Annotated in this window: 192 protein-coding genes, 1 tRNA gene and 2 pseudogenes (2 of these 195 only partly in view); 67 read left to right on the top strand and 128 right to left on the bottom strand. The window is 39.2% G+C overall.

The genetic code is table 11. The annotated features are described in order from the left end of the window. The 5 genes in view from rfbB to HDE70_RS25950 are tightly spaced (at most 36 nt apart) and all read right to left on the bottom strand, a layout consistent with a single transcriptional unit that may run on beyond the window. Positions 1-847 carry the 5' portion of a dTDP-glucose 4,6-dehydratase gene (gene rfbB / locus HDE70_RS25970; protein ID WP_183892272.1) on the bottom strand. It extends 203 nt beyond the left edge of the window, so 847 of the gene's 1,050 nt are visible here — the first part of the coding sequence; the start codon lies at positions 845-847; the stop codon falls past the left edge of the window. Between the two features lie 36 nt (positions 848-883). Continuing rightward, a complete protein-coding gene (locus HDE70_RS25965) occupies positions 884-1,450 on the bottom strand; it encodes a hypothetical protein (RefSeq protein WP_183868797.1) in 567 nt (188 codons plus the stop codon). Then, positions 1,451-2,473, bottom strand: a complete 1,023-nt coding sequence (galE, locus tag HDE70_RS25960) for a UDP-glucose 4-epimerase GalE (RefSeq protein ID WP_183892271.1) — start codon at positions 2,471-2,473, stop codon at positions 1,451-1,453. A gap of 6 nt (positions 2,474-2,479) precedes the next feature. Further along, a complete protein-coding gene (locus tag HDE70_RS25955; protein WP_183868793.1) occupies positions 2,480-3,469 on the bottom strand; it encodes a UDP-glucuronic acid decarboxylase family protein in 990 nt (329 codons plus the stop codon). Then, positions 3,469-4,779: a UDP-glucose dehydrogenase family protein gene (locus tag HDE70_RS25950; RefSeq protein ID WP_183892270.1), complete on the bottom strand. Its 1,311-nt coding sequence runs from the start codon at positions 4,777-4,779 to the stop codon at positions 3,469-3,471. Before HDE70_RS25950 ends, HDE70_RS25955 begins: the two co-directional genes overlap by 1 nt. 179 nt (positions 4,780-4,958) lie before the next feature. Here HDE70_RS25950 and HDE70_RS25945 point away from each other — a divergent pair, with 179 nt between their 5' ends. Further along, complete coding sequence (locus tag HDE70_RS25945; protein WP_183892269.1) at positions 4,959-6,179, top strand: 3-deoxy-D-manno-octulosonic acid transferase; 1,221 nt, start codon at positions 4,959-4,961, stop codon at positions 6,177-6,179. Here HDE70_RS25945 and hemH read toward each other — a convergent pair. From hemH to HDE70_RS25925, 4 genes are all read right to left on the bottom strand, one after another. After that, positions 6,176-7,207: a ferrochelatase gene (gene hemH / locus HDE70_RS25940; protein ID WP_183868790.1), complete on the bottom strand. Its 1,032-nt coding sequence runs from the start codon at positions 7,205-7,207 to the stop codon at positions 6,176-6,178. The two genes, HDE70_RS25945 and hemH, sit on opposite strands and share 4 nt — an antisense overlap. Before the next feature lie 125 nt (positions 7,208-7,332). Beyond that, entirely contained in the window at positions 7,333-8,181 is an 849-nt protein-coding gene (locus tag HDE70_RS25935; RefSeq protein ID WP_183868788.1) for a 4-hydroxy-3-methylbut-2-enyl diphosphate reductase, read from the bottom strand. A 60-nt stretch (positions 8,182-8,241) separates the two neighbouring features. Next, positions 8,242-9,282 (bottom strand): glycosyltransferase family 2 protein, encoded by a 1,041-nt coding sequence (locus HDE70_RS25930; protein ID WP_183892268.1) that lies wholly within the window; start codon positions 9,280-9,282, stop codon positions 8,242-8,244. A 1-nt stretch (position 9,283) separates the two neighbouring features. After that, a complete protein-coding gene (locus HDE70_RS25925; protein ID WP_183868784.1) occupies positions 9,284-9,793 on the bottom strand; it encodes a phosphoribosyltransferase family protein in 510 nt (169 codons plus the stop codon). Positions 9,794-9,925: 132 nt separating this feature from the next. On the opposite strand from HDE70_RS25925, the gene HDE70_RS25920 reads away from it, so the two are divergent. Continuing rightward, positions 9,926-10,639 carry a head GIN domain-containing protein gene (locus HDE70_RS25920; RefSeq protein WP_183892267.1) on the top strand — a complete coding sequence of 238 codons (714 nt, stop codon included), beginning with the start codon at positions 9,926-9,928 and terminating at the stop codon, positions 10,637-10,639. 74 nt (positions 10,640-10,713) lie between these two features. Here HDE70_RS25920 and HDE70_RS25915 read toward each other — a convergent pair whose 3' ends face one another. From HDE70_RS25915 to kbl, 7 genes are all read right to left on the bottom strand, one after another. Continuing rightward, complete coding sequence (locus tag HDE70_RS25915) at positions 10,714-11,112, bottom strand: hypothetical protein (RefSeq protein WP_183868780.1); 399 nt, start codon at positions 11,110-11,112, stop codon at positions 10,714-10,716. A 5-nt stretch (positions 11,113-11,117) separates the two neighbouring features. After that, positions 11,118-12,533 carry a 23S rRNA (uracil(1939)-C(5))-methyltransferase RlmD gene (gene rlmD, locus HDE70_RS25910; RefSeq protein WP_183892266.1) on the bottom strand — a complete coding sequence of 472 codons (1,416 nt, stop codon included), beginning with the start codon at positions 12,531-12,533 and terminating at the stop codon, positions 11,118-11,120. 147 nt (positions 12,534-12,680) lie between these two features. Next, a complete protein-coding gene (locus tag HDE70_RS25905) occupies positions 12,681-12,797 on the bottom strand; it encodes a phenylalanyl-tRNA synthetase subunit alpha (RefSeq protein WP_183868776.1) in 117 nt (38 codons plus the stop codon). A 101-nt stretch (positions 12,798-12,898) separates the two neighbouring features. Next, the gene (locus tag HDE70_RS25900; RefSeq protein WP_068406893.1) at positions 12,899-13,474 is read right to left on the bottom strand and encodes a TetR/AcrR family transcriptional regulator; all 576 of its coding nucleotides are present in this window, start codon (positions 13,472-13,474) and stop codon (positions 12,899-12,901) included. Continuing rightward, a complete protein-coding gene (locus tag HDE70_RS25895) occupies positions 13,474-13,899 on the bottom strand; it encodes a hypothetical protein (RefSeq protein WP_183892265.1) in 426 nt (141 codons plus the stop codon). Before HDE70_RS25895 ends, HDE70_RS25900 begins: the two co-directional genes overlap by 1 nt. A 9-nt stretch (positions 13,900-13,908) precedes the next feature. After that, positions 13,909-14,949, bottom strand: coding sequence for a phenylalanine--tRNA ligase subunit alpha (pheS, locus tag HDE70_RS25890; RefSeq protein WP_409339011.1), 1,041 nt, complete (start codon positions 14,947-14,949; stop codon positions 13,909-13,911). Positions 14,950-15,077: 128 nt separating this feature from the next. Next, the gene (gene kbl, locus HDE70_RS25885) at positions 15,078-16,268 is read right to left on the bottom strand and encodes a glycine C-acetyltransferase (RefSeq protein ID WP_183868771.1); all 1,191 of its coding nucleotides are present in this window, start codon (positions 16,266-16,268) and stop codon (positions 15,078-15,080) included. Between the two features lie 265 nt (positions 16,269-16,533). Between kbl and HDE70_RS25880 the strand changes: the two genes are divergently transcribed. From HDE70_RS25880 to HDE70_RS25870, 3 genes are all read left to right on the top strand, one after another. Further along, on the top strand, positions 16,534-17,220 hold the full coding sequence (locus tag HDE70_RS25880) for an XRE family transcriptional regulator (RefSeq protein ID WP_183868769.1): 687 nt from the start codon (positions 16,534-16,536) through the stop codon (positions 17,218-17,220). 115 nt (positions 17,221-17,335) lie between these two features. Then, a complete protein-coding gene (gene map, locus HDE70_RS25875) occupies positions 17,336-18,094 on the top strand; it encodes a type I methionyl aminopeptidase (protein WP_183868767.1) in 759 nt (252 codons plus the stop codon). Positions 18,095-18,228: 134 nt separating this feature from the next. Beyond that, the gene (locus HDE70_RS25870; protein ID WP_183892264.1) at positions 18,229-18,678 is read left to right on the top strand and encodes a hypothetical protein; all 450 of its coding nucleotides are present in this window, start codon (positions 18,229-18,231) and stop codon (positions 18,676-18,678) included. A 388-nt stretch (positions 18,679-19,066) separates the two neighbouring features. Here the strand turns inward: HDE70_RS25870 and HDE70_RS25865 are convergent, their stop codons facing one another. The 9 genes from HDE70_RS25865 to HDE70_RS27375 form a co-directional block, all read right to left on the bottom strand. Further along, on the bottom strand, positions 19,067-19,981 hold the full coding sequence (locus HDE70_RS25865; protein WP_183868763.1) for a bestrophin family protein: 915 nt from the start codon (positions 19,979-19,981) through the stop codon (positions 19,067-19,069). Between the two features lie 20 nt (positions 19,982-20,001). Further along, positions 20,002-21,540 carry a SulP family inorganic anion transporter gene (locus HDE70_RS25860; protein ID WP_183892263.1) on the bottom strand — a complete coding sequence of 513 codons (1,539 nt, stop codon included), beginning with the start codon at positions 21,538-21,540 and terminating at the stop codon, positions 20,002-20,004. 489 nt (positions 21,541-22,029) lie between these two features. Continuing rightward, a complete protein-coding gene (gene obgE, locus HDE70_RS25855) occupies positions 22,030-23,052 on the bottom strand; it encodes a GTPase ObgE (RefSeq protein ID WP_183868759.1) in 1,023 nt (340 codons plus the stop codon). A 76-nt stretch (positions 23,053-23,128) separates the two neighbouring features. After that, positions 23,129-23,698 carry an adenylate kinase gene (locus tag HDE70_RS25850; RefSeq protein ID WP_183892262.1) on the bottom strand — a complete coding sequence of 190 codons (570 nt, stop codon included), beginning with the start codon at positions 23,696-23,698 and terminating at the stop codon, positions 23,129-23,131. Positions 23,699-24,114: 416 nt separating this feature from the next. Beyond that, complete coding sequence (locus HDE70_RS25845; protein WP_183892261.1) at positions 24,115-25,293, bottom strand: MFS transporter; 1,179 nt, start codon at positions 25,291-25,293, stop codon at positions 24,115-24,117. Positions 25,294-25,335: 42 nt separating this feature from the next. After that, a complete protein-coding gene (locus HDE70_RS25840) occupies positions 25,336-25,893 on the bottom strand; it encodes a TetR/AcrR family transcriptional regulator (protein ID WP_183868753.1) in 558 nt (185 codons plus the stop codon). A gap of 432 nt (positions 25,894-26,325) precedes the next feature. After that, entirely contained in the window at positions 26,326-29,841 is a 3,516-nt protein-coding gene (locus HDE70_RS25835) for a hypothetical protein (RefSeq protein ID WP_183892260.1), read from the bottom strand. A gap of 1,043 nt (positions 29,842-30,884) precedes the next feature. Further along, entirely contained in the window at positions 30,885-31,343 is a 459-nt protein-coding gene (locus tag HDE70_RS25830; protein WP_183892259.1) for a hypothetical protein, read from the bottom strand. A gap of 3 nt (positions 31,344-31,346) precedes the next feature. Then, a complete protein-coding gene (locus tag HDE70_RS27375) occupies positions 31,347-32,000 on the bottom strand; it encodes an RHS repeat-associated core domain-containing protein (RefSeq protein WP_317617440.1) in 654 nt (217 codons plus the stop codon). A gap of 107 nt (positions 32,001-32,107) precedes the next feature. On the opposite strand from HDE70_RS27375, the gene HDE70_RS25820 reads away from it, so the two are divergent. Beyond that, positions 32,108-32,368: a hypothetical protein gene (locus tag HDE70_RS25820; RefSeq protein WP_183892258.1), complete on the top strand. Its 261-nt coding sequence runs from the start codon at positions 32,108-32,110 to the stop codon at positions 32,366-32,368. A gap of 63 nt (positions 32,369-32,431) precedes the next feature. On the opposite strand, the gene HDE70_RS25815 is transcribed toward HDE70_RS25820, so the two are convergent. The 9 genes and pseudogenes from HDE70_RS25815 to HDE70_RS25775 all read right to left on the bottom strand — a co-directional run bounded on the left by HDE70_RS25815 (position 32,432) and on the right by HDE70_RS25775 (position 37,746). Continuing rightward, positions 32,432-32,818, bottom strand: coding sequence for a hypothetical protein (locus HDE70_RS25815; protein WP_183892257.1), 387 nt, complete (start codon positions 32,816-32,818; stop codon positions 32,432-32,434). A gap of 258 nt (positions 32,819-33,076) precedes the next feature. After that, positions 33,077-33,496 carry an RHS repeat domain-containing protein gene (locus HDE70_RS25810; protein WP_183892294.1) on the bottom strand — a complete coding sequence of 140 codons (420 nt, stop codon included), beginning with the start codon at positions 33,494-33,496 and terminating at the stop codon, positions 33,077-33,079. Between the two features lie 393 nt (positions 33,497-33,889). Beyond that, complete coding sequence (locus HDE70_RS25805) at positions 33,890-34,360, bottom strand: hypothetical protein (RefSeq protein WP_183892256.1); 471 nt, start codon at positions 34,358-34,360, stop codon at positions 33,890-33,892. 664 nt (positions 34,361-35,024) lie between these two features. Beyond that, positions 35,025-35,174: pseudogene (locus HDE70_RS27530) on the bottom strand (RHS repeat domain-containing protein); the annotation flags it as partial. A 27-nt stretch (positions 35,175-35,201) separates the two neighbouring features. Beyond that, positions 35,202-35,507 (bottom strand): hypothetical protein, encoded by a 306-nt coding sequence (locus tag HDE70_RS25795; protein WP_183892255.1) that lies wholly within the window; start codon positions 35,505-35,507, stop codon positions 35,202-35,204. Positions 35,508-35,758: 251 nt separating this feature from the next. Continuing rightward, on the bottom strand, positions 35,759-36,226 hold the full coding sequence (locus tag HDE70_RS25790) for a nucleotidyltransferase (protein ID WP_183892254.1): 468 nt from the start codon (positions 36,224-36,226) through the stop codon (positions 35,759-35,761). Continuing rightward, a complete protein-coding gene (locus HDE70_RS25785) occupies positions 36,223-36,654 on the bottom strand; it encodes a hypothetical protein (RefSeq protein ID WP_183892253.1) in 432 nt (143 codons plus the stop codon). Before HDE70_RS25785 ends, HDE70_RS25790 begins: the two co-directional genes overlap by 4 nt. Before the next feature lie 215 nt (positions 36,655-36,869). Next, the gene (locus HDE70_RS25780) at positions 36,870-37,289 is read right to left on the bottom strand and encodes a DUF4265 domain-containing protein (RefSeq protein WP_183892252.1); all 420 of its coding nucleotides are present in this window, start codon (positions 37,287-37,289) and stop codon (positions 36,870-36,872) included. Between the two features lies 1 nt (position 37,290). Then, on the bottom strand, positions 37,291-37,746 hold the full coding sequence (locus HDE70_RS25775; RefSeq protein ID WP_183892251.1) for an HNH endonuclease: 456 nt from the start codon (positions 37,744-37,746) through the stop codon (positions 37,291-37,293). Positions 37,747-37,896: 150 nt separating this feature from the next. Here HDE70_RS25775 and HDE70_RS25770 point away from each other — a divergent pair, with 150 nt between their 5' ends. Continuing rightward, positions 37,897-38,247 (top strand): helix-turn-helix domain-containing protein, encoded by a 351-nt coding sequence (locus HDE70_RS25770; RefSeq protein WP_183892250.1) that lies wholly within the window; start codon positions 37,897-37,899, stop codon positions 38,245-38,247. A gap of 244 nt (positions 38,248-38,491) precedes the next feature. Here HDE70_RS25770 and HDE70_RS25765 read toward each other — a convergent pair whose 3' ends face one another. The 4 genes from HDE70_RS25765 to HDE70_RS25750 form a co-directional block, all read right to left on the bottom strand. Continuing rightward, positions 38,492-38,950 (bottom strand): hypothetical protein, encoded by a 459-nt coding sequence (locus HDE70_RS25765; RefSeq protein WP_183892249.1) that lies wholly within the window; start codon positions 38,948-38,950, stop codon positions 38,492-38,494. Between the two features lie 2 nt (positions 38,951-38,952). Continuing rightward, positions 38,953-39,726, bottom strand: a complete 774-nt coding sequence (locus tag HDE70_RS25760) for an RHS repeat-associated core domain-containing protein (RefSeq protein WP_183892292.1) — start codon at positions 39,724-39,726, stop codon at positions 38,953-38,955. A gap of 415 nt (positions 39,727-40,141) precedes the next feature. Then, complete coding sequence (locus tag HDE70_RS25755) at positions 40,142-40,528, bottom strand: hypothetical protein (protein WP_183892248.1); 387 nt, start codon at positions 40,526-40,528, stop codon at positions 40,142-40,144. Next, positions 40,525-41,343 carry an RHS repeat-associated core domain-containing protein gene (locus HDE70_RS25750; protein ID WP_317617439.1) on the bottom strand — a complete coding sequence of 273 codons (819 nt, stop codon included), beginning with the start codon at positions 41,341-41,343 and terminating at the stop codon, positions 40,525-40,527. The genes HDE70_RS25755 and HDE70_RS25750 overlap by 4 nt, the downstream gene beginning before the upstream one ends. Before the next feature lie 424 nt (positions 41,344-41,767). Between HDE70_RS25750 and HDE70_RS25745 the strand changes: the two genes are divergently transcribed. Next, the gene (locus tag HDE70_RS25745) at positions 41,768-41,947 is read left to right on the top strand and encodes a hypothetical protein (RefSeq protein WP_183892247.1); all 180 of its coding nucleotides are present in this window, start codon (positions 41,768-41,770) and stop codon (positions 41,945-41,947) included. Positions 41,948-42,053: 106 nt separating this feature from the next. Here the strand turns inward: HDE70_RS25745 and HDE70_RS25740 are convergent, their stop codons facing one another. The 3 genes from HDE70_RS25740 to HDE70_RS25730 are packed head-to-tail and all read right to left on the bottom strand — an operon-like array spanning position 42,054 to position 45,486. Next, on the bottom strand, positions 42,054-42,974 hold the full coding sequence (locus HDE70_RS25740) for a tyrosine-type recombinase/integrase (protein ID WP_183892246.1): 921 nt from the start codon (positions 42,972-42,974) through the stop codon (positions 42,054-42,056). Next, positions 42,964-43,836, bottom strand: coding sequence for a tyrosine-type recombinase/integrase (locus HDE70_RS25735; RefSeq protein ID WP_183892245.1), 873 nt, complete (start codon positions 43,834-43,836; stop codon positions 42,964-42,966). Before HDE70_RS25735 ends, HDE70_RS25740 begins: the two co-directional genes overlap by 11 nt. 30 nt (positions 43,837-43,866) lie before the next feature. Further along, positions 43,867-45,486, bottom strand: coding sequence for a hypothetical protein (locus HDE70_RS25730; protein WP_183892244.1), 1,620 nt, complete (start codon positions 45,484-45,486; stop codon positions 43,867-43,869). Between the two features lie 106 nt (positions 45,487-45,592). Here HDE70_RS25730 and HDE70_RS25725 point away from each other — a divergent pair, with 106 nt between their 5' ends. Together HDE70_RS25725 and HDE70_RS25720 are read left to right on the top strand one after the other, a co-directional pair. Then, positions 45,593-45,985 carry a helix-turn-helix domain-containing protein gene (locus HDE70_RS25725; protein WP_221302127.1) on the top strand — a complete coding sequence of 131 codons (393 nt, stop codon included), beginning with the start codon at positions 45,593-45,595 and terminating at the stop codon, positions 45,983-45,985. Positions 45,986-46,005: 20 nt separating this feature from the next. After that, positions 46,006-46,356 (top strand): helix-turn-helix domain-containing protein, encoded by a 351-nt coding sequence (locus HDE70_RS25720; protein ID WP_183892243.1) that lies wholly within the window; start codon positions 46,006-46,008, stop codon positions 46,354-46,356. 182 nt (positions 46,357-46,538) lie between these two features. On the opposite strand, the gene HDE70_RS25715 is transcribed toward HDE70_RS25720, so the two are convergent. Together HDE70_RS25715 and HDE70_RS25710 are read right to left on the bottom strand one after the other, a co-directional pair. Then, positions 46,539-46,904 (bottom strand): hypothetical protein, encoded by a 366-nt coding sequence (locus HDE70_RS25715; RefSeq protein ID WP_183892242.1) that lies wholly within the window; start codon positions 46,902-46,904, stop codon positions 46,539-46,541. 3 nt (positions 46,905-46,907) lie between these two features. After that, positions 46,908-47,732 carry an RHS repeat-associated core domain-containing protein gene (locus tag HDE70_RS25710; RefSeq protein WP_317617438.1) on the bottom strand — a complete coding sequence of 275 codons (825 nt, stop codon included), beginning with the start codon at positions 47,730-47,732 and terminating at the stop codon, positions 46,908-46,910. A gap of 424 nt (positions 47,733-48,156) precedes the next feature. Here HDE70_RS25710 and HDE70_RS25705 point away from each other — a divergent pair, with 424 nt between their 5' ends. Beyond that, the gene (locus HDE70_RS25705) at positions 48,157-48,336 is read left to right on the top strand and encodes a hypothetical protein (protein ID WP_183892247.1); all 180 of its coding nucleotides are present in this window, start codon (positions 48,157-48,159) and stop codon (positions 48,334-48,336) included. A 106-nt stretch (positions 48,337-48,442) separates the two neighbouring features. Here HDE70_RS25705 and HDE70_RS25700 read toward each other — a convergent pair whose 3' ends face one another. The 3 genes from HDE70_RS25700 to HDE70_RS25690 are packed head-to-tail and all read right to left on the bottom strand — an operon-like array spanning position 48,443 to position 51,875. Continuing rightward, positions 48,443-49,363, bottom strand: a complete 921-nt coding sequence (locus HDE70_RS25700) for a tyrosine-type recombinase/integrase (RefSeq protein ID WP_183892246.1) — start codon at positions 49,361-49,363, stop codon at positions 48,443-48,445. Next, entirely contained in the window at positions 49,353-50,225 is an 873-nt protein-coding gene (locus HDE70_RS25695; protein WP_183892245.1) for a tyrosine-type recombinase/integrase, read from the bottom strand. Before HDE70_RS25695 ends, HDE70_RS25700 begins: the two co-directional genes overlap by 11 nt. A 30-nt stretch (positions 50,226-50,255) precedes the next feature. Beyond that, positions 50,256-51,875, bottom strand: coding sequence for a hypothetical protein (locus HDE70_RS25690; RefSeq protein WP_183892244.1), 1,620 nt, complete (start codon positions 51,873-51,875; stop codon positions 50,256-50,258). A gap of 106 nt (positions 51,876-51,981) precedes the next feature. Between HDE70_RS25690 and HDE70_RS25685 the strand changes: the two genes are divergently transcribed. Both HDE70_RS25685 and HDE70_RS25680 read left to right on the top strand, forming a co-directional pair. Next, positions 51,982-52,374, top strand: coding sequence for a helix-turn-helix domain-containing protein (locus tag HDE70_RS25685; protein ID WP_221302127.1), 393 nt, complete (start codon positions 51,982-51,984; stop codon positions 52,372-52,374). Positions 52,375-52,394: 20 nt separating this feature from the next. Then, entirely contained in the window at positions 52,395-52,745 is a 351-nt protein-coding gene (locus HDE70_RS25680; RefSeq protein ID WP_183892243.1) for a helix-turn-helix domain-containing protein, read from the top strand. Positions 52,746-52,927: 182 nt separating this feature from the next. Here HDE70_RS25680 and HDE70_RS25675 read toward each other — a convergent pair whose 3' ends face one another. From HDE70_RS25675 to HDE70_RS25615, 13 genes are all read right to left on the bottom strand, one after another. Next, on the bottom strand, positions 52,928-53,293 hold the full coding sequence (locus tag HDE70_RS25675; protein WP_183892242.1) for a hypothetical protein: 366 nt from the start codon (positions 53,291-53,293) through the stop codon (positions 52,928-52,930). A 3-nt stretch (positions 53,294-53,296) separates the two neighbouring features. Next, positions 53,297-56,722 (bottom strand): DUF6443 domain-containing protein, encoded by a 3,426-nt coding sequence (locus tag HDE70_RS25670; protein WP_183892241.1) that lies wholly within the window; start codon positions 56,720-56,722, stop codon positions 53,297-53,299. 370 nt (positions 56,723-57,092) lie between these two features. Further along, positions 57,093-57,938, bottom strand: coding sequence for an endo alpha-1,4 polygalactosaminidase (locus HDE70_RS25665; protein ID WP_183892240.1), 846 nt, complete (start codon positions 57,936-57,938; stop codon positions 57,093-57,095). 18 nt (positions 57,939-57,956) lie between these two features. Further along, the gene (locus HDE70_RS25660; protein ID WP_183892239.1) at positions 57,957-59,303 is read right to left on the bottom strand and encodes a Gfo/Idh/MocA family protein; all 1,347 of its coding nucleotides are present in this window, start codon (positions 59,301-59,303) and stop codon (positions 57,957-57,959) included. A gap of 4 nt (positions 59,304-59,307) precedes the next feature. Further along, positions 59,308-60,432, bottom strand: a complete 1,125-nt coding sequence (locus tag HDE70_RS25655) for a phosphotransferase enzyme family protein (protein ID WP_183892238.1) — start codon at positions 60,430-60,432, stop codon at positions 59,308-59,310. A gap of 29 nt (positions 60,433-60,461) precedes the next feature. Beyond that, on the bottom strand, positions 60,462-62,015 hold the full coding sequence (locus HDE70_RS25650; protein WP_183892237.1) for a right-handed parallel beta-helix repeat-containing protein: 1,554 nt from the start codon (positions 62,013-62,015) through the stop codon (positions 60,462-60,464). 23 nt (positions 62,016-62,038) lie between these two features. After that, complete coding sequence (locus HDE70_RS25645) at positions 62,039-63,148, bottom strand: acyltransferase family protein (protein ID WP_260162097.1); 1,110 nt, start codon at positions 63,146-63,148, stop codon at positions 62,039-62,041. 32 nt (positions 63,149-63,180) lie between these two features. Further along, the gene (locus tag HDE70_RS25640) at positions 63,181-64,035 is read right to left on the bottom strand and encodes a PKD domain-containing protein (RefSeq protein WP_183892236.1); all 855 of its coding nucleotides are present in this window, start codon (positions 64,033-64,035) and stop codon (positions 63,181-63,183) included. Positions 64,036-64,048: 13 nt separating this feature from the next. Beyond that, positions 64,049-65,557, bottom strand: coding sequence for a RagB/SusD family nutrient uptake outer membrane protein (locus HDE70_RS25635; RefSeq protein ID WP_183892235.1), 1,509 nt, complete (start codon positions 65,555-65,557; stop codon positions 64,049-64,051). 4 nt (positions 65,558-65,561) lie between these two features. Beyond that, positions 65,562-68,828 carry a SusC/RagA family TonB-linked outer membrane protein gene (locus tag HDE70_RS25630; RefSeq protein WP_183892234.1) on the bottom strand — a complete coding sequence of 1,089 codons (3,267 nt, stop codon included), beginning with the start codon at positions 68,826-68,828 and terminating at the stop codon, positions 65,562-65,564. A gap of 334 nt (positions 68,829-69,162) precedes the next feature. After that, a complete protein-coding gene (locus HDE70_RS25625; protein WP_183868732.1) occupies positions 69,163-70,290 on the bottom strand; it encodes a FecR family protein in 1,128 nt (375 codons plus the stop codon). 110 nt (positions 70,291-70,400) lie between these two features. Next, the gene (locus tag HDE70_RS25620; RefSeq protein WP_183892233.1) at positions 70,401-70,979 is read right to left on the bottom strand and encodes an RNA polymerase sigma-70 factor; all 579 of its coding nucleotides are present in this window, start codon (positions 70,977-70,979) and stop codon (positions 70,401-70,403) included. Positions 70,980-71,108: 129 nt separating this feature from the next. Further along, complete coding sequence (locus tag HDE70_RS25615; protein WP_183892232.1) at positions 71,109-73,514, bottom strand: outer membrane beta-barrel family protein; 2,406 nt, start codon at positions 73,512-73,514, stop codon at positions 71,109-71,111. Positions 73,515-73,623: 109 nt separating this feature from the next. Here HDE70_RS25615 and HDE70_RS25610 point away from each other — a divergent pair, with 109 nt between their 5' ends. After that, a complete protein-coding gene (locus tag HDE70_RS25610; RefSeq protein ID WP_183892231.1) occupies positions 73,624-75,291 on the top strand; it encodes a histidine kinase in 1,668 nt (555 codons plus the stop codon). Beyond that, positions 75,288-75,989, top strand: coding sequence for a LytR/AlgR family response regulator transcription factor (locus HDE70_RS25605; RefSeq protein WP_221270714.1), 702 nt, complete (start codon positions 75,288-75,290; stop codon positions 75,987-75,989). The genes HDE70_RS25610 and HDE70_RS25605 overlap by 4 nt, the downstream gene beginning before the upstream one ends. Positions 75,990-76,016: 27 nt before the next feature. Here HDE70_RS25605 and HDE70_RS25600 read toward each other — a convergent pair whose 3' ends face one another. The 5 genes from HDE70_RS25600 to HDE70_RS25580 form a co-directional block, all read right to left on the bottom strand. Continuing rightward, positions 76,017-77,732, bottom strand: a complete 1,716-nt coding sequence (locus HDE70_RS25600; RefSeq protein ID WP_183892230.1) for a hypothetical protein — start codon at positions 77,730-77,732, stop codon at positions 76,017-76,019. Positions 77,733-77,866: 134 nt separating this feature from the next. Next, positions 77,867-78,034: a hypothetical protein gene (locus tag HDE70_RS25595; protein WP_183892229.1), complete on the bottom strand. Its 168-nt coding sequence runs from the start codon at positions 78,032-78,034 to the stop codon at positions 77,867-77,869. 571 nt (positions 78,035-78,605) lie between these two features. Continuing rightward, positions 78,606-78,679, bottom strand: a tRNA-Arg gene (locus HDE70_RS25590). Positions 78,680-78,785: 106 nt separating this feature from the next. Further along, positions 78,786-79,250, bottom strand: coding sequence for a redoxin domain-containing protein (locus HDE70_RS25585; protein WP_111634550.1), 465 nt, complete (start codon positions 79,248-79,250; stop codon positions 78,786-78,788). A gap of 31 nt (positions 79,251-79,281) precedes the next feature. Continuing rightward, positions 79,282-80,214 carry an SDR family oxidoreductase gene (locus tag HDE70_RS25580; RefSeq protein ID WP_183892228.1) on the bottom strand — a complete coding sequence of 311 codons (933 nt, stop codon included), beginning with the start codon at positions 80,212-80,214 and terminating at the stop codon, positions 79,282-79,284. A gap of 150 nt (positions 80,215-80,364) precedes the next feature. On the opposite strand from HDE70_RS25580, the gene atpD reads away from it, so the two are divergent. Next, complete coding sequence (gene atpD, locus HDE70_RS25575) at positions 80,365-81,870, top strand: F0F1 ATP synthase subunit beta (protein WP_068406747.1); 1,506 nt, start codon at positions 80,365-80,367, stop codon at positions 81,868-81,870. 22 nt (positions 81,871-81,892) lie between these two features. Further along, positions 81,893-82,135 carry an ATP synthase F1 subunit epsilon gene (atpC, locus tag HDE70_RS25570; protein WP_111634551.1) on the top strand — a complete coding sequence of 81 codons (243 nt, stop codon included), beginning with the start codon at positions 81,893-81,895 and terminating at the stop codon, positions 82,133-82,135. A gap of 60 nt (positions 82,136-82,195) precedes the next feature. Here the strand turns inward: atpC and HDE70_RS25565 are convergent, their stop codons facing one another. The 5 genes from HDE70_RS25565 to HDE70_RS25545 form a co-directional block, all read right to left on the bottom strand. Further along, positions 82,196-84,577, bottom strand: a complete 2,382-nt coding sequence (locus HDE70_RS25565) for an ABC transporter permease (protein ID WP_183892227.1) — start codon at positions 84,575-84,577, stop codon at positions 82,196-82,198. Positions 84,578-84,891: 314 nt separating this feature from the next. Continuing rightward, on the bottom strand, positions 84,892-85,089 hold the full coding sequence (locus tag HDE70_RS25560) for a hypothetical protein (protein ID WP_183892226.1): 198 nt from the start codon (positions 85,087-85,089) through the stop codon (positions 84,892-84,894). A gap of 349 nt (positions 85,090-85,438) precedes the next feature. Continuing rightward, complete coding sequence (locus HDE70_RS25555) at positions 85,439-85,690, bottom strand: hypothetical protein (RefSeq protein WP_183892225.1); 252 nt, start codon at positions 85,688-85,690, stop codon at positions 85,439-85,441. Between the two features lie 82 nt (positions 85,691-85,772). Further along, positions 85,773-89,402 carry a DUF6443 domain-containing protein gene (locus tag HDE70_RS25550; RefSeq protein WP_183892224.1) on the bottom strand — a complete coding sequence of 1,210 codons (3,630 nt, stop codon included), beginning with the start codon at positions 89,400-89,402 and terminating at the stop codon, positions 85,773-85,775. A 75-nt stretch (positions 89,403-89,477) separates the two neighbouring features. After that, positions 89,478-92,660, bottom strand: a complete 3,183-nt coding sequence (locus tag HDE70_RS25545; RefSeq protein WP_183892223.1) for a DUF5977 domain-containing protein — start codon at positions 92,658-92,660, stop codon at positions 89,478-89,480. A gap of 828 nt (positions 92,661-93,488) precedes the next feature. On the opposite strand from HDE70_RS25545, the gene HDE70_RS25540 reads away from it, so the two are divergent. The 11 genes from HDE70_RS25540 to ilvA all read left to right on the top strand — a co-directional run bounded on the left by HDE70_RS25540 (position 93,489) and on the right by ilvA (position 107,441). After that, a complete protein-coding gene (locus tag HDE70_RS25540) occupies positions 93,489-94,379 on the top strand; it encodes a branched-chain amino acid transaminase (RefSeq protein WP_183892222.1) in 891 nt (296 codons plus the stop codon). 17 nt (positions 94,380-94,396) lie between these two features. Then, complete coding sequence (gene ilvD / locus HDE70_RS25535; protein ID WP_183892221.1) at positions 94,397-96,097, top strand: dihydroxy-acid dehydratase; 1,701 nt, start codon at positions 94,397-94,399, stop codon at positions 96,095-96,097. A 32-nt stretch (positions 96,098-96,129) separates the two neighbouring features. Next, the gene (gene ilvB, locus HDE70_RS25530; RefSeq protein WP_183892220.1) at positions 96,130-97,869 is read left to right on the top strand and encodes a biosynthetic-type acetolactate synthase large subunit; all 1,740 of its coding nucleotides are present in this window, start codon (positions 96,130-96,132) and stop codon (positions 97,867-97,869) included. Positions 97,870-97,878: 9 nt separating this feature from the next. Further along, positions 97,879-98,499: an acetolactate synthase small subunit gene (gene ilvN / locus HDE70_RS25525; protein ID WP_183868717.1), complete on the top strand. Its 621-nt coding sequence runs from the start codon at positions 97,879-97,881 to the stop codon at positions 98,497-98,499. 70 nt (positions 98,500-98,569) lie between these two features. Continuing rightward, positions 98,570-100,051, top strand: coding sequence for a ketol-acid reductoisomerase (gene ilvC / locus HDE70_RS25520; protein ID WP_183868715.1), 1,482 nt, complete (start codon positions 98,570-98,572; stop codon positions 100,049-100,051). 57 nt (positions 100,052-100,108) lie between these two features. Then, positions 100,109-101,515, top strand: coding sequence for a 3-isopropylmalate dehydratase large subunit (gene leuC / locus HDE70_RS25515; RefSeq protein WP_183868713.1), 1,407 nt, complete (start codon positions 100,109-100,111; stop codon positions 101,513-101,515). An 11-nt stretch (positions 101,516-101,526) separates the two neighbouring features. Further along, complete coding sequence (leuD, locus tag HDE70_RS25510) at positions 101,527-102,111, top strand: 3-isopropylmalate dehydratase small subunit (RefSeq protein ID WP_183868840.1); 585 nt, start codon at positions 101,527-101,529, stop codon at positions 102,109-102,111. Further along, a complete protein-coding gene (locus HDE70_RS25505) occupies positions 102,111-103,583 on the top strand; it encodes an ATP-binding cassette domain-containing protein (RefSeq protein ID WP_183892219.1) in 1,473 nt (490 codons plus the stop codon). The genes leuD and HDE70_RS25505 overlap by 1 nt, the downstream gene beginning before the upstream one ends. Further along, the gene (gene leuB, locus HDE70_RS25500; RefSeq protein ID WP_183868709.1) at positions 103,580-104,671 is read left to right on the top strand and encodes a 3-isopropylmalate dehydrogenase; all 1,092 of its coding nucleotides are present in this window, start codon (positions 103,580-103,582) and stop codon (positions 104,669-104,671) included. The genes HDE70_RS25505 and leuB overlap by 4 nt, the downstream gene beginning before the upstream one ends. A gap of 9 nt (positions 104,672-104,680) precedes the next feature. Further along, positions 104,681-106,189 carry a 2-isopropylmalate synthase gene (locus tag HDE70_RS25495; protein WP_183868707.1) on the top strand — a complete coding sequence of 503 codons (1,509 nt, stop codon included), beginning with the start codon at positions 104,681-104,683 and terminating at the stop codon, positions 106,187-106,189. A 1-nt stretch (position 106,190) separates the two neighbouring features. Then, a complete protein-coding gene (ilvA, locus tag HDE70_RS25490) occupies positions 106,191-107,441 on the top strand; it encodes a threonine ammonia-lyase IlvA (RefSeq protein ID WP_183868706.1) in 1,251 nt (416 codons plus the stop codon). 84 nt (positions 107,442-107,525) lie between these two features. Here ilvA and HDE70_RS25485 read toward each other — a convergent pair whose 3' ends face one another. Together HDE70_RS25485 and HDE70_RS25480 are read right to left on the bottom strand one after the other, a co-directional pair. After that, on the bottom strand, positions 107,526-108,377 hold the full coding sequence (locus tag HDE70_RS25485) for a cupin-like domain-containing protein (protein ID WP_183892218.1): 852 nt from the start codon (positions 108,375-108,377) through the stop codon (positions 107,526-107,528). A gap of 146 nt (positions 108,378-108,523) precedes the next feature. Then, complete coding sequence (locus HDE70_RS25480) at positions 108,524-109,405, bottom strand: M12 family metallopeptidase (RefSeq protein WP_183892217.1); 882 nt, start codon at positions 109,403-109,405, stop codon at positions 108,524-108,526. Positions 109,406-109,741: 336 nt separating this feature from the next. On the opposite strand from HDE70_RS25480, the gene HDE70_RS25475 reads away from it, so the two are divergent. Further along, positions 109,742-110,155, top strand: a complete 414-nt coding sequence (locus HDE70_RS25475) for a hypothetical protein (RefSeq protein ID WP_183868700.1) — start codon at positions 109,742-109,744, stop codon at positions 110,153-110,155. A 9-nt stretch (positions 110,156-110,164) separates the two neighbouring features. Here HDE70_RS25475 and HDE70_RS25470 read toward each other — a convergent pair whose 3' ends face one another. The 11 genes from HDE70_RS25470 to hemA form a co-directional block, all read right to left on the bottom strand. Next, the gene (locus HDE70_RS25470; protein ID WP_183892216.1) at positions 110,165-111,157 is read right to left on the bottom strand and encodes an ABC transporter ATP-binding protein; all 993 of its coding nucleotides are present in this window, start codon (positions 111,155-111,157) and stop codon (positions 110,165-110,167) included. 120 nt (positions 111,158-111,277) lie between these two features. Then, complete coding sequence (locus HDE70_RS25465) at positions 111,278-112,102, bottom strand: outer membrane beta-barrel protein (RefSeq protein WP_183892215.1); 825 nt, start codon at positions 112,100-112,102, stop codon at positions 111,278-111,280. Between the two features lie 458 nt (positions 112,103-112,560). Beyond that, on the bottom strand, positions 112,561-113,109 hold the full coding sequence (locus tag HDE70_RS25460) for a CopD family protein (protein WP_183868694.1): 549 nt from the start codon (positions 113,107-113,109) through the stop codon (positions 112,561-112,563). Continuing rightward, positions 113,109-114,131, bottom strand: a complete 1,023-nt coding sequence (gene hemE, locus HDE70_RS25455) for a uroporphyrinogen decarboxylase (protein ID WP_183868692.1) — start codon at positions 114,129-114,131, stop codon at positions 113,109-113,111. Before hemE ends, HDE70_RS25460 begins: the two co-directional genes overlap by 1 nt. Before the next feature lie 6 nt (positions 114,132-114,137). Continuing rightward, entirely contained in the window at positions 114,138-114,662 is a 525-nt protein-coding gene (locus HDE70_RS25450; protein WP_183868690.1) for a tetratricopeptide repeat protein, read from the bottom strand. Next, on the bottom strand, positions 114,662-115,369 hold the full coding sequence (locus HDE70_RS25445) for a response regulator transcription factor (RefSeq protein ID WP_041887337.1): 708 nt from the start codon (positions 115,367-115,369) through the stop codon (positions 114,662-114,664). Before HDE70_RS25445 ends, HDE70_RS25450 begins: the two co-directional genes overlap by 1 nt. A gap of 5 nt (positions 115,370-115,374) precedes the next feature. Beyond that, positions 115,375-116,241 carry a sensor histidine kinase gene (locus HDE70_RS25440; RefSeq protein ID WP_183868688.1) on the bottom strand — a complete coding sequence of 289 codons (867 nt, stop codon included), beginning with the start codon at positions 116,239-116,241 and terminating at the stop codon, positions 115,375-115,377. 61 nt (positions 116,242-116,302) lie between these two features. Next, complete coding sequence (hemL, locus tag HDE70_RS25435; protein ID WP_183868686.1) at positions 116,303-117,673, bottom strand: glutamate-1-semialdehyde 2,1-aminomutase; 1,371 nt, start codon at positions 117,671-117,673, stop codon at positions 116,303-116,305. Between the two features lies 1 nt (position 117,674). Further along, positions 117,675-118,643 carry a porphobilinogen synthase gene (hemB, locus tag HDE70_RS25430; protein ID WP_183868684.1) on the bottom strand — a complete coding sequence of 323 codons (969 nt, stop codon included), beginning with the start codon at positions 118,641-118,643 and terminating at the stop codon, positions 117,675-117,677. Between the two features lie 18 nt (positions 118,644-118,661). Continuing rightward, positions 118,662-120,242 (bottom strand): hydroxymethylbilane synthase, encoded by a 1,581-nt coding sequence (hemC, locus tag HDE70_RS25425; RefSeq protein ID WP_183868682.1) that lies wholly within the window; start codon positions 120,240-120,242, stop codon positions 118,662-118,664. Positions 120,243-120,413: 171 nt separating this feature from the next. Then, complete coding sequence (gene hemA, locus HDE70_RS25420; RefSeq protein WP_183868680.1) at positions 120,414-121,640, bottom strand: glutamyl-tRNA reductase; 1,227 nt, start codon at positions 121,638-121,640, stop codon at positions 120,414-120,416. A 173-nt stretch (positions 121,641-121,813) separates the two neighbouring features. On the opposite strand from hemA, the gene HDE70_RS25415 reads away from it, so the two are divergent. After that, positions 121,814-122,644, top strand: coding sequence for an alpha/beta hydrolase family protein (locus HDE70_RS25415; RefSeq protein WP_183892214.1), 831 nt, complete (start codon positions 121,814-121,816; stop codon positions 122,642-122,644). A gap of 43 nt (positions 122,645-122,687) precedes the next feature. Here the strand turns inward: HDE70_RS25415 and ispG are convergent, their stop codons facing one another. From ispG to HDE70_RS25395, 4 genes are all read right to left on the bottom strand, one after another. Further along, positions 122,688-124,646, bottom strand: coding sequence for a (E)-4-hydroxy-3-methylbut-2-enyl-diphosphate synthase (gene ispG, locus HDE70_RS25410; protein ID WP_183892213.1), 1,959 nt, complete (start codon positions 124,644-124,646; stop codon positions 122,688-122,690). A gap of 308 nt (positions 124,647-124,954) precedes the next feature. Next, a complete protein-coding gene (locus tag HDE70_RS25405; RefSeq protein WP_183892212.1) occupies positions 124,955-125,563 on the bottom strand; it encodes an RDD family protein in 609 nt (202 codons plus the stop codon). Between the two features lie 7 nt (positions 125,564-125,570). Next, complete coding sequence (locus HDE70_RS25400) at positions 125,571-126,524, bottom strand: LiaF transmembrane domain-containing protein (protein WP_183892211.1); 954 nt, start codon at positions 126,522-126,524, stop codon at positions 125,571-125,573. 21 nt (positions 126,525-126,545) lie between these two features. Then, positions 126,546-127,199 carry a PspC domain-containing protein gene (locus tag HDE70_RS25395; protein ID WP_183892210.1) on the bottom strand — a complete coding sequence of 218 codons (654 nt, stop codon included), beginning with the start codon at positions 127,197-127,199 and terminating at the stop codon, positions 126,546-126,548. A 319-nt stretch (positions 127,200-127,518) separates the two neighbouring features. Between HDE70_RS25395 and HDE70_RS25390 the strand changes: the two genes are divergently transcribed. The 3 genes from HDE70_RS25390 to HDE70_RS25380 are packed head-to-tail and all read left to right on the top strand — an operon-like array spanning position 127,519 to position 129,912. Next, on the top strand, positions 127,519-128,253 hold the full coding sequence (locus HDE70_RS25390) for an MlaE family ABC transporter permease (protein WP_183868668.1): 735 nt from the start codon (positions 127,519-127,521) through the stop codon (positions 128,251-128,253). After that, positions 128,250-129,002, top strand: a complete 753-nt coding sequence (locus HDE70_RS25385) for an ABC transporter ATP-binding protein (RefSeq protein WP_111635823.1) — start codon at positions 128,250-128,252, stop codon at positions 129,000-129,002. Before HDE70_RS25390 ends, HDE70_RS25385 begins: the two co-directional genes overlap by 4 nt. 22 nt (positions 129,003-129,024) lie before the next feature. Further along, entirely contained in the window at positions 129,025-129,912 is an 888-nt protein-coding gene (locus tag HDE70_RS25380) for a class I SAM-dependent methyltransferase (protein ID WP_183868666.1), read from the top strand. A 28-nt stretch (positions 129,913-129,940) separates the two neighbouring features. Here the strand turns inward: HDE70_RS25380 and HDE70_RS25375 are convergent, their stop codons facing one another. Beyond that, entirely contained in the window at positions 129,941-131,092 is a 1,152-nt protein-coding gene (locus tag HDE70_RS25375; protein ID WP_183892209.1) for an HmuY family protein, read from the bottom strand. 215 nt (positions 131,093-131,307) lie between these two features. Between HDE70_RS25375 and HDE70_RS25370 the strand changes: the two genes are divergently transcribed. Together HDE70_RS25370 and HDE70_RS25365 are read left to right on the top strand one after the other, a co-directional pair. Next, positions 131,308-132,360 (top strand): hypothetical protein, encoded by a 1,053-nt coding sequence (locus tag HDE70_RS25370; protein ID WP_183868662.1) that lies wholly within the window; start codon positions 131,308-131,310, stop codon positions 132,358-132,360. A gap of 169 nt (positions 132,361-132,529) precedes the next feature. Next, on the top strand, positions 132,530-133,120 hold the full coding sequence (locus tag HDE70_RS25365) for a HupE/UreJ family protein (protein WP_183868660.1): 591 nt from the start codon (positions 132,530-132,532) through the stop codon (positions 133,118-133,120). 703 nt (positions 133,121-133,823) lie between these two features. Here HDE70_RS25365 and HDE70_RS25360 read toward each other — a convergent pair. Together HDE70_RS25360 and HDE70_RS25355 are read right to left on the bottom strand one after the other, a co-directional pair. Then, positions 133,824-136,341: pseudogene (locus HDE70_RS25360) on the bottom strand (DNA gyrase/topoisomerase IV subunit A); the annotation flags it as partial. Between the two features lie 106 nt (positions 136,342-136,447). Continuing rightward, positions 136,448-136,936: a cytidine deaminase gene (locus HDE70_RS25355; protein WP_183868657.1), complete on the bottom strand. Its 489-nt coding sequence runs from the start codon at positions 136,934-136,936 to the stop codon at positions 136,448-136,450. Positions 136,937-137,142: 206 nt separating this feature from the next. Here HDE70_RS25355 and HDE70_RS27525 point away from each other — a divergent pair, with 206 nt between their 5' ends. From HDE70_RS27525 to HDE70_RS25335, 5 genes are all read left to right on the top strand, one after another. After that, the gene (locus tag HDE70_RS27525) at positions 137,143-137,283 is read left to right on the top strand and encodes a PD-(D/E)XK nuclease family transposase (protein ID WP_409339009.1); all 141 of its coding nucleotides are present in this window, start codon (positions 137,143-137,145) and stop codon (positions 137,281-137,283) included. Further along, positions 137,255-137,821 (top strand): Rpn family recombination-promoting nuclease/putative transposase, encoded by a 567-nt coding sequence (locus tag HDE70_RS25350; protein ID WP_311676533.1) that lies wholly within the window; start codon positions 137,255-137,257, stop codon positions 137,819-137,821. The genes HDE70_RS27525 and HDE70_RS25350 overlap by 29 nt, the downstream gene beginning before the upstream one ends. 168 nt (positions 137,822-137,989) lie before the next feature. Further along, positions 137,990-143,008, top strand: a complete 5,019-nt coding sequence (locus tag HDE70_RS25345; RefSeq protein WP_183892208.1) for a translocation/assembly module TamB — start codon at positions 137,990-137,992, stop codon at positions 143,006-143,008. 69 nt (positions 143,009-143,077) lie between these two features. After that, complete coding sequence (locus HDE70_RS25340; protein WP_183868653.1) at positions 143,078-145,369, top strand: BamA/TamA family outer membrane protein; 2,292 nt, start codon at positions 143,078-143,080, stop codon at positions 145,367-145,369. A 30-nt stretch (positions 145,370-145,399) separates the two neighbouring features. Continuing rightward, positions 145,400-146,413 (top strand): YihY/virulence factor BrkB family protein, encoded by a 1,014-nt coding sequence (locus HDE70_RS25335; protein ID WP_183892207.1) that lies wholly within the window; start codon positions 145,400-145,402, stop codon positions 146,411-146,413. On the opposite strand, the gene HDE70_RS25330 is transcribed toward HDE70_RS25335, so the two are convergent. Next, entirely contained in the window at positions 146,410-148,329 is a 1,920-nt protein-coding gene (locus HDE70_RS25330; protein ID WP_183868649.1) for a DNA topoisomerase IV subunit B, read from the bottom strand. The two genes, HDE70_RS25335 and HDE70_RS25330, sit on opposite strands and share 4 nt — an antisense overlap. 108 nt (positions 148,330-148,437) lie before the next feature. On the opposite strand from HDE70_RS25330, the gene HDE70_RS25325 reads away from it, so the two are divergent. The 5 genes from HDE70_RS25325 (at position 148,438) to HDE70_RS25305 (ending at position 155,417) form a co-directional block, all read left to right on the top strand. Beyond that, the gene (locus tag HDE70_RS25325) at positions 148,438-149,814 is read left to right on the top strand and encodes an APC family permease (RefSeq protein WP_183892206.1); all 1,377 of its coding nucleotides are present in this window, start codon (positions 148,438-148,440) and stop codon (positions 149,812-149,814) included. Continuing rightward, positions 149,786-151,123, top strand: coding sequence for an MFS transporter (locus HDE70_RS25320; RefSeq protein WP_183892205.1), 1,338 nt, complete (start codon positions 149,786-149,788; stop codon positions 151,121-151,123). The genes HDE70_RS25325 and HDE70_RS25320 overlap by 29 nt, the downstream gene beginning before the upstream one ends. Before the next feature lie 128 nt (positions 151,124-151,251). Beyond that, positions 151,252-152,577, top strand: coding sequence for a DEAD/DEAH box helicase (locus tag HDE70_RS25315; protein ID WP_183868643.1), 1,326 nt, complete (start codon positions 151,252-151,254; stop codon positions 152,575-152,577). A 220-nt stretch (positions 152,578-152,797) separates the two neighbouring features. Continuing rightward, the gene (locus HDE70_RS25310; protein WP_183892204.1) at positions 152,798-154,390 is read left to right on the top strand and encodes a T6SS phospholipase effector Tle1-like catalytic domain-containing protein; all 1,593 of its coding nucleotides are present in this window, start codon (positions 152,798-152,800) and stop codon (positions 154,388-154,390) included. A 7-nt stretch (positions 154,391-154,397) separates the two neighbouring features. Then, positions 154,398-155,417, top strand: coding sequence for a DUF2931 family protein (locus HDE70_RS25305; protein WP_183892203.1), 1,020 nt, complete (start codon positions 154,398-154,400; stop codon positions 155,415-155,417). An 11-nt stretch (positions 155,418-155,428) separates the two neighbouring features. Here the strand turns inward: HDE70_RS25305 and HDE70_RS25300 are convergent, their stop codons facing one another. The 3 genes from HDE70_RS25300 to HDE70_RS25290 form a co-directional block, all read right to left on the bottom strand. Continuing rightward, complete coding sequence (locus HDE70_RS25300; protein ID WP_183892202.1) at positions 155,429-158,095, bottom strand: outer membrane beta-barrel protein; 2,667 nt, start codon at positions 158,093-158,095, stop codon at positions 155,429-155,431. 41 nt (positions 158,096-158,136) lie between these two features. Further along, complete coding sequence (locus HDE70_RS25295) at positions 158,137-158,865, bottom strand: acyl-CoA desaturase (RefSeq protein WP_183868635.1); 729 nt, start codon at positions 158,863-158,865, stop codon at positions 158,137-158,139. Positions 158,866-159,057: 192 nt separating this feature from the next. Further along, complete coding sequence (locus tag HDE70_RS25290) at positions 159,058-159,555, bottom strand: phosphoheptose isomerase (protein WP_183868633.1); 498 nt, start codon at positions 159,553-159,555, stop codon at positions 159,058-159,060. Between the two features lie 397 nt (positions 159,556-159,952). Between HDE70_RS25290 and fabF the strand changes: the two genes are divergently transcribed. After that, positions 159,953-161,197, top strand: a complete 1,245-nt coding sequence (gene fabF / locus HDE70_RS25285) for a beta-ketoacyl-ACP synthase II (RefSeq protein ID WP_183868631.1) — start codon at positions 159,953-159,955, stop codon at positions 161,195-161,197. Between the two features lie 70 nt (positions 161,198-161,267). Here fabF and HDE70_RS25280 read toward each other — a convergent pair whose 3' ends face one another. Continuing rightward, a complete protein-coding gene (locus HDE70_RS25280; RefSeq protein WP_183868629.1) occupies positions 161,268-161,870 on the bottom strand; it encodes a TetR/AcrR family transcriptional regulator in 603 nt (200 codons plus the stop codon). A gap of 200 nt (positions 161,871-162,070) precedes the next feature. On the opposite strand from HDE70_RS25280, the gene HDE70_RS25275 reads away from it, so the two are divergent. Then, positions 162,071-163,759, top strand: coding sequence for a sodium/sugar symporter (locus HDE70_RS25275; RefSeq protein ID WP_183868627.1), 1,689 nt, complete (start codon positions 162,071-162,073; stop codon positions 163,757-163,759). Positions 163,760-164,021: 262 nt separating this feature from the next. Here HDE70_RS25275 and HDE70_RS25270 read toward each other — a convergent pair whose 3' ends face one another. From HDE70_RS25270 to HDE70_RS25250, 5 genes are read right to left on the bottom strand one after another with little or no spacing between them, the layout of a single operon-like run. Continuing rightward, positions 164,022-164,768, bottom strand: coding sequence for a succinate dehydrogenase/fumarate reductase iron-sulfur subunit (locus HDE70_RS25270; RefSeq protein ID WP_183868625.1), 747 nt, complete (start codon positions 164,766-164,768; stop codon positions 164,022-164,024). 5 nt (positions 164,769-164,773) lie between these two features. Further along, positions 164,774-166,690 carry a fumarate reductase/succinate dehydrogenase flavoprotein subunit gene (locus tag HDE70_RS25265; RefSeq protein ID WP_183892201.1) on the bottom strand — a complete coding sequence of 639 codons (1,917 nt, stop codon included), beginning with the start codon at positions 166,688-166,690 and terminating at the stop codon, positions 164,774-164,776. After that, positions 166,681-167,364, bottom strand: a complete 684-nt coding sequence (locus tag HDE70_RS25260; protein WP_183868621.1) for a succinate dehydrogenase cytochrome b subunit — start codon at positions 167,362-167,364, stop codon at positions 166,681-166,683. The genes HDE70_RS25265 and HDE70_RS25260 overlap by 10 nt, the downstream gene beginning before the upstream one ends. 10 nt (positions 167,365-167,374) lie before the next feature. Further along, positions 167,375-168,844, bottom strand: a complete 1,470-nt coding sequence (locus tag HDE70_RS25255) for an anion permease (RefSeq protein WP_183868619.1) — start codon at positions 168,842-168,844, stop codon at positions 167,375-167,377. Positions 168,845-168,857: 13 nt separating this feature from the next. Further along, a complete protein-coding gene (locus HDE70_RS25250) occupies positions 168,858-170,051 on the bottom strand; it encodes an OprO/OprP family phosphate-selective porin (RefSeq protein WP_260162095.1) in 1,194 nt (397 codons plus the stop codon). Positions 170,052-170,366: 315 nt separating this feature from the next. Between HDE70_RS25250 and HDE70_RS25245 the strand changes: the two genes are divergently transcribed. Together HDE70_RS25245 and HDE70_RS25240 are read left to right on the top strand one after the other, a co-directional pair. Then, complete coding sequence (locus tag HDE70_RS25245) at positions 170,367-171,599, top strand: PepSY-associated TM helix domain-containing protein (RefSeq protein ID WP_183892200.1); 1,233 nt, start codon at positions 170,367-170,369, stop codon at positions 171,597-171,599. 287 nt (positions 171,600-171,886) lie between these two features. Then, complete coding sequence (locus tag HDE70_RS25240; protein WP_041882676.1) at positions 171,887-172,078, top strand: pinensin family lanthipeptide; 192 nt, start codon at positions 171,887-171,889, stop codon at positions 172,076-172,078. A 52-nt stretch (positions 172,079-172,130) separates the two neighbouring features. Here the strand turns inward: HDE70_RS25240 and HDE70_RS25235 are convergent, their stop codons facing one another. The 4 genes from HDE70_RS25235 to HDE70_RS25220 are packed head-to-tail and all read right to left on the bottom strand — an operon-like array spanning position 172,131 to position 179,868. Beyond that, on the bottom strand, positions 172,131-174,083 hold the full coding sequence (locus tag HDE70_RS25235; protein ID WP_183892199.1) for a lanthionine synthetase LanC family protein: 1,953 nt from the start codon (positions 174,081-174,083) through the stop codon (positions 172,131-172,133). A 10-nt stretch (positions 174,084-174,093) separates the two neighbouring features. Further along, complete coding sequence (locus HDE70_RS25230) at positions 174,094-174,951, bottom strand: thiopeptide-type bacteriocin biosynthesis protein (RefSeq protein ID WP_183892198.1); 858 nt, start codon at positions 174,949-174,951, stop codon at positions 174,094-174,096. Between the two features lie 2 nt (positions 174,952-174,953). Next, complete coding sequence (locus HDE70_RS25225; protein WP_183892197.1) at positions 174,954-177,647, bottom strand: lantibiotic dehydratase; 2,694 nt, start codon at positions 177,645-177,647, stop codon at positions 174,954-174,956. A gap of 16 nt (positions 177,648-177,663) precedes the next feature. After that, the gene (locus tag HDE70_RS25220; protein ID WP_183892196.1) at positions 177,664-179,868 is read right to left on the bottom strand and encodes a peptidase domain-containing ABC transporter; all 2,205 of its coding nucleotides are present in this window, start codon (positions 179,866-179,868) and stop codon (positions 177,664-177,666) included. Between the two features lie 79 nt (positions 179,869-179,947). Here HDE70_RS25220 and HDE70_RS25215 point away from each other — a divergent pair, with 79 nt between their 5' ends. From HDE70_RS25215 to HDE70_RS25200, 4 genes are read left to right on the top strand one after another with little or no spacing between them, the layout of a single operon-like run. After that, positions 179,948-181,375 carry an ABC transporter permease subunit gene (locus tag HDE70_RS25215; protein ID WP_183892195.1) on the top strand — a complete coding sequence of 476 codons (1,428 nt, stop codon included), beginning with the start codon at positions 179,948-179,950 and terminating at the stop codon, positions 181,373-181,375. 2 nt (positions 181,376-181,377) lie between these two features. After that, positions 181,378-182,808 carry a DUF3526 domain-containing protein gene (locus HDE70_RS25210; protein ID WP_183892194.1) on the top strand — a complete coding sequence of 477 codons (1,431 nt, stop codon included), beginning with the start codon at positions 181,378-181,380 and terminating at the stop codon, positions 182,806-182,808. Between the two features lie 24 nt (positions 182,809-182,832). Next, positions 182,833-185,019 (top strand): TonB-dependent siderophore receptor, encoded by a 2,187-nt coding sequence (locus tag HDE70_RS25205; protein ID WP_183892193.1) that lies wholly within the window; start codon positions 182,833-182,835, stop codon positions 185,017-185,019. A 12-nt stretch (positions 185,020-185,031) separates the two neighbouring features. Beyond that, complete coding sequence (locus HDE70_RS25200; RefSeq protein ID WP_183892192.1) at positions 185,032-185,727, top strand: ABC transporter ATP-binding protein; 696 nt, start codon at positions 185,032-185,034, stop codon at positions 185,725-185,727. 22 nt (positions 185,728-185,749) lie between these two features. On the opposite strand, the gene HDE70_RS25195 is transcribed toward HDE70_RS25200, so the two are convergent. From HDE70_RS25195 to HDE70_RS25150, 10 genes are all read right to left on the bottom strand, one after another. Beyond that, the gene (locus HDE70_RS25195) at positions 185,750-186,985 is read right to left on the bottom strand and encodes an MFS transporter (RefSeq protein WP_183868598.1); all 1,236 of its coding nucleotides are present in this window, start codon (positions 186,983-186,985) and stop codon (positions 185,750-185,752) included. Position 186,986: 1 nt separating this feature from the next. Next, on the bottom strand, positions 186,987-187,814 hold the full coding sequence (locus tag HDE70_RS25190) for a glutaminyl-peptide cyclotransferase (RefSeq protein ID WP_183892191.1): 828 nt from the start codon (positions 187,812-187,814) through the stop codon (positions 186,987-186,989). Positions 187,815-187,922: 108 nt separating this feature from the next. Next, entirely contained in the window at positions 187,923-188,195 is a 273-nt protein-coding gene (locus tag HDE70_RS25185) for a hypothetical protein (RefSeq protein ID WP_183892190.1), read from the bottom strand. A 54-nt stretch (positions 188,196-188,249) separates the two neighbouring features. Further along, positions 188,250-189,566 (bottom strand): Na+/H+ antiporter NhaA, encoded by a 1,317-nt coding sequence (gene nhaA, locus HDE70_RS25180; RefSeq protein WP_183868595.1) that lies wholly within the window; start codon positions 189,564-189,566, stop codon positions 188,250-188,252. A gap of 36 nt (positions 189,567-189,602) precedes the next feature. After that, a complete protein-coding gene (locus tag HDE70_RS25175) occupies positions 189,603-190,325 on the bottom strand; it encodes a class I SAM-dependent methyltransferase (protein WP_183892189.1) in 723 nt (240 codons plus the stop codon). 3 nt (positions 190,326-190,328) lie between these two features. Beyond that, positions 190,329-190,805 carry a VOC family protein gene (locus HDE70_RS25170; RefSeq protein WP_183892188.1) on the bottom strand — a complete coding sequence of 159 codons (477 nt, stop codon included), beginning with the start codon at positions 190,803-190,805 and terminating at the stop codon, positions 190,329-190,331. A 272-nt stretch (positions 190,806-191,077) separates the two neighbouring features. Next, positions 191,078-191,668, bottom strand: coding sequence for a hypothetical protein (locus tag HDE70_RS25165; RefSeq protein ID WP_183892187.1), 591 nt, complete (start codon positions 191,666-191,668; stop codon positions 191,078-191,080). Positions 191,669-191,761: 93 nt separating this feature from the next. Then, entirely contained in the window at positions 191,762-193,393 is a 1,632-nt protein-coding gene (locus HDE70_RS25160) for a PAS domain-containing sensor histidine kinase (protein ID WP_183892186.1), read from the bottom strand. A gap of 204 nt (positions 193,394-193,597) precedes the next feature. Further along, the gene (locus HDE70_RS25155) at positions 193,598-193,795 is read right to left on the bottom strand and encodes a hypothetical protein (RefSeq protein WP_183868588.1); all 198 of its coding nucleotides are present in this window, start codon (positions 193,793-193,795) and stop codon (positions 193,598-193,600) included. Between the two features lie 214 nt (positions 193,796-194,009). After that, complete coding sequence (locus tag HDE70_RS25150; protein ID WP_183892185.1) at positions 194,010-194,195, bottom strand: hypothetical protein; 186 nt, start codon at positions 194,193-194,195, stop codon at positions 194,010-194,012. 220 nt (positions 194,196-194,415) lie between these two features. Between HDE70_RS25150 and HDE70_RS25145 the strand changes: the two genes are divergently transcribed. Further along, positions 194,416-195,075: a metal-dependent transcriptional regulator gene (locus HDE70_RS25145; protein WP_183868583.1), complete on the top strand. Its 660-nt coding sequence runs from the start codon at positions 194,416-194,418 to the stop codon at positions 195,073-195,075. A 57-nt stretch (positions 195,076-195,132) separates the two neighbouring features. Here the strand turns inward: HDE70_RS25145 and HDE70_RS25140 are convergent, their stop codons facing one another. From HDE70_RS25140 to serC, 9 genes are all read right to left on the bottom strand, one after another. Beyond that, positions 195,133-196,782 (bottom strand): M28 family metallopeptidase, encoded by a 1,650-nt coding sequence (locus HDE70_RS25140; protein ID WP_183892184.1) that lies wholly within the window; start codon positions 196,780-196,782, stop codon positions 195,133-195,135. A 59-nt stretch (positions 196,783-196,841) separates the two neighbouring features. After that, a complete protein-coding gene (locus HDE70_RS25135; protein WP_183892183.1) occupies positions 196,842-197,492 on the bottom strand; it encodes an HD domain-containing protein in 651 nt (216 codons plus the stop codon). A 68-nt stretch (positions 197,493-197,560) separates the two neighbouring features. Then, on the bottom strand, positions 197,561-198,454 hold the full coding sequence (locus HDE70_RS25130; RefSeq protein ID WP_183892182.1) for an AraC family transcriptional regulator: 894 nt from the start codon (positions 198,452-198,454) through the stop codon (positions 197,561-197,563). Beyond that, entirely contained in the window at positions 198,447-199,280 is an 834-nt protein-coding gene (locus HDE70_RS25125; RefSeq protein ID WP_183892181.1) for an amidohydrolase family protein, read from the bottom strand. Before HDE70_RS25125 ends, HDE70_RS25130 begins: the two co-directional genes overlap by 8 nt. A gap of 31 nt (positions 199,281-199,311) precedes the next feature. Next, complete coding sequence (gene fucP, locus HDE70_RS25120) at positions 199,312-200,556, bottom strand: L-fucose:H+ symporter permease (protein WP_183868573.1); 1,245 nt, start codon at positions 200,554-200,556, stop codon at positions 199,312-199,314. A 193-nt stretch (positions 200,557-200,749) separates the two neighbouring features. Next, entirely contained in the window at positions 200,750-201,877 is a 1,128-nt protein-coding gene (locus HDE70_RS25115; protein ID WP_183892180.1) for a M20 family metallo-hydrolase, read from the bottom strand. A gap of 15 nt (positions 201,878-201,892) precedes the next feature. Further along, positions 201,893-202,498, bottom strand: coding sequence for a GNAT family N-acetyltransferase (locus HDE70_RS25110; protein WP_183868569.1), 606 nt, complete (start codon positions 202,496-202,498; stop codon positions 201,893-201,895). A gap of 183 nt (positions 202,499-202,681) precedes the next feature. Next, positions 202,682-203,857: a DUF1015 family protein gene (locus HDE70_RS25105; RefSeq protein WP_183892179.1), complete on the bottom strand. Its 1,176-nt coding sequence runs from the start codon at positions 203,855-203,857 to the stop codon at positions 202,682-202,684. Next, on the bottom strand, positions 203,844-204,941 hold the full coding sequence (gene serC, locus HDE70_RS25100) for a 3-phosphoserine/phosphohydroxythreonine transaminase (protein WP_221302125.1): 1,098 nt from the start codon (positions 204,939-204,941) through the stop codon (positions 203,844-203,846). The genes HDE70_RS25105 and serC overlap by 14 nt, the downstream gene beginning before the upstream one ends. 260 nt (positions 204,942-205,201) lie before the next feature. Here serC and HDE70_RS25095 point away from each other — a divergent pair, with 260 nt between their 5' ends. From HDE70_RS25095 to HDE70_RS25075, 5 genes are all read left to right on the top strand, one after another. Further along, positions 205,202-205,780, top strand: coding sequence for an RNA polymerase sigma factor (locus tag HDE70_RS25095; RefSeq protein WP_183892178.1), 579 nt, complete (start codon positions 205,202-205,204; stop codon positions 205,778-205,780). Positions 205,781-205,870: 90 nt separating this feature from the next. Next, on the top strand, positions 205,871-207,010 hold the full coding sequence (locus HDE70_RS25090; protein WP_183868563.1) for a FecR family protein: 1,140 nt from the start codon (positions 205,871-205,873) through the stop codon (positions 207,008-207,010). A 259-nt stretch (positions 207,011-207,269) separates the two neighbouring features. After that, a complete protein-coding gene (locus HDE70_RS25085; protein WP_221302124.1) occupies positions 207,270-210,692 on the top strand; it encodes a TonB-dependent receptor in 3,423 nt (1,140 codons plus the stop codon). Between the two features lie 4 nt (positions 210,693-210,696). Further along, a complete protein-coding gene (locus HDE70_RS25080) occupies positions 210,697-212,502 on the top strand; it encodes a RagB/SusD family nutrient uptake outer membrane protein (RefSeq protein ID WP_183892177.1) in 1,806 nt (601 codons plus the stop codon). Between the two features lie 73 nt (positions 212,503-212,575). Beyond that, on the top strand, positions 212,576-213,490 hold the full coding sequence (locus HDE70_RS25075; RefSeq protein ID WP_183868559.1) for a metallophosphoesterase family protein: 915 nt from the start codon (positions 212,576-212,578) through the stop codon (positions 213,488-213,490). Positions 213,491-213,518: 28 nt separating this feature from the next. Here the strand turns inward: HDE70_RS25075 and HDE70_RS25070 are convergent, their stop codons facing one another. Both HDE70_RS25070 and HDE70_RS25065 read right to left on the bottom strand, forming a co-directional pair. Continuing rightward, positions 213,519-214,820: a hypothetical protein gene (locus tag HDE70_RS25070; RefSeq protein WP_183892176.1), complete on the bottom strand. Its 1,302-nt coding sequence runs from the start codon at positions 214,818-214,820 to the stop codon at positions 213,519-213,521. Between the two features lie 43 nt (positions 214,821-214,863). Beyond that, positions 214,864-215,454 (bottom strand): RNA polymerase sigma factor, encoded by a 591-nt coding sequence (locus tag HDE70_RS25065; protein WP_183868553.1) that lies wholly within the window; start codon positions 215,452-215,454, stop codon positions 214,864-214,866. A 222-nt stretch (positions 215,455-215,676) separates the two neighbouring features. Between HDE70_RS25065 and HDE70_RS25060 the strand changes: the two genes are divergently transcribed. From HDE70_RS25060 to HDE70_RS25045, 4 genes are read left to right on the top strand one after another with little or no spacing between them, the layout of a single operon-like run. Continuing rightward, complete coding sequence (locus HDE70_RS25060; RefSeq protein ID WP_221270708.1) at positions 215,677-216,552, top strand: hypothetical protein; 876 nt, start codon at positions 215,677-215,679, stop codon at positions 216,550-216,552. Between the two features lie 10 nt (positions 216,553-216,562). Further along, on the top strand, positions 216,563-216,919 hold the full coding sequence (locus HDE70_RS25055) for a c-type cytochrome (RefSeq protein WP_183868551.1): 357 nt from the start codon (positions 216,563-216,565) through the stop codon (positions 216,917-216,919). A gap of 54 nt (positions 216,920-216,973) precedes the next feature. Next, positions 216,974-217,525 carry a YceI family protein gene (locus tag HDE70_RS25050; RefSeq protein WP_183892175.1) on the top strand — a complete coding sequence of 184 codons (552 nt, stop codon included), beginning with the start codon at positions 216,974-216,976 and terminating at the stop codon, positions 217,523-217,525. A 37-nt stretch (positions 217,526-217,562) separates the two neighbouring features. Further along, positions 217,563-218,531 (top strand): DUF5777 family beta-barrel protein, encoded by a 969-nt coding sequence (locus tag HDE70_RS25045; protein WP_260162094.1) that lies wholly within the window; start codon positions 217,563-217,565, stop codon positions 218,529-218,531. 62 nt (positions 218,532-218,593) lie between these two features. Here HDE70_RS25045 and HDE70_RS25040 read toward each other — a convergent pair whose 3' ends face one another. Next, a complete protein-coding gene (locus HDE70_RS25040) occupies positions 218,594-219,190 on the bottom strand; it encodes a GNAT family N-acetyltransferase (protein ID WP_183868545.1) in 597 nt (198 codons plus the stop codon). Positions 219,191-219,245: 55 nt separating this feature from the next. After that, on the bottom strand, positions 219,246-222,851 hold the full coding sequence (locus tag HDE70_RS25035; protein ID WP_183892174.1) for a BamA/TamA family outer membrane protein: 3,606 nt from the start codon (positions 222,849-222,851) through the stop codon (positions 219,246-219,248). A gap of 247 nt (positions 222,852-223,098) precedes the next feature. On the opposite strand from HDE70_RS25035, the gene HDE70_RS25030 reads away from it, so the two are divergent. The 4 genes from HDE70_RS25030 to HDE70_RS25015 all read left to right on the top strand — a co-directional run bounded on the left by HDE70_RS25030 (position 223,099) and on the right by HDE70_RS25015 (position 229,078). Then, entirely contained in the window at positions 223,099-223,473 is a 375-nt protein-coding gene (locus HDE70_RS25030) for a PEGA domain-containing protein (RefSeq protein WP_183868541.1), read from the top strand. Between the two features lie 189 nt (positions 223,474-223,662). Then, complete coding sequence (locus HDE70_RS25025; protein ID WP_183892173.1) at positions 223,663-225,108, top strand: alpha-L-fucosidase; 1,446 nt, start codon at positions 223,663-223,665, stop codon at positions 225,106-225,108. 3 nt (positions 225,109-225,111) lie between these two features. Beyond that, on the top strand, positions 225,112-227,181 hold the full coding sequence (locus tag HDE70_RS25020) for a glycoside hydrolase family 2 protein (RefSeq protein ID WP_183892172.1): 2,070 nt from the start codon (positions 225,112-225,114) through the stop codon (positions 227,179-227,181). A gap of 115 nt (positions 227,182-227,296) precedes the next feature. Further along, complete coding sequence (locus HDE70_RS25015; RefSeq protein WP_183892171.1) at positions 227,297-229,078, top strand: patatin-like phospholipase family protein; 1,782 nt, start codon at positions 227,297-227,299, stop codon at positions 229,076-229,078. 18 nt (positions 229,079-229,096) lie between these two features. On the opposite strand, the gene HDE70_RS25010 is transcribed toward HDE70_RS25015, so the two are convergent. Continuing rightward, complete coding sequence (locus HDE70_RS25010; RefSeq protein WP_183868534.1) at positions 229,097-229,849, bottom strand: LytR/AlgR family response regulator transcription factor; 753 nt, start codon at positions 229,847-229,849, stop codon at positions 229,097-229,099. Between the two features lie 91 nt (positions 229,850-229,940). Beyond that, on the bottom strand, positions 229,941-230,686 hold the 3' portion of the coding sequence (locus tag HDE70_RS25005) for a RagB/SusD family nutrient uptake outer membrane protein (protein WP_183892170.1). It continues 580 nt past the right edge of the window; only the last 746 of its 1,326 coding nucleotides appear in the window; its start codon lies off the right edge, out of view; it ends in the stop codon at positions 229,941-229,943.

The raw sequence follows: 230,686 nt of genomic DNA, 5'->3' as shown, positions 1-230,686 counted from the left end.
AAGTAATCAGCTTTGCCGACTCCCCTTCTGCCCTGCCTAACTTCTGGTCCATAATCTTGCACAACAAATGTATCAGGTCGATATTCTTCCACTCATTATGTCCGCCGATATTATAAGTTTCTCCCGTTTTAGCCTCATGGAAAATAACATCAATTGCACGCGCATGATCCTCTACCCATAACCAGTCACGGATATTCTCCCCCTTACCATATACCGGTACAGGAAGGTTATTCTTAATATTATTGATAGCCAATGGGATCAGTTTCTCAGGAAAATGATGAGAACCATAGTTATTTGAACAGTTTGAAATTACGATATCAATACCATAAGTATCATGATAGGCTCTTACAAAGTGATCTGAAGAAGCTTTAGAAGCAGAATAAGGACTATGAGGATCATAACCAGTGCTTTCAGTAAACATACCGGTATCACCTAATGCACCATATACTTCATCCGTTGATACATGATAAAAACGTTTCGTTTGATAATCACCCTTCCAGTATTCTCTGGCTGCATTTAACAAGTTAACAGTGCCGATTACATTGGTCATTACAAATGCTGTAGGATCAGTGATTGATCTGTCTACATGAGATTCTGCGGCAAGGTGAATCACGGCATCAAAGTTTTCCTTCTGGAATAAAGCATTGATCTCCTCTGCATCGGTAATATCAGCTTTGACAAAGCTGTAATTTGGATTTGCTTCAATATCTGTTAAGTTAGCCAGATTACCTGCGTAAGTTAATTTATCCAGATTTACGATTTGATAATCAGGATATTTATTAACGAACCTTCTCACCACGTGAGAACCGATAAACCCTGCACCACCTGTTATTAAAATCTTCTTCATTCTTCTTATTTTTATCTTCTTTTTTTATAGGTATCGTTATAATTCTTTTGGCAGTCCAAGTTCTGAAGCTGCCCTTGTTAAATCGTATTGCTCAATTTTTTTCAATACGCTATTGAATTCTTCCTTCAGATCATATTGCAAATCTTCGTGCAGCTTCACGTATTTTTTGTACAAAGCCAATGTTGTTCTTAAAAAGTATGTTTTCAACCGGTCATTAAATTTGGCCATTGGTGAAAGCACACTTTCATTATATCCCGCAGGTATAGTCTTCAGTAAGTATAACCTCAATTCGGCTTCTGTATTGAGGTCTTTCGTCACTTTATAGTGATGGTTAACCCTGCCATTCAGCTTCCGGAGAATGACCAGCGCATCTTTAGAAGTTGCCTTCCTCAGCTCGTTCAGCCAGGCTACGGATTCATCAATTTCCGCTTTGAGCAATTGATGTCTTTCTTCCAGATCAGATTCATCTTCCAGCAGTTTGAAGTGGAGATGTTCTGTCAGTACTTTATCTTTTGCGATCAGACGAAGCAATAACTTATCCTTTTCTTTATCAGGGATAGCTGTTATTGCTGCTTTAAGGTCTTTATGATCTTTTAATAACATTTAAAACGGGTTATCTTTGATGTAATTTTCCCAGGCCCATGCTGATGACATCATTTGATTAATATCAAGTTCGGCTTTCCAGCCCAGCTGTTCAGCAGATTTAGTCACATCTCCCCATACTTGTTCAATATCACCTTCTCTTCTTGCACCTATCGTATAGTTTAATTGAGTACCGGTAGATTTTTCAAAAGCACCAATGATTTCCAGTACTGAAGTACCTTTCCCTGTTCCCAGGTTGAATACTTCATAGTTACTTTCTGCCTGGCCGCTTTCCATGCGTTTAATTGCTGCAACGTGTGCTTTGGCAAGATCAACTACATGTATATAATCTCTGATTGCACTTCCATCAGGGGTATTGTAATCATTTCCGTAAACGGTAATCGGCCCGCGTTTACCGATGGCGGATTGCGTAATAAATGGAATCAGGTTTTGAGGCACACCAATCGGCAATTCACCAATCAATGCTGTTTCATGCGCACCAACCGGGTTAAAGTAACGCAAAGAGGTTACTTTTAAGCCTGGGGTAACGGCACAGGTTTCAGTCAGGATTTCTTCTGCAATCTGTTTGGTATTTCCATAAGGCGATTCCGCTTTTTTAACAGGGGCATCTTCAGTTACCGGCAACTGATCCGGCTGTCCGTATACGGTGCAGGATGAAGAGAATACCAGGTCTATTTTACTATCAAAAGCATTAATCAGATTGATCAGTGAATAGAAGTTGTTTCTGTAGTATTTAAGTGGCTGTTGTACGGATTCTCCCACTGCTTTATAGGCAGCAAAGTGAATTACTCCCGTAATATCAGGATGATTTGCAGCAAACTCGTTTACTTTTGCCTCATCACAAAGATCAAGTTCTGCAAACTCAGGTTGCTGACCAAGAATAGTTTCCAGTTGTGTCAGAATCCTCCGGTTAGAGTTAGAAAAATTATCTACCAGAATTATTTCATAACCTGCATTGATCAATTCTACTGCGGTGTGAGAACCTATAAATCCTGTTCCTCCTGTAACTAATATTTTTCCCATTTGTAATTAGCGGTTGTATGTTGTAAAATCTTTATGTTCTTTATTTACCAATGCTTCAGCTGGCAGGCTTTTGAAATAAGCGTAAGTAATTTTTAAACCTTCTGCACGGCTTACTTTAGGCTCCCAGTTTAATAAGGCTCTCGCTTTTGTAATATCTGGTCTGCGTTGTTTAGGATCATCTACTGGCAAGTCTTTGTAAATAACCTTTTGGGTAGTTCCGGTCAGCTTGATAATCTCTTCAGCAAACTGGCTGATCGTAATTTCATCAGGGTTTCCAATGTTTACTGGTTGTGCGTAATCACTTAAGAGTAAGCGGTAAATACCTTCTACCAGATCATCTACGTAGCAGAAAGAACGGGTTTGTGAACCATCACCGAAAACAGTTAGGTCTTCTCCTCTTAGTGCCTGGCCAATAAAAGCCGGCAATACACGACCGTCATTCAGACGCATTCTTGGCCCGTAAGTATTAAAGATACGAACAATGCGTGTTTCCAGCCCATGAAAGGTATGGTAAGCCATAGTCATCGCTTCCTGAAAACGTTTAGCTTCATCATATACGCCTCTTGGGCCTACAGGATTCACATTTCCCCAATATTCTTCAGGCTGTGGGTTAACACTCGGATCACCATATACTTCTGAAGTAGAAGCAATAATCATCCTTGCTTTTTTACTTTTCGCCAATCCCAGCAGGTTATGTGTTCCTAATGAACCCACTTTAAGGGTCTGTATAGGAATTTTAAGGTAATCTATCGGACTCGCAGGAGAAGCAAAGTGAAGGATATAATCCAGTTTGCCGGGTACATATACGAATTTGGAAACATCGTGATGAGAGAACTCGAAATTCTCTAAAGCAAACAGATGTTCTATGTTCTGAAGGTCACCTGTAATCAGGTTATCCATCGCAATAACATGATAGTCTTCTTTAATAAACCTGTCACATAAATGTGAACCCAGAAATCCGGCTGCTCCGGTAATTAATACTCTTTTACGCTCCATTAATCTATTAGTTTACGGCCTATGCTGTTGTAATAATATCCCAAATCAATCATTTTCTGCAAGTCGTATAAGTTACGACCATCAAAAATAACTTTATTCGCTAATTTCTCTTCCATCCGCTCGAAATCCGGATTACGGAAAACTGACCATTCTGTAGCAATCAGCAGGGCGTCTGCACCTTCCAGTGCTTCGTATTGGTTTGGTGCATACTTCACTTTGTCACCGATCTGGCCTTTTACGTTTTCCATTCCTTCGGGATCAAAAACAGTAACTGTAGCGCCATGTTTAACCAGTTCATCAATAATGTATAAGGCTGGTGCCTCACGGATATCATCAGTTTCTGGTTTAAAAGCAAGGCCCCATAGTGCAAAGTGTTTTCCTTTTAAATCGTCTTTATAATAACGCAGCAGTTTATCAACCAGTACAGTTTTTTGCTTTTCATTAATTTCCATGACTGCTTTCAGAATCTGGAAATCATATTTATTCTCTTCGGCCGATTTAGCCAGTGCTTGCACATCTTTAGGGAAGCAAGAGCCTCCGTATCCAATACCCGGAAACAGGAAACGTTTACCAATTCTGCCGTCAGAGCCTATTCCTTTACGTACAGCATCTACATCAGCACCTACCAGTTCACAAAGGTTAGCCACTTCATTCATGAAAGTGATCTTTGTAGCCAGAAATGAGTTTGCTGCATATTTAGTCAGTTCTGAGGAACGTTCATCCATAAACAGAATCGGATTTCCCTGACGTACGTAAGGTCCGTATAATTCGGCCATCAGCTTTTGTGCACGTTCACTTCTTGTACCGATCACCACACGATCAGGTTTCATAAAATCTTCCACTGCCACGCCTTCACGCAGGAATTCCGGATTAGAAACTACATCAATCTGAATTGCGGTGTGTTCAGCGAATACAGCCTGCACTTTATCTGCTGTCCCAACCGGAACGGTAGATTTATTGACAATAACTTTGTACTCGGTTACCAGTTTGGCAATGTCTTTTGCTGCACCCAGAATATAGGAAAGATCTGCTGCACCGTCTCCTCCGGGAGGCGTAGGCAAAGCCATAAAAATAATCTGCGCAGAAGCTACTGCCACCGCAAGATCAGTGGTAAAGGTTAATCTTTTCTGTTCAATATTTCTAAGGAATAATACATCCAGTCCTGGTTCGTAAATAGGTATTTCCCCATTTTGCATTTTCAGAACCTTTGCTTCGTTGATGTCAACACAAATTACAGTATTACCTGTTTCAGCAAGACAAGTCCCTGTTACAAGCCCTACATACCCTGTTCCGATTACGGCAATTTTCATATAGATATTTTAAAATATATTTAACTCGTTTAAATTAATAACGCCTTGGTTCATTCGGTCATCCAAATTTCAACAGGCCCTCAGATACATAACACTAAAGCCTAACGACTTAACATATATTCAGAAAATTTTAAATTTTAATCAAGTATCTTCGGCTAAGATAATAAATAAACAACAAAATGCTTTTGCTTTATAATTTTGGTATCGCGCTTTACAGGGTGATTATTTTCATCGCTTCTTTCTTTAACCAGAAGGCCGGATTATTTCGGAAAGGCAGAGAAAACATCTTCAGTTTTATCGGAACCAGGGTGGATGGAAAGCAGAAACATATCTGGTTCCATTTTGCTTCGCTGGGTGAATTCGAACAGGGAAGAACTGTTTTAGAACAGCTGAAGAGAAACTATCCGGATAAAAAAATCATCGTTACCTTCTTCTCTCCTTCGGGTTATGAAATCCGCAAGAATTATGCGCTGGCAGAAGGTGTTTTTTATCTGCCGTTAGACACCAAAAGAAATGCAAAACAGTTTATAGACCTTATTCAGCCTGAGATTGCAATTTTCACGAAGTATGAGTTTTGGTACCATTATTTTCAATTGCTTCATGCAAGAAAGGTACCGCTATTGATTATTTCGGGGATATTCAGACCTGAACAGTTATTTTTTAAATGGTATGGTGGTTTTTACCGCAGCATGCTGGATTGTGTAACTCACTTTTTTGTTCAGAATACCGAGAGTGTGGAATTGCTGAGTGGGTTAAATTATGAAAATGTAAGTTTAAGTGGGGATACGCGCTTTGACAGGGTAGCGGAAAATGTATTAACGGTAAAACCTTTACCCTTAATTGAAAAATTTTGCGGACAGGCACCTGTTTTCATTGCAGGCAGTACCTGGCCACAGGATGAGCAATTAGTCGTCGCTTTGATTTCAGCTTATCCGCAATGGAAGTTCATTGTTGCACCACATGAGATTGATGCTCCTCACATAGAACAGTTGTTAAAGTTAGTACCGGGAGCGCTGCGTTATACCAAATTAAATGATCAGCTTCCTGAACAAGATAGCCAGGTGATGGTGATTGACAATATTGGCTTACTTTCTTCGATTTACCAATATGGAAGGATTGTTTATATCGGGGGTGGTTTTGGTGTGAGTATCCATAATACACTAGAAGCTGCTGCTTTTGGTTTGCCGGTCATCTTCGGCCCTAAGTACGACAAGTTTCAGGAAGCAAAGGATTTACTGCGTTTAAATGCTGCGATCACCATCAAGTCGATGGATGAACTTTCTGTAGCTTTTGAAAAGCTACAGAAAGATAAAAATGCAGGCCCTGCGGCGAAAAAATATGTGCAGGATAAGACTGGTTCTACCAAACAGATTTTAAGCTATCTGGAACAGTATATTTAATTTGAGTTGGAATGATGGTCTTTAACCATTTTCACTAAGGCAGCAATCCATTGGGGATGATCGTTTAAGCTGGAAACCAACTGTACTTCTTCTCCTCCTAATTTTTTGAATTCTTCACCGTATTCAACTGTTACTTCGTAAAGTGTCTCCAGACAATCTGCAACGAAAGCCGGACAGAATACCAGCAGTCTTTTTTTACCTTTTGCTGCTAATTCTTTAAGGGTATCAGAGGTATAAGGTTGTACCCATGGTTCTTTTCCTAATCTGGATTGGAAACATACGGAGTATTTTGTAGCCGGGATATTCAGTTCGGCTGCAATCAGCCTTGCGGTATCATGGCATTGTGCAGAGTAACAGAATTTATTCACGTCTGTTAATGTAGCGCAGCAATCGGTAGTTTTAAGGCAGTGCTGGCCTGAGTGGTCACATTTGATCAGCTGACGTTCTGGTAAGCCGTGGAAACTGAACAGAATCTGATCGTAATTTTCTGGCTGATATTTTTTAGCATTGTCAGCAAATGTACTGATCATCATTTCGTTATCATGGAAAGAATTCACGAATGAAACTGGTGGAATAGTTTGCCATTTACCGACAATCTCCATAACTTTCTGAATCACTGATCCGGTACTTGCTGAAGCATATTGAGGAAATAATGGAATAACCTGGATGCTTTCAACCAGTCCTGCTTTCATTCTATCCAGTGCAGCTTCAATGGATGGGCTTTGATAGCGCATAGCCAGTTCTACATGATATTCTGAACCTAGTTGTTCCTGAACTAATGCAGCTTGTATTTTACTGTAATATAAAAGGGGTGAGCCATTTTCATCCCAGATTTCTTTATAAAGTTTAGCAGTTTTTGGACTACGGAAAGGCACAATAATCCCTTTTACCAGCAGTGTCCTGCTCAATGTACTGATGTCAATTACGCGTTCATCCATCAAAAACTGATCAAGATATTTACGCACATCTTTTACTTCCGGACTATCCGGAGTTCCCAAATTCACTAATAATACACCCTTTTTTCCCATAGTTTATGTAAAGAAACAACCCGGATATTAACCGGAGCTGATTTCCGGAGCAAATATACATTATGCTTGATATGCCTTAGAACGGCTTTTGAATAATTACTTTTTAATGATGAACACCTTTTTAACTAAAAAGACTCCAGTTTGGCCTTAACTTTCTCCATCAGCCACATGGGTGTAGAGGTAGCTCCGCAAATACCAATTTTATCATTTACGCTAAACCAGCTCATATCCAGTTCCTCTATATTAGAGATAAAATAAGAGTGTTCATTGTATTTTTTACAAACGTCATAAAGGACTTTTCCGTTAGATGATTTTTTACCGGATACAAAAATGATCCTGTCATAGTTGACCACAAAGTTCTCCAGGTCTTCGTAACGGTTAGAGACTTGTCTGCAAATGGTATCATTGGCTTTCACTTCATATCCGCGGCTCAATAACTGCTCTTTGATGTGATAGAATTTATCTGTGCTTTTAGTGGTCTGACTGTAAAGGGTAAATTTACCGGGCAAATCTACATGATCAAGTTCTGCAAGATCCTGGAAAACGATAGCATTACCATCGGTTTGCCCTTGTAATCCGATCACTTCTGCATGGCCATGTTTTCCAAAGATTAAGATCTGCTCTTTATCGTCATACGAGTTTTTAATCCTGTTTTGCAGTTTTAAAACAACGGGACAGGAAGCATCAATTAAAATCAGGTCATTTTCCAGTGCCAGCTGATAGGTGGAAGGCGCTTCTCCATGTGCTCTGATCAGTACTTTTTCATTGCGGAGCTGCTGTAATTGTTCATGGTCAATAATCCGCAAACCTTTATCAGTTAAGCGCTTTACTTCTTCGTCGTTGTGTACGATATCACCAAGGCAGTATAAATAGTCTTCTTCAGCTAAAATATCTTCAGCCATTTCTATAGCATATACTACCCCGAAACAGAATCCTGAGGCTTTATCTATCGTAACGGCTAAATCATATTTCATAGGTGTTGTTTTCAATTGATACTACAAAATTACGCAAAAAGAGTTTCATATCAATGTCAGTTATTTTTTGCGTGGCTGAAAGATCCTGATCGAAATTGCCTGTAGTAAGGAAATGACGAGAAAAAACATCTGGACGGGATGAAGCAGGACATTCCAGATGGCATTTTGTCCGGATAGAAAAGAGATCATAACCCTGCTCAGGAAAATAAGCCCGACCGGAAGGATCAGTAATCTGTAATCATAGTCAGCCAGGATATAAAGGGGGCCTCCTATAATCAATAGCAGGTATAAAAGGGCTACGAAGCTATTGTTCCCGAAATTCCTGAGCAGGCGCTGACCTGTTTTCTTAATTAAATCGTTTTGGTCTTCAGACACATAACTATAAATCAATTTATTTCCAACCAGCGTTTCTGCTTTAAGTTTTTCTTGTTTAACGGCTTTAACGATTTCCAGTGCTTCGGGCATCTCTCCTTTTAGCCTGCGGTGCCATTCGTATTTTTTATAGACCGCAGCATCAAAAAACATGCATTGATTTGTTCCCGCGGAAAACGCAGGACTGGAAAAAAGACGGATGAGCCTTAGCGGGATTAAATTCAGGAGTACAAAATTATTGAGCGGCAGCAAACAGTAATTGAAAAATCCATTAATAGATTGGGTAGGAATGATGTTAAGGAGCGTCAGGTTAAAAACTTTGGTCCGGTAAATCAGACTATTGATCAATCCATCACAAATGATGGTATGGGTACCTAGAAATAGAAAGTAATCACCGGTGGCCTCATCTTCGGCTGCACCTGTTTTCTGCTTCCTGAAGTTAAAGCGATGGTCGGCTGCACAGAAACTGGCCAGCTCTGCCGACTGGTCTGCATTTTCATTGCGCTGGATAATGACTTCGATGTCGTAGTAGTCTTGTGCTTTAAGTGTGTGGAGCAGTTCCAGTAAAACTGAGGTATCGGGCGCAGCTTCAATCAATATCGATACCTTGTCATCGAAGTGCCTGCCGTAAATGCCCAGTTTAGGGTTAGACAGGAAATTAAATAAGGTTACAGAGAACCGAAGGACAAGGAAAATAAGAATGATATAGATTGTAGTGAGTATAAGCATACTAGCTTAAATAAACACCATCCTCCTGCCCTGCTACATCAAGGACTACATCTACATGCTCTTTTAATACTGTAGCCATCTGCAAACCTACGAAATCGGTCGCTACCGGGTATATTTTATGACTCCTGTCTACCAGTACCACGGTACGGATCTTTTTATGCGGGGTATTCAGAAATACGCCAAAACCGTAAGCCAGGGTTTTTCCGCTATTTAATACATCATCAACCAGGATAATCACTTTATTTTTCACTTTAGCTGGTTCCAGATCAGTTGTTGCTTTAAGGCAGCTGTTCTCTTTTTCCAGATCAATTCTAAGCATAGTCACCGTCAGCTCAGAGATTTCCTCCAAAACAGCTTTCAGTCTGAGGGCAAGTTTATAGCCTCTGTCCCATATGCCTGCAAGTACAATTTCCTTCTCATTTAAATTGTCCTCCAGGATCTGATAAGCCATACGGTTAATTTTCTGCTGAATCTGTTTTTTATCTAAAATAAGTAATTGTGAATCGGCCATCTAAATTATGATTGTTTTAAGGGACAAAAAGAAGGATTTATTATCTCAACCAAATATCAGAAAAATAATTTCAAAATGGTGCAACGTTTACAAGGTCTGTGCGTCTAATTTGTATAAACCAATAAAACTAAGATGATGAAGTCGAATTTTTTACTCAAACCAACACTGCTTTTACTGATCACTGCTTCTTTCAGTGCATTTACTTTAAAAGCTCAGGATACTAAAAACATAGCTTTAAGTAATGTTTCGGGGGTAAGTGTCCATGCAGGAATTGATTTATTTATTACCCAGGGCAATACGGAGTCTGCTAAAATTGTAGCCAATAAAGATTTTATCAACGAAGTCGTTGTAGAAAACAATGGAGGAAATGTAAAAGTGACCTGGAAAGAAAATCATGGTTCAAATTTTATGAAAAATAAAAGCGCCAAGGTGTATATCACTTATAAAACGCTAAATAGTATTGCTGCGAGCAGTGGAAGTTCTTTAAAAACTGAAAACACTTTAAAAACTGGTTCGCTTGATGTTAAGATTTCTTCGGGTGCAAGTCTGAATGCGAGTATTGCTTGTAAAGACCTTCAGATCAAAGCGAGCAGCGGTGCTTCCTCTTCTTTTTCCGGAACAGCTTCCAATCTGGATGTTAAAGCAAGTTCTGGCGCTGGTGTGAAAGCTTTAGACCTAAAAACTGACTACGCAAATGCAACGGCGAGTTCTGGTGGGGATATTGAAATCAATGTGGCAAAAGCACTGGAAACGACTTCAAGCAGTGGTGGTAGTATCAATTATAAAGGAGGGGCAAGTTTAAAAAACAACTCTTCCAGAAGTGGTAATGTGAACAGGATCAATTAATTTTTGAGTTTTTAAAAGCAAACCCCTGACCTATTGCCATTGGTCAGGGGTTTTTTATTGATTTTATATTTTTATTACTTTTTATAAGGGTAAAATATGAAATTGGCCCCTTCAGGAACAATGACAAATACACACATAAAGTCTTCTGGCTTTTTATAATTCTTCAGGAAGAGTTCTTTAAGCTCAGGTTTTATGATCCCTTTTTCTATAAATTCTTCTACCATCGAAGCCTGGATATTCCAATTGGTATTCAGTTCTTCTTTGTTTAAAATCATTTCTCCTATAGATACGGTATGCTGGTGGGCTACGAATATCGGATTCAGAGATACGCCTTCAGCAATAATCTCTAATGCAATTTCCCTGATAGATTCTGCATAAAGTTCCAGATCCTTTTCCAGGCTAACTAGCGGGCTAACCTTTTTCTCAGTTTTCCCTTCTTCAGGCTGTTGAGGCAATAACTCTTCTATATCCATATTATTTATTTGATCAGATTTAATAAAACTACGTTCTCCACGTGTTGTGTATGCGGGAACATGTCAACCGGTTTAATACGGCTTACTTCATATTTCTCTTTCAGTAAAGCCAGATCTCTTGCTTGTGTGGCTGCGTTACAGCTTACATAAACGATTTTCTCTGCTTCCATTTCTAATAATCTTTCTACGACATCGGTATGCATTCCTGCGCGCGGCGGATCAGTAATCACTACATCCGGTTTACCGTGTGCTGCAATAAAGTCTGTAGTCAGAATATCTTTCATGTCACCTGCATAGAAAACAGTGTTTTCAATACCATTCAATTCTGAGTTGAATTTGGCATCTTCTATAGCTGTTGGTACATATTCTACACCGATAACCTGTTTTACACTACCTGCAATAAAGTTGGCGATTGTTCCTGCACCTGTGTAAAGGTCATAAACTAATTCATCACCTTTAAAGCCTGCAAATTCTTTAGTGATTTTATAGAGTTCGTGTGCTTGCAGTGAGTTGGTCTGGTAAAATGATTTCGCTCCGATCTTAAATTTAAGCCCGTTCATTTCTTCGAAGATGTAGTCTCTTCCTGCATAGGTGATCACATCCTGATCAAATATAGTATCGTTCTTTTTCTGATTAAGAATGTAAAGCAGGGAAGTTATTTCAGGGAAATTAACTTTCAGGTGCTCCATTAATCCGTTCACTTGTTCTGGTTCTGCATAAGCAAAAACAACTACAACCATAACTTCTCCTGTAGAAGAGGTACGGATGATCAGGTTTCTCAGGCTTCCTTCGTGGTTACGGAGGTCATAAAAGCTTAAGTGATTTTTAAGGGCATAGGCCCTTACTTCATTTCTTAAGGTATTTGATGGTTCTGCTTGCAGGTAGCAGTGTTGAATATCAAGAATTTTATCAAAACGTAACGGAACGTGGAAACCAAGTGCATTCATTTCCAGATCGTCACGGTCTGTCATATCCTGCGCGTTTAACCAGCGTTTGTTAGAGAAAGTATATTCAAGTTTATTACGGTAATATTTATTTTCAGCAGAACCTAAAATTGGTTCCATTGAGGAAGTATCTACTTTTGCAAGACGCTGTAGTGCTGCTTCAACGTTCTTTTGTTTGAAGTGCAGTTGTGCATCATATTGCATGTGTTGCCATTTACAGCCTCCACAAGTACCAAAATGCTCGCAGAATGGATCTGTCCGCAGGTCTGAAGCGGTATGCAGTGTTTCAATTACTGCTTCTGCAAAATTCTTTTTCTTTTTTACGATTTTGACATCAACGATATCACCTGGTACGGCTTTATCTACAAACACAACTAATTCATCTGCTTTGGCTACTCCTTTGCCTTCTTCAGCAATATCAATTATACTTAAATTGGGCAGGATGGTAACCGTTCCAGCTTTTCTATTTCTACTCATTCTGCTGCAAAGCTAAAACTTGTATTTAACAGTTCCTATTTTTTTTAGCTTCCTGAATAGTAAGATGATAAATTTACAACGGATAATCAGGGCACAATGATTTTATCCGGATATAATTATACCCATCAGCGTGGTGAAATTGACTGTTCAGCCCCCAATTCCGAAAATCTTCAGGATAATTCCTAAAAGACCTCCGTCAAGGTTAAAGCTGACATCGAATTTCTCTTCTACCAGAATGGTAATTTCTAAAACCTCTTTGCTCATTGTAGTGATGTTACAAAGTAAATATAGAGGTTTATATACCGAAAACCAAATTGGTATACACGCTTGATATTAATAAATTATAAACAATTTATACGTTGGGCCTAAAGTGCGGCTTTAACCAGAAAGGGCAGCATTTCTTTTTGGAAGCTGACAAAGTTCTTGCGAACGTCTGAGTCGCTTACAGAGGTAAAGGCAAAAGAGAAGACTATGCTTTTACTTGCTTTCAATAAGAACGCAAGTCCTTCTCTTCTGGATGGGTTATTTTTGAAATGATCCAGGCCAAGGTAGGCGGAAAGCAGTAAGGATTCCAGCTGGTCTGAAAGATGTTTAAGGAACTCTTGTGAATTGGCATTTTCCCTGACAAAATCCCACCCGATAAATTCGTTGCAAACGGTATAGGTGAGCCGGCAGGTTTTCATGACCAAAGCTTTCAGGTGTTCTTCTTCATCAACAAACTGCGCTTTGTTTTTTAATATTTCATGTAAATTAAGGTCAAGGTAATCCATCAGAATAGCATCTAATACTTGTTCCTTGCTTTCGAAATATTTATAAATGGTTGCTTTGGCGATTCTTGCCTTTTTTGCAATCTCATTTACGCTGGTCTTATGATAACCATATTTCCTGAATAGTTCTTTGGCAGCTCTAATGATGCTCTCTTTAATTTTTTCTGGTTCCATCAATTAGTGACTCGGTAACTGTTATTTCCTGAAATGGTTATATTATATGTTCTCAATGCTATTTTAGCAGGTGCTTTTGTTGGGGTGCCATCTATCAATGAGAATTTTGAACCTGAGCATGGATCAACTACATTATAGGGATTTTCTATGGTCACTGCACACCTGTTTTCAGGATTTACAGTACTGCAACGGTCATAGGCTTTATAACTATAGCCCCCACTACCATCAAGACTTACATTGTAGGCAATGATCACTCCTGCAACCCCTCCATCAATTAAAATTGCACCCTTCGCTTTCAGATCTGATAACTGTCCTGGAGTAAAGAAACCGATAATATCAACACCTACGTTAGGCACCATATTGGTCTGCTTTCCACACGAGGAAAATAAAAAAAGTACGAAAAGAAGGCCTGCAATTTTTCTCATAGATAAGGGTTAAATCAACGAAGTTTTAAATTGTTTCAGGAAACGCTGATCGTTTTCTGAGAACAAGCGTAAGTCTTTGATCTCAAATTTTAAGTTTGCAATACGCTCGATACCCATACCGAAAGCGAAACCGCTATATTTTTTACTGTCAATACCACAGTTTTCCAATACATTAGGATCTACCATACCACAACCCAGTATTTCTACCCAGCCGCTATATTTACACAATTGACAACCTGCTCCTTTACAAATGGTACAAGAAATATCCATTTCCGCAGAAGGTTCTGTGAAAGGGAAATAAGAAGGGCGGAAACGTACTTTAGTACCTTCACCGTATAATTCCTGTACGAAATAGAACAAGGTTTGTTTTAAATCTGCGAAGGATACATTCTCATCCACATACAATCCTTCTACCTGGTGGAAGAAACAGTGTGCTCTGGCTGAGATCGCTTCATTACGATAAACACGGCCTGGCATTAATGCTCTGAAAGGCGGTTTCCCGGCTTCCATCATTCTCACCTGTACCGAAGAAGTGTGTGTTCTTAATGCGATATCTCCATGCTCTCCGCCTTTTTTGATAAAAAAGGTATCCTGCATATCTCTTGCCGGGTGTTCTTCAGGAAAGTTTAAGGCAGAAAAGTTATGCCAGTCGTCTTCTATTTCAGGTCCTTCGGCTACAACAAATCCAAGTTTACTGAAAATATCAACAATCTCTCTTCTGACTAAAGCCAGCGGGTGACGGGCACCTACTTCAAAGCCTGCACCAGGAAGTGTTAAGTCTAGGCCAGCATCTTTTCTGCTCAGTTCTGTAGTGTCTTGTTCTTTAAGTGCCTGATACTTTGCTTCCGCAAGTTGTTTAAACTCGTTTAGTACCTTTCCCAGTGTTCTCTTTTCTTCCGGAGATACAGCCTTAAATTCATCAAAAATATCTTTTATAATTCCCTTAGTTCCAAGGAATTTTATTCTGAACTGTTCTAATTCGTCTGCATTTTCCGTAGAAAAAGCATTTATTTCCGTAGTATATTCTGTAATCTTAGCTTGCAACATGATGCCAAATATACAGCTATTTCATTAATATCTTAATAACGGGCAAATGCGAATTATTTTTGATGCTAAAATAAGAAACCGCCATTCCCTGAACAGGAATGGCGGCTGATCTTTAGTCTATCCGGAATGAACTAAGAGATTACTTTTAATTCTTTACCTACTTTAATAAAAGCAGCAATTGCTTTGTCTATATGGTGTTGTTCATGACCCGCAGAAAGCTGTACTCTGATACGCGCTTTACCCTGAGGAACAACAGGATAGTAGAATCCAATTACATAAATGCCTTCTTCCAGCATTTTTGCTGCAAATTCTTGTGCAAGTTTAGCGTCATATAACATCACTGGCACAATTGGATGAATACCTTCTTTGATATCAAATCCTGCTTCTGTCATTTTCTGACGGAAATAAAGGGTGTTGTGCTCTAATTTATCTCTTAGTGCTGTACTTTCATTTAACAGCTCCAATACGGCAACTGAAGCACCTGCAATTGCAGGAGCCAGTGTATTAGAGAATAAATAAGGTCTTGAACGCTGACGAAGCATATCAATAATTTCCTTTTTTCCTGCTGTAAAACCTCCGGAAGCACCACCCAGTGCTTTACCTAAAGTACCTGTAATAATATCTATTCTATCGATTACGCCACAATGTTCATGAGTTCCTCTTCCTGTTTTCCCCATAAATCCGGAACAGTGAGATTCATCAATCATCACAAGCGCTTCATATTTATCTGCTAAATCACAAATCTTATCTAGTTGTGCAATTGTTCCATCCATCGAGAATGCACCATCTGTAACGATAATACGGTGACGACAGGAAGCTGCTGCTTTTAACTGCTCTTCCAGGTCTGCCATATCACTATGTTTATAACGGAAACGTTTTGCTTTACATAAACGCACACCGTCAATGATAGAGGCATGGTTCAGTTCGTCAGAGATAATCGCATCCTGATCGTTAAACAAGGGTTCAAAGACTCCTCCATTGGCATCAAAAGCTGCTGCATATAATATAGTATCTTCGGTACCTAAGAATTCAGATAGTTTTTGCTCTAATTCTTTATGTACATCCTGAGTTCCACAGATAAAACGGACAGAAGACATTCCGTAACCATATTTATCAATTGCAGCTTTCGCAGCAGCAGTTACTCTTGGATCTGAAGACAATCCCAGGTAGTTATTGGCGCAAAAATTCACCACTTCCTGACCAGTACTTACTTTGATATCAGCTCCCTGAGGAGTGATGATTACTCTTTCCCGTTTGTATAACCCGTCTTTTTCTATTTGTTCTAATTCCTGTTGAAGAACAGGTTGCAGTGTTTTATACATATATGCTAGTTATTTGATGCATCCAAAGTTATAAAAATATCAATTTAGAAGCTGTTTAATTTTAGTCTTCTCCCCTGTTCATCGCTAAAACTTAAAATAAGGGTTGTATCCGTGTTAAATTAACAATAATGTTTAAATAATAATTCAGGCAGCATACTTTAAAAGAATTTTATTTCTTATCTTGCAATAAATTATAAATTAAGGATAATTTAGCTTAACTTTATAATCTGCAATAAATTAACAATTAATTATCCCAATTAGATAAATGACTGATAATCAAAGACAACATTTCGGCCCCAGATTGAAAGAAATCAGGTTAGCAAAGAAAATGACGCTTCAGGAATTCTACAGCCCGATAGCTAAACACGTAAACAACTTCTCGCCTATAGAAAATGGCTCGAGAATGATAGGTAAAAGGCTATCGGAAGATGTGATCAGGTATTATCATATCAATGAAAGCTGGCTGGCCACAGGTGTGGGAAAAATATATTCAACAGATGAACTGCTTAAAGAGACAAATCAGTTAAATACTGACCCTGAGGAAGGTGTGCCTTACATTAATGTGAATCCTTCAGATTTCTCATCAGGAGAGCTTAACTTTTTAAAAGAAAAGCCAGAGTATTATGTGAATTTCCGTCCTTTTAATGATTGTGATGCTTATCTGCCTGTCTATGGGGATAGTATGTTCCCGAAATATTCAAGCGGAGAGATCATTGCCATCAGAGAAGTCGTGAACAAAGACATTATCCAATGGGGAGAGGCTTATTTAATTATGGCAGACGAAAGTGCGAACAGTATTACGACTGTAAAATTATTATTCGAGCATGATACACCGGGGAAGATTATTCTGCGTGCGGCAAATTCAGATTATAAAGGAGATACGATCCTGGATAAACAAGCTATTAACCGGTTATTCATTGTCAAAGGAAAGATTACCAGAAATCAGTTGTAGGCTATGGTTAGTATGGCTTCGACTGGTTATGGGACAATTGTCTATTTAGTCTTCAAAGAGAATTATTGTATCTTTGCAGGTATCAGGTATACTGTTAACTAAAATAGACGACTATATGTCAATCACATCAGCAGATGAATTATTAGGAATGCAACGGGTAAGTGACGCTGTTGCAAATACACTCAGACAAATGCGCGAATTCGCCCAGCCAGGTATATCAACTAAAGAGCTGGATGAATTCGGAGGGAAAATATTAGCTGATTATGGCGCGAAGTCTGCTCCAAAATTAACTTATGGATTTCCGGGATGGACTTGTATCAGCATTAATAACGAGGCTGCACATGGTATTCCATCTGAAGAAAAAATACTTGCGAATGGTGATCTGGTTAATATAGATGTATCTGCTGAACTGGATGGTTTCTGGGCAGACAATGGCGGTTCTTTTGTATTGGGAGAAGATATAAATAATCATCAGCCGTTAGTGGATGCTTCTAAGGATATCCTTTATAAAGCAATCAGCAAGATTAAAGGTGGTGTTAAGATTGCCGATATAGGCAGGTTAATAGAAACTGAAGCTAGAAAACAGGGTTTTACTGTGATCCGTAATTTAGCCGGTCATGGTGTTGGACGCAGTCTGCATGAAGCACCGGATTGTATTTTGAACTGCTATGATAAATACAATACACAAAGGTTTAAGAAAAACTCAACTGTTGCTATAGAAACTTTTATCGCTACAACTTCAAGCATGGCTATTGAACAGGCTGATGGCTGGACTTTGAAAGGAAATAAAGGCGGCTTTGTTGCTCAGCATGAGCATACTATATTAGTAACAGATGGGGTTCCTGAAATTCTGACCAGCGCTAATAAAATATAATTAGAATATTTAGGTTTTTAGATAAAAAGGGATGCATTCTTTAGGAGTGCATCCCTTTTTTTTGGACTTTCACTATTAATGAATGAATATTCTATCTTGAGAGAAAAATAACGAAAGAATTTAATCAGAAAATTATGGGTTTTTCAAAAGCGGTAATCGCTATTAAAGGAAATCATCTTGATCATTTAGAAAAGGTTGCTGCTATTTTGAATTATTTTGACGGAGTTGATGATCAGGAAGTACTGGAAGAATTATCAGCAACAGCAAAATATGAAAATGACTGGACTTTAATCGGGGACGCAGAGATGGTTTATGTAGTTGAGGATGATTTGATCGGAGAATTATCACAGGAACTGAATACTGCGGTATATACATTTACTGTACAGACAGCTTCTGCAAGTTATGGTTTTAGTTATTTCCAGGGAGATAAGAATCGGGTCTTCTTAGTCGAAGATGGCGAGATCATTACTGATGAAGGAGAAAGTATTCCTATCGAAAAAGATCAGAAGATCAGCGAATATATTGGTGAAGAAGATATTGTAGCTATAACAGGAAAATTGGGCATTAGTCTGGAAGAAGCGTAAAACAAGAAAGGGATGTTCCATCCAGACACATCCCTTTTCTAACCAAATATAAACCTGTATGAACGGGTTTTTCTTTTCTGTATCTGAAACAGATACACATTATTATCTATCTAAAAATTGAGCCAGTTTAAGAATCTGCTTATTTCTTCTGTATTAAAGGGGAAACAGTCACTAACTGACCTGATTATGAACGAATTCGTATGATTACGAGGTCTAAAATGACCTGTTTACTACTCAAATGTCGCTAAAACAATCAGTTCCTGTCTGATAATTAACAATTTTTAACAATAGCTCTTAGCCAATCGCAATTACCATAGGAAATCGAAGAATTAAACGCTGCTCAAAACCAATTATTGTGATTATTATGCAGAAATAGTACGTAATGACATTAGTTCAATATATAATCCTTTTCAGGTATTGGTGTTTTAAGTTTACGCTCAGAAAGTTCCAATAAGGTATTTTCTATCATCCTGCAAAGTGAATTCAGCGCAAGGTCATTTGGCTCTAATCCAAAGGGATCTTCCAGCTCATCCGCAACAGCTTCTAAAGCAACAAAAGTATAGGCTATGAAAGAGACTATAACAGGCATCATCCAGCCCAGACTATCTACAAAACCAAATGGTAATAAAAAACAGTAGATATAAACAGTACGATGAAGCAATACTTTATAAGTATATGGGATTGGTGTACTGGCTATTCGCTCGCACCCTCCTAAAATATTTGATAATTCACTTAAATTATGGTCGAAACTGACTGTAAGAATGGAATCAAACTCACCTTTTAACCGCTGCTTTTTCACCCAAAGCCCCATTTCTTTGATCAGCATTGCAGGTTTGTAAACTGCGGGCTTCAGCTGATCAGCTAAGTTCTGACCTGAAATTTCAGCTATATCATTTGTAGCATCTGTATGACGTAATTGATGCTTCAGTGCATAAGTAAATGAAATCAGCAAGTCTACAAAAGTGTTGACCTCTTTGGCATCTGCTGTTTGAACAAGAGTCTGTGCTTGCCGGGTTAAAGAGCGTGTGGTATTCAATAGTGATCCCCACAACTTTCTGCCTTCCCAAAACCGGTCGTAACTCACATTATTTCTAAAACCAAAGAAGATGGCAAGTGCGATTCCAAAAAGTGTAAAAGGTCCTGGGTTCAGCTGTATTTTATAATTAAAAAATGAGCCACGGAAGTAGACTATGACAATAGAAATCAATAACAAGAGCGACAATCGAAAAAGAATCTGAGGTAACACAGATCCTTTCCAGATGAAAAGCATTCTTAGCCAGTTTTCCTTTTTCCTGATTATCATAAGTTCTGATTTTAATTTTTCTATTTTCTATCTGTTGCAATCAAGTAATTCGGATCCTCCAGAATATTAACTTCAATTACCGCTGCCGCATCTTGTAATAAACTCCTGCAATCTGCACTCAGATGCCGCAATTGCAAAGTTTTATTAGCTTCAAAATACCTTTTTGTTAATTTATGAATAGCATCTATGGCAGACATATCTGCTATCCTGCTTTCTTTAAAGTCTATCACTACCTGCTCCGGATCTGAAGAAACATTAAACTGTTCAGTAAACGTAGTAACCGATCCAAAAAACAAGGGGCCAAATAACTCGTAATGCATCACTCCTGCCGGATCTGTATATTTTTTGACACGTATACGTTTAGAATTATCCCAGGCAAAAAAGAGCGCTGAAAGAATTACTCCAATCAACACAGCCAATGCCAGGTTATGCAACCAAACCGTAATTCCAGCCACCATGATCCCTACAAAAATATCCTGTTTAGGCATTTTGTTTATAATCCTGAAACTCATCCACTCAAAAGTGCCTATCGCAACCATAATCATTACCCCTACCAGCGCGGCCATGGGTACTCTTTCAATAATTGGTGCACCCCAGATAATGATGATCAGAATAGTAAAAGCGGCGACGATTCCCGATAAGCGCGCTCTTGATCCTGCTGAAAGGTTAACCAGCGTCTGGGCAATCATCGGGCAACCTCCCATTCCAAAGAAGAAACCGTTTAATATATTAGCTCCACCTTGTGCAATACATTCCTTACTGCTGTTTCCTTTTGTTTCCGTAATTTCATCTACCAGGTTCAGTGTGAGCAACCCTTCTGTTAATCCTACACCTGCCATAATTAATGCAAATGGAAAGATGATACTTAGCGTATTCAGGTTAAAGGGCACCGAAGGAATATGAAAAGGAGGAAAACCACCACTTACCGCAGCAATATTCCTTACAATCTTAGTGTCAATGCCTAATGTCAATACGATAATAAATACAACGATTATAGCGACAAGTGAAGAAGGAACAGCTTTAGTTAGTTTAGGCAGTAAAATGACAATGGCTATAGTCAAGGCAACCAAACCGAGCATAATCCAAAGTGGGTTACCTGAAAGCCATGCTGAATGCCCGTTGATGACAGTTTTGAACTGTTCTATCTGCGACATAAAGATGATGATAGCAAGGCCGTTTACAAATCCAAACATTACGGGTTGAGGAACAAGCCTGATAAATTTGCCTAACTTAAAGATCCCTACCAATATTTGAAATACTCCAGCTAACGCAACCGCAGCAAAGACATATTCTATTCCATTAGATTTCATCAAGGCAATCAATACAATTACTGTAGCACCAGCACCTCCTGAAACCATACCTGGCCTGCCTCCAAAAACGGCAGTGAACAGTCCCATAATAAAGGCAGCATATAAGCCGGCCAGAGGCGGAAATCCACCAAGGATAGCAAAGGATAAGGATTCCGGTATCATAGTCATAGCGACCGTTAAACCGGCAAGAATTTCTACTTTATAATCAATCTTTTGGGTAAAATCGAAAAGATTTAGTTTTGACATCATTATCAGTCAAAGCTAATCAATAAAATTAAAATGATTAGCCAATAGCTCTTCAAGATTAAGGAAAAGCACGAGAAATTATAGAAGACAAATTATATTGCTCAGAAATGAGTTTTTGTCCTTTAATAGCGATGTTATGCTATGGGAAGTAAAGGCTGCCATTAAAAAATGGCAGCCTTTACTTAATAACTTTAGTAGACTGATTATGTGTATTCGGGTTGTGATTTTTTTTCTTGGTGATTTTGTAAGTTCCTAAAATTAGCATCGAAGCAGCTACTACTGTAAAAAGGAAATAAAATGATCTCTTATCCATACATTAAAAATTTAAATTGAAGATGTGCAAAACCTGTGCCTATTCTGATTTGCAGGAGAAATTCTATTCTGAATGAGAAGCGGAAGAATTAGAAGAGCAAATGGTAAGGCACTGATTGTTAACCCTAATTTAAAAATAATTAAGAATAATAACAAATAATTCAACAAAAATCAGAAAATTTATTTTGGCAAAGGAGAGGTCTGATCTGCATCAATCGCCTGCCAAATCATATCCTTTAACTCAACAAGCCCTTTTTGTGCAACTGAAGAAATAAATACAGAAGGAATATTTGCAGGAAGATCTTTCTTAATTTCTGCTACCAGCTCTTCATCCAGCATATCAGATTTAGTGATTGCCAATAAATGAGGTTTTTGCATTAACTCCGGATTGTAGTCGAGCAATTCTGATTTAAGAATTTCGTACTCTTCTGTGATCGTTCTGTTAGTATCAGCAGGAACCATAAATAAAAGCACAGAGTTACGTTCAATATGACGTAAGAAACGGTATCCTAAACCTTTTCCTTTTGATGCACCTTCAATAATACCAGGAATATCAGCCATTACGAATGATTTATTCGCACGGTAAGATACAATCCCCAGGTTAGGAACAAGTGTTGTAAAAGGATAATCAGCAATTTCAGGTTTAGCAGCTGAAACTACAGAAAGCAAAGTGGATTTTCCAGCATTAGGGAACCCAACTAAACCAACATCAGCTAAAACTTTTAATTCAAGCACCACCCATTGTTCAGTACCTGATTCTCCAGGCTGTGCGAAACGTGGTGTTTGCAGGGTAGAAGTTTTAAAATGCCAGTTTCCAAGACCTCCCCTGCCTCCTGCTGTCAGGATTTCAGTTTGTCCGTCTTCGGTAATTTCAAAAAGATCTTCTCCGGTTTCAGCATCTTTTGCGATAGTTCCAAGGGGAACATCAAGGTATTCATCTTTACCTGATTTACCTGTACTGGTAGAACTTGAACCAGGCCCGCCATCAGTAGCAAGAATGTGCTTGCGATATTTTAAGTGTAAAAGGGTCCAGAACTGAGCGTTCCCTCTCAGGATAATATGTCCGCCTCTACCACCATCACCACCATCCGGACCACCTGTTGAGGTCATCTTATCACGGTGTAAATGCGAAGATCCTGACCCTCCTTTTCCTGAACGGCAGCATATCTTAACATAATCTACAAAATTCGAACCCTGTGACATAACCTTTTATTTTTTCTTACTAATAGAAATAGCGGGAAGAACTTACATCCGTCCCGCTATTCATTATATTATTTAATTAATATTTATCAAGCACTTCGCACAACTCAGCAAAGATCTCATCGATCTGGCCTATGCCATTTACTTTTCTTAATTTGTTCTGTGCTTCATAATAAGGCAAAACATGAACTGTTTTGCTAAAATACTCATCAATACGCTTTTGTAACTTGTCTGCATGATCATCAACTCTGTTGGTTAATTTCTGACGTTCGGCAATCCGTTTTGTCAATTCAACCTGGTCAACGTCCAATGCAATTACAACTGCGATAGAACTTCCCTTACTTACTAAAAATTCATCTAGTGCTGCTGCCTGAGCTACTGTTCTCGGGAAACCGTCAAAGATAAATCCTTTAGCGTCAGGATTCTTATCTACTTCTTCTTCCAGCATAGCAATCGTAACCTCATCCGGGACAAGCTGTCCGTCCGCTATAAGCGCACTCACTTGTTTACCAAGCGGGCTTTGATTAGTGATGTGTGCTCTGAAAAGATCACCTGTAGAAATATGTATCAATTGATAACGATCAATCAATTTTTGTGATTGGGTGCCTTTACCTGCACCCGGTGGGCCAAAGAGAACAAAATTTAGCATTTGGGTTGTCTTTAAAATTTTAAAAGCCTTTCCGCAATTTGCTTAAGGCTTTTCAGTTGATTATGAGCTTCTAAAAAAAAGAGATTTAACCACTGAAAACAATTTATTTATTTTTGTTAATTTAAATCACATTAATCCCCGACTATATCCTCAGCAAAAGCACTGAACAAACAAGAAAAGGTTTAAGTTATAAATCAGCCTTAGTCAAAAAGACGAGCCTTTTGTTCCAATTGACCATTTTTCCTGAGAAGAATTCAGTGCCATTAACAAGAAAATTTCTCCTCTTTATTACAGGTAACTTTAAATCTTTTCAAGGCTGCAAATATATAATTATTAATTTACTATAGTTACTTTTTTTCAAAATACTACCGTGTATTAGCCCGCCGATTATCTTTCATTACCTCCATTTTATCAGGCTATAAGACCTGGGTTATTTCTTTATTTTTTAGCTTAGGAGACTCCAGCATTCTTTTAATCAACATCATTAATAATGCTGCCGCGCCAAAAGCAAACATGACCCAGGGTGTGCTGTGTATTCCATGGGCAGCAATGGAGAATCCGCCGATAGCCGTTCCAATTGAAATACCGAGGTTCCCAAAAGAAATTGATATGCTATTTGCAAATTCAGGTGCTTCTGGTGCAGTCTCTATCATGTATGCCTGAGAGGTCAGAAAACATGGGGTTTGTATGAATCCCCACACTGCTATGATGAGTACTGTAGCTACAGACATAGGCCCTGAAAAATAGATAGGTACAGTAATCACTATTAATGCGATCAGAAAAATTGCGGTTATCCGGGTAATATTTTTTGTTAATAATTTACCTGCAATATAATTCCCCAGGACACCTGTTACTCCGAATAGTAAAAGCATCAGGCTGATTGTCTGCTCATCCATTCCATTAACCTTGCTTAAATAATCAGCAAAATAGCTATAGGTACTAAAAATTGACCCGATCATTAAAAATGCAAATAGAGAACTGGCAATAAAAACAGGCTTTTTCAAGATCCGGAGCTGTGAACTATATGATTTTTTCTGCGCGACCGGCATCGATGGAAGCATTGTTATAATTGCGATAAGAACGGTTAAACTAATCACAGTCTGTACCATAAAGGAGGATTGCCAGTTATTAAAAAATCCGGCAATATAAGTTGCAAATGGCACTGTAGTAATCGTCGCAATTCCGATCCCTCCTATCACAATAGCCATCATTTGATGTGCATCTTTCCGATCTGCATGGGTGGTTGCCGCCGCAACAGCGGTTGAAACCAGTACAGGATGAAGAAAGGCTGGTAAAACCCTGACGAGCATTAACAGCCAGAATGGAGGCGCTAATGATGATATAACCCCGGTAAACAGGAATATAGACATGGTCAGGGCCATCAGATATTTCCGGTTATAACCAGATGCAAACATTGTCATAAAAGGGCCTGCCAGTGCAACAACCATTGCATAGGCACTTAATAACATACCTGCTTTATCAATACTGATCTGATAATAATCAGCGACCTGAGGAAGTATTCCAATTACACCAAACTCTGTTGTAATCATACCGATCAGGCTAAGGCAACCGATATAAGCTATTTTGTTCTTCATTAAATACTTTAATATGGAATAAACATTCCTTTTTTAATAGATTTAGTTTTTTACCGCGTCCCAGGCTGCCTGGATATAATTATCAATGGTCTCTTCCCTGAGCGCGATATAATTACTATGATGCAGTTTGACCAGGGACACGAGAGATCCACTTGTAAAGCCTATCCACTCTTTAATATCCCCATCTTTCATTAGTTGCTGTTTTTGACCATCGAGATAAACCTCATCCAGGTCTTTGAGGTATAAACTTCCATGATGCTTGGCTTTTGGATCAATTGCAGGGGAATAATAGAATTGTTCCAAAAACATGAAATCTAAAGGCTCAGAAAGGAAATAAGTCATCATTTTCTTCCATAAATAGACAAACCGTTGTTTAATCGAAAGGCTTTTATCATATCCTTCAGCAATTATGGAAGACTCTTTTGTCTTCAAGTGAAAGTATAACTCATTGATCAGAGCTTCTTTATTCGGAAAGTAATTATAGATAGCCCCCATCCCTGTGTCTGCTGCTTTAGCTATTTCTGACATGGGGGTTGATTCAATACCTTTTTGAACGATTAATTTCAGTGTGGCATTTAAGATTTGTTCTCTTTTATTCATAGGACATTCTCAATTGAGATTACAAATGTATTAAAAATGGAATATATATTCCATTTTTAATACATTTGATTGTTATTACTCTAATAATATGGATTAAAATACAGAGGCAGACCTTCAATCTTTTGTTATACAAACAATGGTTTTCTTCCTGTACAGCGCCCCTTACTCTTAACGATGCAGCCAGAGTAAACAATTCATCTCCAGTTTTACATAAGTCTCCTGCTTAAATGAACATTCTACTATTTTAACTCCCTCAGGTATGAGAATTTCTATATTGGGCATATTATCAGCAACAGCAAATACATTGACCGCCACTCCTCCTTTCAGTATTACCGTTAACTATAACTAATAGCGTATTGGAAATATCTTAAAACTGAAAGAGGTGATCAATTTTAAAAACCGATCACCTCTTTTTATGATTTCAGACTGCCCCTATTGCGTTTTATAGTGGTAATCATATCTTTTAATAATATTCCCGAACTGATCCTTAATATGTTTTAACCGTTGTAAATTATCATATTCAAAATAAGTAGTCAGCCCTTTTGCATCAGTTTGACTTACCAAACCTACCAATGGATTATAAACGTAACTTGTAATCTGTGCATTTGGTAATGCCGCTTTTAATTTCTCAAGAAAACCATCTACAGCAGCTTTATCAGGAGTCGATTTACTAAAAGTTTCCAGACTACTTTTCCCCAATGTAGATTCTATTATTGAGTAATCAGCATTTTTAATTTCGGCAATTGGATATTGTCCATTATAGCTCCAGATATAATTTATAATCAATCCACTTTCCTTACCCATTGAGAGCACATTCCCCTTGTTATCATACCTATAATACACATCCCGTATTTCATCTGCATTATTAAATGTATTAGTCTTTGTCAAAGCGGGAACAACCAGATCCGTGACAGCATCTACCTTATAATCTGTTTTAATGATATCTGTGCGATCATTTTTCATCTTCGATTGAGACAGTAAAGCATTTATCTGATGGTTATTGATTAATTTGAGTCTTCCTGTTTCAGCAGCGCCATTCAGACTTAAATCAAGAGGATATTTATTAACCAAACTGATAGTTGAGCCTGCACTTCCATCACTTGTAGTTTTAGTTAATTGATAATGAACTGGGGTACTTTCGTAATTGTAATTTTCGATCTGTACGATAGGATTTTCACCATTTAAATCATAACTCGTAATCGTTTTTGACTTCATTTTATCAAACGCTGTGGTATGTCTGAAATAGGGAACTCTTGTATAGTAATCACATGTCAAGCCGGGAATTGAGCCGTTTGGATCAGGTTTATGAGCTTCTGACATAACATGATTATCAAAAGCACCATAATGAAAGATCACACAATTCACATTTGTTTCTAAATTCACGTCGTAAAAATCATCTGGAAAAGGCATTTCAGAATTACACATACAAGACGCTTTAACCTGCTGAAAACTAATCAAATCAGTATTAATTTCCTCCACATAATCCTCTTTCGTATCGTTGCTTAAATGTGGTGACCAGTAATTATAACCAAACACTTCACTTTTGACTATAGCATTTTTATTATATACATTTTTATATAAAAGCTTCCCTCTCGCCCATTCCTTTGAATCTGAAATTCCATTTGCTCTGAAAGCATAGAATTCACTAAAATAAGGTTGAACATATGAAAAATGATATGAAGTCTTTAAGTCATTTTTAGGATGAAGAAAATCAACATCATACTCGTCCACATATTCGTAACCAGCATATGATCCCGAAGTTGTTTCCAATGGTAAAACCGAATTAGACCCAATACTGGCTATCCAATCATAAATATTTCGCGGCTTATCTACAACATTCATTTTAAACTGAATATACTGAGGAAAAGAGGAAAGGCGACCTGAAGTACGTTCTGGCAATGCAGAATCGAGATTCGGATTTATGTATTTATAACTTTTCTTTTTTATCCGAGTATTATCAGAATCATAATAATTAATATCCTTAATACGCAATCCACCAACATTAATCATGTTTTTTAATGGATCTAACTCTCGCCATTTAACTGCAAAATATAAATTATAGGGCTGCATATCCGCAGGTGAGTTAACTGCATTCAAATATCTTACTATGGCTGTCAATTCAAATGTTCCGGGAGACATTATCAATTGTGCAGTATCTACGCCATTTCTTTTCATTCCTCTACTAAAATTTTTTGGTGTAGTATTAAATGATTTAATTAAAGTTTTTGTTCCGTCAGAATTAACTCTTTCTAAAGAAAAATACACATTATCTTCATTATAACCAGTGTTATTTTCAAGTTCAGATATGCCAAAATTGGTAAAGACACTCCATCCAGTGTTATTAAGAACTGGGTATGCTCCGTTGGCTATAGTGAAACGTTTAGTAAAAAATCTTGTACGATCTTCTATTTTAGTGGGAGTAGTCTGATGCGTATTTCTACTATAACTACTCACAGAAACGCCCGCAATCTTTTCAGTAAAATTATCATCCTGATAGGTCTGAAGTAAATATGAAGGTATATCCTGGATCCCTGCTGTATTATTTTCGTAAATAAATTCTGATTTTCCCCCCTCTGGATAAACAATACTTTTTAAAGTAAAGACATTACTATAATCTGGCTTTACACTGCGATCTCCACCTTGAAAACGAGCATCCAGATTAGGTATAAATCCTGACCTGAGCATGTTAGGTATTCCATTATAAAACCCCCAATGATCTTGCGAAAATGAATATTTAGAAGGCATTTTGTCCTGAGTATAATAATCGAAGACATAATTAACTGGTTTATCAACGCCAGATTTTATACTGATACTATTAAGCTTAAGTCTCTTGTTCTTATACCCATCAGAAACTGTATTTGAAATTAACGGATTGACCATCGATAGTATTTCATAGGAATCACCATTGAAGTAATCATAGTTAAACCTGATATTTTTTACTAGTATATTTTGAAGATTATATATATTAATTTCACTAAGATATGAACCAGGCATATCTTCTCTTTTACTTTCGCCTAAAACAAATTCCATTTTTCCACCAGGAAAAGTAATGGTTTTTAATCTGCTATCACTATATAAAGTATTTGAAGTGAATGTTTCATTTGTACTAGGGTATACGCTATGAATTTTATATTCCTGTCCAGAAATCTTATCCATTCTGTAGCTGAAGTTATCGTAACTATAAGTAATACTATCATTATAATTATTTCTGACACTTTTAATTCGCCAGCTGTTGACTATAGTTGCCGGTGAAGCCATAACTCTGCCTTCTTGCCCAGTATACCCCTCTTTACCAAAGTCAACAGAGATCCCATCAGGTAATTTTAAATTCCAAGAATCAAGTTTGCGGGCAGATCCTGCATATTTCGTAATCAAGATATCATCTTTAGGAAATAAAATAAACTTGTTTTCCAGTTGATTAAACATAAACCTACCCGAATTACCTAAAACAGAATAGTAAAACTCATCTGGCATAAAATCAGTATTACCAAACTTAGCCATCTTGATAGTTTCCTGTCTCATATCTTGATTCTCAGCGTTCCCTACTGGACCAATGTTCGGCAATTTCATAAAATAATCGACTCCAAAACCCGGTTTTGTTCCAGCTTCAAGATAATAATACTCATCAGGAATACCTCTTACCTTCCTTGATATTTCACCACCATAACTTAAGTTCCAGCCAAGTCCTACCCAGGTTGCATCCTGATCAACCCTGATCCCTCCAGCATGATAGTCCAATTTTATTGGAATATTTACTCCTTTTATATTGATTTCATATAATGGAATACTAATATTTGGCACGCCAGTATATTGGGAGATGGGGACTTCAATTAGTCTGTTAAAAGCGTTAACTTCAGGGGTTTTAAAACTAATCAACGACGTTTGGGTTGTCTGACCAAAACATTTTACTGCAGCCATAAAAGAAAGTAGAACAATTATTTTTTTCATTTTTATTAAAGAATTCAGAATATATACCAGAGTGAATTGTAATAACCCTGTTATAGTCTTTGATGACCATAACAGGCGACAACATTCCAGATATTTAGATGGTTAAAAAATTAAATATGATAGCCCCCGTATCAGAGGTGACCAGCAAATAATGTAATTCGATGTAATCAAAATGCTTAACTATTGCATACACTAGATTAAAAGAAAGTAGTTTTTTCTGGATAAATCATTTAGATACTAGATGTGCTTTTTTCATTGAAATAACAAAAACACAAACATAAGAAACAATTTATGTATTTACATGAAATGTGAGATTTGATTAATTGATTTATTTATTCTTATCTGCTGGTGGATTTATTGTATCGAAATGTCCTATTAGAGAATACAAAATAAACTGTCGTACATTTATATAAATAAAAAACGCATGGAATAAAATCGATAAACTGTTAGTAATAAATCCTTCTGACACGTTCTGCCCCAATGCGTTTTTACATCTTAAACTGAATAGTCCGGTAGGCTATGAGCCTATGTATGCGACGATAGTTTAAAGAGATATATAATCGTTTATTCAATCTTACAGTTATGATTATTATCCACATAATTATAATGATTTTTAGAGAAATATTTTCTGCCAGAGGATCACTAAATTCCTCCTTGAACTCTCCTGATTATAGAAAAGAGTCTCATAATCGTACTCCCTTACGCAACTTTTTTTAGGTTTGCCGGACTTATTGGCTGTACTTTTTCAGTGCTTTAAAGAACTTTCCTTTCCCGTAAGCATGCTGCTTATGACAAAGACACACTTAAGCGATTAGAAGATATACAGGTCTTAGACCAGGATACCAGGGCCATTCTATTTAACATCATAGATACCTTTCTAAGGGACGCTAAAGCCAGAAAAGCTTACGGACAGTAAACACAACAAAGCCCGGATAAAAACGATCGCGGGCTTTTATATAATTTAGAATAGAAACAAGGACAAGCCCCCTCTTCTCAGTTTACCTAAACTTTTCTTACTCTATTCTTAGCATTAATAGCTTCATTTAATTTTGGCTATATAAAAAAACACCAATAGGAAAAAACCAGAAAGCAATAAAGGTTGAAAAAAAATCCATTTCCTTCTCACCTCTTAATTTTCTAAAAGAGACAAAAGTATTTGTGGCAAAATACAAAATATAGAAAGATGCAATCAATGCTAGTAAATGTATTGGAATATGCCAATACGGAAAATCAGTTCTGTCTATATTATATGCATACAATATAAAAACACAGTAAATAATTGAATATAAGAAACAAGCTTGAAATGTTGTTACATTCCGCTTTCCTTCGTATTCAACATTTCCAACTGAATAAAGCCATAGCAGATAAACAATAAGTAACCAGATCGAGCCGATTAAGCTCCAGATACTCATATCTTCAGAAGCAAATGAGTCTAAAAACATTGTTGGTAAAAGCATTATTGCCAGCAACTGCCAATGCTTAATTTTTAATAAATAATTCATATTTTATTTCTTCTTTAAATCTGGTCCTTTTAAAATAACATCCCTAGAAATTTCAAGTCCAATTATAGCAGCAATGTTTATTCCCCAGCTCTCTTTTTGCACCATTTTCTCACTAGTAACTGTTGTGGTAGTTTTTCCAGTCAGATAATCAACATTTGAAACCTCAACCTTTTCTTTTGAAACTGATCTACTCCCTATTCCAGCACCAGCAGTTGTCGTTGTAGTTCTTTCAACTTGCCCATCACCTGTAGTCTTTTCACTAAATGTCCTTTCCGCTTTAGCACTTGCAACAACCCCAGATATTCCTATTGCCTGCTTTTTCCCTTCAAAAAACACAAATTTATTATCCCTAACTCCAATTAGGTCAAATCCAGCAGCATTGATTTCAAAACCTAATTTTCCAAATGGAGTTTTAATATCACCGACAAATTGTCCTCCCAACGTTATTACTCCTGTATAATTTTTCTCTTTTTTAGAGCGAGGCCCTGGACCAGATTGCTCCGGTGCCATTCCATCCGGATCAACAAATCTAATTGGATTATTAAATGCATAATTATAAGGAGAATGCCATCTCATCTTCTCAGAGAGCGGATCTACAACATTCCATCTTCCGATAACCGGATCATAGAACCTCGCCCCATAATCGTACTCCTTTATGCAACTTTTTTTAGGTTTGCCGGATTTGCTGGCCGCACTTTTTCAGTGCTATAAAGAACTTTCCTTTCCCGTAAAGTTACTGCTTTATTTGAGTTTACTGGTTGGACTTGTTTGGCTTTTTTGTTGGAGATTCTACTTTGAAGGTGCAGAACTATGAGAGCGCAAAGCATGGTCACAGGGCCAAAGCATTCCAGGTCTCTGTAGATTATTTACTGGGCCAAGGCCCCAATGCCTCTTATGATAAAGAAATGATCAAAAGGCTTGATGAACTTGAAACACTTCCTGAAAGTGAAAAGCAGCACATCTTTCATTATATGGACCTGATCATCAGGGATTACAAAACGAAGAAAACTTATAACGCCAAATAACAACAAAGCCCGGATCAAATGACCCGGGCTTTTAGGCAGTTTTCTGGGTACTGCCATTTACGGTTATATCCATTTAATTTCTGGAGGATCATTACTAATTACATCAATTATACCATCTCCATGCGTAATTATGTAATTAATAACCTCTTCTAAATCGACTATTTGATAACTCTGCTCAACGATCCAATCTATATAGCTAGATTTACTTGAAATAAATAAAGGCCACTGAGTACTTAAGATAGGGAAATCCTCTAATCTTTTTAGCGTACATGTTTCATCAACGCTTTGATAAGACAAAACCGATCTAAACCATATAGATAAGGCATCATCACTATCCTCTCCTCTAGCAACAATTGTCAACCCTAAATGATCATCTATTATACTATCTATATATAGTTGATTAGGTATAAGATGTACTGGTTCCCATTTTTTTATGTTTTCACTATTCATATCTGAATTTTGTTTTTGTCTTATCTGGATGCTGTATTTCTATAGTTGGCCTACCGTCATCACTCTTCTCCCTAACATTGATACTCGATCCATCAGCTAACTTCCCAACTCTTGTTCCATTAGGATAAGACTTGACATCGGATGGTCCAAGAGAATCAAAATCCTTATCAGCTTGTTCTATACCGCCTTCTCTCTTATAGAATTCATTAGATTTCTGATTCTTTATTTTAATTCGTTCTGAATCTGCTTTTAAATCATCTACAGTTTTATTATTTGAAAGTAAAATAGATTTGGAACATGATCACTTGATGGATCATTCATATTGTTCGGCCAAAATACTAAAGCAAGAAACAAGGTAAAAGGGTTTGGTGCAGCTGGCGCACTTATTCTTGATCCTGGAAGAGAAATTGGTCTTGTTAAAGGGAGTGCAATACTAGCAGTACCCGTCCTTCTTGAAGCCGTTATATTTACCTCCTTCAACTGGATTGTTTTCTTTTTAGGAGGATCCTCTTGCTGATCCTCTACAGCCATTCCATCAGGGTCAGTAAATCTAATTGGATTATTCAACCCATAGTTATATGGTGAACGGCCCTCATACATTTCAGCCAGCGGATCAATCGTGCTCCACCTCCCAATAACCGGGTCATAGAACCTAGCGCCGTAATCGTACTCCCTTATGCAACTTTTTTTGGATTTGCCGAATTTGCTGGCCGCACTTTTCCAGTGCTATAAAGAACTTTCCTTTCCCGTAAAGTTAGTGCTTTATTTGAGTTTACTGGTTGGACTTGTTTGGCTTTTTTTTTTTGGAGATTCTACTTTGAAGGTGCGGAACTATGAAAGGCAGTGCTGATTCGTTAGTACATCTGTTACAGCAAAGATAGCCCAAGCATCTGATGTGACTTTGGATTATATCGACGGCGAAGAAATTAACGACCGTTAAAAAGTACAACAGATAGAAAACTTGTCGGATAACGACAGCCATATCAACTGGTCATTATTAATACGCTTTTTAAAGATGCAAATATTAGGAAAACTTGTGTATTGTTTAATGATTCTTAAGAATTTTAAAGATTAGGGTTTTCTAATTTGTATTGCCGCCCCCCCGCCATAGTCAATTTCATATGCGTAATTTGTTCCTTTGATAGGGATTAATTTTTTTTTGTACTTCTTTTTACTAGTATTATATATTCTCAAGATTAGATAAGATTTCTCAAACCAATTTTTCCCAATTTTAATATCATAATTATATACCTCCTGCTTACCTTTCGAATAATCATAATAGTCAAATTTCAAATACAAATCATCATTGCTATTTGCTATTATTTTATAGTCAGCTGTATTTAATGACAAATTGCCCGGCTTAAAGGAGATATTAATACCTGATAATAATTCATTTTCTTTTCTGATTAACAATTTTGGATTACTCAGGCTAGTCACAATTGCTTCATCAATTACAATAATAAAATCAAAATCACTCTTACTTTGTCCATAACTACAGGTCGTTAAAAAGATAAGAAGAAGAACTAATAAAATATTTTTCATATTATTGATTGTTTATTATGCGCATAATTGCATCTCTTTTCAATTCAACTTTAGGATTAGAATTCCTATCATATATAACTGCACCATTGGACCTTGCCGGAATATTTAGTGATCCATTTGGATTTGTTGTTACACTATTTGGATTTATAGAACCTAAAGGACCAACAATTATATTAGTACCAAACTGTTGAAAGGTTGTTTGGTCTGTTCCCTGCCCAGTTGAGGGATTATTTGCTGATTGTGGGTAGATCATAGACCCAACCTGTTGAACAGTTGTAGGGTGTGAATGAATTGTGGTTTCGACGTCAGCTGCTGTTGTACCTGTAGGCAAATTAGGCAAACTACTTGGTGCAGTTTGAATATTATTAGTTATTGTAGGAATTGGACCAGTTTGTCCTTGCACTACAGTACCACTATTCATTACTATTGAGACTTCTTCTCTTAATCCTCCATTTGCAACAGTCCTATCCAGTACATTAACACTTTCTCTTAGAGCCGTTGTACTTGGCAAAGTAACTCCAGATCTTACATTATTCAAATCTATGTTGCCACGTGTTCTAGCTATTTGTCTAGCCTCACTATTATCTGTAACTATCATGTTTACCCCATTATTAACTCCATCCGTTCCAATTTTATTACCTCTTAGATTATACAAATCTGTAAAAGGCATCATCCCATCAGGATCGACAAACCTAATCGGATTATTAAATGCATAATTATAAGGAGAATGCCATCTCATCTTCTCAGAGAGCAGATCTACAACATTCCATCTTCCGATAACCGGATCATAGAACCTCGCCCCATAATCATACTCCTCAATACCGAGATAACATCCTCAATACTATAAAGTAATCATTTTCACAACATAATAAGCAATTATACCACCAGTAACTAAAGTTATAAAACCATTTATATACCAAAATCTCTTAGTCCATTCTTTAAAGAAAAACATATTGGATAAACTTATTAGAAACGTCCCACAAACTGGACCAATAATTGTATATATCCGCAATACAAATGGGACTTCGGAACTGGAACTAGAGCCTGCACTAAAAGCGGGTATAAATAATCTAAAAATTAAACACAAACTTATCCATGACAAAAACAAAATTACAAGTCCAAATTTATTATTTAATGACTTTTCCATTTATAACTAATTTTTAATAGTCTAATTTGTTGTTCATTGGCATTTCGAGTGCTTCCGATTTACTATCGCATTCTGCGACATCAAGTCTACAAATTCTTGCTCATTCAACCGGGAAATGGGTAAGCCTAAAAAAGGCGGAAGATTTAATCTTTTGTTTTAATAACCACCGATACAAACAGCTATAATACTATAAAGTCTATTATTTACATGTCTTTAATTTTCATCGGCAGTATTCGGCAATATAAAGAAAACTACCTTTTTTTAGATTTTATTAACTTTTGTAATGTCTTAACATCGGTGATGTCCTGTCTACGGCCGGAGACTTGTTTATTTTTCACGAGATCGTTAAGGCCGATATAGTTGATGACAAGATCATCCTCGAGTTCTATCTTTTCCATATTTAAAATCGCCTCACTAAACTTAACTCCATCAATTATATTCAGCACATCAATGCGTAATGGTGGATATCCAATCTGGCTAATTAATCCTTCAGTTAAAAAATCCTCCTTTTGGAATCCAAGAGATTGCAACCCAAAATCATTCACAACTTTGAGCATTCGAATTGCATTTTCTTCAGATACATTGATCCAAATATCGAGGTCACCTGTGTGGCGAGGCTTACCATGAAATGCCAGTGCATAGCCTCCTACAACCATGTACTCAACATCGTATTGGTTTAACAATTTAACAAAATCTTCAAAATCTTCGGCTAACGTCATGCGTACATTCTTTTCTTTACCAGCTTAGTTTTATCCATTCTTTGTCCCTTTGTTAAAGATTGAGAAATGATGTAAGTAACAGCGGCAGCACGCTCTTTTACCGGTCGGCCCAACCAATATTTCAGATCATGTTGTTCATCATTGGCATCTTTCATCATAACCCTTCTTAGTACAGGTACTATTTTTCTAATTCGGGGTTCAGGAACAGGCTTAGGCTTTAAAATAATATTTTTACGCTCTATTCGTATTTCCTGATTTTCATAAGCGACTTTAGCCTTACTCAAATAATTACTTATGGTGTTGTAATTAAACTGTGAATAACTTAAACAAAAGTTCTTTAGATTAGAAAACACTTCAAAAGGATTCTCTGTGTTATTTTTCCAAAAAACTACGACTACTCTTTTTTGTTGAATACTTAGCCTTTCCATATATCAAATATAACAAACATAATAACAATATTAGTCATAAAAAGATAAAATTGTCTCGATTGCCCCCTTATAATTCTTAACCCACTCACTCAAAAAACCATTAAAAACCAACAGGCTCTCTCTAGGTTATGTAGAGAGGAATGCAAATGCCAGAAAAGTTTACGGACAGTAAATAACAAAGCCCGGATCAAAACGATCACGGGCTTCTATTATATCTATTTAAAGCCTAGACATGCCTCCTGATAGTCAAATCGACCTTCAGCTCTACCCTTCTCCAAATAAGCTTTGACTTTATCGTACGAAATTTCCGGAGGAATATCCACAGAAATTAATGTCTTGATATGACTACCCTCCCAACTGCACCCCATCGCTTCTATTGATTTAGTTACATCTGAAAAATCGTTCTCATTAAACATAATAATACGAACTACACTATGACCGGAGGCTTCTATCAATGAATCAAAATATAAAGCTCCATCCTCATCCTCTACAGAAACAATATCACCAAAAGCGACATTTTTTGCAAAAAAGGGGATGTTCTCAATTCTATAATAATCTCCTGATTTTGAAGCCCAAACACTCTCAATCTTATACTCATCGACGTCTTGATAGACCAATAACACTTTTTCGTTCATCTTAATGTTTATCTAGATTACAGCCACGGCATAATACCTGACCATTATTCGGCGTCCCACTACCACCTTCTCGTTTACGTTTCTTATGATCTACATGAGCCTCATCACTAGAAGGCTTTACTCCTCTTTCATGTTTTTTACCATTTTTAACCTCAATTTCACAGTTCGCGCATTTCATCTTTCCGCCATTCTTTTCAGAATTTTGTTCCTTTACTACCTTTTTCCCAGTAGGAGTAAAATCTTGGCCATCACGAGGCTTCTTGTCCAGTTTTGCAGCTCTTTCCTCTAAAGTTAATGTTTTCTTCGTTCCCTGACTCCCTTTATCTGGTGAGCTAGCAGCAGAGGATAAACTAGGGCCATTGACATGATCGTAGATTAATGTACCCAAAGCATAACTACCACCAGCAATAAAAATACCTCCAGCTACTACATCAGCGATAGGATCTTCTGGACCCAATTTTGAACAGGTCAACCTGATCAACCAGCTCGACGAGGAAGACCGCACGGTGGTCTTTAAGATCATAGATACCATGCTCACCAAAAAGAAGTTCAAGGATTTTTTCAACAACAACATTGCTGCTTTATAGCGGCCTTTTACATAAATAGTATGGCAGAAACAATTCATATCGGCAGAAAGATCAGCCGGATCAGAGAGATCAGCGGAATTAAACAGGATCACCTCGCTATTGAGCTAGGCATTAGCCAGCAGACGATTTCCAAGATCGAGCAAAGCGAAACAATAGAAGAAGAAACACTTGGCAAGATCGCAAAGGTTTTAGGGGTTACAACCCAGGCCATCAAGAACTTTAGTGAAGATGCCATTATCAACTACTTTAACGATCAGAGTTCGTTTAACTTCCAGTGTACCTTTAACCCGCTGGACAAGGTAATGGAACTTTATGAACGCCTCTTGCAAGCCGAACGGGAAAAGAACGAACTCCTTAAAGGCAGTAAGTAGCCCCCTGCAGCAGAAACCGAGTTGCGAAGGTTTCCTTTCTCCTTCGCTCCTAAGCGAAGGCAAGCAGGTTTTTGGGCACCCAAAAACACAACTTGTAGATCACAAAATAAACCAATAGGTTGCATAAGTGATTATGCAGCCTATTACATTAACGACAAAGCCCGGCATAAGTTAGAGCAGTACGATGAATATTACTGATTAATTTTCACTTACATGGGCAAAATGAATACTCTTTCTTATACAATTAGGTCTTCAATTGCATAATTTCACCTCCTGAACACCTTATTTCAACTACCTCACCTTTAAATTCAATATCACTAAAAAAATCTGGCAGTTCATATGTTTCAATGATGTTAAAATCTAACCTACTAACCTTTAGAATTTCAAGTTCGGAAATTATAAAAATCCATTCTTTAAAGATCTTTGTATCATAAAAGTTGTAAAAAAGATTTAAGTTTAATAAAATTGTATTAGAGCTGAAATCTACCACAGCAAAATGCTGGTCTATTCCAATTGAGTAAACTTTTGGTTTGACTTCAATGATAACTGGTTCTATCTCACTATTCCAGGAAAACTTTAAACCGTACATCCCGTCTGAAATTATAGCATAGTGATTATTTGCCCTGTCATCAGCCTCCTTAAATAGGGTAAGCTCATTTAATGCATTAAATTCTATTTTTGTGATTTCGTTAAATAAATTCATAGTTACCAAGTTTTAGGAATAATCGTTGAAACTGATGGTGTTACGCTCATATTACCTCCTTTATAAAAAAAGCCAACCCCAACACTTCCATTATTACCAACATTTACACTCTTCATAATGGTTGTTCCGTACTCTGTTGTCTTAGTAGATATGATTTTCCCATTACTAAACGCCTGTTTAAAAACATTGGTTAACTGACTCTCATTTGTAATCCCCATTTTTGTTAGATCTTTTAAATTCTGAGCAGAACGAGCAATATTTTTAGGATTTCCAGCTACAACTTTCCCAAAGAAATAATCAAATTTACTTGAGTTTACTGAAAAGCCTGCTCTAGGAGATATCGTCAATTTTCCTGGTGAAGCCTCAGCGAAACCTTCTGCAAATAACTTAAACTCCATAAAACCAAGCATGAACTTGTTTAATTTCAACATGCTTTCATTCATAGATTTTAGCGATGCAGCTTCTTCGGAAGCAAGGCGTTGTGATTTTTGCTCAGCTGTCTCAGACTTTTTCTTTTGCTTACCATCTTGATTTCCTTGAGATGATTGTAACTGTCCAAATAAAGCCTGAGCATCAGCCCCAGTATACAGGTCTCCACCACCAATACCTTGGCCATAAAGAACCTCCTTTCCATTAGGATCAGTATTATTTACAGGATTATTATCAGCATAATTATATGGAGAAAGGTTTTGATAACTCTCCGCCAGCGGATCCACCACATTCCACCTTCCAATAACCGGGTCATAGAACCTCGCCCCATAATCATACTCCCTTATGCAACTTTTTTTGGGTTTGCCAGATTTGCTGGCCGCACTTTTTCGGTGCTATAAAGAACTTTCCTTTCCCGTAAAGTTAGTGCTTTATTTGAGTTTACTGGTTGGACTTGTTTGGCTTTTTTTGTTGGTGATTCTACTTTGAAGGTGCGAAACTATGAAAGGCAGTGCTGATTCGTTAGTACATCTGTCACAGCAGAGATAGCCCCGAAAGTAAAGCAGTAAAGGACTTTTGCGGCATAAAGGCTCATAGCCTTTGTCCTCAAAAAGGCCGTTTATTTCACGATCCCTTGACAGCCTCCCTTTCTTAGGCTCCGGGTGGCTTAAGAAATGAACTACCTGAACTGGAATTGCAACTCTTTCATTCCATTACTAATTGGAGACAATTTGTTATTTATTGCGATAATCTTCATCTAGATTATCTAATGTTTTGGCTAGGATGATATTCCACAAGATAGTTAAGTACAATAAAAAAAATAGAAAATGAAAGTATGATAAAAGCCCAGATTAGCACCCTGCTTTTATTATGGGGTAAACGATCATACTTAGAGACAATTTCTTCTTTTTTTATCCACAGACCGAAATAATTGTATAAAATAATTATTCCAAAGACAATAAGAGATCCCTTTACAGATGTATTTTCTGGAATACGATATTTAAGAAAATAATTTGCCATCCCAAATATTGATCCAAGATTTAGCCCCTCTAAAAAACATAGAGCGATATATGCGTTAAAAAACGGTTGATCATCTTTTCTTGTAGTTTTAACTACTTTATAAAGCTGATAATATAATTTTTCTATCATCTTTTAATATATGGCATTACAACTCTTGTATTATCTGGATACTTATAAAGTGGGTTTCTTGGATATTTACTCTCAATGCCTGAGACATTAAAAGTCGACTGTATAAGAGCCCCAACAACCATACCTGGAAGCCCCCCAATTCTAAAGGCAGCAAATCCAGCCCCTATATTTATAGCCGCCTCTCCTGGTGTCTGATGACCTACCAAAGCCTTGCCCGCTTCGATAAAAGTACCAGCCACAACAACTCCAGTTCCTACACTTTTTAAAGTCCCCAAAACATTAGATCTATTCATTACTGAAGTACCATCACTTAATCCCGCTCCTATTGCCCACGCACCTACGTCTGCAATATTTCCAACTCCTTCGTTTAATTTACCCCCCAAATCTAAAGCTTGTCCTGCACCAAAGGTACTACTTGACAAAGTCGATTTAAATATGCTAAATGACTTATCTTCTATCCTTGTTGCTCCACTTGTTGAATAAGAAGCAAACTCACCTGTTTGGCCATTAGTTGCTGTTCCATCAGCGTTTAAATTTATTACACCATCATTCTTGCCTGAACTTTCAATTGTGGCTGCCTGACCTTTATGATCATATCCCTCTCGCTCACCGCTACCTTCAAACCATTTTACGGTCTTCTTATCTTTAGATTGATACCAATCCGTTGCCTCCATTCCATCAGGATCAATAAACCTGATCGGATTATTATTCCCATAAACATACGTAGAGAACCGTCTGCTCTTCTCAGAAAGCGGATCTATCGTATTGAAACGCCCTATTACCGGATCATAAAACCTTGCCCCGTAATCTAACACCCTTATGCAACTGTTTTACAGTTCGCCGGATTCGCTGGCAGCTACTTTTCAGCTTTATAAAGAACGTTCCTTTAGCGTAAAGTTAGTTTTTTGTTTGGGTTTTACAAGGCCGTTGGTGCGTTGATTTTTTGGCTTTTACTGGTAGGAAGATCATCTGTTACAGCAAAGATAGCCTCCGAAGGGAAAGCAGTAAAGGGACTTTCGCGGCATAAACGCTCTTAGCCTGCCCGCATTGGCCATTTATTCCACGTTCCCTTGACAGCTTCCCCTTCTTCCGCTTTTTGGGGCTTAACAGATCATCTCCCCGAACCTCTATTCTCATTGGTGCGTTGCAGGGAGCCCTGATGGAGCAAGTTTATGTTTTTGCTATACAAAAACAACTTTACTACTCCCGGTGGTTGCTTTGGGTGGTGACCTCTTACTGATGGAAAGTGCTTTGGCAGTGGGGAGTAAAGAGCGGCTCTTTCTATCAGTAAGAGGTTCCAAAGGGGTTTGGGGAATGGAAGATTCCCCAACTATATCTGCGAAGCACCATGCTGCCGCAGGCTTCCAGTACCAGAGTATCCCCATCAGTATCCTTTTTTCGGCCTTGCCGATAGCTTAAAGAGGGTAAAGTATCCCCGGAGGATACTTTAATAGCCCTTAGCGGTAGCGTGAGGGCAGAGAATAGGGCTGCTGCCCAATTCCCGCTTGCTCATTTTTTTATGCTTTTATTTTAAGGGGTGGTGTTTGTTCAGTGCTTCTTTCAGATCCTCCAGATTAGTGGTCTGGTAACGCTCCGTAGAGCTTACATACCGGTGCCCAGCCATGTACTGGACTGTCCGTAAGTCCTTTTCTTTTAACCATTCGGTAATCACACTCTGCCGGATCTGTGCCGCATTTTTATACTTAGGATTCAGTTTCCGCAAAGCCTGGTTAAAGTGGTATAAGCTGTTTTTGATGTTTTCACAACCGTTCATACTGATAAAAAGCTGGTGGATCTGCCTGGCTGATTTCATTGCTTTGGGCTTTCTCCCTGAACGTTCTTTACTGCGCTCTGCCAGTATCTTTGACCTGGTTACATGGATATATTCATATAGTTCCATGACCTGGAAGGCTTCCAGTTTCAGCAACCTGCTGTTGCTCTGCGGAGATGCTGGAACATAGATTTTCCCTTCCTTTAACTTGATATGGCCGGCCTCCAGTTTATGCAGCTCCGCATTGCTGATTCCCTGATAGATCAACAGGGACAACATAACCTTATTCCGCTGGCTCCGCTCATCGCTGACCACATAGCTCTCATATAAAGCTTCCAGTTCTGCTTTTTCCAGCAGGTCTTTTGGGACTGTCCTTATCGCTCCCTTTAAGCTGATTCCGGCAGCAGGATTGTGGGTTATTTTATCTTCCTTTTGCAGGTAAGTAAAGTAATACCTTACCGCCAGCAGCATCCTGTTAACCAGGTTAACCTGATTGCCCACCTGACGCTGATGATCTGCATAATCCAGGATCTCGGTATAGCTGACTTGTTGCAAGCTTAAGCCCGAACGCTCTTCTTCTGCAAGCCAGGACAGAAAGTAGCTGACATATTTACGGTGCTGGTAAACCGTAACAGGCTTTAAGCCCAGTTCTTTTAAGTACTCCTCAAAGTTCATTAACAATATGGGTATAGATCTGTGTGCTTTCCAGGCTGCTATGGCCTAAGAACCGCTGGATCTGTTCCAGCTTCATACCAGACTGCAACAGGTGTGTAGCAATACTGTGGCGCAAGGTATGCGGGCCGATAGGCTTTTTTATCCCTGATGCTGACCGTAGTTTCTGCATCCGTTCAAAAGCGGTCTTTAACCTTTTTCCGTTTGCGTTCAGTAATAATGCCGGTTCCTTTTTACCGCTGAGCAGGTAAGGCCTGGAGAAGTTCAGGTAGTATTCCAGGTCTTTTTTATTGCTCCCGGTCAAAGGAACATACCTTGCTTTATAACCTTTGCCTTTGCGTACCAGCACCAGTTCTTTTTCCAGCAGGATATCATCAATATTTAAGCTTAAGCCCTCGCTTTTCCTCAAACCACAACCGTAATACAGCGTCAATAATGCCCTGTCCCTTAACCCCAGTACACTTTCTGTAGTCGCCTCGTACAGCCTGGCAACTTCCTTTTTGGTCAGGATGCTTTTGATATTGGTAGATTTGCCTTTGAGTTGCACTTTCACTGAAAAGCTTTCTTGTCCGCTCTCGGCAAGGTACCGGGCAAACTTGCGGATCACCTGCAGGTGTTTACGGATATAGTTTAGGCTCAATGTGCCTGGTTTGGTTTTACAGGGCTGCTCACTTAGGTGCTGCAGGTAATTTTCCAGGTGGCTTTCTGTGATACCGGTAATGCTGTTGCAGTCATTTTCTTCCAGAAAGATCAGGAACGCCTTTAGCATCACAGGCATATCCCTTTGGCTGGTGTGATCAAAGTTCAGTATCCTTAGCCATTCACTAAAGCCTGCGTTTAAACGGATATAGAGCGGGTTTTTCATGATTTGCTTTTTTTGCTAACTGTACATTTTTTACTTACTCTGAGTTACTGCTTCTTTCCTGCTGTCTTTCTGCACTTTAGGTAACCCATCACCGCTGTGGGATACCGCTGGGTTACGGGATACTGATTTGATATTTTCAAGGATGCTGCTGACCAGCATTTTGCTGCTCTGCTGCAAACTCTCCAGATCATTCCAACTCTGCACCTTGTATTCAAAGCCTTTATAGCGGTTACCACGGGTGATCTTGATATAACCCATTCTTTCCAGCTCATACAAATAACGCCCGATACTGCTGGGTGTCAGTCGGAATGCCGAGCGGATCTCTTTGCTGTAAAAGCTTTCGGTATCTTTTTCTTTCAGGTAGCCTTTCAGCTTTTCAAAGAAGCTTCGGCAGGCATCATTCAGTTCATCACTTTTCTTTAGCAAGGTAGTTTCAAGCAATGTAAAGGCGGCTTCCACATCTTCCAGTGTACTTTCAATATATTGCTCCCCGGTGTCGGTATCGGTCTTCAAGCTTCGCTGGTACTGGTGGTAATAGGTGATTGTCTCGGTAAAAAGCAACAACAACAGCATGGTACGCCTCGGTTTAAAGACTTCCTCCGGCAACTGCAGATAAGTAGCATAAGGGTTTTTAACGGTAATCGGCTTTAAGATCCGCTGTACGTTCTTGATCTGCTCTTTCAGCTTATGCTGTCCGGATTCATCAACCTGGCCGGCACTTAGCTTACGCTGGTATTCCATGATCTTTTTATCCTGCTCGATACTATTGTCCATATACAAAAGGATGCAGCGGTTCGCATTGTCTTCATACAATTGTTCCCTGGTGGTGCAGCCTGATACGCACACTGGCCCTTCTACATTCAGCGTTACCGTTTTCAGGTTGCCTTTATTGTCCTTCAAGGTCACCGTTTTACTGATTTTACGTTTACTTTGCAGTTCTCTCAAAGGATAAAGTACGCTTTCTGCTCCATCCAGATCCTCGATCAATAACAACTTGTGTTTCAATTCTTCCCTGCCGAAGTAATAAAAGGCGTTGCTGGAAAGTGAGGTGATTTCCAATTTATCCTCCTCAGGCATCAGCTCTGATACTTTCTCCTGCAGCCAGGTCTTGCCGGTGCCGGAGGCACCCAGGCACATCAGATGTAAAGGGGTGTGCCGTTTCCGGCTCGTATAGGTCAGGTAAGCGATCAGGCTGTTGTTTTCTTCCCCGATCAGCCCGCTATCGGCAATGACCTGTTTGGTGCGCTGTAACAGGTTAGGGGATTTCAGGAAAGTAATGGCTGCTTTACGTTCCGTTTCTGATAACGTTCTTTTCTCCGGCTGTTTCGGCTTCATGGATTCCAGACGCTCTCCACGGTAGTTTTCCAATGCGGTGACCAATCCGTTAATGACCTGTGACAGCTCGCTGCTGCTGATATCCAGTGTTTCGGATGCCTTTTCGATCAGCTGCTCACTCTGCATACTGTTGTACAGGTCAAGGTTATGGCGGAACGCATTGGACGGCTTACCGGCAATGATCAGCTTTAGCGTGACCTTCAACCGGTCAAGGCCGGTCAGTTTGATGCCTCCCAGAACAGTTATGTGCAATTTACCCTCCAGGTAGAGCAGTAATTCAGGGTTTTCTGTGATCAGTTTGGCCTTTTTATCCATCTAAACTATTTATTGCTATTTTCGATATAGCAAACCTAACAATTAATACCTATTTTGGCAACTACAAAATCAGCAATAACGCAACATATTGATTAAAATAGCTTTTATGGGTATTTTTGGAAGAAAACCAAACGTCATGAGCTTAGGCGATAACATTAAGAAGATCAGGGAACGCAAAGGATTGCTGCAAAAGCAATTGGCCGCTGAACTGAACATCCCCTATACCAGCTATAACAAGGTGGAGAACAATACACGTGATATTGCTATTGATGAACTGGAACGCTTTGCCGGGTACTTCGGCATGACCATTGACCAGGTGGTACATTTCGACAATCAGCCTGTAGAGGTCACCATTCAGGACAAACCCAATTTTGAACAGGTCAACCTAATCAACCAGCTCGATGAGGAAGACCGCACGGTGGTCTTTAAGATCATAGATACCATGCTCACCAAAAAGAAGTTCAAGGATTTTTTTAACAACAATATTGCTGCTTTATAGCAGCTTTTTACATAAACATTATGGCAGAAACAATTCATATCGGCAGAAAGATCAGCCGGATCAGAGAGATCAGAGGTATTAAACAGGATCACCTCGCTATTGAGATGGGCGTCAGCCAGCAGACGATTTCCAAGATCGAGCAAAGCGAGAGCGTGGAAGAAGAAACACTTGGCAAGGTTGCAAAGGCTTTAGGCGTTACACCCCAGGCCATCAAGAGCTTCACTGAAGATGCCATTATCAACTACTTCCACGATCAGAGTTATTTCAACTACCAGTGCACCTTTAACCCGCTGGACAAGGTAATGGAACTTTACGAACGTCTGTTACAAGCTGAAAGGGAAAAGAACGAACTCTTAAAAGGCAGTAAGTAACCCTGTAGCAGAAACCAAGTTGCGAAGGTTTCCTCTCCTTCGCTCCTAAGCGAAGGCAAGCAGGTTTTTGGGTACCCAAAAACACAACTTGCAGGTATAAAAACAATAATAGGCCGCATAATCAGATATGCAGCCTATTAGCTAAACAGCAAAGCTTGGCTCAATCGACCAGACTTTGCTGTTTACATGCTCAATTGCTTCCTATACATGAACAAAAAAAGCAGTATGCTTAGGCCAATTTTAACTGCCATCCAAATTTCAAAGTGCTGATTGGTAGCAAACCACCCTATTATAAACTCTAGGCCAAAAGTTGCTATTAAAAGCAGCATTGCTATCCAACCCTTTTGTTTTAAAGCCAACTGTAAAGGAAAAAAAAGTATGACAAGCTCTATTAATGGCAATGCAAGCAACATAAATGCTGCTAAAAAAAGACCTTCACCATTGACTTTATTAAAACTCCATCTAGTGCTACCCTCGGTAAATTGATAGATATAGAATAAAGTCCATTTCAATAAAATATATCCTGCAAATTTTGAAAAAGCTGTCATTCTTTATTTTTTATATCGATTATAAAAATTAGGCGCTGGCCTGCCAATTATACTCGGAGCACTAGTTCGTGTACCAAAATTTATCAAATCGTTACCATGCGTTCCCTTAAACGAAGGCTGGTTATATTTAAACAATTGATTACCATTAACTGATAAGGTTGCCGACGGAAAGACATCAGTAGCAGCACTAACTGAAAGGTTATTACCAGAAAGTCCAAGCGTCAATTTTTGTGCAACATTTACTGAGCTATAGCCCAATAAAGCTAATCCCGCTGCTTCAAGGCCAGGCACACTTGCATGCTGTTCAAACGTTGCATTAAAACCATTAGAATTAGTAATATTAATGCCCATATTTTGATCTTTTCCAAGTCCGGGAAAATAATCACGGCCTTTAAATATATCCAACCCTCCGGTTTTGCTAACTTCATAAGATGATTTTACATCGACTGAAGTAAGATTCCCATCTGCATCTTCATTTGAAGTTAGGTTAATTGTAGACGTCAACTTATCTCCCGCTGCTCCCCAAGGTGGATTTGGCCCATCAAAAGTATCATTAATATAACTATTAAAAGTGAATGTCAAATCCTTTCCTAAATAGGTGTCTCCAGCTTTAGTAGTACTTTGATCGTTCGCATTTTTATCCCAGTATATACCATTCTTCCCTTTAACCCAATCCGTGGCCTCCATTCCATCCGGATCAATAAAACGGATCGGATTATTCAAACCATATGTATAAGGCGAGTGTCGTCTGCTTGTTTCAGCAAGTGGGTCTACCGTTGTAAACCGTCCAATCACTGGATCATAAAGCCTAGCCCCGTAATCTAACACCCTTATGCAACTGTTTTACAGTTCGCCGGATTCGCTGGCAGCTACTTTTCAGCTTTATAAAGAACGTTCCTTTAGCGTAAAGTTAGTTTTTTGTTTGGGTTTTACAAGGCCGTTGGTGCGTTGATTTTTTGGCTTTTACTGGTAGGAAGATCATCTGTTACAGCAAAGATAGCCTCCGAAGGGAAAGCAGTAAAGGGACTTTCGCGGCATAAACGCTCTTAGCCTGCCCGCATTGGCCATTTATTCCACGTTCCCTTGACAGCTTCCCCTTCTTCCGCTTTTTGGGGCTTAACAGATCATCTCCCCGAACCTCTATTCTCATTGGTGCGTTGCAGGGAGCCCTGATGGAGCAAGTTTATGTTTTTGCTATACAAAAACAACTTTACTACTCCCGGTGGTTGCTTTGGGTGGTGACCTCTTACTGATGGAAAGTGCTTTGGCAGTGGGGAGTAAAGAGCGGCTCTTTCTATCAGTAAGAGGTTCCAAAGGGGTTTGGGGAATGGAAGATTCCCCAACTATATCTGCGAAGCACCATGCTGCCGCAGGCTTCCAGTACCAGAGTATCCCCATCAGTATCCTTTTTTCGGCCTTGCCGATAGCTTAAAGAGGGTAAAGTATCCCCGGAGGATACTTTAATAGCCCTTAGCGGTAGCGTGAGGGCAGAGAATAGGGCTGCTGCCCAATTCCCGCTTGCTCATTTTTTTATGCTTTTATTTTAAGGGGTGGTGTTTGTTCAGTGCTTCTTTCAGATCCTCCAGATTAGTGGTCTGGTAACGCTCCGTAGAGCTTACATACCGGTGCCCAGCCATGTACTGGACTGTCCGTAAGTCCTTTTCTTTTAACCATTCGGTAATCACACTCTGCCGGATCTGTGCCGCATTTTTATACTTAGGATTCAGTTTCCGCAAAGCCTGGTTAAAGTGGTATAAGCTGTTTTTGATGTTTTCACAACCGTTCATACTGATAAAAAGCTGGTGGATCTGCCTGGCTGATTTCATTGCTTTGGGCTTTCTCCCTGAACGTTCTTTACTGCGCTCTGCCAGTATCTTTGACCTGGTTACATGGATATATTCATATAGTTCCATGACCTGGAAGGCTTCCAGTTTCAGCAACCTGCTGTTGCTCTGCGGAGATGCTGGAACATAGATTTTCCCTTCCTTTAACTTGATATGGCCGGCCTCCAGTTTATGCAGCTCCGCATTGCTGATTCCCTGATAGATCAACAGGGACAACATAACCTTATTCCGCTGGCTCCGCTCATCGCTGACCACATAGCTCTCATATAAAGCTTCCAGTTCTGCTTTTTCCAGCAGGTCTTTTGGGACTGTCCTTATCGCTCCCTTTAAGCTGATTCCGGCAGCAGGATTGTGGGTTATTTTATCTTCCTTTTGCAGGTAAGTAAAGTAATACCTTACCGCCAGCAGCATCCTGTTAACCAGGTTAACCTGATTGCCCACCTGACGCTGATGATCTGCATAATCCAGGATCTCGGTATAGCTGACTTGTTGCAAGCTTAAGCCCGAACGCTCTTCTTCTGCAAGCCAGGACAGAAAGTAGCTGACATATTTACGGTGCTGGTAAACCGTAACAGGCTTTAAGCCCAGTTCTTTTAAGTACTCCTCAAAGTTCATTAACAATATGGGTATAGATCTGTGTGCTTTCCAGGCTGCTATGGCCTAAGAACCGCTGGATCTGTTCCAGCTTCATACCAGACTGCAACAGGTGTGTAGCAATACTGTGGCGCAAGGTATGCGGGCCGATAGGCTTTTTTATCCCTGATGCTGACCGTAGTTTCTGCATCCGTTCAAAAGCGGTCTTTAACCTTTTTCCGTTTGCGTTCAGTAATAATGCCGGTTCCTTTTTACCGCTGAGCAGGTAAGGCCTGGAGAAGTTCAGGTAGTATTCCAGGTCTTTTTTATTGCTCCCGGTCAAAGGAACATACCTTGCTTTATAACCTTTGCCTTTGCGTACCAGCACCAGTTCTTTTTCCAGCAGGATATCATCAATATTTAAGCTTAAGCCCTCGCTTTTCCTCAAACCACAACCGTAATACAGCGTCAATAATGCCCTGTCCCTTAACCCCAGTACACTTTCTGTAGTCGCCTCGTACAGCCTGGCAACTTCCTTTTTGGTCAGGATGCTTTTGATATTGGTAGATTTGCCTTTGAGTTGCACTTTCACTGAAAAGCTTTCTTGTCCGCTCTCGGCAAGGTACCGGGCAAACTTGCGGATCACCTGCAGGTGTTTACGGATATAGTTTAGGCTCAATGTGCCTGGTTTGGTTTTACAGGGCTGCTCACTTAGGTGCTGCAGGTAATTTTCCAGGTGGCTTTCTGTGATACCGGTAATGCTGTTGCAGTCATTTTCTTCCAGAAAGATCAGGAACGCCTTTAGCATCACAGGCATATCCCTTTGGCTGGTGTGATCAAAGTTCAGTATCCTTAGCCATTCACTAAAGCCTGCGTTTAAACGGATATAGAGCGGGTTTTTCATGATTTGCTTTTTTTGCTAACTGTACATTTTTTACTTACTCTGAGTTACTGCTTCTTTCCTGCTGTCTTTCTGCACTTTAGGTAACCCATCACCGCTGTGGGATACCGCTGGGTTACGGGATACTGATTTGATATTTTCAAGGATGCTGCTGACCAGCATTTTGCTGCTCTGCTGCAAACTCTCCAGATCATTCCAACTCTGCACCTTGTATTCAAAGCCTTTATAGCGGTTACCACGGGTGATCTTGATATAACCCATTCTTTCCAGCTCATACAAATAACGCCCGATACTGCTGGGTGTCAGTCGGAATGCCGAGCGGATCTCTTTGCTGTAAAAGCTTTCGGTATCTTTTTCTTTCAGGTAGCCTTTCAGCTTTTCAAAGAAGCTTCGGCAGGCATCATTCAGTTCATCACTTTTCTTTAGCAAGGTAGTTTCAAGCAATGTAAAGGCGGCTTCCACATCTTCCAGTGTACTTTCAATATATTGCTCCCCGGTGTCGGTATCGGTCTTCAAGCTTCGCTGGTACTGGTGGTAATAGGTGATTGTCTCGGTAAAAAGCAACAACAACAGCATGGTACGCCTCGGTTTAAAGACTTCCTCCGGCAACTGCAGATAAGTAGCATAAGGGTTTTTAACGGTAATCGGCTTTAAGATCCGCTGTACGTTCTTGATCTGCTCTTTCAGCTTATGCTGTCCGGATTCATCAACCTGGCCGGCACTTAGCTTACGCTGGTATTCCATGATCTTTTTATCCTGCTCGATACTATTGTCCATATACAAAAGGATGCAGCGGTTCGCATTGTCTTCATACAATTGTTCCCTGGTGGTGCAGCCTGATACGCACACTGGCCCTTCTACATTCAGCGTTACCGTTTTCAGGTTGCCTTTATTGTCCTTCAAGGTCACCGTTTTACTGATTTTACGTTTACTTTGCAGTTCTCTCAAAGGATAAAGTACGCTTTCTGCTCCATCCAGATCCTCGATCAATAACAACTTGTGTTTCAATTCTTCCCTGCCGAAGTAATAAAAGGCGTTGCTGGAAAGTGAGGTGATTTCCAATTTATCCTCCTCAGGCATCAGCTCTGATACTTTCTCCTGCAGCCAGGTCTTGCCGGTGCCGGAGGCACCCAGGCACATCAGATGTAAAGGGGTGTGCCGTTTCCGGCTCGTATAGGTCAGGTAAGCGATCAGGCTGTTGTTTTCTTCCCCGATCAGCCCGCTATCGGCAATGACCTGTTTGGTGCGCTGTAACAGGTTAGGGGATTTCAGGAAAGTAATGGCTGCTTTACGTTCCGTTTCTGATAACGTTCTTTTCTCCGGCTGTTTCGGCTTCATGGATTCCAGACGCTCTCCACGGTAGTTTTCCAATGCGGTGACCAATCCGTTAATGACCTGTGACAGCTCGCTGCTGCTGATATCCAGTGTTTCGGATGCCTTTTCGATCAGCTGCTCACTCTGCATACTGTTGTACAGGTCAAGGTTATGGCGGAACGCATTGGACGGCTTACCGGCAATGATCAGCTTTAGCGTGACCTTCAACCGGTCAAGGCCGGTCAGTTTGATGCCTCCCAGAACAGTTATGTGCAATTTACCCTCCAGGTAGAGCAGTAATTCAGGGTTTTCTGTGATCAGTTTGGCCTTTTTATCCATCTAAACTATTTATTGCTATTTTCGATATAGCAAACCTAACAATTAATACCTATTTTGGCAACTACAAAATCAGCAATAACGCAACATATTGATTAAAATAGCTTTTATGGGTATTTTTGGAAGAAAACCAAACGTCATGAGCTTAGGCGATAACATTAAGAAGATCAGGGAACGCAAAGGATTGCTGCAAAAGCAATTGGCCGCTGAACTGAACATCCCCTATACCAGCTATAACAAGGTGGAGAACAATACACGTGATATTGCTATTGATGAACTGGAACGCTTTGCCGGGTACTTCGGCATGACCATTGACCAGGTGGTACATTTCGACAATCAGCCTGTAGAGGTCACCATTCAGGACAAACCCAATTTTGAACAGGTCAACCTAATCAACCAGCTCGATGAGGAAGACCGCACGGTGGTCTTTAAGATCATAGATACCATGCTCACCAAAAAGAAGTTCAAGGATTTTTTTAACAACAATATTGCTGCTTTATAGCAGCTTTTTACATAAACATTATGGCAGAAACAATTCATATCGGCAGAAAGATCAGCCGGATCAGAGAGATCAGAGGTATTAAACAGGATCACCTCGCTATTGAGATGGGCGTCAGCCAGCAGACGATTTCCAAGATCGAGCAAAGCGAGAGCGTGGAAGAAGAAACACTTGGCAAGGTTGCAAAGGCTTTAGGCGTTACACCCCAGGCCATCAAGAGCTTCACTGAAGATGCCATTATCAACTACTTCCACGATCAGAGTTATTTCAACTACCAGTGCACCTTTAACCCGCTGGACAAGGTAATGGAACTTTACGAACGTCTGTTACAAGCTGAAAGGGAAAAGAACGAACTCTTAAAAGGCAGTAAGTAACCCTGTAGCAGAAACCAAGTTGCGAAGGTTTCCTCTCCTTCGCTCCTAAGCGAAGGCAAGCAGGTTTTTGGGTACCCAAAAACACAACTTGCAGGTATAAAAACAATAATAGGCCGCATAATCAGATATGCAGCCTATTAGCTAAACAGCAAAGCTTGGCTCAATCGACCAGACTTTGCTGTTTACATGCTCAATTGCTTCCTATACATGAACAAAAAAAGCAGTATGCTTAGGCCAATTTTAACTGCCATCCAAATTTCAAAGTGCTGATTGGTAGCAAACCACCCTATTATAAACTCTAGGCCAAAAGTTGCTATTAAAAGCAGCATTGCTATCCAACCCTTTTGTTTTAAAGCCAACTGTAAAGGAAAAAAAAGTATGACAAGCTCTATTAATGGCAATGCAAGCAACATAAATGCTGCTAAAAAAAGACCTTCACCATTGACTTTATTAAAACTCCATCTAGTGCTACCCTCGGTAAATTGATAGATATAGAATAAAGTCCATTTCAATAAAATATATCCTGCAAATTTTGAAAAAGCTGTCATTCTTTATTTTTTATATCGATTATAAAAATTAGGCGCTGGCCTGCCAATTATACTCGGAGCACTAGTTCGTGTACCAAAATTTATCAAATCGTTACCATGCGTTCCCTTAAACGAAGGCTGGTTATATTTAAACAATTGATTACCATTAACTGATAAGGTTGCCGACGGAAAGACATCAGTAGCAGCACTAACTGAAAGGTTATTACCAGAAAGTCCAAGCGTCAATTTTTGTGCAACATTTACTGAGCTATAGCCCAATAAAGCTAATCCCGCTGCTTCAAGGCCAGGCACACTTGCATGCTGTTCAAACGTTGCATTAAAACCATTAGAATTAGTAATATTAATGCCCATATTTTGATCTTTTCCAAGTCCGGGAAAATAATCACGGCCTTTAAATATATCCAACCCTCCGGTTTTGCTAACTTCATAAGATGATTTTACATCGACTGAAGTAAGATTCCCATCTGCATCTTCATTTGAAGTTAGGTTAATTGTAGACGTCAACTTATCTCCCGCTGCTCCCCAAGGTGGATTTGGCCCATCAAAAGTATCATTAATATAACTATTAAAAGTGAATGTCAAATCCTTTCCTAAATAGGTGTCTCCAGCTTTAGTAGTACTTTGATCGTTCGCATTTTTATCCCAGTATATACCATTCTTCCCTTTAACCCAATCCGTGGCCTCCATTCCATCCGGATCAATAAAACGGATCGGATTATTCAAACCATATGTATAAGGCGAGTGTCGTCTGCTTGTTTCAGCAAGTGGGTCTACCGTTGTAAACCGTCCAATCACTGGATCATAAAGCCTAGCCCCGTAATCATACTCCCCTAACTCTTCCTGTAACTCTTTCTTATTGTAAAGGTACTTGTTATCATTCGATCCACGCAGTACTTCTTTCCTTAAACCAAATGCAAAATAATCATCCTTTTGCATAACTTCAATACCCACACCCGGAAGATTGTGAAATGTTGCCCGGTTATTTCCCAGATGATCCGTCAGCATATATTCATAACTGTATGTCCCGTTGTTATTCCTGGCCATACCTTCCTCAGTCGTAATGATATCAATTGTACCGTCGGTCTTGTGCTGGATACCACCAATATAATTAGTAACCACATTACCCACCTTTTTTCTCAGCTTGTTTCCTGATGCATCATACGTGTAACTGATGTTCTGGCTTCCTGTAACCGTCTCCGGCAGGTTCAGGTAATTGTATGTTAAGTTGATATTCTTTTCACTGTCCTTTTTTAGATTACCATTGTCATCATAATCGTAACTGCTCGTTGTAAAGCCAGTTATTTTAGTCAGCTGGTTACCCGTATATCCACTATAGGTATTCACTTTTCCATCCCTGGTCAGCGTCTTGATATTACCCACCACATCATAACTGATACTTTCTCCCAGTCCCGGTGATACCGCATCGGTTAGCCTGTTCAGTTTATCATAACTATAGGTAAAAGTATGGTCTAATTTCCCGGCGCCTCTTCCCCAAACCTGACCCGAAATATTCCCGTTCCACTGTGATCCATCTTCATATTTCAACTGCAAATTGAACTCATTGCTCAGGCTTTTGCTTAGCCAGCCTCTTTCATTGTAAGCATAACTAGTTTGTTGCAGATAAGAACCGCCATTGTTTGTACTGTGCAGTTGTTTGTTAACCAGTTGCCCGGTTTCGGTATAATCCAGTTTACTCAGTACTACCTCGCCCTGTCCGTTGATATTTTCCAATGTGGCAATTTTGCGCCCCATGTGGTCATAGAAATAACGGTTGGCAATGCTGGTTGCTACCCCGGTACTGCTTCCGGTATGACTCCTTGTACTGGCGGTCAGTTCTCCTGTAAAATTATAAGTATTGTCAATAATGTCCTGCCCGTCCAGATGGTTCTGACTCTTAGTCTGGATTACCCGTCCTTCAGCATCATAATAATGAACTGAAAGCAGCATTTTAGTAGTCCCCAGTACATTTACTTTATTACCTGTCAACAAAGACTTCGTACGTGCTGCGCCAACCTGATTACTGCCCGGTTCCCCGAAAGTATTGCCAGGAAAGCCATAATCATCATAGTAATTGATTACATAGTAACTGGTTACCCCTTGAGGAAAGGACAAATTATCATACCCAATATCAGTGGTTATTTTATTCTCCCACAGCACAGTTTGCCCATCTACCGTGAGCTGCAAAGCGTCACGTTTAGCAGCATTGGCATACGGACCAGAACTCACCACACGTCCAAAAGCATCATATTTGGTAAATACCCACCAGCTATTCAAGCGCTGGTTAGCATCCTGGGTTAACACCACCTGGTCAAGCTTATTGTAAATTAGATATTCCCAGCCTTTACCCGGGATCTTCTTCTCGATCACTCTACTTCGTCCATCATAACGATAACCATAAATAAACTGAAGAAAGGCAGCATCTGATTCTTTAAAACTACTCAGCACACTCTGCCCATTTTCGTTAACTGCCGGAGGCAGTACATAACGCAAATTGCCCAGGTCATCATAAACATAATAAGTAGACAGGCTCCGGGTATCACTTTCCCAGATCCGTTTCAAGACCACACGGCCTTCAAAATCTTTATATTCATCAGTGGTACCGGCTTTCAGATCAGCCGCTTTCCAGTTTTCGTCTTTAGCCGTAGTTTTATATAATTTTCCAGCAGTATAGTTGGTTGTGCCCGAAGCCCCATCTGCACTCACTGCCCAGAGTTTGACCTCATCCGCATTGGTTCCGTATACAATTTTCTGGGTATGCCCGGCATCAGAGCCACTGACCGGCTGCCACGAAGTGCCAAAAGCTCCCTGCTCTACAACCCGGTTCAAAGGAGAAGGTTCAAAAACAGTTACTGCATAAGAGTGGTCGGTAGAGGCAATACCGGTAGTAGGATTTTTGTAAAAAGCATTGGCTGCTGTCGGCCCGTCAGTACGATAAGCACCTCCATTACTGGTAACCGCATAAGGCTGGTATTTAACCACCTCCCGTCCAAAAGCATCGTAGACAACCGGTTGTACCACATCGGCAAATTTCGGGCTCCCCTGTACAATTACAGTTTGTAACGGACGCCCCAGCCCATCAAAATACTGTACCGTCTGGTTTACCTCATGTGTCTTGTAAGTATTTAAAGCAGCCGTTGCATCATCTTTGACCCCTTCCTTTTTAAATACCCGGGTCAAAATATAATTCTGGTCACTGCTTGGCTTACTGGACAAATTTGCCCAGTTTAAAAAACTGGCAGCAGTAAAAATCCGCACATTTTTTCCTGCTGGGATATAAAATCCAGACTTGAGTGTCACGCTGCTCTTAGCGGTAATCTCTGTCTGATTATTATAAACAGATAATGTAGTATCCTGAGGCACCTGAGCCTGAAGAGTAAGGGAGCCTGATATCAGAGCACAAAAAACTGAACTAAATAATCTTAATTTCATGAGGCATTAATTTTTATAGTAGCAATATTACTTTGGAACTGGTTACATTTAACGAACCAGCTCGAATAGCCTTTAGTTATTAGCACCCATACCTTAATTGATATAACTCCGTCAGCTTTCACAATAGCTTACAAAATATAGGTATACTTCAGTAGATCAGATAGATACTTAACTTTAAATAAAAACACAGTAACATGAAACTTAAGATTAACCTAATGCAAAATTTACACACCTAAAACATCAAATAAGGCAAATATATTAAAATAATCTGAAATATTTTTATATTAAACAAAACCCACAAAGGCGATAGATTTTGAAAATTTATCGTCTTTGTGGGTACGTTGCCAAACAGAAAATTCTACAAGGCTACCTATTTACATTTAAAAACCCACTTATCCAGCCCTCTTTTCTTAAGAATAGCAGAATATTTTAAATTCTTAGCTTTGGGACATATAGTATTTGAGAATGTACTTTGTGATGTCTGATCAGTGTACTCAACTGCAAATACAGGTTTATTTTGTGTAATATAGGGTTTCACATCATTCTCCCATTTTTGATCAAAGGCATCTTCAGTCAGTACCCAATCAAACTTCTTACTGTATTCCGCAGATAGTTCAGGTACATTTTTCTGACCAATGCCCAGACCTTTGTCATGAGCCAGTTTAATCAGAAAGTCACAATACAGTTTAGTGTCATTGATACTGATATCGAATCCTGTTTCATTACTGTAACTATCCAGATTATCAGGCTCTATCGCATCAAATCCTTTACTAAGAATTCTATCAATACGTGAATTAAGCCAGGGTCTTAGTTTTTCCCGTTGCCTGATATCAAGCCAGCGCTCTTTTGGCCACTCCGGATATACCTGGCCAATCACTTCTTTTGGAAGCAGATTGATATCCGGCCTGTCGTCTTCAATTGTTCCGGCAGAAATGTATGCAATTACCTTTTTACCTTGCGCATGTAATGCCGCTACCTGCTGGGCAGTTGTCGTAAATGCATCCACATCAACTACTTCTGCGGTAAATGTATCACTGTTTTTCAGGTCATCCAGACACCAGTCAAATGTTACACCAGCTTTGGGCTGCCACCAGGAAACCTGAGCAGCCTGATCCTGATTACCACTTGCGACATTGTTGTCGCCATTGTTCGCACTTTCTTTCCGACAGGCAGTCAAAGAAAGCATCATCATTGATACTAGAATTGTGTTTTTCATAATTTGTAGGTTAGGTGTTTAAAAATTAGTATTCAGTGCAAATGTATTTTTAAGCTCTTTCCATTTTCCTTTAGTAAAATCAGGAAATTGCTGTGGCATATTTCCTTCCTGTATTGACTTTTCAGAAAGCGGGGTAATGACGCTCATCGTTAACGAATCGTAAATATCAATCGGGGTTTGTATCTTCTGTTTAACAGACTCTATAAAAGCGTTAAATACAAACCAATCCATCCCTCCGTGGCCGGCACCATCTGCCTCATGCTGATGCTTTTTCCATAGTGGGTGGTCATATTTATCCAGCCATATTTTAGCTTTATCCCATTCATCATAAGTTCCCGATTCACCTTCTATGTAAATGGAATCAGCTACATCCATCCACAAACCGCGGGTTCCCTGTACCCTGAATCCTAAAGAGTAAGGTCTGGGTAAATGCGTATCGTGTGTTAAAGTCACCGTTTCTCCGTTTGCACAGTTCAGCATCGTGGTCACCAGATCACCATTTTTGAAGTTTACGGCAAGATTTTTATTTCCAGGAGATGCTTTCTCAATATACTGGTGCAACCCTCTTGATTTTGAGGCAAAAGAAACCAGGTTTGTAAACCTGTTACCTCTATTGATATCGATATAATTCATAATCGGGCCAGCACCATGTGTAGGGTAAATGTCTCCGTTCCGGTCTGCGTTCCATTGTGTGCGCCACTGAGCCTCACCAACTGTATCCGGCCCAAATTCCCCACCCTTTCCATCAAAGTTTTTTCCATCATTCAGCAAAACACCTCTGAGATCATGCTGATATCCACCCTCTAAATGAACAATTTCCCCAAAAATATTATTCCTGACCATGTTCAATACAGCGAGTACATCACGGCGGTAACAAACATTTTCAAGCGTCATGTAAGGGATTTTCGTCTCTTCGTAGACCTTTAAGATTTCCCAGTGATCTGCTACCGTAATACCTGCAATCACCTCACAACCAACATACTTTCCAGCTCTCATCGCATCAATAGACTGTTCTTTATGATACTCCCATGGCGTTGCAATAATTACCGCATCTATATCTTTTCTTTCCAGCAGTTTTTTATAGGCATCAAGCCCTCCTGTATATTCGGCAGGAAGCTTCTTGCCTGCCTTTACAAATTGTGCGCGGCAATACTTTAAAGAGCTTTCCTGCGTATCACAAATCGCAACTATTTCCACATCAGAACGAAGAAGTCCTTCGCTGATATGGTTTCGCCCTCTTAAGCCCACGCCTATATAACCTAATCTGACTTTGTCTTTAGCATTAGCAAATAATACTCCGGACGGCATTAAAGTAAGCCCCGCCAATCCAACTAATCCGTTGGCACAAAAATGTCTTCTATCCATAATTTTAGCTCTTAATTAACTGATGTTTTCCCGCCTCTTTAAATATTACTTCTTCCAGAATCGGAGATTGGATGAGCAACTCCTTTAGCAGTTGAAGTTGTGCTCTGGTACGTTGAAGATTATGATGAGGAGACTCGATCTTATAATAAGCGTCTCCGTTAAGGTAATCTGTTAAAAACCTGACTGCCTGCATATAAGGCAACAACAGAACACCCTTGATTAATGAGTTTAGCTCCCACTCGTTCATAAATTGCCCGGCTTCTTCCATATATCCTTTCGTATAGGCGTTAAATAGGGGAAGGTTTAATTTGATATTTGACAATTCTGGTTCATCCTCAGCGGCTGTATTAATGATCGTGCGGATAGCATCCCCAAAATCATAAGCGATATAATCGGCCATTACGGTGTCCAGATCTATGATACATTGCGCTTTCCCTTTTAAATTCAACAGCACATTATTAAACTTAGTGTCATTGTGGGTTACCCGCATGGGCAAAGTGAGCCGCTGTTCATCCTCCTGAAAAAACAGCATCGACTTAGCGCTGGCTTGTATGGTTTCCAGTTCCGGTAACACCTGCTGAACACGGTCAAAAGAATCTGCATTCACCGCATGTGCCAGTTGCCCCAACCTTTTTTCGATATTATGAAAATCAGGAATCACCTCATACATTACTTCCGGAGAAAGGTCGCAGAGCATAGCTTGAAATTTCCCGAAAGCTTTTCCACCTTCATAAGCCTGCTTTTCGGTTTCAACCACATCATAGGTTTTGGTATTCTTTAGAAAATGACACATTCTCCAATATTCACCATTGCTATCCTGATAAAAATAAGGGCCCGATTTAGTGGCAACCATCGTCATGACCTCTTTCTCAGGGTTACCTTTACCAGCCATAACCATCTTATTTTTAAGATGTGCAATAACCCTGCATATGTTTTCCGTAAGCCTGGGAACATCTTTAAAAACATGATGATTGATTTTCTGAAGCAAATAGTCATGCTCTTCGCTCACCAGGTTCTTCAGCCGGTAGGTATCATTGATATGCCCTGTCCCATATGATTTAAGAGAAGAAATATCAACATGACATTTAAACTGGGAGGTGATTTCAAATAAATTCTTTATTCTTTTCAAAATATAACTTTAAGATGAATGGATAATTATTAATAAGCTGATTCGTCCGCTCCAATATCTACGCGCCCATTTCTTACTCTCGCTTCTTTATCGATATCAAATTCTCCGGGTTGAGCTACAAATGAGGGTAAACCTCTGTTGATACATAGAGAAGTACTGCCTAAATGAAGATTTGGGCTGGGCAAACTTGCTGAAACAAAGGAAGGTGTACTATAATTTGAATTTGTATCTAAACCTGTTGCCGTTTTGAACGCTGCAAAAGAGCCATAGGTAGTACCGTTAATCCCTGCCCAGTCAAATGTAACAGTGTTCGAAGAACCAGAAGCAGAGAAGTAGTTGTTATAATCAAATACCAGGTTAGTGGAGTTATAATTAGTAGAAGCTACGATCACAATATTACTTGCAGACTGAATAATATTGTTCCTGATGGTAAGATGATCTGTATTTTGAAGATGGATTTCTCCTCCCCAACCAGTTTTTGAATAGTTTTTAAATAAAGTGTTATTTGTGATCGTAGAATTAATAACCTTACTGTTTGCTGCATTTGAGCCCATTATTATTCCAGCTTCTATATTATTATAGATGAAATTACTTCTGATATTGATGCCATCTGTGCTGTTGTTATCGTTCTCACAACCAGCACTGATCCCCGTTGAGTTCTCATAACAGGTATTTCCTTCAATATTGATCCATTTTGCTCCGTCTACATAAATACCAGCAGAAGTTGCTATAGGTGAAACACAGCGGTAAACTTTATTGTATTTCACATTCCCATTGCGTGCAAAATTTACATTTGCGGGTGCACCTGTCCAGGCATAATTACCTGTCATATCTATCCCGATATTGGTGATGTCATGTATTGTATTATTTTCGATCAGGAAGTTTTCTACATTTCCAGCTATAGTAAGACCTTCACTGTAACCTGTATTGCAATTATAAACTTCATTGCTTCCAATATAGATCTGGTTATAGGAGTTTGCAGTTGAACCGATGATAACGAATGGATTCGCATTATCTTTTGGTTCAGGCCTGCTGCTGGCATTTGATGTCCATCCGATATTGTATAGCTTACAATCTGTAAATTGTACATCTGTGCCTGAGCCAGACATGTAGATCCCGGAAGCGAAACTCCGGATATTGTTGGCAATCCGGACAGACTGGATCCGGATATGGCTTTTACTTGAAATAGCAATCATTGCATTTTGTGCTGTATTGGTTGCATTGTCGCCATCAATAATCACTACCCCACTGTTGTAATTAGTCAGGGTAATAGGTTCAGTTGAAGAAGCACCCGAATTAGGCCAGGTTAGTCTTTCTTTATAGGTTCCGCCAGCCACGAAAATTGTACTGCCAGCCCCGTTCGTTGTTTTATTTAAGGCAGCCTGAATTGTTTTTAATGCCGCAGCTGCGGATGTACCCGTATTGGTGTCATTTCCGGTTGTGCCATTGACATAATAACTGGTCAGCGCAAGTAACATGGTCTTGTCTTTTGAGGTTGCAGGCTGACCAAAATTCCCATTATTTACTTTGGAACAGGCACTAAAAAGCCCTGCAAGGAGGATTAAAATAATTACTTTTTTCATATGGTTTTAGGTTAAATTTCAGTTTATAGTTTAAAGAAGATTCTGTTTTTATAAAGCCAGTAGCAGAGTGAACATTCTGCAAACCAAACAGCTAAAGCGGAGATCAGCCCTGCAAAATTGGCGGGTATATTAAAAAGCAAATGCAGCATATCTCCGGTAAAAATTCCAACAGCACCATTGAGCCATTCATGCCCGGCAGTTTCGAAAAAGACATAAATAAAAATAGCATTCATCCCTACTACGGTAAAAATCCAGGCATATTTTATATTTTGCTTCACATCCACCAGCCAGTAAATTGCAGCCAGCATAAGTAAGACCCAACCACCTGAGGCGAAAACAAAAGAACTGGTACTGATTCGTTTGATGATCGGCGTAATACCACTCAAATCCATTCCGAAGCCAATAAATAATCCGAGAATGCCTGCAAATACCAACAGTTTGATTTTCTCCGTTGCTGACCATTTTGAGATTAAGAGTTTACCCGCCAGTACTCCCCAAATGGTATGTGCGGCAGTAGGAATGGCATTGATTGCGACCCATCCATCGGTATTGATTTTACCCATAAGCAGGGTATCCACATAAGCTCCAAAATTATGGTACTCCGTAAAAGGCTGATCAAATCCTGGCACCTGTACATAACGGTACAAAGTTTCTGTCAGCACTAATAGAGCTATGGAAAACAAGAGCTGAAATAACGGAGCCCTGTTAATGATGAGGTAGGCAACAATACTGGTAAAGGCAAGTTGGGTCAATACATTCCAAAGTTCAAAAACAGGTTTCCCAGCATAAACACAATGCAGCCCCACACCAAAAAGGAATAGTTTAAAACTCCGGATTAAAACATGCTTCAGATTGCCCTGCCACGTGATTCCCTTTTCCAGCTTTCTACTATAGGAAATATACAATGCAGCACCTGCCATAAACATAAATGCCGGTTGTACAAGATCCCAGAAGCGAAGCCCATGCCATGGGTGATGAAAAAGCTGATCAATTACAGGTGATCCTTCGTTCAGCCTTTTCAAAGACACAAAGACTAAACAACTTTCTGCACAAAGCAGGATCATGATCATTCCCCGCATCACGTCTAAAGACATAAGTCTCCCCGCTACAGTCTGATTATCTGTATTTTTCATCGATATATGATTTTAAATGATGTTTTTTGAAATTATTCTACCATTTCCAGAAGAAATCCGGGTTGCCCTTCATCAGGTGCATATCCAAGCGAAACAGACCAATCACTCTTGGTTGCTATAATACCTATTCTGGCTCCTGAACCTGTAAGATTTTTCAACTTACCGCGTGCCAGCCGCATTTCAAACTTCAAAAGTCCGCCGTCTTCTACTACTGTTCCAATTTGATAAGACTCTGTGATTGATTGCTGCTGGAAAGAAAAACTGGTTTGAGCACCATTGTGATAAAAAACATCCATGTTCCCGGTAAGCAGTGGCCCTTCAAGTAAAATATCATAACCGCCGCCGGGGAAACCACCGAGCAGACCGGTAGAACTGCTGTTATCGGAGTCTATATAGAAATCAAAAATATCAGCATTAGTCTTTTTTGAAGCCATTTCTATATAGATGTAGATATAATTTCCATCGTAATCATATTTGACTTTTCTAAAAACCCCGCCTTTAACGCCAGAAGTAATGACATTTGCAGTAACTGTATTCCAATCTTCCAGCGTCTGGTCATTTAATTTGACAGGACTGCTTTTCGCAATTCTGATTACTGTTGAAGCCTCCGCAGACTGCCCGTTTACTGTTGCATAAAGTGTAGGGACATATTTTCCCTTTCCAGGATAAATATGTACAGGGCTGGCTTCAGTGGATGATTGCCCATCCCCAAAATCCCATTTATAGCTGGATATTCCGGTGGTAACTGGTTTAAATTTCACCTGGTTCCCATCTACCTCCAGTGTATAAGACAAATCGGTCAGTTTTTCACTTTTATCCTTTTTACAGGAACTCCATACCGAACCCACCAGAATCAGTATAAAGCCTAATTTTTGTATAGTTTTCATCTCTGTATATGGTTTATGGATTTTGAATAGCTTGTGGGTTACTAAGTACCTCATCTACCGGAATAAAATAAATGATCCTTGGATTGGTAAAATCTATACTCAGGTTTGGATAACCGGATGGGGTTTTGGAGAGATCTATATCTGTTTCCTTTAGCCCTTGTATATGGTAACCCCAGTAGGTTTTATTCATTTTCCTTTTATTCCTGTATACGTCGTAAGTACGGTGCCCTTCAAACGCCATTTCTATTCTTCTTTCATCCAGCACCACGTCCATTGCTGTGGAACCTGAAGGCAGTGCTTTCTGATAAAGTGATGCTTCCAGTCCGCGATTAGTACGAATCTGATCTACATCATCCAGGGCCGCTCCTGTATTGCCCATTTTGGCTTCGGCCTCTGCTCTGTTTAAATACATTTCACTCAATCGGAATAGAATTGGCGAGCTTAGATTAGGTGAACCATCCTGAAAAGAAAATTTACTGATATAGTAAACTTCAATCCCGTTCTTCTTCTGAACGGAACCATCTCCATCTTTGAGTGGTCTGATATAAGACCATCTCACATCTTCGGGATGCTTTGACATCAGGCTTCGCAGTGAGGAAGAAGCATATTCTTCTCCCCATCCGGAATTACCGTCGGAAAATACCATAGAGGCTATCGATCCGAATTTGCCATAATCATCAATGGCAGTAAATGCAACGCATAAAATGGTTTCATTCCCGGCTTTTGCATTGGCAAACAAAGCGGGATAACTAGTTTTAGTTTCCAGCTTAAAGCGGTTTGAGGCAATAACTTTGTTCGAATAGTCAATGGTTTTAGCATGGTCTTCCTTGTAAAGGTTCACTCTGGATAAAAGTGCCCATGCTGCTTCTTTCGAAGCGTATTGGACACCTCTGGAAAGGCTCATCAGTGAAGCTCCCTTTTCTGCATCGGCAATCACTGCATTATACACTTCAGCAACTGTAGACCGGGCTTTTTTTGCTTCATCCGTTAGCGAAGTCCTGAGTATGATACCAGGAGAATTCGAGTCAACTGTATAAGGTTTGCCAAATAACCGCACCAGGTTAAAATGACAATAAGCCCTCAAAAAGTAACACTCTCCAAGTAATTGCTGCGTTTTAACATCATTCTTACCAGATTTTTCTACTGCATCAATTATGGTATTGACCCCGGTTATGATCTTATAAGACACATACCAGAAATAACGGGTGTTACTTTGACCGGGAGAATGTAAAAGATTGAAACTGTAAAATAAAGGATCTTCAGTAACTTGTCCGCAAACAATATCATCACTTGCAAAATCAGACAATTGATAAAATTGACGGAGATACATATTGTTTTGATCTACAATACCGTTAAAAGTTATATGATCTTTAAATAAAGCGTATGCTCCGTTTAAAGCATTGGTCAGACCTTCTTCTGTGGTAACCAGATCTGTTGTATTAATCGCATCGCTTGGTGAAACCTCCGCATTTTTACAACTGCTTACTGCAATAAAAAATAGAATAAATATAATTTTCTTCATTTCCTTAAAAATTAAAGTTGACAGTGAACAAGTATTGCCTGTTATTCGGATACTTAAAATCAGATACACCTGGTGTAGCATTTCCCGGTGTAATAGTGGTTTGAGGATCCTGACCTAAGAAATTTGAAAAGGTGGCCACATTATCTGCTGTTATCCCAACTGTAATCCGCTCCATATTTAATTTCTTCGCAAAAGTTTGAGGCAGCGTATAATTCAAAGCAATGTTTCTGATGGTCAGATAACTTCCGTCTTTTAAATAACGGGTAGAAGTTTCAGTAGAATTGGCCGAATTCTGAGGACTTGGTTCTGTCGCTCCTGTATCACCAGGGAAACTCCATACTTTTGATCCTGATGGCATTTGTATCTGGTTATAATAAGGCTCGTGACCATCATTCATCATAAAGCGCAGGTTATTACTGAACACCTTGTTACCGTAATTGAAGTAAGTACTTATCCGCAGGTTGAAGTTCTTGTATTTGAAACTGTTGTTAAATCCTCCCTGATATTTTGGAAGCGCACTTCCAACTTTTTGTGTGGTGGCCTCCGAATAATTCATCGTCCGCTCACTTCCTATGGCTTTTCCATCTGCATCATTGATGATCTTTTCCCAAACGGGCGCACCGGTCTGACTGTCTACGCCAAGCCATTTGGGCATATAGAATTCATAAAGGTTTCCTCCATTGCTATAGATCTGTGAAATATTCCAGGAGCCGGTTTTAACAATATCGGAAGGCAAACCATAGAGTTTATTATCATTAAAATTGATGGTGAAATCTGTTGCCCATTCAAAGTCTTTAGTTTTAATGTTGATGGTATTAAAACCAAGTTCTATTCCCCGGTTAATTACATTCCCTGAATTTTCCCATCTCGTTTCAAAACCAACAGACAGGGGCTGGGAAACTTGCAATAAAAGGTTTTTAGTATTGTTCCGGTAAGCATCTATAGTCAGGTTAACTCTTTTAAACAAGCCAATATCAATACCTGCATTGAGCTGGTGTTTACTTTCCCAGGTGAGCAGCGGATTTGCAAGCTGAAAAGGTACTGCACCAATTAAGCCGTTATATTGTGTAGTTAATGAATACAGGCCAAGGTATCTGGATGAACCAATATCCTGGGTACCAGTAACCCCATAACTAAGTCTTAATTTCAAATTATCAATTGAACTATGATCTTTCATAAAATCTTCATTACTGATCAGCCAGCTTCCTGATAAGGCAGGGAATGATGCATATCGATTTGCTTTAGGAAAAGCTGAAGAACCATCTACACGAAAGGAAGCGGTTAAAAAGTAGCGGCTTTTGTAATTATAGTTGACTTGTGAAATTATAGATTGAAGATATTTCTTATCATTTAATCCCGTTACGAGCTGACCGTTTGAAACTACATTCAATACTTTTAATCCTGCGGGTAATCCTTTTCCGGACCCACCAGAAAGTTCAGTTTGAGATCCTTCTAAAGCTACTCCTGCAAAACCACTGATGGTATGATCTGATAGCCTGAAATTAAATTTCAAGAGATTATTTGAAATCCCGCCATAATTAAAGGTGTTTAATTCACTCAGAAATCCTTGTCCATGGTAAGTACCGGCAGTTAACGGGGAATAGTAATTAGCTACTTTATTGAATGCTGCGGAGCCACGGTTTGTACTGGAGAATGTCAGCCAGTCGTTAATATGATAATTTACGGCAAAATCATAGTTCACATCGAATCCCTTAGCAGGATGATCAGAGTTTTCGACTGAATGAATAGGATTTACTTTATCCCTTGACCACCATTTAAAAGTAGAATTTCCGTCCACGTATATTGGTGATCCATTTTCATCATATGGATTATCCCATGGTAAATTCAGGAAGGCGTAATAAACATCATTGTAATCATAACTGTGTCCATTTTGCGCGCTAATATTTATATTATTAGTGATACTTAGGTTTTTTGAAAAGTTATAAGTTGAATTTGCTCTTAGATTTATCCTTTGGAAATCTGTGTGCAGAAATGTTCCCTTTTCTTTATAATAGGAAGCGCCAATGTAATAACTGTTTTTTTCCGTTCTACCACTTGCAGAGAGGTAAACGCTGTTTATAGGAGCTGGTTTAAAGGATTCATTTGACCAGTCATAATCCTGGTTTCTTAAACTCAATGGCCGTTCCTGGTAGAATCTGGTTAAATCTATTTTGTATGAATTATCAGGTGCACCAACAATATAATCCCGGTAAAATTCCTTTTGATGATCATACAGTTCATTACTGTTCATCAAATTCATCTTCCCAAAATCAGGTGTCTTAAATCCTGAAGAAACTTTAACCTCAAAATTTATTTTGTCGGTTTTAGCACTCTTTGTGGTGACGATAATAACCCCGGCGTTTGCTTGTGATCCATATAAGGCAGTTGCACCGGCATCCTTAAGGACAGTGATACTTTCTACATCGTTAGGATCATAATTTCCACCAATAATCCCGTCTACTACCACCAGCGGGCTTTGACTGGCATTCACGGAAGAAACACCCCGAAGCCTGATTTCTGGCGCAGATCCCGGCGCACCAGAACTGTTAATCACCTGCAAGCCGGCTACTTTTCCCTGTAACATGGCCCCAATATTATTGGAAGTTACATCTTTCAGTTTCTCTGAAGAAACGACCGATACTGCACTTGTAAGCTCGCTTTGCTTTTTGGAATCGTATCCCACTACAATTACATTGTTCAGCTGACTAACATCTTCATCCAGAATAATACTGAGTAACTGACCTGGGATTATCTTTACCTCTTTACTCAGATATCCAATAAAGGAGACTGTCAAAACTGCGTTTTCATTGACTCCTTTTAACAGAAAGCCTCCTTCAGTGTCTGTACTTACAACTCGTTTTTGTCCCTTTATACTTACTGATGCGCCGGGTAAAGGACGGCCGTTTTTATCTATGACCTTTCCTTTTACATCAATATCTTTAATGATAATTTCTGGTAATATGGGAACAACGGATTTCGCCTTAATCAGAATTGTTTTCCGGTCAATTTTGTAGGTCAGGTTCTGGCCTTTCAATAAGGTTTCCATAACCTGATCAAGTTCTGAATTCTTAAAATCTACATTAATTTTCAACTGACCGTTCACATTCTGGTCTGAATATAAAACCCTGAATCCTGCTTGCTTTTTGATTTCCAGGAAAACCTGCTGCAAGGTGGTATTCTGTTTTGTATAACTGATCCGCTGCGCAAAACCGGCCGCACTCACTTGCAACAAACAAGTGGTGATGATGGCGACAATCAGGTTAATTCTCATTAGTAATTTTCTTTTATTCTTTGTTAAGGCGTGCTGAATAACAAATTTCAGGATAAATAAAAGTTTAGGGTATAGCCATATGCGTAGCATACCTAGGTTAAAAGCATTTAATTTCATACTTTCGTAAGCTTGGGTTAATACATGAACGGATCTCAATTTTGTTTTTTGGGTTAACTCAGATCTTTGCCATGGAAGTGCTGATACACTTTCATGGCTTTTCTCTTAAAAACCAGAAGTATTAACTTGCTTTTCCCTTGATTCTTTTCATTTTGTTTTGGTTTTAGAGTTGATAGGTTGGTTTTTACCGGATTGGTCAGATCCTCTTTTAATTTATTTATTTAGTGATTACACTCACTTGCTTTCCTTCGATAGAGAAGCGCACGTTACTGGTTTCTTCGAGCATTTTTAAAACACCAGATATATTTTCAGATCGGGAAACAGAGCCTGTAAATGTGGGCATGTTTGCCGGAGTTCGCACATATTTGATCTCTACATCATACCAGCGCGAAACTTTCTTCAGAATACTGGTTAAGGATTCATTTGTAAATACAAATTCCCCGTTTTTCCAGTCCACGGCATCATTAACATTTACCGCTTTCACAGTGAACTTTTCACCCGTCAGCGAAGATTGTTCACCAGGTTTTAAAACGACTTGCTTGTTTAACTTTACAGAGCCTTCTAACAATGTGGTTTTAATCAGCTGTTCATCGGGATAAGCATTCACATCAAAGTGAGTTCCCAAAACCTGGATCTCCTGTCTCCCGCTTTTCACAATAAAAGGATGTGTTTTGTCTTTGGCAACTTCAAAATAAGCCTCTCCGCTTAATTCAACCCTGCGTTCTTTTAAAGAGGCGAAAGAGGCTGGATATTTTAAAGAAGAAGCTGAGTTAATCCAGATTTTGGTGCCATCAGGCAAATTCAGCTGATACTGTCCGCCACGAGGCGTTTCAATGCTGTTATATCCCGCAATGCCTTTTTCCCCCTGATCTGCAATGGTGTAAACCAGTTGTCCATCTGCGGTTTTAGTAATCTTTATTCCTGCTTCTTCTGCAAGTGTGCCATTAGCTGAATTTGTCAAAGCGAGTTTCTTCCCATTGGCCAATGTCAGATAGGCCTTATTACTTCCGGCAGGGATATCATTTGCAAAGGCTTTAGCCTGAATTGATTTGGATAAGGGTGGCGGCTGATTAAAATACAGACCAACACCAATGATCAAAGCTAAAGATGCAGCTGCGGCCATATAAACTACTAATTTCCGATATTTATTAAGCTGGGGTTGCTTTTTATTCGGCTCCAGCGACAACCACATCTGGTCACTTACCTCCTGAATTTCTTGTTCGGAAAGCCCCGCCTCATCATTCTGGTGAAGTTGGTGTAACCAAAGTTTGGCAATGGTTTCTTCCTCCGGATTATAATTGCCCGAACTTATCTTATCCAATACTTCTTTTACGTCCTTCTTCATTTGAATTCTTTCCTGTTATTGCTCAACAAGATTAAAGACGATTTAGCAAGACGGATTAGGTACAAGCATTAAAAATAAAAACACAACAAACTGATAAACAGATAAATAATTTACATTTTCAAAATCCACAAAAGATAAGCCACCAGTCCGAGTTTTATCCGGAGATGTTTCATAGCTCTTTTGAGTTGTGTCGACACGGTATGTTCGGAGACACCCAATTGCAGGGCAATTTCTTTGGTACTTAAATAGCTTTTTCTTTTTAAAAGATAAATTTCTCTCATTTTGGGCGGCATTGCGGCAATTTCCTGCGTTATTAAAGCAGTAATATCCTTTTCCCGGATCAAATAATCAGTTTCCACAGAATCGAGTTCGATATAATGCTCCCCGCTTTCGGCATATTTTTTAATTATACCCTTATGTTTGAAAATATCGAATATTTTATGAAGCACTGCTTTATAGAGGTAGGCAGACAGACAGACTTTTAAATGGATCTCCTTACGGTTATTTAACAACCAGGTGAACACGTCCTGAACAACATCTTTAGCCTCTTCTTTGTTTCTTAACTTCTTATAGGCGTATAAGTATAAAAGTTTATCGTACCGGAGATAAATCTCCCTAAACGCAGCATCATTATCCTCGTTTAACAAAAGAATCAATTCACTGTCAGTAAAGGCATTATAGTTGGCCATAAAGAATACAAGTTATTCATTTTATTAAGAATAAGGAAGCCGTAAATTATATTCCTGATCCTTTTTCAAAGAAAACGATTTTTATGTGTTACCAGCTATATCCTGAAAATTAAGTTCAAGATTGCATTTCTAATTTCTATTCCCGCTTTTAGCCTGTCTGATTGCCTGGTTATCTTTGAGATTAAGACGATATACAAAGGTTAAACGATAACGCGCCGCATTTGGAATACTGGTTTGTGCCATTACATAATCGTTTCCGGTTGTGGTTGTCTGATATCGATGAAGGTTGAATACATTGGTAATATCAAGTAATAAGGTCGCTTTATCTTTCAGCAGATTTTTACTTGCGCCAAGATCAATATAATGCATTGCTGCTGAGTAGCTCTGCGCATTACTTTGCGCACCAGTAAAATTATAGCGGCACTGGAAGCTTAATTTATTTTTAAATTTCACCTGTGTACTTAAACGGCTGGTAAATACATCACCAGAATAATTGAAATTATGCGTTTCATACCATCCGCTTTGCTTAAAACGGTAAGCATTGAATTCAGTATTCAACTGCAACCATTGCAATGGATTGTATAAAACAGACAGTTCTGCTCCCTGCCGTGTTTCCCCATCAATATTTACAGGCGTGGTAATAAAAACACCGTCCAGATTCCTGAAAGTATAATTTTGAATAGTTCCTTTATTATTCTGATAATATACTGATGGGTTCAGTGTAAAAGTATTCCAGCGCTGCAAGAAGCCCACCTCAAAAACATTCGCATAAGAAGGATTCAATTCCGGATTACCAATAAACCTGGCATTAAAATCTGTAAGTTCATTAAAAGGATATAAAAGATTTAGTGAAGGCCGGTTAATCCGCTTACTATAACTTCCCTGTATAGCACCGCCTTTAGCTAACTGATAAGTCAGGCTAAGCGTTGGAAATAAACGAACATAATTTTTATTATTGTTATAAGTTCCGGCCCTGTCTTCAACCCTGACTCTGGTCAGTTCTGTTCTTAAACCCAACTGGTAGGCCAGCTTGCCGATTTTACTGCCTAACTGGGTATAAGCGCCTCCTATCAATTCATTATAGTTAAGTTGATTATTGATATTATCAATTATATTCCACTCCTCTCCCAGCTGCTGTTCGGCCTTAAATTCACTGGTCACGCTGCGATTTTCTGCCTTCAACCCAAATTCAAGTATAGTATTGCTATCCAGCGGCTGAGTAAAATCTGTTTGCGCCATCAAGTCTTTACTTGTTCCAATAGAACTGGTTCGGATGATAGGTAAATTTTCTATGACCGGCAACAATTTCTTCGTCCCCAGGTTCCAGTCTTTATCACTGTTCCAGAAATCATATTGTACATCAATAGTATGTTTTTTGCCTGGCCGCTTAAATTTATGGGTATAATTGAATTCCAATTGATTATAACTCCGCCTTTCCCATGATTCACCGTTACGCAGCAGACTGCTATCGGCTCCATTACCGGTATTCATATACTTATAATTCAAGGCTGTTTTATCATGATCATGTGTTGAGTTTTTCAAATAAGCTACTGTAACAGTCTGCTGATCATTAAGCTGATAATCTGCACCAATATATAATAATTTAGCATCATCGTGCCGGTTTTCATCCTGCCGCTGATTCAGTAAAGTAGTAACTCCATTATTGGAAACTGACTGATTGGTTGTATATAATCCTACATAATCAGATAACCGGATTCCAAAAGTTGAAAACACATTCAGCTTATCAGACTTATAATTCAGACTTGGTGTAATTCTGGTTTCATTTGGGATGCCACCCACTAATCTGAGCTGTCCATTCAATCCACCCTTCTTATTTTTCTTTAAAATGATATTAATAATCCCCGATGAACCAGCAGCATCATATCTGGAAGAGGGATTAGTGATCACTTCCACGCGCTCTACCTGATCAGCCGGTATTTGTTCCAATGCATTACCCTGAGTAAGTCCAGAACGACGACCGTTAATCAATACCAGCACATTACTGCTTCCTCTCAGACTAACAGTTCCTGAAGGGCCAACACTAACCGCAGGTACCCCGTTTAAGAGCTCAATCGCCGAACCAGTCTGCGATAAGATGTCTTTTCCTGTTTCGAATACTTTTTTATCCAGTTTTAGCGTGATCGCTGGTTGATCACTGGTTACTGCAATTTCTTTTAGCAGCTTTGAATCAGCATTCAGAAATATCGTTCCTGCATTGATATGATTTACAGCAGTAGTTATCAATAAAGGCTTTGTTATTGTTTGATATCCTATCAGCGTAAATTCGATAGTCAGCTTACCCGATGGAATATCATTAAGTTTAAATGCACCCTTTTCGTCAGTAATCCCAGCAGCGATCAGTTTCCTTGATTCATCTTTGACACTTACTGTAGCATAAACAACAGGAATTTCAGATTGCTGTTCCTTCACAATACCATAGACTGTTTTCTTCTTCGGATCAGAAGAATTTGATTGCTGAGCCAAAATACTTGTGCAGTAAAATACAGCTATAAAAATAATTAAGAGTCGTTTCATACCACAAGAATAATTTGCACAAATAATTAAGTAAGAGAAAAACATGTCAACAGCTCTATCTCCTTTTGAAATGCACTTTTTTGGCTTATCTTAACCCTAACTTTATTCCATGCAGCGCCTCTTAATTGTCTTTACCGTTTTACTATTGCTTTCTTCCTGTAAGTCTCCTGTGGTTTATGAAGAAGATCCTACTGTTTATCAGACAGGTGATAATAAATTATGGGCAGAAAAAGACTTCAATGCTACCGCATGGCCGGCTGAGAGGGGGAACACTGCTCAGGGAATCTTCTGGTCACGATCGCCAGTGAAACTGATCAGGTCTTCTGTTGTTCCAATGGGCTTACATCTTGAAGCTTTTGGTGCTTTCGAAGTCTATTGGGATGGAATATTGCTTGGTCATAATGGTCAGATCACACAGAAAGATAAGCCCGAAATAGCTGGTTTTACGACAAGTTATTTCCAGATACCCGATTCTTTAACGCATCCAGGCAGGCATATTTTAGCCCTGCGCACCTCGCAATCTCACTTAAATGAAATAAAGCGTCCTATTGGGATAGAATTAAATCTATATGCAGCACTGTTAAGAACTCCGCTGATCATTACGTCATTCATGAATTTGATGGCAGGAGCTTTCCTGATTGCGGCAGTTTACTACTTTTTCCTGTACCTTAACAGCAGGCGCAAAGAATACAGTATCCTGATTTTTGCAGTCATTTGTTCCTTATTTTTTTCTTTACTGATTGCAGAATACGTCAAATTCTATGTAGCTATACCGTATACTCATTTTTTTCTGCGGCTTGAAATTATTGGCTGGCTGACCTTTGCAATTGCTATGCTGGTGCCACTATATTTTAGTATACAATTCCATTTCCAGAGGAAAAAGATATTATTGATCATTTTATTCATTATTTTAATTACTGTGTACTTTATAAAGTATAATCATTTTGATCTGACTGCTATATTGTATAGCCGGATCATGTGGTTTACAACTTTGATCATTGTACTGAATGCCATTATTCAAAAGGAAAAAGGTGGATTTATCGTACTTACCGGTTTACTGGCCAGTGCAATAGTTAATCAATTTCTGCTTTACGATTTTGGCTTATTTATCAGCTTTACCCTGATCATTTTATGTATGCTTTATCTGCATGCTTTACGAGCCAGAATAATAGAGGATGAATTTCAATCTTCTTTACTCCTTTCTTCCAGGTTACAATTAGAGCTGATTAAAAAAAATATCCAACCCCATTTTCTCAGGAATACATTGACTTCACTGATAGACTGGGTAGAAGAATCTCCAAAACAAGGTGCTGAATTCATTCAGGCACTGGCAGGTGAATTTGACATTATGAATTCCATAGCCGAAGCCGTATTAATCCCGGTAAGACAGGAAATAGAGCTTTGTAAAACTCATCTTAAAGTGATGCAGTTCCGGAAAGAGATATGTTATGAATGGGAGGAATCCGGAATTGATGAGACAGAATATATTCCTCCTGCGCTGATACATACGCTGCTTGAAAACGGAATAACCCATAGTATTCCAATTGCCGAAAGTCTCATTTCTTTCAAATTGGCTTATTTATCTACCGCTGTTTACAAGCAATATACTTTTGAAACCCATGCACTGAACCGGGAGGTATCAAAAAAAAGAAATGGAGGCAATGGATTCCGCTATATCCAGGCCCGGTTAACAGAAAGTTATGGTGATCGCTGGAAATTCATTTCAGAAGCAATTCCAGGGGGCTGGTTAACTACGATACAGATTTACGACAAATGATGAGGATATTGATTATTGAAGATGAAGCAAGGATAGCTAAAAGAATCGAGCGGATGACCCGCAATCACTTTGAGCAGAATATAGCTGTTATTGCAGTTTGTGATTCCTTACAAAAAGGTTTGGTTTATCTAGAAAATCATACCATTGATATCTTATTATTAGATCTGAATTTGAATGGCGAAAATGGATTTGATATCTTAGAGTCAATGGTGGCCGGATCATTTCATACCATCATTGTTTCTGCCTATACTGATAAAGCAATCGATGCTTTTACTTATGGAGTGCTCGATTTCGTACCTAAACCTTTTGATCAGGCAAGACTATCAATGGCTTTCAAAAGAATTACTACCAGTGGAAAAACAACTGAAAGTACAATGAAATATCTGGCTGTAAAAAAAGCTGGTAATACGCATTTGATAGCCATTAAAGATTTACGGTATATCAAAGGCGCAGGAATTTATAGCGAACTGTATTTACAGGATGGCAAACAGGAGTTACACGACAAATCAATGGAGATGCTGGAGCAGCTGCTGCCAGATTCATTTGAGCGTATCCACAAATCTTATCTGATTTCTTTAGATCAGGCAGAAAAAATCATAGTACGCCCGGGAAGTAGTTATAGTCTTCTACTTAAGAATGGTGAAATACTGCCTATTGGCAGATCAAGGTACAAAGAGCTAAAACGAAAGATGATTTAACGCTTTGAATTTTCAATAAACTTTTCATTATTTGTAATTGTAATCAACGGTTACTCCATTAATAGCTAAACGTTTATTCTTAACCTGCATTTTACCCTGAGCAGGAACGCTCACCAAAACAACTGATTTTAGTGCTGGAATAGTAACATTAACTGCTTTAGACACATTGCGGGCCACATAGCGCTGAGCAACCAGATCGTAAACATCTGATTTCGCCTGGGCAACTTTGAACGAAATGTTTTTAGGTGCAGGGTAAGGATTATAAAATAGATGTGTCGGATAGGCATCTTGTTTAAAGAAGTCGGTAGCCAGTAAATCCAAATCTAAAATACCTTTCACTTCTGTCTCTTTGACGATGCTGCCAAAAATCCCGGCATGCCCGCTTCCATATACACTAAATTGCGAAACTTCCGGATTTTGACCAGGAACCCATTTGGGACCGTCACCCTGTGCTACCGGAGCTTTCAAAGTCTGGTATAAAGTGTCAAAAGTAGAAGCCTTTGCAAAGCCTTCATAAGCAATTACCCCTTTGGTTACATCGGCCAGATCAGGAATGGTTTGATGTTCCACTGGCATGTACCGGGGATAGAAAAGTCGCGACGCATTCACAGCATTCAACATCCATTTTCCGATGGCGTCTGCATATTCAGGTTTATACCTCACCATAGGGACCAATGGCAATGCCGCATCAAAAGTATTCATTAAAAAAGCATATCCACCATGATCTACAGTGCTGCCCACGGTTCCGGAAATGTCGAAACCATTCCAGTTTCCAACCAGAAATCCCCACCCTTCTCTGCAAACCGCGGTTCCGTCAAACGTCCAGTTCAGCATTTTAGCAATATCAAAATTAGTTCCTTGTTCTGCATTCATCCTCGCCGCTACATAAGCGCCAAAAGGCATGAGTAATTCGTAAGTAGGATTAATTTTTTCACTTTCCAAAGCCTTCATGGCACTTATTGCACCTTTCAAATAACGTGGATCTCCGAACTTCTTATAGGCCGAGTATAAAACATAAGCATGTCCCGCAGCTGCATCTGGTTGGGCACAGATGTTTGTAGACATGGGTTTCATTTGTCCATAATCAAAATAGGAATATTTGTAATTGCCGTTCAAAATAGAATCAGCCTTGTAAAATTTCTCTGCGATGCTTCTGGCCATCATTTCAAAACCAGGCTCTGATGGGTATTTGTCGTAAACTGCATAAAACAAGACGTTGGGATATACATCGTACCACCAATCGCGACCATAACCACCACCCAACAGGGCAACTTCAGGAGCGGTATTATTCATCATAATGTCCCATCCAGTATCCTTGTTGAAATAATTCCGCAGCATACCTACATAGTTTACCCCCTGCTGTTTGCTTTTATCGAGCCCGACCAGCGTAGCACCTAAAACAGCGCCCATATTGGCCAGCGCTTCATGAAACATACCTTTATTATGTTGTAATCCTTGTCTCACATCTCCAACAGCGGTATACATCCCTAAGGTCGGTTCTTTAAAGTTTTTACCAGTACTGTCTATCCAAACCATTGGCCAGTATTTCCCTTTAGCGTTGAAATCATATACGGTGCGGTCAAATTTAAGCGCCATAGCTTTCCAATCTATAATTTGGAGCGGTTGAGGCAGATCGGCCATTGCGTTAACACGACTGATACTAACTTGCTTAACCTGTGCCTGTGAAACCGTAAATAAAAATAATGCAAGGAAGGTAAAAGAGGAAATCAGTTTAAATTTCATAGTATCGGGTTATTTAATGTATTTACTAAACTATAGAATGATATAGGCAAATTCAGGATCAAGTCATAAACTTGTGGATCAGGGATTAAATTTCAAATTTTGGGTTTGATATTTTCTTAGTTTAAAGCAGATGATTACGATTCTTTAATAAGCTGATTACTTCCTGATTTTTCCAGGCTTCCCGGTACAGAACTTTTGAAACAACCTGTACTCCAACCTGCTGCTTTAAAAATGAAACCGCCCAGGATTCCCTCTGAAAATTTACCCGTTAAACTTCCCATAATAAATAAATGCTTTTCCACCAATGTAAGCTATTAGCGTTAAAGATTATCCTGATGCATAAAAAATGTCTGCAATTGTCCGCAGTTGTCCGTGGGTTAGTCAAAGGGAAAATTATAATTTCATTAATCTTCAACTAGTTATGGTTTGGTTGTGCCTGAGTGGTAGTCGGGATGACACCAGGTTGAGAACAGCCTTTAAGCATACTTACTCTAAGTCATTTCAACTAGTTGTTTTGACTTGGACTTGCCATGCTCTCACGTTACTTTAGCATTGCTCTTACCCTAACGAGTACTCGGACAGTACCCGGGCAGTACCCGGCCGATATAGAGTTATTATTTAGCTATTTTGAATTTATTTACTAACAGCCCGGCCTTGTTTCGGCCGGGTCATTCCCATGCCAATTGAAAGCTTTCAGCGCAACTTCCACAGGCATAAGAGCATCCGTGATAGCAAAGACTTTCTATTTAGCGTGTCGAAAATTTATGCTTAAAAAAGGGCCTGCTCCACAAGTTGATGACTTGATCTATACTATCATGGTCTGTAGAAACTACCATAAACAAGAAAAGCCTTAGATTTCTCTAAGGCTTTCAGTGCACTTGTAGGGATTCGAACCCCAAACCTTCTCATCCGTAGTGAGATGCTCTATCCAATTGAGCTACAAATGCATTTCCCAATTCTGTATCGCTTTGGGATTGCAAAAGTAGTATTTCTATTTGAAATTCAAAACTTTTTTCAAATAAATATTCAAATAAATAAAGCGTCTTACCCTTACTATCCCTCTACAACTTTCTTAATTGCATCGAAATCAGGAAGATCACCTGCCGATTCTAAAACTTCAGCATAAATAATTTTTCCTTCTTCGTCGATCACAAAAGCGGCTCTTTTGGATACACCTTTCAAATTATAGACGAATTCCTCATAAATTGACTGATAAGCTCTGGACGTTTCTTTGTTAAAATCTGATAATAAAGGGAACTGATAGAACTGTTCTTCTTTAAATTTAGCTAATGTAAAAGGTGAATCCACAGAAATACCCAATACTTCAGCATTCATTCCCTGGTAAAAACCAAAACTATCTCTCATTGTACAAAGCTGAGTAGTGCATGTACCAGTAAAAGCCATTGGGAAAAACTGTAATACTAATTTCTTTCCTTTGAAGTCAGCTAATGATGTCTCTTTTAAATCTGAGCTGAATAATTTAAAATCCGGAGCCTGATCGCCTATTTGTAATCCCATTTTAATATATGTTAATTGTATGTATAATTATCTATTTCGCTTCCTGTTCAGTCAGCCGTTCTCTTTCTTTCAATTGTTCGTCCAATAAAGCCAGTCCCTGCTCAAAACTGCGCGGCGCATAACCAAGTTCATGAATAGCCTTATCTAATATAAAACCCGTCCTCATTGGTCTGGGCGCTGACTGATTAAGAGAGGCAGCACTAATCTCTGTAATCAGTTCTTTATTTAAATTCCAAAAATCAGCAACCTTGAATACCAATTCTGAAATACCCATCATATCTTTTCCTGAGATATTAAACACACCATTCGCATTCTTCTCTATAACTAAAAGGCAGGCATCTGCCAGATCCTCTACCAGAGTCGGCATCCGCCACTGGTCATTTACTACGCTGATAGGAGTTCCTTTCTCCAGCGCCCCCTTAGCCCACAATACAATGTTACTTCTGCTCTCATCACTGATAATTCCATATACAATGATAGTACGCAGAATTGCCCATTTACAAGCAGCATTTTTCACCAGCTCTTCCGCCTCTGATTTTGTCTTTCCATAATAACTTAAAGGATTCGGAACATCCGACTCAAGATATGGGCCATTCAGTCCATCAAAAATAAAATCCGTAGACAAATGAACCAATTGTATCTTGTATTCCTCACAAATTGTGATTAATGTTTTTACCGCTTCCACATTCAATGCGTAAGCAAGTTCTTTTTCCGTCTCGCATTTATCAACATTTGTTAGTGCAGCCGTATGAATAATTGCATCAGGCCTGTAACGCTCCAGAACTTCTCTGACATTTGCAGGATTAAGGATATCCATTTCCGCATAAGTATACCCTTGCATAGTCTTAAAACGATTTTCACCTTTCGAGGTAGCGACCAGATTAAAGTGCTTACCTGACAATATTGTGGAGGTAATTTTCTGTCCGAGAAGCCCATTACTGCCTGTAACTAATACTGTTTTCATGCCTACTAAATTATTGATAAAAAAACTGTGGAAAAACTTTTTATTTATATACAAAAATTATATCGAAAATCCTTAGCTTTGCAAACCGAATTGAAGCCTTTAAAACGGCCTTTAACAATTTGATATTTATAATTTTACCAAAAACAATATATGCCTAACATTGGAAAAATAGCGCAGATTATAGGACCGGTAGTAGACGTGAGTTTTGCTGACGATGCTCATTTACCTCAAATCTTCTCTGCATTAGAGATTGAAAAAGAAAACGGACAGAAGATCGTTTTAGAAGTTCAACAACATCTTGGTGAAGACCGTGTCCGTGCAATTGCAATGGACTCGACTGATGGTTTAGTACGTGGAATGGCCGCAGTTGATACTGGCTCTCCTATCAAAATGCCTATTGGTGATCAAATCAAGGGTCGTTTATTCAATGTTGTAGGTGAAGCTATTGATGGAATTAACGCAGTTGATAAAACTGGCGGTAAATCTATTCACAACGCCCCTCCACGTTTCGATGAACTGTCAACAGAATCAGAAGTACTTTATACAGGTATCAAAGTAATCGATTTATTAGAGCCTTATGTTAAAGGTGGTAAAATCGGATTATTTGGTGGTGCAGGTGTAGGTAAAACTGTATTAATCATGGAATTGGTAAACAACATTGCGAAAGCATATGCTGGTTTATCAGTATTCGCAGGTGTTGGTGAGCGTACACGTGAAGGAAATGACCTTTTACGTGAGTTCATTGAGTCTGGTGTAATCAACTATGGTGATGAATTCCTTCATTCAATGGAAAAAGGTGGATGGGACTTAAGCAAAGTTGATACAGAGAAATTAAAAGAATCTAAAGCAACATTGGTTTTCGGTCAAATGAACGAGCCTCCTGGAGCACGTGCCCGTGTAGCTCTATCAGGATTAACTGTAGCTGAATATTTCCGTGATGGTGATGGAGAAGGCGCTGGAAAAGATATCCTTTTCTTCGTTGATAACATCTTCCGTTTCACTCAGGCAGGTTCTGAAGTATCGGCACTTTTAGGCCGTATGCCTTCTGCGGTAGGTTACCAACCAACTCTGGCAACAGAGATGGGATTAATGCAAGAACGTATTACTTCAACTAAACGTGGATCAATTACTTCCGTACAAGCAGTTTATGTACCTGCGGATGATTTAACTGACCCGGCTCCGGCTACAACGTTTGCCCACTTAGATGCAACAACAGTATTATCACGTAAAATTTCTGAGCTAGGTATTTACCCTGCTGTAGATCCACTGGATTCTACATCACGTATCCTTTCTCCAGCTATTTTAGGAGATGAGCACTATAACACTGCACAACGTGTGAAAGAAATTTTACAACGTTACAAAGAGTTACAGGATATCATCGCGATTTTAGGTATGGATGAATTATCTGAAGAAGATAAATTAATCGTTCACCGTGCACGTCGTGTTCAACGTTTCTTGTCACAACCTTTCCACGTAGCTGAGCAATTTACAGGCTTAAAAGGTGTATTGGTTGACATTAAAGAAACCATCAAAGCATTTAACATGATTATGGATGGTGAAGTTGATGAATACCCTGAAGCTGCATTTAACTTAGTAGGTGGCATCGATGATGCAATTGAAAAAGGAAAGAAACTATTAGCTGAAGCAAACGCTTAATTAAAGCGTATACACTCAACATATGACATTAGAAATATTAACACCAGATAAAAAAGTCTTCGAAGGCGAAGTTACAGCAGTTACTGTACCAGGAACGATGGGATCTTTTCAAATTTTGAGAGACCATGCTCCTATTATTTCAACTTTAGAAGATGGACCAGTAATTATTAAAAGCAAAACTGATGAACAAATCTTTATTATTAAAGGTGGCGTTGTAGAGGTTTTAAAGAACAAGATTATTGTTTTAGCTGAGGGTGTAGCTTAATATTTAATCATAAATTATCAAAAGAGAGTGCTCCAAAAGGGCACTCTCTTTTTTTATGCCCTATTCATACTTTAACGCATCCACAGGGTTTGCTTTCGCCACCTTAAAAGTCTGCAGGCTCACAGACAGTATTGCAATCAATACAGATAATATCAATGCCGTTAAAAAAGGCCAGTAACTAATTTCTATCTTATAATCATACTTTTGCAGCCATTTGACTGCTAAAATATAAGCCACAGGAATCGAAATCAAATTGGAGATAATCACCAGTTTAATAAAATCCTTATTCAAAAGAATCAGTATATTTTTCATATCTGCTCCCAGCACTTTACGGATACTGATTTCTTTACTTCGCTGCTCCGCCATATATAACGCTAAGCCAAGTAAGCCAAGGCAGGAGATGAAAATAGCGAAACCACCAAACACATTGGACAGCATGCTTAAAACCTTTTCATCATGGAGCTTTTCTGCCATTTGCTGATTAACAAAAGTCATTTCAAAAGGATAATCGGGGTTAAGTTTCTGACTCAATGCCTTTATCTTTTCTATAGCTTGGGTTATATTGACCGCAGGATTAAGACGCAGTACAAGCATATCAGCATTATCTTTTTCCGTATAAAAATATAATACAGATTCCACCTTTGTCCCTAAAGAGGAATAGATGTAATCCTTCATCACACCAATAACTGTAAAAGTCTGCCCCCAGTCCCCATTCCTGATTTGAGCACCGATTGGATTTTTAAGATTCATAGTTTTCACCGCAGTCTCATTCAGTACAACAGCTAAAGAATCACTAGCAAAAGCACGGTTAAAATCACGCCCCAAAAGTATTTTAGAACCAATAGTTTGCGTAAAATCATAACCAGAAAAATGGAGCTGCATTTTTATCTGTTCGTTTTTCTGTTGGCCAGGCCATCCTATTTTCTCTGTACTCACAGAATTGTTTGTCACTCCGTTGGCTGTTTCTGTCGCCGCGACTATTGCACCAGATTTAATCAATTCACCTTTAAAAAGATCCAACTTATGGTGATCTCTTAAAGTTCCTGATCTCCATAACTGAACCAGGTTATCTTTATTAAAACCCAGAGGCTTGGTGTTCATATACTGCATCTGATTATGTACGACTATTGCGCACACAATCATACATATAGAAAACCCAAACTGAAGAACCACCAATACTTTACGCATAGGTAAAGAAGTTTTGCCCGCTCCACTGAACCCTTTCAATACTTTAACAGGAATAAATGAAGACAAATAAAATGAAGGATAGCTTCCTGCAAGCAAACCTGTATTGATAATCAGCAGAATCAGTGCCACCCAGATACCATAAGAATGATAATCGACAGCGATATGGATACCTAGAAGATCATTAAACCAGGGTAATGAAATTTCCAGCAGAATAAATGCGAGCACCATTGCAAAAAAAGATAACAATAGAGATTCTATTAAGAACTGCCATGCTATCGCGTTTCTGGATGATCCCAGCGTTTTACGAACCCCCACCTCTCTGGCTCTTTTTTCAGAACGCGCAGTAGAAAGATTCATATAATTTATACAGCCAATAAACAATACGCAGCCGGCCAGCGCCAAATATAACCTCACCTGATCAATACCACCGCCAACCAACTTACCATTTTCAAAAGAGTTATATAAATGATTTTTCTCAAACGGGAAAAGAAAAAACTCAATGTATTTATCTCCATTTTGTTTCTGCATAAATATTTTTCTCATTTGTGCATCCGCAGCCGCAAATGAACTTTTGTCTTTCAGTTGGATAAGCGTATTTAAAGCACCGTCACTCCAATCCATACGTGTAAAGTAGGGCCGTTCCTTTTCCAATAAAGACCAGGACATCAACATATCAAACTGATGACTTTGATTCGCTGATAATTTCTTAATGACCGCAGTAACGATTAGCGGAACACGGTTATCAAATTTTATGGTTTTACCTACAGGCTCTTCATCTCCGAAAAACACCCTGGCCGTTTCTTCTGTAATCAATATGGAAGAAGGTGCCGTTAAAGCAGTTGCAGGATTTCCTTTGATAAACTCATAGTCGAATAGTTGAAGGAAAGAAGGATCAGTATAGATAATTTTTTTATTGAAGCTATTCTCCTTATACCTGAAAAGCCCGCCGCTCTCAGCTAAACGACATGTATATTCAATTCCTGGTATGGTTTGCATAGCAGTAGCCGCAAGCTGACTGGGCGTACAATAGGCACGATTGGTTGTCACCTTATCACTCATCCTGTCATTTTCATACACAGAATATATGCGGTCAATATTCTGAAACTGCTTATCGAAGCTCCATTCGTAGTTCACATATAATAATAACAGCAAACAACTGGCGAGCCCGATGGCCAGCCCGCCAATATTGATCAGCGAAAAGACTTTATTCTTCCAAAGATTCCGCCAGGCGATTTTAAGTGTAAGTTTATACATGTTGGCTTGCTATGGTAAGATACCAGTTAAAACCAGAAGACACTAACTTTATGCCAGCCTCAAAACACGGATAAAACAAACTGTAAGCGGCAAACCATGGTTACGAAATGAAATTTCTGTACGTAAATGAACAACCATTGTTCATTTACGTACAGAAATCATTAACACTTAAATTTACACTTTTTTTCATTGATTAGTCAGGCATTAACTAAGACCAGCATCAAACCAAGAAAAAGTATTTATATTTCCGGTTCCCATATGAGATTATTTATCAAGTAAATTTTATTGGTATCATATAATGATCTAGCATTTATTTAATGTATCATTTTTTTGATTTCATTAAATAGGATCATTACTCCAACTAATGCTATCAATGCGGCTCCAAGAAAAGCTTTAAGCGTTGCTGCAAAAAGCATGTCATCAGGCTTATATTTATAAAACTTACTTCTTGTCATAAAAAAAATTCCCAATATCAAGAAAAGAGATCCTATTAAAAAAAAATTAATGTTCATAATCCTGTGTTTATTTGTCTTTCAATACTTCCTCAGATAATTTTTCCGCCACTTATAATCTTCTAACATACCTTCTCCCAGATTCTTTTAAAGGTTGAACAGGCCCATATAGCAAAAGCATAATTAAAATGTATATACTCACATATGATATTAGAAATATTAACACCAGAAAAAAAGTCTTCAAAAGCGAATTGACAGTAGTTACTACACCAGATACTATGCGACCTTTTCAGATTTTGTGAGACTATGCTCCTATTATTTCAACTTTAGAAGATGGACCAGTAATTATTAAAAGTAAAACTGATGAACAAATCTTACTATGATCATTCACTCTCTAAAAAAAACAAAATTATTTGTTCACCAAAAAATTCTTAGGCAGCTTTTCTATATTAATTTGCTCATCAAATGTTCCAGAGCTTGGTATTCCAAAGATATATTGTTTTAAAGACCATTCTTTTCCTGCTTGAATTAGCTTGATTCGAAGATAATTTTCTACATCACCACCAATTTCATCTTTAATATCTTTGTAATCATCATCAAAAATATTAAAATAAAAAAAAGGTTTTCCATCTTTATAGATGAGCCATTCTCCATATACCATATCACTTAACCTATAAAGATATTTTATTCCTTTTAGCGTATAAACACGTGTTACCCTCAGCCTTATATTGACCAGGTTATTATCAGCGAACGATTGTACCATTTGTCAAATTTCCAAAATTTTTAAATTGAACTGCATTTATTCCATTCCCACGTAATGAATTGTACATTACACCATCATAACCAAGTGTTTTAGCTGCACCTGATATTAAGCCAGGAGTATATTGAACACCAAAACTCATAACTGGGCTTGTAGCATTAAGATATGATCCACCCTCTAAACTAAAGTTTATTGTATTTGCAACAGTTGACCCATGATACGATAATTCTGCAGCCGATGTAGAAATATCATTAGACATATAGAAGCCTTTTCCAAATCTAGAAGCAGAATTAAAATAAGCTGGATTTATTCCTTCATTTAAAATACTGTATGTGGCATTTACATTAGTTGTTGAATGATATAAATTAGAAATATTTGATAAATTTTTTCCAATGGCAGCATTTAAACCTTTACTAGCACCTTCTGTTAAAAGCCCTATTGTTAAATTCCCCAATCCAGTTCCAGTCATAAGGCCTAAAGGTCTTCCATCTCCACCAAACGCAGAACCGACACTACTGCTTAAATTCATTAAAGTATTAGCCGAACTATAACTTCCAAATGTAGAAGCATCTAATATTGACGTTTTCCAAGCTTCCTTTGAAGTTAATATTGATGTTGCCGTATTTATTGGGTGTGCAACAGCATTACCAATATTACTAAAGTAATCAAAATAACCTTGCTTTACTGCCCCAAAGAAACCCCCACAACAATTTTGAGTTTGCATTCCATCTGGATCAATATTCATAATAGGATTATTATCTCCATAAACATATGGACTCCACCTTCTTGCTTTTTCTGCTAATGGGTCGATCACGCTCCATCGTCCTATCACAGGATCATAGAATCGTGCCCCATAATCATATTGCCCAAGCTCGTCCTGCAATTCCTTCCCATTATATAAATACTTATTGTTTAAAGATACAACTGCTCCTGATGATTTACGCAATCCAAAAGGGTAATAATCATCACTTTGTAAACGATCAATTAACTTGCTTTCAGGATGCTGCTGGAAACTATAACGGACATTACCCAAATTATCAGTCAAATTATACTGATAATTATATGTGCCTCCATTATTTTGAGCCAATCCTTCTTCAGTATGAATTATATCAATAGTAGTCCCATTATATTCTATACCCTGAATATAGTTCCTTATTGAAGTAATATTATTATTTACAGACATTTTGCTTAACTTATTACCCGCAGCATCATATTGATAACTCACACTTACTCCTGTTTTACTGGCTAAAATTGGCAGGTTAAGTGAATTATAACTTAAAGACATACCATTCATGCCATCCGAAGTTAAATTACCATTTGCATCATAAGCATAAATAACAGCAGGATGGATACCATCAGAAATACTTGTTAATTGATTTCCACTATAGTTATAGGTTCCAGTTTGATTATCACGTCTTAGAGTTGCTATATTACCCATCAGATCATAAGTCAAATTTTCTGACATAACAACTCCAGTGCTGATCCCCCTCAATAAACGATTTATTTTATCATAGGTATAACTAAAAGAATTAGTATTTGGAATTGCCCCTGCAGTCCATAGTTGATTGGATATATTACCATTATATTGAGGTAGATCACCGTCATTATAATTCAGCCGAATACTAAATTCATTAGAAAGACTACTCTTTAACCAACCTCTTTCATTATAATTAAAATCAGTTTTTTGGAGAAAATTACTACCCCCATCAGTGCTATGCAAACTTTTCTTTATCTTTTGCCCAAGTTCATTATAATCAAACTTGCTCATTACAATCTCATTTGCACCATTAATACTCTCCATTACTGCGAGTTTGTTTCCAGTATGATCATATTCATAGCGGCTGACAATTGTCGTAACACTGCTATTTGCAATAGTATGTTTACGTTCACTGGTAATTAATTCTCCAACAAAGTTGTAAATGTTATTAACTATATCTTCCCCTTTCAAATGATTTTTACTTTTGACTTGAGTAACGCGCCCTTCATTATCATAATACTTAGCAGTAAGCAACATATTTTGGGCAGAAAATTCTGCGCCATTTGTTTTTAGGATATTTGTTTTTACGCCGGTTAACAATGACTTAACACGCAAACCGTCAACCTGCCCCGATACAGGTTTCCCAAAAGTATTACCAGCAAAATCGTAATCGCCATAATAGTTTATATTATAATAACTTACAATATTATCAACAGGCAAACTTGAATTACTATATCCTGTCCACAATCCATTACTATTTGAATTATCTCTCTTTTCCCATAACGGAAGGTTGTTAACAGATTGATTGTCTACTGTATTTTGTAATTCTACCCGACCTTTTAAAACATTGTTAGCATATAATCCAGTAATGATAACCCTTCCAAAAGCATCATATTTAGTAAATAGCCATTGATTCTGTTTAGACAAATTAGCATCCTGCGTAAAAACTATCTGATCAAGTTTATTATAAACCATAAACTCCCAACCTTTTCCTGGTATCTTTTTTTCGATAAGTCTATTTCTTCCATCATAACGATACTGATAACAAAAATCATCTAACGTTCCCTGGCCCACGCTTCCCGCATCTGGATTACTTCCCGGAGGTAAAACAAAACTTAGATTTCCAAAATCATCATATACATAATATGTAGAAAGTACTTCTAAAGTATTATCAGGTTTTCTATTGAACAATCTTTTTAAAACAAGATGATCTAATTTGTCTTTATACTCCTCAACTGTACTAGCTTTACCATCTGTTGATATCCAGTTTTCGTCTTTAGTAATAGTCAAGCTTAGTACATTGCCACTATAAAGCTTATCTGATGACAAAGTCCTTTTATATTCTTCGCCAGCAGTTGTGACTATATTAGCGTTGTAAAGACGAACAGCATAACCATTCGCCAAAACTTCGTTGTTATCGTTAAATCCGTAACTTATTTTCTGTGTGTGTCCAGAACTTAAGCTCCACGCACTTCCAGCAGCTCCTTGTTCATTTATCCTATTTAAAGGAGAAGCCTCAAATATGACGTCCGCATACGGAACATTTATCCGTACTACCCCATTAGCCTGCTGCGTTCCGTCAACACCTTTCGGAAAAGGGTTATAAAAATCCTGTAAGCCACCCGCAGAAGATATGGGATCTGCACGATAGCTACCATTATCTCCAGATTTTGTATAGGGTAAATATTTAGTTGTTTCCCGCCCAAGTTCATCATATGCAAAGATTTGAATTACGTCTTTACCAGACGGACTGCCCTGCACTTTTACTGTTTGCAGTGGTCTGGTAAGTCCATCAAAATATTGAATTGTTTCATTGACATCACAAAGTGTCAATCCTGTCTGTTCAGGAGTCAATCCTGGATTTTTAAAAATCCTTGTACTAATAAAATTCTGTGTCTTAGTCGCAGTGCTGCTATAAGGTACACAGTTCTGAAAACTAGCTCTTGTAAAAATGCGAACAGAGCTGCCAGAAGGAACATGAAATCCACTGATCAGCCTTACACTTCCATTAGCTCTTATTTCTGCCTCCCCATTGTATTTACTCAGAGTTTTATTACTCTCTTGTGCCTGGCTTAACCCCGTGCCTAAAAAAAATAATGTTAAGAAGAATAAAACACTATTAAAATACTTTTTCATAAGTCTCATTTTATAAAAATAATTGTGTGATCTATTGTTGATTCAATGTGAAATTTAACGCTAACCCAATTATTCTCATTCTATAATACATGCTTGCGTATGCCCTGATTCCATCTGAGTAGCTGTTGTACTACCGTCTGAAAACACATAATGATAATAACAGACATAAGTATTATTGTTTTTTGGAATGGATGAAGTATAAACTCTATTGCCACTCTCACAAACTCCATTAATTATTTTTTTATCTTCCCCTTCACAAAGCGGAGGCACGATACAACGTCCAACTCTATTCGCTTCATTCTGTCCATTAGCGTCTATATCAGCTTGCACCAGAGCTTCCATAGCTTCCTTAGTGGATGCACTGAATTTTCCTGCCGGCACCACATATATCTCTTCACTTCCTGTACTACCAGCTTCACAATTATTACGTCTGAAAGTCACACTCCTTGTCCCATTAGAAAATATGGGGTTATCATTACTCACATAATTGTATTGTATATTTTTAACTAAGTTTTGATTTTGGTCTTTTATATTTTTCAGACGCTGAAAACTATCATACTCATAATAAGTCGTTTGTCCTTTTACATCAGTTTGACTTGTTAAACCAACCAAAGGCTTATAAGAATAAGTAGTCAGCTCAGCTTCTGGTAATCCTGATTTTAATCCCGCCAGGAAAGTATCTATTGTACTTTTATCAGGATTAAAAAGATTACTAAAAGTCTCTATACTAGCAGCCCCCAGAACACTCTGAACTTGTGAATAGGTCGCATTTTTTATCTCTGCAACGGGATATTGGCTGTCGTAACTCCATAGATAAGCCGTTTTGATACCACTTTCATAAGATACAGTCAATATATTACCCTTTTTATCATAAGAGCTATAGGTCAGCCTTTGCTCAGGGGCACCAGACAACCGCTGACTTCTTATTCCTTGTGGTAATATTAAATTTGTATTGCCAGAAAGATTATCAGTGTAGTCATTATAGATTTTATCTAACAGTAGTGAATTTTTATACTTCTCCACTCCTATTATATAGCCAATCATATTCCGTCGCTGCATCTCAGCATAAGGAATACTATTACCCGATAAGACCATATCTTTGGGATATGAAAATTTAGTTGAAAAAATTTCTCCTTTACTATCGGTTAGTTTCTCTTCAATTTTTTGATTGTTAACCTGGTCAAATGAATAGTTCGTAACTTTTGTGATGAATGCGCTATTATTATTGACATCAAAAATTTTTTCAGTTGTTTTATCCTTGGTTATCCACTGACTGGCGATATAATAATCATATGTACTAACAGTATTCTTGAAAAAACCCGCCGCAAAAACAAATCCTTTTGTATAACCTGATCTTTGAATGGTGTATTCATTGGTCACCTCCTTGATAACAGATTCTCCGGAAGTTTTTGTCAGATAATCAGTTTGTTTCTTCAGAAGACCATTCAGCCCATTATTTGTTGCCGGAACCAGTGGAAAATAATCAGTAGTCGCAGTAGAATAATTATGATACTCCAGAGTTGTTCTATTTTTATGAGTACCACCAAGATTTGTTATTGAAACCCGATCGTAACCGATAATATTACCCTGCGCATCACCACTAATTGGAATAGCAGAATTTGAGTAAGCAACAGTCATCTGAACTCTCATTCCGTAGGACGAACTATTCTGACATGGTCCTGGAGGAAAAATAGGACCGTTAATAATGGTTGTATATCCCCTGATATATAAGATATTTGACATAATTTTTCCGCTTGATCTCCCATTGTCTAAAGAATATTCAAAACTCTTATCATTATAGATAAGACCGGGTATATACGTATTCCCATTTGTGATTCTGCTAATCCGGACTCCAGATCCAAGCATCCCTTTATTATTTGGCGTAGTCCAGTCTAAACTTGTTCCTAAATTGGAGAAATCATTAATCTCATATGTAAACGAAGTTTTAACTTGTGTAGGAAAAATAATACTTTCCAATAATCCAGCTTGTACGTAGGTCGCATTAGGACTTCTGAACTGATATAATGTTTCATTATTTTTAGGCCCGTTATAATATCCCCAATGATCCATATCAAAAGAATTCTTATTGGGTAGTGTTATACTATTATAGTTAAATGTATAATCCTGAGAGACATTTGAAGAAACACCAGATTCTGAAACTTTATCTAACCTTAGCCTTTTAGACAAATAGTTTTCGGCTGAAGATGACGAGAAATAACTTTGAGAGAAATTAAACTCCTTTATCAGCTCAAAACCAGTCTGGTTTTTACTATATACTTTTAAACTTGAAATTCTAGGAGCTTTCCCGCCGTCAGCAAGTAAATCAACCCTATCTGAAATAGTACCGATATCAACTTTACCGCCAGGAAAAGATATACCCGTTAAAATTTGTGTTTTAACTACTGCCTTATAAGTTATTCTGGACATCGTAACAGAAGGTGGAAGCTGATAACAACCAGGAACAACACCTCCGTGTCCTTGCAGGTAACCATCACTAATTAAAGGTATTTGTGTAATTGATAAACCTTGTGTATAATTAAATGTAATCTCTTCTCCGTTTGTATATGTAATTTTATCTAGAAACCAAGAAGAAGCATATAAATTATTACTCACCGGATCAATGCTAACTCCTGCACCAACTGCTCCGTCAGTCTGCATTTCTGTTGTATTAAACTCATACTTATTTCCAAATTTATCTGTAATTAACCAGGATTTTTCATTAACCAATTCTATCTTCAGGTTACTGTCATCATAAGTAGATAAAACGCGGATTACATAGGATTTTCCAGGATCGGAAGAATGATCAATAATAAACTTACCGGTAAAACCACCAAAATTAAAATAAAACATGTCTGGCTGTTTATCATTACCATCCAAATCAGTACTGATATCTCTTCTAAAATACCCTTTACCGGATAAATCATCATATGCCGTTTTTGATCTGGTAATAACACCACCCGCATTCAGTGACCAGCCTAAACCAACCCAGGATGATTCATCACTAACTTTGAAACCTCCTGCATGGTAGGATAACCCAATTGGTAATGTATTCGTACCCACTTTTATTTCATAAAATGGTATTTTTATATCTGGTACTCCTGTATAAGTAGAAACGGAGATATCCCCATATTTACCTAACGATGCTGCGTTTGGGGACGGGCCAATAGGGGAATTATATTTTATTGCACCAGAAGTTTGTGCAATAGCCTGACCAACAAAGAAAAGCCCTATTAAGAGCAGACATAAATATTTTCTCATTATGTTTAATAAATATTAAGATTTGAATTTTTTATTGGAATGCTATAATACCTTATGTTATCAGGTCATTAAAACATATTTAAACGGCGGTTTCCCGAATATTGTTCCGCAATGCTTACGCATTGCATAGTAGATGGTTGATCAGGAAGAGTCTCCAGATCGTAAACCATAGCATAACTTCGATTGAGAGCGAATTCCTTCATTTATTAATTACCAAGTATATTTAATTACAAACCAAGATATGTTTTTATTCTTGATTAATTATTTTTTTTTTAATTAAACACCTATTCATAAACAAATTTCTTTTTCCAGAGATTTTCTGCCAACAAGAAACATCGTTTCAGATTTAATTTTTTCTCCTCAATTCTTATCCATTTTTTTTAAAATTTTTCAATCACCTACCCATTTTAAGCAGAATTTCTCCAAAATTATAATGCAAGCATAAAACCTATACCGAATACCGATATCATATTTGGTATAGTAGACACCAGTTTTAGAAAGGTTAATCCTATTTTAAGCCAAATATTATATTGAATTAAAATCTATTTTATACATTATATTTTTTTTCATTTATTTTCATTCTTCTATTGACAGTATGTAAAGCAAAAACTAAATTGTAATTATATAAAGCAAACATAAAATACAAGAAAATGCAAGGTTTATTCAAAGCGCAAATTAATGTCATTATTAACCTGATTATTCTGCTGATTCTTCAGGAGAGTAAGGCGCTGTAAATGAATATTTAACCTAAAAAAATATCCGAAAGCGCCTCCCAACAGAGGCGCTTTTTTAGTAAGAGTAAAACCAAACGACCGAAACCAAGAAAAAATGCAATACTACGATTCAGCCACAGTACTTTACCTAAACGGGAAGTTCATCAAAGCCCCGGAAGCCAAGACAAGCTTGTATAGTCAATCTTTACATTATGGCTATGCAGTATTTGAAGGGATCCGTGCGTACAATACACACAATGGAACCAGAATATTTAAAGCTAAAGAGCATTATGAACGTTTGAAGCGTTCTGCGGAACTGATGCATATTCCATTTCCGTTTGACATTAACGACCTGATTAAACAGACTTACAAACTACTGGAAAAGAATAAATTAAAAGACGCTTATATCCGTCCTTTAGTGTATTGCGCACCTAACATGACCTTATCACCGGCAACAGAAGTTTCTATCATGATCTGTGCCTGGGAATGGGGAGCATACCTTGGAACACAATTGCAAAAGGTTTGTATTTCCAGCTACCAAAGACCAAATCCTAAATCTACACACGTAGAAGCTAAAGCCAGCGGACACTATATAAATTCAATATTGGCCACTACCGAAGCAAAAAGCAAAGGCTTTGATGAGGCTATTTTACTGGATATGAATAACAATATTGCTGAGGCACCAGGAGCTAATATTTTCATCGAGAAAAACGGCAAACTATATACTCCGCCACTGGGAAATATCCTTGCAGGAATTACCAGGGCAACTGTGATCAGGCTATGTAAAACACTTGATATAGAATGTATTGAAAAACACTTATCAGTGGATGACCTGAAAAATGCAGACAGTGCTTTCTTCTGTGGAACAGCAGCAGAAGTTATCGGTATTGCCTCTGTAGATGAAGCAGTTTTCCCTGCAATATGGACAGAAACCTTAGGTGCAACCATACAGCGCACTTATAAAGCATTAGTATTAGAGAAACAAAACTACGAAGTAATCATATAAACCTATAAAAAGATAAGATGTCACAAGAATCACCAGAATTGAACCGCTACAGCAAAGTTTTCACACAAGATCCTACCCAACCAGGCGCACAAGCAATGTTGTATGGTATTGGTTTGACCACAGAAGATATGCAAAAAGCACAGGTGGGTATTGCCAGCATGGGATATGATGGGAACACCTGTAATATGCACTTAAACGATTTGGCTAAAATCGTTAAAGACGGCGTGTGGAAAAATGATATGGTCGGTTTAACCTTCGGTACAATTGGTGTCAGTGATGGCATGTCAAACGGTACAGATGGCATGCGTTATTCACTGGTTTCCAGAGATGTAATCGCAGACTCCATTGAAACAATTTGTGGCGGACAATACTACGACGGCCTGATTACTATTCCGGGCTGCGATAAAAATATGCCAGGTTCGATCATGGCAATGGGACGCTTGAACAGACCTTCGATTATGGTTTATGGAGGTAGTATCCACTCAGGAAAATACAAAGGAAAATCATTAAATATAGTCTCTGCTTTCGAAGCATTGGGAGAAAAATTAGCAGGTAATTTATCAGAAGAAGATTATCAGGGTATCATCCGTCATACCTGTCCAGGTGCGGGAGCTTGTGGCGGTATGTATACCGCAAATACTATGGCCTCAGCAATTGAAGCCTTAGGAATGAGTTTGCCATACAGTTCATCTTATCCGGCACTAAGTGATGAGAAGAAAGACGAATGTTTCCGCGCAGGAAAAGCAATCAGGGTCCTGTTAGAGCGCAACATTCTTCCTTCAGATATAATGACTGACAAAGCATTTCACAATGCAATTGTAACGGTAATGGTGTTAGGCGGATCGACAAATGCTGTATTGCATTTAATCGCTATGGCAAAATCTGTAGGCTTAAGCTTAAAATTAGAAGACTTCCAGCATATCAGTGACAACACACCTGTTTTAGCCGACCTAAAACCAAGTGGTCAGTATTTAATGGAAGATGTCCATGAAATAGGTGGCATACCAGCAGTATTAAAATACCTGTTAAAAGTTGGCCTGATCCACGGAGATTGCATCACTGTTACTGGTAAAACCATAGCAGAAAACGTAGCTGAAGCAGCAGATCTTGATTTCGATAAGCAGAAAATCATTTTCCCGGTAACCAGCCCGTTAAAAGCTACCGGTCACTTACAAATGCTTTATGGAAACCTGGCTGAGAAAGGTGCAGTAGCAAAAATAAGCGGTAAAGAAGGAGAAAAATTTGAAGGCCCTGCCCGCGTATTTGAAGGAGAGCAAAAACTGATCGCAGGAATTCAAAGTGGCAAAGTACAACGCGGTGACGTAGTTGTCATTACCAATGTTGGTCCAAAAGGAGCACCGGGAATGCCGGAAATGCTCAAACCAACTTCTGCAATTATTGGTGCAGGTTTAGGTAAATCAGTGGCATTAATTACAGACGGACGTTTTTCAGGAGGTACGCATGGTTTTGTAGTTGGTCATATTACACCAGAAGCCTGGGATGGGGGAAACATCGGATTGGTTAGAGATAACGATATTATCACTATAGATGCAGTCAACAATACCCTGCAATTAAACATATCTGACGAGGAACTTGCACAAAGAAGATCCGAGTGGAAACAGTTACCACCACCCGTCAAAAGCGGCGTCCTTTATAAATACCTGAAACAAGTAAGTAATGCGAGCGAAGGCTGTGTTACTGATGCTTACACTGATTAATTAACCTAAGCCCCAATTTAAACGCGAACAAAATGGACACTACACAAGAGGTAACGACCAAGCTGGCAGAACCCAAAAAGACCACGCAGGTAACAGGCTCGGTAGCCTTACTCGAAGGATTAATTGCTGAAGGAACCGAGACTATTTTCGGTTATCCCGGCGGAGCGATCATGCCTATCTATGACGCAATTTATGATTATAAAGAAAAGTTAAACCACATATTAGTAAGACATGAGCAAGGTGCTACACACGCCGCTCAGGGTTTTGCCCGTACTTCGGGTAAAGTCGGCGTTGTCTTCGCTACCAGCGGCCCCGGTGCAACCAACCTGGTTACCGGATTAGCTGATGCACAAATAGACAGTACACCTTTAGTTTGTATTACAGGGCAGGTATTTGCGCACCTTTTAGGAACTGATGCCTTTCAGGAAACTGATGTAATCAATATCACGACACCAGTTACTAAATGGAACTACCAGGTAACAGATGCCAGTGAAATTCCTGCTGCACTGGCCAAAGCATTTTACATTGCCAGAAGCGGAAGACCAGGGCCGGTATTAATTGATATCACCAAAAATGCACAGATGCAATTATTTGATTACGAAGGTTATGTTCCTTGTAATCATATCAGAAGCTATCGCCCGAAACCAATTATCAGAAATGAATATATTGAGCAGGCGGCCGCTTTAATCAATAGTGCAAAAAAGCCATTTATCCTTTTTGGACAAGGCGTATCACTAGGTAATGCAGAAGAAGAATTCAAAGCTTTTGTAGAAAAAAGTGGAATCCCTGCTGCCTGGACTATTTTAGGTGCAGGTGCAATTCCTACAGATCACCCATTGAATGTAGGCATGCTGGGCATGCACGGTAACTATGGCCCTAACGTACAAACCAATTCATGTGATGTACTGATTGCCATCGGAATGCGTTTTGATGACCGTGTAACAGGCCGTCTGGATAAATACGCAAAACAGGCAAAAGTTGTCCATTTAGATATTGACCCGGCAGAAATTGATAAAAACGTAAAAGCAGATGTACCTGTTTGGGGAGATTGTAAAGAGACGCTTCCTTTATTAACGAAGCTGATTACTGAAAAAACACATGCAGGCTGGTTAGCAGAATTCAAAGCTTATGAGAAAATTGAAAAAGAAGAACTGATCCAGCCGGAATTAAACCCGCAGAGCGGAGAGTTAACTATGGGTGAAGTTATTCATCAATTGAACATACTGACCAAAGGCGAAGCAGTCATTGTAAGTGATGTAGGCCAGCACCAGATGGTAGCTTGCAGATACGGGAAACTGAATGCAACCCGCCTTACAGTAACCAGTGGTGGATTGGGAACTATGGGTTTTGGTTTACCAGCAGCTATAGGGGCTAAATTTGGTGCGCCAAACCGTACCGTTGTTGCGGTAATTGGCGACGGAGGATTCCAGATGACATTACAGGAATTAGGCACGATTATGCAATTCGGTGTAGATGTTAAAATTCTGATCCTGAATAACCAGTTCCTGGGTATGGTCCGCCAATGGCAGCAATTATTTAATGAGAAACGTTACTCATTCGTAGACATTACCAGTCCTGATTTCGTCAAACTTGCTGAATCGTATTATATCGCCGGCAAAAAAGTTACTGAACGTGCTGATCTGGTTGGTTCATTAGAACAAATGCTACAGCATCCGGGATCATTCCTTTTAGAAGTGATGGTAAGTAAAGAACATAATGTATTCCCTATGGTTCCTCAGGGCTGTAGTGTAAGTGAAATCAGACTTAAATAATTAACGATTATGAGCAATTCTCAGGATATAGAGTTAGCGAATGCTAAGCAAGAATTTACCATTACGGTATATACTGAAAATCAGATCGGTATACTTAACCGTATTGCGATTATATTTTCAAGACGGAAGATCAATATTGAAAGTTTGAATGTTTCCCCTTCTGAAATTGAACACATCCACCGTTTCAATATTTTAATTACTGAAACTGAAGAAGTAGTTCGTAAACTGGCCAGACAGATTGAAAAACAGGTAGAAGTTCTCAAAGTATACTTTAATACAAATGAGGATATCATCTGGCAGGAATTAGCCCTGTACAAAGTACCTACTGATACCATTGTAGAGAAAGTAGTGGTTGAACGCTTACTTCGTGAAAATGGCGCCAGAGCTGTTGTGATCCGTAAAGATTACACGGTATTTGAAACTACAGGTCACCGTACCGAAACAGATAAACTGATCGAAGTATTACAACCTTACGGACTGATTGAATTTGTCCGCAGTGCGCGTGTTGCAATTATCAAAGACAGCGAAGGATTTAACAGCAAACTGAGAGAATTTGAACGTCTTGATCCAGGTCAGGATGTCATAGAAAACGAATTCCTCGACAAAGAAAAGAACGTATTTACAATGTAATCCATTGTGGACCTGAAAAATTAACCAATAAACAATTAAAAGAACCTTAAAAATCAAAAAACAATAAACGATGTCAAATTATTTTAACACACTTCCTCTTAGAGAAAAATTAAACCAATTAGGTGTTTGCGATTTCATGGACAGTTCAGAATTCCTGGATGATGTAAACGCATTAAAAGGAAAAAAACTAGTTATTGTAGGCTGTGGCGCACAAGGACTAAACCAGGGTTTAAACTTAAGAGATAGTGGTTTAAATGTTTCTTATACTTTGCGTAAAGAAGCTATTGAAGGCAAAAGAGATTCCTGGAAAAATGCTACAGAGAACAATTTCACTGTAGGCACTTACGAAGAATTAATTCCTGAAGCTGATGTTGTCATCAACCTGACCCCTGATAAACAACATACTGCGGTAGTTACTGCAATTATGCCATTAATGAAAAAAGGCGCTACTTTATTATACTCACATGGTTTTAACATCGTAGAAGAAGGCATGCAGATCCGTAAAGATATTACGGTAATCATGGTAGCTCCTAAATGCCCTGGAAGTGAAGTAAGAGCAGAATATGTAAGAGGTTTCGGTGTACCAACCCTGATCGCTGTACACCCTGAAAATGATCCTGAAGGAAAAGGTCTGGTACAAGCCAAAGCATACTGCGTTGGAACAGGCGGGCACAGAGCTGGTGTATTAAAATCATCTTTCGTAGCCGAAGTGAAATCAGATTTAATGGGTGAGCAAACTATCCTTTGCGGATTATTGCAAACAGGGTCTATCCTTTCTTTCGACAAAATGGTTGAGAAGGGAATAGATGCAGGTTATGCTTCTAAACTTGTTCAGTACGGTGTTGAAGTGATTACTGAAGCCTTGAAACAAGGTGGAATCACTGCCATGATGGACAGATTAAGTAACGTAGCAAAAATCAAAGCTTTTGAAATCTCAGAAGAATTGAAAACAATTATGCGTCCGTTGTTCCAAAAGCATCAGGATGATATCATGAGTGGTGAATTTAGCCGTACCATGATGGAAGACTGGGCAGCAGGAGATAAAAACTTATTGGCATGGCGTGCAGCTACTGGCGAAACAGCTTTTGAAAAAACACCAGCCGGTGATGTTAAAATCGGAGAACAGGAATATTTTGACAACGCTTTACTAATGGTTGCCTTTATCAGAGCAGGTGTTGAATTAGCCTTTGAAACTATGGTAGAAGCAGGAATTAAGCCTGAGTCTGCTTACTATGAGTCTTTACACGAAACTCCACTGATTGCCAATACCATTGCACGTAAAAAATTATTTGAAATGAACAGAGTAATCTCTGATACCGCAGAATATGGTTGCTATTTATTTGACCATGCTTGTAAACCTTTGCTGGCAGATTTCATGAAAAATGTAGATACTGATCTGATTGGTAAAAACTTTAACGAAGGCAAAGACGGTTCAGTAGATAATAGAGCACTGATTGCAGTGAACGAAGTTATCCGCTCACATGAGGTTGAAACTATCGGTGCAGAACTGAGAAAAGCAATGACCGCAATGAAATCAATTAAAACAGCATAAGAATAATAGAAGACCTCTCAGGTCAGTAACCTGGGAGGTTTATAAAACAAGCATAAGATGTCAAAAACATTAGTAGAAAAAATATGGGATGCACACGTTGTAAAAAGCGAAACAGGATTTCCTGATATTCTATATATTGATACGCACTTAATCCATGAAGTAACCTCGCCGCAAGCTTTTGATGGCTTGCGCAAAAGAGGCTTACCCGTTTTCCGTCCGCAGCAAACTGTGGCTACTGCCGACCATAATGTACCCACTATCGATCAGTTGCTGCCGATTAAAGAAGAACTATCACGTTATCAGGTTGATATGCTGACCAAAAACTGTGCAGAATTCGGTATCGAACTGTATGGCCTGGGACATCCATTTCAAGGAATCGTTCACGTAATCGGCCCTGAACTGGGAATTACACTTCCAGGAAAAACTATGGTTTGTGGGGATAGCCATACTTCTACACACGGCGCTTTTGGTGCAATTGCATTCGGTATAGGTACTTCACAGGTAGAACAGGTTTTTGCGACACAATGTTTATTGCAGCAAAAACCGAAAACTATGAAAATAGAGGTTAACGGTACTTTAGGAAAAGGCGTGTCTGCTAAAGACATTATTTTATACATTATCTCTAAAATATCAGCCGCAGGCGGTACTGGTTATTTTATAGAATATGCAGGTTCGGCAATTGAGGCTTTAAGTATGGAAGCCCGGATGACGATCTGTAATATGAGTATAGAAATGGGTGCCAGAGGTGGATTAATTGCACCTGACCAAATTACTTTTGATTATATCAAAGGCAGAGAATTTGCCCCGGCTGGTGCAGAATGGGATAAATCCCTTGCCTACTGGAAAACTTTGTACAGTGATGCAGATGCTGAATTTGATAGCGTATTAACGTTCAAAGCTGAAGACATTGCCCCAATGATTACTTACGGAACAAATCCGGGTATGGGTATGGGCATTCAGGAAAATATTCCATCTACAAACTCACAACCTGATAAAGAACAATTGTCTTATCAAAAGGCATTGGATTATATGGGATTTGAGGATGACTCTTCTTTAATCGGAAAACCTGTTGACTATGTATTTATTGGAAGCTGTACCAATTCCCGTATCGAAGATCTGCGTGAAGTTGCAGAATTCGTAAAAGGGAAACAAAAAGCAGAAAACGTAACGGTATGGATTGTTCCAGGTTCAAAACAAGTAGAACAACAAGCCAAAAATGAAGGTCTTGACCGGATATTTGAGCAAGCAGGCTTTCAGCTTCGTGAACCAGGATGCAGTGCATGTTTAGGAATGAATGAAGATAAGATACCTGCTGGAAAATACTGTGTTTCTACTTCAAACAGGAATTTTGAAGGTCGCCAGGGTCCTGACGCAAGAACTTTACTGGTAAGTCCACTAACAGCAGCAGCAGCGGCAGTTACAGGAAAAATTACAGATGTAAGAGAAATGTTGACCAAGGCTTAGAAAAACACATGATGAAAAAATTCGAGAAACTAACATCGGCAATTGTGCCTTTAAATATAGAAAACATTGATACTGACCAGATCATTCCGGCCAGGTTCCTGAAAGCGACAACCCGTGAAGGTTTCGGTGAGAACCTGTTCCGCGACTGGCGTTACAATGGAGATCATACTTTAAAACCTGATTTTGTACTGAATGATCCTGCTTATAGCGGCCAGATTTTAGTCGCAGGCAAGAACTTTGGTTGTGGCAGTAGCCGTGAACACGCGGCATGGGCTATTCAGGATGCAGGTTTTGACGTAGTGATCAGCAGTTTTTTTGCTGATATCTTCAAAGGAAATGCTTTGAACAACGGCCTTTTACCTATCCAGGTCAGTGAAGATTTCTTATCTGCAATTTATACTGCGGTTGGTAAAAATCACAAAGCACAGCTGGATGTCGATCTGGAAAAACAGACCGTAACTATTGTAGATAGCGGAGAAAAAGCCGATTTCGAAATCAATGCCTATAAAAAATCATGTCTGATCAATGGCTACGATGACATCGATTTTATCTTAAACCAAAAACATCTGATCGCAGCATTCGAACAAGCAAAATAATGACGCAACCCATCGTACATATCACAAATCTGAGCTTGAAGTACCATCACAAACCGGTACTTCAGGAACTGAACTGGACAATAAACCGCCATGAAAACTGGTTGTTACGTGGGATTAGCGGCAGCGGAAAAACATCACTGGCTAAAGCGATTGCTGGTCTGGTCAAATTTCAGGGCGATATTGAAATTAATTTTGATATAAAAAGCAATTTAGCCCCTGTGGTTCATTATGTAGCGAACTGGTATCAGTTTAAAGACCTGGAAGGCCAGTCTAACTTCTATTATCAGCAGCGTTACAATAAACAGTCGACCGAAACTACTGCAACTGTACGCGCAGAACTGGAGAGCTATGGCAAAAAACATCAGCTTCAGTTCAGCGAAGTGGAGAAACTTTTAACCGCTTTAGGTTTTTCAGATTTGATAGGATCGACACTGATTCAGTTATCAAGCGGTGAACATAAAAAATTGCAATTGGTTAGTGCTTTATGGCTTAAACCTCAATTATTAATCATAGATCAGCCTTATAACGGATTAGATAAACTTTCCCGTCGCAATTTAAACGTGCTGTTTGAAGAGATAACCGCAGCAGGTACAACTTTGATCTTAATCAGTAATGATAAAGAATTACCTCCATGCGTTCATCGTTTTGCTGCATTAAGCGGAGGTCAGCTGATTGAAATCTCTGCCGGTGAACATACGCTGGAATTTGATGAAGAGGAAGAAAGCAAACCAATCCCTGATTTTTTAAAAGAAGCTCCGGTCTCCTCTGCTGACAGTGTGATCAAAATGATCGATGTCAATATCAGCTACGGCGAAAAGCAAGTCTTAAAAAACATCAACTGGGAAGTTAAAGCAGGAGAAAAATGGTTGCTGCAAGGCCCTAATGGATCTGGTAAATCAACGCTTTTAAGTTTAATCACAGGTGACCATCCTCAGGCTTATGCGAACAATCTTTACCTGTTCGGTCATAAAAGAGGCAGTGGTGAAAGTATCTGGGATATTAAAAAACGTATTGGCTTGATCTCACCAGAACTGCACTGGTATTTTGATCCTCTGGCAACTGTCAAACAAAGTATCATTTCGGGATTCTTTGATAGTTCAGGCTTATTCCGTGAACCTGATTATACAAAAAAGACACAGGCGGCAGAATTAATTGATTACTTCGGACTTACCGAATGCCAGGATATCCTTCTCAATCAGCTTCCTTTAGGGAAACAAAGACTGGCATTTTTAGCCCGTACCATTATAAAGAACCCCGAACTGCTCATCCTGGATGAACCATGTCAGGGCTTAGATCAGCAACAAACACAGTATTTTAACAAGCTCGTAGACGAATTATGTAAAAACGGAACCACATTAATTTATGTTGGCCACTTTGAAACACAGTTACCTGCTTGTATAGAGAAAAGAATTTTATTGGAAAACGGCGAAGTAAAATCCGTCGGAAGAATATTAGAACCCATATTAAAATGAAGAAAAACATATTAGTTATACCAGGAGATGGCATTGGACCAGAAGTAACCCAATGGGGGAAAGCCGTATTAGAACAAATTGCAATCAGCTTTGATCATGAGTTTACTTTTGATGAAGCGCTAATGGGACATGCAGCTATAGAAGCAACTGGTAATCCATTACCAGATGAAACTTTAGAAAAAGCCAAAAAAAGTGACGCGATACTCTTCGGAGCAGTAGGTCATGCAAAATATGACAATGATCCTTCTTTAAAAGTGCGTCCCGAACAAGGGCTGCTGAAAATCCGTAAAGAACTTGGCCTTTATGCAAACCTGCGCCCTATACTATTATTTGATGAATTATTAAATGCATCAAGTATTAAAGCACATATTCTTCGTGGTACAGATATCCTGTTTTTCAGAGAGCTTACAGGTGATGTTTACTTCGGTGAAAAAACAAGATCAGAAGATAAAAATACCGCATCAGACCTGATGATCTATCACAAATATGAAGTAGAACGAATTGCCCATAAAGCTTACGAAGCAGCTATGCAGCGTGGCAGAAAGCTATGTTCTGTAGACAAAGCAAACGTGCTTGAAAGTTCAAGATTATGGAGAGAAACCGTTCAGGAAATTGCTAAACAATACCCTGAAGTAGAAACACAACATTTATTTGTTGATAACGCAGCAATGCAATTGATTAAAGATCCTAAACAATTTGATGTGGTCTTAACAGCAAACCTGTTCGGTGATATTTTAACTGACGAAGCTTCACAAATTGCAGGCTCAATGGGTATGCTTGCCTCAGCTTCAATTGGAGATGGAACTGGCTTCTTTGAGCCTATCCACGGTTCTGCACATGATATCACAGGTAAAGATCTGGCTAACCCGCTAGCCTCTATCCTGTCAGTTGCCCTGATGCTGGAAATTAGTTTTGGCTTAAAAGAAGAAGCACAACTGATCATTTCAACTATTGACAGGGTATTAAAAGATGGCTACAGAACCAGTGACATCGCAGACGACTCTACCAGCCCATACAAAGTATTAGGTACTCAGGATATGGGTAAACTCGTCTTAAAATTCATTACACAACAAACTTACACTAACTAAACCATGACTATGCTACACGATCCTAATAGAGTTTACGTATTTGACACGACCCTTCGTGATGGAGAACAAGTTCCAGGCTGCCAGCTTTCTACACCAGAAAAAATAGAAATTGCAAAAGCACTGGAAGCGCTCGGCGTAGACGTGATTGAAGCTGGTTTTCCAATATCCAGTCCTGGTGATTTCCAAAGTGTAGTTGAATTATCCAAAGCAGTAAGAGAGCCAATCATTTGTGCACTGACCAGAGCAAACAGAAAGGATATCGATTCGGCCGTAGCTGCTTTACAATATGCTAAACGCCCAAGAATACATACCGGAATAGGCTCTTCCGATATGCACATCAAATATAAATTCAACAGCACACGCGAAGAAATTCTGCAACGCGCTGTAGAAGCTGTAAAATATGCCAAACAATTTGTAGAAGACATCGAGTTTTTTGCAGAGGATGCAGGCCGTGCAGATAATGCATTTTTGGCACAGATGATTGAGGCTGTAATTGCAGCAGGCGCAACCGTGGTAAATATTCCTGATACCAACGGCTATTGTCTTCCGGAACAATACGGATCAAAAATCCTTTACCTGAAACAAAATGTTCAGAATATAGACCAGGCCATTATCTCTGTGCATTGCCACAATGATTTAGGATTGGCAACAGCGAATACTTTGGCCGGCGTAATCAACGGTGCACGCCAGGTAGAGTGTACGATCAATGGTATCGGTGAACGTGCAGGTAATACTGCATTGGAAGAAGTAGCTATGGTTTTAAAAACACACCATGCCCTGAACCTGAAAACTAATATCAATACCAAACATTTCAGCGAGATCAGTGCTAAAGTGAGCCGTATGATGAGAATGCCGGTACAGCCGAACAAGGCAATTATCGGACAAAATGCTTTTGCACATAGCTCAGGTATCCACCAGGACGGTTTCCTTAAACACAGAGAAAATTACGAAATCATTAACCCTGAAGATGTAGGAATCGATGCAGCAGGCATTATTCTGACCGCAAGAAGTGGCCGTCATGCCTTAAAGCATCACCTGGAAAGATTAGGTTATGTGATTGAGAAGATCAATCTGGATCAGGTATATGAGAAATTCCTTTTACTGGCAGATCAGAAATTAGAAATCTCAGATGATGACTTATTATCATTAATGAGTGATGGTGAAGAACATACTTATAAAAACGGTTATAAACTGAATTCTTTACATGTAGTTTGCGGAGATTCAGCATTACCAGTAGCGACCGTAAAATTAGAACATGAAGGGACAGAGAAAGAGGCGAAAGCTGAAGGTAACGGCCCCGTGAATGCAACGATTAAAGCTATAGAAAGTATCATTGGTAAAGATATTCAGTTGAAAGAATTTACAATTCAGGCGATGCACGGTGGCAGCGATGACACGAGTAAAGTAAATATGAGAGTAATTTTCGAGGAACGTTCTTATTTAGGCTATGGCTTCAGTACTGACATCGTTAAGGCATCGGCCGATGCTTACCTGGATGCATTAAATAAATTCTTATAACATGGAGCTGGAAAAGGAAGTAGAACTGGATTTTGAGGCAGCCGCCGCACGTATTGCAGATACCGTTAAGCGTACCCAATTAGAGTATAATGAAGGACTATCATTAAAATACAATGCAAAAATCTATCTGAAAAGAGAAGATTTGCAAGTGGTGCGTTCTTATAAATTGCGTGGTGCATATAATATGATCAGCACACTGGATCAAACACAAACCAGCCGCGGGGTGGTTTGTGCAAGTGCCGGAAATCACGCACAGGGCGTTGCTTATTCTTGTAAAAAACTAGGTATCCAGGGTGTTATTTTCATGCCGGAAATTACTCCAAGACAGAAAATCAAACAGACTGAAATGTTTGGTGGAGAGAATATCAAAATTGTACTTGTCGGTGATACTTTTGATGACTGCATGAAGGAAGCATTAGCTTATACGGCTGAACATCAGATGGTCTTCGTTCCTCCTTTTGATAATATCAAAGTGATAGAAGGTCAGGGAACTGTAGGTATTGAAATTTATCAGGACCTCCCGGAAACTGAGGTTATTGTGATGCCTATTGGCGGCGGTGGTCTGGCTTCTGGTGTAGGCAGCTACTTCAAAAACATCAATCCACAGATTAAACTGATTGGTGTAGAACCTGAAGGTGCTCCATCCATGAATCAGGCTTTAAAGAACGGCAGCCCTGTTACACTGGATTATATTGATCGTTTTGTAGATGGTGCAGCTGTGAAGCGTGTGGGTAACCTCAACTTCAAATATTGCAGTGATTTACTGGATGAAATGTTATTAATTCCTGAAGGTAAGATCTGTACAACTATCTTAAAGTTATACAATGAAGATGCGATTGTCGTAGAACCAGCAGGAGCACTTGCTGTAGCTGCACTCGATCAATTGAAAGATACAATTACCGGCAAAACCGTAGTCTGTATCGTGAGTGGTGGTAACAACGATATTGAGAGAATGCAGGAAATTAAAGAGAAGTCTTTGCTTTTCGAGGGTCTGAAGCACTATTTTATTGTTCGCTTTCCACAAAGGCCAGGTGCATTGAAATCATTTGTGAACAACGTATTAGGGCCTCACGATGATATCACCCGTTTTGAATTTATCAAAAAGACTAACAGGGAAAATGGCCCTGCACTGGTTGGTATAGAACTACAGGAAAGCACTGACTATACCTCTTTAAAAGAGAGAATGGCAGAATTTAAGTTCGAAGTTATTGATTTAAATAATGATCAGACTTTGTTTGAATATCTGGTATAATCGCTTTTCCCTTCCAAAAAAAAGACCTTAGCTATTCGATAGTTAAGGTCTTTTTTAGTTCGATTGAACTCCCGTTATCTTCATTTAGAAATTCTCTTTCAAACGGCATCCCATTCCGGAAGCAAGTGCATATAAATAAGCAGCAACAGCTTTTAATTTACTTCCCTCCTTCTTAAAATTCCAGACATCATTCATAAACAGAGGAAAGTTCTTGCTATTCAGCTGGTCAAAAGCCACTGAAATAGTTGGTGATAAGGAATGTGCCGTATGCCAGATCCCAAAAGGGATATATAAAGTTTCGCCGGCACTTACTTTAAAACTAATTGGCGTAGCATGTTTAAACTCCGGATGTTTCTCCAGATCAGGGTTAAAAACGTTCACCTCCGAACGCCATTGATTCTTTTCTGTAGCATATAAGAACTTCTCCTGCCCACGTGGAAAAACTGTAAACATTTTCTCCCCATACAGTTGATTGATCCATGCACTCAAATGATAATAATCTTTATGCACGTAAGGAAATTTGCCACCCGGCCCGCCAACAAAAAGCTCAATAATCCCACCCCAGTTTCCACGTTTAAATGAAGATGACTCTAACCAGTTCGGTTTTGCATACCCCAAATTAAGCGGCAGCAGTAAATCCAGCATCTCGGGAATTTCCTTACTGATATTAAACGTAAGCGGATAAGGTGCAAGGTTTTCTTCAGAGCTATGTTCTGCCAGATCCATGACCTCTTTCATTTTATAAGGTTTTCCAGTTTCCATATTCAGGACATCACTTTCTTTTTCCGGATAATTCTCGCGAAACCAATCTGGCGTAAATAAACCATTTGCCTTCCAGACTTTCGTTGCATCCGTTAAAATTACAGGAATTCCGGGATTATGATGCTCGTCCATAAACTCCTGATAACTGAGGTTTGACTTTCGTTGGATTTCCATAAAATGCTAATTATTAAATGATAACAATTATAGTGTAATTATTACCAAGTCCACAAGAAATATTAAAGGCAGCCTGTAAACCTGCCTTTTTGTTATAAAAATATTTATCAATGATAATTATGTGTACTTATAGTTATCAGCAGAGTCTACAGTGAATAGTTCGGGTACAAATATTTAAACCCGGCCAGATCTCCAGCAGACAAAGCAGTTCTTTGTGAACCAAAAGTAGATCCGTCAAGTTTTGTAATCGTAGGCTCTCCATTACTGGAGAAAGCATTGGAAGGGTACATCATAATCGATCCAAAATCAAAGGCACCAGTTTGTCCACCAGTATATCCTCTATCCGCCCAGGTATCAAAGTTATGCTCATAACCCGCCTCAATATTGTCCTTATTGATAATCACATAATCATCACGGTCAGTTCTGCTTTGCTCATGCAGTAAGCCAAGTGCATGTCCTATTTCATGAATAGCGTTACCCGTTGAACAACCAGAAGACAGGTTCAATTTCTGAGCCCCTCCGATCATCCCTAAAGAAGAAGAACAACCAGTCCCAACCACAAACCTGATATAGTTTGCCTGGTTAGTACGGACTGTAAATGTTAACTTGGTTTTAGCTTTCCAGTGTGCAATTGCATCAGTAATTCTCGCCTGATTGGGAACATTAGTATCAATGGAATAATACACAATACCATTAGTCCATCTCCTATTCAGATAATCGACAAATGTACTTTCTGTAGACGCTCCTGAAGCATCAGCCTTTTGCTTCAGCAGAGAAACCTGGTCATTACTCAGCAGGATGTCCCCTCCCAGAATAAACTGATCATTTTTTTTGGTCAGGCTGATCTTTTTAGCTCCATTCCCAAAAGAGATTACTTGTCCTTTAATCTCGGGCAAAGCCTGTTCAACTGCACAATTACAATCGTTTTGTTTAGCATCTGCTAATGGAGCCTCCTGTCCGCTTTGTTTCTTGCAGGAAGTAGTGAAAGCTGCGAAGGCAAGCGCAACTAATAATGTTTTGTTTTTCATAGGTTTAGGTTTTAGGTAAAAAACTTGTTACATAGGTATCTACTAAACTTAGTAGTTTTTAATAGAACCTAATAACCTTTGCTATAGAATGGTATAAAAAAGATAGTCTATTGTAAACAAACAGTATACAATAGCCGCTGGACAATAGATAATAAATGTTGGTATAATTAAAAATCAATTAATAAACCCCAATTTCAAATCAATAATATTATATTTACATATAAAGACAGGAATAACACTATAATTTAATACCATTGAAAAGTTAAAAACTGTTAATTATTATGACCATCAAAAACTTGGCAATACATTTGCTAAGTAAACATGAAACACACAAATATGAAAAAATACCTACTATTACTCTTAAGCATTACGGCAATCGGATTGTCTTCATGTAAGAAGGAAGTTATTGCTCCTAATAACCAGACTACGAACAGAACTATTTTGGTCACTGTTCCAAAAGCGAACTGGAAGTTAACCAGTGATAATAAATCATGGTTTACCACTATTAAAGTTCCGGAAAACGACGCTTATTTTAATAAAAATGGTCATATCGTAGTAGCGATGTCAATCGATGATCCAAACGTTTATGAAGCTCTTCCTCAAACTTATAAAGGTATATCCTACACCATTGACTCTGGTATAGGCTTTGTGAATATATATTTCAGCGAACCTAATGGCGCTGCAATTGGAGCACCAACTTTCGACTCAAACGTAAAAGTAACCTTAATAGACTCTTATCTGATCCAGTAATCAGATAACTTAAAACTCTAAAAAACGACCAATGTTCGCCTGAACGTGGTCGTTTTTTTTATGCTCTCCCCTGTTCAGCTGAATAGCCCTGATGATCACACCATTTCTTTCCAGCAACAGTTCCTCATAAAAGCCTTTATAATAAACATCCTTTACCTCGTACCTTTTACTATTCCATCCACCTTTTAATTCTACCCATTCAGGATAAAACACTACTGACTGCTGCTTAGCCTGAAGCCCTAACTTAACCGCGTCCTCCGGCTTCAGCACAACCGCATTCCCTAACAACTGTGCAGTATAAATATGTTCAGGATGATTGTAAACATGAGCAGGCCTTCCCTTTTGGATCAGCATTCCATCCTTCATCAAAATTAACTCATCCGCCAAAAATAACCCATCGGCGGGATCGTGAGATACAATAATCACAGTCACTCCTGTTTCAGCAGCAATACGCTTAATATCCGCACGCAACTGATTCTTTAACAACGCGTCCACCTGACTAAAAGGCTCATCCAATAACAAAACACTCGTATCCGTAACCAAAGCCCTGGCAATCGCCACACGCTGCTGCTCACCCCCACTCAATTCAGTTATCTTTTTATTCCTCAGATGATCAATATGCAGATGCTCCATCATCCTCACTGTTTTTTCTTCCTTTCCCTTTACATCCGTATTAGAAAGCACAGAAGCAATATTATCATACACCTTCGCATAAATATTCAGCGAAAAATCCTGCGTCACAATCTTCATTTCCTTATGCCCCGGAATAAGCTGTTCATGCGGCCCCAGCACACGCTTACCATTCAGCAAAACCTCTCCCTCATCAACCTTCAGCAAACCAAAAATAGATTTCAATAAAGTAGACTTCCCACTTCCACTCTCTCCAATTACTGCGATGATGTCTCCCCGTTTAATGTCGAAAGTGATATTTCTGATTCCTGAAGCCTGTTCAGTTTGATATTGCTTAGTTAGTTGTCTAACGCTGATGATAATTTCGTCCACACAGTAAAGATACGCTTCAGAGAGAAATTACCTAATATAAGCGCCGAATTGAACCCCATATGACATAAAAAAGCCTCAGGATAATAACATCCTGAGGCTCTTTACGCTAACAAATACCGGCTAATGAATGCCGAAAGTAATCCCGAAAGCTAAATTCTTAAGTCCCTTCTGTGCCTCAGTATCAAACATATCATTGAAATAATACTTAGTAAACAAGCCAATCCCTGCATATCCAACTCTCAATGTACCCCCTAAACGCACCTTTTGAAAATCATAATCATTCCTGAACTTCTGCTTACCACGTTCCTCACTAATCTGCTTAACCTTTCCATTCAGCAAAAAGCTCACCTCAGGCCCAACAACAAAATAAAATCTTTTTCCCCTTTGATTCTCATTCGTTCTGAACTCAAAATTCAATGGAATATGCACATAACTACTAGAGAACCTATTCTTACTAAAATCAATCGGTTCCTCCACATAAGTAAGATCTGGTGTATTTTTCTGAATCGTGATATTCTTCTCCAACCTTATTAAAGTCCAATCAAACCCTGCCGCTGTATAAATCCTGAAATTAGGATTAAAGCGATACCCAAAGTATGCCAAATCAAAAGATACCGTGCTCGTTTTGATTCCCCTATAATCCAGAAAATCATTTTTAGGGGAAAGCTTAAAACTTCCATTGTCAATCAATCTTGAAAAACCAATATCCAACCTCGTAAAAGTAAGTCCATAACCAAAACGACCCTTAGGAGCAGAAACATTCTTCACACTATCCTCATTACGTCCAAAAGATACATTCCAATTGTATTTCCGGCTCTTTACCGAATTTTTAGCAGTCTGCACCACTGTTGTATCCACATGATCACCCGATTGTGCAGCAGCCGTTAAACAAGCCGCTCCCACCAATCCCGTCAGCATTAAAGTCTTTAGTAAATTATTCTTCATATTATCAGTTCAATATCTTATTCAATAGCCCGTCTCTATATTACTAACCAGTTTCTATCCATTATTGTTCTTTACAAAGATCATTCTCCTATGATCCCCACATCAAACTATATCATTATCGTTTCCAGCGGCTAAATTTAAGCATTCCTTAATTTAATACAATCATAGAAAAATAATCAAATCATATCTAATATGATCAACAAACCTATCATAAGTTTCACACCAGCAGAAATAAATATTTAACCAATGCATCTTCTACATCCGGTTTCGCCACCTAGTTTCTCCATCCAACCAACAAACCAAACAAGCAATTCTTGCAGTAAACATCCTGCATGTAAAAAACACCTTCAGAGAAATAAAAAAAACACCATGCAGTATTTCGAGCCTTATTCATCCCTTCAGATGAATTCCAGCCGAAATACTGCATGGTGTTTTATTATTTCCCTCTTACAGTAACTTTACTCTCCCCGTTTCTGACGATAATTCTTGTACAACTTAACAGCCGTCATAATTCCACCAGAAAACACGATCAATCCGATCAACCCATAAACCCAGTCAACCGCACTCTTCAACACTACTGTAAACACAATTGCTACCAATAAAACCGTAGCCACTTCATTCCATAACCTCAGCTTAAAAGAACTTAGTTTAAAAACCCCACTCTTCATCTGTTTCATTAACCGCTGGCAAATAAAATGGTAAACCAGCAATAACAAAACAAAACCAAGCTTTACATGTAACCACGGCGTATGTAACAAACCCGGTCTGATGCAAATCATTCCGATCCCTGCAAGCACGGCAAAAGTCATTGCCGGGTTCGTAATAATGTGCCACAACTTGTGCTCTATCTTAATAAACTCCTTCTGAAGAATCTCTTTCTCAACCTCAGGACGATCATTCGCTTCCGTATGATAAATAAACAAACGAACACTATAAAATAACCCTGCCATCCAGCTCACCACAAAGATGATATGGACAGAAAGTACATATGGATAATACTGATCCATTAATAGCGGAATTCTTTAATGAAATCAATCGCATACTTCACATTATCAAAAGGGATATCAGGCATGATACCATGACCCAAATTGAATATAAACCCTTTCTCACCGCGCATACGCTCAAACAACTGTAAAATATGTTTCTTAATCACCGGCTTCTCAGCATATAAAATATGCGGATCAAGATTTCCCTGAACAGCAATACCAGCAGGCAAAGCCTGTTTAATATTTAATAAATCAGCATTCCAATCCACAGAAATCACATCTGGTTTTGCAGTAGCCATAATCGGCGCAAACACAGAACTGCCCTTACAGAAAGAAATTACAGGAATATCTTTTCTATTTAAATTAGCGATGATCTCCTGAATATAACGGTGAGAAAACTCCTGATAATCATTCCATGACAAAGCCATAGCCCAGCTATCAAAAATCTGTACCGCATTCACACCAGCAGCAATCTGTAAATTCAGATAATCAGCAGTTACTTTCGCAATTTTCGCTAACAACTTATGCGCAACCTCAGGGTGATTATGCATCAACAACTTCGTCAACTTGAAATCCTTTGAAGAAGCGCCCTCTACCAGGTAACTCATTACCGTAAACGGAGCACCAGCAAAACCGATCAAAGGAATACTTCCATTCAAACGCTGCTGAATCACTTTAATCGCATCAGCCACATACTCCAGCTGATCTAAACAATCAACATTCAGATTTTCTACATCTTTCAACGTACGTACAGGATTCGCAAAACGCGGCCCTATACCCTGCGTAAAGCTAAGGTCACCGCCCATTGCCTCACCAGTAACCAATATATCACAAAACAAAATAGCCGCATCAATACCCAATAAATCTACCGGTAACATCGTTACATCAGCAGCAATTTCAGGCGTTTTGCACATTTCTAAGAATGAATACTTGTTTTTAATCTCCCAATATTCCGGCATGAAACGACCAGCCTGACGCATCATCCATACCGGTGGACGTTCAGTTTGTTTGGACCATGCTGCATCTAAAAATAAAGTGTTCATCTAATCTTAATTTGTTGGTAAGCTATTTGCTTCTTTTTCTATTTTATTAATTATCTCTTTCGTTCTCTCCGTATTCGCAAGATCCTTTGCTTTATCAGCATAGGCCAATGCTCTTACCTTATCCTTTTTGCGCAAAGCAAGATTAGCCAGATGTATCAATACAAAAGACTTATCACTTCTTGTGCCCAGAGGAAACCTGCTCGCCACCTGAAAATGGTATTCAGCAGCCTGGTAGTCCTCCTTCTTCAACGCGATATTCGCAATCATAAATTCGTAGTAACCACGTCTGTTTTTGGCCAGACGATCCGGATTTGGCACTTCTGCCAATAATTTCTCAGCCTTATCGTAATCACCATTCTTAAAATACTTCGACGCAATTAAGATGGAGCTGCTTTTAAAATGGCTCCAGACTACAAATCCGGCCATTAATCCTGAGATTACTGCCAGCTGGAACTGGTCATAAAAAAGGCACACCCCAGCGGCAATAACAAAAATTGCCATCAGAGCATACCTGCCTTTTGCGTTATACATTAGTTATGGATATCCGTAAATTTATAGCCTACACCACGAATTGAGTGGAAATAAACCGGGTTTTTCTGATCTGGTTCAAAATACTTACGGAAAGTAAGGATGAAGTTATCAATCGTACGCGTCGAAGGATAAACATCATAATTCCAAACAGTCTCTAAAATCTGCTCTCTTGAAACTGCTTCATTTTTACGCTCAATCAATAACTTAAGCAGCATTGTCTCCTTTTTAGTTAAAGGCACAATCACGCCATCATCCTGTTTCAGCTCGAATGAATTGAAATAGATAGTTTTTTCGCCGATTTTATAAGAATTCAATTCCTTTAAATCGTCAGACTTCATGCTGCGTTTAACCAGGATACCAACTCTTAAGATCAGCTCCTCTAAATTGAAAGGCTTTACTAAATAATCATCAGCACCTTTCTTAAGGCCCATTACACGGTCTTCACTCGTGTTTTTAGCCGTTAAAAATAAAATAGGAACCTCTGTGTTTTCCAAACGTATAGTTTCACAAACCTGGAAACCATCCATTTCAGGAAGCATCACATCCAGGATGATCAGGTTAAAACGTTCCTCTTTGAAAATCTTCAAAGCCGTTTTACCATCCTTCACTGCATGGACTTTGTAACCTTCTAATTCAAGGTTTAATTTTATAGCATCTAATAAATGGTCTTCATCTTCGACCAATAAAATTCTTAATTTCTGTTGCATAATGATCAACTAAATGTGATTTCAAAAATCGTACCCTGCGGCACATTGTCTCTGACGCTGATATCAGCGTCATGTTTTTGCAAAACTTCTTTGACTATAAACAATCCCAGTCCAGTTCCTTTCGCTTTCCTTGTGTTCTCTTCACCAACGCGGTAAAACTTATCAAATATGAGCATTTTTTCCGCATCCGGAATACCAGGCCCTCTATCAGAAACACTCAGGAAAGGATGTCCATCACGCATTCCCAGTTCAACACCCACTTCAGCACATGGGCCAGAATATTTCACCGCATTCTCTACCAGGTTGGTTACTACAGAAGAAAGGGTAAACGGATCTCCCAGTACAATCACATTCGGCTGGATCACAGGACTAATCACCTGTTCACATCCGCAAGAATGAATTTGTAACCTGTCAGTTATTTTGGTAACCAGTTCTGAAAAATCAAACTCTTCCTTAGGGAAGGAATACGAGCGGTTTTCAATTTTTGTAGCCAATAGCATATTTTCCACCAGATCATCCAGGCGCTCAATATCCTTTAATGAATTGTTCAGTAAAGAAGTTTGACGCGCTTTATCCAGATCGCGTTTCACAATCGTCTGAAGTGATAACTTAATAGCTGCCAGAGGCGATTTCAATTCATGCGTAACAGAAAGCAGGAAATTCTGCTGCTGCTCTCTTAACAAGTCTTCCTTTTTGATCGACTGGTGCAGGAAATATGCCCCTACACACAAAAGAAACAAAAACACAGACCCCTCTCCCATGACCATGGCCATTCTGGAAGGCTGGAGCTTCACCACAAGCGTTCCCCAGGAGATCAGCTGTACCAAAGAGTACAGCAACATGAAATAAAATATGATTATTGATTTCTTCAAAATGTCTAAATCTCTTAGAACTGTTCAAAATCAAACAGTTCTTAAATATACGCTAATTTACTTATTTCCTAAAAACAATGTCCAGCGCTTCAAGAATCGCTCTTTTAGCCTTTTCCAGCTCTATTTTTGTATGCGCAGCAGAAACAAATCCTACTTCATAACCCGAAGGGCCTAAATAAATACCTCTGTTTAACAGCTCACGGTGCATGATTTTGAATTTCTCCATACTTGCCGGATCAATATCCTCCGCACACTGTATCTTATCCTTGTCCGTAAAAGCGAACCAGAAAATAGAACCTACATGAAATACTTTGAATTTATAACTTCTTGCCGTCGCAAAACGCTGAATACCTTCCGCAAACTCTGTAGCCTTTGCATTCAGTTCTTTATAGAAACCTGATTTCAACAACTCAGTCAGCTGGGCAATACCCGCCGACATGGCTACAGGATTTCCTGATAAAGTACCCGCCTGGTAAACACCACCATCAGGAGAAATATGTCCCATGATTTCGGCAGAGGCCCCGTACATTCCCACAGGTAAACCACCACCTAATATCTTACCATAAGTAACAATATCCGGCTTCGCATTATAATAACCCGCAGCACCTTCAAAACCTAAACGGAAACCTGTGATCACCTCATCAAAAATCAGCAAAGTACCATTGTCCTTACAGATTTTCTGTAAGAATTCAATATAAGCAGGATCCTGGATCAATAAACCGTTATTTGCAGGAATACCTTCAATAATTACCGCAGCAAGCTGATCTTTAAACTGTGCAAAAGCCTGTGTCAAAGCTTCCGTGTCATTTAAAGGAATTACAATTGTTTCTTCTGCAAAAGATTTAGGAACACCCAAAGATGAAGTTTCACCAAAAGTAACCAGGCCTGAACCTGCTTTTACCAATAATGAATCACTGTGCCCATGATAACAACCTTCAAATTTCAGGATTTTATCTCTGCTGGTATAACCACGTGCCAGACGGATCGCAGACATCACTGCTTCCGTACCAGAACTCGTAAAACGAATTTTCTCTACGTGTTTGTTATTTTTGATAATCAGTTCAGCCAGCTCATTTTCCAAAGCAGTAGGTGCACCGAAACTCATCCCATTTTGCATGGTTTCAATTACTTTCTCTCTTACTTTAGGAGGATTATGACCTAGAATTAAAGGGCCCCAGCTACCGCAAAAATCAATAAACTGATTCCCGTCAGCATCCCAGACGAAACATCCATCACCCTTTTGAATGAATAACGGCGTGCCATAAACAGATTTAAAAGCTCTTACCGGTGAATTTACGCCACCAGGGAAATAGGTTTTTGCCTTTTCATACAGCTCTTTGGATTTCTCTCTTGAAATATCTGGTTTACTTCCAGTATTTACAGGCATATCTCCTTCGTTGCCGGAAAACATCTTTTTTAACGATTCTAACATATTACATCCAGTTCTTTTCTACAATATCTCTTATATGGTAAGTGGTAATTATGCTTGCTCCCGCACGTGCGAAGGCATACATAGTTTCCATTACAATCTTTTGTTCATCAATCCAGCCCTTTTGTGCAGCCGCTTTCACCATTGCATACTCTCCCGATACATTGTAACAGGCAATAGGCAAATCTGTATTTTGTTTCAGGTTATGGATTACGTCCATATAAGCCAATGCTGGTTTTACCATTAATACATCCGCACCTTCACTCTGATCAAGCAAAGCCTCACGCAAAGCCTCCTCAGGGTTCCTGAAATCCATCTGGTAAGCCTTCCGGTCACCTTTACTTGGTGCACAATCCGCAGCCTCTCTGAACGGCCCGTAATAAGCAGAAGCAAATTTAGTCGCATGCGACATAATCGCTGCGTTCACATAACCATTCTGATCCAGCAAATTCCGCATCGCACCAATACGTCCATCCATCATATCTGATGGCGCTAACATATCTGCCCCGGCCTGTGCATGTGTCAAAGCCATTTTAGCAATCACCTCTACGGTTTCATCATTCTGCACGTAGTCATCTTTCAAAATACCGCAATGACCATGTGTTGTATAAGAACAAACGCAAACATCAGTAACTACATATAAATCATCACCAAAGTTTTTCTTTAATTCACGAACAGCAGCAGGTACCAGCGAATGATCATGATAAGCAGAGCGTGCATCCTCAGATTTTTCATCCCCCACACCAAAAAGCATGATCTTATTTACCCCCAGTTCAAGCCCTTTTTCAACATCTCTGATTAACATATCAGTTGAAAAATGGTTTACTCCAGGCATCGAATCAATACCATGTTTCACTCCGTTTCCAGGAACGATAAAATATGGATAAACAAACATGTCTTTCGACAACTTTGTTTCGGCCATCATCTCTCTTACAATTGGGTTCTTTCTTAATCTACGCGGACGGTGCAACATAATCAACCTCTCTTTTTTTTATTTAATATCAATTCCGAATACTGCTTCTGCAAGGCCGATTTCGTCAGGTGAATAAGGAAGGACATACTCCACGCCCATTTCCTCAAATTTCTTTCCTGTTGAATTTCCTATGGCAATTACCTTTTGTCCCGGATCCAGTAAATTGTCGGCGAAATAAGCTTCCACATTGGATGGGCTGGTAAAAATCAATACATCAGCATAAGTATGATCTATATTTTCTTCAATCACTGTCTCATAAATAGGCAGGTCAATGACTTTTGTGTCTTCAGCTAAAGATTTCTGGATGCTTAACAGTGAATCCTGTGCCCGTGGAAATAAAACAGTCTGATTTCTCACCAATACTGCAAAATCTTCCGCTACCTCAGTAATATCACCACTTTCACCTACATAGTCAGCTTTATGACCATGTTTACGAAGCGCATCTTCTGATCCTCTGCCAACTACACCAAACTTTACATGTTTAGGCAATACAGGCTTCAGTTTAAAGAAGTATTCCACCCCATTACGGCTGCTGAAAAAGATCCAGTTAATATGTTTCAGGTAAAAAGGATCCAGTACATTCACAATAGGGAAAGTACGGATCAACGATCTGCCTTCTATTTCTATATGGTTAGTTTCCAGTGCTCTTCTGAAGTAATTATGTTCCCCGATTTCTCTGGAAATAAATACCCTTGCAGGCAGCTTTCTGTCTTTATCATATTTAGCCACGATTTTTTCTGCCAGCCCTTCCAGGCTATCTACCCTGAAGAACAGGCGGTTTGGAAAATCATCAGCAGTTAATGCTTTGGAAGTCCACACCTCGTATTTGCCGTTTTCTTTTTTACAGTAACAACCTAAAGGCATATGGCAACCACCTTCAAAAAGGTTCAGCACTTTACGTTCCACACCAATCTCTTCCGCAGTATCTGCATCATGTATTCCTTGCAGCACATCATATAACTCATGGTCATTTTCTCTGATCTGAATCGCTAATACCCCTTGTGCAGGTGCAGGAATCAGTTCAGTAGTGTCTATCACTTCCATATGGAATTCAGACAAATCAAGATTCAAACGGTTTACACCTGCTTTTGCCAGTAAAATAGCATCATAGTTTTCATCTCTTAATTTTTGAATACGGGTATTTACATTACCACGCAGGTCTTCAATATTAAGATCTGTTCTTAAAGCAAGCAGTTGCGCTTTACGTCTGTTTGATGAAGTACCAACCTGTGCACCTGTTTTCAAAGAAAGTTTTTGCGTAACATCTACACAATCTTTCAGAATAAGTAATAATTCTGAAGCATCTTCTCTTTCAGAGACTGCCGCAATAGTTAATCCGGCCGGGTGGGTAGTTGGTAAATCTTTGTGAGAGTGTACAGCAATATCAATGCTGCCGCTTAAGAGTTCTTCTTCAAGCTCTTTGGTAAAAAAACCTTTTCCTTCAAGTTTGTCCAGCCTCAGGTTTAGTATTTTATCACCCTGGGTTTTAATGATCTTCAGTTCAGCTTCGACACCAATTTCCGCAAGTTTGTCTTTCGTATAATTAGCCTGCCACAATGCAAGATCACTGCCTCTTGTTCCGATAATAAGTTTTTTCATCAGTATATAATTGTTCTTTTATAAGGCTGCCGTCAACCGTTAACAACTAACGTTGAGTTAAGCTTTTGTAGATATCACGTATTTAGATTCGCGCAAATTTAACCTAAAAGAGCTATAGTCTTAAATAATAAACAAATAATGTATTTGTGCTGACTAATGTACCCCGGAAGGCTAGCTGTTGTTGACCAGAATTTCTTTTGCCATGATCATCGGTACGCTAATATATTTCTTTTCCATGTAATCCATCACCCGTTCAAGAACCAGTCTTGAATTTTCATCCAGTGTATTGATTTCCTCTGCAAAAACAATGTCCAGTGCTTTACTTTTAATTGCTTTAATTTTCTGAGGAACTTCACTCATTGCGATTTCTATTTTGCGCTGGCGAAGTACTAAATCAAATTCTTTGATATTCTGATCGATAATTTGCTCTGCATTAACCAGTTCATCATAACGTTCCTGAATATTTTTGCGGGCGATCTCTTTTAAAGATTCAACCTCAATATAATGTACAGGGAAGTTTTGGATAACCGCTGGTGCAGTATCATTAGGAATTGCAAGATCTACAATAACTTTTTTGCCCGTTTCGCCATTTAATAGCTTACGGTAAATTTTTTCTGTGATGATTGGTTCAGTAGCACCGGTACAGGTAATGATGACATCAAATCCCTGATCGAAATTTTCCAGTGCGGTCAATGGATAAGCGATACCGTTTAAATCTTTCGCAAGGGACTGTGCATTTTCTACCGTTCTGTTGAAGATAGAAAAATTGGAGTACTTGTGTTTTTTAAGGTATTGCGCTAAGTTTTTATTAGTCTCACCAGCTCCTATAATGAGAATTCTTGAGCTGGCAGTTATAGTCAGGTCCCTTAATTTGCGGTAAGCTAAAGACACTACCGAAACCGGGTTTTTAGAGATATTCGTATGGGTATAAACTTCCTTTGCCGTTTTAACTACCCGGTTCATAATCATCCGCATATAATCGGCTGTAAAGCCAGAAACACGACATGCTTCATAAGCCCGGCGTACCTGGGCAAGGATTTCTTTTTCACCAACCACCAGACTTTCCAATGAGCAGGAAGTACGCAATAAGTGATTGAAAGCTTCCACCTGTTCATAAACAGAAACGCTTTCCAGGAATTTCTCCATATACGCTTCCGGTAATCCCATGTCAAGCACAGTCAAAAAACGAAGGATAAATTCACGGTCTAATTCGTGAGCTGTGGTGAAAACAAACTCAACGCGGTTACACGTACCGATATAAAAAATTTCTTTTACATCCAGTTCATCTTGAATATTCTTCAGTCTGTCATCCAGTGTCTGCTCACAGATAACTAATTTCCCTAAAGACTTTAAGTCAATTTGTTTATGAGTGAAAGCAAGTATCTTTAAATATTCCAATTTGGGTTTGTGTTGTGTTTATATAGTGGAAACAAAAGTAACAAGACCGCCCTTAGTGTCTGTCATTATGCTGTAATTAAGATCAATTTAGAAAGATTTTAAATTAAACATTCTCAGAAAAAACAAGAGATCATTATGTTTGTTAATAAGCTAACCAGCTATAAAAGAAAGTTATGATTAAAAAAGAGCACTTTATTCTGTCCGGATCCAAAGATAAAACTATTACAGGAGACCTTACCTATGACGATAATCAGACAAACCAGCCCTGCATTTTATTCGTACATGGCTTCAAAGGATTTAAAGATTGGGGCGCCCATAACCTTGTAGCCTCCTATTTTGCCTCCAAAGGTTACCGTTATTTCAAATTTAACCTGAGTCACAGCGGAGTAACGGATCAAAAACCTGATGATGTTACTGACTTAGAAGCCTTTGCTGCAAACACGGTCAGCATGGAGCTTAAAGATGTAGATACAGCCCTTAATTATATTGCCCATACCTATCCATTAGCCCCTGTTTACGTGATTGGCCATAGCCGTGGCGGTGCTTTAGTTATTTTAAAAGGCGCGGCCGATGAACGCATTCAGAAAATCATTACCTGGTCTGCCATTTCAGATTTTAGTTCCTTATGGAAAAAAGAACAGGAAGAGCAGTGGTTAGCTACAGGCAGGATCTTCGTGGAAAATGCCAGAACGAAAGAAAAAATGCCATTAAACAGTACGCTGCTGGAAGATTTTAATGCACATCAAAGTGAATTCAATCTGCTGCATGCTGCCGCGAAGATTAAAATTCCCTGGTTAATTTTGCATGGTGATGATGACGTAAATGTAAAATTCAGTGTGGCACAAGAACTGGCGCAGGCACAGCCGAAGGCTCAATTGCAGAAAATCAAAGGTGCTAACCATGTTTTTGGTGCTTCACATCCTTACAAAGCAACCGAACTACCCGCTCAATTGCTGGAAGTATGCGAAAAAACTCTCGCCTTTATCAAAAATGCCAGCCTATAAATTAATACAGGCTGGCATCTCCATGTTTTACAACAAATAAAAATTATTTCACTTCTGTCCAGTTCCCATCCTCCCTGATCAGATCGATCAGATCATCGAGTGCTTTGGCAGAACTTACATTCTTTTTAACGACTTCTTTACCGCGGTATAAAGTGATTTTACCAGGGCCCGTACCTACATAACCATAATCGGCATCTGCCATTTCACCAGGCCCATTTACAATACAACCCATAATCCCGATTTTGATCCCTTTTAAATGATCAGTTCTCGAACGGATCAACTGGGTTGTTTCCTGTAAATCAAAGAGTGTTCTGCCACAACTTGGGCAGGAAATATATTCTGTTTTGGAAATTCTCGTCCGGGTGGCCTGCAAAATTCCAAAACTTGTAGAATTCATAACCGGAAGGCCAACTGTTTCAGGAGCATCAATCCATACCCCATCCCCAAGACCATCCGTAAACAGCGCACCTAAATCAGTCGCTGCGTATAATTGCAAATCATCTGCGCTGATTGCAGCATAAGATCTCTTCACAATAACCGGAATCTGATTTCCGCTTTTTAGCAGCTCAATAAAAAAGGCTCTCTGCTCAATAGTTCCCTCTTCCGAAGAAGTTTCCAGTACCAGTACCGCCGTCTCATCTAACAGTGACAGCAAAACTTTACTATAACTCTTTGCATTAACAGACACAAGATTCAGGATAGGATCTTTCTGAGCGGCTGATGCATAATCTTCCAGTTTAATCAGCGGATGACAATTGCTTTTATCCTTCAGCGTTAACCATGTTTTGTAGTTATAAATCTGGCGCAGATTACCAGGAAAAGAGAAAGAAGGCAGTTCATCTCCTAAATAAACAAGATCACAAGCCTGATCGGCCATATTATATTTATCCAGTCCGGCACTGTATTTATACCCAACTTCAGTCAGAAAATAAGGATCTTTTAAATTCTTTGAAGACACATCAAGCATCACTACCGGATGATGATGGCCCCCAATATGCTGCACCGGTAAAGTAACCCTGCGATTATATTCATAAGGATTATAAGGTAAATTACGGATCTCAATCTTTTCCTTCTCTACAACATTTAAAGCACGGTTTACATAACGATCGGCCAGCGCTTTAGCTACCGGAGCTTCAAATTCAGGATCTTCTGTCAGAGAAACCCTGATTGTATCTCCTAAGCCATCTTCCAGTAAAGTACCAATACCAACCGCAGATTTGATTCTTCCGTCCTCTCCATCACCAGCTTCAGTAACCCCAAGGTGCAGCGGATAGTTCATCCCCTCTTTCACCATAGTTTCTACCAGCAAACGATAAGCCTGAACCATTACCTGTGTATTACTCGCTTTCATGGAAATCACCAGGTTATAATAATTCAGGTCCTCACAGATCCTCATAAATTCCATAGCCGATTCCACCATACCGCGTGGTGTATCTCCATACTGGCTCATAATCCTGTCCGATAACGAACCATGATTTGTACCAATACGCATTGCAGTACCATATTCCTTACAAATTTTCACCAATGGTGAAAACTTCTTATAAATTCTTTCCAGCTCAGCCTGATAAGCCAGCTGTGTATATTCTATATTTTCAAAACGCTTCTTATCTGCATAATTACCCGGATTAACCCTTACCTTTTCCACAATACGCGCAGCAGCCTCAGCAGCATTGGGCGTAAAATGTATATCGGCTACTAAAGGGACATTATACCCCCTAAACCTCAGCTCCTTCTTAATATTAGCCAGATTTTCAGCTTCCTTCATACTCGGCGCTGTAATCCTTACATACTCACAACCAGACTCTACCATCCTGATAGTCTGTTCTACCGTTCCCAGCGTGTCCATAGTGTCAGTAGTGGTCATAGACTGTATCCTGATTGGATTCAATCCGCCCATAGGAATATCCCCTATAGAAACCTCACGTGTTAAGAACCTGGAATACTGGTTTAGATGATTACAATAACCCCCGGCCAATTCTTTTTGTGCTGCTACGTTTTCCATAAGGGTACAAAGATAAAGATTATGTTTTATATGTGAATTCACATCGAAATTATAAAGATTAAGTTTTGTATGTGAATTCAGATAAATTACAATAGTAGTCAGAAGGCCTATTGAAGCGTCATTGAGATGACCTTGGAATGAGGTTAAAATGACTGTGGTCATTCCATGGCACTATTCAACCCGGTTTCAACACCTGTTTTATACGCCAAGGCCACGTTTTGAATTTATACAGCAAGACAGCCTGGTAATCCCAATAAACGGTGGAAGAGAAAAAATAAAAAAGGAATAGCCATATTCCTTTTTTATTTTTAGATCAGGCGATCCTTGATGACCAAAGTGCCCGCAGCAACATCGTGAAAACACTGTTGCTTCTTATTCAAAAAACTATACAGATACCCAAAAAACAATGGAGCAACAGATAAAACCTTGCCCAGGTTCCTTAAGAAAGACAAACCAATACTCACCCTTGATCCCCCCATATCCGTTACCTTAATACTTAACAATCTTTTCCCAATTGTCCCTTGCTTCGCAGAAGCCTCCGCAAACACACCGTAAACAAACTTGAACACCGGGATCAGCGGCAAGAGTAATAATGCAAATGAAATCCTTTCCCCCTGCCCCTTTACGAAAGTAAAACAGCAAAGTACCACCACGATATAAACCAGAAACAAAAGGAAGTAATCAATCACAGCAGCCAGCAAACGCTGATCAAATGAAGCAAAATATTGCGGAGCAGTCTGTTGATAACTGAAACCAAAAAGCGCACGGAGTTCAGGGAACTCGTGCGCTTCTTTATAATCGTCCATTCCGGGCTTTCTCACAAAAGTTCCCGCTACAATACTCATCTCCTTTAAATGTTCAAAATCGTATGGCCCCTCAGGCTTTCCATTAACGACTACAATATAGTTGGGTTCCAATAGCTCTTTAATGTCTGGTTACCTCAAAATTACTCAATCCACCGTCCAGATTAATAAAAATCTTTTTCGCAGCTGTTTTATAATTTGAAGTCTCATAATTATTATTGTCAATCTTGATAAAACCAGGGAAGTCCTTTGCAGAAAGGCCCGTTTTAGTGATAATTCTGCAACCCGATGCTTCTGGAATACTGATTTCTATCGAAGCAACACCAGTTTTAACCACTACATCAGTAATAGGCAATAAATCCCCTACCTTAAGATCAACAGAAGCCGCACCACCATCAAATCTGAAGCTCCTCACCTTGTAAGCCGTCAAATCCAAATCTACCTCACCAGCACCCATGTTCATATTCACAGTCCACTCCGGTTTTTTATTCAGCCTCAACTCTACATTATTGCCCCCATTGCCAAGAGACCAGTTTCCTTTCTTTTCCTTCATTTTAAAAGTTACTGTATTTATAGAATCTGAACTTTCTTTCTGCAAAATGAAATTCCCGTTTTTGCGTTCTACATCAGCTGTTATCAACTCCTGTGTTTCGCCCTTCAGGTTAAAAGATGTACCACCGCCAGAAATATTAAGCACAGTTTTTTTCAAACTGTCGGCCGCAGCAAATGGCTCTGAAAATTTAACATTCTGCGAATCCTCATCCCCAACACTATCTAAATCAAGGTCCAGATCTTTCCCAAAACGATCACCTATCCAATTTTTATGAAGCGGAGGCTGCTGTCCTTTGTAAAACATAAAACCAAGCATCAATACCAGTACCCCAAGAGAAATCATGTTTCCGGTTTCTGACTTGTTCCTGTTAAACAGGATATTTACACCGGCAATGATTAAAAATACAGGCCAGAAACTCCATATATTTCTCCAGTAAAAATTAATGACATTAAAATTCTCCAACAAAAGGACCGCACCTACAAACAGTAGTATTATGCCCCACATTACTCTATTCAATTTCATAATATTATTTAGTTAGGGGGTTTACAATTGATTTTCCGGAGCCTGATCTGCGGGTTTTGCAGGTTCCTGAGCAATAGGTTGCTCTGCCGTAGTTTTCATATCTTCAGCCTGTTTACCCTTCCAGTCTACCCATTTATTCTGGCGCTTAGCTTTCAGAATAAAACTTAAACCGATCGCAACAAAGAATAAAGGCCATAATTTATCTAACCTGACCCAGTAAGGAATCAGATCAAACTCGTTCATCAGACAAAATAAACCAATCACGAGCAAAACTAATCCTCCAATAGTCCGTCCTGTATCATTATTCTTTGGTAAAGATTTAAAATCTATCGGGTTCTGCCAGTCCTGTGCAGGTGCGCTTTTTACATCCGGGTTTCCGGCAGCCGAAAACGGCTGCTCCTGTCCAAATGGCGGCGGCGTATTAAATCCCTGAAAATCATTCTGTTTTTTGAAATAATCATTAAACTTTGAAAATTTCGCAGCCGGATCATTGTTTACCGGCACTACAATCCACATCACCAGATAAACCAGGATACCAGTTCCAACCAAAAATATAGTTGACAATACAAATAACAACCTGATAATGGTTACATCTACCTGCATATACTCTGCTAATCCTGATGAAACGCCTGCAATTATTTTATCATGTTCGTTTCTTAACAACCTGTTTTCCATAAATCACTCTCCTATTTTATTAACAATAAAATCATTAACGGTCTTAACAACATTTATAATGTTTAAGTTTCACAAGCTATAAACATTGATTAAGCCTCAATACACAATTAAGACTGAGCAAGTACTATTTAGTTACAAAAGACTGCAAAGCATTTTTTAACCTCATTAACAATTTTACAGATCAAGCCCTAACCGGCTGCAAAAAACCGCATTATTCATCAAATAGCAGAATATTTTTTTGAAATAAACAAACCCACAACATTTTTTGTTGTTTCTTTGTATTATTATAGTATTAATACATTAGCTAATTTCTTACTGAATGAACTTCACCAATTTTGGTAGATACCTGTTGCTGTTGAGAGCAGTTTTCAGGAAACCCGAAAAATTTAAAATATATCTTAAGGCCATCTTTCAACAGATGGATTTTGTAGGTGTCGGCTCCCTTGGTTTGATTGCTATCATTTCTACCTTTATCGGGGCGGTTATGACTTTACAAATCGCTTTCCAGCTGGTGAGTGACTTTATACCTAAATCAATCATTGGTTCGGTAACACGGGATTCAAGTATTCTGGAACTCAGCCCAACCATTACCGCGATTGTACTTGCAGGTAAAATTGGTTCTGCCATTTCTTCAGAAATTGGTACTATGCGCGTAAGTGAACAAATTGATGCGCTTGAAATTATGGGTATCAATTCACCTGGTTACCTGATTCTTCCTAAATTAATTGCAGGAATTACAATGGTTCCTGTGCTGGTTATTTTTGCCATGGTATTAAGTATTACCGGCGGTTACCTGGGCGGTACTTTATCAGGAGCAGTAACACCTGCGGAATATATCATGGGAATTACCACTGATTTCAATCCTTATACTATTGTTGTTGCACTGGTTAAAGCATTTGTTTTTGGTTTCATCATTACCACGGTTCCTGCATACGAAGGTTTTTACGTTAAAGGTGGTGCATTAGAAGTAGCTCAGGCAAGTACAAGAGCAGTCGTAGTAAGCTGTATCAGTATCCTGGCTTGTGATTACATTGTAACCCAATTATTATTATGATCGAAATCAAAGACATTGAAAAATCTTTCGGGTCCAATACTGTCCTGAAAGGTATATCAGGCATATTCAAAGAAGGATTAACGAATTTGATCATTGGTGGTTCAGGTTCCGGAAAAACTACCCTGCTGAAATGTATGATAGGTTTACATACGCCCGAAAAAGGAAGTGTACAATATGACGGAAGAGAATTCATTGATATGGATTTCGAACAGCGTATTGAAATCCGTAAAGAAATCGGCATGCTTTTCCAGGGTTCAGCGCTTTTTGACTCGATGACTGTGGAAGAGAACATCATGTTTCCACTGAACATGTTTACCGACCACAGCTTTAAAGAAAAACTGGAACGTGTTAATTTTTGTCTGGAAAGGGTAAACCTGGAAGGTAAAAATAAACTTTTCCCTGCTGAACTTTCAGGAGGAATGAAAAAACGTGTGGGAATTGCCCGTGCAATTGCCATGAACCCTAAATATCTTTTTGTGGATGAGCCCAACTCAGGACTTGATCCGAAAACATCGATCGTGATTGATGAGCTGATTAAGGAAATCACAGAAGAATACAACACTACTACAATTGTAGTTACCCACGATATGAACTCGGTAATGGGCATCGGTGATTATATTCTTTTCTTACACGAAGGAAAAAAATTCTGGGAAGGTTCCAATAAAGAAATTGCCCATACAGACATAGCAGAACTTAATGATTTTGTTTTTGCCAGCCGTTTTATGAAAGCTGCCAAGAAAAACTTTTAATAACATTTGTACAAAAATATTTATGATAAGCCTACTTACCCCCACGCACTGGAAAGATTATGAGTTGATTGACTGTGGAGATTTTGAAAAATTAGAGCGCTTTGGCAATCTGATCCTTTGCAGACCTGAGCCTCAGGCTGTGTGGAAAAAAATGCTTCCTGAACAGGAATGGAAAAAATTAACACACATCAGGTTTAAAGGTCGCTCTGCAACTTCCGGAGAATGGGTAAAGTCTACCGGAAATGTTCCTGACCGCTGGAATGTAGAATACAAAAATGAGGAGGTAAAGATTAACCTGCGCCTTGGTTTAACCTCTTTTAAACATGTAGGTGTTTTCCCTGAGCAGGCAGTGAACTGGGATTATATCTCTTCTTCGATTAAAAAATTCAAAAATCCAAAACCGAAAGTACTTAACCTTTTTGCTTATACAGGTGCAGCCTCATTAATTGCACAAGCTTCAGGTGCAGATACGACACACGTAGATTCGATCAAACAGGTAGTGAACTGGGCCAATGAGAACCAGGAGTTATCTCAGTTGAAAGATGTGAGATGGGTTGTGGAAGATGCTTTGAAATTTGTAAAGCGTGAATTGAAACGCGGTAAAAAATATAATGGTATCATTTTAGATCCTCCTGCATTCGGACATGGGCCAAATGGAGAGAAATGGAAACTGGAAGATCATATCCAGGAAATGATGCAGGATGTAGTACAGTTATTGGATGAGGAAGAGCACTTCCTGATTCTGAATACGTACTCTTTAGGGTTCTCTTCTGTAATTGTAGAAAACCTGATTAAGACTTCTTTCCCCCAGGTAAAAAATCTTGAAACTGGTGAATTATATCTTCAGGCCACTTCAGGCATCAAATTACCATTGGGTGTTTTTGGAAAATTTAATACTTTCTCTTCTTAAGAAGAGAAAGTATTATGATCTGAACTGATTATTGGGTGTTTCCCGGGGTTATTGCCGCATCCACTAATCTATATTCTATAACCGGCGTACCTATAACTCCACCGTCTGCATTACTGGAACTTACAAACCTGAGTTTATAAACGTTACCTTCTGCATCTTTAACCACATAAAAACGGTCTCTGTTGACTATGGGCCTGTCATCCGAAGTTAATGATCTCCATTTAACTCCAATTGCCTCACGTGTATTCAAATAGGTTAATCCTGCCAGTTTATCTTTATTGAAATTCTCATATTCTTTCGCTGCCTGATCTACGATTTTTACTTCCGCAGCAGTCACTCCTCCTAAAAAGTTAATGAGTACAAAATCATGGGTTGCTGTGGCTATTGTACCATCTGCATTTTTACTGGTAGTCCACGTCCATGCTATATCCCATAAAGATTTCGCAGGTTCTCCAACGGCGGATAAATTTGTAAAACTGAAAACGTTAAAATTATAGGATAAATCTTTATTAACTGTACGCGGTGTAAAAGCAGGGTTGTCATTGGACATTGAAGCATATTTAACAACGTATCCATTATTTCCTTTATATACTTTTACTTTATACCAAGGTCTTTTGAGTGGTATAGATGGTATTGCTGGTGTGGTGGGAGTAGCTGGTATAGCATTAGTGAATGGCGGAACTCCTGCATAACCACTGTTAATAATATAAATTTTACTTGCATCTTCATTTTCACCGACTTCTAATGTGACCAGCTTAGCTAAATAATCAGTCGGCGTCCCGGTTACAGGATCTACCAGGAGTCCGCTGCCAGCAGCATTAAGCTGTAACGACGCTGCTATTGCAATAGAATCAGCCTGCAACACTTTTGCAAAATCTGTTTTTTTCGTATCGAAAGCCAGCGCCCCCATAGTGTGGTTAAGAATAACTTTGAAATCTGCACCGGGATAAAGTCCCAGGTCCCAGTTTGCCCTCCTTACCGGAGTCACCACACCCTTACTAAAATCGACAAAAACACTGTTAGCCGCATTTATACCAAGTTCAGTTCCTGCCACACCCGGAAGTGTCGCCAGTTGTCCCGCATATGGCTGTGGGTACCTGTAGTCGACACTGTCTTTTTTACATCCTGCAAAAGCAAAAACTACACAGCAGCAAATAATAAGTATATTATTTTTATTCATGTTAAATCTCTAATTCTCTAAAACGTTAAGAAGCGTAAAGATAATATTCCTGACCTTGAATTTTTCACAAATCTGGCGCAGAATAGGCAGATTATCTCAGTTTCAGCGGCCTGGCTCTTATCAATCTGATAATTCTTTTACGGATTAGAGATTTTGTCAGCTGAATGTGTAGTTTTGCAGCCACACGAATTCATATTTAAATTACTTTATAACCTATGAAAATACCACAACTCGCGGGAACATTATTAATTGCATTTACAACAGTTACACTTTTTGCCAATTGTACTTCCGGTACTGATAAAAAAGGTACAAAAACAAAAACGACTATAAATGCATCAGGAGATTCTTCGGAAGTTGCTGTTACTGATACCTCACGTAAACCTATTGATACTGCAAAATACAATGCTTTGATGGTCAAACTTGCGCATGGAGATACTACGGGAAGATGGCCGGTTAAGCCTCAGCCTTATCCATTGCCGGGTGCGATTTTACCTTACAAAAGGATTGTTGCTTACTACGGAAATATATATTCAAAAAGAATGGGTGCTTTAGGGGAATATGCACCTAAGGAAATGTTATCCAGACTGGATGTTGAAGTGAAGAAGTGGGAAAAGGCTGATCCTTCTACCCCTGTTCAGCCTGCTTTACATTATATCGCTGTAGTAGCTCAGGGTGACCCTGGTAAAGATGGCAAACATAGGTTCAGAATGCCGGATAAACAAATTGATTCTGTACTGGCTATTTCAAGAATGCGCAAAAATATGATTGTGTTCCTTGATATTCAGGTATCGTTAAGCACAATCAGAGAGGAATTACCTTTATTGGAAAAATACCTGAAAATGCCAAATGTTCATTTAGGGATAGATCCTGAATTCTCTATGAAAGAAGGTGTGAAACCAGGAAAAAGAATAGGTACATATGATGCTGCTGATATCAATTACTGTTCACAATTCCTTGCTGACCTGGTAAAAAAATACAATTTGCCTCCAAAGGTTTTTACTGTTCACCGTTTTACCAAGAAAATGATCACGAATTACAAGAACATCAAGTTACGTCCTGAAGTTCAAATCGTTATGCATATGGATGGATGGGGAGAGCCTGAACTTAAAAAAGGTACTTACCGTCACTTCATCTTTAGCGAACCAGTTGAGTTCACAGGTTTCAAATTGTTCTATAAAAATGATTTGAAAAAAGCACCAAACAGATTAATGACACCAGAAGATTTATTGAAACTTACACCGATACCTGTATATATACAATATCAGTAGGTCTTCCTTATTTTCTACAAGAAACGCCCTGTTATTGATTAACTGGGCGTTTTTTTATTCCTGTAAAATCGGATTCCTAAAACGGTTATCCTGTAATATTATTGTTCCTTCGCCTTGAGACACAACGATTATACTTTCATTGTTAATTAAAAATTAATAAGTTTGGTCTATGCAGGATTTCTCTTTATACTTCGAATTGGGTTGGCAACATATACTAAACTGGAAGGGATATGATCATATTCTTTTTGTGATAGTTTTATGTGGAGCGTACACCCTAACGGACTGGAAGAGAGTACTTTTACTGGTCACCGCATTCACTATCGGCCACAGTATCACCCTTGCACTAAGCGTATTAAAAGTAATCACAGTCAAAACTAATTTAATTGAGTTTCTGATCCCGGTAACCATATTGGTGACTGCGGCTTCAAATATTCTTGGCGGGAAGTCGTCAAGACCCAAGGGGGTGCAGTTAAAATATATACTTGCCCTGTTCTTCGGATTGATCCACGGAATGGGCTTTTCCAATTATCTGAATAGCCTGCTTGGTAAAAGCACCAATATTGTGGCAGAGTTATTCGCTTTCAATATCGGGCTTGAATTTGGTCAGATTATTATCGTAACCGGAATATTGCTTATTTCTTTCATACTGATCAATATCTTCAAGGTCAAAAAGTGGAATTGGAATTTCTTCCTGTCTTCCGCAATATTTGGTATTTCATTTATTATGGCCGCAGAGCGGTGGCCTGACTTATTCCGTTAGAATAAGCCAAGCTGACCTTTATCGTCGATCTCTACATCATCAGGATTAGTGATCTCAAATTTGACATTTTTATTGAGTGAAGCTTCTTTAGTAACTTTACTTTTAGCATCGTCAGTTTTCTTTTGCTTCGCTGGTTTAACTGCTGGCGTTTCAGTTTTTTCAGGAGTAACTGGTACTTCTGCTTTCACAGGAACCACCGGTGTTTCTACCACTTCTGGAATAACAAGTGCTTCTGCTTCCACAGGAACAACCGGTGTTTCTACTATTTCAGGAGCAACTGGCGTTTCCACCGCTTCTGGAGTAACTGGTGCTTCTGCTTTCTTAGTACGTTTTACCGGAGTTCGCACAGCTTTATATGCTTCTTCAACCGGCTGAACTATACTTTCCTGTCTGATCCATTCTTTTTTAACAACAGGAGCAACTTTTTCTTCCTCAATTCCGGAAGAACTTTTTACGTTCTCTGTAATGGTATCTTCAGTTTCTCTTATTGTTTCTTCAGGAATTACTTCTTCAGCTGTTTCTTCAATAACCTCTTCAACTGATATTACTTCATCCTCAACTTTACTTTCATCCTCAATTTCAGTTCCATCCTGAGTTTCAGCAGCAACAACTGTTTCAGCTTCGGTCAAACCTGCTGAAACTGATGATTCCTGATCATCCTCAGTAACTTCTTCTGCTGCAACAGTACTTTCCTTAACCTCTTCTTCCAGAACCGGCTCATTCTCTTCAGCATTACTGATTGCGATATTTTTCACATCATGCTGACTTAACCGGTTACCATTAGCTTTAATACCTTTTACATCTATAAAATCTGCCAGTACAATTTCCAATGTCTCAGGAATCTGTGTTTTGCCTTTTAATACATCAACTGTTAATGTCGCTTCAGGATTACTGGTCAGGTGCAGAAATCTCGAGCCAGTCTCCTCACTGATCAGCGTTTGTTTTTTACCGATTGCGATAGGTTCAAAAACAAAGCGTTTAATAAAGTAATTCTTAGCTTTTCCTTCATACTGCACTACCGCAAATGCTTTTTCAGGATCAAATTTCTGGATCAGCAGCAAATCAGCATCAAAGTGGTTACTCAATTCGAAAGAACTCAGTTCATACCAACCTTCTTTATGGACTTGCAGGATTTTGTCGTCGCCATCAAATTCACCCAGGTATTTACCCCTTCCGTCAACGTTTAGTCTTCTTAATAAATCATCATACCAGATTTTCAGCCCTGACAGCGTAGAAACGCCTTTACTCTTCAATAAAACCTTCTTGATAGGATATTTAGAGACTATATTTCCCTGAGAAGCGCGTCCTTTGATAGCAATATCTGCGAAGTCAATATCAAATTGCAGCTTCTTCAGCTTGGTATGCGGTTTAAGCATCACAGTAACAATCTCAGCCTCTCCGTTAGGATTAGGCGTGAAATATAACATCTTCGACCCTTTAGTCCCTTTTGTTAAATCGTATTCTTTGTCCCGGGTAACGCCCATCACAGCAAAACGCTTGATATAAGAAGTACCGCTTGCCCCGTCTTTGTAAATCAGGTTATAAATGGTACGGTCATCATTCTTCTTAAAGACCTGGGCGTACACAATTCCTTTTCCCACGAATGTTTTATCTGCTACTTTAGTAATCGTGCATTTACCATCTTCCCTGAAAACAATAATCTCATCCAGATCAGAACAATCTGCAATAAATTCGTCTTTTTTAAGTCCGGTTCCGATAAAACCGTCTTCGCGGTTCATATAGAGTTTAACATTGGCCAAAGCAACTTTGGAAGCCTCTACCCTATCAAACAGGCGGATCTCTGTTTTACGTTCTCTGCCTTTTCCGTATTTATCTTTTAATTTCTGATACCATGCAATTGCATAATCAGTGAGGTGACGAAGGTGGTTTTTCACTACCTTAATATCATCAGCCAATGCTTTCATCTGGTCATCCGCTTTTTTAACATCAAAGCGGGTAATGCTGCTCATCGGTTTATCGATCAGCTTTTTAAAATCTTCCGGCAGGATCTCTCTGTATAATTGCTCCTTGAAAGGGGTAAACAATATATTCAATACATCTACTACGGCATCGAAATTACTTGCATTTTCATATTCAGCATGCTTGTACATTCCCTCCTGAATGAAGATCTTCAACAAAGAGCTGAAGAAAATCTTTTCCTGAAGTTCATGCAGTTTGATTTCAAGCTCCTGTTTTAACAGATTTTTAGTATTCTGGGTATTTTCTATCAGAATAGCGTTCACACTCAGAAACTGAGGCTTGTCATCTTTAATGATACAGGTATTTGGAGAGATAGAAACCTCACAGGAAGTAAATGCATATAATGCATCTATAGTTACATCCGGCGATATGCCCGGAGCAAGCTGAATCACAATCTCCACATGCGCGGCTGTATTGTCTTCAATCTTCTTGATTTTGATTTTACCTTTATCATTGGCAGAAAGAATACTGTCAATTACAGAACCTGTAGTGGTGCTGTAAGGGATTTCAGTAATGACCAGGGTCTTCTTATCCTTTTCAGTGATTTTAGCACGTACACGGATCTTACCTCCGCGCATTCCTTCATTATAAGCAGAAAAATCTGCCATACCTCCGGTAAAGAAATCGGGAAGGATATTAGGTTTTTCACCCTGAAGGATGGCAATAGAAGCGTCAAGCAGTTCGATAAAGTTATGCGGCATAACTTTAGTAGCCAGACCTACTGCAATACCTTCAGCCCCCTGTGCCAATAGCAGCGGGAATTTTACAGGTAAAGTAAGCGGTTCATTATTCCGGCCGTCGTAACTTAATTGCCAGATAGTTGTATCTGCATTAAAGACAACTTCTGTGGCAAATTTTGACAGGCGCGCTTCAATATAACGCGGCGCAGCTGCACTGTCCCCGGTAATTGGATCTCCCCAGTTACCCTGACAATCAATCAGCAGGTCTTTCTGACCGATTTGTACCATGGCATCCCCAATAGAAGCATCCCCGTGCGGGTGATATTTCATGGTATTACCAATCACATTGGCTGCCTTATTGAAACGTCCGTCATCCATCTCTTTCAGCGAATGCATAATTCTACGCTGAACGGGCTTTAGTCCATCATTAATATGGGGTACTGCCCGGTCTAAAATTACATAAGAGGCATAATCGAGGAACCAGTTCTCGTAAAGGCCATTAATAGGTATTACGGTATGTTTTGTCTCTTCGTTTACGTTATTATCTAATTCGTCGCTCATCAAGAAAGGGGTTTGGATGCCGTAAAGATAAGGCATCCGCTCAAATTTTGAGAACACAATTTCCTAACAGTTTTAAAAAAACTGATGCAGTGCTTAGATTCCGGAATTATACTGCCAGACGATCTTCTACAAATACAAAAGGAAGTAAACTTTTGATCCCCTTCACTTTTAGAATCTTACCGTCCAGACAATAGAAAAGCACTTCTATCTCTTTATTTTGTTTCCTTTCAAATTCGGCCATAACTTGTAAACAGGCACCACAGCAGGTAATGGGCTGCTCAATTTTAAAGCTATCGGTATGGGCGGTAATCGCCATAGTTTCTATAATTGCATTTGGATAAGTTGCGCCAATTGTAAAAAGAGCTACCCGTTCTGCACAGAGCCCGGATGGATAAGCCAGATTTTCCTGGTTACTACCGGAAACAACCACACCATCGTTCAGCCTTACCGCAGTGGCCACTTTAAAGTTAGAGTATGGGGAGTAAGAGGTCTTAAGTGCTTCCTTTGCTTGCACACATAAGGATTGATCAGCTGCATTCAGTTCTTCTAACTGATCGTAAGATTCATAAGCAATGGAAATATTTAAGTTATTCATATAAGTTTAAAAATTAAAATACAGCAGACATCATTATTGATGGTTCATGCCTGGTAAAAATTAGGGCTTACAATATACGTTGTTAATTTGAACAGATCCTAAATAACATAAATACATGTAATAATAAAACATAATGTTTCCAATATAGATAAATATTACCAACAATAGAGAAATGCAGAGTAAGTTGGGCACAAATCAATTGAATTATGTCAGAAAAAATAAACAAGTATATTAATCCGTTGTCAGATTTCGGTTTTAAACACCTTTTCGGCGGTGAGCCGAATAAGGATATTATGATCGGATTTTTACTTAAGCCGGCTGATTCACCAGCAAAAATTATTAGGTAAAGAAAACTGGAACTTCAAGCTGAAAGAGGTTTTTCTGATTGCTGTACTGGATTTTAAAATGAAAAGCAGCACTGACGCTCATTATCTGCAAAGTATTTCACTGGTTAATACGGGCTCAGGTGAAATATTCCACAATGGACTGGGATTTAAGTTTTTGGAACTGCCTAAATTTGATAAAAAAGAAGATGAGCTGGAGAATGAACTGGACAAATGGGTTTATATGCTTAAACACATGCAAAGTCTGCGCAAAATCCCGGAGTATCTGGACAAACGTATTTTTCAAAAAATATTTAATATAGCCGAAATGAGCAGACTAACACCCGAACAACGATTTATACACGATTCAGATCAACAGAAAAAATGGGAATATCAATGTGTTCTTGATGACCACTTTGAACAAGGCCTTGAGAAAGGTCTCGAAAAAGGAAAACTTGAAATTTCTCTTGAGCTGGCAAGGGAAATGAAAAAGGAAAATTTTGATACACTTAAGATCGTTCAGTTTACCAAGTTATCCATCGAAGTCATTAACAATTTATAGCTGTCTTATTATATACATAAAGACCCGGATCCGAGGTCTTTATGTATAAATTGTCATATTTATTTAAACAAAGTTTTGGTTTATTTGTAGTATACTGTAGGTTAAAACGGGCTAATGGCATAGTTTTTATACCTTGGTTAGTCATAAATCTCTCAAAATCTACTTGAATTGAATAAATACGTACGTAAAAGTTTAAAGGTTGTTCTATGGATTATTGCCACAATCATTTTATTGGTGGTTGCAGTGGCTATATCTTTAAATATCCCCGCCGTTCAGGACTTCGTTAAAGGCAAAGCTATTGCCTACCTGAAAAATAAAACCCACACAGAAGTAAGTCTGGAAAGTATTAAAATCGCCCTGCCTAAGGATATTGTGCTCAACAAATTCTACATGGAAGATAAAAAAGGCGACACTTTATTGTATGCACAGAAATTAGCAGTCGATATCAGTCTTTTCAAACTATTGAGTAATAAAATAGAAATTAACAATATTGAACTGGAGAAAATCCGGGCAAATGTGACCCGTATTAATCCGGATACAACATTTAATTTTTCTTTCCTTCTGGATGCTTTTATGTCCGAACAGAAAAAGCCGGAAGAAGAAGTAAAAAAAGATACCACTTCTACCATGAAGTTTTCTATCAGTAAAATAAGCTTAAAAGATATAGGTATTGTTTATCGTGATGATGTTGCAGGTAATGATGTGAGTGTGAATCTTGGAGAATTCCAGACAAACATTAAAGATTTTGATCTGGATAACCAACACTATGTAATTAAAGACCTGGTACTGAAAAACACTTCCCTGAAATATTTGCAGCAAAAACCACTTACCCAGCTGGCAGCCCACCTGGAAAAGAGTATCGATACTGCTAAAACAGCTTCCGGAAAACTTCCTTTGGTAGAGATTCAGGATGTTGCTTTTAATAATGTTAAGATCAACTTTAATGATATGCTCTCAGACATGCGTGCTGATCTGAATATTAATGAACTTAACCTGAAAAAACTCTTTGCTGACCTGACTAAAAGTGATTTTAAATTAGACGAAGCTACACTGAATAAGTCTAACATCCTGTTTGCTTTTAAACCGCTTTCAGTGGCATCAGGAACAAAATCTGCTGATAGTACAACTGCAAAGCCTTCTACCTTAGCTGTCCTGGTCAGCAAATTAAATCTTGCAGAAAACAATATACAATATGATAACCTGGCTGTAAAACCTACTGCAAAAGGACTCGATTATAACCACTTAAAAGTTAATGGGCTTGGATTAACAGCAGAACAACTGTCCTATAGTCAGGCCGGAATTAAGGTAAATGTTAAAAGTGGTGTATTCAAAGAAAGAAGTGGTTTTGAACTTTCAAAGTTGCAGGGTGACGTAGTCTATAGCGATAAAATGGTTAAACTAACCAATCTTGTCTTTAAAACACCTCATACTAATATTGAGAATAATACGACGTTGACCTATACCTCACTCGATGATTTAACCAAACATCCAGAAAAGGTGAAGTTAAACATACAGTTGAAAAATTCTGTATTAGGCCTAAAAGATGCAACTTACTTCAGTGATGCAATTCCACCAGCGTACCGCAATGAGAAAATTAAAATAACTGCCCGCGCAAATGGATATATGAATAATCTTTCGATTCCTCAATTGCAGATCAGTGGATTAAAAAGTACAAATATAGATGTGAATGGTACTGTTAAAGGGCTACCTGATGTCAATAAAACATTTCTCGATCTTAACATCAAACGCTTCTCTTTAACAAAAAGAGATCTGCTGGCCGTTATTCCTAAAAAATCTTTGCCAGCTAATATTGAATTGCCCAATACGATTGCTGCTAACGGAAAGTTTAAAGGATCTATGACCAATTTCAATACTGATTTCAATATCAATACAGATATGGGGGCAGCCAAACTACTGGCTAGTATGAAAGGGCCTAAAGGAAAAGAGAGTTATACTGCAAATATCAATCTAAATAACTTTAATGTTGGGCGTTTACTAAAGATGCAGCCTCAGTTAGGCCGGATTAGTGTTAAAGCGACTGTAAATGGAACAGGTTTAGATGCAAAGACAGCCAATGCAAAAATCAATGCACAGCTATTGAATGCTTATTATAATAAATACACTTATAAAAACCTCTTACTGAGTGGTACTTATTCAGGACAAAAAATGAATATCAAAAGTGAAATGGCAGATACCAATGCTAATTTCAATCTAACTGCTTTTATAGATATGGCGGGTAAGTATCCAGCTGTTAAAGCGGACCTTAACTTAAAACAAGTTGATCTTCAAAAACTAAACTTCAGTGCTACTGAATTGAGAATGGCTGGTCTGGTTAAAGCCGACATAAAAACTGCTGATCCTAATTACCTGAATGGAGATGTAAGTATCAGAGGTATGCAACTGGTTAAAGATGGACAAAGGTTTAATGTAGATACCATTGATGTACACGCCGAAGCGACAGCCAGGCATACCTTATTAACTTTAAAATCAGAGTTGCTGAGTGCACGTGTCGATGGACAATATCAACTTACTAACCTTGCTCCGGCAATAATTAACCAGATTAATAAATATTATGCATTTGGTGAGGTGACGAAGATACCGGATCAGCGTTTCAGATTTAATATGAACATTTATAACCCTAAGTTCATTAAAAACTTTATCCCTGCACTAACCACCTTCTCTCCTTCCAGAATCAATGGTTTACTGGATACGAAAAAAGACAGTTTAGTCATGAATGCCTGGGTCCCACAAGTAGTTTATGGAGATTACCAGGTGGACAGTACACGTCTTACGGTAGACAATTCTAACCAGAAACTGAACTATAAGTTATTGGTAAAACATGTACAAAGCAAATCAATAGCTTTATATAATACAGAACTAAGTGGTGAAGCAGCTAATAATATATTAGGTGTTAACATTTTCCTTAGAGATAGTAAACTGAAAGATAAATATGTACTTGGCGGTACTTTTAAATCAATTAATAAAAACTTTCAGTTCAGTTTCGATCCTCAGAAACTACTTTTAAATTATGATAAATGGTCAGTTTCTCCAGAAAACTTCATTCAGTTCGGAGCTTCGGGTATCCTGGCAAATCAGTTTAACCTGAGTAAAGGAGGACAGTTACTCAGTGTAAATAGTTTGAATTCAACTCCAGGTTCACCGCTTAAAGTAGAGTTTAAGAATTTTCAAATAGAAACATTGACCAAATTTGCAGAACAAGACAGTTCTTTAGTAGGCGGAGCAATCAATGGAACAGTGGATGTGAAAGAATTAACAGGAAGCCCAAAATTCGAAGCTAACCTGACCATTGATCACCTTCGTTATCAGAAAGATCAGTTGGGAACGCTACGTGTGGCTGTAAACAACAATACAGAGAATGCATTTGAAACCAATATTGCTTTAACCGGGGTACATGAGTTAAGGGTAAACGGATTCTATTATACGAAAGCCGAAAATGCATTGGATCTTACTTTGAATATTGACAAAATAGACCTTAAGGAATTGGAAAGCGTTTCCATGGGACAAATAAAACAGGGTTCAGGAACAATAACCGGACAACTTTCCATTAAAGGGGCGATCGCTTCACCAAAAGTTTTGGGAGACGTTAAATTTAACCAGGCTGCATTCAATGCAACTTATGTAAATTCATATTTCAGAATGCCGAATGAGACAATCAGCTTTACTGAAGAGGGCGTTAAGTTTAACAATTTTACCATTATTGATTCGCTGAATAAACAAGCGACGATAAATGGTGGGATCCTGACCAAAGATTACAGGAACTTCAAGTTCAATATGGATATCAAAACTGATAATTTCAGAGCGCTGCATTCTACAGCAGCAGATAATGAAATGATCTATGGAACAGTTTTCTTATCCAGCCTGATTAAGGTAAGGGGTGATTTAAACCAGCCGGATATCAATATGAACGTTCAGGTAGAGAAAGGTACCAAGTTCTTTTTCGCACTACCTCCGGATGATCCTTCGGTAATCAGCCAGGAGGGAATTGTACAGTTTATTGATGCAGATGCTGCACCATTTAATGGTCAGAAAGCGCTGAAAGCAGATAGTATCAGTAAATCTCCGATCAAAGGAATTAATCTGAGTGCCAATATTAAGATTGACCCGGATGCAGAACTGAACGTGGTGGTTGACCCCGCTAATGGTGATGCACTGAAGGTAAAAGGAACGGCTAACCTGATCGCAACGATGGACCCTAGTGGAAAAACCAGTTTAACGGGCCGTTACGATCTGAATGAGGGTTCATATAACTTATCTATCGGTGGGTTGGCTAAAAGATCATTTAAACTGGTTAAAGGAAGCAGTATCATCTGGACGGGAGAGCCTACAGAAGCAAATGTAGACCTGACTGCATTATATGAAGTTAATGCTGCACCAATTGATCTGTTAAATGCACCTGATCTTGTTCAGGCTAAAACAAAGTTACCTTTCCAGGTTTATCTATACATGAAAGATCAGCTGATGAAACCTACTATATCTTTTAAACTCGATATGCCAGCAAATGAACAAGGTGCTTTGGGTGGACAGGTTTATACTAAAATACAGAATGTAAACAGAGACGAAGGACAATTGAATAAACAGGTATTTGCTTTATTAGCACTAGGCCGTTTTATTGCGGACAATCCATTCGAGAGTCTTGTTGGTGGCGGGGGCGGTGTATCCTCAATGGCCCGTTCAAGTGTGAGTAATTTACTGACAGATCAGTTAAACAATCTGGCTTCTGATTTGGTTAAAGGCGTAGATATAAACTTTGGAGTGAATTCATCAGAAGATTACTCTACTGGTTCATTACAACAAAAAACAGATCTGGAAGTAGGTTTATCTAAAAAACTATTGAATGACAGGTTAACAGTTACTGTAGGAAGTTCATTTGGTCTGGAAGGCCCGCAGGCACCCGGACAGAACTCAACAAATATTGCAGGTAATGTGAACGTGGAATATGCGCTTTCTGCTGATGGCAGATACCGTTTGAGGGCTTACAGACGGAACCAGAACGAAGGTGTAATTGAAGGGCAGATTATTGAGACAGGTGTTGGATTTGCTTTAGTTGTTGATTATAATAAATTCAAAGAGATCTTCCAGAAAAGAAGAAAACGGAATCAGATCACTACTGAGCAGAAACCAAAAGAGAAAGCTGTGAATACTACACCAGCAAAAAGCGAAAAATAAGATTTAACATAAAAAACAAAAGCTTCTACAGATTTAAACCTGTAGAAGCTTATCAAACATAAGTACTGAATGAAAAAACTAATTCTACCCTCTTTATTAATCTTTTCGTGTTTAGTGTGGGCTGCCTGTAGCAACACTAAATATCTAAAACCCGGACAGACCTTATATACAGGTGCTGAGGTAAAGATCAATCCCGATTCTTCTTCAAAAATTGCAGATGAAAAGAATGTAAAGAGCGATTTAGAAAGCAAAACAAGACCTGCACCGAATAAAACGATTCTTGGCTTAAGACCAAAATTATATATCTATAACCTTGCCGGTGAACCTAAAAAACCTAAAGGTATCCGTCATTGGCTAAGAACGAAAGTTGGAGAACCTCCTGTATTACTGAGTGATGTTAAATTAAAAAGCAATAATGCCATATTAACGAGTTACCTGATTAGCCAGGGATACCTGCAATCTGTAGTAACAGGAGATACTATTGTTAAAAACCGTTCAGGTAAAGCTATTTATAAAGCAGAAACGGGTACCCGCTATAAAATCAATAACATCACTTTTCCTAAAGACACGGGTAATCTTGCCAATATTGTGAACCAGAACAAAGGAAAAACATTGCTTAAAAAAGGAGATTTTTATAATCTTGAAGTCTTTAAAAATGAACGGATCCGTATAGATAACGATCTGAAAGAAAATGGTTATTTCTATTTCAGCCCGGATTATCTGATACTTCAGGTAGATAGTACTATCGGAAAAAGCCAGGTTAATATTACGGTGAAAGTAAAAGATATAGCACCTGATGCAGGTTTGAAGCCATATACAATCAAAGAAATTAAGATATATCCGAACTACTCCCTGAGAAGGGATTCTGTACTGAGGAAATTGCAACCTATTGAATATAATGATTTCGAGATCTATGATGATAAAAAAACATTTAAACCTCGTTTATTTGATAGACTGGTCTTCTTTAAAAAAGGGGAAACTTATAACAGAAAAGATCATAACCAGTCTTTAAACCGAATGGTTAATATCAATGCTTTCCAGGCTGTTAAAGCAGAATTTCTACCAGTTGACAGTTTTAAAAATAACCAGCTGGATTTGAATATTTATCTGACCCCTTTAAAGAAAAACTCTTTATCATTTGCAGTGACCGGAACAAGTAAATCCAACAACTTTGTGGGTTCGGAAGTGAAAGTAACTCAAACTACCAGGAACTTATTCAGAGGGGCTGAGCAACTTGATGTAAGTGTAAGTGGTGGTTTTGAAACACAGGTAAGCGGACAAGCACAGAATCTTAATTCCTATTCATTTACGGCTCAGGGAAAATTAACCTTTCCAAGATTTATCGTTCCCTTTTATAAACCTAATAGCACAACTGCCTTCATCCCAAAAACTATTGCATCGCTGTCTTATGAGTTGTTAAGCAGAGGATCTTTATATGATTTAAGTTCATTTAAAGCTGAATATGGGTATTTATGGAAAGAAAACTTGTATAAAGAACATACTTTTAATCCTATTTCAGTCACTTACGTAAAACCATCAGTAAATAAGTTAAAAGAGGACAGCTTATATCTTGCAAATCCTGGATTAAGAAACATTCTTGAAAAACAATTTATCATTGGAAGCAGCTACAATTTCACCTATACCAATCAGATGGAAGAGTCCAGAAGAAATAATATATATTTCAATGGAAATATACAAACAGGTGGAAATCTTTGGGGATTATTCGTATCCAAAAATGACACAGGTACTAAAACAATTTTCAAAGTTCCATTAACACAATTCGTAAGATTGGAGACAGATCTTAGAGATTATTATAAGATCAATAGAAATGTGATTTGGGCCAACCGCCTTAATCTGGGATATGGTTATGCATATGGTAGTAGTACTTCCATGCCGTTCGTCAAACAATTTTTTGCTGGTGGAACAAATGATATTCGTGGTTTTGCATCAAGGTCACTGGGACCAGGCACTTACAAAGTTCCAGATACAGTCCAATATGCAGATCAAAGCGGTGACATAAAAATCATGTTGAACACTGAGCTGCGTTTTAAATTAGTCAGTGTCTTATACGGAGCTTTGTTTGCTGATGCAGGAAATATCTGGCTACGAAAAGAAGATCCATCCAGACCAGGTTCAGGTTTCAAATTAAATAATGCTTTAAGTCAAATGGCAGTCTCCACCGGAGCAGGTTTACGTGTAGATGCTAAAATCTTTGTTGTCCGTCTAGACGTAGCCTTCCCGATCAGAAAACCATACCTGCCAGAAGGACAAAGATGGGTAATTGATCAGGTTGCCTTCGGTGATAAAGCCTGGAGAAAAGAAAACTTAGTTTATAACATAGGAATTGGCTATCCATTCTAATTACCAATCCTATTTAAAGACATCTATCTAATGAAAGTACTACATAAAATTAAACATTTCTTTATTGCGCTGTACCATTTGTTTGTGGCTGCCGGGGCAGGCTTTATCGAGGACCGTGTGATGAAATTGAGCGCAGCACTTGCTTACTATACGATTTTCTCTTTAACTCCACTGATCATCATTGTTATTGCAGCTGCAAGTATATTTTTCAACAATAAAATAAATCCAGGTACCGAATTATTTGCGCAGATCAGTGACATGGTAAGCCCTGAAGCGGCCAAACAAATACAAGGATTTGTAGCAAACGCCAATCTTACCGGTAAAAGCACTATCGGTTTGATCATTGGAATCGGAACTTTAATTGTTGGTTCCACCGCGATCTTCATAGAAATACAAGACAGCATCAATATGATCTGGAAAGTGAAAGCTGTCCCTAAAAAAGGCTGGTTAAAAATGCTGACTAACAGGTTACTTTCCTTTTCACTGATTATATCAATGGGTTTCCTTCTACTGGTTTCACTGGTTATTAACAGTATCGTAGTCGGGCTGGGTTCTAAATTAGGAGAGTTAGTGAGCAGGAGCAAAATAGGTGAAGTTATTCCTGTAGCCGATACCACCACTACCCTATTGATCTATATCCTGAACAATGCTTTCACTTTAGCAGCTGTAACCGCAGTATTTACTATTATTTTCAAAGTATTACCAGATGTCATTCTACGATGGAAATCAGCTATCATAGGTGCTTTATTTACTGCACTATTATTCAGTTTAGGTAAATACCTGATTGGCGTTTATATTGAGAAAGGAAATCCTGCATCGGCATTTGGTGCGGCAAGTTCGATTATCGTGATCTTGTTATGGATATACTATACCTCTATTATTTTATACTTCGGAGCTGAGTTTACCCAGGCTTATGCAGAAAAATATGATAAAGGAATAAGACCAAGTAAATATGCAGTACACACACAGATTACTGTGGTCGAAGAAAAAGTGGATGTTTTACCTCCGCAACACCCTAAGGAAACAAAAACAGAATCGGCCTAAGCCGATTCTGCAATTTCATCTTCAATGATATCTTCAGAAACTGCCGCTGTAGCCGCATCTAAATCAGATGAGATCAACGCTTCTACGGTATCCTTTTCTATTCTTAAGTTTCTGATAATATGCTGTTGTCTGTCTGGTGTATTTTTACCCATATAGTATTCCAGCAGGTTTTTAATCGTCTGATCTTTCAGAATTACAGGGTCTAAGCGGATATCTTTACCGATAAACAGACCAAACTCATCAGGAGAAATCTCTCCCAAACCTTTAAATCGTGTAATCTCCGGTTTATTTCCTAATTTCTCAATTGCTTTTTTACGTTCATCATCACTATAGCAATAGATCGTTTCTTTCTTATTACGTACCCTGAATAAAGGGGTTTGCAGAATATATACGTGCCCGGCTCTCACCAGGTCAGGGAAGAACTGCAAAAAGAATGTCATCATCAATAACCTGATGTGCATACCATCCACATCGGCATCAGTAGCGATCACGATATTGTTATAATGCAAACCTTCCAGCCCATCTTCAATATTCAGTGCATGCTGCAATAAGTTGAATTCCTCATTTTCATAAACCACCTTTTTGGTCAGTTCATAACAATTCAGAGGTTTCCCCTTTAAACTGAATACTGCCTGGCAATCTACATCTCTGGATTTGGTAATAGATCCGGATGCAGAATCCCCTTCGGTAATAAACAACGTAGTTTCATAACGTTTTTCATGCGTACTGCTGAAATGGACTTTACAATCTCTGAGTTTCTTATTGTGAAGTGATGCTTTTTTAGCCCTGTCATTCGCCAGTTTCTTGATCCCGGCAATATCCTTACGTTCACGTTCAGATTGCAGGATACGCTTTAATAAAGCATCTGCAACATCAGTATGCTTGTGCAGATAATCATCCAGTTCTTTTTTAACGAAATCATTAATGAAAGTACGTACAGAAGGCCCTTCAGGCCCCATATTCTGAGAACCCAGTTTAGTTTTTGTCTGTGACTCAAATACCGGCTCCTGCACGCGAACAGAAATCGCAGCAATAATGGAAGAACGGATATCAGAAGCTTCGTATTCTTTTTTATAAAACTCACGGATAGTTTTCACAACCGCCTCTCTGAAAGCAGCCTGGTGTGTACCACCCTGAGTTGTATGCTGTCCATTCACAAAAGAATGATAATCTTCTCCATACTGCTGACCATGGGTCATCGCAATCTCGATATCATTCCCTTTCAGGTGAATAATCGGATAACGGATATTCTCTACATCTGCTACCTTATGCAGCAAATCGTACAGTCCACGTTCCGACAAGTATTTTTGATTGTTAAAATTAACCGTTAAACCAGTATTCAGGAACACATAGTTCCAGATCATACTTTCTACAAAATCAGGGATATAATGGTAATTTCTGAAAATAGTCTCATCAGGATAGAAGGTAATGGCAGTACCATTTCTTTGCGTCGTATCAATAATGGGATGATCCATGGTGATCTCTCCTCTTGAAAACTCCACCTTTTTCGTTTTTCCATCACGATAAGACTGTACCACGAAATTAGTTGACAAAGCATTTACCGCTTTCGTACCTACCCCGTTCAGCCCTACTGATTTCTGGAAAGCATTACTATCATATTTACCACCGGTATTGATCTTTGATACACAGTCAATCACTTTACCCAATGGAATACCACGGCCATAATCACGTACATTTACCTTAGAATCCGAAACAGTGATATCAATGGTACGGCCGGACCCCATTACAAACTCATCAATAGAGTTATCCATGATCTCCTTTAGCAAGACATAAATACCGTCATCCTGAGCGGAGCCATCACCCAACTTCCCGATATACATACCAGGGCGTAATCTGATGTGTTCTTTCCAGTCCAGTGACCGTATACTGTCATCGTTATATATAGGTTCAGCCATAATTTTTGTGTAGAGCTGCAAATTTAATGAATAGCTACCTCAATTAAACATCAAAGTTTCAACAAATACACATTTTGCCTTACCTTCGTGCATTTACTTCAGCAATAAATGCAGCCTAAAAAACAGCTTTCCCTTTTCGATCTGTCTATGATCGTTGTCAGTCTGGTCATTGGAATGGGCATCTTCCGGACACCAGTTAATGTAGCTGCCAAGGCACAGATCCCTGAATTATTCTTTCTGGCCTGGATTATAGGCGGTTTGGTTGCCTATTGTGGTGCACTGATCTATGCAGAAATCGGTTCACGTTTTCCGGTAACCGGCGGTTATTACAAGATATTTTCTACCTGTTATCATCCTTCGGTTGCCTTTGCCATTAATGGTATAGTCGTGTTGACAAGTGCCGCTTCTATGGCTGGTGTAACCTTAATTGGTTCAGAATACCTGAGCAGTGTTATTTTTCCACCAGAGATGCAGACCGACTTTTACCGGCTTGTGGTCGCTGCGGTAACTATACTTATATTTTACAGTATCAACCTGATGGGTTTAAAAGCGAGTTCGAAAGTCCAGAACATCCTGACAGTAATTAAAATTACACTCGTACTGACACTGATATGCGCTATATTTTTTGGCGGACAAACGGAAATCATCACCCCTGTATTTAAAACAGCTTCAGGTCGCGTACCTGTCTGGTCAGATTATGGAAAAGCATTGGGGATTTGTCTGATCGCAGTTACCTTTTCTTTTGCAGGATATACACAAACAATCAACCTGGGTGGCGAAGTTAAAGAGGCCAAGAAAATCATTCCAAAAGGTATAAAACTGGGTCTGTTTATTATCATTTCGCTGTACCTGTTAATCAATTATACCTATGTTAAGGTTATCGGGTTTGAACAGCTAAAAACTGCACATAGCATTGCGTCGATATTAGCAGGTAAGATTTTCGGCCCCGCAGGCTTCACCATACTTTCCGCAGTTATCTTTTTATCTGTTCTGGGTTATGTCAACGTGAATCTTTTAAGTAATCCAAGAGCGATGTTTGCCATGGGTGAAGAAAAAGCACTCCCTTCTGTTTTTGCACAAAAGAGTAAGAAAACAGAGGTGATGGTAGTGAGCCTGACTACTTTTACTGCGCTGGTGATGACTACGCTCTTTTTCGCACAGACTTTCGATAAAATTGTCAACTACTCCATTATCCTGGAATGTATCGGAACAGCAAGTTCGGCAGCTACTTTATTTATCCTGCGCAGAACTACTGCTCATTTAGATAAAAGCAATATTTACAGGATGAAATGGTATCCTGTGCTCCCTGTGTTATTTATTTCTTTTTATTTATTCGTTGGGATCAGTATTTATCAAGATGATCCTTCTGCTGCCAGCAATGGATTGTATATATTTATAGGATTCGTAGCCATTTATTTTATTTCAAAAATATTCAATAAAAAGAAGGAAATAGCCGATGCAGCAGAAGGAACTGCCCTTAAGTAAAGAGATCACGTATGCAGCCGGAATGATGGGCTGGAGCATTATGACCAATATTATTATTGTAATGCTTCCCTATTTCTACCTGCCGCCTACCAATTCCGGCTTAACTCCTTTAGTCCCTCAGCTGGTTGTATTTGGTATATTTAATATCCTGTCCCTGATTGCAGCGTCAGGCAGATTATTCGATGCTTTTTATGATCCTTTTATTGCCTCGGTGAGCGATGGAAGTACAAATCCCAAAGGCAGGCGTATCCCGATTATGCGTTATGCCATTATACCTGCGGTTATTTTCTGCGGATTGATCTTTCATCCGCTGGTTAAGGCAGAGTCTGCTATGAATGCCTGGTGGCTTACCATGATGCTGATTGGATTTTTCATGTCAGTTACGACTTATATCATACCTTACAATGCTCTACTGGCAGAATTAGCACATACAGCAGAACAAAAAGTTAAGCTTTCTACTTTTCAGCAGGTCGGTTTTGTCATGGGAATGATCCTGTCTGCGATGATCAATAATTTTGCCGATCTGATTCAGTTTGTATTTCATATTCAGGAAAGAATGCAGGCCCTTCAATATACGATCATCGGACTGAGTATTTTTTCCGGCCTGGTCATGATCCTTCCTGTGGTTACTATCAATGAAAAGGAATATAGTAATGGCAAGCCTACACATATCCCCCTGCTTCCAGCTATCAAAAATACGTTCCGCAATGCAAATTTTAAATATTACCTGATTTCAGATTTTGCCTATTATACGGCTTTAAGTATTATTTCGAGTGGTTTACTTTATTTCGTAAGCGTTTTATTGAAACTTCCTGAATCGGACGGCGGAAAATATATGGGGACTATGGTTTTCCTTTCCCTTTTATTTTATCCTTTCGTCAATTCCGGCGCAAAACGCTATGGCAGAAAAGCAATGGTACTTGCTGCTTTCGCTATCCTTAGTCTTATTTTTGTCACTATTTACTTTCTTGGGCACCTGCCTTTTCCGCCGGCTATGCAAATGTATATCCTGGTGGTTTGTGCTTCTTTTCCGCTGGCTGCTCTTGGTATTCTGCCTAATGCCATTCTAGCTGACATCGCTCAAAAAGATACCAGGCAGACCGGAGAAAACCATGAAGGCATGTTTTTCGCAGTAAAATATCTATTTGTTAAACTTGGTCAAACCCTGGGAATTGCACTTTTTGCGATGCTCACTATCTATGGTAAAGATCCGGGACACGATTTTGGCCTGCGTTTAAATGGTGTTGCAGGCTTTGTTTTATGTGTGCTCGCCTTATTGTTTTTCACCCGCTTTAAAGAAGACAAATAAGTTACGGAACTTATATGTATATTTGCGCCAGCGAAACGTAACTCTTTAAACAGCAAGGAATTCATTAATTAAACACCTGCTGATTGTTAACGTCTCTTCATTATTATACACATTAAAATTCAAACACATTGTTATTCGAAGAATTAAACCTGATTGAGCCTATTTTAAAAGCGCTGCAAGCAGAGGGTTATACTAACCCAACCCCTATACAAGAACAATCTATCCCTACTATATTAACAAGCAGAGACTTACTAGGCTGTGCGCAAACCGGAACTGGTAAAACAGCGGCTTTTGCAATTCCTATGTTACAACTGCTGAATAAAGAACATCAGAATACTAAAGGCCCGAGAGCAATCCGTGCCCTGGTATTAACGCCAACGCGTGAGCTTGCGATTCAGATTGAAGAAAGTTTCAAAGCTTATGGTAAAAATCTTTCTCTGCGTCACCTGGTTATTTTTGGTGGTGTTGGGCAAAAAGCACAAACTGATGCTTTACATCGCGGCGTAGATATCCTGATCGCTACACCAGGCAGATTGCTTGATTTAATGAACCAGGGTTTCGTAAACCTTAAAGATGTTGAAATATTTGTACTGGATGAAGCAGACAGAATGCTGGACATGGGTTTTATTCACGATGTGAAGAAAACTATTGCAAAGCTGCCTGCTAAAAGACAGACTTTGTTTTTCTCGGCAACGATGCCTGCTGAAATTCAAAAACTGGCGAATACGATTTTAACTGATCCGTTAAAAGTAGAAGTAACACCTGTGTCTTCAACTGCGGAAAAAATTGAGCAGTCTATCTATTATGTAGATAAAAACGATAAGAAAAATCTATTAATCCATATCCTTAAGGATAAAACGATTACTACAGCACTTGTTTTTACCCGTACAAAACATGGCGCAGACCGTATCGTTAAAGACCTGATTAAAGTTGGTGTAAAGGCTGAAGCTATTCACGGTAATAAATCACAGAATGCGAGACAAAGAGCTTTAACTAATTTTAAAGACAAAACTACCCGCATTCTTGTAGCAACTGATATTGCTGCCCGTGGTATTGACGTGGACGAGTTAACGCACGTAATCAACTATGAATTGCCAAACGTTCCTGAAACTTATGTACACAGAATTGGCCGTACTGGCCGTGCTGGTAACAGTGGTGTTTCCTTCTCTTTCTGTGATGGGGAAGAAAAAGAATACCTGGACGATATCGAAAAATTAATAGCCCTTAAAATCCCTGTACAGGAAGATCATCCTTATGCGATGAGCTGGCAGAGCCTGATGTCTGGCGCCGCAGCGGCAAAAGTAAAAGGAAAGAGCAAACCTTCAAGAGGTGGCCGTCAGGAAAGAACTGAATATAAGCCAAACCTTAGCGGAGCAAAAAGAACTCCAGGTGGTGGCAATGGTGGTGGTAACCGCAGATTCAGTGGCTCAAGACCTAAAGCTAAAACAGATTAATATTAAACATTAAGATCTTGAAACCGTTTCCTGTTGTGGGAAACGGTTTTTTTAGTTTCAGGGCTTTTGATGACCTGATGAGGAGTTGATTTATATTCGATAAAATAAATCAATAAAAAGTTTAAAGAATTTACAGACAACTTTAAAGAATTATACCTAATTATCATGAAAATAAGTATATTAGAACAAAAATCCCGGTATAATTATTTAGATCCCAGTTATGGAGAAAGGCAATATCATAAAGATCTCCCGGGGACATCTTACAGAAATATCCAAGGGTGATTATGTGGCGAGTGCGAAAAGTATCAGTTCAAACGCAGCACATAAAATAACCGAGAACAGCAAAGAGGGAATCATTTTCGGGGAACCGAAAAAGATGAACGGGATTAAGGATGACAGCGTTGATGTGGTAATTGGAGTGTTCTTTGACGGAACACGGAACAACAGGATCAATAATACACTTAGAACCCAGCATCAGGCGAACAGTAAAAATCCAGCCCGGGGCCTTGAGGGCCAGGATAGCTATCAAAATGCACCGTCAAATGTACAGAACCTGGCAAGAGCCTTTATGAAAGATAGACTTCACCGTCCAGTCTACATTGAGGGCGTAGCTACAACAGACAATGCAAAAGACAAAAGTATAGCTGCTGGTTTAGGTTATTTTAAAACTGGAATTCACGATAAAGTAAAAAGAGGTTGTCTGCTTTTAGCCAAAGAGTTAAGTAATCTTACAAATATTGAAGGATTAAAAATAAATAAAGTTACTATAGATATTTTTGGATTCAGCCGGGGGGCAACTTGCGCCCGCAATTTTATATATGAGATCACAAAGCCTGAAAAAGAAACCATATTGCTCAGAGATGGGATAAATAAAAATGGAGTTTATGAATCAGCAGATGGAACTTTAAGAAATAACACAAAAGTTGTCTCCTCTGAGACAGTAAAAATAATGCAACCAGCAAGAGGGATGTTGGGACAATATTTAAAGGATAATCGAGTAAAGTTTAACTCCTTTAACCTAAGGTTCGCCGGGTTGTTTGACAGTGTATCATCTTATGGGGTTATGCATTGGGACGATGTTTGGGAGTTAGATCTGAACGCAATTAATAAAATGGCTCAAATAGTACATTTAACTGCGGCTGATGAACACAGAGATAATTTTGAACTCACTGCTGTAACAAAAGGTATTACTAAAAATCTGCCAGGAGTCCACTCTGATGTTGGCGGAGGATACAGAGATCATATAGTTGACAAATTTCTTGTTAATGCTAAAAATAAAGAGAGAGTACTGGTTGCTTTAGATCCGAAAATTGAATCTGAAAGAAAAAGGTTAATAGAACAAGCCTGGTATACAAAGGAACAATTTACACTTGAAGGGAGTGAATATGAACCAAAGCGGCTTTTTGGTACCCGTCAAATTAGAAATAACTATTCTTATATTCCACTTCACTTAATGGCAGAATTTAGTAAGTTGCTTGGAGGAGTAATATTTGATAAAGATGTCCTTGCATACGATTTTAAAATAGCCGAAGATGATCCAAAATTAAACCTCAAAAAGGTATATGACAGACTTTACAATTATGCCTTTAAAGATGCGCCACCAATGCTTTATTTTACTGAACAAGAAATCGAGCTTTTAAGGGCAAAAGCTCGTGAAGGACTACTCTCTAAAGAGAAATTTGCAATGCTGGCAAATGATCATAATATGCTGAGACAACTCAGAAGTCGTTATCTTCACAACTCCGCAGATTTTGGTGACTTTGGTATGCAGCCAACATGGGATAATCAAAGAGTTATTTACAATAAAAAGTAATATTAAAATGAAAAAGATAGCTAGTCTGATTATAATAAGCCTCGGGCTTTGCTTCGTCTTTTCCTGTCAGAATAAATCTGAATCCACTATGAAAAAATACGATTGGATAGCCACTGAGAATGCGCCTAAAGAATATCCAATGCGCATTTATAGCGGGATATTATATTCTGGAAAACAAGACATGACTGCTGTTCCGGAAGGTACAACAATAAATTATGGATGGGGGGAGGCAGGCTCGGTTGAATCCTCTGGAGAAACATTAAAAGCAGCACCCAACACTTTAGATCTAACCTGGATTTCATTTACTGAAAATAAAAATTATACAGGTAAATTCCCGTTAAATGTCAAACTCATAGATTCATTATTCAGCGCAGGATATCCTGCTGAAGATTTACCGGCGGGACATGACGATTTTTTTTACTTCAAAGTTGGGATGGCGCCTGGCGGAGTTGTTGTTCTGTGGCTCAGTGGCCCGGGTAAACAGGTAGAAGTTGGCCGTTACCAGGGAAAAGAAATAAGTGATGTAGACTGGAAAAGTAAAATACCTGGCTACGATGGTACAATGAAAGAGTATGGTAAGCATATTATCGCAGATTTACCAAAAGAAGTTCAGCAGCAAATCGTTGATAATAAAATTCCTTATGGGAAGTGGGATCACTGGAGAAGACGCTTCAGCTGGAAGCCAGTAATAACTGGTGATGCAGACATCCTTAGAGTAACCATGTTCATGTTCAACAAAGAGATGGACTTTCTAATAGGAAAAAGATTAAATCCCGTTGAATACATTCAAAGGGGGGCACTTGAAAAACTCTACATCTTCTGGGTTGATCACAAGAAACGGGAAATGAGATCTCAGATAGATTTCGATGAAACAGAAACTGATCAGATATTTTCGGCATTAAAACCAGGTGAGAATTGTGACCTGCTACTACATGTGGCCAACGATGGCGAAGTGACTGTAAACTTAAAAACAGCAGCTGGGGTAATCCCATTCAAAAAGGCAAAGATCAATACCTATCTGCGTTAAAACAAAAGATCTTAATTCTGTCCCCCGAAACTTTGCAGATTCCAGGTAAAACTTAACAGAAAATACCTGGTAATCTGATTAGTCCTGCTTTCTGTAGTTGTATTGTCTGTGACCGATCTGGTCAGGTTATTTCCCTGATTTAAAAAGTCATTCCCTTCTAATTTTATACTGGCCTGTTTATTCTTGAAAAATGTCTTCTCAATAGAACCATTGATAATAAAAGGGTTCGTAGCACCAACCGAGAATCCCTGGTTGAAAGTTTTTGATGCATTCACTCCTAAGATCAAGCTCTTTAAAATAAACACCCTGCTATCCATATTAAATGCCCAGATCTGCAACGTATTCGAATTAAAACTTCTGATGGAATACATATTACTATTGTAATTATAATTCGCACTGGTGTGCATCATAATCCATTTGCGGTACATCCTTAACCCTACCCTTTGATTGATATTAACGCCTTTACCAATATTCTTCACCTCTTCTGCAAATGAAATACGGTGGTTATAATTAACCCCGCCAATCATTTCAAACGTAAATTTCTTTTTTCCAAAAGGCAAAGACCAGTAATAATTAGTACCGAAATTATAGTTACCATTCGTATTCAGATAATGCGTTTCCTGGTTAAAGTTCTTCAACGAATCAGGAACCAGCTTATCCGGGATCAACAATGTATTCGACACTACCTGGTTTTGTGTAAGCGACCCTCTTAACCCCAGCTGCAAATTACTTCCGTTCTGTGGATTAGTATGGTTATAATTCAGATTAATCAAATGATTAAATGCAGCCTTCAAATCTGGATTCCCAATTACTATATTGTTCAGATTACGTGTATCCCTTACCGGCTGTAGCTGGTTAAAATTAGGCTCCAAACTATTGCCCGAGTAAAAAGCGTTAAACTGGCTTTTAGTAGAAATCATGTAATTTAAACGTGCAATCGGCGAAAAATTAAAACCCGCGCGGTTAATCCGATCAGTTCTTCCCTCGTAAGCACCAGTTAATAAACTTGGCTGCCCCATGATCCCCAGCACATAATTGAGCTTTTTTGTTTCATAGCGGTAATTGATACCAATGATATGTTTACTAAAAGAAGAAGTATAAGAATTGCTTAAAGAATCTATCTCCCTGATATTCCCCGACCGATCTCTGTCTCTGGTATCCAGGCTATTTCTCGTATGGCTCAATGAAAATTGGTAACTAAAATCCAGGCTCCTTTTAATCAATGAGTCTTTTTCTTTCAAAGGTTCCGTGAAGGTAATATTAGCATTCAGACTATTGGTGCGGTTACGGTCATCTACCAATTGATCCAATAAAGAATCTTTAACTGCTACACCCGTCTTAGGATCATAATACTTAATCTGGTTATCCAGATCACTGTTATTAGCGGTAAGCCCGGAACTACCATTCACACCAATAGAAATGATTCTGCCCGGTTTTTTCAATTTGCGGGCCATAGAGAAATCAGCATTCAAATTAGGATTATTCTGTTTACTGATCCTTTGTGTATTTAAATCCCGGCGCACAACCCCGGTTTGCAATGACTCATTGATAGATGTACTGTTTGTACCCAGTAAAGCACCTCTGAATCCTCCTCTCAGATAATTCTCCTGATCCGTAGACTCCAGGCTCAGATCGAGGTTATGCCCATTACTTTTGGAGGAATTTGTATTCGCAGACTTGTCATAGATAATTCCCTGAGGATTTACTGTTTCAATCAGACTCTGTTGTATACTCTCGTTTTTATTGTAAACGTAATTATAGTTGCTGCCGAAAATCAGCTTCTCTTTAATCTTATCTCTATAACTGAAACCCAGATTAGAATTTGTATTGATCCCGGCCCCCGTATTGGTATTACCAGCATTTGCATTTACACCAATCTGCCGGAGGTCTCTCCACAAATAATCATTCAGATTTAAACCATAACGTTTATCCGTTCCCGCACTCGCGGTAATACTGCCAAAATTCCCATTATTACGGTCTGACTTCAGGACAACATTCAAGATCTTTTGTGGTTCTCCGGTTTTGATCCCTGTGAAATTTGCTTTATCCCCATAATCATCAATAAACTGGATTCTGGAAACCGTTCCTGCTGGTAATTTTGAAATAAACTCCTTGACATTACCCGTAAAAAAGTCCTTCCCATTCACACGGATTTTAGTCAGCATTTTACCCGCAGAAGTCACATTACCATCCTTATCTATCTCTACACCAGGTAATTGTTTCAATAAATCCTCTACCTTATCATTTTCATGAACAGCATAGGCGTCTGCATTAAACTCCACAGTATCTTTCATTACCCGCATAGGAACCACCTTACCCTTGATCACCACCTCATTTAACTGAAGTGTGGAAGATTTTAAAAGCACAGTTGGTAAAGATTGTTCCGCCACTCCATCTTTCAAAGTAAGAACTTTGCTATAAGCAACATAACCTATGCCCCTGACGAGTACCAAAATTACCCCGCTCTTCACATTCGAAAAACCAAAGCTACCTGTACTATCGGTATTACTGCTTAAAGTATCTTTACCTGTAATTAAACGCACATTTGCACCCGGAATACCCACATGGGCCGTATCCTGTACAACACCACGAAGTTGAATACCACTTTGTGCATTTACCGAAGAAAGCAGCACCATATTTAAAAATATAAATAGAAAAAGGGCTGTATATATCTTCAAAATCTTGGCTGGCAGTTATAAAAAAGAGGACTATAGACCTGTTAAGTCTTTCTGATTCTGATGATATGTAACCAATGCATCACTTTCATCAGCGGATAAGTAGGATCAAACTCGAACCACTTAGAAGCAAAATTCGGATTGTTAGGCTTTTTATGGTGATTATTCTGGAACAACTCTCCCATCATCAGGAAATCCAATGGAAGGGAATTTTTACTGTGATCATTGTTATCATGATTTGAATAACCATATTTATGACCGCACCAGTTCACAATTGCACCATGTAAAGGTCCCATCAGGAAATGAATTGGTAACAATAAGAACATCCACCAGGCTGTAGCAAAAGTCACATAAAACCAGATATAAAAACTAATGAAGACCATTCTTGTGATCCAGGAATCGCCAATTTTATCAATCAGCGGCCATGAAGGATAATTATCACGGAACTGTTCTTCCGGCTCTTCATTGTATTTTGCATAATTCAAATAGATATTTTTAGTCTGTATCATCATCCCCCATACATCCTTTACAAAATGCGGAGAGTGCGGATCTTTCTCGGTATCACTAAAAGCATGGTGCATCCGGTGAAGAATAGCATATGCCCTTGGATTTAAGAAAGAGGAACCCTGAGACAGAAAAGTAATGGTATAGAAAAACTTCTCCCAGAAAGGATTCATTTTAAACATTTTATGCGAAGCATAACGATGTAAAAAGAAAGTTTGAGAGAAAAGTGACAGGAACCAGTGCAGTAGAAAAAATATTAATATGATCATATTGAATTGCGTATACTATGGAACGGAACATCCTTCGGGATGTTTCAATTACAAAAGTAAAGAAAAGAAAAGGGATTTGGCGCGGAATGTTTCGATTATTAATTTTTTATTGAATACCGACACGCGCAAAAGAAAAGAGAGAAAAAAAGCATGTGCTTGAATTCAGTATCAAACACATGCCGGAAATATGATTTATCTGCCGAAATCGTCTGATACACGTACAATATCAGATTCATCAGATGGATTAGAAGGGTCAGTATGCTGCCAGATTTCAGAAACAATACCCCAGTCATCCAAACCTACCAGGCGATGTCTTTCTCCTTGTTTTAATTTAATAGTTTGTTCAGGAATCAATTGCTGTACATCTCCCTGCTCATCAGTCTCACTGGTAATCACACCAACTGTACCACTTACCACTCTCCATATTTCAGCACGGCGGTGGTGATATTGCCATGATAAACGCGTATTTGGTGCAACGATTAAGATCTTAGGACTTAATTTTCCTGAGATTTTCAGCTCTTCTACATTTAGTCCGTCAAAGTAAACATTGGCAAACTGTTGTGCTTGTGCCTCATCAATAACGAAAAAACCACCCCATGGACGGGTTTCATCACGATTTACTACGTTAAAACCTTCAATTTTTAGTCGCTGAGCAACACTGTCGAATATTTCTTTTTTCTGATCTGACATTATATATAAATATTTTAATGCTCAAATATAAGAAACAGTTTAAAATTCATCTGATTATTTGTTAGCACCAAATCCCCTCTTAAAGCCCTCCTGCCTTTCGCTATTCTAAATGCATTGCAAAATATCAGTTACACAAATAAACATCTCCGCAATCCATTAAAGAACCCGTTTAAATTTAAACACGCACAGGCAACATAAATTTAAACAGGCTAATAATTGATTTTAATATTTGTATTTTCGCGTCATAATGGGGAAAAAGGTAAATACAGATCCAAATTATACCATTAGGTATTAAATATAATCTTACTTTTGTAAGAGTTTGTATAAAGTTTGAACAGACCCAAAGAGTTAATCAAAGCCGTAAAGGCGATGATCAATCATTAATTTATATATGCATATGTTAAAAAGAGTTGTTATCACAGGGATTGGCGCATTAACGCCTTTAGGAAATGATGTAAATACTTTCTGGAGCAATACCATAGCTGGAAAAAGCGGAGCTGCAAAGATTACTCGCTTTGATGCCTCCCTCTTCCGCACGCAATTTGCTTGTGAACTCAAGGATTATGACGTTACAAAATATTTAGACAGGTCAGACATTAAAAGAACAGACCGTTTTACACAATACGCTTTAGTGGCGTCTGATGAGGCAATCAAAGACTCTGGCTTTGAATTTGACAAAATGGACCCATTTGACGTGGGTGTGATCTGGGGATCAGGACAAGGTGGAATGGATACTTTCGAGCAACAGTCTGCTGAGTTTGCGCTGGGCAATGGTACGCCACGTTACAGCCCGTTCTTTGTACCCAAACTGATCGCTAACATGGCTTCAGGAATGATTTCTATCCGTAACGGCTACATGGGAATCAATTACACTACAGTTTCTGCCTGTGCCACTTCCAATACAGCGATTATGGATGCTTTCACTTATATCCGTATGGGTAAAGCAAAAATCATTGTGACTGGTGGTTCAGAAGCACCTATTTCAGCTTCTTCAGTTGGTGGATTTTGTGCGATGAAAGCGATGTCAGCACAAAATGACACGCCGGAAACAGCTTCAAAACCATTTGACATTAAACGTGATGGTTTTGTGATGGGCGAAGGTGCAGGTGCACTGGTTCTGGAAGAATATGAGCATGCAGTAAAACGTGGTGCAACTATTTACGGGGAAATTGGTGGTGCAGCAATGACTGCTGACGCTTACCATATGACAGCGACCCATCCTGAAGGTTTAGGCGCTTCTCATGCGATGAAATTAGCCCTTACAGAGGCTGGTTTAACTATCCATGATATTAACTACCTGAACACACACGCAACTTCAACCCCTGTCGGAGACCTTTCTGAGACCAAGGCAGTAAGTAATCTGCTGGGAACAGGTAAAAATGAATTGTTCATCAGTGCAACAAAATCGATGACTGGTCACTTATTAGGTGCAGCCGGAGCTATTGAAGCAATTATCTGTTTATTATCGATGCGGGACAGTATTATCCCTCCAACCATCAATACAGATGAACTTGACCCTGCAATTCCATCCAACCTGAATATTGTAATTAAAGAAGCAATCTCTGCTAAAGTTAAATCAGCAATGAGCAATACTTTCGGTTTTGGCGGTCACAACGGAATCGTTGTTTTCAAATCGTTATAAACCAGGATAATTTCAAGCCGGCATGTTTTATAACAACATGCCGGCTTTTTTATGCTTAAAAATGAAGGCCTTAAACTTTTAATTGATGAATAACCTGTTCTACAGTAAACAGGATTTTATCCAGGTTTGAAGGATGGCCGGTAATTTTTGCAATCATAATCCCACCTTCAATCAGCGCAATGATAGAATAAGCTATCCGGTCAACATCTGTGTCTGCTTTAAATTCCCCTGCTTCCATTCCCGCAGTAATTAAATTACTGATATCTTTTTTCCAATCCGTAACTGCTTTCGCGGCCTTAGCCTTTAATAAAGTGTTGGTATCATCAGCCTCTATCGCCGTATTCAGGATCGGGCATCCGCCTGTCGGAAAAGATGCACCGCTGAAACTATGGTAAACCTGTGCATAAACCATCAGTTTCTCCTGGTAGCTGACTGCTTTTTGCATCCGCTGAGCGATAGTCTTCCTGATCTTGGATAAATTATAATCAAAAACCGAAAGCGCAACATCTTCCTTATTCTCAAAATTGCCATAAATACTTCCTTTGGTCAGGTGAGTAGCCTCTGTCAAATCTGACAATGAGGTCCCCGCATATCCTTTGGTATTAAATATACCCGCTGTGGTTTCAATAATAAACTGGCGGGTACGCTCTGCTTTTGACAATACATTATCCATAAAGCAAAAGTCCTGAAAATTTCTCTCCTAAACCATAGCTTACGTAACAAATTATGAGCAGAATGTTAAACAGCACGTTATAATAAATTGCATAATAAAATTATTATACTAAATTTATTTCGATAACCATTTATAAACCAACCTCCTGATAAAGGAAATGATTCAGCGGCCATAGCCACTGAATCCGAACCACTTAAACTATGAACTCATTAGGCATTTACGACTACGTCGTTTTCCTCGTTTACTTCCTCATCGTCGCCCTCTATGGCTGGACAGTTTACCGCAAAAAACAAGCACAAAAAGAAAATTCAAAAGATTTCTTCCTTGCAAAAGACTCCTTAACCTGGTGGGCTATCGGAGCCTCCCTCATTGCTTCCAACATTTCAGCAGAACAATTTATTGGAATGAGCGGATCGGGCTTTACCATGGGTCTGGCCATTGCCAGTTATGAATGGCTGGCTGCTGCTACGCTGATTATTGTCGCTATATTTTTTATTCCTGTTTATATCAAGAATAAAATCTATACGATGCCACAATTTCTTGGACAGCGGTATAACAGTACTGTAGCTATGATTATGGCCATCTTCTGGCTGTTACTTTATGTGGTGGTCAACCTGACTTCTATCCTTTACCTTGGTGCTTTAGCCATTAACAGCATCTCCGGGATCAATATTACCGCCTGTATGTATGTACTTTCTGTTTTTGCCGTTATTATTACCCTCGGCGGTATGAAAGTAATTGGCTATACAGATGTTATCCAGGTATTTTTCCTGATCCTTGGTGGTCTGGCAACAACCTACCTTGCACTGGAATTAGTTTCGACACACTTTGGGACCACTGGTGTATTCAACGGACTCTCGCTGATTAAAGAAAAAGCCGTCGATCACTTCCAGATGATCTTTCATAAAGAAGATGCACATTATATGGACCTGCCTGGTCTTTCGGTACTGATCGGTGGAATGTGGATTGTTAACCTCAACTATTGGGGCTGTAACCAATATATTACACAAAGGGCATTAGGTGCTGATTTAAAAACTGCCCGTAGCGGATTGTTGTTTGCTGCATTTCTGAAATTGCTGATGCCAGTCATCGTTGTTTTACCGGGTATTGCCGCTTATGTCTTATATAAAGAAGGTTACGGAGATTTCCATAAAGCCATGCTAAAAGACGGTTCTTTAAATGCAGATTCAGCTTATCCTGTATTACTTAACCTCTTACCGCAAGGGCTAAAAGGTTTATCCTTCGCCGCTTTAACAGCTGCTATTGTAGCTTCACTTGCAGGAAAAGCAAACAGTATCGCGACTATATTCACCCTTGATGTTTACAAGAAAGTGATTAATAAAGATGCTGACGAAAATAAACAGGTTATAGTTGGCCGGATTACCGTTATTGTCGCAATGATCCTTGCGATTATTATTGCGCCACAACTTGGAATTGATAAAAAAGGAGGCTTCCAGTTTATACAAGAATATACTGGTTTTGTTTCTCCGGGTATTTTCGCCATGTTCTTACTTGGATTTTTCTGGAAAAGAACCACGTCTAATGCTGCTTTATTTGCAACTATCGGTGGTTTTATCCTGTCTGTGGTCTTTAAAGTACTGCCATCATTCGTTAGCCTGGAATGGTTAAGCCCTTATGGTTTTTCGAAACTGGTAGAACAGAAAAACGGTGCTATGCTATATGAGATTCCTTTCATTGACCGGATGGGCTTCGTATTTGCAATTTGTGTAATTGCGATGTTCATTATCAGTAAACTGGAAAACAGAAATGGGATCAATCCTAAAGGACTGGAAGTTGACAGATCCATGTTTAAAACCAATCAGAGTTTCGCTGTCGGATCATTGATCGTAGGTGGAATTATTGTGGCTTTATACAGCATTTTCTGGTAAAATACCGCTTAAAATATCCCTGTAAAAAACAAAGCCCCTCAATCTTAAAGACTGAGGGGCTATTGCATCCATTTGTGTGTGTTTGGAATTTCATCTACCCAAAAGTTCAAATTCCTTGTATTATCAACATTGGCAAGCAACAAAACACACCACTGAAGATCCCTTAGGCAACTACCATTACCCGATTCCGGAGTTCGAATCTAACCTATTAACTGTAAAACGTAAGTAAATCAGCAAACGCTACAGCAATTAAAAATATATTTTAATCTTTCAGCAAATTTGCTTTAGTATACTCCCAATTCATCCTTGCGATATTCAATACAGAGATGCCCTGCGGACATTCTACCTCACAGGCTTCCGTATTGCTGCAATGTCCAAAACCTTCTTCATCCATACGGGAAACCATTTTCAACACTCTTTTAGCTGCTTCTTTTTCTCCCTGTGGGATTTTGGCTAAATGAGAAATCTTGGCAGAAGTAAAAAGTGCAGCACTTGAATTTTTACACGTAGCCACACAAGCGCCACAGCCAATACAAGCCGCAGAATCAAAAGCAGATTCCGCAATTTCATGAGTAATCAATAAAGTATTAGCCTCCACAGGCTGACCAGTATTAGCTGTGATAAATCCACCCGCCTGTATAATACGGTCAAAAGCCGAACGGTCAACCTTAAGATCTCGCTTTATGGGAAAAGCGGTTGCCCTGAAAGGCTCCACATAAATTGTAGCCCCGTCTTCAAACTCCCGCATATGCAGCTGGCACGCAGTTAGACCGGGAACCGGCCCATGGGCCTGCCCGTTAATCATCATCCCGCATGTCCCGCAGATCCCTTCCCGGCAATCATGATCAAATTCAACAGGCATTTCTCCCTTAAGGATCAGCTGCTCATTTAAAGTATCCATCATTTCCAGAAAAGACATGTGGTGATCCACCTGATCCAGCATATAATCTACCAGTTTTCCTTTAGTTTTTGCATCTTTCTGACGCCATATTTTAAGATGTATCTTCATGATTCCTAACTATAACTTCTTACTGATAATTTAATAAACTCGAATTTTAAGTGTTCAGGGTGTAACAAAGGAAGACTATCTTTTCCCTTCCACTCCCATGCAGACACATAACAATAATTTTCATCATCCCTTAACGCTTCTCCGTCCGCAGTTTGATATTCTTCTCTGAAATGCGCCCCGCATGATTCTTCTCTGCTTAATGCATCATGACACATCAGCTCTGCAATCTCCAGATAATCTGCTACCCTGCCCGCTTTTTCCAGTTCGCTGTTAATTTCATCAGCAGTTCCAGGAACAATCAGGTCTTTGTAAAACGCTGCTCTCAGCACTTTAATCCCTTCAATAGCTTCAGTCAACCCTTCAGCAGACCGTGACAAACCACATTTATCATATAATAGCTTTCCTAATTTCTTATGGAAGTAATCTGCTGTTTTTGTGCCCTTGATCTCACAAAGCCCGGCCAGCTGTGTGATAACTTCTCTTTCAATCCGGTCAAATTCAGGATGCGCAGTCGTTATCTTTTCTTTCTTCAATTCTCCCGATAAATAATTAGCCAGCGTATACGGAAGAATGAAATAACCATCTACACAAGCTTGCAATAAAGAATTTGCCCCCAGCCTGTTTGCACCATGGTCCGCAAAATTAGCCTCTCCAATTGCAAATAAACCAGGAATGGTAGTCATCAGTTCATAGTCTACCCATAACCCGCCCATCGAAAAGTGCGCAGCAGGAGAAATCTTCATTGGCGCAGCATAGGCATCATCGGCAGTTATCTTTTTATACATAGAAAACAGGTTTCCATATTTCTCTTTGATCTTCTCTTTTCCCTGTTCTTTGATCGCTTTTGAAAAATCAAGATATACTGCATTCCGCTGTGCACCCACACCGAAACCAGCATCAATTCTTTCTTTAGCAGCCCTGGAAGAAATATCTCTTGGTGCAAGGTTACCAAATGAAGGATAACGTCTTTCCAGATAATAATCTCTTTCCTGTTCAGGAATATCATTTGCAGCCCTTTGTTCATCTGGTAATTTAGGAACCCAGATCCTTCCGTCATTCCGCAATGATTCTGACATCAGTGTTAATTTCGACTGATAATCTCCCGATTGAGGTAAACTCGTCGGGTGGATCTGCGTCCAGCTTGGACAGGCCATCAGCGCTCCTCTTTTATGTGCCCTCCAAATGGCCGATCCATTACAGCCCATAGCCAGCGTGGATAAATAATAGATTTTACCAAATCCGCCTGTAGCAATCACGACAGCCTCAGCAGCAAAACGCTCTATTAAGCCACTATCCAGATTTCGAGCAATAATTCCTTTGGCTTTCCCTTCTGCAACCACCAGATCCAGCATTTCATGCCGGCTGTGTAAAGTAACTTTCCCCAGAGAAACCTGTCTCATCAATGCCTGATAAGCACCGAGCAATAATTGCTGTCCGGTTTGTCCCCGCGCATAAAAAGTACGGCTCACCTGCACTCCGCCAAAAGATCGGTTACTCAGGTATCCACCATATTCCCTTGCAAAAGGTACACCTTGCGCTACTGCCTGATCAATCAGGTTTAAAGAACATTCCGCTAAACGGTATACATTAGCTTCGCGTGCCCTGAAATCCCCGCCTTTGAGTGTATCATAAAACATCCTGTAAACAGAGTCTCCGTCATTCTGATAATTCTTTGCTGCATTAACACCGCCCTGAGCAGCAACCGAATGCGCCCTTCTGGCAGAATCCTGAAAACAAAAAGAAGTAACCGGGTAGCCCTGTTCTGCTAAAGAGGCAGCAGCAGATGCGCCAGCAAGTCCGGTTCCAACCACAATAACAGGTAATTTTTTCCGGTTTGCAGGATTGACCAGTTTCGCCTGCACTTTATATTGGCTCCATTTAGTTTCTAATGGGCCGGCTGGTATTTTAGCATCTAATTCCATAATCCGAATTGGGTAAGGTGAACATAAACCGGGATTACTGCAAAACCGATAGTAATTGCATAACTGTAGACTGTACCAAAGGTTTGTACGAGCGCGGCATATCCCGGATGGTATAACCCTAATGTTCTGACAGCACTTTTAAAGCCATGTAAAAGGTGAAAACCTAAGGCAAACATTGACAGCACATAAAGCAATACATACCACCACGATTTAAACGCATGGATAACCACAACATATAGATCCTTATTGCCATTTCTATCAAAGGGTACTGTCCCGAATTTATAGACATACCAGAAATCCTTGAAATGGATCACCAGGAAAATCAAGAGGATGGTACCCAGTATCCCCATATTTCTCGAATACCATTTACTGGCCTGTTTGCGGTTATCATAAGCATATTTGGCTGCTGTTTGTTTATTTCTTACGGTGATAACTAAAGCATCCACCGCATGTGCGATCAGCGAAAAATACAGTACATAAGAAATCACCTTGATAAATATATTACCCGATAAAAGGTTAGAGTAATAATTAAAACTCTCTGCTGCCCGGTCTGCCGGCAGCAACAACTGTAGATTTCCCAATAAATGGATCACCAGGAAAAAACACAGGAACAGTCCGGTCAGGGCCATCAGGTTTTTTCGTGATAAAGTACTTTTTAAAAAAGTTATGTTCATATTATTCTGATTAATAAACTCCGGTGACTTTCCACCATAAACCACCCAATCCCATCCAGATTGCTAATAAAGCAACCCCGACAATCAATCCCATAATCCACCACTGTTTAACATCTACGTAACCGCTTCCAAAATAGACCGGAGCAGGGCCATGCGCATAATGTGTAATCGTACCAAACAATGAACCTGTAAAACCTAACATCAGCGCCAGTAACAGTGGAGGTACGCCCATCGCGATACCTACCGCTAACAAAGCGGCATACATAGCAGCCACATGTGCAGTTGCACTGGCAAACAGGTAGTGACTTAGGAAATAAACAACTATAATGATTGGGAAAGCCAATGTCCAGGACATCCCTAAAAGTAAAGTCTGTATTAAATGTCCAAACCAGGGAATAAAGCCTAATTCGTTTAATGATCCGGCCATCATCACCAGTGTCGCAAACCAGACGATGGTATCCCATGCTCCTTTTTCAGCTTTCACATCTTCCCACGTCAGTACCTGAGTAAGCAATAAGATAGAAAGTCCAATAAATGCAGTTGTTGTCGCATCTATTTTAAACAGGTCTCCGGTTACCCAAAGCACCAGTAAAATCACGAATGCCAGTAGCATCAGCCACTCATTTTTTGTGATCTTGCCCATTTCTTTCAACTTCGCTACAGCCATTGCTGGTGCTTCCGTAGTCTTTTTCAATTCAGGAGGAAAAATCTTATACAATAAATAAGGGATAATAATTACTGAAGCCAGTCCGGGAACAATTGCAGCCCAGAACCAGGACATCCAGCTGATATGAATCCCCATATCTGCTGCAAATTTCTGACACATCGGGTTACTTGCCGTTCCGGTCAGGAACATAGCCGAAGCAATCAGGTTCATGTAATAACTGTTCAACGTCAGATAAGCTCCTACTTTACGGTGTGTCTCCGCCTGGTCGGGCATAGAGCCCAGGCTCATCGCCATAGATTTCATGATCGGATAAATAATCCCACCGCCCCTTGCTGTGTTACTTGGAATGGCCGGAGCAAGTATTAAATCGGCAGCACCCAGACTATAAGCTAAGCCCAAAGAACTTTTACCGAATAATTTAATAAAGATGTAGGCGATCCTGCTTCCCAAACCTGTTTTGATAAAGCCACGGGCGATAAAAAAACTAATCCCGATCAGCCAGATTACCTTATCACCAAAACTTCTTAAAGCCAGTGTAATCGATTTTCCCGGATTGCCCGGAGCAAGTACACCAGTCATGGCAACCAGCGCGATAGCCATCATACAAAGCGTGCCCATACTGGCTGCTTTCAGGATAATCCCGACAATGGTAGCCAGAAAGATTGCCAGTAAATGCCAGGCTTCTGGTTTAACACCTTCCGGGGCAGGAATAAACCAGATTGCGAGCCCGAATAAGACGGTAATCAGCAATGGAACCGGTTGAATTTCTTTTTTTGGAGGCGCCGCCGCCGCTGTAGTAGCTGTAGATTTCATGATCGTATTTAACTTATAGTCTTGATTGGACCTGTACTATAAACATTTCATTGTTGTATTGTGTGGTGCCGGGAACATTTCTTTTGTAACGGTCAACATTAACTCCAAACTGGATGCGTGCACTATAAGCTTTTAAGAACTCTGCACTGATCATTGGTGTCCAGGTTTGTCTTGGATTATTAGCAGCGTGTTTAAAATCGCTATCAAAATTCTCGTACCGGCAAGAGAATTCCAATGAACTTAGACGGTGATAATTGATTGCATACCTCAGGTTGGGCAGAAGATATAGACCACGCATCTGATAATTGCCCACGCCGCCCACACGTTTAGCAGAATCCAGCCCGTAATAATAGGTGTGGTTATTTCCCTGCTTAAATTCTGTTTCTATTTCCAGTGACCACTTTTTACCTAAAGGAACAACACCAGATAAATCTACGCCCGAAGCGTATACACTGCTTCCTAAAACAGTTGCAAGTCCACCATTCAACCCTAATTTAATCTTCAGGCTTTTTTGCAAGCCTAATTCTACCCGGGTAGAAAAGTGTTTTCCATTGTCATTATCCATCAGTTGATTCCTGTTATTGCCGTTGACCACAGAAAGTTCATATTTAACAGGAATTTCTCCATGAGTTGCGCCGTAAATACTTGCACCAATCTGGAAGCTTTGCCAGCCATTATTCCCGAAAGCTGTATATTGATTAGAATAATCCATTGATTTAATCACATCAACCGGATACATATCCTCTAGTCCAAAAGCAGGCCTGAATTGTCCCATTTTCAGATTTATAAAGTTATCCAGCCGATAAGTGATATAAGCATTTTCCAAAACTTTATTTTTAGGATCAGATTTAAAATCTGCGAGGTTAAGCAATAACACTACATCGGTACGATCAGATATTTTCGAAGTGAACTGTAACCTGGCCCTCTTGATATCAAAATCATTATAAACTGCCTTACCATCAGTGTGATGCAGGCCATTTAAATCGATATTTTTATTGCCGCTGAAGAGATACCGGGCCTGAAACAGCCCGCGCATAGTAATCTTCCCTTTGGCTGTAGAATCTGGTTTCACAGGCTCCTGCGCCTGGATTTGGAAAACGCCAGTAAAGGAGAGTACCAGTATTAGTAAGAATTTATTCATATATAAAGATCCGGGTAAATCATGCGTCAGCGCATGTTTGTTATCATCACAAAATATGATCTTCATCAAACAATTTTAGTTTTTATAGTAATTATTAAATAAGCTTTAAAATAGTTTAAAATAAATAACTGATTAGAATGAAGAGCGTTTTTAGTTCTAATATTTGTGCCTATGAATATAATAAATTCATCCTTTAAAACTCCATTTCTACTTATATTCCAGTCGAAAAAACGATTAAACCTATCCAATTTTGAATGATTACAAATAATCGCTAGGAATCTTAGATTAATATCATTTACTTTGCGATCTTTATCTTAATTCATTCTAAATAAATGGCGTGAAGGTTCCTGACTTTCCCCAATTTATAATCAGGTTTCGGTTATGACTTTAAAAAAGATCAATGCATGGTTACATTTATGGCTGGGACTCGGTTCAGGCCTGATTGTATTTATTGTAAGTATTACAGGATGTATTTATGTTTTTGAAAAAGAAATAAGAAACTTCTATCAACCTTGGCAGTTTGTACAGCCTCAGGAGAAATCCTTTCTATTACCAACCCAGCTTATTGATAGTGCGAAACCGGAATTAGGTAAATTAAAACCTACTTCTATCAATTACGGGCAGAAAAATGAAGCGGCTACCGTCAACTCTCTAAACCGTAAAAAAGGGACAAGCCTGGTTATTTACATGAATCCTTACACTGCTGAGATCATTCATATTGACCGCAAGAACAAAAGAAGTAATGCCGATTTCTTCAGGTTTATTCTGAATGGACACCGTACATTATGGATGGGTAAAACAGGTTCAAAAATAATCGGAGTTGGCGTACTGGTTTTTGTAGTCTTATTAATCTCCGGGATTGTTTTATGGTGGCCTAAAAAGTGGATTAAATCAATACGTGATCAGAGCTTTAAAATTAAATGGAGCGGCAGTTTTAAACGCGTCAACTATGATCTGCACAAAGTTGCAGGTTTTTATGTCTTTCTTGTCTTATTGCTAATTTCATTAACAGGCCTTGTTTACAGTTACAAATGGTATAGTAAATCTTTATACTGGGTAACTTCAGGGGGTAAATCTTTAGAAGCTAAACCAAGACCGTTATCGGATACGACCACAAATGCTGTGTTTCAGCCAAAAAATATTGATAAAATTTATAGAAAGCTAGCTACTACTGATCAGGCCGCAGGGATGTTTATTACGCTTCCTGCAAAAGCTTCGGATGCTATAGGCTTCATCGTTTATTTAAAAGCCGGAACACTTTATAAGGCAGACAGGTACGCTTTCGATCAATATACAATGAAACAGTTTGCAGGCAACTCTCCGCTATTGGGGAAATACGAGGATGCCAGCATTCCTGATAAAATCAGAAGAATGAATTACGACCTGCACGTAGGCGCTGTAATGGGGCTTCCAACAAAAATCATCGCTTTTCTAGCCAGTCTGATTTCTGCAAGTCTGCCAATTACCGGATTTTTAGTTTGGTACGGCAAAAAATTCAAAAAGAAAAAAGGGAAAAAACCATTGGTTCAGGAAAAAATGGTCTTGAAAAAGACAACTGCTCCCTGGAAGCTTAAAAAAGTAAGGACTGCGGCTATGCAGGAACCTGTCGTTTAGCTTCATTCAATTATTAGCTGGGTAAACTACTCAGTCTTCTATTAAAACTACCCTAAAATCATTCTCTTTACATCGTTTTTTGATAAGCTTCATCCTGCTTATTATTTATTTTAATTTTCCTTTAAATATGTTTTGCAACTCTGTTGCAAATAACTATCTTAGCATTGTTGCAACCGGGGATAAGCCAAAAACCCGTTATCATAGCAGGCATTATACTTAATGAAATTTGATGAAACCATTGTGGCTCGTCCAGGATGCTTCATGAACATTAAACAAATTATAATCTTATGAAAAATCAATCAGAAAAAATCAAGTTAAATCTTGAAGACCTTCAATTAGAGAGCTTTGTAACCAGTATTGACAGTGAAGTTGCCATGCGTTTATCAGGCGGTTTAGGTAATGTATCAGAGCCAACACATACGGAGCCTACAGATGACCACCATACACCTGCCATTAAGTGTACTACAGTTATCTGCTAGTTTAATTAAATATCAATTGTTCACAAAGAGGGCCGGGAAACCGGCCCTCTTTTTACGCCTGTTCTTTCAGGCCAATCATTCCACTGATAATCAGAGATCTCATTTGTAACAGGATTTTCTCGCGTAATACTGTAGTTTCCAATCGCAGTTGCGCATTCCCTGAAAAATCCCCTAAAATTAAGCTGATCAGTTCCTGTCCGCTCAAAGCCTGCTGATTCAGATAATTCAGTATCAACGTGCTTAGCTGACCAATGTAAATTGTATTTACGCCGTTCTCTTCAGACATAAATAATGCAGCCTGATAGGTTTGCAAGAGTCCAAGAACCTTTTTAAGTTGGATACTCAACGAATAAAAACCTACATGATCATTTAGCTTGAATGATAAGCTGCATAATTCCTCGCTGGTCGCGACAGACAATTGTTTAGCCTGGTCCAATATAAACTCCTTCTTTTTTTTATAACATAAATAGCCTTTATGTAATTTCCACCTGACTGCCAGCTTATGCTCAAAGTCAAAAACTTCAGCAATTCCCGATTCTTCAAGCTCAGGCAAACCATTGATCTTTTGATAAAGCCGCTCCTCAAATTCATTGAAGTCCTCAGCTTGTAGTTTCAGCATAAAACCGGGTTCACTCTGGTCTAAAAGATGAATTGTTCGCGTATAATAGGTGGAGAAAATCCGCTGTTTGATTGCAAATTTGCTATGACCGGCTACCGCAGCTGGTTTTTTTCCACTGGGTGGCAATACGGGATAAGCCACACTATCCATTTCCTTATTCAGCAATTGCAACAGCATATAACCGACTCCGGATTTGCCGGATAATAGTCCGTAATCAAATTGATTAGCAGAAATATAAGTATTATAACTCCGTTTACGTGAATATTGAACGCTGGCCCGATCAGCAACTGATAAAATTAATTCCGTATAGTTTTTCTGTTGCAGGTCAGCAAATCCGGATAAAAAAGGTAATAATCCCATATATCCGCTACAAAGTGTAAAATCAGTACGGTGCATCTTTTCCAGCTCCTTTAAACATTTTTTCATCACCAGCTGGCAGTGCTGATAATAAATTTCCTTTCCAGTCAGTTCATAGGCATATAACCTGGCCAAACCGATTCCACCAGCACCATGTGCCCAGGAATTCACCTTGTTCATTTCTGGTATAAACACATCCAGATCCCAGTGGTGTGCATCTGGCAGGCTCAACCTGAATTTTCCCAACCTCAAATCCAGCCAGTTTCCAGAACCGGGATGAAAATATTGCATCTCATAAGCCAGTGCCTGCTCAGCAAGATAAATCAAGCCATCATTTTTAAAATAATTGCCTACCTGCATTAAAACATATGCTATCCCCGATGCCCCATGAGAGAACCCCGCCATACTATCAAAAGAAGATTTCGACTGGTTATAATCCCATTTCAACCCAACTAACGAAATTCTTGCTTCTTTGATGATTCTTTCAATCAGCTGATGAATAAGCGTTAACAGGTTTTTAGTACGCAGGTGATGATAAAGTAAAGTAATCACCAGTAAACTGCCGGAATATCCGCTTAACAAATCGGCCTTGGCCGTCTGGTTCACAATATTTTCCTGATTATCCAATAACAAGTGCGATGCGCAACGCAGATATTTCTCGTCTTTAGTATGCTCATAAAGCTTGATACAGACATAAATTACACCAGTTATTCCCGTATAAAAACCAAAAGACCGCGGTTTTAATACAGCTTCTTCTTTCAGGACTTTATTCATAATATCTTCTGCCATTTTCAAATCTTCCGTTTTACCGGAAAGCTCAAAAAGGCCAATATAAAACAAAGCAATGCCGCTATTTCCATTAAAAATATCAAATGTAGTTTGAAATGAAAACTTGTCAACCGTTTCATAAAAAGGACTCTGCCAATATACACCAGCATCATCTCTTCTGGAAGAGGCGAGCAAATCACTTTTAATTTGTGCTAATTGCTTCTGAATTCTTTGAGTTTGCAGTGAGGTAAATGATTGCATGCATTTTAAATTAAGAATTAGCTATAAAATCAAGACATTGGAGCGTACAGTACATCCCATAAGCTTCCTCATGATTACTGATACCCAGACGGTTATTATTCATATGCATTAAACTTGTCATAATTTCAATGCGTTTTATTTCCGTAAAATCCGCCTGCCGATAATTTTGCAGGATCAGCCTGTTCGCTTTAAACAAATCTTGTACTTCCTGATTTGCCGTTCCTGCGGTAATTTCTTCCCAAAAAACTTTTGACGCAGGTAAAATAACCGCTTTTGTCCTGTTAAACGAAGTTTCAAATTCTTTTAACCAAAATATTTTCTGAGTTGCTGTATCTGTTCCTGAAAGATATAAACGAGGCAGCCAGCCATCTATAAAAAAATTACAGACTATAATCAACCTGGCAATTTCCCACCCGGTGGCCAGTAGTAAAATCAGCTGTAATTGCAAGGATTGTATTAAAGCAGAAGCTCCAGATTTTCTGGTACAGATCCAGTCTAAAATAAAAGCTGAAGATTTAAAAAAATGTAATTCAGCCCATCGCATGCTCTGGTGATTCCCATAACGTGTTATTTCAGGCTCATAAACGGGAAACTGTAATGCATGATCGGCCGGGTACTGAAGAAAAAATTCATTTGCTCTTTTTTCCAATGTTTTAATCAAAACATTCTGTAAAGAGAGCTCAGCATTCATTCTAAGCCTGATATGACTTCCGTTCTCCCAGTAACGGATAAAGAACCAGGATGCTTCAGTATTATCATCAGGAAAGAATTCACAGACAAACGGTGTGACCAATTCTCTTAACATTAAATCCAGATCACCAGCATAAAACAAGTAAGCAGCAAACCATTGTATAGCTTTAGTTTTCATATTTAATATTGATACCATTGCAGTAAATATTCTTTCACGGGCTCAGGATGGCTGGATTGATCCGTACCATTAGCTACAGGAAGCATTTCTTCAATAATCACATAGGCTCCTGCCCTGACCAGCAAACGCTTAAACATTTCGACTAATAAAGGCTGTTCAAAAGAGATAAACTGGGGTTTATAATCATCCCCAAACCCTTCTTTTTTAGCTTCCGGCTGAACAGTGGGTTTAATGACAAAAGATCTTTTCCTGAGGAATAAAAACAACGTAACAGGGATTCCGTGCTGACTACGCCAAACATTAATCCGGATAAAATAAGCGTAGGCAGTTTCTCCGGGTTGCTGCACAGGTATTGAATCCGTTTTTATACGCCAGGTTTTCCTTCTGAGAATCACTGAATTTTCATAAGTAATTCTCGGCAGTGCTTCAACCTCGTGCTCTTGTTCCTGTTCTATATTCAGATAACAAGCATCTACAAGATTTATAAATGGCTGTAAAGAAAGCTTGGCTTCCTGGTTAAAATGTGCCATGAGCTGGTACAGGTTCGAGCGGTTATAAAAAGACTCCAGGCATAAATCGTAAGTAAAGACCTGCTCCTGCTGATAAGTTAGTTTTAAAGCGCCTGTCTGCTGCTCAAAACTTAAGACTAACTCATCTACAGGAATCTGCTGTTTTTCCGGGTAACTCTTATTTCCACCGGGTAAAGCGATTTCCCGGGTAAGTAAAGAAGGGTGAACATTCGCATTAAAACTTGAAGCATCATTGAGTTCTGCTTTAAGCATTCCGGGATGAAGCTTACTATTGTATTTGACAAAATCTGTAGTTATATCAGGTGTAAACAAAGGCAAAAAACGACCGCTTACCTTACCCATTCCCGGCAATACAGTATTGATCACCCCAAACATGCAGTCCGTTTCCTGCTGCATTTTCCCCTTATAAAACTGGACGAAAAGTCCCCTTGAATAAGGAGCAGATGACACTAATGCTTTCGGAAAAAAGTCATTCACCAGATTCAGGATATTCGGTTTATGCTGCGTGAGTACAGTTAATTTTTCACTGATCTCTTTTTCCCAATCACCAGGCTCCGGTACAGTTGCCCCTGGCTTTGCCGCGTTCTCCTTTTCAGGTTTTTTAACCTGCAAATAATAAGCCTGGTAAAAATCAATCAATTGAACCTGTGCCTGAGCAGAATAATGTTCCAGAAAAAAGCGGCTCATTTTTTCCCGCTCGGTTTTCAGTAAATCCAGCTGAAGCAAGTGATTTAAAAGCTGATCGGCCTTTGCCGTAAAATCCTGAAGACAACGCTCTTCCAGAATTTCCCGATCAGCCGTATAACAATCCTCATAAAACAGTTGTCTGCCAGCGAAATGATGCGGGATGAAATTCAAGGTTTCAAAAGCACCATTCATTGGTGATGTTTTAGCTCCGGCCGAAATAGAACGGTCCGCATTGACCGGCAACCCAGCCTCAGTTTGTAATTTCTGAAAAACAGCAGTCACAGTCTTTTCCGCATAATCCAGGATCAACTTCCGCTTGGTGGTATCACCCTGCACATAAGCCAGCTGATACTGCTGCAACTGTTTAAATAAGTAAATGATTTGAAAAACAGCTGGCTCACTGCTCTCAAGTTTGGTAAAGAATTTCAATATTTTGTGATCCCACTGCGGGTCAATTCCTGAAGTTTCCATACCAGCTTCTAGTAGCCCTGCGGCAACCAGTTTAAAGAGATACTTTTTAATTGACAAATAATCAGCTTCTTCTACTGCATAAGCCATATAATTTGCCAGCTCTTTCACATTTACTGACTCCTGATTGTCATTAAGATAGTTAAAGACCAATAGTTGCAGACCTGAGGCAGGTAACAGCTGAAAGGATTCTATGTTATTAAAATTGACCAGGAATTGTATTTTACCTGCTTTGATCACTGCTGTTTTATTGAGTTTTACAGTCAGCAATTCATTTACTCCCGGATGATGAATCAGGATAGATTTCAGATATTCAAATAATGCATTGTTAAGCCGGAGACTATTTTTAACAGTTTTAGCCGCGGGCGAAGGAATTGCAATTTGCGTACTGGCCAATTGCATAATTCCGGTATAGGTGAAAGTGCTGAACGGAGAAGTTTTAAAACACATTCTGGTTAGGTAGCGCAGCAAACTGAACTCTATTCTCAATTCCTTTTGACGGAAAGAGGCAGGTTCTTTTTGCATATAAGCTGATAATTGTTCCAGTAAAACGGGACTGGATAAAAGCAATCCATTTTGCAAGGTCGTATCCATGGCCAGTACCTGAAGTTTCCTGCTATGTTCAATCATCAGCTGCTGATAATTTAAAGTATTAGTTTGATGGAAAGTCTCCATGTTCTGGCTCACTTGCATATAATCCTGAAAATCCAGTGTCAGATCTGCTGGAAATATATCCAGCAATTCTTCCAGCTTTTGTGGATTTACCTTTTTATCATTAAAGACTTGTCTTTTAAGATTAATGAGCCGCTGCCTCAGCACATCATCTGTCTGAATCGTAATCAGATCAAATAATCCATCACAAATCAATGCTTTAAGCTTTGTTTTTGCAGCTTTCATCTGATGGTCTTTTTGCAGTATCCCTTTTGATTCTTCTAGTTTAAAAGAATCAAAAACCTGGTAGTTCATCCCTGCGTATCTGACTAAAGAGTGTGGAAATATTTCGATGCTCATTTGTTATTTATTTAGGTTATTTACTTAGCTCCAATTGATTTTTAATGAGTTGGTAATAGTGTCCATGTTTTGCAATCAATTCCTGATGTGTTCCTTTTTCAACCAATTCCCCCTGATGCAGTACCACGATCTGATCCGCGTTTTTCACAGTACTTAACCGGTGTGCAACGATCAGCACCGTTTTCCCCGCAAAAAAATTATTCAGGTTGTTGACGATTGACAATTCATTATGTGCATCCAGCGAGTTGGTTGCTTCATCCAGAAATATATAAGCCGGGTTTCTATAAATCAACCTGGCGATCAGCAGTCTTTGTTTTTGGCCTTCACTTAGGCCATAACCATCTTTTCCAACTACGGTATCGTAGCCAAATGGCATAGCCATAAAAAAATCATGCATATTTGCCAGTCTGGATACTTCGTAAAGACGCATTTTATCTTTGACCACTGATCCGGCAAAAACATTATTTGCGATGGTATCCATAAAGATATAACCGTCTTGCATAACCACCCCGCATGCTGCCCTCCACTGCTTAGCATGTACCTGATCTACAGCTCGGTTACCTATAGTAATCGTACCTTTGCTCACCTGGTAAAACTTCAGTAAAAGCTTGATTAAGGTCGTTTTACCGCTTCCGCTCATCCCAACAATGGCCGTAACTTTACCAGCAGGGATCAACAGATCCACGTTTTTCAAGACAAATGGTGCCTGATTATTTCCATAATGAAAGCTCACCTGTTTCAACTCGATAGCTTCGGGCGCAGTGGCCATATCCTGGTATTCGACTTCAAAATCTTCTTCCGCTTCCTGATGAACTTCTGCCATTCGCTGTAAGCTGAACTTTGTATTTTGAGAAACCCGGGCAAATTCAACGAGTTGCGTAACTGGTGTATTGAGCTGACCGCAGATATAGGTGATGGCCAGCATTCCACCCAAAGTAACCTGATCATTGATGACCAGCATCGCAGCCGCATAAGTAATCAGTACGTTCTTGACTTCATTAATGAAATAGCCAATCCCCTGCATCAGCTGATCTAGTTGTAAAGCCTCCAGTTTAAGCCCGTAAGACTGATCTTGCAGGCTTTCCCATAACTCTTGCTTTTCTTCCGCACTACCTGTCAGTTTAATTTCCTGCATGGCATAAAAAATCTCCAGCAATAGCTGCTGATTGGCAGAAAGCACTTTAAATTTCTTCTGGTCAATTACCTTTCTTTTCTGCTGGAAAGAATTAGACCAGACCACACTGGTCACCGCACCAATCAGGAAGATTAAAAAGATTTGCCAATTATAATAACACAATACCCCACCCAGCACTACCAATGTAATTGCAGAAAGAATAAAGCTGATCAATGAATTTGTCAGGAATTCTTCGACCCGCTGGTTATCATTCACCCGCTGCATATTATCACCCGCCTGCCGGTTATCAAAAAAAGAAAAAGGCAAATGCATCAGCTTGGCCAGGAACTCTTTCAGTAAAACAATGCTGGTTCTCGCGCCTAACCTGAAAAGCAATCTTGCGCGGAGAAAATCCATCAGCATCCTTCCGGAAAACAACATCAGTTGCCCGATACAGATCAAAAAAAGTAAGTTTGTGTTTTTACCCTGAATTCCTTTATCTACAATCAGCTGCGTCAAAAATGGAATAATCAGAGAAAAACCGCAGGCCAGTAAAAGACTCAAACCAATCGGAATCAAACTTTTACGGTGTAATTTCAGATAGGGCAATAAAGACCATAAAGAAGCAGAATGATCAGCAATACTTTGTTTTTCCTCAAAAACAGGAGTTGTTTCCAATAATAAAGCCCTGCCAATAGTGCTGCCCTCTTTTATTTGCCAGGAGCGAATAAAATCTTCCTTTCGCACTTTAACCTTTCCACTCAGTGCAGGGTCAGCTAAGTAAGCATACCTGCTGGTCATCCGGTATAAAACCACATAATGCTCCTTTTCCCAGTGAAGGATACAAGGCAACCGGACCTTATGGAACAACTGTTTGTAAGGCAGTTCTGCTGCCAGTGTTTTGAAACCCAGCAATTTTGCTGCTTCGATCATACTGGCCATCGTCGTTCCCTGTTTGCCTATGCTGCAAAGTTTCCTGAAATAAGCTATTGGAAAAGTTTTCCCATAATATGCAGAGACTATTTTAAGACAAACTGGCCCGCAATCCATAGCATCTGGTTGTTTATAAAACGGAAATTTCCTGCCAGAAGAGAAAGATTGAAACATAGCTAAACGATTCTTAAATACAACACTGTTGCAAATATTATAAATATAATGCAACTTTGATGCAATTAATAATTAATAAATGTCTTCATCCGCTTATACTCCTTTACGTACCTTAATCTGGAAAGAATTCCGGTTAGCTTTCCGTGATCAAATCATGAGCACGCTGGCTATCATTATTTATACTTTGTTCCTGACAAGCGGGCTGTTAACTGTTTTTCAGTACCAGAACGATCAGCAAAGCCGCGAACTATCCAATAAAAAATTCCGTCAGCAGTGGGAAGCGCAACATAACAATCCGCATGAGGCTGCACATTTCGGCACTTATCTTTTTAAGCCTTTAAATCTTTTAAGTGCGTTTGATCCCGGACTTAATGACTATTTCGGAACTACCTACCGCGTTGAAGCCCACGTACAGCATGAGGTAGATTATAGCAATGCAGAACGCAACGATGCTTTGATGCGGTTCGGTCAGTTTACACTGGCTTTGATTATGCAAATGCTGATCCCGCTCCTGCTGCTGTTCATCAGTTCCTCTGCACTGACTTATGAAAAAGAATCCGGCACTTTCAGGATGCTGATGGCACAAGGTATAAGTCCTTCACAACTAGCCTGGGGAAAAGTCTGGTCAAACTATTTACTGGTGGTCTTCCTGGTCATGCCAATTTTTATAGTCTTATTTTTCATCGTCCTGTTATCCCCTTCTGGAATAGCTTTATTAGGCAGGTTTTTTATTCTTGCAGGCGGTTACCTGCTATTTTATTTACTGGTCACACTCACTGGTGTGATTGTATCTGCGCTGAGCAGTACTTCAAGAACAGCAACACTCACTGTTTTAATAGTATGGTTGTTCAGCAGTATTCTGCTTCCTAAAATAGCAGCTGGCCAGGCAGCAGACGCATACCCTCTAAGCTCACGTGCTGCTTTCAATAATAATGTTAAGCAAGGGTTTCTAAAGGGGATTAATGGAGATTTGCCTTACCAGGAAAGAGGTGAAAAACACTATGCAGCTTTATTAAAAAAATACCGGCCGGATAGTTCAGCCCAGCTTCCGGTTAATACAGACGGTTTAATGTTACAATACCATGAAGATTATCAGAATAAAGTATTTGACCATTATTATACAGCGCTGGCAAACACTTTCAATCAGCAGCAATCTATTTTGAATTATGCCGGTTTAGCAGACCCCTTCATAAGTCTGAAACGGCTTTCAATGGCAATGTCGGGCACGGATTTTTACCACCACCAAACCTTCTTTCTTCAGGCGAAAGCATACCGCAATACCCTGATCCGCAAACTGAATCTAGAACTCGCCAGTCATCCAGTAAAACCGAATGAAAGCTACCAGGCAGATCCACGATTTTTCCTACAGCTTAAGGATTTCCAGTATCAGGTTCCAACGTTACTGCAAACGCTGTATTTACAGCGTCTGGCACTGCTCTCCCTCTGCTGTTGGATAGGCCTGCTTTCTGTCACTTTATATTTCATTACAAAACCTTCATTGCGCTAAATATGCAGTTATTCATTTTAATTTCCCGTTTCGAATGGCGGCAATTCTTACGTCAGCCGGTTCAATTACTCTTGCTGCTATTTTTCCTGCTGATGAGTTTGTACAGCCTGTACAATGGGCAAGTTTTTGTATCCGGACAATTAACCGGACTGGATACCCTGGCAAATAATCAGCAGGCAAACCGTCAGGAGCTGATCGGCAGGTTTCATGTGGATACTTCTACTGCTAAAGGAAAAATGCTGGCTCAGCAGGCAGGTTTGCCACAGGTCGTGGAATTTAAAGCGCCTCCAGCAGCAACTAACCCGCCTCATGGACTCGCCGTAATGGCTATTGGTCAGCGCGATCTGCTGCCCTATTTTGATATCGTGAGCAGTAAACGTGATATTTTAACTCCACCCAATGCAGAAATTGCTAATCCGGAGAAACTGGCGTCAGGTAATTTCGATTTCTCCTTTGTGCTGATCTACTTGTTCCCGCTATTAATTATTATCCTGAGTTACGATCTTTTTTCCAGAGAAGCTGAACAACAAACAGACCGTTTGCTTGCCGTACAAAGTGGAGAAATCATGCGCATTTTAGGGTATAAAATCCTTTTCCGCCTGCTTTTCATCAGCCTGCTCACCAATATACTCAGCTTGATTGGTTTCTTTAGTCGTCCAGCCGCCACTGCCCTGCATCTGCCTGATGTTCTTTTATGGATTCTGGTGACGAATACCTATCTGCTATTTTGGTTTGCGGTCTGCTGGCTGGTGATCATCCTGCGCAAATCTTCCTCAATCAATGCTTTAATTTTGCTGGGCATCTGGTTATTGCTGACTTTAATCTTACCAGCGGTAACCAACAAATTCGCCGCACTCAAACATCCTATGCCACTGCGTACTGAACTCGTATCCAATCAGCGGGAAACAATGACGCATACCTGGGAAATGCCGATCCCGCAGCTGTTGAAGGAATTCTATCAAAACAACCCGCAATATCTCAGGTTGAAAACTGACGGAGATACTGCGATTTATGGCAATAAAAGGTTTGTAGCTTATTACGACCTATTAGGCAGACGGATGAACAAAAATGTTCAGGAATATAATGCTGCTGCCGCAAAACATAATAGCTGGTTAAGTCAAATGGCCTGGTTTAATCCGGTCGCTCAAATGCAGTCTTTGCTAAATTCGGCCGCACAAACCGGGCTCAGTGATTATCTGTATTATCAAAACCAGACTGGCATCTTTCAGAACCAATGGGTAAAACTGATGAACAGTTACCTGTTGTCCAATAAAAAATTAAGCCTGGCCGAAGTTCAGCACCTGCCCGTGTTTCATCCCGCAACAGATCAAACCAAAACAAACCGTATACTAATCAATACCCTATCGATCTGGCTGGCCATTTTACTGATCCTGCTGATTGCCCGTCAAAAAAAAACAAATCCGAATAATTAACAACTCCACTAATTGCCACACCAAATGAAAAAAACCTTTTACTTACTTATCCTCAGTTTGAGCGCTCTGCCCAATTTTATTCATGCCCAACAACCCAAAAAGTTAACCGATACCACGAGCCATATCAATAAACTCAACCAGATTAATGTGACCAGTAAAAAAAAGGTCAGGATTAAAACCGATACCCTTTCCAATAGCTTAAAACTTCAACAACCCTTAATTCAGATCCCCCAGAATATCATCAGCGTATCAACGGGGTTATTGCAACAACAAGGCGCATTAGAACTTAAAGATGCTGCACGTAATGCCAGCGGTGTTTATTTCGGTTATAACAGCACCCCGTTTGATAACTCTGCCGTCGCACAAATTCGTGGTTTCGCAGCATATACTACCTTAAATGGGATGTCACGCCGTTTTAGTTATGGCGCTTCTATTGATGATGAAGCGCTGATAGAGAACGTAGAATTTGTTAAAGGCCCGGCCGGCTTTTTGAATTCTGTGGGTGAGCCGGGTGGATCAATTAATATCCTTACTAAAACCCCCGGCCATAAACTTTTAAATATCGTACAAACTGCGGGGAGTTTCAATTTATACAGGATAGCCGCAGATATTGGTTCCGAAGTCCGGAAAAAAGGATTCTCTTATCGTTTCAATACGGCTTATCAGCACAAGGACTCTTACCTGAATGATATCCGTACCAATAAATACGTCGTTGCTCCGGTATTACAGTATAATTTTAGTCCTGATACTTATGTACTGGCAGAATATGACTTTATCAGAGGTGAAGTCCAGAATGGTTCAGCAATTGTGAAAGTACGCAGTGAACAAGACATCTTAAAAGGCCCGATCAGCACAAATTACAGTTCAGAGCGTAGTTTGCCCACAAGTTATACACAAAATGAGACCGCAAGACTCTATGCCGTGCATAAATTCAGTGATAACTGGCAGGTCACTTTACAATCTTCTTATTTATCATCGCCTTATAAAAACTGGAATATGACCTCCAAAGGAAGTATGGTGAATTTTGATGCCGATGGAAATACAAAACGCAGAGCAAGCCTTTCCATGGGTGCGGGAAAAACCTTCTCCAGTCAGTTATTTGCAAATGGTCAGCTCAAAACAGGAAGTATCAAACATCAATTATTATTTGGTGCAGATTATACAAACAGCAGGGACTCTTTATCATTGAATAACGGAAAGATAGAATCAGATTATAATAAATTTGGAACAGTAAATACGGCCAGACCGGAAATAGTTAAACTAATAACCAGGATCAACAGGACGAACAACAATACTTTTATAAAATCAGCTTTCGTTTATGACAATATCCAGTTGCAGGAAAAACTTTTACTGACCCTTGGTGCGAGATATACCTGGTATACGAACGAAAAAGAAACGACGAATGCCAAAGGTGTTGTTAAAACCAACAATTACAATCAAAAAGCACTTTCTCCACGTGCTGCACTAACTTACCTGGTTAATCCTGCTACATCAATTTTCTTCTTATATGACCAGTCTTTTGTCCCTCAAAGTTACCAGAGGGCTATTGTTGATCCTGTAAGTAAAGAAATAACAGGAACAGCAGCTATTGATCCTCAAAAAGGTAAGGACATGGAACTTGGTATAAAAAGAAATTGGTTCAACTCCCGTTTATACACAACCCTGAATGGGTTTCATACCTTAAAATCGAATGTCCCGGTAACGGATCTGATCAATGCAGGATTCGTCACCCCGGCCGGCCAGGTAACCAGTAATGGAATTGAGGTGGACGTGATTGGAAATATTACCGATCAGCTTTCCATCTCGACAAACTATACCTATGTAAAGTCTACCATCACTAAAGATGAAGATCCGGAGTTAGTGGGTAAAGAACTTCCACAAACCCCGCAGCAGATCTTTAATACCTGGATACAGTACAGTTTTCCACTGAAAAACAAAGCGAGTCTGAACCTGAGTTTAGGCCAGACCACGATGATCAGACGCAGTACCTCAGAGAAAAATCAGTACATACCCGATTTCACCAAATATGATGCAGGTTTAAGTTACGTGCAGGATAAATATTTCTTTCGTTTAATCGCAGATAACCTGACCGGCAAACGTTACATGTCATCCGGAGATTTGATTACTGGTTATCCATACGATGGCCGTAATTTCTATTATATCGACGGTGATCCGTTTAATGTAAAAGTATCTGTAGGAATTAAGTTTTAAACCATAAACAGTATGTTACAAGCCATAGAACTGACTAAAAAATACGGGGATCAGGTAGCACTTAACAGCCTGAATTTGAAAGTTGAACCGGGAGAAGTGTTTTGTTTACTCGGCCAGAATGGAGCTGGTAAAACCACGACAATTAATTTGTTCCTGGGTTTTACAGGAGTTTCTTCCGGAAAAGCACTGGTCAACGGGGTTTTGGTTAGTCCGGACCAACCGGAAACGAATAAATTCCTGGCCTATATTCCGGAAGTAGTCATGTTATATGCAAACCTGACCAGCTTAGAGAACCTTGGTTTTTTTAGCCGCATCGCCGGGTTCAACTATAAAAAAGAGGAACTCGAAAAGTATTTGTTACAGGCAGGTTTGCAACCGGAAGCTTTTCACAAAAGAGTTGGAAATTATAGCAAGGGTATGCGCCAGAAAGTAGGAATTGCTATTGCTGTGGCCAAAAATGCAGAAGTTATTTTAATGGATGAGCCAACAAGCGGGCTTGATCCAAAAGCAACGCATGAATTCAGCGAAATTGTCAAACAGCTTTCTAAGGATGGAAGAACCATTTTTATGGCTACACATGACATTTTTAATGCTGTAAACGTGGGTACAAGGATTGGGATTATGCGCCAGGGATCACTCATCCATACGCTGAATGCCAATGACATTTCTGCACATGATTTACAACAATTGTACCTGGAAACGATCTGATTTGCTCAACTGGGCGGGAGGGTTAAACCTCCTGCTCAGCTTTTAATTTTTTAGCTTCATCCTTACGTAAAAAGCGGAATAGAGAAAACCCGATAATCAAGGTGATAATTCCCTGGGCCATAACCGTATCTGGCGTACCAATCCATTGGGACAGTGTTCCGATCAATAATCCACCCAAAGGCTGCATCCCGAAAAAGGCCATCGCATAAAAGCTGATCACTCTTCCGCGCATTGCCGGATCTACTGTGGTTTGAATTAAAGTATTACTAATGGTAATCTGTGACATCATTCCGAAACCGGATATAGTCGCAAAAACTAAGGCAATGGGATAATAGGTCGTATGTGAAAACAAGACCAGTCCGGCTCCGAATATAAGCGTATTGGTTGCCAGAATCTTTCTCAGGTTCCTGCCGGGTTTTAAAGAGGCCAGGAAAATTGCGCCGCAAAATGCACCCAGACCAATTACACTATCAATCACACCGAAGGTTGAGGCCGTTCCTTTGAAAATATCCTTCGCGTAAACAGGAATTAGCGTACTGAAGGGTAAAACCAGCAAACTGATCAGCGCCAGCATAATCAGCACAAATGCAATAGAGGGTGTTTGTTTAATATACTGGAATCCTTCTTTAAGTTCTCCAAACACATTTTTAGTTCTTGGCTTCTCCAAGTATTTGGGAAGTTTCATCAGCAGCAAAGAACCGATTACCGCAATAAAACTCACGGCATTCAGACCGAAACAAATATCCTCTCCAAACTTTTCCAGCGCTATGCCGGCAATCCCCGGGCCGATAAGCCTGGACAGGTTGACCATAGAAGAATTTAAAGCGAGTGCATTAGGCAAATCAGCTTTATCATCTACCATTTCATAAACTAAGGATTGCCTTGCCGGTACATCAAAAGCGTTGATCAGACCGAGTAAAGCACTTAAAGCAATAATTTCCCAGACTGAATAGTGTCTGAAGAAAATCAGTAAAGTCATTAAAATAGCCTGCCCCATAGAAGCAAACTGGGTAATCAACAATAGCTTATACCGGTTATACCGATCGGATGCAACTCCGCCAAGGAAAGAAAAAATAAAAGACGGAAACATACTCGCGAACAGCGTGAGCCCAAGCATGAACTTGGAATGCGTTTCTGAATACACTACCCAGCTTACCGCAGTTTTCTGCATCCAGGTACCAATCAGTGAAATAGACTGACCACTGAAATACAGCCTGTAATTACGGCTTTTAAAGGCATTGAATGTACTGATCTGCATGTTAATCTAAATGCAGCTTGAAGATTAGCGGCCAGTTTTTACCGGTTACGTACAATAATTGATGCGTTTTATCCCAGGCAATACCATTCAGCACACTATCTTCAGACTTTGGGGTATAATTGGGTGCATAATTTGACAACAGACCGAAACAATCAATTGTCCCAACTACCTTTCCGCTGGAAACATTCACCTTTAATATTTTCGTCGTCTGCCATTGATTGATGTAAAGAAATCCATCCACATATTCCAGTTCATTCAGCTGATCTACTGTGCCTAAATTATCAGTGACTTGTATTTGCCCTACAATAGCAAAGCTTTTTGGGTCAAGTTTATAGATAATAGAACTCCCTACACTCACATAAAGATTTTTACCATCATTAGTCATTCCCCAGCCTTCTTGCGGCCACTTGAAGGTTCCTGTTGGTTTGGTCAGATCTTTCAGGTCATAAACATAGGCAACATGGTTTTGGTAGGTCAGCTGAAAAAGCTGATTGCCGAGTATGGAGATCCCTTCACCATAAATACTCTTGTCTTTCAGTGGAAATTTTTTCTCCAGCTTGCCGGAACTCGTATCTGATACGGAAACAAATGAATTCTCATAGGTTCCGGTTCCTTCGTAGATTTTTCCATTGTGGAGTTCAAACCCCTCAGTGTAGGCAGCGGTATCATGTGGTAAGGTACCCACAACTTTGTAAGTCAGGCTTTTAGGAGCCTGAGTAGCGATGGAATCTGCTGAAGTAGCTGCGGTTTTTGTTTCCTTGTTCTTATTTTGACAGGAAGCAACGGTAATAGCCAGCCCGAGAGCCAGCACTTTATATTTGTTATACATGAAATTGTTTGTTGCTGCGGTTTGAAATCCGCAGGAAATATATAAATATTCTTAACAATAAAAGGCCGCCTGTTTAGAGGCAGCCTGATTTTATGAAGGTGAAAAACCTTATTCTTCTTCTTTTTTAGGAGCAAATCCGCGATCCACATCTAAAGTGTAGGAAGCTTCTGAGGATTTATCTGCTTGTTTTAAATTGTCAATTTCGGTAGCCAGCGTATCTGCTTCGGATGGAGGAATAGCATCTATTCCATCAGATTGTACGTCTTGCTGACTTAATTGGTCATCTTCCTCTTCTTCGTTACTATACGGTGTATTATTTTCTGTGATAATCATATGTTCTGGTTTTAGTGATAAAACAAAATAGTGATCAGCTTGTTTCAATTCAGCATATTTTACAAGTAAAATTATTGTGATCTGATTGAAACTACAGGCTGGTTAAGCTTTTTTAAAACTCTTAAGCAGCGTGATCCCTAATATACCTGCAATTAAAGAAGCAATCAGGATACCATATTTAGCTTGGTCAATGAATTCCGGTTGTTCGAATGCCAGGTTACTGATAAATAAGGACATCGTGAAACCTACACCGGCCAGCAGCGCAACTCCCGTAATATGTTTCCAGTTTGCCTGATCCGGCAATTGTGCCAGTCCGGTTTTCACCATCAGCCACGTGAATAAAAGCACACCGGCAAATTTACCAATGATTAAGCCTGATATAACCCCTATGCTCACCGGATTTACCAAAGCAGAGAAGAAGTCTGCTCCTATAATTATACCTGCATTGGCAAGCGCAAAAAGCGGCATAATCACAAAAGCAACCCAGGGATGCAAAGCATACTCAATTTTCTGCAATGGGGTTTCTGCTGCCAGGGTCAGACTTTTGACTTGTTCGATAGTTCTATGTTGTTCTGAAGTGGTCAATAAACCACTATTAGGAATTTCATTTTCAAAATCTGCGGATAACTTTCTCAGGTTTTCAGAAAAGCTATTTTCATTAATCTTAGTCACCGCAGGAATAGTAAATGCAACTAAAACCCCTGCTATTGTAGCATGAACCCCTGAAAGCAAAAATCCAATCCAAACTGCAATTCCTATTAAAAGGTAAAAAGCTGTACTTCTGATCCCTAATTTATTACCTGCAATTAATATCAGCAGAAAAATTGCCGCTATCCCCAGCGGAACGAAGTTCAGATTACTGGTGTAAAAAAATGCAATGACTAAAACCGCACCCAGGTCATCCGCAACTGCCAGTGCAGAAAGAAATACCTTCACTGAGCCGGGAATATGTTTTCCAGCCATAGAAAGCAGTGCCAGCGCAAAAGCAATATCAGTTGCCATTGGAATACCCCAGCCGTGTTCAGAAGCTAATCCTTTATTAATCACAAAAAAAATAGCAGCCGGAATCAGCATTCCGCCTAAAGCGGCCATCATCGGTAAAGAAGCCTTTTTCAAGGTAGACAATTCGCCTTCCATGAACTCTCTTTTCAGCTCTAATCCAATCACAAAGAAAAACAAAGCCATCAGCCCATCATTAATCCAGATATGAAGTGGCTTGTTCAATACATAGCTATCAAAACCAATGGAGAATTTAATATCCCACAAATGATGGTATGACTCATGAAATGGTGAGTTGGCCCATACAATGGCAATAATCACACTTAAAAACAGGACTATTCCGCCAGTATATTCAAGGTGAATGAATTTGCTTACCGGGGCAATAATTTTTTCAAAGGGTGATTTTGGTATTAATTCCATAGTTGTCTGATCAACTCAAAAATAAGGTTAATTATCCTATTTTACACCACCAAATGCGGCAAAACATGAGTTTTTATGCAGTATTTCTATGTTTTTGAACCCCACTTTAAGGAGTAAATCTACCTGGTAATTAACCGAACGCGGTGTATCTTCATAAGCAATATAATCAAATACTTTTTCACGGTATTCCACTCCACCCAGTGTTTCCAGATAAGCACCGTAATGATCTTTAAAAAGCTGGGTAATTGCCGGAGAATCATGTGCAATCAGATCTGAAATCCATATACTTCCGCCAGGTTTCAAACTCTTATACATCTTGCTAAAAACCAATTCCCAATCTGCATCATCGCGAAGATGATGAAAAACTGCTGAAGCAAGAATAATATCAAAGTGTGAATTTGGTAATTCAAGCTGACGCATATCGGCTTGTATAGTCGCCACTGTACCGGTGGTCTGAGCCATTACTCTTTCTTTTGCCCTTTCCAGCATCGGTAAACTCAAATCATTCAGGGTACAATTCAGATTAGCTGTTTTACTCAGCATCTTTAACGTGTAATTACCTGCACCACAACCTATATCAAGCAATTCAGTTGCTGCCGGATTGATATACTGTGCTGCCGATGTACAAAGATCCATGGTTAATGGAGCATCTATCGTAGTCAGCTGTCCGGTATCCAGGTTAGAAAACCTTTCTACATCATTATCAAATCTTGTTCTGATCTCTGCTGTCGTTGCCCTGTTGGTATAGTCTGTTTTCATTTTTTATTTTTTGTCCTTTACATCATCATTTACTTCAAGCCAGTGTCCGTCAGGATCCTGAAAATAGATTTGCTTCACGCCATCTACCCTGATGGTCGGCTCTTTAGCTGTACCAGGCCAATTGGCATAGTCAACTTTCTCCTGATCCAGTTCCCTTATAAAATCCGGGATTGAATTTACGCTAAAACATAAGTGTTCATTTTTATCATGAACAGTGGTTTGTTTTGCGCCCAGAATCAAATGCATTTGTCCGGCAGCTCCTAGTGTAAACCAGATATGTTTACCGTCTTTGAAGGGTTCCTGAATTTGTTGAAGGTGGAATAGTTTTTCATAAAATGCTGTACTTTTTGCAAGATCAGTTACATAAACAGCAATGTGATTGAGTACTGCGGCTTCCTTTCCCGCGGATGTCTGCGCAAATGACTGACTTACAGCGCCCGCAAATAAGCAGAGTGCAAGCAAAAAAGCATGAGGTTTCATATGGAGTAGTAATTAAAAAGGGGGGTTGAAATAAGAAAGGCCGGGCATTGTTCAGTCTACCCGGCCCCGTGTCATCAATTCATATGAACTGGTGGTGTCATAAGGACAGTACAAATATAAAATATCTTTAGAATTAAACAACAAATAAAAATGTTAATTCATTAAATTTCAGCTAACTATATTTAATATAAAAGATATAAAGGTGTTTTATTCTCCTTTAGTAAATTGTTTTTGCACTGAAATTTAAGAGTTATTTAACTTAAAGTATTGTATTATCCTTCTCTTTTTACATAGGTTTTATTCCCATTTTTATTGATATAATATTTTCCACCACGTGGCCCGGTAAGGATTTCTTCTCCATTTGGCCCCGAAATAGTTCTGTCAACAGTCGGTTTGTAGTCTTTTGCAACTGGTGCAACAGCAGCTTTAGGCGCTTTGGTTGCTTTAGTGACCGTCGTTTTTGTCTCTTGCACAGGAGCGGCCGCTGGTGCAGCCGAATTGGTGTAGCGTTTATCTGGCGTACCATCTTTTTTAAGTCTGACCGTTCCAGGGGCAGCCGTAGCAGCAGGTGCCGCCGTTACTGGTTTTGTGGTGGTGGTAACTTTAGTTACTTTGCTTGCTTTTTCCTTTTGTACTGTTTTATCAGGAGGGGATACTTTGGTAGTTGTAGTCGTCGTATAACGCTTGTCAGGCGTACCATCTTTCTTTAATTTAGTCGTTGTTGTAGTCGATTTTGCCGGTGTATAACGCTTATCTGGCGTACCGTCTTTTTTAACCTTAACTGTTGCAGGTGCAGCGGTTTGCGCCATTGTTAAGCTTACCCAGAAACTTAATATGGCCACTAACGAAAGTAATTTTTTCATAAGATTCTTATTTAATAAATTGATTTATATACAATGTAAGAAATTGCCTATGTATTCCACAAAAAAATGTTAAGAACTGAAATTTACTGATACTCAGGACAAAGAGTTAAGCCATTCTATAGCAGCTGTTTTCTCTTTAAAAAACTGGATGTTGATCATACTTTTCAAAGGGGCAGCACTTTTTTCGGCGGCAAGCTGGCTAAAACTGCTTGGCGAATAAATCCAGGCCAGATAACGTACTCCGGCTTCTGCCAGTGCAGGTAAACATTCCGTAGAAACCCAGTCTGATGCTTCCGACCAGTTTCCCCGCACCTCAGTATTATCATTTAATATTTTAGCAACCTGATTCTTTTTTACCAGATCCAGCATAATCAGGCAGCCATCCTGTACACTTTTGAAATTTTGATAACCTGTCCAGTTTACATCCAGCCTGTTTGCTTCCTCATTGATTTGTACGTCAATAGTTTCATCCTGATAGTAGCTAAATTCATCAGTATGGACTTCTGCATGCAGATGCTGTTCAGTAAGCGGCAGGATAAAGTAAAAGGTTGCCCCCTCCCCTAATTCGCTTTCAATCCAGAAACTGCCATTATGCCGTTTAATAATTTCCGAAGAAATGAACAGCCCTAATCCCAGTCCGTCAAACTTCATGATGGTATTATCTACCCGGTAATACCTGTCAAAAATCTTAGCCAGGTTCTCCCGTTTTATTCCGATCCCGAAATCCTGTACAGAAACGATGATATTTCCATTGTTGACCTCTGAGGTTACGATAATCTCTTTTCCTTCGGGTGAATACTTAACGGCATTGGATAGAAAATTATAAATCACCTGCTCCAGTCTGAACCGGTCACCAGTAAAGTTTACAGCATCCGATTTGCGCAGGATAAAGTGATGCTTCGGCGCAATATTTTCCATACTGAGTACGGCTTCTTCCAGCATCTGCTCAAAGGCAAACTCTGTATAATCATAATTTAACTTTCCAGCATTGATTTTTGATACATCCAGTAAATTTGCGATCAGTGTTTCCAGCCTTAGAATGTTACTATTGGCTCTGTCCAGGAAATTATAGATTTTATCTTCAGGGGATATGCTTCTCCCTATCAATTGAAAAAGGGCCTTAATACTTGTCAGTGGGGTTTTCAATTCATGGCTGGCAATACTCAGGAACTCATCCTTACGGTCTGATAACTCCTGAATGGCTATAGTAGAGTTTTCCTGATCTGTAATGTCGATGATACTGCCTATGTATCCCATAAACACAGTATCAGTATGGTAAGCGTTTGCTCTGGCCATTACCCAGCGCAATTCTCCGGATACATTTTTGATCCGGAATTTTATCTCATAGGGTTGATGCCCTTTGATCATCTTCCACCATTCTTGCCTTCTGTGCTCGTTTTCCGGAATAGCCATTGGTTTCGCAAATCCAAAACCCAGGCTATCCTTATAACTCATCCCCGTAAATTGTATCCACTTTTTATTGACGTAAATACATCTTCCATCGGGATCTGAACGCCAAACCATAAACGGAATCTGATCTGCAATAGTTATAAAGCCCGTTTCATTTTCAGAGACATTGCTGGCTGACTGTTCAATTAAGGGCTGTTTTGTAATTTTGTCTTCCTTTTTAGACTTTCCTTTTTTCTTCTTTTTATCCTGAGCGAAGGAAACTACAAATAACATCAGTACTGTAAGCAGTGAAATCAGATGCAGAATTAAAGTCATCTGCCGGGACAGAAAGTTAAATACACCCGAAAAAATAACTAATAAAAGAATTAGCAAAAGAAGGTAAAGGCACCTTCTGGCAGTTACATAGGCAGTGAATAGTTTCATCAGCAGTATATCAAATGATATAATAGATACTTTGAATATAAGTAAAATATTAATTTACCCAAAGAATTGATGAATTGATCGTGAATAACTGATCCTTTATAACGTCGCCGACGGATGTTCCATATTTATATTTATTTCCCAGGTTTGTTCAGGAACATTGAACTCAGCATTTCTCAGCTGTCTTCTTCTGGTAACTATATCATTTACATTTACAAAACCATCAAAAGGGACGTAGCTGTATTCATCCTGATTTTGTAATAACTCCTCAGAGTTTTGAGTGGGTTGAGGTTGCATGGGTTAATAATAATTTGGCTGGGGAATTTAAATATAAATATAGAATAATTATTAACCAAACACCTAAAGATGAATTAAATAAGTCAAAAATAATTAAAATAAAAAGATATGGCCCCGGGAACCACACCGAGGCCACTATCAACTTAAACCTAACTTTGAAAAAACTTGAGGATTACGCGCTAAAACGAACAAATCCTATGATTTTAAACACTCCTTACAAGTGTATTCTTTCTTTTCTCTGATGGTGATCTTTTAATAATTTAACTGCCGTTTTAAGCTTGGAAATATCTTTCATCACTATAGTGGCTTGTTTCAGATCTTTTCTCATCAGGTCGTCTTTTTTCAGAAACGTTGACTTATTTCTGATTTCATTTTCGAGTACGGTAATTGCTACTTCCATAATTTGTAAGTAAATACTATCAATTAATTAAACGGTGAATTAGACATCACCTGTGTATTTAACGCAGCCACTCCTGAAATCGCATACCAGTCGCTTCGTCTTTCACCATTTAGACCTATTTAAATCATTAAATACGGCAACACAAATATAAGTAATTAGTTTCATCTAATTCAATAGAGTAAGTAATATTTATTTACTTTTGTGCCGGAGAAGCTATAAAATGAAGAAAACCTATTCTGAGGAAAACTATCTGAAAACGATTTATCACATCAGTAAAAGTGAAAACAAGGTCAGTCTGAAGGCCATAGCTGATGCGCTGGAAAACAATCCTGCTTCAGTAATTGATATGCTGCGGAAATTAAAGGAGAAAGAATTAATTACCTATGATAAAACTCAGGGTGCAATTCTAACTGTTACCGGAGAAACTGCTGCGCTGGATATTATTCGTAAACATAGATTATGGGAAGTCTTCTTAGTAGAAAAACTAAGTTATGATTGGCACGAGGTTCATCATATTGCCGAACAGCTGGAACATATCCACGATGAGCAGCTGGCAAAAAAACTGGATGACTTTTTAGGAAATCCTGCCTTTGATCCGCATGGAGATCCTATTCCTGCTTCCAATGGTCAAATGCCAGTTTATGCAAATAAGCGGCTGAGCGAACTGGAGATTAACCAGGTGGGCAAAGTAGGTAGCGTAAGAGATACTTCCACTCCCTTTTTAAAATATCTGAAACAACTTAACTTAGGGTTGGGCTCAAAAATAGAAGTGCTGGATAAATTAGATTTTGATCAGTCTATGGTGATTGCTATTGATGGCAGTGCTCCAAAAACAGTGTCCAGCAAAATGACTGATAATATCCTGCTGATTATTGATTAATTAAAATGATAAATTGACCAGCATACTCATTTTTTGAGCCTGCTGGTCAGTTTAAGCTTACTTTTTCTCTCTGATCGCTTTGAATTCAGAACCTTCTTTCCATTTAGGATAAGTGGTTTCATGACTTAAGCGGTAGCCCATATCAAATAATAAACGTGCATCTTCCACCATGCCGCTATGGTCAGTGATGGCATCAAAATTATCAGCTGGTGCATGGTACCGTGATTTCGTATAATCAGCCACTTGTTTTAAACCCCATGCTCTTCCATGCTGGATGTTATCTACTCCTGAACCTGTAAATAACGACGGAATACCCACCTTAGCGAAGTTAAAATGGTCAGAACGGTAATACAGGCCAGATGAAGGAACAGGATCCTTTACAATCACCCTGCCTTGTTTCTTTGCCGAAACTTCTGCATAATCTTCTAAGTCTGACTGGCCATACCCATAAACAACAATATCCTTTGTTTTCCCGGCAATCCCCATCATATCCATATTGATATCAGCAACCGTCTGGCTAACCGGATAAACCGGGTGTTTAGCGTAATATTCTGAACCGATTAACCCCTGTTCTTCTCCGGTGAAAGAGACAAATACGATAGAACGCTCTGGTTTTTGTGGTGACTTTTGAAAAGCAGACGCAATTTCCAGCAGCGCTGCTACACCTGTTGCATTGTCAACTGCTCCATTATAAATAGAATCCCCATTTACTTTCTCACCAATCCCTAAATGATCCCAGTGGGCAGAATAAATGATATTTTCTTTTGGTCTTTTAGTGCCGGGAATGATCGCTACAACATTATTTGATATTGATTTTTTAATCGTATTCCTGATCGTCAGGGAAGTATTCAATTTCAAGTCTACTGCTTTGAAACCTGGTTTACCGGCGGCTTTAAAAATAGCTTCAGACTGACCACCAAGCTTCAATAAAGATTTGGCAACGTCCATACTGATCCATCCTTCTACGATAGCTCTCGACATATTGTTATCTTTTTCTTCCGCTTGCAACTTGGATTTTGACCACCCACTGCGGACTACAGACCACGGATAAGCCGCTGGTTCTGTATCATGGATTATCAATATACCAGCTGCTCCCTGACGGGCAGCTTCTTCAAACTTGTAAGTCCAGCGACCATAATAGGTCATGTTCTTCCCTCTGAACTGTGTTGAATCGGCAAACCCCGGATCATTGATCATAACCACTACGGTTTTTCCTTTCACATCCAGTCCGGCATAATCGTTCCATTTATATTCAGGAGCAACAATTCCATAACCTGCAAATACAAGACTTGAATTCGTTAGCTTCACTTCCGGCTGTACCCTTTTAGTCGCCGCAACAAAACCAGTTAAATAGTCTGCTGTCACTTCACCCGTAGCCCCTTTGAATACCATTTTACTTTCAGGAGCAGATTTAATCTCGATCATCGGTACTTCCTGAAAATAGCTATCTCCATTACCGGGTTTAAGTCCAAGCAAACTGAATTGTTCTTTCAGGTAATTAATAGATTTGGTTTCTCCAATAGTGAACGGTTTACGGCCTTGAAACTCATCTGAGGCTAAAACACGGATATGACTGGCAAAACTGGAATCATTAATCATCTTAATGGCTACAGAATCCGGAGAGGTTGCTGTTTCGCTCTTTTCACCTGGCTTACAGGCGGCAAAACAGGAACCGGCAACGGCTAAATAAAGGATAGTTTTCTTCATGCTGACAAATTTTGCTCAATTTATTACAAATAATCAAAATTGCGGCAAGCCACCCTTTATTATTCAGACCAGGGTGAGCATAAAATACAATCACAAAAGTTCTTCCGCTGGAAATTGGGAATCATATATGCACATACATCTGCTTTAATATTACCAAAAGTTGTTTCTGTTTTATGTTCAAAACCTGAGAAGAAAGCCGGGATGATTTTCTTTTTAAAATCTGTTCTTGGAAAGACAGAAATAATTTCCTCTCTGTTGGCTGCACTTAATTGTTCATAGCCCTCACCCATCACATCCAAACCGACACCGGAATACATTAAAGCAACTTCTGGCTCTTTATATTCTGCAATGCCAATCGTGGTATGAAAAGCAATCGTATCCCATACCAATTGTAAAGCATCTTTGGGCAAACCATGACCTTTCAGAAAATCACGCGCTGCATTCGCACCATCTACCTCAAAACGCTTGTCTGCACTGGAATATTTTTTAGTCAAACCCAGATCATGAAAAACAGAGCTGACATATAATAACTCAGGATCATAGACAAATCCTTCTCTATTGCCCTTTAAAGCAGAAAAAAGAAAAACTCTTAAGGAATGGTTATAGATAAATTCAGTGCCATATTCACGAAGTAATTCGGTGGCCTGAGTGGCAATTTTACTGTCGGGAATCACAATTCCTGCAACAGATTTCGGTGTAGTAACTGACATAATTTCAATTTTTTATACCCCCAAAATTAAGGGTGCCGGAAGCTTGATAAAATGTCAGAAACCGTAGATCACATGCCAAAACCGGTTACTTGTTTCCGGTACTTTTCCGGTGGAAAAGAAGTGTTTTTCTTAAAAAAGTGGCTAAACTGGTAAGGATTGGAGAAATTCAGCAGCGCGGCTATTTCCTTAATTGAGCTGGAGCTGAATTGCAAAAAACGCTTTGCTTCTACCACCAGGTGAAGCTGGATAATTTCCTTTGCCCCTTTATCAGCATGTTTCCTGCATAACGAAGTCAGCTTTCTGTTAGAAATATGGAGCTTCTCTGCAAAGAAAGCTACATCATGTGATACCTGGTAATGCGTAGCCAGCAAGTCTATAAAATGCTGGTAAATCTTATGATCGTTCTGATCGGTAATCTTAGCCAGCAGTGCATGAAGATTAGCCACCTTGATCATCAGTATTTTCAGAAAAGCAGCAAGAACATCCCCTTTATTTGTATAATCTGATGATTCAAATTCAACCAGGATAGCATTAAATAATCCCGAAAGATCTGCTGCATCTTCTTTCTGCAGCTGTAAAGATTGATGCGCCGGCGAATCATTGAATAAAGTAGCCTTGCAGTTATTTGCACTGGCTGGCGTTTTTTCCCAGAAACAATCACCAAAACAAAGACTACAGGCTTCTAAACCCTGGTTAGCCTGAAAAGAATAAACTTGATTTTTAGCCAGCAGTATCAAAGTGTTTGCAGCTAAGGCATAACGTTCTCCGTCGATCTCTATTTTACCTTTTCCCTTTTTAAAAAAAAGGAACTGATTAAAACTGATCCTGTAATCCTGATGCAGTTCAAAAGATTCCGCTGATAAATAAGCAGTCGAAAAAGAATCAGCTAAAGAAGTATCAATATCTTTTGTAATTACGGTCGAATTTATCATCTCTGTCCCTCTGAAATAAATTTTATCCATTTAACTGGTAAAACGCAACCGCATTTCCTCCAAAAAAAAGTTGCTGTTCTGAGGCAGAAAAAGAACTAAAATACGATTTCACCAATTCCAGTACAGCCTTATAATTTCCTGCGGCCAAACATACCGGCCAATCTGACCCATAAATAATTCTCTCTGTACCAAAAGCATTCACGACTACATCCAAATAAGGGATAAAGTCTGCATTCGTCCATGTTTTCAGATCCGCTTCTGTAACCAGACCTGATATTTTACAGGAAACATGAGGATGCAAAGCAACCAATTCTATATCCTTTTTCCAATTCCTGATGTCTTTTTCTTTAATGCCCGGCTTTGCGATATGATCAATTACGAATCGCTGATCTGGAAAACGAGCTACAAATTCAGGAATAAATGGCAATTGATCCTGATGAATCAGAATGTCATAAGTGAATCCATAGGGTGCTAATAAAGCAATGCCATCCTGGAAAGATCGCTCCAGGCAAAGGTCACGTTGTTTTTCCCCCTGTAAAATATGCCTGAACCCCTTCAATTTTTTAAACTGACTATACTTTTCAAGTTGTGCCTGAAGGCCGGTTGCCTGAAAGTCTGCCCAGCCTACTACCCCTTTAATAAAATCATGCGAGGCTGCCAATTGCAACAAAAATTCAGTTTCTTCAGCCGACTGATCTGCTTGTACAGCAATACATCCGTTGATATCATTTTCAGCAAGTACACCAGCAAGATGTTCAGGTAAGAAATCACGGCGGATTACAGCCATTTCATCACTGATCCATTCATGTTTGCGGGTGTCATATTTCCAGAAATGCTGATGGGCATCAATTTTCATTTGCTCTAATTTAATATATAGTGATCAAATATTAATGTGCCGTGGTCAATTTGATTTTCTTTACTTTCAGGTTAGTCAGTGCGAAATATAGAACGACTGCAAAACACGCCGCTGGTACAATATAAGCTGTATGGATATTGGTCATATCGGATACCTTACCCATGATCACAGGAAATACTGCTCCCCCGACAATAGCCATAATCACCAGAGAAGAACCTTCTTTCATTCTGGAACCCAGTCCGCGGATACTCAGCGAGAATATAGTCGGGAACATAATAGACATAAAGAACTCAACGCCTAATAAAGCATAGACCGCTGTCATACCCGTAGTGGTTACCGCAGCAAAAATCAAGGCAATGTTAATTACGCTATAAATTGCCAGAAGTTTGGAAGGAGAAATATACTGCATTAAGAAAGTTCCTATAAAACGGCCGGCCATAAATCCAAGCAATGCACCAGAAAGATATAATGCGGCCGATTTCTCAGCGATTCCCGCCACTTGTGCAGAGAACCGGATAAAAAAACTTGCTACACAAACCTGTGCGCCAACATAAAAAAACTGGGCAGTTACCCCAAGCATCAGGTTTTTCTCCTTTAATAAAGAGCCACCGCTGTCTGAATCTCCTTCACGATCTTCAATTTCTGGTAATGGGGTTCTGATCAGAAAAACAGCAACCAATAAGACCACCGCTCCGATAATTAAAAATGGTATTTTAACAGAAGAGGCTTCATGGTTTAAATAAGTATTCAGCTGTTCCGGACTCATTGCAGCTTCTGCTTTTGCATCCAGTGTTTGCCCGGAGAGAATAAACATCCCCCCTAAAAATGGTGCGAGCGTAGAGGCAAGGCCATTGAAAGATTGTGCAAAGTTCAAACGTTGTGTCGCGCCTTTTTCATCCCCCAGTACTGTAATATAGGGATTAGCGGCAGTTTCCAGGAAAGCGAGTCCGCTGGCTATAATAAAAAGTGCAATTAAAAAGAATACATAAGACCTGGTGACTGCTGCTGGATAAAAAAGAAATGCCCCTGTAGCAAATAACAATAAACCTAATACAATCCCCCCTTTATAGCCAAACCTTTTCATGAATTTACCAGCAGGAATTGCCAGCAGGAAATAAGCGATATAAGAAGCAGAGTCTATAAATGCAGATTGTGTATCAGAAAGCTGACATGCTTTCTTTAAATGAGGGATAAGGATAGGATTTAAATTAAGTGCGAAGCCCCACAAAAAAAACAGGGAGATGATCAGCACTACAGCAAATTGATTCTTTCTCATTCTAATCGTTTTATACGTTTTTGGTTTATATTGGTTAGGTTAAAGAAAGGATCTTTTCATCAAAAAAAGCAATACCTGTTTATCCAGTTATTAAGCTATTTTAACATGTGCATGAATCTGAAGGTAATATAAACAGAAAAGCCCCGGTATTTAAAATACCAGGGCCAGTAAAAAGCACTAATGAAAGTTTTTATTAATTTTTAGCTTCCGGGTTATTCACCAGGTAAGGGAATAAAGATTCCAGTAATTGCACATAAATATCCATCCCCTCTTTAATCTCTTCGAGGTAAATAAACTCGTCTGCTGTATGAGAACGGGCAGATTCACCAGGCCCCATTTTAACCGAAGGCATATCCAGCCAGCCCTGATCAGAACTTGTTGGAGAAATATAAGCTGCCCTGCCAATAGAAAGCCCGGTTTTAACGATCGGATGAAGCTGGTTGATACAAGAAGGCTTCAATACTCCCGGACGAACCGTAAACTCACAGAAAGTATGATTTTGAATAATATGTAAAAGTTCTTTTTCGGTATAGGCATCTGTTAACCGGACATCTACCGTGAACTTACATTCCGCAGGAATAATATTATGTTGTATACCAGCATTTACCTCGGTAACGGTCATTTTCACAGGGCCCATCACCCTGGATTCAATAGGAAACACATAAGAAGAAAACCACTGAATATCTTTTAACGCTCTGTAAATCGCATTGTCTCCCTCTTCGCGGGCTGCATGTCCGGAACGTCCAAAAGCAGTACAATCCAAAACCATTGAACCCTTTTCTGCAATGGCCATTTGCATATTGGTAGGCTCTCCGACAATAGCAAAGGAAACAGGAAGCAGATCATCTAAGATAGATTTAAGCCCTTTTTCACCAGAATTCTCTTCTTCGGCCGTTGCCGCTAAACAAATATTAAAAGGCAAATCTCTTCTTTTAAAGAAATGAAGAAAAGTCGCAATCAGCGAGACCAATGCGCCTCCGGCATCATTACTTCCTAAACCATATAACTTGCCATCACCAACAACAGGTTCAAAAGGATCTTTCGTATAAGCCGCTGTAGGCCGAACCGTATCATGGTGTGAATTCAACAAAATGGTAGGCTTGTTATGGTCAAAATGAAGATTATAACACCATATATTGTTATGCTTTCTTAAAGTAAACACATAGTTATCCTGGAGAAATGATTCAATTAAGTTTGCGGTCACTTGTTCCTGTCCGCTAAAAGAAGGGGTTGAAATTAACTTTTTTAATAATTCAAAGGATTCTACTTGATATGGAAAGAAAGAATCCTGATCAGTTTGGTATTCAAAATCTGTTTTCATAAATACAAAGATTAATTAGCTTCTGAAAAAATACATAGGAAAATGTCTCAATACTTCGGCAGGAATAGTATCTGCCTGCTCTTTTTCGGGATCGAATAACATAGCTGTACACAAACAGTTACATTTTTTCTTACCTTCCAGAATGTCATAGTTTACGCAGCTTTTACAGCCCTCCCAAAAGAATTCATCATGGGTAATATCAGCAAAGGTAACGGGCTCAAACCCCAGGGCAGAGTTCATTTTCATGATCGCTGCACCTGAGGTAATACTGATAATTTTTGCCTCCGGATACATCCTTCGGGACAGCTTAAAAACTCTTTCTTTAATTGCTTTGGCTACGCCGGAATTCCTGAATGCAGGAGAAACAATTAAACCAGAGTTGGAAACGAATTTATTGTTTTCATAGGCTTGAAAATAAGCGAAACCTACCCACTGTCCGCTGCTGGTCACAGCGACAACAGCTTTACCATCACGCATTTTTTGCGCTATTGATTCAGGAGTACGTTTAGCAATTCCCGACCCTCTGATAATTGCCGAGGCCTCGGTTTCTTTAACTATTTCATCGGCATATCTGATATCATTTAATGTGGCAACACGCACAAATATCATTTGATTCTCCATTTTAGTCTGAATTTTTTAGAAACCTAAACCCAAATGATATGCCCGGGCGGACAATTCCTGACAAATAGTTTTTAAAGCACTTTAAAGTGGGATTATATTTTTCAGACTGAAGAAACCAGTACCTAAACCTTTCCGAAATGGAAAGGTTTATTTTCATTTTAATAAGGTAAAACCTGAGGCAGGCTACAATTTCCTTAACAATAAACCAAAAGGGACTTTCGGCTCTATCCACGTAGATTTTGGAGGCAGAACAATTCCCTGCTGTGCAATATCCATCAACTGATCTGCATTCATCACAGCCAGTGTGAAAGCAATAGCCGAAGGGTTTTCTGCTAAAATCTGCTGAAGTTCGCTCAATGCATCAGCGCCACCTACAGCAATTAACTGCGTATCAGTTTCAGGATTTTCAATGTTAAATAAAGGCTCAAATACCTTTTGCTGTAACAGACAAGCATCTGGTATCACATTTTTATCCACCAGCTTATAAACCATTCTGTACCATTTTTCTTCCATAAACAGCCCAAATTCACGTGGGTTTAAAGGGATTACAGGTTCATTTCGTGGTGATTTAGTGACAGAAAACATCTTCTTCAATGTCCGGAATACCTGATCGATATAAATATCATCAGCCGGAATAATTACCCGGTGAGATCCTTTGATACTCAATTGATCACTGGAAAGATAAAAAGAAGAGATATAATTAAAATTCCTTGCCTCTACTAAAGTTTTAGATTCAATATTCCTGCATTTAGCCGCTGCCACCAGGCGATGATGACCATCTGCAAGATATACATGCTGTAACTCTGAAAAGCATAAACTTAGCTGGCGAATCGTCTTTAAATCATAAACCCGCCATATTCTGTGAAAAATCTTATTGGAATAATAAACAGAGCTGGCTTCTGCCTGCTTAATCTGGTTCAGCAGCGAACTGATTGTCCGGTTGGGCCGGTAAGTTAACAATAGGGGATCTCCTTCCAGCCCTACTTCATTCCGGTAGTTCATTAAACTATAGGAATTACAATTCAGGGTAGATTCATGAGTCTTGATATGTCCGCGGTCAAAATCATCCAGATCAGTAACCGCCCAGACTCCTGTTTGGGTATGGCTGCCTTTTGTGATTTCATAAATAAAAATACAAGGATGCTCTTCCTGGTAAAAATCACCTTTAAGCAGCATTCTTTTCAGATTTGCCAGCAGATGCGCGTTGGTCAGTTCTTTATTTTCAGGATGTCCGCTATCCAGCATCCTGGCAATGAACCCATTGCTCCCCCCATTACAGGGAGAAGCTTTGAGGGTTAACATTTTATCTAAATAAACTTCCTGAGGCCTTAAGGCTACGAAAGGCCTAATTGTTGCCATATGATAATAAACTGTGTTTCTCGTAATCCTGCATACAAGCGACCAGTGCTTTTACAGCGTCCAGCCTTAACGCATTGTAAAGTGAAGCCCTGAAACCTCCGGCTGTCCGGTAGCCTTTGATACCTACCATCCCCCTTTCTGCGGCAAAAGACAGAAAATCTTCTTCCCTGGACAGGTCATGCATTTTAAAACAAACATTAACCCTGGAACGGTGTGCCTGATCAGCCATTCCAAAAAACAGCGGATTTCTCTCGATTTCTGCATATAATAAAGCAGCTTTAGCTATATTTTCTTTTTCAATTGCTGCAACTCCACCATTGGCTTTTAACCATTGCAGGTTTAACATAGCCACATAAATAGAATATACAGGTGGTGTATTGAACATACTTTGATTATCACGGTAAATCCGGTAATCTGACATCGAAGGAACCGCATGTTCCACTGTATCGAGTAATTCATTTTTCACTAAAACCAGCGTCATTCCTGCCGGGCCCATATTTTTCTGTGCGCCAGCATAAACCAGGTCAAACTGGCTGATCGGAATTACCCGGCTAAAAATATCAGAAGACATATCGCAGATCAGCGGTACACCTAAATCAGGAAATTCGAACATTTCTGTCCCCTCAATAGTATTATTGGACGTACAGTGAAAATAGGCAGTATCTTTACTGACCTCCCCAATTTCAGGTACTTTGGAATAATTGTCACCGGCCGAAGAGCCAACGACCTCTACCTGCCCAAAATATTTCGCCTCTTTAATAGATTTATGCCCGAATAAGCCAGCATCGAGATAAGCTGCTTTCTGATGTTTCTGTAAGAAATTTTGTGGGATCATCGAGAATTGTGTACTCGCCCCACCTTGTAAAAACAGTACTGCATAATCTTCTGGTACTTCCAGAAGTTCTCTTACCAATTCTTCTGTTTTGCGCATTACTTCTTCGAATTTTGGAGAGCGGTGGGAAACTTCAAGGATAGACAGTCCACTGTTATCCCAGTTTTTTACTGCTTCGGCAGCTTGTTCCAATACGCTGGCAGGGAGGATACACGGCCCCGCCCCAAAATTATGTTTAATCTGGATCGTCATCTTTAATTTATATTTGGTTTAAGAAACTCTTAAAGATGCAACAAAGATTGCTTGATATCGTTCCGGACTTGGATTAAAGATAAATAAACTGATTATTAGCTGATTTTCAGAATAAAAAATTGCGAATCAACAAAACAATGCCTGTAAAGCAAAATAATGTTTTATATCCGGTGGTTACAGATTTAACAAAATAATAATAAACAAAGAATCGTATATTCAAGAATTAACGGTTGTTTTGTTCCAAATATAAGAATGGGTTAATGGTCACTTATGATTCGCTTTCAGACGATGAATTACTTGCGCTTTTAAGAGATCGCGATCATCATGCCTACGCAGAAATCTATAAAAGATACTGGAATTTATTATATCGCTATTCCCGGAAAATATTGCAAAATGAAGAAGAAGCAAGAGATGTTATTCAGGACGTCTTTGTGATGGTCTGGTCTAAATCCGGCACTTTAGATTTACATACTTCCTTATCGTCTTTCCTTTATGCCTCAGTCAGAAATAGTATGCTTAAATTATTTGAGCGCGGAAAGGTGAAAGAAAAATATATGAATTCCCTGGAAAAATTCATCGATGAAGGAACAAATATCACAGATCATCTGGTACGCAACCGCGAACTGGCCAGCCATATTGAAAAGGAGATTGCAAAACTACCTGCCAAAATGCGGGAAGTCTTTGAATTGAGCCGTAAAGTAAATTTATCCCATAAAGAGATCGCCTTCCGAATGGATATCTCCGATAAAACAGTAAAAAAACAGATGAACAACGCAATTAAAATTCTGCGTTTAAGGTTAGGTGCACTCACTGCAATGCTGCTGTTTTTTCATCTTTAAGCAACTGCTGAATTATTTTTCCATTTCCTCTACTACCAAGCTTTGAGCAAACGTTCTTAACCCTATATGAGCTGTTAAACCGGCGGTACCATGGAAAACGAAAGAGCGAAAAAATTAATAGCGAAATACCTGAAGGGCGATTGCACAGCGGAAGAGAAGGCCATCGTGGAAAGCTGGTATCTGAATGAGACTGCAAATGCGCAAGAGGAAATTGAAGAACCCGATGATCAGGATATGGAGCAGCAGATCTGGGCAAAGATCACCACAGAAAATCATAAAAAAAGTTTATCCAGACAGCGTATTTACAGCTATGCAGCAGCTGCTATCTTACTACTTACTACAGCACTGTATTTTGGAACCAGGTCAACCAGTCCTATTCCACAAAATGGAGCAGCAGATTTCACCAAAACAGATATTAATCCCGGTGGCAACAAGGCCCTTTTAACTTTAGCAGACGGTTCAAAAATTGTACTCGATGACGCGGTTAACGGGCAGATTGCCAAACAATCCGGCTGTGTCATTACTAAAACAACTACTGGTCAGCTCGTTTATACTATACAGGATAATCAGGCCGCAGCTCTTAAAACACAAGCACTGCTGAATACCATTGAAACCCCTAAAGGTGGTCAGTATCAGGTTAATTTGCCTGATGGAACCAAAGTATGGTTAAATGCAGCTTCTTCCTTAAGTTTCCCCGCCAGGTTCAGTGGTCTTCAACGCCAGGTTATTCTGAAAGGGGAAGCCTATTTCGAGGTAGCGAAAAACAAGCACATGCCCTTTATTGTGAAAAGTGAACAGCAAAAAATAGAAGTGCTGGGTACTCATTTTAACGTCAGTGCCTATGCAGATGAACGCCAAAGTAAAACAACGCTTGCTGAGGGAAGTGTAAAGGTATCCTTAACGGCAAACAACCAGGAGCAAGTATTAAAACCCGGGCAGCAAGCCATTGCTAACAATCACATTAAAGTTATCCCGGTTGATATAGAAGAGGCATTAGCCTGGAAAGACGGCCTTTTTATGTTTAATGATGAAGACCTGGAAAACATCATGAAAAAGGTAGAACGCTGGTATGATGTTCAAGTTGATTTCCAGCAGGCAGACCTGCGTCAAAAACATTTCAGTGGTACCGTATCCAGATTTGGGAAAGTCTCACAAATCTTAAAAACGCTTGAATTAACAGGATCAGTACATTTTAAAATAGAAGGGAGGAAGATTATAGTCGTCAAATAGACCATACAGGATATAATCTCCAATAAAAAAGTCAGTGATGCTGCAAACATCACTGACCGGAATGCGGCGTAAACCGCATGATTTATTGAGGTTAAATAAATAAACCACGATAGCATATTCAAAACCCACAACAAACGATCAAATGTATACAATTTATACTATTTTTTTTCGCAGGTTAAGTACCTGCTTTGCCAAATTTTCGCCAGTTAAGTTACCCGGTATTCCAGGTCTTGATCAGGCGTTTAAAAGACAATTAATAATGAGCGTTAAACTTACTACAGTTTTAATGATTACGTTCCTGTTGCAGGCGGCAGCCAGCAGCAATGCCCAGAACCTCACTTTCACCAAAAAAAATGTAGCGATCAAGTATATTTTCAGGGAGATCAGAAAACAAACAGGTTACAATGTGCTTTGGGAGCAGGACAAGTTACAGGCCGGCAAATTCATCGACGCCAATTTTAAGCATGCTTCTATTGATGAGGTCATGAAAACATGTCTCTCAGGCCAGCAATTAACTTATGCTGTTGAAGCGAATACTATTGTGATTAAACCACTATCAATTTCCCTGATCAATAAGGTGATCAGCCTTTTTAAAGATATTGAGGTCAGAGGAAAGATCATAGATGAAAAAGGTTTGCCATTGCCTTCTGTTTCTATCCAGATCAAAGGCTCAAAAACCTGGTATAAAACAGATGAGAATGGAAATTTCCAATTTAAAGTACCCAATACGGATGCAATACTGATTTTCACTTATTTAGGCTATAAATCTCAGGAAATACCGGTTACGCAATCGGGTAGTATGAACATTACTTTATTACCAGTGCTGGCAGATTTAACTGAGGTAGTAGTAGTTGGATATGGTAAACAGAAAAAAGCTAACCTGACAGGAGCTGTAGATGCTATTACTTCCAAACAACTGGAAAACAGGCCTATCGCGAATCTTGGACAAGGTTTGCAAGGGCTGATCCCTAACCTGAATATTTCTATTGCCAATGGAAAAGCTGGTACTGCACCCGAGTTTAATATCCGGGGTTATACCTCTTTAAACGGTGGAAGCCCGCTGATTTTAGTTGACAATGTACCTTTCTCCGCTTCAGAACTCTTAATGTTAAACTCCGCTGATGTAGAAAGTATTTCTGTCCTGAAAGATGCGGCATCTGCGGCGATATATGGTTCAAGAGCCGCTTTTGGTGTCGTATTGATCACCACAAAATCTGCAAAAAGCAGCAAACTGAATGTAAGCGTGAATACTTATACAGGCATCAGAACAATCGGCAAATTACCCGAAGTAGTAACCGATCCTTATACAGTACTGCAAATGAAAAATGAGGCAGCATTTCCACTATACAATCCTGCTTATAACGCAAAATTAATTGAAGCTGCCCGTTTACGTTCTTTAGACCCTTCCCTGCCCAATATAATGCTCGATCCCAGTGATCCCACCAAATGGTTTTACATCGGTAATACAGACTGGTTGAGAGAAGGTTATAATAAAACCGCAGCGACCTATAACGCAGGTGTAACGCTCTCTCAAAAAGCGGATAAGCTAAGCTATTACCTGTCTGCAAATTACTTTAGCCAGAATGGAATTGCGCGTGATGCCAAAGAGAAAAACAACCTGTATAACATGCGGGGCAAAGTAGATATGAACGTTACAAAATGGTTAAACATTGCCAACAACACGATGTTTAGTGCAGGTACTTACCAGGCACCGACCATACTGGACGATCAGACTTATTTTCAGGCGATTAACCGGAGCAATATAACTGACATCCCTAAAAATCCAGATGGTTCATGGACAGCTGCGGGAGCAGGTTCACTGGGTGCGGTTAAAGAAGGCGGCAGAAAAAATATTACCAACCACACTGTTCAAACGACATTTTCTTTCGATGCTTCTTTAATTAAAGATGTATGGAGTTTAAAAGGTGATGCAACTTTCAGAAGGGTCGATACACTGGTCAGGGCTTACGATATTCCTGTAGCTTACAAAACAGGGCCAAATTTAGCACCTCCGTTAAATTCAACTTCCAGTGCATCCAACCGGAACATTAATATCAAATATGATGTAGTCAATTTATATACAGAAGCACATAAAAAACTGGGCAATCATTTTATTTCAGGGCTTTTAGGTTATAACCAGGAGCATTATATCAATACCAATTTCTATGCTTCCCGGAAATCGCTAATCTCCACTGCTATTCCTTCTGTAAATTTAGCTACTGGTGACCAAACCATTACCGAGAGAATCGGAGAATGGGCTGTACAGGGGATTTTTTACCGGCTGAATTACAATTTCAAAGAAAAATATCTGCTTGAATTTAACGGACGTTATGACGGTTCTTCCCGTTTTGCCCCTGGTCAAAGATGGGCTTTTGTGCCTTCTGCATCCGCAGGATGGTTAATTTCTGAAGAATCATTTTTCAAACCTGTAAAAGAAGCTATCGGAATGAACCAATTCAAGTTCAGAGGTTCTTATGGTGTACTCGGCAACCAGGCTTCTGTGAACGAATATGATTACCTGGCTTTAATGGACAGTAAAAAGAACGGTCAGATCTTAGATGGCAAGCAACCTAATTACGTGAATCCACCACTGGCTATCTCCAGTAATTTCACCTGGGAAAAGGTTTCTACCATCAATGCCGGTGCAGACCTGACCTTTTTCAAGAATAAACTGGAATTGAACCTTGATAAATATACCAGGTACACGAAAAACATGCTTGTTCCCGGAAAATTATTACCGGGCGTGTTCGGAACAGCCTCCCCTACAGCCAACTCTGCGGATTTGAAAACCAAAGGCTGGGAGATTAAGTTGAGCTGGAGAGATGTAGTTCAGGTTGGAGGATCACCACTATCTTATAATGCGACCTTCGCTTTAAGCGATAGCCGCGCCTATATTACCCGCTTTGATAACCCAACCAAATCATTTGGCAGAAAAAGCGATGGTAAAAGCAATTATTATGAAGGAATGGAGATTGGCGAAATCTGGGGATTGGAAACTGAAGGATTTTTCCAGAATGCAGAAGAGTTAAAAAACCATGCGAACCAGACTGCTGTGGGTACGGACGATCAGCGTTATCAGTATTTTGTAGGTGATATTAAATTCAAAGACCGCAATGGTGATGGAAAAGTAGATTTTGGAGATAAAACGGTAAATAATCCGGGAGATCTTTATAAGATCGGAAACAGCCAGATCCGTCTTCCTTATAGTGTTGATTTATCCGCTGCATGGAAAGGATTTGATGTCAGAGTATTTATACAAGGTGTAGCCAAAAGAGACTGGTATGCAGAGGGAAGTAATATTTATTTCTGGGGTATTTATGCACAACCCTGGACGAATGTGACGACCCAGAATATGGATCACTGGTCACCTGAAACTCCAAATGCCTACTTCCCAAGGGTCAAAGCTTATTCGGCAGAAGATACAGGAGAAGAACTGGGTATCCCTAACACCAGATATCTGCAAAATGCGGCTTATTTAAGGGTTAAAAATATAACCATTGGCTATACGCTTCCTAAAAGCATATTGAAGAAACTCAAGCTGGATAATGTCCATTTCTATGTGAGTGGAGAGAATCTTTTTGAATATTCTAAACTGAAGGTAAAGCTGGATCCGGAAGGATTACAGGGGAATATTTATCCCTTTCAACGTACTTATTCATTTGGCATGAACCTTAATTTTTAATCAGATGTTATCAAGATATTATACCCCGCTGGTTATTGTAGTACTCGCAATAACTATACTCACAGGTTGTAAAAAGAACTTCCTGGAAAGAGAGCCGCAAACCTCAATTAACCCTAAGTATTTTTTTAAAACTACTGCCGATCTGGAAACCTACAGTAATGGTTTTTATGAAATGACAGGGATCACTGCACTGAATGATGTGATGGAGAGAAAAAATGATGTGTTTTCAGATAATCTCTCCGTTTACCTGGGTGGTAGTGAAATTGACAACATGATCAGAGGGAAAATCAGTGCAACCACAGTGACTCCTAAATCCTGGAACTGGGAAAACCTGCGCAGAATAAACTATATGCTCAATAACCTTCAGGATGTTCAGGGAGATCAGGCAACTGTAGCACATTTCACCGGTATCGCCCGTTTTTACAGGGCCGATTTCTATTTTGAGATGCTGAAAAGATATGGTGATGTTCCTTATTATACGACCGTACTGGAGGCGACTGATGAAGCTGCACTTTATAAAAAACAAGATCCGCGCGCACTCGTAGCAGATTCTATCCGTGCAGATCTTGAATATGCTGTTAGCCATGTGAAGGCTGATGGGACTAAATCAAGAATCACGAAATGGGCTGCGCTGGCTATGCTTTCCAGATTCTGTCTTTATGAAGGTACTTTCCGAAAATATCATGATGAACTGGGGCTCCAGGCCAGTGCAACCCCATTTCTGGAAAGAGCGGTTTCAGCTTCTAAAGAAATCATGAGCGGAGGTTTCTCTATCTACAATACGGGTAAAAAAGGAGAAGATTATCAAAAGATATTTACCAGTGCAGATTTGGGCTCCAATAAGGAAATACTTTTTTACCGTGATTTCGACCAGGCTTTAAACCGCTCTAACGATACACATTATGTTTTTGACTGGCAGTGGTCTATCAGTAAATCTATGGCTGATACTTATCTGATGGCAGATGGTACTCCTTTTACTTCCAGCCCGGGCTGGAATACCAAAACTTATACTGAAGTTTTTAATAACCGTGACCCAAGGATGGCCGTAACGATTATGCCTCCGGGATTCTCTACAACTTTAGGCAGACCAAATCTGATCAGACCTACCTTTGGAGGCTATCCGCAAATCAAATTCTATGCAATAGATCCCAATACTAAAGTATATACGGAATATTCAGATTTACCAATTTTCCGATACGCAGAAACGCTGCTGATTAATGCAGAAGCCAAAGCAGAACTCGGTAGTATCACACAGGGCGATCTGGATCAGACTATCAATCTGCTGCGTAACCGTGCTGGTGTATCGCCTTTAAATATGAGCCTGGCAAATGCGAACCCAGATCCTGTTCTGGTGAATATGTATCCACATGTTTCCAGTGGAAATAAAGGGGTTTTACTTGAAATACGCCGGGAACGTAATGTAGAGCTGGCTTGTGAGGGCTTCCGTTTCAATGATTTATTAAGATGGAAAGCCGGTCAGTTATTAGAAAGACCTACTCAGGGGATTTATGTGGCGAAATTAGGTGCAATGGATGTGACTGGTGATGGCGTTGAAGATATTGCAATTCTGGAATCTCCTGAAAAAACGGATCCGCTTGCAGGTGTTCCAGCTGCTGTAAAGGCAAACCTGGTGATGTATTACCTGAACAGCAATAGTTTTTATCTGAGTAATCAGACTTCAGGATTTATTATGTTTCCGGAAAACGTGAATACGCCAAGATCATTTAACGAAGCTAAATATTACTATTTCCCGATCCCCTTTCAACAAGTATTACTAAATCCAAAACTGGTACAACCTAAGGGCTGGTAATCGTTTGATAACAATCATTTAAAATCATCGGGCCTGTTTAGTTTAAACAGGCCCTTATAAAAATAACTATACAATGAAAAGAAGAAGCTTATTAAAAACTATCCCGCTTGCTGCTTTGGGACTGGCTTTCGGAAAAGCCGCTGAAGCTGCCACCATTAGTGCTGAAACCTCAAATGCGCCAAAAAGAAAATTAGTCTTAACTGTAGCACACATTACTGATGTGCATATCAGACAATTCGAAGATGCGACCAGCAGATTTGAAAAATGCCTTCAGGAAATCAAAAACTTAAAAGTAGATTTCTTTCTCAATGGCGGTGATAGTATTCATGCCGCCGATTATGACAATATCAAACGTGAACAGGTTATAGAACAGTGGGCAGTTTGGGATAAATGCATCAGCCAGATTTCAGGTTATGAATTACACAGCTGTATTGGAAATCACGATACCTGGTGGGCAGCGCCTTCTAAAGAGGATGAGATGTATGGAAAAGACTATGTAGTCAAAAGATTAAAAATCCCGAACCGCTATTATAGTTTTTCTAAAAACGGATGGCATTTTATTATACTGGATGGTAATAATAAAAATACTTCACTCGATGAACAGCAGTTCAAATGGCTGGAAAACGAGCTGGAACAACTTGCCCCGGATACACCGGTTTTATTGATGTCGCATTACCCGGTATTAACAGTAACCAATACCTGGGAAGGCGGACAGCATGGTGATCACAAAGAACTCAAGAAATTATTTTACAAGTACAAAGACAAAGTTAAAGTATGCCTGAGCGGTCATCAGCATTTGCTGGACAGAGCCTGGTATAATGGTGTAGAATATTATTGTAATGGTGCAATGAGTGGTTTCTGGTGGGGTAAAGGAGATGAAAAGTCTGCACAGCCTTATTATTATCAGGAAACGCCTCCGGGATATGCCATTATCAAATTATATGATGATGGTACGCTGGAAAATAAATATATCACCACAAAGATCTAATTAAATCACAGGCCGCATACGCAGTTGTCTAGTACCGGACAGCTGCGTATTTTCCCGGTTTTTTAGCCGGAAATAAACCGATATTCAAAGAGAAAGATACACCTGCTGATTTTAAACTGGCATCTCCATATCCGATTCCTGTTAATGGTAACTTTGCAAAAGGTTGTACACCTACACTAACTGATGGGGTTAGCTGATGGTCAAAACTAACTGACACATTCGCGATTCCAAAAAGATGCTGATTCTGGTTATCGATTTCCAGGTTTGTAACTTTTTCTGCTGCTCCCTGCCCAGTTGTAAATTGATACTTTTCTTTCAGCATAAAATAACTGGAAAGCCCGGTATTCAAGCTTACTGATAGTTTTTTCTTGTTAAAGATCTTATAGTTTACATTCAATGGGATATCCAGTACGTTACAATCTGCACTCACCTGCCAGTCTGAGCCCGGTACATAACCGTTGTTGCCCCAGGATGCTCCCCCACCCGAATTGTAGAACTTCCGCGAATAAATCGCTCCTGAAGTCATACTGATCTTCGGCGTAAAAGCATAAGTAGCCAGCACGCCCAGATTAGAACTTACTTTAGAGGGTTTACTTGACTTCGCAAAAGACATATCAGGCGCAGCCATTGCACTTAATATTAAATCATTTTGTGGCTGCAAGGCTTTCTCCATTTTATTTTTTACACTGCGTGCAATATCTGAGGCTTCAACTCTTTCAAACGGATCTTTACTGTGCGCTAAAGCATTGGCTTTTCTGGCTAGTATAGCGCTGTCTGTTTCCACTGCTGGAATAGCAGGTTTTGATGGAGTAGTCGCAGCAATAGTGGTTACAGGGGTTAATACAGGATTTAATACCGTTGCTGAAGAATTCAATATAGGAAACGTATTCCCCGGTCCAGCCAATGACGAAGTGCTTATTTTGCCAGTGTTTTCAGCGGTATATATATTTTGAATACTTATAGATTCCCCTGTAGTTGGCAGCGCCAAAATTGGTTTCTCCGTGCCCGGTATTTCCATGCCCTGTGCTTTCAATGAATCCACAGTAGTCAAAGGAACAACCTCTTTTCCTGGTTTCACCACACGATTCGTTAACGGATCTTTAACGATCTGCTGATCCGGACTTACAGGAGCAAGGAAAACCAAATATAAAGAGATCAACAATACAGCGGCAATACCGCATGCAGTATACACCCATAATGGAATTACTCTTTTTTTCTTCCCCCCATCAAGCTTGCGTTCCATCTTTTCCCAGTTCATTTCATTGAAAGGGATCTCAGGATCACTTAACCTATCTCTAAATAGCTGATCTATATCGTTATCTTCATTCATCAGTATTTATTATTTTCTTTGCATTTCATTGTTAAAACCAGATTTATTTTCCATTATACCCAATGATCCTTCCCTCAATCTGTTGTAAATCGGCAGTTCCTTCTGCTGGCTTGTTTACATTCAAGACCATGAGTTTTTCTCTTAACTGTTGTCGTGCTTTAAATAGGTTAGATTTAGATGTTCCTGTTGATATTTTTAAGAGACTGGCTATTTCTTCATGCGAATAACCATCAATAGCATATAAGTTAAATACAGTACGATAAGCCGGGGAAAGTGTCTGGACTAAAACCAGTAAATCTTTATAAGCCAGTTGTTCATAAACCGAGGCAGCCTGGCCAATTTCCTCATGATCATCTACGTCATCATGATCCGAAAACTTCAGGTTCATCCGGTAATGATCAATCGCCGTGTTTGTAATAATGCGCGCAAGCCATGGTTTAAAGGGTTTTTCAGGATCATATTTTTCTATATGTGTAAAAACTTTCAGGAATCCATCATTTAATACTTCGGCAGCGTCAAAATCATTTAAAGCGTACCGACGGCATATAGCCATGCAATAACTATAAAATTCTTTATAGAGTAAATACTGACTTGACCTTTCCTTATTGATGCACCCGATAATGATACTTTGCACCTATTCTTATAATTTAACCTGCGCCATTTTCCTACCAATACGTTGCTTATAGACGAAAGGTTGCCAAACGTAATAAGAAAATTTGATTTTACACATAAAAAGCTGTAGCACAGCCAATTATTTTTATTCACAATATTTTTTTGCTATCCCACACAACCTTTAGCTCTTGTTCGCCGTAACCGCAATAATCAAAAATATTATTAACATTTATCCTCAACAACCATGAATTTATCTTTAAGAAAAGGGATGGCTCTTTGCAGTTTAACATTGATAGTTATGCTCTCGGCCTGTTCAAAAAACAACGACTCCACACCTGGTGGACAAGATCCTTACGGCAACCCACCAGTCACCGCACCAACCCCGTCAAGCCTTGCACTGACCAATGATGCAAAATTTGGCAGTATCCTGACCGATGCCAACGGAAAATCACTTTATGCTTTTGCGATTGATGCCAATGGTACATCAGGCTGTTCAGGTGGTTGTGCGCTTACGTGGATGCCTTATTATGCCGGGAACGAAACTGCCCCTACAGGAATTACAGCAACCGATATCAGTACCATTACGCGTGCGGATGGCAAAAAACAAACTGTTTATAAAGGATGGCCTTTATATTATTTCTCTGGAGATGCAAATAAAGGAGATGTAAATGGAGATGGCTCAGGCGGAACCTGGTTTGTTGCTAAACCGGATTACTCAGTGATGTTCGCGAACAACCAGCTGGTAGGTGTTGACGGTAAAAATTATACTGCTGATGAAAAAGAAGGTACAGGGATTAGCCAATACCTGACCGATGCAGCCGGCAGAACCTTGTACGCATTTGCACCTGATAAGTTTAACCTGAATACTTATACCAAAGCCGATTTAAGTAACAATGGCACCTGGCCTATCTATGAATCAGCTGTTCTGAATGTACCCTCAGTAATCAAGAAAGATATGTTTGTACAGATTACAGCTGCGGGTAAAAAACAATTGACCTACAAAGGCCATCCACTTTATTACTTCGGCCCGGATGCTAAACGCGGTGACACTAAAGGAGTCAGTGTAGGCGCAGGTCTTTGGCCAATTCTTACTGTAAACACAATTGCATTAACACCTTAAACTAACCCCTATGTCAAAATTCACCTATCCTGTGATGACGATCATGATGACGTTATTAATTTTATCAGCCTGTTCAAAAAACCAGGCTGATGAACCTAAACCTGTGGTACCGGAAAAACCCGGTACTAAGGTTTCTTATGCCGAAGTACTGCAACCGTTATTTCAGGCCAGATGTGCCGGATGTCATGCGCCTGGTAAAAGAGCATCTGCTGCCTGGAGTTTTAACGGATATACCTCCGTTACTGGCAGTGCAGACAAAATTAAACAAGCTGTTTTAGTCAGCAAAACCATGCCCATCGGAGGAACACTCTCCGCCGCAGAACTTCAATCTATCAAAGACTGGTTTGACCAGGGTATGCTCCAATAATTATTTAATCATCGCCATATGAAATCATACTATTCAATGAAAACATACTATCTAATGAAAAGGGTATTACTCCTGCTCTGCATTTGCTTTTTCGCAATTCATACCCGCGCTCAGGATATTTTAGTCAGTAAAAATGCATCCGTTTCTTTCTTTTCCAGCACAGTCATGGAAGACATAGAAGGGAAAAGCAATACAGCCAGCTCTGTAATCAACGCCAAAACTAAAGAACTCATTTTTAAAGTCAGCAACACCTCTTTTCAGTTCCCAAAAAAACTGATGCAAGAGCACTTTAATGAGAACTACATGGAAAGTGACAAATTTCCATTTTCTAAATTCAGCGGAAAAATCACTGATGATATTGACCTCAGTAAAGACGGCAATTATACCGTTTCTGTAGCAGGAAATCTGGATATCCATGGAGTTATCAAACCCTATCAAGGTAAAGTAACCCTGGCGATTGCTCAGGGAGTAATTACGGCAAAAACAACCTTTAAAGTGAAAATCGAGGATCACAATATCAAAGTGCCTTCCCTGGTTTTCAAGAACATTGCTGAATTCGTAGAAGTACGTTTATCAGCAGTATATCAACCTAAAAAACCATCCTGATTCTCATCAACCGACCACTTAAGAAAAACAGTATAAAATGATACAAAAACGATTAATGTTATTCCGGAAAAACCTGCTGCTGATAGGATTTATTCTCAGCGGACTTCGTGGTTTTGGACAAGACCTGGAGAAAGAACTGACCAATACGAACCCGGTTCATGAAAAAGTGTTTGCTACATTTAAAGACACTAAACTAATTAACGGACACACCAACGAAACGATCCATAAAAATGAACTGGAATTTAAAGTCGATCACCGCTTTGGAGATATCGCAGGCAGCAACGGTGGATTAAAACAGTTTTTTGGACTGGACAATTCCACTGATGTGCGGATTGGTTTTGATTATGGGCTCACCGACCGGCTGAGCATTGGTCTGGCCAGGGCAAAAGGTGCAACAGACGTCCAACAGTTATACGAAGGGAGTATAAAATACAGGTTACTGGAACAGACCACGGACGATTATATCCCTTTTGCGGTTACTTTATTTGGAAGTAATACGATTGCCGCAGTTAAGGCCAGTGATGATCCTGCTGCCGCTACCGCTTACCACAAATTCAGCGACCGGATGAATTTTGTCAGCCAGGTTATCCTGGCGAGGAAGTTCAATTCAAATTTCTCCTTCAGCCTTACGCCAACTTACCTGCATAAAAACTTTACTGCCTTTAGAGATCAGAATAATCTTTTTGCAGTTGGTGCAGGTGCAAGAGCTAAAATCAGTAAGCGAATGGCTATTGTGGTCGATTATTTTCTTCCGTTCCGGAACAAAGATGACAAAGCTTATCTGGAACAAACCAGTGGAGTAAAGTTTTATAATCCTCTGGGAGTAGGCTTGGAAATTGAAACAGGCGGTCACGTTTTTCATCTGAACTTCACCAATGCCGCAGCTATAGAAGAGATGCAGTATATCTCTCAGACAACCAGTTCCTGGTTAAAAGGACAATATCGCTGGGGCTTCAGTATTGCCAGAAGATTCTCTTTTAATAAGGACAAAAAAGAGAAAATATAGGCTGTAATCTTTTCAGATTTTATGTGGTCATCCTGAATGATCACATAAAATCTATTTTAATTTTACAACTTCTCTTCCAGGTTTGCTTTCACAAAATCAAACCACTCTTTTCTCAAAATACTGAGAATAGCACTATCCCGTCTGCCACCATGCCCATCAGGCATATGGTTACGAAGTACGCCTTCAAGTTTACAGCCGATACTTTTCATCGCAGCAAGACTTCTGTGGTTGCTATTGTCTGCCCTGAATTCAACTCTTTCCATCCCCAGGTCTTCAAAGGCATACTTTAATAAAAGATATTTGCAATTTTTATTGAGCCCTGTCCCCTGGAAATCACCACCATACCAGGTGTACCCCATGAGCAGTGTTTTATAAGTTGGCTGTATATCATAATACCGTGTAGAACCAGCATAACTATTGGTTTGCTTATCAAAAATAATAAAAGGATAAGAATTGCCTTTTTCCCTATCATCCATCGCCGCTTTGATATACGCAGTCAGACTTTCAGCACTATCCGGACGTGATAAGGAATAGTGCCATATTTCAGGTTCATTCAATGAAAAAGGCAGTAAATGTTCATGGTCAGCTGGACTAAGCGGGCGGATTAAAGCACGTTCATTCTCTAATATAACAGTAGTTTCTTTCAGTAATTCGCTCATACCTTAAGGTAATAATTTTTCTTTGGGATGCTGTAAACAATTTAAAAAACACTTGTTAATAACGGAAACTTAAAGCAATATACGGATACCATCCTTCATCAGAATGTCCGGCAACCACACGGACAACCGTCATAGCAGCAGGGGCAAAATATAATCCCCCACCCACTCCATTGTGCCATTTAGTGGAGTCTTCTCCTTTTTTCCAGACCCTGCCTATATCATGAAAGCCAAGCAATCCGAATTGTCCCGGCAATACATAACTCACAAAATCTGCCAGTTTAATACGCATTTCAAGGTTATTGTAAAAACTATGATCACCAGCAAACCGGAATTGACGGAAGCCAAGCAGTGTTCCTTCTCCACCTAAAAATGCAGACTGATAAAATGGTTGTTTACCCACAGTTACTGCGCCACCAAAACGTTCTGCAATCACAAAATTAGCTCTGCTATCCAGATTTTTATACAAGGCCACACTTCCGGTAAACTGACCATAAGTATTCGAATATTTATTTAGTCCTGTATAACCCTGCAATTTCAAATTGATATAACTTCCTAAAGAAGGCAGGATTTCATTGTTCCGGGTATTGTTGATAAAATTAACTACAACACCTGTATATAATTTATCTTTTGCGATAGTCAGGCTATCTGATGAGTGCAGGTCCGCACTGTTATTGATAAACCTCCCGGTATTATCATCCTTGTTGAAACTATAATATTGAAAAGATGGTCCGATACTGAAGGAAGATTTTGGCCGTTTCCAACGCAATGCCGGATCAAACTGGTATAAACTAAATCTTGCACGGTAATAGCTGATTCCATCAATAGACTTATCAAAAGAGGTTTCATTCCCCGCACCAAAGAAATTCTGTGTATTGTGCGGCGCATAAGCACTGGCCTGCAAAATCAAATCTGCTTTTCCGAAAGTGTGCATCCATTCTCCGCGGTAATCAAACTTAAAAGCCTTCGTACTAAAAGAGTGAATAAAAGAAAACTGCTGTGTATTTCCATAAGGAAATTTCCTGAACCCGGGATTCATAAATTTAACAGAGAAGCCTAATGATAATCCATCATCCTTGTTAAATCCTCCATTCAGCAAATACATACTTCTATGATATAAATCTGTTTGTTTATAAGAAACATTGCCAGTATCATTAAATAGTATTTTAGTAAATCTGCTGGTTTCACCCGTAAAAACAGCACTATCAATCTTATCGTAAAGTTTTACTTTATGGTAAGCGTTTTCTAAATGATAAGCTTTAATTCCATGACCACCGATAATGCGTAATTTAATATCAGTTCCTTTATTGTTTATAACAAGGCTATCATTTCCGTTGTGGGTATATAACCTGATTTCTTTCGTAATTTTCGGATCAAAGGTCTTGATGAACATTTGCTCTTTCACCTTTTTATTTTTAGATAACTGGTGTATGTTCACTGTTAATCCGCCACCAGCAGCATCCGAAATTTCTATCAGCTCTCCTTTATCACTCGCCTGTATGTCTACGATCTTATTTAAGAAATGATAATATTCATTCATCATCTCAGGTAGTTTTGCTCTTCTTTCCTTCAATTGCGCCAGCAGCTGATCATGACGTAAAGAATAACCCGGTTCCGGAAGTTTTCTTAATGCTTTCTCCATCACCTCATCCGTTAAATTCGCACAAAAAGTATGAATGATATCCATCCACTGTTTTTCTGATAACTGACTTAATAAACGGGTTGCCATAGCCCTGCTTTCCCAGACAAACCAGTTTACATCATTCACATTTCTTTCATAGCCCTGAATCATTGGCAGTAAATAAGAAGACTGCGCGTATCTTGGAATAAGTCCCTGGCTTAAGTAAAATACCTGGTCACGGTCACGTGGAACTGGCTGATAAACTTCTCTGTCTCCTGTTTTATCAAGCGTCCATCTCCATTGATCAAAATGTCTGTCCCAATCTCCGATCACAATATCCAATGCTTTCGCTCTCAGGTATTGAGGCCCATCATAAGTATAATCATTGTCCTTAGCCAGTTTCTTATACATCTTATAAGTATTATCAGACTTACCAGTTGGCTCTCTTTCTTCCAGAAGACAAAGCGTATTTTCAAATACTCTTCCGTACTTACCCAGATTAGCATCCGGAGAAATCCATCCGATAATTGGATTAGCATGTGCTACACCAACTGCTTCAGCAATATCCGGTACAATTAATGCCGAAAACGGATGCTGCGCGGACATGTTATCTTTTAAAATATCTTTCGCAAAAGTCTCCCTCAGATTCTCTGGCAACAATGATTCAGGATATTTCTCTACACTTCTTAATACCCATTCTTTCCCTTGCTTATCCACCATACGCAAAGAGTGTGACTGAAATCCACCACCCCGTTGCAGCGGTGTCAAACCGCCTTTAATCTCAGAAAGCCTGATTACCTGCACTTTAGTTTCCAGCGCATATTCTTTCCGGTAATTCTCTCCGAAAAAGAAACGGTGAACTTTACTTACACTATCATATTTTGGATATATTTTGATAGAAATACTATCTTTTGTGATCACTTTAACTGTATTTCCGGATTCACGGGGAACAGGTACAAAAGGTTTAGTATAACTGTATACCTTTTTGACACCAATCTCTGTATACACGTAAAAATCATAGCGCATATCATTATTCATCAGCAAATCGGCAATTACATAACCTTGTTCTGATTCTTGAAAAATAGAGTTTTTACCCTTTTTATTGGCTGAATGTTTAGCTCCGCCACCACTCACAACCTGTAGATTAAGCTCTTCACTTTTAATCAACTGTAAACCATGATCATGTCCTGAAAAATAAGTAAGATTCGGATAAGCGCCGAAAACCCCGTTTATCTTTTTAATCATATCCTTATAAAAGGGATGCTTCAGGTCTTCAGGGCTCAAAAAGGAAGACCGCAACAAAGGATACAGTGAGCCGATAACAGGTAAAGGGATATATAGGTTTTTATTCAGCGAGGTTAAAGGGAAAATATGATTTTTCAGAGTGAAATATCCACCATGCGCACCATAACTCTGCAATGGGTGATGATCAGCAAATAAAATAATCTTCCCTCTGTTAGCTTCCAGCAATTCCTGCATCCGGGCAATCACATCATCTTTAGTCTTGCAGCTGCACTCAGATTCGGGATTTTGTTTAGCGTAAGGATATAACCACCACTCGCTATCAAAAGCAATAATCGTTAAATTGTCTGTGAGTTGGATTGCTGTAGGATCAGGACATCCGTTTGGCGGGATCATTTTTAATAAAGAGTCATTTTGCTCAGCCAGATATTCTCCCTGACGTATGATTTTAGCCAAACCATCCGGCCCCATTTTATCCCAATCATGGTTTCCCGGAATAAAATAAACCGCAGCTCCCATTTGACGCATCGGCTGAAATTGAGATTGCAGAATCTGTTTAGTTGTTTCTTCTTCTTTACTTCCGGGTAAACCCATTCCTCTTGGGTAGATATTATCCCCCAGGTACATCACTGTAGTTTTTCCGGCAATTACATGTTTGGCTGCGTTTTTCAAAGATTCTCTTTGTGCAACATTCATTTCTCCGGCATCACCGATAAAGATGACGCGGTATTTTAGAGAATCCTGTGCTTTAACGAAAACAGCACTGAATAGAAAGAAGAGCAAGAGCGTAACATTTTTCATTGGCAGATAGCATTATATATGATGTTATAAAATTACAGCATTTCTAATAAAATAAAAGATTAAAACATGACGGTTTTTAATTCTTGTTTAAACAGGAATCAACAGTCGGGATCTTTTCATTTTTAATTAAAAAATAACGATTAGTTAATTTAAATTCATAATTTTAAGGAGTTATTTTAATTTAAGAACTCATTAATTATCAAAAAATGATAACAAAAACAAACTAATAATTATACAAATAAAATATATGAATAAAAATCTACAACAAATCTCCTTAGCGCTAATTGCCTTATCATTATCTGGTTGTGCTACAATTTTCACTGGTACTACACAAAAAATAACCGTGAGTTCTGATCAGCCGGATGCCGAAGTTTTTGTTAACAATGCCTATAAAGGAAAAACCCCTGCCAGATTCTCGGTAAGTAAAAAAGGGAACAATGAAGTAATTACTGTTAAAAAAGACGGTTTCATTTCACAGGATATCGCTACCCAAAAAGGATTCAATGGAGTTGCAATTTTAAACTTAATCAATCCTATCGCATGGGGTATAGATCTATTGACAGGAGCTGTCAACAGGGTATCTCCAAATGAATACGTGATCAAATTAGAAGCCAAAAAGTAGACATGAATTTAAAGTTACTTCTCAACCAGAATCTGCTGCTCCCGAGCAGCAGATTCTGATCAAAACACAATTTCAAACGTTTGAAATACATAAACAAACGTTTGATCTTAGAGACATTTTATTTTCCGTCTTCCCTTCTTTTTCCATTTTCTTTAGTTTAGCTTATAGATTCCCTAAATAAGCCGGAGCATGAAGTCCATTAAACCAGTCATACTGATCTTCCTGATCACCTTGCTGATTCATCAAATAGGTTATACACAGCAAACAGTAATAAATAACGGCGAAGCCATGCTGAAACATGGCGCACACCGTATTGGCCGCAGAACAGATGCTGATATGGCCAGATGGCGCGCTTATGGCCTGGGTCAATTTATTCATTGGGGACTGTATGCTATTCCAGGCGGAGAATGGAACGGTAAAATATATCATGGAGCTTCAGAATGGATACGCTCGTGGGATGGAATGCCAAAACCGGCTTATGATTCTTTGATTAACCACTTTAACCCTACGAAATTTGATGCCGGATCATGGGCTGCAACCGCAAAGCAAATGGGTGTAAAATATGTAACCATTACTACCAAACATCACGATGGTTTCTGTTTGTGGCCAAGTCAGTATACAAAATATACCATTGCCAACTCTCCTTATAAAAAAGATATTATCAAACCACTTGTTGATGCCTATCATAAAGCTGGAATTGATGTGATCCTTTATTTTTCCATTATGGACTGGAATAATCCCGACTGGCGTTACGAAATCAAGACTCCAGCTGACAGTATTGCATTTGAACGTTTTAAAAAATTCACCCGTAACCAATTACTGGAATTGCTTACCCGATATCCATCCATAAAAGGATTATGGTTCGATGGAACCTGGGATAAATCCTGGACAAAACAAGCAGCTTTTGCAGACGGTCTGGAAACTGAAATGCGTAAGTTACATCCGGGATTAATTATTGGAAGCCGTTTCCGTGCAGATGAAAATGGCAAACGCCACTTTGATAGCAACAGACATTTAATGGGTGATTATGAACAAGGCTGGGAGCGTAAAATTCCTGCCACAATCAATGATGTTCATGGAAATGACTGGGATTGTGTAATGACAATTCCCGAAAATCAATGGGGCTACAGCAAAGCTTGGGAAGGCCATATTAAAACTACTGATGAACTATTGGAAATGCTGGCTAAGTGTGTTTCACTGGATGGTAACTTTGTTTTGAATTTCGGACCAGATGGTGAGGGGTCAATCCGCAAAGAAGAACTGGCTATTGCTAAAGAGACAGGTAATTGGATGGCAGTGAACCACGAAGCGATTTATAATTGTGAGTATGCCGGCCTTGACACTCAGAACTGGGGATATTTCACCAGGCAAACAGGCACTGACAAAATTTACATGCTTGTTTTTAATGTCCCTGTATCAGGGGCGCTCAGGGTTAAGTTACCTGCTCAAACCAGCATTTTAAAAGCCTACAGGCTTGGTCAGGAAGAACAGACATTTATGCCCGAAGCAATTCAGGCAAACGAAAGCTTCATCCATTTGAAAACAACCAATGAGAAGCAACCTTTTGTAATCGTACTGGAAACAACAAAATCAACAGATGGCAACAGCAAGACCTATGAAAAAGCAAAAACTTAGTTTATGATACCTCCTCATTTGAAACCCGGAAATCTTATTTTAACCTTTATTTGCCTTTTCTCCACACTCAGTTTTTCCAGTTCCGGACAGGCAAGGAAAACTATATCTTTTAATCAGGACTGGATGTTCAGCAAAACAAATGACACCGTCCAAAGACAAAGTGACTGGAAAAAAGTCACCTTACCCCATACCTGGAATGCAACCGATATGCAGCTCACCAAAGACTTTTACGAGGGAGAAGGTCAGTATAAAAAGCAAATTGTATTTGGCAGGGAATACAAAGACAAACGTTTATTCCTGCGTTTCGAAGGAGTTGGACAAGTGGCACAAGTATATGTAAATCAAAAATTGGTTGGCATGCATAAAGGTTCTTATAGTGCTTTTTGTCTGGATATTACTTACGCGGTAAAAATCGGAGAAGCAAACACAATTCTTGTAAAAGTGAACAATAAGGCACGCAAAGATATTATCCCCGTCAATCACTTCTTATTTGGTATTTATGGTGGAATTTATCGTCCGGTGAGCTTGCTGGTGACCAATAAAGTGAACATTACGACTACAGATTATGCTGCTCCGGGTATTTATATCTCCCAAAAAAATGTCAGTGCTGAATCTGCGGAGGTGAGTGTCGCTGTTAAAGTTGAGAATATAGAAACCAGCTGGCAGGATATTTCCATCAAAACAGAGCTTTATGATCAGGCAGGAAAACTTGTAGCTGCGCAAACGACTCCTCAAAAAATTACGACGCAGGGCAGGCAAAAGTTTGTCCAGCATTTCCAGTTACAAAAACCACATCTATGGAATGGCTTAAAAAATCCTTATCTCTATAAAGTGATCACAAAATTGCTGCGTAAGCATGATGTTATTGATAAAGTAACGCAACCACTGGGTCTGCGTAAATTCGAAATTATTGCCGGAAAGGGCTTCTTTTTAAATAATCAGCTGTATCCGATGCATGGAGTTTGCAGACATCAGGACAGGTGGCAATTTGGCAATGCATTGAGCAATGCACAGCATAGAGAGGATTTAGATATCATCAAAGAGATGGGTGCGACGACTATACGTTTTGCACACTATCAGCAGGCAGAATATTTATATTCCACTTGTGATACTATGGGCTTTGTAACCTGGGCAGAGATTCCATTTGTCAATACCAGTACAGGAGAAGAGGCGGATAATGCAAAACAACAGTTGATGGAACTAATTAAGCAGAACTACAACCATCCTTCGCTCTATGTCTGGGGCTTACATAATGAAGTTTATGGAAAGACTCCTTCAGATTTCCCTGCGGTGCTGACCCGCGAGTTGAATGATATCGCAAAAACAGAAGACCCTGATCGCTATACCGTAAGCGTAAGTGGTTATGGGGAAATGGACCGGCCTACTAATTTAAATGCCGACATACAGGGAATGAATCGTTATTACGGGTGGTATGAGGGTAAGATTGGAAATTTAGAAGATTGGGCAAAGGAAATAGAGACTAAATATCCTGCTCATAAAGTTATTCTGACTGAATATGGGGCAGATGGTAATATTTTTCAACAGCAGGAACAAACAGACCTGAAAGATGCTTATGATTATACGGCCGCATTTTACCCTGAGAGCTTTGAGACTAAAACGCATGAGGTACAGTGGCCTATTATTGCAAAACACCCTGGGATAGCGGCATCATATATTTGGAATATGTTTGATTTTGCTACTCCAATGTGGAACAGGGGTGGTATGCCAGCCCGAAATATGAAAGGATTGGTGACTTTTGATCGTCAATTAAAAAAGGACGCTTTTTACTGGTATAAAGCAAACTGGAGTAAAGATCCTGTATTATATTTAACAGAGCGCCGTGTAGTGGAGCGTAAACATGCAGTAACCCCGGTTGTGGTTTATTCAAATATCGGACAGCCCGCATTATTTGTAAATGGAAAAATGATTGCCGTTCAACCCATACAGGGTACAAATAGCGTACAGTTTATTTTTAAAGATGTTCATTTAAAAAAGGGCAAAAACAGTATTAAAACCCTTGCGAAAAAGGATAGTAAAACTTTTACAGATACGATAGAATGGGTTTTAAAGTAAGAGCTGGCACATCAATAGTTAATATAAACCTTTAACAGCGCCCTTTCTTTGATATTGTTCAAATTAGTCATACCTTTTATCGTTAATCAATAAGACCAGAAAAAACAACCTCACTATGGAATATTCAGTGCTTCAACCACGAAAACCTGAACATATTGCATTAAGCTTTTCAGGCGGTGGTTTTCGGGCAGCATCTTACTCACTGGGCTGTTTGTCCTATATGGAGACTGTTTATATCGATGGTAAAAAGCTGACTTCCCTCGTTCATTTCATTTCTTCTGCCTCGGGCGGGACTATTACAAATTTAGCCTATACAGCCAGCCAGCGGAAGGGACAACCTTTCGATGAATTTTATGATCATATGAATAAGCATATTTTGCACGGAACTAAATTAATTGACCGTGTTTTTAAAATTCTCAATGCTGAAAGCGCCTGGAAAAAACGGCCTCATAAATCAAGGAACATCATCAATGCTTTTTCAATTGCCTACGATGAACTGCTTTTTAAAGAAGAGGTATTTGGTATTTACTGGAAACCTGTTAAAAACGGGGTTAAAGAAGTTTGCGCCAATGCAACCGAATTTGACAATGGTATGCTCTTTCGTTTTCAGAATGCGGGTCTGCCAGGAAATAAATTCCTTAGATTTAAAGCAGAGCGCGTTGCATTGGAGACCCTGAAGAAAATTAAGCTCGCTGATATATTAGCCTGCTCTTCCTGTTTCCCGGTAGGTTTTGAACCTTTCGTATTTCCAAATGATTTCACCTATAACCAATTAAGTAAAAGCGATCTGGAAGCTGCGATTAAAACAGACCCGCGTTTTTCACCAGACAAAGGAGAACAACCCGTCATCCCTCCCCCCCATTTTGTACTAATGGATGGTGGAATTGATGATAACCAGGGGATCGATTCTTTTACAAAAGCAGAAGAAAGGCTTCAGAACAGAAATGTATTTGGCTATGATCTGTACATTACCTGTGATGTGAGCAGTAACTATACCAGTGGTTATAATTTCCCTGAAGAAAATAAAAAGAGCTGGCTGCAAAGGCTTAACCTGCTTCAATATTTGCTTATTTTAATCCTGTTCACCGGACTATGTATCACCGGGGTACTGACTAAAACTTTTACTGAATTATCATTTTCACTTTTAGGAATCAGTGCTGCCTTACTTTTGACCACCCTTTATTTTTCCATCACCGGATTTTTCGCTTATCAAAAAGTACAGGATAAGAAACAGACCTATGGTATCGTTATTCTTGGTCGCATCTCCTATTTCTTACGCCTGCGGCTCAGTGTTCTTTTACAGCTGATTATTTCACGTGCTACCTCAGTAGCTTATCTTTCTGCGATTGTATTTCTAAAAAAGATAAGAAGAGTATCATATGATAGATTATTTGAGAAGATTTCTGAACGGAAGCTCAAAGCTGATGGTACCTTATTGAAAAAAGGTGAAAAAGAAACTTTAGTGCAGCAAATAGAACTAAAACATTGGCGGCAGTTCACCCTGATGAATGCCATCTACTCACTGAGCCCTAAAAATGATTGTCAGCGAATCGCAGATCTTAAAAGTGAACCCTGGTATAAAAAGAACCTGACTGTACAGATTAATGGAAAAAAAATGAACTTAACCGAGCTGATGAAGCCCGCGCCGTGTTTGCAGCAAGTAGCCGAACTGGCAACAGAAATGGATACATCACTCTGGTTTGACAAAAACCACCTTGCAGAAAACAGGCCTGCTGCATTAATAGCAGCCGGGCAATTTACAACCTGCTATAGTTTGTTGCGTTATGCCTTCAGATTTGATCAAAACGACCCTTACTGGGCTGCACTGCAAAACAAGCTCGCACAAGACTGGTGGGATTTTAATCAATCCCCATTCTGGCAATACAACAAATCCTGATTCTATGTTTGACATTGCCTACTGGTCAAGCCATTTTTTAAAAGCCTCTGCTCTTTCTTCACTGACAACGACCTCTACATTTTCTGGTTTTGGAGATAAATGTATCCTGACCCGGTTCCGTGAAAGTTTATACATCTCTTTGATTGCATTGATATGAATGATAAACTTCCGGTTAATCCGGAAAAAATTATCCTGATCCAGTTTGAGTTCCAGACTGCCGATCGTTTCTTCAATGATATAGTTTTGCTGATCTTTGGTGACCAGGAAAAGATACTTGTCATCGGCCATAAAATAAGCAACCTGATCGGCAGGTACTGTTTTGATCAGTTTACCTACCTTCACCATAAACCGGTTACGCGTTTTGCCTAATACCTCTTCCACCTTTTGCACCAGCGCAGGGGTATTGATGCTGCTGGTCTGGCGGATGTTACTCAGCTTAGTTAATGCACTACGCACATCTTCTTCGTCAAAAGGTTTAAGCAGGTAATCAATTCCCTGATTCTTAAAAGCCTTTAAAGTATACTGATCGTATGCTGTGGTGAAGATAACCGGACTGCTTACTTCTACCTTCTGGAAGATCTGGAAACTCTCTCCGTCACCCAAATGGATATCCATAAACAGCAGATCTGCCTGATGGTGTTGTAACCAGTTTACCGCAGCTTCTACTGTCCCGACTATCGCATGTACCTGTATTTCGGGATTGATGTGCACGAGCATATTCTGCAAGGTAATTGCAGCTAGTTCTTCGTCCTCAATAATCAGTACAGTCATGCTTGAATTGCTTAACTGTAAATGTAAAAAAAAACTCCGGCCTGCAAAAACAGACCGGAGTTAAATGTATCAATTGATAATCTATAGGTATCTATAATAGATTTGGGTTATTCACGACTGCATCCTTAGGGAACCTCAGCGTATATCTTGGATCGTTTAACTGTAATGTATAAGTTGTTCCGGATATAGTATGCGTTAAAGCGGGCTGTCCGTATCTTCTTAAATCATACCAGCGATGACCTTCTAAAGCTAGTTCTCTTTCACGCTCTGCATAAATCTCCTTTAAAAGATCTGATTTCGCCAAAGCCTGAATTCTGATTTGCTCTGTTTGGAAATAAGCGGGTTTTAAACGCTTAGCCTTTAGTGCCAGTAAGCTTTCTGTTGCCAGTGCAGTATTACCAGTTTGTAAAGCCGCTTCGGCCTGAATCAGGTATAATTCTCCGTTACGGAAAGAAATCTTAGTTTCATTTCCCGTTGTTTTCTGAGAGACATAACCGTTGCTAGATTTACTGAAGTACATTGGAAAACGAAGGTCATTCGCCTGATTGTAAACATTCAGCAGGTGTGAAGAAATAAAGAATGCCTGCGCTACAGAAACCACCAATGTTTTTTCCATCGACAGAATATTCTCTTTAGCCTGGTAATGATTTGGTAATTTACTTCCCGCAACATTCAGATCTTCCAGCTGGTTGTTTAATGCTAAAGCCTGCTGTGCAGCAGCCAGTGAATTGTTCCAGTCTCCTTTAAATTCATAAACCCTCGCTTTCAGCGCCAGTGCCGCACGCGTGGTAAAACGATAGTTCTTTCCAGCTTCGAAGGTAGCTACATTTAATAATT

Origin of the sequence: Pedobacter cryoconitis, from assembly GCF_014200595.1 — a bacterium.
In the GTDB taxonomy this organism is placed as follows: domain Bacteria; phylum Bacteroidota; class Bacteroidia; order Sphingobacteriales; family Sphingobacteriaceae; genus Pedobacter; species Pedobacter cryoconitis_C.
The sequence above is the reverse complement of the archived record's forward strand: the minus strand, read 5'-3'. Positions and strand labels throughout refer to the sequence as shown.

Excerpts from the sequence above, each read along its gene's own strand:
- HDE70_RS25965 (WP_183868797.1), bottom strand. The coding sequence starts at position 1,450 with ATGTTATTAAAAGATCATAAAGACCTTAAAGCAGCAATAACAGCTATC.
- galE (WP_183892271.1), bottom strand. The coding sequence starts at position 2,473 with ATGGGAAAAATATTAGTTACAGGAGGAACAGGATTTATAGGTTCTCAC.
- HDE70_RS25955 (WP_183868793.1), bottom strand. The coding sequence starts at position 3,469 with ATGGAGCGTAAAAGAGTATTAATTACCGGAGCAGCCGGATTTCTGGGT.
- HDE70_RS25950 (WP_183892270.1), bottom strand. The coding sequence starts at position 4,779 with ATGAAAATTGCCGTAATCGGAACAGGGTATGTAGGGCTTGTAACAGGG.
- HDE70_RS25945 (WP_183892269.1), top strand. The coding sequence starts at position 4,959 with ATGCTTTTGCTTTATAATTTTGGTATCGCGCTTTACAGGGTGATTATT.
- hemH (WP_183868790.1), bottom strand. The coding sequence starts at position 7,207 with ATGGGAAAAAAGGGTGTATTATTAGTGAATTTGGGAACTCCGGATAGT.
- HDE70_RS25935 (WP_183868788.1), bottom strand. The coding sequence starts at position 8,181 with ATGAAATATGATTTAGCCGTTACGATAGATAAAGCCTCAGGATTCTGT.
- HDE70_RS25930 (WP_183892268.1), bottom strand. The coding sequence starts at position 9,282 with ATGCTTATACTCACTACAATCTATATCATTCTTATTTTCCTTGTCCTT.
- HDE70_RS25925 (WP_183868784.1), bottom strand. The coding sequence starts at position 9,793 with ATGGCCGATTCACAATTACTTATTTTAGATAAAAAACAGATTCAGCAG.
- HDE70_RS25920 (WP_183892267.1), top strand. The coding sequence starts at position 9,926 with ATGATGAAGTCGAATTTTTTACTCAAACCAACACTGCTTTTACTGATC.
- HDE70_RS25915 (WP_183868780.1), bottom strand. The coding sequence starts at position 11,112 with ATGGATATAGAAGAGTTATTGCCTCAACAGCCTGAAGAAGGGAAAACT.
- rlmD (WP_183892266.1), bottom strand. The coding sequence starts at position 12,533 with ATGAGTAGAAATAGAAAAGCTGGAACGGTTACCATCCTGCCCAATTTA.
- HDE70_RS25905 (WP_183868776.1), bottom strand. The coding sequence starts at position 12,797 with ATGAGCAAAGAGGTTTTAGAAATTACCATTCTGGTAGAAGAGAAATTC.
- HDE70_RS25900 (WP_068406893.1), bottom strand. The coding sequence starts at position 13,474 with ATGGAACCAGAAAAAATTAAAGAGAGCATCATTAGAGCTGCCAAAGAA.
- HDE70_RS25895 (WP_183892265.1), bottom strand. The coding sequence starts at position 13,899 with ATGAGAAAAATTGCAGGCCTTCTTTTCGTACTTTTTTTATTTTCCTCG.
- kbl (WP_183868771.1), bottom strand. The coding sequence starts at position 16,268 with ATGTATAAAACACTGCAACCTGTTCTTCAACAGGAATTAGAACAAATA.
- HDE70_RS25880 (WP_183868769.1), top strand. The coding sequence starts at position 16,534 with ATGACTGATAATCAAAGACAACATTTCGGCCCCAGATTGAAAGAAATC.
- map (WP_183868767.1), top strand. The coding sequence starts at position 17,336 with ATGTCAATCACATCAGCAGATGAATTATTAGGAATGCAACGGGTAAGT.
- HDE70_RS25870 (WP_183892264.1), top strand. The coding sequence starts at position 18,229 with ATGGGTTTTTCAAAAGCGGTAATCGCTATTAAAGGAAATCATCTTGAT.
- HDE70_RS25865 (WP_183868763.1), bottom strand. The coding sequence starts at position 19,981 with ATGATAATCAGGAAAAAGGAAAACTGGCTAAGAATGCTTTTCATCTGG.
- HDE70_RS25860 (WP_183892263.1), bottom strand. The coding sequence starts at position 21,540 with ATGATGTCAAAACTAAATCTTTTCGATTTTACCCAAAAGATTGATTAT.
- obgE (WP_183868759.1), bottom strand. The coding sequence starts at position 23,052 with ATGTCACAGGGTTCGAATTTTGTAGATTATGTTAAGATATGCTGCCGT.
- HDE70_RS25850 (WP_183892262.1), bottom strand. The coding sequence starts at position 23,698 with ATGCTAAATTTTGTTCTCTTTGGCCCACCGGGTGCAGGTAAAGGCACC.
- HDE70_RS25845 (WP_183892261.1), bottom strand. The coding sequence starts at position 25,293 with ATGAAGAACAAAATAGCTTATATCGGTTGCCTTAGCCTGATCGGTATG.
- HDE70_RS25840 (WP_183868753.1), bottom strand. The coding sequence starts at position 25,893 with ATGAATAAAAGAGAACAAATCTTAAATGCCACACTGAAATTAATCGTT.
- HDE70_RS25835 (WP_183892260.1), bottom strand. The coding sequence starts at position 29,841 with ATGAAAAAAATAATTGTTCTACTTTCTTTTATGGCTGCAGTAAAATGT.
- HDE70_RS25830 (WP_183892259.1), bottom strand. The coding sequence starts at position 31,343 with ATGAATTATTTATTAAAAATTAAGCATTGGCAGTTGCTGGCAATAATG.
- HDE70_RS25815 (WP_183892257.1), bottom strand. The coding sequence starts at position 32,818 with ATGAATAGTGAAAACATAAAAAAATGGGAACCAGTACATCTTATACCT.
- HDE70_RS25805 (WP_183892256.1), bottom strand. The coding sequence starts at position 34,360 with ATGAAAAATATTTTATTAGTTCTTCTTCTTATCTTTTTAACGACCTGT.
- HDE70_RS25795 (WP_183892255.1), bottom strand. The coding sequence starts at position 35,507 with ATGGAAAAGTCATTAAATAATAAATTTGGACTTGTAATTTTGTTTTTG.
- HDE70_RS25790 (WP_183892254.1), bottom strand. The coding sequence starts at position 36,226 with ATGACGTTAGCCGAAGATTTTGAAGATTTTGTTAAATTGTTAAACCAA.
- HDE70_RS25785 (WP_183892253.1), bottom strand. The coding sequence starts at position 36,654 with ATGGAAAGGCTAAGTATTCAACAAAAAAGAGTAGTCGTAGTTTTTTGG.
- HDE70_RS25780 (WP_183892252.1), bottom strand. The coding sequence starts at position 37,289 with ATGAACGAAAAAGTGTTATTGGTCTATCAAGACGTCGATGAGTATAAG.
- HDE70_RS25770 (WP_183892250.1), top strand. The coding sequence starts at position 37,897 with ATGGCAGAAACAATTCATATCGGCAGAAAGATCAGCCGGATCAGAGAG.
- HDE70_RS25765 (WP_183892249.1), bottom strand. The coding sequence starts at position 38,950 with ATGAATTTATTTAACGAAATCACAAAAATAGAATTTAATGCATTAAAT.
- HDE70_RS25755 (WP_183892248.1), bottom strand. The coding sequence starts at position 40,528 with ATGATAGAAAAATTATATTATCAGCTTTATAAAGTAGTTAAAACTACA.
- HDE70_RS25745 (WP_183892247.1), top strand. The coding sequence starts at position 41,768 with ATGGAAAGTGCTTTGGCAGTGGGGAGTAAAGAGCGGCTCTTTCTATCA.
- HDE70_RS25740 (WP_183892246.1), bottom strand. The coding sequence starts at position 42,974 with ATGAACTTTGAGGAGTACTTAAAAGAACTGGGCTTAAAGCCTGTTACG.
- HDE70_RS25735 (WP_183892245.1), bottom strand. The coding sequence starts at position 43,836 with ATGAAAAACCCGCTCTATATCCGTTTAAACGCAGGCTTTAGTGAATGG.
- HDE70_RS25730 (WP_183892244.1), bottom strand. The coding sequence starts at position 45,486 with ATGGATAAAAAGGCCAAACTGATCACAGAAAACCCTGAATTACTGCTC.
- HDE70_RS25725 (WP_221302127.1), top strand. The coding sequence starts at position 45,593 with ATGGGTATTTTTGGAAGAAAACCAAACGTCATGAGCTTAGGCGATAAC.
- HDE70_RS25720 (WP_183892243.1), top strand. The coding sequence starts at position 46,006 with ATGGCAGAAACAATTCATATCGGCAGAAAGATCAGCCGGATCAGAGAG.
- HDE70_RS25715 (WP_183892242.1), bottom strand. The coding sequence starts at position 46,904 with ATGACAGCTTTTTCAAAATTTGCAGGATATATTTTATTGAAATGGACT.
- HDE70_RS25705 (WP_183892247.1), top strand. The coding sequence starts at position 48,157 with ATGGAAAGTGCTTTGGCAGTGGGGAGTAAAGAGCGGCTCTTTCTATCA.
- HDE70_RS25700 (WP_183892246.1), bottom strand. The coding sequence starts at position 49,363 with ATGAACTTTGAGGAGTACTTAAAAGAACTGGGCTTAAAGCCTGTTACG.
- HDE70_RS25695 (WP_183892245.1), bottom strand. The coding sequence starts at position 50,225 with ATGAAAAACCCGCTCTATATCCGTTTAAACGCAGGCTTTAGTGAATGG.
- HDE70_RS25690 (WP_183892244.1), bottom strand. The coding sequence starts at position 51,875 with ATGGATAAAAAGGCCAAACTGATCACAGAAAACCCTGAATTACTGCTC.
- HDE70_RS25685 (WP_221302127.1), top strand. The coding sequence starts at position 51,982 with ATGGGTATTTTTGGAAGAAAACCAAACGTCATGAGCTTAGGCGATAAC.
- HDE70_RS25680 (WP_183892243.1), top strand. The coding sequence starts at position 52,395 with ATGGCAGAAACAATTCATATCGGCAGAAAGATCAGCCGGATCAGAGAG.
- HDE70_RS25675 (WP_183892242.1), bottom strand. The coding sequence starts at position 53,293 with ATGACAGCTTTTTCAAAATTTGCAGGATATATTTTATTGAAATGGACT.
- HDE70_RS25670 (WP_183892241.1), bottom strand. The coding sequence starts at position 56,722 with ATGAAATTAAGATTATTTAGTTCAGTTTTTTGTGCTCTGATATCAGGC.
- HDE70_RS25665 (WP_183892240.1), bottom strand. The coding sequence starts at position 57,938 with ATGAAAAACACAATTCTAGTATCAATGATGATGCTTTCTTTGACTGCC.
- HDE70_RS25660 (WP_183892239.1), bottom strand. The coding sequence starts at position 59,303 with ATGGATAGAAGACATTTTTGTGCCAACGGATTAGTTGGATTGGCGGGG.
- HDE70_RS25650 (WP_183892237.1), bottom strand. The coding sequence starts at position 62,015 with ATGAAAAAAGTAATTATTTTAATCCTCCTTGCAGGGCTTTTTAGTGCC.
- HDE70_RS25645 (WP_260162097.1), bottom strand. The coding sequence starts at position 63,148 with ATGAAAAATACAGATAATCAGACTGTAGCGGGGAGACTTATGTCTTTA.
- HDE70_RS25640 (WP_183892236.1), bottom strand. The coding sequence starts at position 64,035 with ATGAAAACTATACAAAAATTAGGCTTTATACTGATTCTGGTGGGTTCG.
- HDE70_RS25635 (WP_183892235.1), bottom strand. The coding sequence starts at position 65,557 with ATGAAGAAAATTATATTTATTCTATTTTTTATTGCAGTAAGCAGTTGT.
- HDE70_RS25630 (WP_183892234.1), bottom strand. The coding sequence starts at position 68,828 with ATGAGAATTAACCTGATTGTCGCCATCATCACCACTTGTTTGTTGCAA.
- HDE70_RS25625 (WP_183868732.1), bottom strand. The coding sequence starts at position 70,290 with ATGAAGAAGGACGTAAAAGAAGTATTGGATAAGATAAGTTCGGGCAAT.
- HDE70_RS25620 (WP_183892233.1), bottom strand. The coding sequence starts at position 70,979 with ATGGCCAACTATAATGCCTTTACTGACAGTGAATTGATTCTTTTGTTA.
- HDE70_RS25615 (WP_183892232.1), bottom strand. The coding sequence starts at position 73,514 with ATGAAACGACTCTTAATTATTTTTATAGCTGTATTTTACTGCACAAGT.
- HDE70_RS25610 (WP_183892231.1), top strand. The coding sequence starts at position 73,624 with ATGCAGCGCCTCTTAATTGTCTTTACCGTTTTACTATTGCTTTCTTCC.
- HDE70_RS25605 (WP_221270714.1), top strand. The coding sequence starts at position 75,288 with ATGATGAGGATATTGATTATTGAAGATGAAGCAAGGATAGCTAAAAGA.
- HDE70_RS25600 (WP_183892230.1), bottom strand. The coding sequence starts at position 77,732 with ATGAAATTTAAACTGATTTCCTCTTTTACCTTCCTTGCATTATTTTTA.
- HDE70_RS25585 (WP_111634550.1), bottom strand. The coding sequence starts at position 79,250 with ATGGGATTACAAATAGGCGATCAGGCTCCGGATTTTAAATTATTCAGC.
- HDE70_RS25580 (WP_183892228.1), bottom strand. The coding sequence starts at position 80,214 with ATGAAAACAGTATTAGTTACAGGCAGTAATGGGCTTCTCGGACAGAAA.
- atpD (WP_068406747.1), top strand. The coding sequence starts at position 80,365 with ATGCCTAACATTGGAAAAATAGCGCAGATTATAGGACCGGTAGTAGAC.
- atpC (WP_111634551.1), top strand. The coding sequence starts at position 81,893 with ATGACATTAGAAATATTAACACCAGATAAAAAAGTCTTCGAAGGCGAA.
- HDE70_RS25565 (WP_183892227.1), bottom strand. The coding sequence starts at position 84,577 with ATGTATAAACTTACACTTAAAATCGCCTGGCGGAATCTTTGGAAGAAT.
- HDE70_RS25560 (WP_183892226.1), bottom strand. The coding sequence starts at position 85,089 with ATGAACATTAATTTTTTTTTAATAGGATCTCTTTTCTTGATATTGGGA.
- HDE70_RS25555 (WP_183892225.1), bottom strand. The coding sequence starts at position 85,690 with ATGGTATATGGAGAATGGCTCATCTATAAAGATGGAAAACCTTTTTTT.
- HDE70_RS25550 (WP_183892224.1), bottom strand. The coding sequence starts at position 89,402 with ATGAAAAAGTATTTTAATAGTGTTTTATTCTTCTTAACATTATTTTTT.
- HDE70_RS25545 (WP_183892223.1), bottom strand. The coding sequence starts at position 92,660 with ATGAGAAAATATTTATGTCTGCTCTTAATAGGGCTTTTCTTTGTTGGT.
- HDE70_RS25540 (WP_183892222.1), top strand. The coding sequence starts at position 93,489 with ATGCAATACTACGATTCAGCCACAGTACTTTACCTAAACGGGAAGTTC.
- ilvD (WP_183892221.1), top strand. The coding sequence starts at position 94,397 with ATGTCACAAGAATCACCAGAATTGAACCGCTACAGCAAAGTTTTCACA.
- ilvB (WP_183892220.1), top strand. The coding sequence starts at position 96,130 with ATGGACACTACACAAGAGGTAACGACCAAGCTGGCAGAACCCAAAAAG.
- ilvN (WP_183868717.1), top strand. The coding sequence starts at position 97,879 with ATGAGCAATTCTCAGGATATAGAGTTAGCGAATGCTAAGCAAGAATTT.
- ilvC (WP_183868715.1), top strand. The coding sequence starts at position 98,570 with ATGTCAAATTATTTTAACACACTTCCTCTTAGAGAAAAATTAAACCAA.
- leuC (WP_183868713.1), top strand. The coding sequence starts at position 100,109 with ATGTCAAAAACATTAGTAGAAAAAATATGGGATGCACACGTTGTAAAA.
- leuD (WP_183868840.1), top strand. The coding sequence starts at position 101,527 with ATGAAAAAATTCGAGAAACTAACATCGGCAATTGTGCCTTTAAATATA.
- HDE70_RS25505 (WP_183892219.1), top strand. The coding sequence starts at position 102,111 with ATGACGCAACCCATCGTACATATCACAAATCTGAGCTTGAAGTACCAT.
- leuB (WP_183868709.1), top strand. The coding sequence starts at position 103,580 with ATGAAGAAAAACATATTAGTTATACCAGGAGATGGCATTGGACCAGAA.
- HDE70_RS25495 (WP_183868707.1), top strand. The coding sequence starts at position 104,681 with ATGCTACACGATCCTAATAGAGTTTACGTATTTGACACGACCCTTCGT.
- ilvA (WP_183868706.1), top strand. The coding sequence starts at position 106,191 with ATGGAGCTGGAAAAGGAAGTAGAACTGGATTTTGAGGCAGCCGCCGCA.
- HDE70_RS25485 (WP_183892218.1), bottom strand. The coding sequence starts at position 108,377 with ATGGAAATCCAACGAAAGTCAAACCTCAGTTATCAGGAGTTTATGGAC.
- HDE70_RS25480 (WP_183892217.1), bottom strand. The coding sequence starts at position 109,405 with ATGAAAAACAAAACATTATTAGTTGCGCTTGCCTTCGCAGCTTTCACT.
- HDE70_RS25475 (WP_183868700.1), top strand. The coding sequence starts at position 109,742 with ATGAAAAAATACCTACTATTACTCTTAAGCATTACGGCAATCGGATTG.
- HDE70_RS25465 (WP_183892215.1), bottom strand. The coding sequence starts at position 112,102 with ATGAAGAATAATTTACTAAAGACTTTAATGCTGACGGGATTGGTGGGA.
- HDE70_RS25460 (WP_183868694.1), bottom strand. The coding sequence starts at position 113,109 with ATGGATCAGTATTATCCATATGTACTTTCTGTCCATATCATCTTTGTG.
- hemE (WP_183868692.1), bottom strand. The coding sequence starts at position 114,131 with ATGAACACTTTATTTTTAGATGCAGCATGGTCCAAACAAACTGAACGT.
- HDE70_RS25450 (WP_183868690.1), bottom strand. The coding sequence starts at position 114,662 with ATGTATAACGCAAAAGGCAGGTATGCTCTGATGGCAATTTTTGTTATT.
- HDE70_RS25445 (WP_041887337.1), bottom strand. The coding sequence starts at position 115,369 with ATGCAACAGAAATTAAGAATTTTATTGGTCGAAGATGAAGACCATTTA.
- hemL (WP_183868686.1), bottom strand. The coding sequence starts at position 117,673 with ATGTTAGAATCGTTAAAAAAGATGTTTTCCGGCAACGAAGGAGATATG.
- hemB (WP_183868684.1), bottom strand. The coding sequence starts at position 118,643 with ATGTTGCACCGTCCGCGTAGATTAAGAAAGAACCCAATTGTAAGAGAG.
- hemC (WP_183868682.1), bottom strand. The coding sequence starts at position 120,242 with ATGAAAAAACTTATTATCGGAACAAGAGGCAGTGATCTTGCATTGTGG.
- HDE70_RS25415 (WP_183892214.1), top strand. The coding sequence starts at position 121,814 with ATGATTAAAAAAGAGCACTTTATTCTGTCCGGATCCAAAGATAAAACT.
- ispG (WP_183892213.1), bottom strand. The coding sequence starts at position 124,646 with ATGGAAAACGTAGCAGCACAAAAAGAATTGGCCGGGGGTTATTGTAAT.
- HDE70_RS25400 (WP_183892211.1), bottom strand. The coding sequence starts at position 126,524 with ATGAAATTGAATAGAGTAATGTGGGGCATAATACTACTGTTTGTAGGT.
- HDE70_RS25395 (WP_183892210.1), bottom strand. The coding sequence starts at position 127,199 with ATGGAAAACAGGTTGTTAAGAAACGAACATGATAAAATAATTGCAGGC.
- HDE70_RS25390 (WP_183868668.1), top strand. The coding sequence starts at position 127,519 with ATGAACTTCACCAATTTTGGTAGATACCTGTTGCTGTTGAGAGCAGTT.
- HDE70_RS25385 (WP_111635823.1), top strand. The coding sequence starts at position 128,250 with ATGATCGAAATCAAAGACATTGAAAAATCTTTCGGGTCCAATACTGTC.
- HDE70_RS25380 (WP_183868666.1), top strand. The coding sequence starts at position 129,025 with ATGATAAGCCTACTTACCCCCACGCACTGGAAAGATTATGAGTTGATT.
- HDE70_RS25375 (WP_183892209.1), bottom strand. The coding sequence starts at position 131,092 with ATGAATAAAAATAATATACTTATTATTTGCTGCTGTGTAGTTTTTGCT.
- HDE70_RS25370 (WP_183868662.1), top strand. The coding sequence starts at position 131,308 with ATGAAAATACCACAACTCGCGGGAACATTATTAATTGCATTTACAACA.
- HDE70_RS25365 (WP_183868660.1), top strand. The coding sequence starts at position 132,530 with ATGCAGGATTTCTCTTTATACTTCGAATTGGGTTGGCAACATATACTA.
- HDE70_RS25355 (WP_183868657.1), bottom strand. The coding sequence starts at position 136,936 with ATGAATAACTTAAATATTTCCATTGCTTATGAATCTTACGATCAGTTA.
- HDE70_RS27525 (WP_409339009.1), top strand. The coding sequence starts at position 137,143 with ATGTCAGAAAAAATAAACAAGTATATTAATCCGTTGTCAGATTTCGGT.
- HDE70_RS25340 (WP_183868653.1), top strand. The coding sequence starts at position 143,078 with ATGAAAAAACTAATTCTACCCTCTTTATTAATCTTTTCGTGTTTAGTG.
- HDE70_RS25335 (WP_183892207.1), top strand. The coding sequence starts at position 145,400 with ATGAAAGTACTACATAAAATTAAACATTTCTTTATTGCGCTGTACCAT.
- HDE70_RS25330 (WP_183868649.1), bottom strand. The coding sequence starts at position 148,329 with ATGGCTGAACCTATATATAACGATGACAGTATACGGTCACTGGACTGG.
- HDE70_RS25325 (WP_183892206.1), top strand. The coding sequence starts at position 148,438 with ATGCAGCCTAAAAAACAGCTTTCCCTTTTCGATCTGTCTATGATCGTT.
- HDE70_RS25320 (WP_183892205.1), top strand. The coding sequence starts at position 149,786 with ATGCAGCAGAAGGAACTGCCCTTAAGTAAAGAGATCACGTATGCAGCC.
- HDE70_RS25310 (WP_183892204.1), top strand. The coding sequence starts at position 152,798 with ATGGAGAAAGGCAATATCATAAAGATCTCCCGGGGACATCTTACAGAA.
- HDE70_RS25305 (WP_183892203.1), top strand. The coding sequence starts at position 154,398 with ATGAAAAAGATAGCTAGTCTGATTATAATAAGCCTCGGGCTTTGCTTC.
- HDE70_RS25295 (WP_183868635.1), bottom strand. The coding sequence starts at position 158,865 with ATGATCATATTAATATTTTTTCTACTGCACTGGTTCCTGTCACTTTTC.
- HDE70_RS25290 (WP_183868633.1), bottom strand. The coding sequence starts at position 159,555 with ATGTCAGATCAGAAAAAAGAAATATTCGACAGTGTTGCTCAGCGACTA.
- fabF (WP_183868631.1), top strand. The coding sequence starts at position 159,953 with ATGTTAAAAAGAGTTGTTATCACAGGGATTGGCGCATTAACGCCTTTA.
- HDE70_RS25280 (WP_183868629.1), bottom strand. The coding sequence starts at position 161,870 with ATGGATAATGTATTGTCAAAAGCAGAGCGTACCCGCCAGTTTATTATT.
- HDE70_RS25275 (WP_183868627.1), top strand. The coding sequence starts at position 162,071 with ATGAACTCATTAGGCATTTACGACTACGTCGTTTTCCTCGTTTACTTC.
- HDE70_RS25270 (WP_183868625.1), bottom strand. The coding sequence starts at position 164,768 with ATGAAGATACATCTTAAAATATGGCGTCAGAAAGATGCAAAAACTAAA.
- HDE70_RS25265 (WP_183892201.1), bottom strand. The coding sequence starts at position 166,690 with ATGGAATTAGATGCTAAAATACCAGCCGGCCCATTAGAAACTAAATGG.
- HDE70_RS25260 (WP_183868621.1), bottom strand. The coding sequence starts at position 167,364 with ATGAACATAACTTTTTTAAAAAGTACTTTATCACGAAAAAACCTGATG.
- HDE70_RS25255 (WP_183868619.1), bottom strand. The coding sequence starts at position 168,844 with ATGAAATCTACAGCTACTACAGCGGCGGCGGCGCCTCCAAAAAAAGAA.
- HDE70_RS25250 (WP_260162095.1), bottom strand. The coding sequence starts at position 170,051 with ATGAAGATCATATTTTGTGATGATAACAAACATGCGCTGACGCATGAT.
- HDE70_RS25245 (WP_183892200.1), top strand. The coding sequence starts at position 170,367 with ATGACTTTAAAAAAGATCAATGCATGGTTACATTTATGGCTGGGACTC.
- HDE70_RS25240 (WP_041882676.1), top strand. The coding sequence starts at position 171,887 with ATGAAAAATCAATCAGAAAAAATCAAGTTAAATCTTGAAGACCTTCAA.
- HDE70_RS25235 (WP_183892199.1), bottom strand. The coding sequence starts at position 174,083 with ATGCAATCATTTACCTCACTGCAAACTCAAAGAATTCAGAAGCAATTA.
- HDE70_RS25230 (WP_183892198.1), bottom strand. The coding sequence starts at position 174,951 with ATGAAAACTAAAGCTATACAATGGTTTGCTGCTTACTTGTTTTATGCT.
- HDE70_RS25225 (WP_183892197.1), bottom strand. The coding sequence starts at position 177,647 with ATGAGCATCGAAATATTTCCACACTCTTTAGTCAGATACGCAGGGATG.
- HDE70_RS25220 (WP_183892196.1), bottom strand. The coding sequence starts at position 179,868 with ATGTTTCAATCTTTCTCTTCTGGCAGGAAATTTCCGTTTTATAAACAA.
- HDE70_RS25215 (WP_183892195.1), top strand. The coding sequence starts at position 179,948 with ATGTCTTCATCCGCTTATACTCCTTTACGTACCTTAATCTGGAAAGAA.
- HDE70_RS25210 (WP_183892194.1), top strand. The coding sequence starts at position 181,378 with ATGCAGTTATTCATTTTAATTTCCCGTTTCGAATGGCGGCAATTCTTA.
- HDE70_RS25205 (WP_183892193.1), top strand. The coding sequence starts at position 182,833 with ATGAAAAAAACCTTTTACTTACTTATCCTCAGTTTGAGCGCTCTGCCC.
- HDE70_RS25200 (WP_183892192.1), top strand. The coding sequence starts at position 185,032 with ATGTTACAAGCCATAGAACTGACTAAAAAATACGGGGATCAGGTAGCA.
- HDE70_RS25195 (WP_183868598.1), bottom strand. The coding sequence starts at position 186,985 with ATGCAGATCAGTACATTCAATGCCTTTAAAAGCCGTAATTACAGGCTG.
- HDE70_RS25190 (WP_183892191.1), bottom strand. The coding sequence starts at position 187,814 with ATGTATAACAAATATAAAGTGCTGGCTCTCGGGCTGGCTATTACCGTT.
- nhaA (WP_183868595.1), bottom strand. The coding sequence starts at position 189,566 with ATGGAATTAATACCAAAATCACCCTTTGAAAAAATTATTGCCCCGGTA.
- HDE70_RS25175 (WP_183892189.1), bottom strand. The coding sequence starts at position 190,325 with ATGAAAACAGACTATACCAACAGGGCAACGACAGCAGAGATCAGAACA.
- HDE70_RS25170 (WP_183892188.1), bottom strand. The coding sequence starts at position 190,805 with ATGAAACCTCATGCTTTTTTGCTTGCACTCTGCTTATTTGCGGGCGCT.
- HDE70_RS25165 (WP_183892187.1), bottom strand. The coding sequence starts at position 191,668 with ATGAAAAAATTACTTTCGTTAGTGGCCATATTAAGTTTCTGGGTAAGC.
- HDE70_RS25160 (WP_183892186.1), bottom strand. The coding sequence starts at position 193,393 with ATGACTTTAATTCTGCATCTGATTTCACTGCTTACAGTACTGATGTTA.
- HDE70_RS25155 (WP_183868588.1), bottom strand. The coding sequence starts at position 193,795 with ATGCAACCTCAACCCACTCAAAACTCTGAGGAGTTATTACAAAATCAG.
- HDE70_RS25150 (WP_183892185.1), bottom strand. The coding sequence starts at position 194,195 with ATGGAAGTAGCAATTACCGTACTCGAAAATGAAATCAGAAATAAGTCA.
- HDE70_RS25145 (WP_183868583.1), top strand. The coding sequence starts at position 194,416 with ATGAAGAAAACCTATTCTGAGGAAAACTATCTGAAAACGATTTATCAC.
- HDE70_RS25140 (WP_183892184.1), bottom strand. The coding sequence starts at position 196,782 with ATGAAGAAAACTATCCTTTATTTAGCCGTTGCCGGTTCCTGTTTTGCC.
- HDE70_RS25135 (WP_183892183.1), bottom strand. The coding sequence starts at position 197,492 with ATGTCAGTTACTACACCGAAATCTGTTGCAGGAATTGTGATTCCCGAC.
- HDE70_RS25130 (WP_183892182.1), bottom strand. The coding sequence starts at position 198,454 with ATGGATAAAATTTATTTCAGAGGGACAGAGATGATAAATTCGACCGTA.
- HDE70_RS25125 (WP_183892181.1), bottom strand. The coding sequence starts at position 199,280 with ATGAAAATTGATGCCCATCAGCATTTCTGGAAATATGACACCCGCAAA.
- fucP (WP_183868573.1), bottom strand. The coding sequence starts at position 200,556 with ATGAGAAAGAATCAATTTGCTGTAGTGCTGATCATCTCCCTGTTTTTT.
- HDE70_RS25115 (WP_183892180.1), bottom strand. The coding sequence starts at position 201,877 with ATGAAAACAGATTTTGAATACCAAACTGATCAGGATTCTTTCTTTCCA.
- HDE70_RS25110 (WP_183868569.1), bottom strand. The coding sequence starts at position 202,498 with ATGGAGAATCAAATGATATTTGTGCGTGTTGCCACATTAAATGATATC.
- HDE70_RS25105 (WP_183892179.1), bottom strand. The coding sequence starts at position 203,857 with ATGGCAACAATTAGGCCTTTCGTAGCCTTAAGGCCTCAGGAAGTTTAT.
- serC (WP_221302125.1), bottom strand. The coding sequence starts at position 204,941 with ATGACGATCCAGATTAAACATAATTTTGGGGCGGGGCCGTGTATCCTC.
- HDE70_RS25095 (WP_183892178.1), top strand. The coding sequence starts at position 205,202 with ATGGTCACTTATGATTCGCTTTCAGACGATGAATTACTTGCGCTTTTA.
- HDE70_RS25090 (WP_183868563.1), top strand. The coding sequence starts at position 205,871 with ATGGAAAACGAAAGAGCGAAAAAATTAATAGCGAAATACCTGAAGGGC.
- HDE70_RS25085 (WP_221302124.1), top strand. The coding sequence starts at position 207,270 with ATGAGCGTTAAACTTACTACAGTTTTAATGATTACGTTCCTGTTGCAG.
- HDE70_RS25080 (WP_183892177.1), top strand. The coding sequence starts at position 210,697 with ATGTTATCAAGATATTATACCCCGCTGGTTATTGTAGTACTCGCAATA.
- HDE70_RS25075 (WP_183868559.1), top strand. The coding sequence starts at position 212,576 with ATGAAAAGAAGAAGCTTATTAAAAACTATCCCGCTTGCTGCTTTGGGA.
- HDE70_RS25070 (WP_183892176.1), bottom strand. The coding sequence starts at position 214,820 with ATGAATGAAGATAACGATATAGATCAGCTATTTAGAGATAGGTTAAGT.
- HDE70_RS25060 (WP_221270708.1), top strand. The coding sequence starts at position 215,677 with ATGAATTTATCTTTAAGAAAAGGGATGGCTCTTTGCAGTTTAACATTG.
- HDE70_RS25055 (WP_183868551.1), top strand. The coding sequence starts at position 216,563 with ATGTCAAAATTCACCTATCCTGTGATGACGATCATGATGACGTTATTA.
- HDE70_RS25050 (WP_183892175.1), top strand. The coding sequence starts at position 216,974 with ATGAAAAGGGTATTACTCCTGCTCTGCATTTGCTTTTTCGCAATTCAT.
- HDE70_RS25045 (WP_260162094.1), top strand. The coding sequence starts at position 217,563 with ATGATACAAAAACGATTAATGTTATTCCGGAAAAACCTGCTGCTGATA.
- HDE70_RS25040 (WP_183868545.1), bottom strand. The coding sequence starts at position 219,190 with ATGAGCGAATTACTGAAAGAAACTACTGTTATATTAGAGAATGAACGT.
- HDE70_RS25035 (WP_183892174.1), bottom strand. The coding sequence starts at position 222,851 with ATGAAAAATGTTACGCTCTTGCTCTTCTTTCTATTCAGTGCTGTTTTC.
- HDE70_RS25030 (WP_183868541.1), top strand. The coding sequence starts at position 223,099 with ATGAATAAAAATCTACAACAAATCTCCTTAGCGCTAATTGCCTTATCA.
- HDE70_RS25025 (WP_183892173.1), top strand. The coding sequence starts at position 223,663 with ATGAAGTCCATTAAACCAGTCATACTGATCTTCCTGATCACCTTGCTG.
- HDE70_RS25020 (WP_183892172.1), top strand. The coding sequence starts at position 225,112 with ATGATACCTCCTCATTTGAAACCCGGAAATCTTATTTTAACCTTTATT.
- HDE70_RS25015 (WP_183892171.1), top strand. The coding sequence starts at position 227,297 with ATGGAATATTCAGTGCTTCAACCACGAAAACCTGAACATATTGCATTA.
- HDE70_RS25010 (WP_183868534.1), bottom strand. The coding sequence starts at position 229,849 with ATGACTGTACTGATTATTGAGGACGAAGAACTAGCTGCAATTACCTTG.